The organism is Nonomuraea sp. NPDC050394, from assembly GCF_044459065.1.
Taxonomy (GTDB): domain Bacteria; phylum Actinomycetota; class Actinomycetes; order Streptosporangiales; family Streptosporangiaceae; genus Nonomuraea.
On sequence record NZ_JBITIO010000003.1, the window covers coordinates 707,622 to 934,420 of the forward strand.

Consider the following 226,799-nt stretch of genomic DNA (forward strand, 5'->3'; position numbering starts at 1 on the left):
CGTGGGCGTTTGGTGGGGGTCCCTCTAGGGGGCGGTGGCCGTGGTGTGGGGGGCCCGTAATGGTTTGGCACCCTTTAAGTGTTCAGGGGGTTGGTGGGGGGGGGGGGGGCCCCCCCCCCCCCCCCCACCACGCTCCCTCGGTCAGCACAAGCCGGGTCAGGCACGTCGCCGTGCGCTGCCCCTCTGGTCCCGACGGGAAGAAAGCCTAGGAGCCGGCGCTTTCGATTGCCTTTTTCGCCCTATGACCAGGGGGTCAGGTCGGGGCGCTTCGGGAGGACGCCATCGCCTGAGCTGGTTCCCCGCAGGCGGCGGGTGACCCAGGGCATCAGGTGCTCCCTGAGCCACTGGGCGTCCTCGCGCCGCTTGGCGCGGGGGTCCAGGGCGCGCTCCGGCCACTCCTTCTGCCACGACTCGTCGAACGGCACCCCGAGCACGTCCAGGACCCGGGCGGCGACCAGGCGGTGGCCGTCCTCGTTCATGTGGAGGCGGTCGGCGCTCCATGCCCGCCAGTCGCGCAGCCCCTGCATCGACCACTGGTCGACCAGGCGGCAGCCGTACAGGTCGGAGATGGAGCGTACGTGCAGGTAGAAGACGGCGAACTTGCCGCGCATGTGACGCATCAGCGGTGTGTCGCGCGGGTCGACGCCGGTGAACAGCAGGACGTCGGCGCCGGAGGCGCGCAGGGTGCGGGCGGCGGCGGCGAGCTTCTTGGCCATCGTGTCGGGGTCGCTGCCGGGGCGCAGCAGGTCGTTGCCGCCCGCGCACAGGCTCACCAGGTCGGGGGCCATCTCGGCGGCGACCGGGACCTGGTCGGCGACGATCTGGTCGATCAGCTTGCCGCGGACGGCGAGGTTGGCGTACCGGAAGGCGGGGTTGTCCACGGCGAGGCGCTCGGCCACCCGGTCGGCCCAGCCGCGGTAGTGGCCGTTGGCGCCGGGGTCGTTCAGGCCTTCGGTGAAGCTGTCGCCGAGCGCGACGAAAGAGCCGTAGTGCCGCATTACTTGCTTGCCATCTCCATGATCGCGTGCAGGGCGAGGACGTAGGAGCGTAGCCCGAACCCGGCGATCGTGCCGGTCGCCACACCGGCCACCACCGAGTTGTGGCGGAACTCCTCCCGCGCCGCGGGGTTGGAGATGTGCACCTCGACCAGCGGCGCGGTGCGCTGGGCGATCGCGTCGCGCAGGCCGTAGGAGTAGTGGGTGAACGCGGCCGGGTTGAGCACGACCGGGATCTTGCCGTCGGCCGCCTCGTGGATCCAGCCGATCATCGTGGCCTCGTCGTCGGTCTGGCGTACCTCGACCTCGACGCCGAGCTCGCGGCCGGTGGCCCGGCACAGCTCGGTCAGGTCGGCGAAGGTCTCGGCGCCGTAGACGTCGGGCTCGCGGGTGCCGAGGCGGCGCAGGTTGGGGCCGTTGAGCACGTAGATCATCCTGCGATCTCCTTGTACGCCGCCGCCAGCAGTTCCTCGGCCGGATCCTCCAGGCGGCCCGGCTTGGCCAGGCCGTCCAGGACGACGAAGCGCTGCTTGGCGCCGCGGTTCTTCTTGTCCATGCGCATGTGCTCACGCAGCTCCGGCCAGGCGTCGGCGCGGTAGGTGGTCGGCAGGCCCACCGAGGTGAGGATGCTCCTGGTGCGCTCGACGAGGTCGGCCCGGCCCGACAGCCGCGACAGCTGGGCGGCGTACATCATGCCGATGGCCACGGCCTCGCCGTGACGCATGAGGTAGTGCTCGTGCCGCTCGATGGCGTGTGCCAGCGTGTGGCCGTAGTTGAGGATCTCGCGCAGGCCCGCCTCGCGCAGGTCGGCGCCGACCACGTCGGCCTTGACCTGGATCTTGCGCTCGATGAGCTCGCGGGTGTGCTCGCCCTCGGGCCGCGTGGCCGCGTCGGGGTCGTCCTCGATCAGCATGAGGATCGTCGGGTCGGCGATGAACCCGCCCTTGATGATCTCGGCCAGGCCGGCCACGTAGTCGGCGCGCGGCATCGACGGCAGTGTCGCCAGGTCGCACAGCACGCCGGCGGGCGGCAGGAAGGTGCCGACGAGGTTCTTGCCCTCGGGGGTGTCGATGCCGTTCTTGCCGCCGACCGCGGCGTCGACCATGGCCAGCAGCGTCGTCGGCACGAGCACGACCTTGATGCCGCGCAGCCACGTGCCCGCGACGAACCCGGCCAGGTCGGTGGTCGCGCCGCCGCCCACGCCGACCACCGCGTCGGAGCGGGTGACGCCGTAGCGGCCGAGCGCGGACCACAGCCCGGCGGCCACCTCGACGCTCTTGGCCTGCTCGCCGTCGGGCACCGGCAGCTCGACCACGTCATGGCCGGCCTTGGTCAGCGCCTCGCAGACCGGACGGGAGATCTCCGGCAGCGTCGAGGGGTGCACGACCGCGACCGTGCGTACGCCCTCGCCCAGCAGGCCGGGCAGCTCGCCCAGCACGCCGGTGCCGATGACGACGTCGTACGGGCTGTCGCCCTTGACGGTGATCCTTCCCGCACTCATGCCCCGAGCCCCTTCACGATCTCCTCGACGAGCTCGGCGGGCTCGCGCCCGTCGGTGGCGACCGTGAGGACGGCCAGCCGCTCGTAGATCGGGCGCCGGGCCTCCATGAGCTTCTTCAGCTGGCTGCGCGGGTTGAGCACCAGCAGCGGCCTGGCCGAGGCGAGCCCGACCCGCTGGATCGCGTCGGTCAGCCCCACCTGGAGGTAGACGACCTGGTGCCCGGCGAGCAGTTCCTGGGTGTCCTCGCGCAGGATGGCGCCGCCGCCCAGCGCCAGCACGCCGTCGTGCTCGGCCAGCGCCTCGCGTACGGCCTCGAACTCCAGCTCGCGGAAGCGCTCCTCGCCGTCCTCGATGAAGATGTCGCTGACGGGTTTGCCGGCGACCGCCTCGACGTCGGCGTCGGTGTCGCGGTAGCCGACCCCGAGTTTGTCGGCAAGCAACCGGCCGAGAGTGGACTTCCCGGACCCGGGCGGCCCGATGAGAACGGCACAACTCATGGGTCGCTCACCACTCCTCATTCGCCGCGCGGAGTGCCTGCCTCGCCGGCCCTCCACTTCGCTCACCGCGTCGGGTTCGCGCTCGTTCATTTGATCACCATCGACGACAGGTAGCCGGACAGGTTGCGGGCGACCTCCTCGACGGAGTCGCCGCCGAACTTCTCGAGCGCCGCGTCGGCCAGCACCAGCGCGACCATGGCCTCGGCCACGATGCCGGCGGCGGGGACCGCGCAGACGTCGGAGCGCTCGTGGTGGGCCTTGGCCGCCTCGCCGGTCAGGACGTCGATGGTGGCCAGCGCCCTCGGGACGGTGGAGATGGGCTTCATCGCGGCGCTGACCCGCAGGATCTCGCCGTTGGTCATGCCGCCCTCGACGCCGCCCGCGCGGTTGGTGATGCGCTTGACGCCGTCCTCGGTGGTGTACTCGATCTCGTCGTGGGCGCGGGATCCGGGACGGCGGGCGGTCTCGAAGCCGTCGCCGACCGCGACGCCCTTGATGGCCTGGATGCCCATGAGCGCCCCGGCCAGGCGGGAGTCGAGGCGGCGGTCCCAGTGGGTGTAGCTGCCCAGACCGGGCGGCAGGCCGTACGCGAGGACCTCGACGACGCCGCCGAGCGTGTCGCCGTCCTTGTGCGCCTGGTCGATGACGGCGACCATCGCGGCGCTGCCCTCGGTGTCGGAGCAGCGGACCGGGTCGTCGTCGATGCGCTGGAGGTCACCGGGGCCGGGCAGGATCTCGGCCGGGGTACGCGCGCCGCCGATCTCGGTGACGTGGCTGACGATGTCGACGCCGAGCGCCTGCTTGAGGAAGCGCCTGGCGACCTCGCCGAGCGCGACCCGGGCGGCGGTCTCGCGGGCGCTGGCCCGGTCGAGGACGTTGCGGGCGTCGTCGAAGCCGTACTTCTGCATGCCGGCCAGGTCGGCGTGGCCGGGGCGGGGGCGCGAGCGGGGCGCGTTGCGCGCCATGCCCTCCAGCTCGGCCGGGTCGACCGGGTCGGCCGCCATGACCTTCTCCCACTTGGGCCACTCGGTGTTGCCGACGCGGATGGCGACGGGGCTGCCCATGGTGCGGCCGTGGCGCACACCGCCGGCGATCGTCACCTCGTCCTGCTCGAACTTCATCCGGGCGCCGCGCCCATAGCCGAGGCGGCGGCGGCGCAGCGCCTCGTCGATGGCGGCCGTGGTCACCTCGACCCCGGCCGGCAGGCCCTCCAGGATGGCAACGAGTTCGGGGCCGTGGGACTCTCCGGCGGTCAACCAGCGCAACATGCCCCCAAGTCTTCCATGCGTGGCAGTGTGCTGATGTCGGTGTTCAGTTGCCGAGACAGAGCGCGCCGAGCGCCCCCAGCAGCATGAACGGCCCGAACGGGAACTGGGTGTCGCGCCCGCCCCGTTTGGTGGCCAGCAGCCAGACCGCGTAGAGGGCGCCGAGCAACTGCCCGCCGAGCGCCGCGGCCACCCACTGCTCCCAGCCGAGCGCGCCCGCCGCCATGCCGATCAGCCCGGCCAGCTTGACGTCGCCGAGGCCCATGGCGGTCGGTCTGGCGAACCACAGCACGCCGTACAGGAAGGCCAGCGCGACACCGCCCAGCAGGGCCCGCGCCACCTCGCCGGTGGGAAGCAGCGTGAGCGCCAGCAGCGGATAGGCGGGCAGCGTGAGCACGTCGGGCAGCCGCGAGGTACGCCAGTCGACGACCGCCAGCGCCATCCCGACGAGCACGAAGAAGAGGTACGGCAGGCCCGCCCGCCAGACCACCAGCGCGCAGATCGCCGCGCCGGCCAGCTCGTACCAGGGCGGGAACCGATACCGCGGCCACCGCGCCAGCGCCCGCCTGGCCTCGGCCCGCGTGTCGGCAGGTTCGGCCTCGAACCCCTCGGCCATCGCCCGCGTGTACCCGCCCCAGAGCAGCCCGGCGAGCGCGCTCAACGCGATGAGGAGGCCGCCCACCCTTGGAGGGTAACCACGCGGCCCCGCCCCGCACAGGCGAAAGAGCCGGCCCGTCGCCAGGGTCAGCCGCGGCGCCAGGGCCAGCGCAGGCCGCGCTTGGGCGGTTCGAGGCGGGCGACGGTGACGCCCTCCGCGGTGGCCCCGGTGGCGACCGCGGCCAGCGCCGCCAGCACCTCGCCCTCGATGACGAAGGACACGGGCCCGGCCACGTCCACCACCACGGCGGCCGCCTTCTCCGCGGCGGCCGCCCTGCACACGTCGAGGGTGCTCACCTGGATCGGCCGCGCGTCGGGCCGCCACAGGGCCAGGGAGCGCGCCGAGGTGAAGGCGAGCACCGCCTCCCGCCCGTCCTGGCCGACGAGCTTGGGCAGCGCCATCTCGCTTTCCTTCTCCTGCCTGAGCCCGTGCTCGCCGACCTCGGAGGAGGTCAGCAGCGCCACCACGGGCACCAGCAGCCGCGCGCCGCTCAGCGCCGACAGCACCTGGGCGGCGTCGGCCTCGCCCGCCGCGTGGGCGGACAGCGCGGCGGCGACGGCGGCGTCGGCGCTGCCGTCGTCATCGGGTACGAGGGGCTGCGGAATGCTCGGCACAACGCACGAGGTTACGCCCTGTCGCGCCGTGCCGCGGCAGGGCGTGACAGGGCACGCGGGTTACGCCAGGGCGGGCTTGAGCAGGGTCAGCACCCCGGCGTCCGCGTCGAGGCGAGCGGGCACGCCGACGGGGTAGGTCTGCATGGGGACGTTGTGGCCGATGTCCGCCCCGGCCAGCACCGGCACGCCGAGGTCGCCGAAGCGGTCGGCGAGCAGCCGTTCCACGTCACCCGGGTCGCCGCACTCGGTGAACGTGCCGAGCAGGATCCCGGCCACCCCGTCGGTGTAGGTGGAACGGCGTAGCTGGGTGAAGATGCGGTCGAGGCGGAAGGTGTACTCGTCCACGTCCTCCAGGAACAGGATGGCGCCCTTGGCCGGCAGCGAGGTGTCGGTGCCCACACTGGCGGCCAGCAGGCTGGCGTTGCCGCCGACGGTGACGCCTTCCGCCACACCGGGCACGATGGCGCGCGCGCCGGCGAACCGCAGCTCGGTGACCGGCGTGGTGATCATGGCCATGAGCTTGTCGAAGGCGTAGGAGCCCGCGCCCTCGTGGAAGGCGTCGCAGGCCACCATCGGCCCGAAGAAGCTGCCCCACCCGAGCTTGACCGCCAGCGCCTCCAGCAGCGCGGTCACGTCGGAGTAGCCCGCCACGACCTTGGGCGCCGCCGGGTCGATCCGCGACCAGTCGACGAGCTCCAGCGTGCGCTGGGCGCCGTAGCCGCCGCCCGCCATGAGCACTCCGGCGTACGCGGGGTCGGCCAGCGCCCTGGTGAGGTCGGCGGCGCGCAGGGCGTCGTCACCGGCGAGGTAGTCGAAGCCGGTCCCGGCCGCCCGCGCGGAGTCGAAGACCTCGGGCTCCAGACCGAACGCCTTGAGCGCCGCGACGCCGCCCGCCAGCTTGGTCTGGTTGCACGGGCTGGAGGCGACGATGACGGCGACCCGGTCGCCGGGGCGCAGGGCGGGCGGGGGGATGAGGCGGTTCACTGAGGTACCTCCGAACAGGCCACGGAATCGGCCGGGGACAGGACGGGCAGATCGATCGTTTCGCATCCGGCGACACGGACGGGACACCTGGGGTGGAAGCGGCACCCCGCGGGCACGCGGGTGGGGTCGGGCGGCTCGCCGGTGAGCACGATCCGCCGGGGCGAGCCGGGCAGGACCGACAGCAGCGCCCTGGTGTAGGGGTGGCGGGGCCGTAGCAGGACGTCCTCGACGGTGCCGGTCTCGACGATCCTGCCCAGGTACATGACCGCGACCCGGTCGGCGATGTTCCAGGCCAGGCCGAGGTCGTGGCTGACCACGAGCGCCGACAGGCCCAGCTCGTCGCGCAGGGACAGGATGAGCTTGAGGATCTCGCCGCGGACGGAGGCGTCCAGCGAGGCCACCGGCTCGTCGGCGACGATCACCGCCGGGTCGAGGGCGAGCGCGCCCGCGATGACCACACGCTGCTGCTGCCCGCCGGACAGCTCGTGCGGGAAGCGGCGGTAGAACTCCTCCGGCGGCCGCAGCCCGGCCTTGGCGAGCGCGTCCCGAACCCGCTCGGTCAATCCCTCGGTGGGCGGCCGTCCGCCCCTGCCGCGCGGCCACCCGGTGTCGTCGGCGGGCGGCGGTTCGTCTCTGCCGCGTGGACGTCGTTTGTTCTCGCCGTGCAGGCGGGGGCCTTCGGCGACGGCGTCGAAGACGTTCTGGCGTGGGTTGAGCGCGCCGCCGGGGTCCTGGAGGACGAGCTGGACGCGGCGGCGGAAGGCGCGCATGCGGCGCGGGTCCAGGGGCTCGCCCTGGTACAGGACCTGGCCGGAGGTGGGGGGTATCAGACCGACCAGCGCCCTGGCCAGCGTGCTCTTGCCGCAGCCGGACTCGCCGATGAGGGCGACGATCTCGCCGGGCCGTACCTGGAGGTTGACGCCGTCGACGGCGCGCGCGGGCGGGCGGCCGCCGCGGGCGGGGTGGACGACGGTCAGGTCGCGGGCCTCAAGCATGGAGCTCTCCCTCCAGCACGCGCACACACGCCGTGGTCCGCTCGGGTCCGCTCGGCCACAACACGACCTCCCCGGTACGGCAGGCCTCCCCCGCGTCCCCGCACCGGGGCGCGAACGAGCACCCCGCGCCCAGGGAGGCCCCGCGGGGCGGATCTCCGGCCAGCCCCACCGGGTTGCGGCGGGAGGCGGGGTCGCCGATGGCGGGGAAGGCGCCGGCCAGGGCCCGGGTGTAGGGGTGCCGGGGGTCGCCGATGAGGTCGCGGGCGGGGCCCTGCTCGACGATCCGCCCGCCGTACATGATGGCGAGGGTGTCGCAGAGCTGGGCGAGGACGGACAGGTCGTGACTGATCATGATGACCGCGATGCCGGACTCGCGCACGAGGCCGGACAGCAGGTCCATGATCTGCGCCTGGACCATCACGTCGAGGGCGGTGGTGGGCTCGTCGGCGATGATCAGGTCGGGGCGGCAGGCCAGCGCCATCGCGATCATGATGCGCTGGCGCTGGCCGCCGGAGAACTCGTGCGGGTAGCCGCGCAGCCGCTCAGGCGGCAGTCCGACGCTCTCCATCAGTTCGGCGGCGCGCTGCCCGGCCTGCTTCCGGGTGGTCTTGTCGTGCAGCAGGATCGGCTCGCACAGCTGCTCGCCGACGGTGCGCACCGGGTTGAGCGCGCTCATCGCGCCCTGGAACACGACCGATGCGGCCGACCAGCGCACGGCGCGCAGGCGGGCCCAGCGGGCGGTCAGCAGGTTCTCGCCCTTGAAGATGACCTCGCCGCCGACCTGGGCGGTCGGGGGCAGCAGGCGCAGGAGGCCGAGCGCCATCGTGGACTTGCCGCAGCCCGACTCGCCGGCCACGCCGAGGGTGCGGCCGGGTTCGAGGGTGAAGCTAACGCCGCGTACGGCGGGCGTACCTCCATAGGCGACGCGCAGGTCGCGGACCTCAAGCATGCTGCACCATCCGGGGGTTGAGCAGGTGTTCCACGGCGCGGCCGGTCAGCGTGAAGCCGAGCACGACGAGCAGGATCGCCAGGCCGGGCGGCATCAGGTACCACCAGGCGCCGGCGGTGACGGCGCCGCCGGAGAAGGCGGTCTGCAGCATCGAGCCCCAGGTCACGCTGGTGGGGTCGCCGAGGCCGAGGAAGGTCAGGGTGGCCTCGGACAGGATGGCCGAGGCGACGGTCAGGGTGCTGGAGACCAGGACGAGCGGCATGACGTTGGGCAGGACGTGCCGGAGCATCACCTGGCGGTTGCCGGCGCCGAGCGCCCTGGCGCGTTCGATGAAGGGCCTGGCCTCCACGGCGAGGGTCTGGGCGCGGACGAGGCGGGCGGTGGCGGTCCAGGAGGTGACGGCGATGGCGATCGTGATGGAGGCGGCGCCCTGGCCGAGCACGGCCGACAGCGAGATGGCCAGCGGGAGGCTGGGCAGGGCGATGAACCAGTCGGTGACGTGCATGAGCGCCTGGCCGACGCGGCCCTGGTAGTGGCCGGCGAGCAGGCCGACGGCGGTGCCGAGCAGGACGGTCAGCGCGGTGGCGATGAGACCGATGCTCAGTGACTCGCGGCTGCCCCAGATGACCAGGTGGAGGATCGAACGGCCGGCCAGGTCGGTGCCGAGCGGGTAGGCGGCGCTGGGCGGGGCCAGGCGCGGCCCGTCGACCCTGACCACGTCGAGCTGGTCGTCGCCGATGTGCAGCGGGGCGGTCAGGGCCAGCAGGGCGAAGGCGGCCAGCACGCCGATCCCCCAGAGGCCGGAGCGCTTCACTGGACCCGTACCCGGGGGTCGAGGAAGCGGTAGGCGAGGTCGGCCAGCAGGTTCATGAGGATCACGCTCGCGCTGAAGATGATGAAGGTGCCCTGCAGGAGCGGCAGGTCGGGGATCTTGAGTGCCTCGTAGGTGAGGTAGCCGAGTCCGGGCCAGGAGTAGACGGCCTCGACGGTGATGGCCCCGGTCACGAGTGTGCCGAGGTGCATGAAGATCATCGTCACGGAGGGCAGCAGCGCGTTGGGCACCGCGTGCTTCCTGCGCACGTCGGCGTCGGTCAGCCCTTTGGCGCGGGCGGTCAGCAGGTACGGGCTGCCGAGTTCGTCGATGACGGACGAGCGCATCACCGTCACGTACTGGGCGAAGACCACCAGCACCATCGTCAGGGCGGGCAGCACCAGGTGCCGGGCGACGTCCAGGACGTGCTCAAGGCCGGTGGCGGCCAGCGACGGGTCGGTCATGCCGCCGCTGGGGAACCAGCCGCTGAACAGCACGAGCAGGATCATCCCGAGCCAGAACGTGGGCACCGACCACAGAGTCAGCGAGGCGCCGGAGGAGACCTTGTCGAACAGGCTGCCGTGCCGCCATCCGCTGTGCACGCCCAGCCAGAGCCCGAGCGCGATGGAGATCGCCGCCGCCGCGCCCATGAGCAGCAGCGTCGGCCCGAGGCGCTCGGCCACCAGCGAGGAGACCGACTGCTGGAACTGCCAGGAGAATCCCAGCTCGCCGCGGAGCGTGTCGCCGGCGAAGGTGAGGAAGCGGTACCAGACCGGCTCGTCCAGGCCGAGCTGGACGCGGATCTGGGCGAGCTGCTCCTCGCTGGTCGGCCGCCCCCTGGTGAGCGTACGCACCGGGTCGGCCGGCATCAGGCTGAAGATCACGAACCCGATGACCAGCGTGACCAGGAAGCTCACCAGGGCCGCGGCGACCTTCTTGCCGAGGTACCTACTCACGGTCGGCCCCGCCCGCGCGGCGACGCCACACGAGCACGCCGCCGAGCACCACGGCCAGGGCGATCCCGCCGGCCACCCAGGTCATGCCGTTCCCGGACCCTTCGGCCCTGGCCGCGGTCGTCGCGGTGGCCGGGGCGGCGTTGAGGTAGCTCCAGAAGGCGGTCTGCGACGGGTAGACGCCGTCGGCGTCCGGCTTGCCGAGCGTGAGGCCGGTGACGGTCTCCTTGCGCGCCACGTCCAGGCCGTCGGCGTAGTAGTAGATCTGGTTGACGTTGGCGGCGTACAGGATCTCCTGCATCTGGGCGATGACCTTGGCCCGCTCGGCCTGGTCGAACGTGGTCAGCTGCTTCTTGAACAGCTCGTCGAAGGCGGCGTCGCAGAAGAAGGAGTCGGTGTTGCCGCCGGTGCCGTCGTCCTTGGGCAGGGTGCCGCAGCTCTGGATGCCCAGCAGGTACGTGGGGTCGGGCCCGGTGGTCCAGGCGTCCATGAGCAGGTCCCAGTCGCCCTTGGCCAGGTCGCTGTTGAGCGCGCTCATGCTGAGCGACTGGATCGTCAGCTTGATCCCGATCTCCTTCATCCAGCCCACCACGTAGCCGGAGATGGCGGCGTCGGCCGCGTCGTCGGAGTGGATGCCGAAGCGGAAGGCGAGCGGCCTGCCGCTCTTCGGGTCCGTACGCACGCCGTCGGCGCCCTTGGTGTAGCCGGCCTCGTCCAGCACCCGGTTGGCCTGCGCCGGGTCGTACGGGGTCGGCTGGGCCGGGGTCCAGAACCACTGTGGCCAGGCCGGCGGCAGATAGCCGTGGCCGAGCCGGCCCACGCCGTCGATCACCTTCGTGACCAGCGTCTGCTTGTCGGTGGCCAGCGCGATCGCCTTGCGCAGGGCGGGATCGCCGAGTGCCGGGTGGCCCGTGCCGATCTTCTTGCCGGACCGGGTGCGGGCGTTGTGGTTGATCTCCAGGCCCATCCAGCCGTTGCCGACCGTCCGCACCGCCGCGATCCCCGGATCCGCCTGGAGCGCCTTGAACTGGGTCGGGTTGACGCCGGCCTTGTAGTCGATCTGGCCGCTGCGCAGCGCCGCCACGGCCGCGTCGCCCGACTTGAAGCTCTGCAGCACCAGGTTGTCGAACTTCGGCGGGCCGAGGACGAACTCCTTGTTGGCGGTGAACTTGGCGTACTGCTCCTGCTTGTACTCCGTCAGCGTCCACGGGCCGTAGCCGACCAGCGGGAAGACGTCGTTCTTGACGTCCTTGAGGTTCTTGGCGAGCGGCTCCCAGACGTGCTTGGGCACGATCGGGATGCCGCTCATCGGGTGGCTCACGTACGGCACGCTCGCCTGCGGCGCCTTCGTCCTGATCACGAGGGTCGCCGGGCCTTCGGCGGTGACCTTCTCGAAGTTGGAGACCAGGGAGCCGTTGGCGGTGCCCGCGACCGCGTCCGTCATGATCAGGTTGAGGGTCCAGGCGGCGTCCTCGGCGGTGATGGGCTTGCCGTCACTCCACTTCAGTCCCTCCCGGATCGTGAACGTCCAGGTGAGCCGGTCCGCCGACGGCTCCCACTTCGTCGCCAGGTACGGGCCGGGCGCGCCGCTGGGGTCCAGGGAGTTCAGCGACGGGTAGACCATGCCGAACGTCTCCAGGGCGCCGTTGAAGAACGCCAGGAACGGGTTGAGCGTGTCCACGCCCGAGCCGTCCATGGCGGCGCGCAGCACGGTCGGCTGCTTGGCCGGCTGCTTGGTGGGCGCCGCCGCGCCCGCGGGAGCCGCGGGCACGGCGAACGCCAGGGTGAGCGCGCAGAGGACGACGCCGATCCGTCTCATGGGGGGTGCTCCTTCCGGTCAGGTGTGAGAATGCTGACCAGATGGAGGGACGACCCCAAGATTCGTGCACGCTTGCGTCCCTGAGCGACGAAAACCTGGTGGGTGCCGGGAAGATCAGCCCAGGTCGGCGATGGCGGCCACCGGGCCACCGCCCGACGGGCCCTGGTGCACCGCGGCCACCGAGACGAACACCGCCGGATCGCCCGTCACCGCCGCCGCCACACCGCCCACGGTCGCCTTGATCTGCCGGTGCCAGTGCACGTCGGAGTCGTCGAGCATGATGTTGCGCCGCCCGCGCACCCGGCCGGAAGGGTCGGCCTCGCACTTCATGAAGACGTTGACCAGCCGCTCGCCCAGGTCCGACGGGTGCGGCCGCTCGGGCAGGTCGAGGCCGCTGTCGCGGATGGCCGCCCAGATGCCGTCGGCGTCGAGGGCGTCCTTCATCACGCTGTGCCCGATGCGGTAGCGCCCGCCGACGCCGCGTACGTTGCCCACGAGCACGATCTGCGCCCGGTCCAGCTCCACGCCCGACGAGCAGGAGGCGACGCTGCTGTAGAGCGACAGGTCGCGGAAGATCTGCTCCTCCGAGGGCATCGCGATCTCCCCGAGCGCCACCGCGATGCCGAGGGCGGTGGTGGCGTTCGACAGGTCCATGGACGGGCCCGTCTCCTCGATCGCCGTGTCCCGGCCGCGGCTCTTGGCGTCGGTGATCGTGGCCAGCGTCAGCAGCGGCGTCTTGGTCTGCACATAGTGGACGTCCGCCGGGTCGTCGATGCCGGCGATCTTCATGGCCTCGCGTACGCCCGCCGCGACCTTCTCCACCATGGCCGGGCGGCCGATGTCCTCGGGCAGGATCACCTCGCTCATGGCTACGCCCACCGTCAGGCGCGGCTCGTCGGAGGCGGGCGCGTCCGCGGTCGTGGCGAAGATCGTGGCGTGCGGGCTCAGCACCCCGTCGGTGCCGCCCGACCACACCAGCGGCACCGAGTCCGGCGCCGGGTGCCCGTGCCTTTCCAGCACCTCGCGGAAGGCGCGGTCGGCCAGGATCCGCGTGTAGTCGTTCACGCCGCCGTTGCCCTCGGTCTTGCCGACCACCGCGAGCACCCGGGGCGCCTCGATCACCCCGTCCGCGATCAGCCGTTCGAGCCCGGAGGCGTCCGTCACGCTCTCGATCGGCACTTTGCGTACCTCGATCGGGTCCGGCATCTATTGCCCCTTCTCCACTTGTGTACCGACATCTCCGTCCAGGGCGGCGGCGATCTCGGGGAGCGAGGTGATCACCGCTCGTTCCCCGCCCGCCGCGACGAAGCGCAGCGCCGCCTCCACCTTCGGTCCCATGCTCCCCCCGGCGAAGTGCCCGGCGGCGTGCAGGACACGCAACTCCGGCACGGAAATCCGGCCGATCGGGCGCGGGTCGGGCCCGCCGTACCCGATCATGGCGTGCGGCACGTCCGTCGCGATGATCAGCACCTTCGCCCGTACGGCCCGCGCCAGCAACGCCGCCGCCAGATCCTTGTCGATCACCGCCTCGACACCGGTCAGGGCGCCGCCCGGCTGCCGTACCACCGGCACTCCCCCGCCACCCGCGGCCACGACCGTGAACCCGGCGTCCATGAGCGTGGTCACCGCGCCCGCGTCGAGGATCTCCAGCGGCTCCGGCGAGGCCACCACCCGGCGCCATCCCCGGGTGAAGCGGCGCCACGTCTGGCCGAGCTTCTCGAAACGGCGCGCCTCGTCCTCGGTGAAGTAGCGGCCGATGGGCTTGACCGGCTCGGCGAAGCCCGGGTCGGCGGGGTCGACCAGCGTCCTGGTGACGACGGTGGCGACGCGGGGACCGAGCGCGTTCATGATCAGGGTGCCGATCGTGGCCTGGGTCTGCGCGCCGCACCAGTCCAGCGGCACGGGCGGCACCACGGCCGCGGCCAGCTGGTTCTTCAGCAGCAGGTTGCCCACCTGGGGACCGTTGCCGTGGGTGAGGATCACCCGGTGGCCGGCCTCCAGCAGCGTGCGTACGTGCCGCATCGCCTCCTCGACCGCCGCGCGCTGGTGATCGGGCGCCGCGCTGCCGTCCGGGGCGGTCATGGCGTTGCCGCCGAGTGCGATGAGTAGCCGTTCCCCCACGCAGGCGACGCTAGCCGAGCGGCTCGGCGCCATTCATGGGCAATGTCTGCCGACGTCGTGATGAGATGTACGGCATGGCGGACACTCCTCGTTCGTTCCAGGATCTCGTACGCCGCCGCCAGAAAGCCGACTTCATCGGCAGAGACGGCGAGCTCGCCCATTTCCGGGCGAACCTCATCCGCCCGCCGGGAGAGCGCAGGCTGCTGTTCTCCATTCACGGAGCCGGTGGCGTGGGCAAGACCTCCCTGCTCGGCCGGCTGCGCGAGGTCGCCGGCGAACACGGCTGGCTGACCGCCGGGGCCGACGAGAGCTGTCACGACGCCGTGGAGGTCATGGCGGCGCTGGCCGTACAGCTGGAGGAGCAGGACGCGAAGCTCAGGCGCTTCACCCAGCAGCACGCCGCCCGGCGCAAGCGCAGGCCCGAGGGCGAACCGCCCGCCGGCGACGTGGCCGGCGCCCTCACCAGGACCGCCACGGAGCTGACCACCGGCGTGGTGAACACGCTCGTCCCCGGCGCCGAGCTGATCACCAAGGCGGTCGACCCCGAGCGGGTCAACCAGCTGCGCCTGGCCACCGCGGACAAGCTGCGCGGCCGCCCGCCCACCGGCGCGCTCACCCCCGCCTTCCTGGAGGGCCTGCGCGAGCTGCGCCGCCCGCTGGCGCTCTTCCTGGACGCCTACGAGGTCACGGACGCCTACCTGGACGACTGGCTGCGCGCCGTCTTCACCGGCCGGTACGGCGAGGCCCCCGCCGAGCTGATCATCACCATCGCCGGACGCCGCCCGCTCGACCCGATCCGCTGGGACCCCTACCTGGGCGTCGTGGCCGAGATGCCGCTCACGCCGTTCACCGAGGTCGAGGTCAGGCAGTTGCTGGCGCAGCTGGACGTCGTGGACGAGCCGGCCGTCGAGGCCATCTGCCGCGAGAGCGGCGGCCTGCCGCTGGCCGTCGCCATGCTCAGCCGCCAGCACAGGAGCGGCGGGGAGCGTCCCCGCGCCGAGGGCGACGCGCGCCTCGACCCGTCGAGCGGCCTGGTCGAACGCTTCCTGAAGTGGGAGCGGGACCCGGCCAGGCGCGCCCTCGTCCTGGACGCCGCGCTGCCGCGCCGCCTCGACGAGGACATCGTGGCGGCGCTGACCGGCGACAACGCCGCCGAGCTGTACACCTGGCTGCACGCCCAGGACTTCCTGACCCGCCAGGGCGGCACCTGCCGCTACCACGACACCGTGCGCCGCCCGATGATCGGCCTCAGCCGCAGCCGCTCCCCGCAGCGCTGGGCGCAGCTGCACGCCAAGCTGGCCGCGGTCTACCGCGAGCGGCGCACCGTGCCGATGGAGGAGGCGTGGGGCGACGAGCGGGCGGAGGGCTGGCTGCTGGAGGAGTGCTACCACCGTGCCTGCGCCGCCCCCGCCGCCGCGCTGCCCGGCCTGCTGGCGGTGGGGGTGGCGGCGTGCGCGCACGGCGTCCCGCAGGCCCGCAGGTGGGCCGAGACGATCGCGGCCGCCGGTGTGGACGCCGACGCGGCCCGGCTGGCCGCGCTGGGGCGGGAACTGCGGGACAGCGTGCCGGAGGGCTGCGACCTGAGCGCCTTCGCCGACCTGCTGCTGCGCCGCCGGGAGCTGCCCGCGGAGCAGCGCAAGCACGTCCACCGGCTACGGGGGCGCGAACACCGCTACGCGGGACGCTACGAGCAGGCCCTGGCCGACTACGACCGCGCGATCGAACTCGACCCCGCCCACGCCAAGGCGCTGGCCGGGCGGGCCGAGACCTTACGGCTCGCCCGCCGCCACGAGGAGGCGCTGGCCTGCTTCGACCGGGCGCTGGAGCTCGCGCCGGAGAACCGGCTCGTCTCCCTCGGCAGGGCCTACACCCTGGAGTCCCTGGAGCGCCACGAGGAGGCGCGCCGGGTACTCGACCTGCTGATCGCGGCCGAGCCGGGCGACGCGGGGGCGCTGAAGGCGCGGGGCCGGTTCTACCTGCTGCGCGACCGGCTGGAGGAAGCCCTGGCCGACCTCGACCTGGCCATCGAGCTCGACCCCTCCTCCTGCGCGGCGCTGACCCACCGGGCGTTTATCCACCTGACGCGCGAGCGTCGCGCGGACGCGCTGGCCGACCTCGACCGGGCGCTGGCGCTGGTGCCCGACGACGTGCTCGCGCTGACCGTGCGGGGGCGGGCCCGCTGGCTCATGAACGATCCGGACGCCGCCCTGGCCGACCTGGACCGCGCGGTGGCGCTGGAACCGGACGACGCCTGGGCCCTGGCCCACCGCGGCGTCGTCCACCAGGACCTCGGCCGCCACGCCGAAGCGGTCGCCGACCTGTCGCGGGCCGTGGAGTTCGAGCCTGGCCACGCCTGGGCGATCGCCTCGCGCGGCGAGAGCCACGAGGCGCTCGGCCGGACCGAGGAGGCCCTGGCCGACCTCGACCGCGCCATCGAGCTGGCCCCGCGCTACGCGTGGGCGCTGTGCAGGCGAGGGAGCATCCGGCTGAAGCGCGCGGAGTATGAGCCGGCCCTGGCCGACTTCACCCGGGCGAGCGGCCTGGTGCCCCGCTACGAGGTGGCGCTGGCCGGGCGGAGCAGGGCGCTCACGCTGCTCGGCCGATGGGAGGAGGCTCTGGAGGACCAGCGTCTCGCCCTGCAGATCGTGCGGGAACAGGCGTCGGTAGAGTCACCGCATGATGCGTGAGACCACGGCGAACGGGTTGAGGATCGTCTACCGGGAGGAAGGCCCGCCCGACGCTCCCCTCATGGTGCTGCTCCACGGCAGGACCGCCAACCACAACGACTGGAACGGCATCATCCAGCACTTCGCCAGGCGCCACCACGTGCTGGCACCCGACCTGCGCGGGCATGGCGACAGCGCCTACCCCGGCACCTACGCCCTGCCGGACATGGCCGGCGACGTCGCCGCTCTGCTCGACGGCCGCAGGGCCGTGGTCGTGGGACATTCCCTGGGGGCGATGGTCGCCTTCCACCTGGCGATGCGCCATCCCGAGCTGGTGGAGCGCCTCGTGCTGGAGGATCCGGGCGCGCCCCTGCCCATGACCGGGCGGGCCGCGCCCGTCCGCGACGACTCCACCGGGTTCGACTGGGAGATGGTGTTCCAGACCGAGCGGCAGTTCGTGGACCCGGACCCGGCGTGGGCCGAGGGGCTCACGCGGCTGTCCGTGCCGGCGCTCGTGCTGTCGGGCGGGCCGAGCAGCCAGATCAGGGCCGAGCCCGTGGCCGAGCTCATTCCGGGCGCCCAGCTGGTCACGATCGACGTCGGCCACCTGATCCACAGGGACGCGCGCGCCGCCTTCCTGGAGGCCGTCGAGGAGTTCCTGGACGCCTGATCGTAGAGTGCTGAGGCATGCGGATCACGGTAAGCGCTTCCCCTGCCCTTCGAGCCCAGTTCTTCCCCGACCTCGATCGACTGCTCGCCCTCGGCGACGTCCGGCTGGTGGACGACCACGCCGACCTGCCCGCCGCGTTGCCCGGCACGCGAGTGCTGGTGACCAGCTGGGGCGCGCCCGCACTGGGACGTGAGCTGCTCGACCTGGCGCCAGACCTGCGGCTGCTGGCCCACACGGGCGCGACCGTGAAACCGTTCGTGACCGGCGAGTCGTGGGCACGCGGCGTCCGGGTCACCCAGGCGGGCGCGGGCATGGCCAGGTCGGTGGCGGAGGCGTCGCTGGCGTTCACGCTGGCGTTGCTCTACCGGATCCAGCGCTTCGACCACGCGCTGCGCTCCGGCGCCGAGTGGGCCGCAGCCTCCCAGGCGCCGCCCCGGCACGAGATCCTCGGCTGCCGGATCGGGGTGGTCGGCGCGTCGCGTACCGGCCGGGCCTACATCGAGCTGGTACGCGCCCTGGGCGCCGAGGTGGCGGTACACGATCCGTACCACGAGGGCTCGGTCGGCCTGGACCAGCTGCTGTCCACGAGCCGGGTCGTGGCGCTGCACGCGCCGGTGCTGCCCGAGACCAGGCACATGATCGGCGCGCGCGAGCTGGCGCTGATGCCGGACGGCGCCATGCTGGTCAACACCGCGCGCTCGTGGCTGGTGGACCAGGAGGCGTTGCTGGCGGAGCTGCGTACCGGCCGGCTCGACGCCGCGCTCGACGTGTTCGACGAGGAGCCGCTGCCCACCGGCCATCCGTACCGGCGGCTGCCGAATGTCCTGCTCACCCCGCACCGGGCGGCCGGCACCGAGGAGTGCTACCGGCGCCTCGGCGACATCGTGATCGGCGAGATCGGCCGCTTCGCCGCCGGCCTGCCCCTGGAGCACGAGGTCAGCGCGGAGATGCTGTCCAGAATGGGCTGATCAGGCGTGACCCTAATGTCACAAAGATCCGCGAAGGTAGGGAGAGTGGGTACGAAGCTCGGCGAGCACATGCGGGAACGGCTGCGCACGTTCGGGCTGATGGCTCCCTCGGTGGCGCAGTGCTCGGTCGGCGCGGCGCTGGCGTGGGTGATCGCCACCCAGCTCCTCGGCCACGCCCGCCCGTTCTTCGCGCCCATCGCCGTGCTCATCTGCGTCGGCGTCGGGCTCGGGCAGCGGCTGCGCCGGGTGATCGAACTGGTCGTCGGCGTCAGCCTCGGCGTCGGCGTGGGCGACCTGCTCGTCGCCTCGATCGGCTCGGGACCGTGGCAGATCGCGCTGGTCGTCGGCCTCGCCATGTCGGCGGCGGTGCTGCTGAACAGCGGCACGCTGTTCGTCGCGCAGGCCGGGTCGTCGGCCGTGCTGGTGGCCACCCTGCTGCCGCCCGGCGACACCGGCGGCCTGGACCGCATGCTCGACGCGCTCACCGGTGGCGTGGTCGGCATCGCGGCCGTGGCGCTGCTGCCCGCCAGCCCCTTCGCCATCGCCGCCAAGCACGCCTCGGGGGTGCTCGACGCGCTGTCCACGGTGCTGGAGAAGTGCGCGGTGGCGATCGAGAAGCGGGACGCGGACCTGGCCGCGGAGGCGCTGGAGGAGGCGCGCGGCACCCAGGCGGTGATCGAGGAGTTCGAGCAGGCGCTGGAGACCAGCAGGGAGATCGCCACGATCTCGCCGCTGCACTGGCACCGCCGCGCCCGCCTGAGCCGCTACGAGAGCGCCGCGGTGCCCGTGGACCTCGCGCTGCGCAACTCCCGGGTGCTGGCCCGCCGGACGCTGGCCGCGCTCGGTGAGGCGTCGCCGCCGCCGGCCACGCTGGCCACCTCGTTGCGCGAGGTCTCCGAGGCGGCCCTGCTCCTGCAACTGGAGCTCGGCGCGGGCCGTGAACCCCAGCTCGCCCGGCAGGCCCTGCTGGCCGTGGCCGCCCGCCAGCGCCCGGAACGGCTGGGCTTCTCCGCCGACGTGATACTCGCCCAATTGCGCTCGATCGTGGTCGACCTGCTCCAGGCCACCGGCATCAGCAACGAGGAGGCCACGGCCGCGCTGCCCCCGCTGGACTTCACCCAGCCCTGACCAGCTCCAGCCCGGCCAGCGCCGTGCTGCCCATCCCGCCGGCCAGCACCAGCAGCGCCGCCGCCAGCGGAACGTGGCGGGTCCAGCGGTGCCGGGTCACCACACCGAGAAGATCACTCCCACGCAGTACGGCCAGCCCGACCGCCGACAGGGTGAGTGCCATGCCCACCCCGAAGGCGGCGACCAGCACGAGCGCGACGAACGCCCGGCCGGACAGCAGACCGGTCAGCAGCAGCAGGAAGGCCGACGGCGAGGGCAGCAGCCCGCCGGAGACACCCAGCGTGACCAGCCCGCGCCGGGTGAGCAGCGACCCCTCATGACCGTGACCATGACCATGACCGTGACCATGACCGTGCCCATGGCCGTGACCATGACCGTGCCCGTGGCCGTGACCCTGGCCGCGCAGGTGGCGGTACACCAGCCCGCCGCCCACCGCCAGGACCGCCGCCGCCCCGGCCAGTTGCAGCCAGCGCGTCACCGCGCCCAGGTCGGGCGCGTTGTCCACGGCCAGCCACCACACCACCGCCAGGACCGCCACCGACACCGTGTGCATGAGCGCCACGACGCCGCCCAGCCGCACCGCGTCCATGGGCCTGGCCTGCCCGCCGAGCAGGTAACCGGCGGTCAGCGTCTTGCCGTGCCCGGGGGCGCAGGCGTGGGCCGCCCCCGCCACCAGGGCCACCAGCAGCGCCAGCGGCAGGAACCGGTCGATCAGCGACGGCAGGTCCGTGGTGAACGACGTGGAGGTGGCCGTGACGGCGGTTCCGCTGAGCCGTACCGGATGGGCGGGCGCGTCGGCGGTGTGGAGCGCGCCCGAGCCCGACGGCGTGACCGACACCGTGCGGTAGGCGACGTTGAGGTCGTGCAGCAGCGTCACGCTCACGCGCAGCTCGTCGGCCGCCCGCGGGCAGCGGAAGCGCAGCACGGCGCCCGTCGTGGCCAGCGCATCGGTGCGGACCTCGGTCACCGGGCAGTTCGCCGCGCCCTGCCGCACCGTCACCCCACGCCGGAAATATCCGTCGAGGGCGGGCACGGCCTTGGTCAGCGCGGCGATGTCGTCGGCCGCCGCCGACCAGGTGATCTCGACCGCCGGGCCGTCGGCGCGGATCTTCGCCACGGGCGGCGGGCCGAAGGGGTGTGCCCACCCCGGACCCGCCGCCCCCAGCAGGATCAGCGCCACCGCGCCCGCGACCGCGAGCAGGCGAGCCAATCCCTTGGTCATCTAGCCGCCAGCGCGTGCAACGACCCGTCGTCGCTGAGCGCGAACACCGTGTTCCCGCTCACCGACAGCGCCGATGCGACCCCGCCGCCCAGGTCGTAGGCGGCCAGTCGCCGTCCCGTCGCCCGGTCCAGGGCCACGACCCGGCCGTCCCACGTGCCGGCGTACACCGTGGTCTCGGTGGCCAGGGCGTGCGCCGCGGGCGAGCCGGGACCGTTGGCCTTGCACGAGGTGCCGGAACGCCACGGGTCCTCCATCGGGCTCTCGCCCGGCAGGTAGCCCGTGGGGGTCTCCCACAGCGTCTTGCCGGTCGCGCCGTCGTAGGCGCGGACCATGCCGTCCTGACTGGCCACATAGGCGAGGTCGCCCCAGGTCGCCGGGCTGGTCACGGGCGGCGGGCCGTACTCGCAGACCGCGGCCGTGCCCACCTTGGCGTGCCAGCGCACCGCGCCGTCGGCGCCGTGCCCGCGCGTGCCGGTGGCGGTCGTCGTCACCAGCCCGGACGCGCCGAACACCGGCGAGGACTGCGAGAAGATGTCGCCCCCGGTGTCCACGCTGGACAGCTGCTTGCACGTGGCCAGGTCCATCGAGATCAGCGACTGGCTGGAGCCCGAGTGCAGCCACGCGGTGGTCGAGCCGGGCTTCCTGATCGCGGTGCTGTGGAACTCGCCCCACGCGACCGGCGCGTTGAAGCCGCCGGGCAGCCGCTCGCCGGTACGGGCGTCGCGGCAGCGCACCCCGTCCCACTCGTGGTAGACGGCGACCGCGCGTCCACCGGGCAGGTCGAACACGCTGACCGGCCCGCCCGCACGGCCGTAACGCCGCACGGTGCCCTGCTTGACCTCTTCCGCGTCGATGGTCTCCCACGCCACCCTGCCGGTCCGCTCGTCCAGCGCGTAGACGCGCCCGACGCCCGTCGTCAGGTAGACCTTGCCGCCGTGCACGGTCGGGAAGGACTCGGCGTCGCCGTCGAGGTAGGTGCGCCACAGCTCGCGTCCGGTGCGCGCGTCGTAGGCCAGCATCATGCTGTACGGCGAGGCGAACGCCTGCGAGGCGACGATCACCCTGCCGCCCGAGACGGCGGCCCCGTTGAGGTGGAACTGCTCACCGGTGTTCGCCGCCCACCGCAGATCCAGGGCGGTGCCCGGGTCGTCGGTGGAGGCCGAGCGGCCCTGCTCGTCGCCGCCCTGCCGCAGCCAGTCGCTCTTGGGCTCCGGCCGCGAGACACGGGAGTCCGGCCGTACCTCGAAGGTGGTGCGCACCTTCGGGAACGGCTTGCCCTTGCTGTCCCTGACGGTCAGCTCGGCCGTGTACGAGCCCGGGTGCAGGCCGGTGATCCGGTCGCTGACCCGCGTCCACGACACGTGCGCCTTGGGGCAGGACTCGCCCTTGTAGCAGTTGACGATGCCCCTCGGCCGGGTCTCCTCCCCGAAGCGCAGGCGCTCCCGCTTCCAGACGACCCTGCCGTTCTTGAAGCGGACGGTCAGCTCGGCTCTTTCCGGCGTGCGGCCGTCGTCCTCGGCGTAGATCTCCAGCGGTACGCCCGCCTTCTTGCCGTGGACGCTGCCGGTCGCCGGGCTCACCAGCGAGACGTCGTCGTTGACGCCGAACTGGCGGTGCACGCCGGTGACGTAGCCCTTGTCCCTGCCGGTGATCGCGCCGAAGTCGAGGATCTTGTAGTCGGGCCGCGCGGCGTCGATGCCGTACATGCCCATGTTGTTGACCTCGACGGAGCGGGCGAACGCGCCCCGGCGGTACTCGGCCTGCTGGTTGTGCCCGGCGGCGAACATCCGCACGTCGTACTTGGCCAGCTCGTCCACCGTGGGCTGCATCCCTGCGCCCGGACCCCAGCGGGTGAACAGCGACCGGTGCGCGAACACGAACACCTGCTTGCCCACCGCGTGCCTGCGCAGGTCCTCGCGCAGCCACTCCAGCTGCGGGGCCAGGCCGCGGGTGTCGTAGTTGTCCTCCAGCACGACGATGTGCCGCCCGTCGCGGTCGAAGCTGTACCACTCGGGGCCGACGTTGCGCCGCCAGTACTCCAGGCTGCCGCCGTACCCGACGGAGGTGGCGGTGCCGCCCACGTCGTGGTTGCCGATCACCGGGTAGAACGGGTGTCCCAGCTTGCCGTCGCGCAGGCCGTTCCTGAGCAGGTCGTACCCGCCCTGGCGGCGGGCGGCGTCGGCGTAGTCGGTGACGGTCAGGTCGCCGGTGGTGATGGTCAGCGTGGCGCCGTCCACCTCGGACATCGCCTTGACCTGGCCGGTCCAGCGCGGAGCCGCGTTCTGGTACTCCTCGTCGGTGCGGTTGCCCACCTCGACGTCGGAGACCATGAGCCACTTCTCCTTCGGGTCGGCCGCCGCCTTGGTGGGCACCAGGGCGAAGTCGACGCCGGTCTGCTGGTCCAGCTGGCGGAAGAAGCGCGGGATGTAGTCCTCGCGCAGCACCGGCTGGTAACCGTCGGGGGAGACGACGTAGACCATGTCGGTCTCACGGCGGTTGCGGTCGACCTGGATGCTGTAGGTGCCGTCCGCCGCGGTCGTGGCCCAGTTGGCGCCGTCGGTCACGGACACGCGGGGGAAGCCCGCTTCGCCGCGGTCCTTGGCGCCGTTGCCGTTCCTGTCCTTGAACACCGTCCCCGTGATGGTGACGATGTCGGCGCTCGCCCCGGCCAGCGTGAACGTCGCCGGGTCGCTCAGCGACTCGTAGCCGTCGTCGAACATGAAGTAGGCGGTCCAGGAGCCCTCACCGAGCGCGGTGGTGGGGATCGAGACCGTGCCGGACCCCTGCGGCGCCCGCACCCACACGCGCGAGGCCACCGCGCCGGGCTTCTCGCCCGGTCCGTAGACGCCGATCCAGTTCAGGGCGTTCACCCTGTCCGTGGAGTAGCTGAAGGTCACCGGCTGACCGGCCTTGGGGTCGGTCGTGGTCATCTTGAGCGTCCCGGCCGCCGCGTCCGCGCCGTCCGGGCTCGGGCTTGGGCTCGGCGTGGGCGTGGCCTGCGCGGTGCCTTCCGGCGCCGCCGTCTCCCCGTCGGGCGTCTCCCCGGCCGTCGTCTCCCCGTCGGGCGTCTTCCCGTCGGGCGTCTTCCCGGCCGTCGTCTCGGCAGCGGGCGGCTCGGCGGCGCGCGTCTCGGCGGCGGGCCGGTCGGCGGCGGGCTCGGGGCTCGCGGCGATGGCCGCCTGCGGGGCGAGGACCGCGACGCTCACGGCGAGCGCGATCGCCGCCCTGCTCCGCCACGTCCGCCGCCTGGTGTCCGCCGTGGCTCCCCGTCCGGTGTCCGCCGTGGCGCCCCTTCCGGTACGGCGCGGCAGTACCACCACCAGGAGCGCCAGCATCGCCAAAGCGGTCAGCACGCCCACGACGACCGGCCACACGGCGCGGACCGGAGCGTGCGCGCCGGTCACGTCGATCACCGGCGCGGCGGCGTTCACGTTGGCCGCCGTGCCGTCGAACTCGGCGATCACCTCGGTGAACCCGCCCCGGTCCAGCAGGGGCGCCAGGTCCAGCGCGTCCACCGCGCACGACCAGGCCAGCTCGACCACCACTCCCCCGGGCACCCCGCCGCCGTCACCCGGGACGCCGTGGGCGCTGACCGGGCAGGGCGTGGGGAGCAGCGCGGAGGCCCACGCGCCCGCGCCTTCCGGACTGACGACGTCGCGGTGGACGATCAGCCGGCCGCTGGTCACCCCGTCCGAGGTGGCCACGACGAGTTCCGCGTGCTGCCGGGTCAGGTGCGCGGAGGCCGGGCCTGCGCACAGCGCCACCCCTGCCGCGACCGCCAAGAGCAGCACGATGGCTTGCCACAATGACGTTAATTGTCTAGACATGTTCGGCAGCGTAGGGAGCGACCTCTCCAACGGAGAAGAGGCATTATCCAACCGCCCTGGATAATTCACCGCGCTCCCACCGGACGTTCACCTCAAGGGTGAGGCGACGATCCGGCATGCTGGTGGACTCCTTGGCCGGTCATCGCCTACGACGCCCAGGACCGTCCCACGGTCAAGCACACCTGAGAACGGGACGCCCGTCACGGGCGTCCCGTTCGTGAAGCGGGGTGGTCAGACGGCGACCAGCGCCGCCTCGGCCTCAAGCGTCGCGGCGGTGGCGGCCACCACCGCGGCCACGCGCAGGGCCTCCTGGATCTGCTCGCGGGGCAGGCCGGAGCCGCGCAACACCTGTTCGTGCGACTCCAGGCAGCGCCCGCAGCCGTTGATCGCGGACACGGCCAGGCACCACAGCTCGAAGTCGGCCCGGTCCACGCCCGGGTTGCCGATGACGGTCATCCGGAGCTTGGCCGGCAGCGTGCCGTAGGTCTCGTCACCGATGAGGTGCGTGGCCCGGTAGTACACGTTGTTCATCGCCATGATGGAGGCGGCGGCCTTGGCGGCCGTGAACGCCTCCTCCGACAGGTTCCGCGCGGCCTCTTCCGAGACCTCGGCGATGACCCGGCCGGACCGGGCGGCCAGCGCGCACGCCAGCATCGTCCCCCAGAGCTGCTGGCCGGTCAGCGACGAGGTGGTCGTGACCGAGCCCAGGTTGAGCTTGGTGTCCTTGGCATAGGCCGGAAGGGCCTCCTTCAGCGCCGCGATACTCATGCGCCCTCCTCGGCCGGTCGCGTAGGCATCAGATTGCTGTGTCTCATGGGTCGCTCGCTCCCTAGGCGCCCAGCAGCGCCTTGGCGTCGAGGCCGCGCTCGCCCTTGTTCCAGTTGCACGGGCACAGCTCGTCGGACTGCAGCGCGTCCAGGACCCGCAGGACCTCCTTGACGTTGCGGCCGACCGAGCCCGCGGTCACCATCGTGAACTGGATCTCGTTGTTCGGGTCCACGATGAAGGTGGCGCGCTGGGCGACGCCGTCGGAGCCGAGGATGCCGAGGTCGGCGGAGAGCTCGCGCTTGATGTCGCTCAGCATCGGGAACGGCAGGTCGCGAAGGTCCTCGTGGTCCTTGCGCCAGGCGTGGTGCACGAACTCGGAGTCCACGGACACGCCCAGGACCTGGGCGTCACGGTCGGCGAACTCCTCGTTGAGCCGGCCGAACTCGGCGATCTCGGTCGGGCAGACGAAGGTGAAGTCCTTCGGCCAGAAGAACACCACGCGCCACTTGCCCTCGTAGGTCTTGTGGTTGATCTCCGCGAACGCCTTCTCGGGGTCGAGGTCGACGCAGGCGGTGAGTTCGTACTCGGGGAAGTGGTCACCGACGGTGAGCAAGTGCGTGTCTCCTTGGATGAAGGTGAAGGTCAGGGGGCCAAGCGTCCCGCACGTAGCATTGATCTGAGAAATCGCTCAGTCAGACCAATCTGAGAGGTGTTCCCTATCAGTGAGCCGATGCCGACCTTGGCTCAGCTGCGCGCGTTCCTGGCCGTGGCCGAGCATCTCCACTTCAGGGAGGCGGCGAGCACGCTCCGGATCAGCCAACCCACTTTGTCCGGAAATATCGCTGCTTTGGAGGAGGTCTTGGACCAGCAACTGGTGGAGCGGACCACCCGCAAGGTGCTGCTCACCCCCGCCGGAGAACGCCTGACCGGGCACGCGCGGCGTGTCCTGGCCGCCGTCGACGACCTCATGGGCGAGGTGGCCCAGAACCGCGAACCCTTCCGCGGGCCCGCCCACCTCGGCGTCATCCCGACCGTCGCGCCGTACGTGCTGCCCGCGCTGCTGCCGATGTTCGCCAGGCGTTTCCCGCACCTCAAGCTCACCGTGCACGAGGCCAAGACCGAGACGATCCTGGAAGAGGTGCGCGAAGGGCGGCTCGACATGGTGCTGCTCGCGTTGCCCACCGAGGTGAACGGGCTGGTCGAGGAGCCGCTTTACGACGAGGACTTCCTGCTGGCCGTACCGGAGGATCATCCGCTCGCCACGAGCGAGGAGCCGCTCGGCCGCGCGGCGCTGAAGGGCCTCGACATCGTGCTGCTCAACCAGGGCCACTGCCTGCGCGAGCAGGCCATAGACGTCTGCAGGGAGGTCGGCGCGCGCGCCACCGCCACCACCTACGCCACCAGCCTGCCCACGCTGGTGCAGCTCGTCGCGGGCGGGCTCGGCGTGACGCTGCTGCCCGAGTCGGCCGTGCCCGTGGAGACGGGCAAGAGGGTACGGCTGGCGCTGCGCCGCTTCGCCGCCCCGGCGCCGGGCCGCACGATCGGCCTGGCGTACCGGGGATCGTCGGCACGGGCGGCGGAGTACGCGCAACTCGCCAAGGCGGTCAGGAGCGCGGTGAGGCAGCGCCGGCTGCCCGTCAAGATCGTCACCTGACCCGCGTGTTCACGGCAGGCGCTTGAGCCTGGCCACCGCCTCGTCGATGACCTCGTCCTTCTTGCAGAAGGCGAAGCGGACGAAGTGCGCGCCACGCTCCGGATGGTCGTAGAACACCTGGGTCGGGATGGCCACCACCCCCGCCAGCGCCGGCAGCCGGCGGGTCAGCTCCAGCCCGTCGGTGAAGCCCAGCGGCCGGATGTCGGTCTGCACGAAGTACGTGCCCGCCGGCCGGAACACCTCGAAGCCCGCCGAGGTCAGCCCCTCCATCAGCCGGTCGCGCTTGTCCTGGAGCCCGGACCGCAGCGCCGCCACCCAGTCGAGCTCGTGCCGCAGGCCGTAGGTGACGGCGAGCTGCCACGGCGCGCTCGCCGTGAACGTGAGGAACTGCTTGACCGTCTGCACCGCGCCGGCAAGCGGCGGCGGCGCGCACACCCAGCCGGTCTTCCAGCCGGTGACCGAGAACGTCTTGCCCGCCGAGGAGATCATCACGGTGCGTTCGCGCATGCCCGGGAAGGTGGCCAGCGGGATGTGCTCGACGCCGTCGAAGGTCAGGTGCTCGTAGACCTCGTCGGTGATCGCGATCAGGTCGCGTTCCTGGCAGAGCTCGGCGATGACGGCCAGTTCGGAGCGGGTGAAGACGGTCCCGGTCGGGTTGTGGGGGGAGTTGACCAGGATGGCGCGGGTGCGGGGGGTGACGGCGGCGCGCAGTTCGTCCGGGTCGAAGGTGAAACGGCCGTCGGCCGGGCGCAGCGTGACCGCCACCAGCCGGGCTCCGGACAGCGCGATCGAGGCGGCATAGGAGTCGTAGTAGGGCTCGAACGCGATCACCTCGTCGCCCGCCTCGCACAGCGCCAGGACGCTCGCCGCGATCGCCTCCGTGGCGCCGACGGTCACCAGCACCTCGCCGTCGGGGTCGTAGTCGAGGCCGTAATGGGCCGAGCGGTGCTCGCTGACCGCGTGCCGCAGATCGGGCACACCGGGCCCCGGCGGATACTGGTTCGCGCCCGCCGTGATCGCCTCCACCGCCCGGTCGAGCATCGCCGCCGGGCCGTCGGTGTCGGGAAAGCCCTGGCCGAGGTTGATCGAGCCGGTCCGCACGGCCAGCGCGCTCATCTCGGCGAAGATCGTCGTGCCGAAGGCGCGCATCCTGGATACAAGGGGTTCCGTCACGGGCCCAGACTATTAGGCTCGACCTGTGATCATCAGGGTCGTGATCGCGCTCGCTCTGAGCGTTCCCCCTCCGGCCGCCGCCGTCCGGGCCGCCGACGCCTGTCCCGTTCCCGTTCCCACCGGCACCACCTGCGGGTTCCTTGAGGTTCCCGAACGCAGAGACGCGCCCGGCCGTACCATCAAGGTCGGGTACGCCGTGCACCGCTCGCAGGATCCCGCCCGCAAGCCCGACCCGGTCGTCTACATGGGCGGCGGGCCCGCCTCCTCGTCGTTGCAGCTGACCGGGTTCCTGAGCCAGTTGTTCCCCGACCGCGACATCGTCACGATCGAGCAGCGCGGCGGCAAGTACTCCGTGCCCCGGCTGACCTGCCCCGAGACGGTCGAGGCCATGCTCGACCGGCTGCGCCGCCCGGAGACCGGGGCGGCGGCCGTGGCCACCGGGGCCGTCGCATGCCGCGAGCGACTGGCCGAGCGCGGCGTCGACCTGCGCGGATACACCACGCGCGAGATCGTCGCGGACGTCGTCGACCTGCGCGAGAAGCTCGGCTACCCCGCCTGGAACCTGTTCGGGGTCAGCTACTCCACGCGGGTCATGGTGGAGGCGGCCAAGGCCGATCCGGGCGGGGTGCGGGCGATGATCCTCGACTCCTACCTGCCGGAGAAGGTCGACTGGTACCGCGACGCCGACCGCAACCTGGTCGACACGGTGACGGCGCTGGGGGTGAAGGACCGGTTCGAGGCGATGGTGGAGCGCTACAACCGCGCTCCCGCCCTGGTGCCGACAACCGATCCGCTGCTCGGCGAGCCGTTCACGGCGCGGATGAGCGGCGACGACGTGGCGACCGTCCTGGCCGAGGCCTTGCACGAGTCGGAGCTGGTGGCGGTGGCCCCGGCGCTGATCGACGCGCTGGCCTCGGGGCGGGAGGAACTGCTGCGCCCGCTGGCCGATGCGGTGGGCGGGGGGTTGACGTCGCATGAGTTCGGTCTGTATCACGCCGTCCAATGCCAGGATGAGGCGAAATTTCCCGATTCTTCGCGACTTTTCACCGTAACGAATGACAAGGCCGTCTGCCAGGCGTGGAACCTGCCCCCCTCTCCATCCGGCATAACCCCGAAGACGGACACGACACCCGAGCAGACGGGCAACGGAAAGGACAGCACGGACGCCGGGCACTCCAGCACGGGTGCCGGGCGGGACGGGGCGGGTGCCGCGTGGGGTGAGGGGGCCGGGGTGCCGGTGCTGGTGCTGGGTGGGCAGTTCGATCCCACGACGCCGCCCAGGACCAGCAGGCCGGCCGCCGCCGAGTTGCCGGGCGCCACGTTCGTCGAGTTCGCCGGTGTGGGCCACGCGGTCTTCCTGGCCATGGCGACCACCTGCGGCCGCCAGACGATCGCGACGTTCGTCGAGGCCCCCGGCTCCTGGAGTCAGCCGTGTGTCCCGAGCCGGGCGGCGCTTGAGCGGTTCGCCCCGGGGTCGATGCTGGTGACGGGCGCGCCGTACCAGATCATGCTGGCGCCGTGGCTGGCCGTGCCGCTGGTGCTGTTCGCGCTGGTCGCGCTCGTCCAGCTGGTCGGCGGCGGGGTGCGGGGGCGGGGGCTGAGCGCGTTCGCGGGACTGACCGGGCTGGCGGCGGTCGGCCTGACCGTGCAGTCGGTGTACGGCCTGCTCACCACCAACGAGACCGCCCTGGCCGTCGGCGTGCCGGCTTCGGTGGAGATGTACGGCTGGCTGGCCGTGGGCGCCGTGGCCCTGAGCGTGGCGGCGGCGGTGTGGGCCATCGAGGCGAAACCGGCACGAAGGCTGTGGCCGCACCTGGTCGCCCTCGTGGTGGGCGGCGGGTTCCTCGTATGGTGGTTTGCCTGGTTCCTGTAACGCGCATCAGAGAGCTCGACGCGCTCCGCGGCTTCGCGGTGTGCGGCATCATGCTGGTCAACACCTGGCAGCACGCCCCGCACGATCCACCCCAGCAGCCGCTGGACGCCGTCATGGAGTCGGCCTTCCAGGGCCGCTTCTACCCGATCTTCTCCCTGCTGTTCGGCATGAGCTTCGTGCTGTTCCTGCGCAGCGGCTCGCGCGCGGTGCTGCTGCGCAGGTTGTTCTTCCTGCTGCTGTTCGGGCTGGTCCAGCACACCTTCTACGAGGGCGAGGTGCTGACCGACTACGCCGCCTTCGGCGCGGCCGTGCTGCTGCCCGCCTCGTTCCTGTCCCCGGGCTACCCGGTGCTGGTGCTCGGGCTGGCGGCGCTCGGCTGGGGCGTGTGGCAGGGCGGCGGCACGTTGATCATCCCGGGGCTGTTCCTGGCCGGGATGGCGCTGATCCAGCTCAAGCCGGACCGGCGGCTGCTCCTGCCGTTCTTCGCCGTCGGCGCGGTGGCCTCGCTGGCACTGACGGTCTTCTACTACTCCAGCGAGATCCCCGCCTACTACACGCTGGGCGCGCTGGCCGGTGGGGTCGCCTACGGGACCGGCCTGCTGCTGGTCCTGCGGCCGTGGCTGTCGGCGGTGCTGGAGCCGATGGGCAGGCTGGCGCTGACCAACTACGTCTCCGGCACCCTGGTCATCTTCCTGACCGGACCGGTGACCGACGGCTGGTGGGTGCTGGTCGTGGCGGGGGCGACGGTGGCCGTCCAGGCGATCTTCAGCCGGTGGTGGCTGGCCCGCCACCGATACGGGCCGCTGGAGTGGATTTGGCGGTGCCTGACCTGGTTCCGCCGGGTGCCCAACGGTCTAGAGTCGAGGCGTGACGAGAATCGCCCTCTGTCAGATCCCGGTGTCCCCTGATCCCACCGTCAACCTCCAGCGGGTACGGCAGGCCCTGGCCGAGGCCGAAGGCGCCGACCTGGCCATCTTCCCGGAGGCGACGCTCACCCGCTACGGCAAGCGCATCACCGACCTCGCCGAGCCGCTGGACGGGCCGTTCGTGACCGGCGTGGCCGAGGCGGCCCGCGCCCACGGCACCGCGGTGATCGCCGGCGTGTTCGAGCCCGGCGAGGATCGTGTGTACAACACCGCCGTCGCCCTCGACGCCCGCGGCGAGATCCAGGCCGCGTACCGGAAGATCCACCTGTTCGACTCCTTCGGCGCCAAGGAGTCGGAGCTGGTCGAGGCGGGCACCGAGCCGGCCGTGGTCGAGCTGGCCGGGCTCAGGATCGGGCTCGTCACCTGCTACGACGTACGCTTCCCCGAGCTGACCCGCGCGCTGGTGGACAAGGGCGCGGAGATGTTCGCGGTGATCGCCGCCTGGGGGTCCGGCCCGCTGAAGGAGGATCACTGGATCACCCTGGTGCGCGCCCGCGCCCTGGAGAACACCATGTGGACCGCCGCCGTCGGCCAGGCGCCCAACCCGGCCGAGTCGGATGACGGTTTCGGCGTCGGCCGCAGCATGCTCGTCGACCCGCTGGGAGTGGTCCGGGCGGATCTGGGCAGTGCGTCAGGAGTCCAGCTCGTCGAGGCCGGCCTGGAGGCGACGGCCGCGATGAGGAAGACTCTTCCGTGCCTTGAACATCGGGTGCTCGGGGTCATGCGATCGTAAAGTGGTGACGTGAGCAGAACGCAAATGCAGAAGGTGGTCCCGCCGCGTCTGCTCGTGCCCTATCTGTCGGGCAAGCGCACGGTCATCTCCGGATATGTCTACCGCGTGCAGGACTGCGCGCGGCTGAGCACGCCCAGGCAGCTCTTCCACGGGCTCGACCTGTCGTTCGAAGGATCGGAGCTGACGGCCGAGGTGCCCGAGCTGTATGTGATGCGCTGGTACGCGCGCGACGTCGACACCTACGCCGTGCCGTACGGACCGCACATGGGCGGTGACTGGAGCGACACGCCGCCGTTCGCGGGCAACGGCTTCACCACCTCGCGCGAGCACGTGGTGCCGCAGTTCCACACGATGCCGATGCCGATCCCCGCCGGTGCCGAGATCGTCCACGTGAGCCCCGAGTCCGAGCGCCCGTTCGCCGCCTACGACGGGCTGACCTGGCGGCCCGCGGCATGAGCGGGCGCAGCGAGCGATCAATGGGACACTGCCGTCCCACGCCCGTGCGGCCTCCGGAGGAGGTCGCATGAGCGTTCCCATCACCTCGGGTTTCGTGGCGCGCTTCGAGGAGCGCACCTTTCCCGCCGCGCTCGGCCCGGACAGCGACGAGGTCGTGCTGTTCAGCGAGGAAGAGCTGGCGGGCTTCGAGGCCGCCTCCGGCTACTGGCGGCGCACGGTCAAGCGGGCCGACGTCGAGTGGCTGGTGCTGGTGCGCACGGTGGCGGCCTTCGGCGGCGAGCCCTGCATCGTGCTGGACGAGGACGAGGACGGCCTGCACATCGCCTACACCGGCCACAGCGGCATGAAGGCCGAGGCCCTGGGCTACTGGATGGTCGACCACGGCGCCTACGAGGTCGTCGTGCCCCGCGAGGAAGTGTTCTCGATCAGGGTGGAACGCGTCCCCGTGCCCTAGCGGTCAGGTGTCGAAGCTGCGGCGGGCGGTCTCGATGTGGCTGAAGTACTGGTGGGTCCAGCCGCACATCAGATCGACCGTCGCGCGCAGCGCCAGCCCCGGCTGGGTGAGCTTGTACTCCACCCGCGGCGGCACGGTGGGGTGCACCTTCCGCTCGGCCAGGCCGTTGCGTTCCAGCATGCGCAGGTTCTGGGTGAGCATCTTGTGGCTGATGCCCTCGACCTCGTCGCGCAGCTCGCTGAAGCGGAGGGTGCGCTCACCGAGGGCCTCGATGATCAGCAGCGCCCACTTGTTGGCGACGTCCGAGAAGATCTCCCGCGCCAGGGAGTCCGCGCGCCTGAGGTCCGCGTCGTCGGACGTTCCGCTGAACTGCTTGGTCACCATCAGGTTCCCCAGTCTCCGAAAAGTTCGTTCTTCCACGTCAGTCAACACTCTCCTATGGTTCCTGAGTAACCACAAGAGACCAATGGAGGAGATCTCGTGGCTGTTTCGCTCATCAATCCCGACGGGCATGTCCGGGTCCCGATCTACCGCCACGTCGCGGTGGCGACCGGCGGCAGGCAGGTCCACATCGCGGGGCAGGTCGCCTGGGACGAGAACGGCGACCTCGTGGCGCCGGGCGACCTCACCGGCCAGGTAGCCCAGGTCTACCGCAACGTCGCCAGGGCACTCGACGCGGCGGGCGCGACGTTCCATGACGTGGTCCGCTTCACGTGGTACGCCGCGGGCTGGAAGAGAGACAAGTACGACGCCTTCAACGCGGGGATCGAACAGGCGGCGCGGGAGTTCGACCTGGCCACGCCACCGCTGGCGCTGATCGGGGTGGACGTGCTCTTCGAGCCCGGCATCCTCGTCGAGGCCGAGGTCACCGCCATCACCGATTAGGTGATGACATTTCCGCATTCCTTGTCAACCGAGGCGGTATCCGTGGGTCTATAGGGGCGTGAACCGACAAACGACCTCGGTCGCGCCGGTGCGGGAGGCGCCGCCGTCGTTCGCCGAACTGTTCTCCGCCCACTACCAGTCCCTGGTACGGCTGGCCGGACTGCTCGGCGCCGACGACCCCGAGGACATCGCCCAGGAGGCGTTCGCCCGCCTGCACACCGGGCAGCTGCGCGACGACGGCGCGGCCGTGGCCTACCTGCGCGCGATCGTCTGCAACCTCACCCGCAACCGCCTGCGCCACCTGCGCCTGGTACGGCTGCGCCGCCCCGATCCGCCGGAGCCGGCGCGCAGCGGCGAGCAGTCGGTCATCCTCGCCGAGGAGCACCGGGAATTGCTGGAGGCGCTCGACCGGCTCCCCCGCCGCCAGCGGGAGGCGCTGGTGCTGCGCTACTGGCTGGACCTTTCCGAACGTGAGATCGCCGCGGCCATGGGCGTCTCGCCCGGTTCGGTGAAGACGCATGCGAGCAGGGGCCTGGCCGCGCTCGGCCGGGCACTCGAGGAGGACGCGTGACCCCCCTGGAGGAGCGGCTGAAGGCCGCGCTGGACGCTCGCGCCCAGACCTACGAGGCCGGCCAGAACGCCTGGCTGAGCGTGCGTGCCCGCACCCCGATGCCGCCGCGAAGGGGCCGCTGGCTGCTGGCGGCGATCCCGGTCGCGGTGATCGCGCTTTTCGTTCCTGTCCTGCTCAACGGGGGCCTGGGCAGGAACTCGGCGGCCGATCCCGGCACGCTTCAGCGGCAGCTGATGACGGGGCTGACCCCGGTGGGAGAACCGGTGGAGCTCGGCGGCCTGAAGCTGTGGTTCGCCAAGGGCAGGCTCGGCAATCCGCAGTTCTGCGCACTGTCCGGCGGAGGGCGGGAGCCGGTCGGCTCGTGCGCTGCCGTCCACCTCATGGGACCGGGCACCTATGAGGGCTCGGTGGCCGGAAAGGAGGCCACCACGGTCCTCGACTACGGCCTGGCCAGTCCGGAGAGCGCCCAGGTCAGGGCGGTGACAGGTGACGGGCGGCAGATCGCGGGCACGGTGCACCGGGTGCCGGGGGCTCCGGGGGTGATCTGGAGTGTGAGCTTCGCGGCCGCCGAGCAGGTCACCAAGGTGGAGTTCCTGGACGCGGCGCAGCGGGTGCTCGGGGAGATGCCCCGGTCGATGCTGGCGGGCCGCTCGCGCAAGGCCAAGCCGGCCGGCCTGCCGTACGAGATGGCGGGTGGGCTGTCGCTGCGGCCCTACCAGGTTCCGAACGACACCCAGCCCGGCGCGACCGACCTGGAGGTGATCTGGACGCGCGCCGGCAAGGAGGTGGGCTCGATATCGCTCAAGGACGCCTACCTGTGGAAGGGCGGCGGTGCGGACCGGCCGTGGCCGGTCCACCTTCAGGCCGAGGACGGCGTGGTGTTCGGCGCGGCCCGCCCCGACGTCGCGCGTGTCGTGTGGACGCGACAGGGCCGCGAGCTGACGCTGACCCCGCGGCCCGACCCGTGGGGGCTGAACCTGGGCCTGTTCGCGCTGACGGCGGACGCCCGGGACGAGGATCGCGGGCACACGCTGGTCGCCTACGACGCGCGGGGCACGGAGATCTGGCGCGACGACGCGCCGCCCGCGAGGGAAGAGCCCGGCCCCGTCAGAGAGCCGATCAGCGACAAGGTCGTCGTCCCCGGCACGGAGGACTTCTCCTTCGGCCCGGTCGAGCTGTGGTTCGCGAAGGACTCCGAGGGGACGATGCTGTGCGCCTCCGGGGGCGTGCGGCCGGACGGAGGCAAGTCCGGCGGCTGCTCCACGTACCGGCTCGACCGCCGCCTCTCCTCCCGCGACACCCTCACCACCTACCTGCCGGAGCCGGGCGCCGAGCTGGCCTACGGCGTCCTGTCCCCCGCGACCGAGGCGGTCACGGCGGTCACCATCGACGGCACCCGCATTCCCGCCCAGATCCTGAAGGTCAAGGGCGGTCCGGCGGCGGTGTGGGCGGTCCGCTACCCGGCGAACGTCAAGATCGCCGCCTTCTCCCACCGGGAGAAGGGCCGCGAGCTCGAACGCGTCGACACGTGGGACCACAGCTGCTGGCAGACCCCCACGCCGGAGGGCACCGGCCAGGCCCTGCCCGGCGGCGTGACGGCACACCTGCAGGCCCCAATGTGCCTGCACTTCTGGAAGGACGGCAAGACGCTGCCCGGCTTCTTCGAGCGCCTGCCCGGGACGAACCTGCGCACGGTGATCGGCCGTGAGCGGCCCGTGCAGTGGGGCCAGCACAAGAGCATCTGGTACGGCTTCGCCCTTCCCGGCACCGCCCGGGTGGAGGGCGCGTCCAAGAGCGGCAGGGTCGCCGCCGAGACCGTCCCCGACCCGTGGGGACACGGCGTGGCGATGTTCGCCGCACCGGTCCCCGACGGGGTGGCCAAGAAGGGCCTGCACTGGCCGGACCTCTCCTTCACCGGCTACGACGCCGCCGGGAAGGTGCTGTGGACGTGGGACAGGGCGGGACTCAGCTAGAGGGCGCCAGGTCGCGGCGGCGCAGCACCACCAGCCCCGCCGCGGCCAGCGCCGCCGCCACCGCGGTCAGCCCCGGCAGCGCCGCGGCCGGCGCGCCCCGGCCCAGCAGCAGCGCGGGCACGTGCACGAACGGCGACAGCTCCAGCAAGAACCCTTCGGCCAGCTTGAACTCCGCCACCAGGTCGACGGCCAGGATCAGGCCCAGCACGCTCCAGCTGACCGCGGCGGCCAGCCGCGGCAGCACGCCGAACAGCAGGACCGCCACCCCGACCACGGTCCAGACCGCGGGCAGGTAGGCGAGCGTGGCGCCCGCGACGCGCAGCGGGCCGCCGTCGTAGGCGAGCCCTGCCACGCCGCCGAGCACCGCCAGCAGCAGCGCCGGCCCGAAGACCGCGTAGAAGAGGTGGCCGAGCGCCCAGTGCAGGCGGCCGACCGGCGTCGAGAGCAGCAGGTCGGCCCGCCCGGCCGCCTCCTCCGCGCGGGCGCGCAGCGCCGAGACCAGCGCCGCCGCGGCGACGAGCTGGCTCATGACGTAAAGGATGAACGTGAAGAACACGTCGGCGATGCCGGCGCCGGGCCCGCCGATGGTCTCGGCGAGCTGCCGCAGCGTCCCCGTGTCCAGCTGGGTGTCCAGGCCGCGCGCCGAGAAGCCGATCATGCCGCCGATCGCCGCGAAGCCGATCGTGAACCCGATCAGCGTGCCCCGGTGCAGGCGTCCGGCCAGCGCGAACGCGCCGCCCAGCGCGCCCTCGGCCGGACCTGCGCGGGTGGGCAGCAGGCCGCCGGCCAGGTCGCGCCGGGCCGACAGCGCGAACGCCGCCGCCCCCGCCACCGCGACGAACGCCACCGCCACGGCCAGCACCCACCAGTGGTCGCCGCCGTAGGGCCGGGTCAGGCGGACCCAGCCGAACGGCGACAGCCAGGCCAGCCAGCCGATGCCGCCGGAGTCGGCCAGCGAGCGGAGGCCGAAGAAGACGCCGCTGGCGGCGATCGCGAGGCCGCGGGCCGTACCGGATCCGGCGGTGAGCTGTGCGGCGACGGCGGCCACGGCCGCCAGGCACCAGCCCGCGGCGGCGCCGGAGAGACCGAACAGCAGTGACGAGCCGGCGGGCAGGCCGTTCGCGACCAGGCCGGGCACGCTGAGCAGGCCCAGCAGCAGGTTGGCCGCCAGCACCACGACGAGGGCGGCGGCCAGGGGCGCGTGGCGGCCGACGACGCCGGAGGACAGCAGTTCGCGCCGGCCCGTCTCCTCCTCGACGCGGGTGTGACGGATGACGAGCAGGATGCTGATCAGGCCGCCGATCAGCGCGCCGGAGGAGCCGAGCGTCCAGGCGGTCAGGCCGCCGACACTCGCGTCGTAGATGACGCCGCGGGTGGCCAGCTGGGCCGGGCTGTTCATCGAGGCGTGGGTGAAGGCGTCGCGGGCGGCCTGGTCGGCATAGAGGCGGGCGGTGCTGGTGGCGATGGTGGCAGGGAGCACCGCGCTGATGAGGATCCAGACGGGCAGCAGGACGCGGTCGCGGCGCAGGATGAGCCGGATCAGCGCACCGAGGCCAGTCATCGCGCCGATCCCTCGTAGTGGCGCAGGAACAGCTCTTCCAGCGTCGGTGGCCGGCTGGTCAGCGAACGCACGCCGGCCCTGGCCAGCTCGGTGAGGACCGGGGTGAGGGCGGCGCCGTCGACCTGGCAGCGCAGCCGGTCGCCGTCCACGGTGAGCTCGTGCACGCCGGGCAGCCGCGCGAGGCCGCCGGCCGGGCCGATGAGCTCGGCCGTGACCGAGGTGCGGGTGAGGTGGCGCAGGTCGGCGAGGCTTCCCGACTCGACGGTACGGCCGGCGCGGATGATGGACACGCGGTCGCACAGCGTCTCCACCTCCGACAGGATGTGGCTGGACAGCAGCACGGTGCGGCCGCGGTCCTTCTCCTCCTGGACGCAGTCGTTGAAGACCGCCTCCATCAGCGGGTCCAGGCCGGAGGTGGGCTCGTCCAGGATCAGCAGCTCGACGTCGGAGGCGAAGGCGGCCACGAGCGCGACCTTCTGCCGGTTGCCCTTGGAGTAGGTGCGGCAGCGTTTGCGCGGGTCGAGCTCGAACCGGTCGAGCAGTTCGGCCCTGCGGCGCGGGTCGAGGCCGCCGCGTACCCGGCCGAGCAGGTCGATGACCTCGCCGCCGCTCAGCGAGGGCCACAGGGTGACGTCGCCGGGCACGTAGGCGAGGCGGCGGTGCAGCTCGGTCGCGTCCCGCCAGGGGTCGCCGCCGAGCAGCTCGACCTCGCCGCCGTCGGAGCGCATCTGGCCGAGCAGGACGCGGATGGTGGTGGTCTTCCCGGCGCCGTTGGGGCCGAGGAAGCCGTGCACCTCTCCTGCCTTGACGCTGAGGTTCAGGCCGTCCAGGGCCCTGGCCTGGCCGAACGTCTTGACCAGGCCCTTGGCGCGTACAGCGGTGCTCATTGGCGTTCCTCGAACTTCTCCAAGCCCGTCCGCGCCTGCTCGAACAGCTCGCGGCCCAGGAATTCCGGTCTGATCAGGTCGAGCTGGGCCTTGCCCACGCGCAGGGCCCCTTCGGGGGAGAACGTGGGCGTGCCGAGCGCACGGGTGACGTGCTCGTGCAGCACGGTGATGCCGAGCTTCATGGCGGTCAGCACGGTCGCGCGGGCGCGGTGGTCGGCGCCGTGCTCGTCGAGCTTGGCCAGGTGCTGCTCGGTGACGCCGACGAGCTGGTCGAACATGGCCGCCGCGCCGGGCGAGCCGTCCACGAGGGCCCGGCCGAGGTAGTGCATGAGGGGCGGAGCGGTGCGGTGGACGCTCTCGATGAAGTCGGGGTCTTCCAGGTTGTGGTCGGTGACCCCGGCCTTCGCCTGGGCGCGCATGTAGGACAGGACGTACTCGTCGCAGGCTTCGCGCAGCTGCTCCTTGGAGCCGAAGTGGTGCTGGACCAGGCCGGGCGAGACCCCGGCCGCTTCGGCGATGCCACGGATCGTGGTGGCTTTGACGCCTTTGTCGGCGAACAGCGCCATGGCGACGTCCCGGATACGGGCGCGTGCCGTCAGATCCTCATCAGAAACTGGTCGCATGTCCAACATGCTATACGCATGTATTGGCGACCATACAAGTGTCCAGTCACATTTTTCGCGTCAAAGCGCGCGATAGCGCGACCTCCTGGCCTCCTTACGCTCCTGCGGGCTCAACCGGAGCACCGTGGCGATCTCGTACTCCAGCGCCCTGCCCACCCGCTCGGCGAACGCCCTCGGCTCGTAGGCGGCGTCGGGCAGCTCCGGCACGACCCGGTCGACGATGCCGTTCCTGCGCAGGTCCGTCGCGCGTACACCCTGGGCCTGGGCGATCTCCGGGGCGAAGTCGACGCTGCGGTAGAGGATCGCGGACGAGCCCTCCGGCGGCAGCGGCGACAGCCAGGCGTGCTGGGCGGCCAGCACGCGGTCGGCCGGCAGCAGCGCCAGCGCGGCGCCGCCCGCCCCCTCCCCCATCAGCAGGCAGACCGTCGGCGCCTCCAGCGAGACCATGTCGGCCAGGCAGCGCGCGATCTCCGCGGCCAGGCCGCCCTCCTCGGCCGCCTTCGACAGTGCCGCACCCGCCGTGTCGATCACCGTGACCAGCGGCAGCCCCAGCTCCGCGGCCAGCCGCATGCCGCGCCTGGCCACCCGCAGCCCCGCCGGGCCCAGCGGCGCGCCGACCCGCTGGCGGCGCCGGTCCTGGCCGAGCACGACCGCCGGTGCCGCCCCGAACCTGGCCAGCGCCAGGAGCAGGCCGGGCTCGTTCTCGCCCTCGCCGCTGCCGTTGAGCGGGGTGACGTCGGTGGCGGCCAGCTTGAGCAGCGTACGCACGCCGGGCCGGTCGTCGCGCCGGGAGCGGGTGATGGCCTCCCACGCCTCCACCGGCCGCAGGTCCTCCTCGGGCGGCCGGCCCGGATCGAGTTTCTCCACCCGCGCGCACAGCACGCTCAGCGCCCGCACCGCGATCGTCCGCGCCGCCTCGGCCGAGACCACCGCGTCGACGAGGCCGTGGCGGTAGAGGTTCTCGGCCACCTGCACGCCCTCGGGGAACGGGTAGCCGTGCAGCGACTCGAACACCCTCGGCCCGAGAAAGCCGATCAGCGCCCCCGGCTCGGCCGCGGTCACGTGACCGAGCGAGCCCCACGACGCGAACACCCCGCCCGTCGTGGGGTGCCGCAGATACACCAGGTACGGCAGGCCCGCCGCCCGATGCGCCTGCACCGCGGCGGTGACCTTCACCATCTGCACGAACGCGAGCGCGCCCTCCTGCATCCTGGTGCCGCCGGAGGCGGGCGCGGCCAGCAGGGGCAGTCCCTCGGCGGTCGCCCGCTCCACCGCCGCGGCGATCCGCTCGGCCGCGGCCACCCCGATGGAGCCGGCCAGGAAGGAGAACTCGCTGGCCACCACCGCCACCCGCCGCCCGTCGAGCAGCCCTTCTCCGGTCACGACCGACTCGTCGTAGCCGGACTTGACGCGGGCGGCGGCCAGTTCGTCGGCGTAGGAGGAGTCGGGGCGTACCGGGTCGACCGGCGGCGCGTCCCAGGAACGCCAGGAGTCCTCGTCCAGGACCGCGCGGATCAGGGCGTGCGCGTCGGGACGGCTGTCGATCATCGCTCCCGCTCTTCCAGCCAGGCCAGGACCGCCTCGCCGTCCTGGCCCAGCTCGGGCGGGGCGGTGTGCTCGGCCGGCGGCAGGCCGTCGAAGCGCAGCGGCGGGCCCGGCAGCTCGATGCGGCCCAGGACCGGGTGCTCCACGGTGACGAGCAGGCCCTGGGAGCGGGTCTGGTCCCAGGCGTAGACCTCGTCGAGAGAGCGGATGGCGCCGGCCGGGACGCCCAGCTCGCCGAGCGCGGCCAGCCAGTGGGCGCGGTCGTGGGCGGCCAGAGCTTTCTCCATGTCCTGGATGAGGTCCTCGCGGTGCTGGAAGCGGTCGCGGTTGGTGCGATATTTCGCGATATCTGGGTCTATACCGAGGAGGATGGCGACTTTTCGCCATTGCGTCTCGTTGGCGACGGCGATCTGGAGCATGCCGCCGGCGCAGTGGAAGGCTCCGTACGGGGCGATGGAGACGTGGTGGTTGCCGTTGGCCCGCGGGACCTGGCCACCGACCGTCCAGGCGGTGCCGTGGTAGGAGTGCACGCCGGTCACCGCGGCCAGCAGGGAGGTCCGTACGATCCGGCCCTCGCCGGTGCGCTCGCGCTCGTACAGGGCGGCGGCGACGCCGTACGCGCCGTGGATGCCCGCGAGCAGGTCGGCGATCGAGGCCCCCACGCGGTAGGGCTCATCGGCGCTGGGACCCGTCAGCGACATCAGCCCCGCCTCGCCCTGCGCGATCTGGTCGTAGCCCGGCCGCCCGCCCTCCGGGCCGTCGTGCCCGAACCCCGTGATGGACAGGACCACCAGCCGCGGGTTGAGCTCGCGCAGCCGTTCCACGGCGAGCCCGAGCCGGTCGAGCACCCCGGTGCGGAAGTTCTCGATGAGCACGTCGCTCTGCCGGACCAGGCGCTCGACCAGCGCCCTGCCGCCGGCGCTCTTGAGGTCGACGGCGACCGACAACTTGTTGCGGTTGGCCGCCAGGAAGTACGTGGAGATGTCATGCTCCGGCCCGACGAACGGCGGTCCCCAGCCCCGCGACTCGTCACCCCCGTCAGGGTGCTCCACCTTGATCACCTTGGCGCCCAGGTCACCGAGCATCTGGGCGGCGTGCGGACCCGCGAGGGCCCTGGACAGATCGAGCACGACGATGTCGCCTAGGGGTCCGAGCAAGATCAACCTCCATCCCGGGGAAAGTCAATATTGTCAGCTTGCCAGGTCCTTTCTGTCGCCCCCTACCCTCGACAGCGTGCAAACCCTCGCCCAGCGCATCAGCGACCTCCCGCCCTCGTGCGGCCCGGTCCGCCTCGTGGCGGTCGACGGGCCCGCCGGAGCGGGCAAGACCACCTTCGCGGGACGGCTGGGCAAGGCGCTCGACTGCCAGGTGATCCACAGCGACGACTTCCCCGTGCCGTGGTCGGAGGGCCCGGGCGCCTGGTTCGCGGCGTTGCGCGAGCAGGTCCTGGACCCGCTGTCTGCGGGCCACGCCGGACGTTTCCGCCGCTACGACTGGCACCGCGCACGCTACACGACGTGGCTCGACGTCCCGCCCGCTCCGGTCCTGGTGATCGAGGGCGTGGGTACGGCCCGCCGCGACGCCGACCACCTCCTGGCCTTCCGGATCTGGCTGGAGGCCGGACGCGCGACCCGCTGGGACCGCGTGCGGGCCAGGGACGGCGCCGGCCTGGAGGCGGAGTGGCAGGCGTGGTTCGCCGCGGAGGACAGCTGGTTCGCCGGCGACGCCACCCGATCCCGAGCCGACCTCGTCATTTCCACCTGACTGTAAAGGATGGCCATAACCCCGGCCACCCCCCATATTGCTATACCAAATCCTATACAAAATCCCGCCGGATGGCCTTTACCCTCGACGCAGTCCCTTCCCCGCATCGAAAGGCCGTTCGCGATGGCGCCGATACCGCAGCCACGGACCCTCCACCTGATGATCTGCGCCACGCTCCTCACCGCGGTCGCGGCCATCGGCGTCAGCGCTGTGGCCCAGGCCACCGCCACCACGCAGGAGGCGCACCCGGTCGCGGTCACGATCCGCGACGTGGCGGGCAAACCAGTCGGCACTCTCGCCCTGCGGCAGGAGGGATACACCAAGTCGCGCCTGTCGGTCACGGTCAGGGGCCTGCCCCCGGGCTACCACGGCTTCCACGTCCACACGACCGGCATCTGCGACCCCGCCGCCATCGACCCGGCAACCGGCAAGGCGTCCCCGTTCTACACCGCCGGCGGCCACTTCGACCTCGGCGGCTCCACCCACTCGCACCACTCCGGCGACCTGCCCCCGCTGCTGGTCGCCGCGGACGGCTCCGGCACGGCCTCGGTGGTCACCGACCGCTTCCGGGTCCGCCAGCTCACCGACGCCGACGGCAGCGCCGTCATCATCCACGCCCTGCCCGACAACCTGGCCAACATCCCCGAGCGCTACAGCGCCACCGGCCCGGACGAGGCCACCCAGCGCACGGGCGACGCGGGCGGCCGGATCGCCTGCGGCCCGATCAAGTAGCCGCCCGCCACCGCTCCCCGGCCGCCGCATTGGCCCGTGCGGCGTCCGGGGACTAAGGTTGCCGCCTCGGCCGGGAACACACGCCGTCCAGGACCCGGCTTTCAGGTCCCGGCTTCCAGGTTCCGGCTTCCAGCACCCGGCTTCCGGGTCCCGGCTTCCAGGACCCAGCTTTCAGGACCCGGCGCGACCGGCCAGAGGGGCGGACGATCCCGATGAACGACGACCTGGCGGCGATGGCCCGCTCCATCATCGACGCCAACGTGTACGTGACGCTCGCGACCGCCGGCCGGGACGGCACCCCGTGGGCCAATCCGGTGTTCTTCGCCCACGACAGCTACCGCGACTTCTACTGGGTCTCCTCCCCCGAAACCGTCCACTCCGGGAACCTGGCGGTCCGACCGCGGCTGGGCATGGTCGTCTTCGACTCCCACGTCATCCCGGGCACCGGCCAGGCGGTCTACATGTCCGCCACGGCCGGGCAGGTCACCGACCTGGAGGCCGCCCTGGCCGTCTACCCGGGCGACCCGGCACGCGGCGGGCGCCCCATGACCCCCGAGGACCTGAGCGCGCCCCACCCCTACCGCCTCTACGTGGCGCACGCCGAGGAGCACCACGTCCTGTGCCCCCGCGAGACGGGCGTGCCCTGCGCACCCCACGGTCTGTCCCACGACCACCGCATCGCCGTGACCCCCTGAACCACGACTTTGGTCGGTGCCGCTCCGACCAGCGGTGGAGGCGCGGACTCGGCTTCAGGCGGGAGGCGCGGCAATCTTCCGGCTGCCAGTGTCGAAGGGTCGTCCCCCCTCGGAAGGGCCCATCGTGCGCGTGACCACCGCCCCGCTGCAGCCGGAACTGGACAGGATCGTGGCGGCAGGGGCGGGCGCGGTGATCGCGGAGCTCAGACGGGACGGCCGCACCACCAGGCTGGCCTCGGGCGTGATCGAGCTCGGCCGCCCGCGCCGCGCCCCCGTCAACGGCCGCTTCCGCATCGGCGGCGTCACCGAGACGTTCACCGCCACGGTCGTGCTGCAACTCGTGGCCGAGGGCCGGCTCGGGCTGGACGACCCGCTCGGCCTCCACCTGCGGAACGCGGCGCCGGACGTCACCATCCGGCACCTGCTCGGCCACACCAGCGGCCTGCCCGACCACACCGCCCCCACACGCCCCCGGCGGGCGCGCGACCTCGTCAACCTGGCCGTCCTGTCCGACCCCGGCACCCGGTACGCCCCCTCCGGCACCGGCTACCTCCTGCTCGGCATGGTGATCGAGGAGGTGAGCGGCCGGCCGTACACCAGGGAGATCACCGACCGGATCATCAAGCCGCTGAAACTGACGGCCACCCGCACCCCCACCTCCTCGACCGCGATCAACGGCCCGCACGCCCGCGGCTACCTCATGACCGGCGGCAGGCCCCGCGACGTGACCCGCCTCGACCCCACCGCCGCCGGCGCCGCGGGCGGCATGATGTCCTCCACCGCCGACCTCAACACCTTCTTCCACGCCCTGCTCACCGGCGGCCTGCTGCCACCCGCCGAGCTCACGCTGATGAAGACCCCGGGCATCGGCGGCGCCTACGGCCTCGGCCTGGAGATCGCCGGCACCCCCTGCGGCACCGCCTACGGTCACCGCGGCGCCATCCTCGGCTACACCACCCTGTCCTTCCACAGCGCCGACGGCGCCCGCCAGCTCAGCCTCAGCATGACGCCGTACGACGACGCCGCCCACGCGGCACTCCAGGCGGCGTTCACGACGGGGTTCTGGAGCTAGTCAGCTCGCACCGCCCGTCCACGCAGTTGCGCCGCAGCCGTCCCCTGGAGATCGTCTGCACCAGCCCGATCGCCCAGCACGTCGGGCACCCGCGCAGCGCGAGCAGGCCGAGCGGCGCCAGGAGCAGGCTGACCGGCCCGGTCACCGGGAGCAACGCGACCGCGGCGGCCAGCGCGCCGAAGCCGATCACGCCGCGCACCAGGTGCCGGGGCAGCGACCCGCTGGCGAAATCACGTCCGTCAGCCACGGTCGCCCCCCACCGAGCTCAGCAGCGTGGCGCGGACCGTGGTGCGGGCGCGGTGCAGCCGGGACTTCATGGCCGGGGTGCTGAGGCCGAGCGCGGCGGCCACCGCCCGCCCGCTGTGGCCCTGGACGTCGCGCATGATCAGTACGCTGCGCTGGTCGGCGGGCAGCTCGGCGATCGCCTCCGCCACGATCCCGGCCTCCAGGCGCAGCAGCACCTCCTCCTCGGCCGACCGCTCGGCGCCGTCGAGGATCGGGAGGTGGTACCCGGTCAGCGTCCGTGCCCGGCGCAGGCACTCGTTGCGGACGATGCGGAACATCCACGACGCCAGCGCCGCCGAGGCCCGCAGCACCCCGATCTTGCGATACAGGATGATCAGCGCCTCCTGCGCCGCGTCCTCGGCGTCCTCCGGAGTGGTGCACAGCGCGTGGGCGAAGCGCCGTACGTGCGACTGCGAGCGCGAGACCAGCGCGGCGATGGAGTCGACGTCGCCCCTTTGCGCGGCCGCGATGAGACGCTCGTCGGGCCAGGTCGTGTCAGCCACGGTCACGGCTCCTGCGGCGCAGCACGACGACCGTACAGGTGCAGACGAGCACGGCGGCGACGGCGATGATGGCGATGGTCACGATGCGAAACCTCCGGATCAGGTCCCGGCAGGATCGCCGGGACACACATAAGAGGCAGGAACCCCACAAAAGGATTCAGGCACTGACAGGAGATGTCAGTGACGCGCTCCTAGCTTCTGCCCATGAACAACTTCGACTTCTTCGAGGGCACCTGGACCTCGCACCAGCGCAAGCTGACCAAGCGGCTGGCGGGCAGCGACGACTGGGAGGAGTTCCCCGGGTACACGCGGGCCACGCGGCACCTGTCCGGCCTGGCCAGCTGTGACGAGGTCACCTTCCCCACCAAGGGGACCTCGGGTCTGACCCTGCGCCTGCACGACCCCGCCACCGACCTCTGGTCGATCTACTGGGTCAGCGGCGCCGACCCCGTGCTCGGCCTGCCGCCCGTGGTGGGCCGCTTCGACGGCGACCGGGGCGAGTTCTTCTGCGACGACGAGCACGAGGGCACGCCGGTGCGCTGCCGCTTCCTCTGGATCAGGATCGACGCCGACCACTGCCGGTGGGAGCAGGCCTTCTCGGTGGACGGCGAGCAGACCTGGGAGACCAACTGGATCGCCGAATTCACCCGGGCCGAAACGCCCTGAGCGTGGCCTCGACCAGCGCGTCGGCGTACTCGGGCGTGAGCGGGCCCGAACGCTGCAGCCACCGCTGGAACAGCGGCGCGTAGAGCACTTCGAGCACCAGGTCGAGGTCGGCGTCCGCGGCGAGCTGCCCGGCCCGCTGCGCGCCGCGCAGCCGGGCCTTCTTGGCCTCGTCCACGGGCCGGGCGAGCTTGTCCCGGTACTGCGCGGCCAGCCCGGCGTCGTTGATCACCTCGGCGGTCAGCGCCCGGATCGGCTTCTCGAAATCCGGGTCGGCGAACTCGGCGACGGTCGCGCGCATCACCCGCTTCAGGTCCGCCTCCAGGTCTCCGGTGTCGGGCAGAGCCATGTCCTGCCCTCCGGCGTCCTCGCTGAGTGCCAGGATCGAATCGAAGATCACGGCACCCTTCGACGGCCACCACCGGTAGATCGTCTGCTTGCCGACGCCCGCCCGCGCGGCGATGGCCTCGATGGCGACCTTCTCGTAGCCCACCTCGGAGATCAGGGCGCGGGTGGCCGCGAGGATCGCCTGGCGCGAGTGCTCGCTACGGCGGGAACTGTCGGGTGTCTTGGGCATGAACCCAACGGTAGCGATGCCGGGGACGGTCAGAGGCCGCGCCCGGGGCCGGGGTCACGCCTTCCCGGGCACCCGGTCGGGACGGGGCCGGAAAAGCGAATCGAAAGCGGCCTCCCCTACCGTCGGGGACATCCATCCCGGAGGAGGATCGCCGCCTTGCTGGCAGGGCGGTGCGCCGGGCCGTCGTGCCGTCGCGTGGCACGGCCGCCCGCTCCGGCCGCCCCGCCACCCGCAGTGGCGGGGCGGCCCGGTCTCAGGCCAGGTGCGTCACGTCGTTGAACGACAGCACCTCCATCCGCCCGTCCACCACGTGCCAGGTGGAGACCGACGCGTTGCGGATCGGGGCGTAGCGGTGCACGGCGGGCAGTTCGGCGTCGGGCTTGTCGGCCAGGACGTGGCGCAGCAGCAGCACGACAGCGTCGTGGGCCACGATGAGGACCCGCCGGCCGCGGGCGCTCGCGCGCAGGTCGCCGACGAAGGCGCGCAGCCGTACCACGACGTCGCCGAAGGACTCGCCGCCCGGCGGACGGAAGGCGTACTCGCCCTCGGACAGGAAGCGGGCGGCCTCCTCGGGGAAGCGCTCGGCGACGGCCGCGCGGTTGAACGGCGCCAGGGCGCCCATCTCACGGTCGCGCAGGCGCCTGTCCACGGTGAGGGGCAGTGTCGTCTCGACGCCCCACGCCCGCTGCGCGTGCGCCCAGGTGTCGCGCGCCCGCAGGTACGGCGAGCACCACACCACCTCCGGCGCCTCCGCCTGCGGCAAGGCCGCCAGCACGCGCCCCACCGCGGCCGCCTGCCGCCTGCCGAGATCGGTCAGGGTGACCTCGTGGTCGCCGCGCTCGTAGACGAGGGGACGCTCGCGCGCCCGTTCGTAGGCCAGGTTGGCCTCGCTCTGGCCGTGCCGCACCGCGATGATCCGCACCGGTCCGCTCATGCCCGCCATGTTGCCAGAAGGCCCTTCCTCTAATTACGGTCAAGACCGTTAATAAAGTGCCATGGAGCCCTCCGCTCCCCTCGCCCTCGTCTCCTGGGCGGTGACCGTCGCCCCCGACCACTCCGTCTACGTCGGCAGCTACCACGCCACCGCCGGCGCCATGGGCCGCCTCTTCCGCTTCGAACCCGCCACCGGCAAGGTCACCGAACTCGGCATCGCGGCCGAACGTCGGCCAGAGCATCGCCTCGCCTACCGCGACGTCGTCGTCTACGGCGCCACCTCGGCCTTCGGCGGCATCAGCACCCCGCAGGACACCGCGGCCAAGGTGTTCGCCTACGACGTCGCAGCCGACGCGCTGACGTGGGTGACGGCGCCGGTGGAGGGCGACCTGGCGCTCAGGTCGATCACCATCGACGACGCCGGGCGGCTGTGGGGACTCACGCCGGACGCGGTCTTCGAGATGGACCCGGTCACCGGGCGGACGCTCCGTACCGCCAAGCAGCCCCGCGCCCTTTCGGGTGCGGGGCCGGGGTTACCCGAGCCGAGCGGACCGGATCGAGTGGATCCGGACAGGGGTGGCCGAGTCGGGGGTGGCCGGGTTCCGGAGTGGGTCAGGGGTGGAGGCGGTAGAGAGTGGGGCCTTCGGCGAAGTAGACGTCGCCCGAGCGGTGGACCGCCAGCTGGTGGACCGGCCCCGAGCGCAGCACGGTGTGGCGGCCGGTCCACGGGTTCAGGCGGAACACCGACTGACCGGCATGCGCGCCGTACAACTGAAGGTCGCGGCGGTTGAAGGCCAGCTGTCCGCTCGCGCTCTTGCTCGACGACAGCACCACGCGCTTGACGACCTCGCGGGCCCAGGTGTTCACCGCGAACACCTCCCCGCCCGCGATCCCCCACAACCGACCGGCGGCGTCGAAGGTGAGGGCGGGGATGGCGGGCTTGCCGGGGGCGGGGACGATCTCCCACAGGAGCCGGTTCTCGCGCACCGACCAGGCGAACAGCTTGGCCTCCAGCTGTGTCGGCGGGGTGGCGGACTGGCCGCTGTAGATGGAGGTGCCGCCGTAGACGATGCCGTCGCGGTAGGCGAGCGCGACGATCGACTGGTCCTTGACGACGTTGCGCTGCGAGGACTTCAGGCGCCCCGCCTCCGGGTCCCAGATGGACAGGACGCCGCCCAGATGACCGAGGTCGGGCATGGTGCCGACGGCGAGGTAGCGGCCGGCCGAGACCATGGCGCGCGGGCGGATCTGCTTGTCGGCGGCCCCGTCGTACAGGCGGGCGGGGTTCGGGTCGGGGCCGGGCTGCGGGCTGGGCGAGTACTCGGTGCTGTTCCACGGCAGGCGCGGGTCGTAGGAGTAGACGCGGGCCTCGGGGTAGGCGCCGATGTACAACTTGCCCTGGTGTGTGGTCATGTCCTCGCTCTGCGAGAACGTGTGGAACTCCTCGGTCTTGCCGGACTTGGGGTCGATGCCGGCGAAGCCGCCGTTGAGGAAGCCGCCGGCGTACATGCGGCCGTCGGGGCCCTCGGACAGCGCCGTGACGTCGATCGGCTCACCCTTGATGCCGCTCTGGACGAACGCCTTGGCGCCGGTCTGCGGGTTGTAGCGGAACATCAGGCCACGCCAGAGCAGGCCGACGAGGCTCTTGCCCGGGTAGTCGGGCAGGCCGAGTTCGGCCCATCCGATGCCGCGGGTGTTGGCCACGCGGCCGGTGACCGGCAGGCCGGTGGGGGTGGTGGTCTTGGTCTTGGGGTCGTAGCGGACGAGCTCGCCGCCCTTTACAAAGTAGACCCGTCCCTCGTCGTCCGGTGGCGAGACGTCCAGGCCGTGGGCGGCGTCCAGCCGGTCGGTCCACTTGCCCGCGGCGATGTCCCACACGTGCAGGGGGCCCGGACTGGCGCCGCCGAGCCGTACGTAGAGGTAACCGGCGGCGGCGTCGACGTCGTAGGCCCACTTGCCGGTGGTGTCCTCGGGGGCGGGCAGTTCCTTGATCGCGCCGCCGGCCGCGTCCACCTCGAAGATCTTGGCGGGTGCCTCGGTGCCGGCGTAGATCTTGCCGCCGGCGTGGGAGACGCTGCGGATGTAGGCGTGGGCCGCGGACAGCCGGCCGTAGTCGCGTACGCCGGTGGCGGGGTTGTAGGCGAAGAGCCTGCCGCCCGGCGAGGTGCCGCCGTAGACGGTCGCGCCCTCGCCCGCGGCCAGTGTCCAGACGAACGTCTCGCCCCGCAGCGGGTTGCCGAGATCCTGGACGCCGCCTTGGGCCGTCCAGCGGAAGAGCTTGCTGCCGCCGTACGTGCCCGCGTACACGCTGCCGTCGGGTGTGGCCTCCACGGCCCACGCGCCGCCGGAGCCCGGCAGGTCGAACCTGGAGGTCTGCGCCCCGGTCGCCGGATCCACGGCGTTGAGGTGGGCGGGGCTGCCGGAGGAGGCGCTCCAGATCACCGTCTTGCCCTCCGGCCCGGGGGCCACGGCGCCGCCGAGCAGCAGCACGTCCTGGAGCGGGACGCCGAGGTTCTCCGGAGCGGGGGCGGGGGCCGGGGTGAGCGCGGTGACCGCGACGAGGACGGCCGCGAGCGCTCCCTTCCATAAGATCATGCGTGCAGCACCTTCGTGAGGGCCTCGACGAGGTGCGAGGCGTGGGCGGGATCGTCCATGAGCATCGACTGGCGCATCCAGACCACCTCGCGCGTGGCGGCCTCGGTGGCGGGGCACGGCTCGGGGCGCGCGCCGGCCTCGGTGAGCGCGGCCATCGTGCCGAGCGGCGGGTAGCCGCCGTCGAGCGGCACCCCTTCCGCCGCCATGGCCTCCAGGAAGAAGGCCCGGTCGAACGGCACGCGCACGCGCAGCATCAGCAGGTGACGCGAGTCGAGCGTGGTGCCCGGCGGCCGCGGCACCACGCTCACCGGCAGCCCGGTCGCGGCCAGCCCCCGCTCCACCTCGGCGGCGAACGCGTTGCGCCGGGCGATCTCCGATTCCAGCCGGTCCAGCCAGGGCAGCAGCAGCGCCGCCTGGATCTCGGTCAGGCGCAGGTTCCAGCCGACGTTCGGGTGGCCGTACCACTGGCCGCCGAGTTTGCGCCCGAGGTTGCAGACCGACCAGATCGCCTCATGGTCGGCCTCGTCGCGGCAGACGATCAGCCCGCCCTCCCCCGCCGTCATCGCCTTGCTGGCCTGGAAGCTGTAGACGCCGGCGTCGCCGAGCCCGCCGATCGGACGGCCCTTGTAGCTCGCGCCGTGCGCCTGCGCCGCGTCCTCGACGACCTTCAGCCCATGGCGTACGGCTACCGCGTTGATGCCGTCCATGTCGGCCGGGCTGCCGGCCAGGTGCACCGGCATGACCGCGGCCGTGCGCGCGGTGACGGCGGCCTCGACCGCGGCGGCCGTCAGGTGCAGGTCCACCGGGTCCACGTCCACGATCACCGGTACGGCTCCCGCCAGCAGCACCGAGGTGGCCGAGGCGACGAACGTGTACGCGGGCACGATGACCTCATCGCCCGGCCCGACGCCCAGGCCGCGCAGCGCGGCGAACAGGCCCAGGGTGGCGTTGCCGACGGCGACGCCGTACCGGACGCCGGAGAGGCGGGCGAACGCGGCGGTCAGGTCCGCGCAGGCGGAGCCGCCCTGGGTGGCTCCCCACCGGCCGCTGTCGAGGACGTCGGTGACGAGCTTGCGCTGCGCGTCGTCGAGCGGCGGCGGCCAGGCGGGCCACGGGGTGGTGCGGACGGGGGTGCCGCCGTGGATGGCGAGGGTCATGCGAGGCGTCCTTTCAGCACGCGCGCGAGGTTGCCGCCCTGGATGAGGGCACGGTCGGCGTCGCTGACCGGGGCCAGGGCGACGCGGCCGAAGCCGACACGCAGGTCGAGGAAGCAGGAGTCGGAGCCGTAGACGACGCGGTCGGCGCCGGCCAGGTCGGCCAGCTTGGCGATCCAGCGGCCGGTCATCTTGGAGCCGCAGATCTCCAGGTAGAGGTTCGGGTGGCCGTGGATGAGCTCGGCGGCGCGGGTGAAGCCGTACGGCCACAGGCCCGCGTGACCGAGCAGCAGCGGGACGTGCGGATGGCGCCGCGCGACGGTCGTGAACTGGGCCGGATCGCTCCACGGCGAGTCGGTCTGGCCGTGCGCGAGCACGGGCAGGCCCAGCTCCCAGACGGGGTCGTAGCGGCGGTCGTCGAGGCGGCACTGGTGCACGTCCGGGTGGATCTTGACGCCCCAGACGCCTTCGCTGGTGAGGCGGTTGCGCTGGTGCGGGTTGTAGACCTGCCAGACGCCGATGCGGCCAGGAAACCGCCCGGCCGCCTCGAACGCCAGCCGGTTGCCCTCCTCGGCCGACGGCCCGACGCCGAGCAGGTGGCTGATGCCGATCGCGTCGATGCCGAGGCGGTCCATCAGCTCGATCATGCCTTCGGCGGTCTTGTCAGGGATGAGGAAGTCGGGCCAGGGTCCGAGGTGGCCGTGCGCGTCGAGGATCACAGTAGGCCGCCTCCCGTCGCGATCAGCTCGACGTCCTCGTCCGGCAGGTCGAGGTGGTCCAGCAGGAAGCGCGGGCCGCAGTCGTCGAGGACGGGGGCGCCGGTGCCGAAGACCAGGCGCTCGGGGCCGTACAGTCCGGCCAGCCACTCGACGCCGCGCTGGGTGTTGACGGTGCCGATCTCCAGCCACAGGTTGGGGATCTCGGCCATGAGCTCGCCGATGGTACGCAGGTGGCGGTAGCCGGGGGTGAGCAGCAGGATGCGTTGCCGCGGCAGGTGCCCGGCGAGGGCGAGGAGCTGGCCGGGGGAGGTCTCCTCGAACTCGACGGCCACCGTGGTCTCCATCGCGCGCAGCCACCGGAGCGTGTTGGGTCCGGTGAGCTCGAAGCGGTGCCTGGACGGGCACAGGCGGACCATCGGCACGCTCCAGTCCGGGATCGGCTCGAAGGACTCGGGCACCAGGACGGGGACCGGCTGGAGGGCCGGGTCCTTCAGTTCCATGAGCGCTTCGTTGCCCGCTCTGGCGTCGGAGTAGAGGCTGAGGGTGTGGGTCACGTGGGCGCGCTGGATGCCCAGCCGGGACATGTCGGGGCGCGGGTCCTCCGGCAGGTCGTCGAACGGCACGGGGCCGATCAGGCGGTGGGCGTCCGTGACGTATTTCGGCACAGACCGAAACTAGCTGCGCCCCGCAAGCCCGGTCAAGACCACCCCACCCTCGCCCCCGCGCCCTCGGGTGCCGGTGGAACGGCGGAGCGTACGGACAGCCGGAGAGCGCTTGGCCAAGGGAGGCGCGGGCAACGGCCCGCGAGACACCCCGAGGGGCGCATGTGGGTGAAGCGCTCCCAGCGCGGGACACCCGGGCTCGGAGCGTGACCCCTCCGGCCCCTCGGAGCGTGACCCCTCCGGCCTCTCGGAGCGAGCCCAAGGGTGGTGGAGCGAGCCCCGAGGTTGGGGAGCGGGGTGGGTTAGGGGGTGGGTGGGGTCAGGGGTGGGCAGGCGGGATCGAGGTCGAGGCGGGCCAGGGTGCGGCCGACGAGGGCCCAGGCCTTCCAGGAACCGGGTTCGAAGTGGAGTTGCGGGTTGGTGTACCAGTCGTCGCCCAGCCCCGCCGCCACCGGCTTGGCCTCTGACCCCAGCAGGTACGCGTTGCCCCCGCCGAAGAAGGCCGAGGTGAACACACGGCCCCGGTGCACGGTCAGCTCGCCGTACCCGGAAAGGGTGCCCTGGTGTTCGACGGTGCGGGTGGCCAGGTCGAGGGCGATCCAGGCGCCGGAGTTGCGCTTGTAGACCCCGTAGATCAGGCCACGGTGCACCTTGATGTCCTGAAAAGTGCGGAAATTGGCGACAGGCTCGACCTGCCAGAGAATCTGGCGCTTTTTCAGGTCGAAGGCGGCGATGGAGGCCGCGGTCCGGGTCGGTGGGGTGCCGCCGCCGCCCAGGACGTCGCCGCCCAGGTACACGATGCCGCGCGCGGCATCCAGGGACAGGCTCATGAGGCTCTGGTCCGGCATGATCCCGGCATAGACGTCCTTAGCACCCGTGTCCGGATCCACGATCGACAGCGCGCCGTTCAGCCGGGCGCCGAGCGGGGCCGAGGCGACGAGGAGCTTGTCGCGGACCGGGTCGTACTCGATGTCCCACGGCCGCGCCTGGTCATGCCCCAGGAAGCCGAGGCTGCGCAGCTTGTCGGTGCGGATGTCGATCTCGAGGATCTGGCCGCTGGGGTAGATGGCCGCGTAGATCTTGTTCCCGCGCCGCACCATGTCCTTGGGCTCGCCCGGGACCCGGAAACGACGCTGCTCGCCGGTACGCAGGTCGCGTACCTCCATGGAGAAGTGGCCGCCGACGTACACGGCCCGGTGCGGCACGAGGAGCATGCTCTGGACGCGCTCGGCCCCGGCGGGCAGTCCCGCGTCGATCAGGTCGGCGAACTCCGACTTCCCGGTACGCAGGTCCAGCCACCACATCCCGCCGCTGCCCGAGAAGCCGGTCAGCGTGTCCGCGCCGGTCAGGACCAGGCGGCGGGTCTCGTCGTCCTGCGATGGCGGGCCGGCCACCCGGGTGGTGGCGGCGTCGCCGGTGCGGTAGCGGTGCACGGCGCCGTCGGGCCGGGAGGTGCCGTAGACGGTGCCGTCCGGGGCGGAGACGAGCGCGTCGAGCGGGGGCGAGGCGGCCGTACGCGGGTCGGAGCCGTCCTTGCGCACGTCGATCAGCGTCGAGCCGCTGACCGCGAGCACCCGGTCGCCGTGCTCGGCCACGACGCCGATGCCGGTCGTGCCCTGGGCGAGTTGCCTGACGGTGCCGTCCCGGCGGTCGATGGCCATGAGCTTGCCCTTGTCGAGCAGGCCCGCGTAGACGTGGGTGGCGTCGGCGGCCAGCGCCCTGACGTATCGCTCCCCGGCGGCCAGGACCCCGAAGTTCCTGACGGCGGCCGTGGCCGGGTCGTACTCCCAGACGCGCCCGTCGGGGTAGGTCCCGGCGTACAGCTTGCCGTCGGGCGCGGCGGCCAGGCTCCACACGAAGCCGCCGTTCTTCCCGAAGGAGTGCAGGTGCTTCACCTCGCCGGTGGCCGGGTCGAAGCTATACAGATCGGGCACGGGATACGTCCCGACATACACCTTTCCGCCGGAGATCGCCGTGGCCCAGCCGCCTTCCGGCTCGCCGGTCGCGGGGCCGTCCGGGAGCGTGACGCTTCTGACCACCTTGCGGGTGCTCAGGTCGACGTCGGCGAGCACCGGCGGTTTCTGGCCGCGCGTCACGACATAGGCGTGACCGTCGTGTACGGCGGCGCCGACGATCGCCCCGGTCACCGAAGCCGGCCCGAACGTCTCGACCCGTGTCCCGTCACACCTCCCGGGCTTCTGGCCGGGCGGCGCGGCGTGGGCGGGAAGGGGGGCGGCGAGAGCGAGGGCCAGCACGGCCGCCGCGATCGCGGAAAATGCGCGCATGGGAGGCTTTCTGCGAGTGGGGGTGAGCGGACGCATCGATTGCTCGTTTTTCTTGCTCAATTTTGGCCCAGACCGTAATGTTCTGAGCGCGAATAGTCAATGGAGGCGGTTGTGACGGCGTTCGACGCGCGCGAGCTGATCGGCGAACTCACGGTGACCCTTGACGTGGACGTGCTGGTCGGAGCATACGCCGACCGCGACGGCCCGCCCGGCGACCCGGCCTCGGTCCTGGGCACGCTGACCGGGCACGGCATCAGGGCCGGGGCGGTGGCGTCGCTGCGGGCGGCGTTGTTCGACATGCGCACCGGCAACGACGAGGTGCTGGCGCTGCCGGACGCGGTCCCGGTCGGCACCGTCGACCTGCGCGACCCCCTCGGCGCGGTGCGCGAGATCGAGCGCCTCGTGCCGCTGGGCGTGCGGGCGATCCGGCTGTTCCCCGACGAGCAGGGGGTGGAGGCCGGGTTCCCTTCGGTGCGGCACGTGGCGCGCAAGGCGGCGGAACTCGGGCTGACCGTGCTCACCGGCGGGGACGTGCGCAGGTTCTGGCAGCCGTTCGCCGGGCTGGGCGCGAACGTGGTCTTCCTGGACACGCACTTCTACCACCTGGGCGACTTCCTGGTCGCCGCCGCCGACGAGCCGGGCTTCCACACCTCGACCCGGCTGCTCAACTCCCCCGACGCGCTGGAGACCGTACCGGCCGAGCGGCTTCTGTACGGCTCGCGCACCCCGCACTACGAGCCCGTCGTCCCGCTGCTGCGGCTGGCGACCAGCGGGCTCAAGCCCGAGGAGATCGCCGCGGTGGCCGGCGGCAACGCGAGGAGGCTGCTCGGATGATCATCGACGTGCACGCGCACTGGGGCCCGTGGTTCTTCACCATGGACGTGGCCGCGCTCAACCACGCCACCATGGACCGCTACGGCATCGGCCGCTCGATCGTGTCGGCCACCGAGGCGGTCATCTACGACCCGGGGACCGGCAACCGCGCGCTGGCCGGCTGGCTGGCCACGACCGGCCGCCACTACGGCTACGTCACGATCAACCCGCGCCGCCTGGACCAGGCGGAGAAGGACCTGCGCGAGTACCTGCCCACCGGCCGGTTCAAGGGCGTCAAGATCCACACCGACTACACCCGCTCCCCCGCGGACTCCCCGCAGACCCGCGAGGCGCTCGCGCTGGTCGCCGCGCACGGCGTGCCCGCGCTGGTCCACACATGGGGCCCGACCGTCCTCGACCTGGCCGCGACCTGCCTGGACACCCCCGGACTCAAGGTCATCGCGGGACACATGGGCGCCGACGGCCACCGCCACGCCATCGAGGCCGCGCGCGGCTGCGACCGCCTCTACCTGGAGCCCTGCTACTCCCACGCGCCCGCCCGGCGCATCGCCGAGGTGGCCGCGGCGGTGAACCCCGACCGGCTGCTGTTCGGCACCGACTCCACGCTCATCGACCCGGCCTCCGCGTTCGGCGCGGTCGCCGCCGCGCGGCTCGACCCGGAGACCGCCGAGAAGGTCGCCTGGCGCAACGCCGCGGCCCTGTTCGACCTGCCCGTCTGACGTCGCGCACGGGTCCGGCCCCGCCCGCCTGACATCCCCCTGCCTCCCCGGCCGCACCCTCGCCGGAGCAAATTACGGCCCAGACCGTTACCTAAGGAGCAAGCGCATGATCCCCCGCCGACGTTTCCTCCAGGCCGCAGCCGCCTCGACGGCCGCCCTCGCCTTACCCGCCGCACCGGCGATGGCCGCTTCCGCCCCCGCGGAGGGCACGCTCACCGGCCTGGGCCCGGCCAGTGTGGCCAGCCCGCTGGGCAACGGCGAGTTCGTGGGCGACGTGCTCTACATGGGATCGCGCGGCCTGTCGCCCAACGTGGTCGGCGCCTGGGATCTCACCCAGGACAAGATCACCGCCCACCACGAGATCCCCACCGGCGTCGGCGTCTGGGCGATGTGCAAGGCCGGCACCGACGTCTACGTCGGCACCCACTCCCGCTCCGACCTGTACAAGATCGACACCCTGACCGGGACCACCACCAAGCTCGCCGAGTACCCCGACCACTTCATCTGGACCATGGCCGCCGCCCCCGACGGCAAGATCTACATGGGCATGTCGGAGCCGGGCCGCGTGGTCGAGTACGACCCGGCCACCAGGACCAGCCGCGACCTGGGCCAGCCCGCGCCCGGCGAGGCGTACGTGCGCAGCATCCAGGCCGACGACCAGTACGTCTACGCCGGTGTCGGCGCCAACGCCCACCTCATCGCCATCGACCGCCGCACCGGCGCCAAGCGCGAACTGCTGCCCGCCGAACTGGCCGACCGCGACTGGGTCTCCAGCATGGCCGGCAGCGACACGCACCTGGCGGGCGGCCTCAACTCCACGGCCGAGCTGGTCGTGATCGAGAAGGCGAACCCGGCCAGCTACAAGGTCGTCAAGGCGTCGGCGCCCGGCGAGAAGTACACCGTCGCCGTCCTCATCTTCGACGGCTGGGTCTACTTCGCCGGCCGCCCCTCCGGGACCGTCTACCGCTACGAGCTCGCCGGCGGCAGGTCCGAGGTGCTCGGCGTGCCGTTCCCCGAGGCGCAGACGGTCCGCATCCTGGAGCACAAGGGCAAGATCTACGGCCTGCAGGACAGCGGCGTCTTCGTCTACGACCCCGCCACGGGCACCATGGACTACCTCAGCCACGTACAGCGGGGCTTCCGCGCCGCGGCCGAGGCGCCGATGTCGGTGCACTCCGACGGCAGAACGGTCTACGTCGGCGGCAAGAGCGGCGCCGACCTGCACGACCTGGCCACCGGCAAGGTCACCAGGCTGCCCATCCCCGGCGAACCGAAAACCATGATCACGGTACGCGGCACCACGTACCTGGGCGTCTACACCCAGGGCGCCCTGTACGCCCACAGGGCCGGGCAGCCCGAGGCCAAGCTGCTGTTCCGCACCGGACACAACCAGGACCGCCCCAAGGACCTGGCCTACGACCGCCTGACCGGCCTGATCGCGATGCCGACCCAGCCGGAGCCCGGCCACCAGAACGGCGCCCTCGACATCTATGACCCCAGGACCGGCAGGCTCGACACCTACCGCCCGGTCGTGGACCGCCAGACCGTCTTCTCGGTCACCGCCTACCTCGGCACGCTCTACTGCGGCACCAGCACCCAGGAAGGACTCGGCTCGCCCCCCGTCACCCCCACCGCGAAGCTGGCCGCCTTCGACCTGCGCACCCGCAAGGTCACCTGGCAGCTCGAACCGCTGCCCGGCATCGCCGCCGTCACCGACCTCGCCCACACCCCGCTGGCGGTCTACGGCATCACCAACACGGGCGTGCTGTTCGAGTACCACCTGCTGAAGCGGAAGATCACCCGCACGCTCAAGGTCAGCGAGCGCGGCGGCGACCTGCTCATCGCCGGGTTCACCGCCTACACCAGCGACGTGAACACCGTCTACCGCGTCGACCTGCGCGCCTGGACCGTCAAGAAGATCGTCACCGGCCTCGCGAGCGACTGGTTCGGCGGCGGCTCCAAGCTCAACATCGCCCCCGACCACCGGTCCCTGTATGCCATCAAGGGCCGGGACCTGGTCAGCGTGGCGATCTCGCCGTACCGGTGAGGATGTCCTTGACGCTGAGCGGCTCCGACCCCAGGTCGGGGCCGTACAGGTCGTGGGCGTGGGTGGCCGGGATGCGGCCCTCCTCGGCCGCCAGCCACAACATGCGCTGGACGTAGCCCTCCATCGGCTCGGTGAACGTGGCCTCGGCCAGGCGGTCGAGGCGGGCCGAAGCGTCCTCGAAGGCCCGCAGGTCAGAGCCCTGGTAGGCGCGCAGAACGTCGGCGGTGACCTTCACGTGCGCCGCCGCGAGGCCGACCAGAGCGGCTTCGGCCCCCCACAGCAGGGACGGGCCGAACATACGGTCCTCACCGGTGATGGCCAGGCGGCCGGCCTCGCGGGTGATGGCGATCGTGCGCTGGCAGGCCATGGCATCCGACAGCAGCGCCGCCTTCAGCCCGGCCACGCCCGGCAGCGCCACGAGCGCGCGCAGCACGTCCGGCGGGCAGGGCAGGCTGTAGAGGTCGAAGGCGATCAGCGGCACCCCGGTCGCCTCCCACACGGCCCGGTGTTCCGCCACGCGGTCGCCGGGCGACGGGAACGGCATGAGCGCCGCGGCCCCCGCCTCCGCCGCCGCTCTGGCCTGCGCGACGACGTCCGTACCCCCGGCGCTCCCGACTCCGACCACGACGGGCACGCCGAGCGCGACCGCGCGCTCGACGACGGCGGCGCGCACCCCTTCGCTCAGGTACGGCCCGCGCCCCGTGTGGGCCAGCACCGCCAGCCCGCCGGCCCCGTCGGCGACCAGGCCAGCGAGATAGGCGGAGACCAGGTCGAGGTCGACCTCGCCCGCGGTGGTCATGGGGGTGGCCGCGGCGGCGACCAGCGTTCCGCGCAGGCGCTCGCGCAGGTCGGCCGCGCGTGGGTCGATTGCCGTGCTCATGTCGCACCAGCCTAGAGCGTCAGGGACGGATCACTTCAACCCGGTCATCGCGATGCTGTTGACGAGGTAGCGCTGCAGCAGGAAGAAGACGGCCAGGCAGGGCACCACCGAGATCGCCGCGGCGGCCATCTCCATCGACTGCGGGAACTGCTCGCCGCGCAGCGTGGACAGGCCGACGGTGAGCGTGCGCATCTCCTCGCTGCTGGTCGCCACGAGCGGCCACAGGAAGTCGTTCCAGTGCCACAGGAAGACGAAGACGCCCAGCGTGGCCAGGATCGGCTTGGTGAGGGGCACCACGATCTGCAGGTAGATGCGCCATTCCGGGGCGCCGTCCACCTTGGCGGCCTCGAACAGTTCGTCGGGCAGGTCGCGGATGAACTGCCGCATGAGGAACACGGCCTGGGAGTTGGCCAGCGTGGGCACGATCAGGCCCCAGAAGGTGTCCGCGCCGTTCAGGTCGGAGATCAGGATGAACAACGGGATCAGGGTGGCCTGGAAGGGCACCATCATCGTCGCCAGGAACGCCCACATCAGCGCGTCGCGGCCGGGGAAGCGCTTCTTGGCGAAGGCGTACCCGGCCATGGAGGCGGTCAGCAGGATGATGACCACGGAGACGGCGGCGTAGATGAAGGAGTTCAGCGTCCAGCCGAGGAAGCCGGAGGAGGTCAGGTTCGTGACCACGTTGTCCAGCGTCAGCTCGTCCGGCCACTGGTGCGGCAGGGTCGGCTCGTTCTTCGGGCTGAGCGCCAGCACCAGCATCAGCAGGAACGGGCTGACGGTGAGCACGGCGACGAGCCCGAGCAGGAGGGCGAACGGCCACTGCCGGCCACCCCTGCGCCGGGGCTTGGCGGCCCGCGCGGGCGCCGCCGTCACCGGCTTGGTCTCGGTAAGCGTCATGTGTTGCTCCGATCGAGCAGACGGCGCTGGATCATCGAGACGATGAAGACCAGGACGAACAGCACGATGCCGATCGTGGCCGCGTACGCCACGTTGAAGTTCCCGAAGCCCTGGTCGTAGAGCGCGTAGATGAGGTTGTAGCTGGCCCGCGACGGCCCGCCGCCGGTCATCACGTAGATGACGTCGAAGGCCTGGAACGCCCCGATCGTCTCGATGACGATCACGAAGAACAGGGCGGGGCGCAGCAGCGGCAGCACGATGCTGCGGAAGCGCTGCCAGGCGTTGGCGCCGTCGACGCGCGCGGCCTCCAGGTACGAGGACGGGATCGACTTCAGCCCGGCCAGCAGGATGAGCATCGAGTAGCCGAAGCCCTTCCACACCGAGACCGTGGCCAGCGCGGGCAGGACCAGCGAGGTGTCGTCGAGGAAGCCGACGGGACCCAGATCGATCTTGGCGAGCAGGCCGTTGATGAAGCCGTCGAACTCATACATCCACCGCCAGATGACGCCGGCGAAGACGAAGCTGGTCACGTAGGGCAGGAACAGCGCGCTCCGGAAGATCCCCTTCATGAAGATGACGGAGTTCAGCAGCAGCGCCGTGCCGAGCGAGACGAGCAGGGTCAGCGGAACGTAGATCGCCACGTAGACGATCGTGACGCGCAGCGCTCCCATGAAGATCGGATCGTCGAAGAGCCGGGCGTAGTTGGTCACGCCGACGAAGCTCCAGCTCCCGCCGAGCTGGTAGTCCGTCACGCTCAAGCCCGCCGCGCCCAGCGAGGGAACGAACCGGAAGATCACGAAGAGCACGAGCATCGGCAGGACGAACAACAACCCGGTGATGGGGTCGCGCAGCCGGTGTCGCACAGGTTCACGCCTTTCGCGAAGGGGTGGGGAGGCCGCGCGGCGGCCTCCCCGCGTACATCAGCCCGCGGCCGCGAGCTGGTCGTCGACCAGCTTGGCGGCGTCGTCGAGCGCCTGCTGGGCGGTCTTCTTGCCCTGCAGCGCCGACTGGATCTCCGGCGCGAGCGCGGTCATCACCTGGCGGGCGGCCGGGTGCGTGTCACCGGGGAAGGCGAACTCCAGCGACTTCTCGAACTCCTTGGCCAGCGGCGACGTGCTCGCCGGCGAGGCGTCGGTGCGGGCGGTGAAGTAGCCGGACGCGGTGGCGAGCTGGGTCGCGACCTCGGCCGAGCCCAGGTAGGCGGCGAACTTCTTGGCCGCGTCGGCGACCTTGGACGCCTTCGTCAGCACGATGCCGCCGGGGATGCCGAAGGCCACCTTCTTGGCGCCTTCGATCGGGCCGCCGACGACCACGTTCTCCTCGCCGACTCCGGCGCCGAGCTGCGTGGCGCCGATGGGGGCCGCGGCGTGGTACATGGCGACCTTGCCCTGGGCGAGCGGGCTGCCCTCGATCACGTTGGCCAGCGTCGCCGCGTTCCCCGGCAGGCCGCCGGCCTTCTGCAGGTCGAGCAGGAACTGCAGCGACTTGACGCCCTCGGGGCCGTTGAAGGCCGCCTTCTTGCCGTCGGCGGAGAAGACGGTACCGCCGTTGGCCCACAGGATCGGGTAGAAGCTGAGGTTGAGTGACGTCTCGGGGGCGCCGGGGTAGAGCAGGATCGGCGTCTTCCTGGCGGCCAGCTTCGGCGCGGCGGCCAGCACGTCGTCCCAGGTCTTGGGCACTTCGGCGACACCCGCGTCGGTGAGCAGCTTCTTGTTCCAGATCGGCGCTGTGATCGTCTGGTAGATCGGGACGCCGTAGAGCTTGCCGTCGACGCTCAGCGCGCTCAGCGCGTTGGGGCGGAACGACGCCTTGTCGGCGGCGATCGCGTCGTCGATGGGGGCGACGGTGCCCTGCTTGACGTACTGCGGGATCTGGTCGGGGCCCAGCAGAACCAGGTCGAATCCCTTCTTGGAGGCCAGCGCCGCCGTCACCTTCTGCTGGCGGCCGTCCCAGGGCTGCTGCTCGATCTTGACGTCGATGCCCGCGTTCTTGGCTTCGAAGTCCTTCTCGACCTTGTCCCAGAACGCCTTGCTCTTGGCCTGGTCGTCGATGACGGGGTACATCCACATCGTCACCGTGCTCTTGCCGCTGTCGGATCCGCCATCGGATCCACCGCATCCGGCGAGCGTCACTCCCAAGGCGGCCGCGAGGCCGGCTACCGCTACCTTCCTCATGGGCCTTCCTTTCTTCGTAATACCGGTCTAGACCGAAACCTAGCGATCGGGAGAACAGGGGGTCAATGCCTGATACATGACCGTAACTAGGCGGCCCTCCGGGGTATCGGTCACCGGCAGTGCGCCCGCACGCTCGCCGAGATCGCGGCCACGTGCTCGCCGGTGTAGTTCTCGTTCCAGTCGATGACCAGCAGCGTATCGCCGACCAGCCGCTCGGCCTCGGGGCAGGCGGCCGCCCGGTAGCCCTCCAGCGGGTAGCGCGAGCTCCCGTACAGGGGGGCGTCGAGGACCGGCGCGTGGTTGAGGGTCTGGGTCAGGTATCCGGCCCGTGCCGGAATCCCGTCCTCGCGCAGCTTCTCCGCCACCTCGCGGGCCTCGCCGCCGGGGAAGACGAGCGGGAACAACCACCACGCGTGACCGTCGGGACGCGGCAGCCGTACCCGCTCCAGCCCCTCAAGCTCCTCGATCAGCCGTACGGCGGCGCGCCGCCGGTCGGCCAGCACGCCGGGCAGCTTGGCCAGCTGGGCACGGGCCACCGCGCCCTGCAGTTCGGTCATCCGGTAGTTGAGGCCCAGGCTCTCGTGCGAACGGCCGCGCGCGCGGTCCCAGCCCTTGTCGGCGAACAGGCGCATGCGCCTGGCCAGTTCGTCGTCGTCGGTGAGCGTCAGGCCGCCGTCGCCGCAGGTGATGTGCTTCCACTGCTGGAGGCTCAGGGTGGCGACGTCGCCCGCGGTGCCCGCGAAGCGGCCGCCGGGCAGTTCGGTCAGCCACGCCTGGGCGCAGTCCTCGATGAGGGCCAGGCCGTGCTCGTCGGCCAGCGCGCGGAACTCGGCCATCGGGGCCGGGGCGCCGAACAGGTGAACCACCATGATCGCCCGGGTGCGGGGGCCGATGAGCTTGGCGACGGAACCGGGATCGAGAATGCCGGTGGAGGGGTCCACGTCGGCGAAGACAGGGACGGCGTTCTGCGCCAAGATGGGGGCCACCGTGCCGAAGTCCGTGATCGGTGTCGTGATGATCTCGTCCCCGGGGTCCGGTGCGGCCGCCACGACCGAGAGATGGAGGGCCGCCGTGCCGGAGCTGCACGCGATGGCGTGGCGGGAGCCGTACATCCGCGCCACCTCGGCTTCGAGCGCGCGCACCTCCGTCCCCCAGACGGAGCTGAGCATGCCGGAACGGATCACCCGCTCCAGCGCCGCGATCTCCTCGTCGCCGAGGGTACGGCCGGCGGATTCGGCCATGCTTGGAAACTTGAGAGTCACAAGTTAACCTTTCGGTCTTGACCGTAATAGTGAAGAAGGAGGCGAGGGTGGGTATCGTCATCGGGGTCGTCGGCCCGCATGATCTGGTCGACGACGTCGCGGCCACCTGCGAGGAGCAGCCCGGGGTGAGCGCGCTGCGGCTCGACTACGACCACGAGTCGCAGGCCCCCGCCATCGTCGAGGCCCACGCCAACGCCGTGGAGGGCTGGCTGTTCACCGGCATCGTCCCGTACATGCTGGCCCGCGACGCCGACATGCTCTCGCGGCCCGCCTCGTTCGTGGACTACTCCGGCGCCACGCTGCTCAGCGGCCTGGTACGGCTGCAGCACGAAGGCTACGACGTCACCCGGCTGTCCATCGACACGCTCGCGCCGGCCGACGTCACCGCCACGTTCACCGAGGCGGGGCTGCCCACCGACCAGCTGCGCACGCTCGGCTACCGGCCGGAGATGACCTCCAAGAAGGCCATCGCCTTCCACCGGCGCGGGCCCGGCCACCCGGTGATCACCTGCCTCAGCTCGGTGCACGAGGCACTGCGCGGGGAGATGCACGTGCTGCGGCTGGCGCCGTCGGTGCACTCGGTGCGGGTGGCGCTGCGCCAGCTCCTGCTGACCGCGGAAGGGCAGGCACAGGAGGACGCGCAGATCGCGCTCGGGCTCATCGAGGTGGACGGAGAGGACGGGCTGCTGCGCGAGGCCACCGCGCTCGGCGGCACGCTGGCCGGGTTCCGGGGCGGCACCCATCTGCTGGTGACCACCCGCGGCCCGCTGTACGACGCGACCGGCGGGTTCACCGGGCTGCCCATGCTCGGGCGGCTGGCGGCGGGCGGGCGGGCGGTGCGGGTCGGGTTCGGTCTCGGACGCAGCGCCGCCGAGGCGGAGAGCCTGGCGCGCCGGGCCCTCGCCCGCGCGCGGCGGATCGGGGACGTGGCGGCGGTGCTGTCGCTGCGGGCCGACACCGACATCGTGCTGGAGTCGGTGACCAGCACGCCGGCCGGTGAGCAGAACCTGTCCGTGCTGGCCCGGCGGGTCGGGCTGTCGGTGCCCACCCTGGAGCGGCTGCTGGAGGCGCGGGACGCCTCCGGGGGTGAGCCGCTGACCACGCGGGAGATCGCGGAGCGACTGGCCGTACAGCAGCGGACCGCCCGCAGGATGTTGCACCGGCTGGAGCTCGCGGGCCTGGCCGAACGCACCGGCAACCTCACCAGCGGCAGCAGCGGCCGCCCCCTCACCCTGTACCGCCTCACCCTCTAGCCCAGCCCGCGCCACCCCCAAGACCGTCAGCCCCTGGACTGTCAGACCCAGGCCGGTCAACCCCTCGACCGTCAGACCCAGGTCTGTCAGCCGTAGGTCGGTCAACCCACGGTCCATCCGCCTCGGGTCCTTCAACCCCTGGACCGTCAGACCGGAGACCGTCAACCCGAGGGCCGTCACCCCACAGACCGTCAGCCCGTGGGATGTCCGACCCAGGGACGTCACCCCACAGACCGTCAGCCCGTGGGATGTCCGACCCAGGGACGTCACCCCACAGACCGTCAGCCCGTGGGATGTCCGACCCAGGGCCGTCACCCCACAGACCGTCAGCCCGTGGGATGTCCGACCCAGGGCCGTCACCCCACAGACCGTCAGCCCGTGGGATGTCCGACCCAGGGACGTCAGCCCGCAGGCGGTCAACCCACAGCACATCAGACCTGGGGTGGTCAGACCTGGGGTGGAGGGTTGGGGGCGGGCGTGGTTGAGCCCCGGTGCCGGGATGCGGCGCCGGGGCTCGAAGTCGGGTTCTAGGAGAGCCACCGGTCCAGGCCCTCGGCCACGAACTCGTCGTCCCGCAGCCACGGATAGGCCGCCCACACCCGGTCGATCTCGGCGAGCTGTCCCGGCGACAGGTCCTCCTCCGGGTCCAGGCACCAGCGCCCCGCCAGCAGCCCCTGCCGCCGCAAAATCTCGTGGATGCCCGGAATGCACCCGTGGAACCCGTTCGCCGAGTCGAAGATGGCCGCGTTCGCGTCGGTCAGGTGGCCGTCGAGGCTCAGCAGGCGGCGTACCGTCTCGTCGTCACCGCCGCGCGCCCGCCGCGCCTCCTCCAGCAGGCCGACGGCCTTGCGCACCCACACCGCCCACTGCCCGAGCAGCCCGCCGACGAACTCCACCTCGACCTCGCGCCCGTCCACGATGACCCGGTGCGGGGTGATGAGGTCGGCCAGGATGTGGTCGTCGTTGCCGGTGTAGAGCGCCACTTCGTCGGAGCGCCCTGCCCTGACCACACCGTGCAACACGTCGAGGGTCCGATAGCGGTCGAAGGGCGCGACCTTGATCCCGACGACGGATTCGACGCCGGCCAGGCGGGTCCAGAAGTCCCTGGACAACGTCCGGCCGCCCACGGCGGGCTGCAGGTAGAAGCCGATCACCGGCAGCACCTCGCCGACCGCCCGCGCCCGCTCGATCAGCGCGTCCTCGTCCAGCTCGGCGTAGGGGCTGAGCAGGACCATGTGGTAGCCCAGCGTCCTGGCCAGCTCGGCCTCGGCCACGGCCTGCGCGGTCGGCCCGGTCGCGCCGGCGACCAGCACGACCTCGCGTCCCGCCTCGCGCGAGGTCTCCGCGGCCAGCTCCAGCACCGGCGCCAGCAGCGGCGTGCCGTGGATGGCGAACTGCGTGGTGTGCACGCCCACGGCCAGCCCGCCCGCGCCCGCGTCCACGTAGTAGCGGGTCAGCGCCCGCTGGCGGCGCTCGTCGAGCTTCCTGCCCGCGTCCAGCGCGAGCGGGTGCGCCGGAATGACCAGACCGCGCCTGAACAGGTCGCGCACGGACGTATGAGCGTCTGGAGCCGTGCTGAGCACGTGATTTCCCCCTTGGTCGAAGAGCATGCTGATCAGAACCGGCCGTCGCGCCGCTCGAACTTGGTCGGCTTGCCGAGCAGCGGCCCGCCGTCGGACACCCAGCGCGCCGTGTGCTCGATCAGCTCGGCCGGCGTCAGCTCCGGGTAGCCGAACAGGCGGTGGCACCTGCCCGCGTTCGACAGCAGCGCGGTGGGCGCCTCCTCGCCGACGAGGATCGGCTCCTTGCCGATCGCGCGGCCGAGGTCCCGCGCCGCCTGCCGCACCGAGATCAGCTCGGGTCCGGTCAGGTTCAGCAGGTACGGCGGAGCGTCCGCGTGCAGCAGCGCCCGGAGCGTCACCTCGTTGGCGTAGCCCTGCCAGACGACGTTGACCTGCCCGGTGGCCAGGTCGATGGGCTCACCGGCGACGATCTTCTGCGCCAGGTCGACCAGCACGCCGTACCGCATCTCGACCGCGTAGTTGAGCCGGATGAGGGCCAGGCGGGTGCCGTACTTCTCGCTGAAGTGCTCCATGACGCGCTCGCGGCCGAGGCAGCTCATCGCGTACTCGCCGACCGGGTCCGGCTTGGTCTCCTCGGTCGCGCCGCCGCTGGTGACGGGCGTGAGCGGGTAGACGTTGCCGGTGGAAAGGGCGGCGATCCTGCTGTGCCTGAACCGGTCGGCGACCCGGCCGGGCAGGTAGGAGTTGGTGAACCAGGTCGCGTGCTCGGCGCCCTGGGTGCCGAACTTGGCGCCGACCAGGAAGACCACGTTCTCGACGTCGGGCAGGTCGCGCAGCGCGGCCTCGTCGGCCACGTCGGCGCTGACCACGGTGGCGCCCTCCGAGGCCAGCGCGTCGGCCAGGCCGGGCTCGGAGAACCTGGACACCGCCACGACCCGCTTGCCGCCCCGCGTGGCGTTGAGCGCCAGCCTGACCAGGCTGGGGCCCAGCTTTCCGCCCGCACCCAGGATCATGATGTCGCCGTCGAGCCTGGCCAGGTCGTCGACGAGCCCCGCGCTCGGTCGCGCCAGCCGCTCTTCGAGCTCCGATACCGTCCGCACCCCGAACTCCTCTCATTTACGGTCCAGACCGTAACTATCGGAGTCTTAACCTGTCAATGGGTAGGGACCGCTTCGCGCGCCGAAATCAGCACTTCGAGGATGGCGCGGGTCTGCTCCCACGGCACCGGGCTGGGCGCGCCGGCGACCATGTCCAGGAACGCGTTGACCGTCCCCTCGTACCCGAGGCCCTTCAGATGGTCGTCGCCCGCCTCGATGGCGATCTCCCTGGAGCCGTCGCGCGTGTGCACGGTGACGGTGTACGCCTCGTCATCGGAGACCCCGATGATCTCCACGGTGCCGGTGATCCCGCTCCCCCAGCGCAGCGCCATCACACCGGTGTCCTCCGAGCGCAGGCCCTCGTAGTGGCGTACGGCACCGGCCGCGCCGGCCAGCCGTACGTCGGGACCGAGCAGCGCGACCAGCAGCTCCACCCCGTGCACGCCCATCGTCACCATGGTCCCGCCGCCCTGGCCGGGCGTGTCCTGCCACGGGTTGTAGCCCGTCGCCCAGATCCCCACGTCGTGCCGTACGGTGGCCCGCACCGCCAGCACCTCCGCCGGATCCACGCGCGCCCCCGCGAAGGCCGGGGCGAAGCGCAGCACCGACGTCGACAGCACGCGGTCGGTGATGTCCAGCCGGTCGAGGGCCTCCAGTTGCTCCCTGGAGGCGGCGGCCGGCTTGTTCATGAAGACCGGCGCCCCGGTCCGCAGCACCGCGCCGAGCGCCGCCGGCGCCTGCGGGTTCGGCACGGTGAGCACGACCCCGTCCGGCTCCGCGGCCAGCAGTTCCTCAAGGCCGCCCGCGACCTTGGCCCGCGGATGCTCCTCCACGAACCGCGCCAGGCGCTCCGGATCCTGCTCCCAGACGGTCAGCTCGGCATGGCGCGCCAGGGTCCTGGCGTCGGTGTACGGGTGACTGGTGGCCAGGCCGGCGAGTGCGATCCGCATGGTGATTCCTCCCCATCGTTTCCACGAATGGGGGAAATCATGGCACCTACCCTCGGTTACGGTTCGTCGACGTCCGGCGCCGGCCTGCCGCCCGACAGCCGCGCGTAGCCGGGCCCGCGGTCGAAGAAACGGCCGTTCGCCGGGCGCAGCCGGGCGCGCAGCTCCGCCGTCCCCTGCTCGTCGATGCGGTCGCCGTCGAGCACCACGCCGTAGTCGCCGAGCGCGCCCGCGATGGAGACCTTCCCGTCGCGCACGTCCGCGGCCACCGCACGGGGGTCGCGGTCATAGGGCGAGCCCCACCCGCCGCCGCCCGTGGTACGGATGCGGACGACCTCGCCGGCCTGCACCGGATGGTCGTCCACCAGCCCCTCCATCTCCTTGCCGCCGACCTCCACGCGGAACGGCCGCCCGGCCAGCCCCCCGTTGACGCCCCAGCAGGACAGGATCGAGCGGTCGGCGATCGACATGTAGGAGGCGTCGCGCAGCATCCTGATGTGCTTGTCGTAGCCGAGCCCGCCCCGGTACATGCCGGGCCCGCCCGAGTCGCACGCCAGCGCCAGCCGCTCCACCCGGAACGGCCAGCGCGCCTCGGCGAACTCCACCGGGATGTTGCGCGAGTCGGGCACCACGTGGATGGTGTCCTCGCCGTCGGCGTACCACCGCCCGCCGGAGCCGCCGCCGAGAACCTCCCGCATCAGGTACGGCCGGCCCTCCCCGTCGATCCCATGGACACCGGTGTAGCGGATCGTCTCCTGGTCGGCCGGCATCCTGCCCTGTGTGGCCTTGGCCAGCACCCCGGCCAGCACGCCCAGAAGCCGCAGGATGACGAACGTGCGGGCGTTGGTCGGCGCCGGGAAGACGGGCGTGAGCAGGGTGCCCTTGCCGGGGAAGCGCATCTCGATGAGCGGCACCACGCCCTCGTTGACGTCCAGCTCCGCCATGCGCTCCGGGGTGTCGGCCAGGTTGCGCAGGACCGGGGCCAGCCACTTCTTCAGGAACACCCCGTCGGCGTAGTCGCCGGCGTGGTTGATCGGGCCCTTGGCCTGCGGCGAGGTGCCGGTGAAGTCGATGGTCAGCGGCGCGGGCCTGGCGTGGTCGACGGTCAGCGTGACGCGCTGGGCGTGCAGGCGCGGCTCGTCGACGCCGTCGTGCTCGGCGTAGTCCTCCCAGACGTAGACGCCTTCGGGGATCTTGGCCAGCAGCTCGCGGCGGAAGGTCTCGGTGGTCTTGGAGATGATCGCGTCGAAGCACTCCTCGACGGCGGCCCTGCCGTACCTCTCGAAGAGCTCCGAGAGGCGGCGCGCGCCCATGAGGCAGGCCGAGCACTCGGCGTCCAGGTCGCCGGCGAGCGAGTCGGGCATGCGGGAGTTGCGGGTCATGATGCGCAGCGCGGCCTCGTTGGGCACGCCCTGGTCCCAGAGCTTGATCGGCGGCACCATCAGGCCCTCTTCGAAGACGCTGCGCGCGTGGGAGGGCATGCTGCCGGGCACGGAGCCGCCGATGTCGTCGTGGTGGCCGAAGGCCTGGACGAACGCGACGACCTCGCCCTCGTGGAAGACCGGGACGGTCACGCACAGGTCGGGCAGGTGGCCGATGCCGCCTTCGGAGAGGTAGACGTCGTTGTGGAAGTAGACGTCGCCCTCCTTCATCGTCTCGGCGGGGAAATCCCTGACGACCGGCTGGACGAGCGCGCTGTAGGAGCGGCCGGTGAGCTTCCTGAGCTTCACGTCGTGGATGCCGGCGCGGAAGTCGTGCGCGTCGCGGATCATCGGCGAGCGGGCCGTGCGCGCGATCGCGGTCTCGACCTCCCGCTCCACCGAGGCCAGCGTGCCTTCGACGATCTCGATGAGGATCGGGTCGGCGCTCATGGGTTACTCACCCTCCTCGTCGGCGGCGCGCGCGGGCTTGCCGGGGCGGACCACCAGGTTGCCGAAGGGGTCGACCTCGGCGTGGAAGCCGGGGTGGACGGGGATCGTGGAGCCGTACTCCTCGATGACCGCGGGGCCCTCGACCACGGCGCCGGGGGCCAGCCCCGCGCGCTGGTGGATGGGGGTCTCGGGGGTGGGGTGGTCGAAGTGCACCGCTCTGGTGTGCGGCTCGGTCCCGGGGAAGTCGCCTTCAAGGCGGCGGATGGCCGGGCGGGTGATGGGGCCGATGCCGGAGACGCGCAGGTTGACCCATTCGACCGTGTGCCGGGGGTCGTCGCGGTAGGCGTAGCCGTACAGCTTCTCGTGGGCGTCGTGGAAGCGCGCGGTCACCTCGGCGCGCCACCCCTCGTCCACCTCGCCCGGCGGGGCGGGAACCCGGACCTCGTAGGCCTGGCCGTAGTAGCGCAGGTCGGCGCTGCGCGCGTGGACGGGGTCGTCGAAACCTTCGCGGTCCAGTGCCTCGGCGGCCGTGGACTCCAGCTCGCCGAAGATCCGCGCGGCCGTCTCCAGGTCGAGCGAGCGCGTGACGTGCGTGCGGACGTAGTCGTTCTTGACGTCGACGGTGAGCAGGCCGAAGGCGGAGACGTTGCCGGGCCCCGGCGGTACGAGCACCGCGGGCAGGCCCAGGATGTCGATGAGGCGGCAGGCCAGCAGCGGGCCGGAGCCGCCGAACGTCACCAGCGGGAAGTCGCGCACGTCCAGGCCGCGCTTCACGGTCAGGCGCCGGATGGCGTTGCTCTGGTTGAAGGCGCTGATCTCCAGGATGCCGGTCGCGGTCCGCTCGGGGCTGAGGCCGAGCTTGTCGGCCAGGTCCTCGATGCCGGCGCGGGCGGCCGCCACGTCCAGCGGGATCTCGCCGCCGAGCAGGTGGGGCGGGATGCGGCCGAGGTAGACGTGCGCGTCGGTGACGGTGACCTCGGCGCCGCCCCTGCCGTAGCAGAGCGGGCCCGGGTCGGCTCCGGCCGAGCGCGGGCCGACCTTGAGCGTGCCTTCGGGCGAGATCCAGGCGACCGAGCCGCCGCCCGCGCCGACGGTAACGATGTCGATCATCGGGATCTTGCACGGGTAGCGGCCGATCGAACCCTCGGTGGTGGTCGAGGGCTCGCCGTCGATGACGACGGCGACGTCGGTGGAGGTGCCGCCGCCGTCCAGCGTGATGACCGACGGGTGACCCGCGGTGGAGGCGATCAGCGCGGCGCCGAGGGCGCCGGCGGCCGGTCCCGACAGCACCGTGGTGATCGGCTGGTTGACGACCTCGCGGGCCGACAGGATGCCGCCGTTGGACTTCATCACCGAGAACGGCATGCCGAGCCGGTCGGCGAGATTGGCGATGTAGCGCCGCATGGCGGGCTTGACCGCGGCGTCGACCAGGGTGGTGACGGAGCGCTCGTACTCGCGGTACTCCCGCAGCACGTCGCTGGAGATCGAGACCACCGCCTCGGGGTGCTCGCGCTCCAGCACCTCGCGCATGCGCCGCTCGTGCCCGGGGTTGGCGTAGGAGTGCAGGAAGCAGACGCCGATCGCGGTGATCCCCTTGGACCGGAACCAGCGCGCCACCTCGGCCGCCTGCTCCTCGGAGAACGGCCGCACCTCCTCGCCGAGGTGGTCCAGGCGCCCGCCGACGGTCTTCACCAGGTGCACGGGCACGATCCTGGGCGGCTTGACCCAGAAGTAGGAGTTGCCGTACCCGTCGGGCACGCTCTGCCGGGCGATCTCCAGGACGTACTCGAAGCCCTCGGTCGTGATGAAGCCCAGCTCGGAGATGCGGTCTTCGAGCAGCTGGTTGGTGGCCACGGTGGTGCCGTGGACGATCGAGCTGACGTCGAACTCGCCGAGCTTCTCGATGCCCGTGATGAACCCGTCGGCCGGATTGGCCGGGGTCGAGGGCGTCTTCGTGGTGACGACCTCACCGGTACGTTCGTCCACCGCCACGACGTCGGTGAACGTGCCGCCGGTGTCGACTCCGATACGCACGCTACGCATGCTTCATATGTGTACTGGGCTCGGATAACAGACGGATTGCCATCATGTACGGCGCCGGCCCAGAACTTCGTCAATAACACGTGGCGCGTTCTGCGTGCCCACGTAGGCGGCCAGCCGTACGACCATCTCCTGGGACTTCGACAGCTCGGCCTCGACGCGCGCCTTGCCCGACTGGCCGGCCTGCACGCCGAAGTAGGCGCCGATGATCGTGCCGACCACTCCGGCCACGCCCGCGAACAGCGCGGCGAACTCCCTGGTGGCGAAGACCGCCGCCCCGAAGGCGACGAGGACCGCGACGATGCCGGTCACCACCACGAAGAACCCGTAGCGCCAGCGGGCGGCGTCCGCCTGGGCGGCGGTGAGGTCGTCGGGACTCATCATGGCGTCCAGCGCGGGCGGCTTTTCTGCGGGCTTCTCTGTGACCAAGGCGTCCTCCTGAGGCTCGTGGGACAAATCTCCCATAAGCCAACCACTAAGGTGGCACTCCGTGACCGAATCGTCTGCTCTGTCTGCCGCGCCCTCCGCCGCCGGCCGTGATGCCGTGCTGAAGTTCTACTTCGGGCCCATGGACTGCGGGAAGTCCACGCTCGCCCTGCAGCTGAACTACAACCACGGCAGGCAGGGGCGGCGCGGACTCGTGCTCACCAAGCACGACCGCTCCGGCGGTCCCAAGGTGACCAGCAGGATCGGGCTCGGGCTTGAGGCCATCGAGGTCGAGGACGGCCTCGACCTGGTCGCCCTGGTCACCGCGCACGACCGCATCGACTACCTCATCTGCGACGAGGCGTGCTTCTACTCCGTCGAGCAGATCGAGCAGCTGGCCGACCTCGTGGACGAGCACCGCGTCGACGTGTACGCCTTCGGCCTGGCCTCCGACTTCCGGTCGGTGATGTTCCCCGCGGCGCAGCGGTTGTTCGAGCTGGCCGACGAGGTGAGCAGGCTGCAGGTGGAGGTGCTGTGCTGGTGCGGGCGTCCGGGCCAGCTCAACGCCCGGGTGGTGGGCGGCGTGATGGCGCGCACCGGCGAGCAGGTCGTCATCGGCGACACGAACGCCTCACCGGTCCGCTACCAGGTGCTGTGCCGCCGCCACCACCGCGCGGGCGACCTGGGCGAGCCGCTGCGGGGCCTCTAGACCGCGCAGCTGTCGTCGGCGCAGCCGTCGGCGGGCGCGGCCAGCACCGTGATGGGCTTCTGCCCCGTCCGCTCGGCCACTTCCTCCAGCGCCGCGACGAACGTCTCGTACGGCTGCGCGCCCGAGACCGCGAACTGCCCCTCGAACAGGAACAGCGGCACCCCGCTTATCCCGAGCTGCCGGGCCCGCGCGAGCTGCTCGTCCACCTCGGCCGAGCCGTCGCCGTCGTCGGTGACGCCCGCCTCGGCGGCCAGCTTGGCCAGCACGCCGGTGTCGCCGACGTCGAGCCCGTCGGTGAAGTGGGCCTGGAACAACCGCTGCGCCATCTCCTCGCCCCGGCCCTGGGCGGTGGCGACCTGGATGAGGCGGTGCGCCTGGGCGGTGTTGGCGCTGACGGCGTGCTCGAAGCGGAGCTCCAGCCCCTCCTGCTCGGCCACGCCGGTGACCTGGGAGGTCATCTGGGCGATGTCCGGGCCGAACTTGCGCTCCAGCGCGGTGAGCAGCGGCTCGCCCTCGGCGGGCGCGTCCGGGTTCAGCTGGAAGGGGCGCATGGTGATCTCGACGGTGCCGCCCTTGGCGCGGTAGGCCTCGGCGGCGCGGGCGAAGCGGGTGTGCCCGATGTAGCACCAGGGGCAGACGATGTCGGAGAAAATCTCAACTTTCACGTACGTGGACAACCAGCCGCACCCGTCCCCGCATTCCGGGGCGGCCTTATCCGGCGGCCAGCTCGTCCAGCCGGTACGGCAGGTAGCCCGAGTCGTCCACCAGCGCGGAGGCCCCGCGCCACCAGCCGAACCACTCGGCCGAGCGCCACATCCAGTCGACCCGCTCGATCGCGGCCACCACGTCCCCGACCGTCTCCCACGCCGGTCCGAGAAGGTCCTGGCCGACGCCGTGGCGCAGCGCCCAGGCCCGCAAAATGCCCACGGCCCGCTGGTCGACCTTCCTGGCGTACGGGTCGGGTGAGTCGCCGGGCAGGTGGTGCGGGCCGAGGCCGGCGGCCACGCCCCAGCTCCACTGCGCCTCCGCCGGGCGCGAGTAGCGCAGCGAGTGGAAGTCCAGGTTGGAGCCCAGGTCGTCGTCGGGGCGCCGGGTCACCACCGCGTCCAGGCGGCCACCGGCGTCGAAGTGCACCACGAGCCGCTGACCGGGCTTCACGCCGTCGGGCAGGTCGAAGCGGTCCTCGGCCTGCCAGGAGTTGAGGTCGACCTGGGCGACGGGCCGGCCCCACAACTGGTCGGCGGCGTCGTCGGCGATCCACGCGCCGAGCATCTCCAGGGCCGTGAGATCGGTCCACGGCTCGATGGCGACGGCGGTGCGCAGCACCTCGTCGGGCGCGGGCAGCTTGCCGCCCCTGGTCTGCGACCACCACGCCTCGCCGAGCTCCCTGGTGCCGACCAGGAGCGCGGCGATCGCGGCCAGCTCCGCCGAGCGGCGGGTCAGCGACGCGCCGAGGGCCAGGTCGAGGCAGCGGGAAGTGCGCTCGTGACCGAGTACCGGGGTCGCGTCGCCGATGAGCAGTTCGGCGGTGGGCCGGTCCTCGCCGAGCAGGTTGCGGACGACTCGCCTGGCCTCGGTCCTGGCGTCTTCAGCATGTGCCTGGCGCATACTTGCAACGCTACGCCCGGAGATCCTTTTCCGCTACGCCGGGCCCGGCCGTTACGGCGGGCCGGGGCGGCGGCGGGTGGTCCGGCCCAGGAGCCAGCCGAGCGCGACGCCGGTCAGGGCGATGCCGGCGCCCATGCCGAACGAGGCCAGCATGACCCAGGGGCGGGTCTGCGTGTGCTCCTTGGCCGGCCGTTCGTAGACCTGAGGAGCGGCGGGCACGAGGGCCGCCGCCGGTTCGCCCGGCGACGCCGGCACGACGGACGCGGCGGGCGCGGGGCCTTCGCGCAGGTGGGTCTCCACGGCCGTGAAGAACTCCCCCGCCGTCCGCTTGGCCACCGATCCGAGCATGCGCTGCCCGACCCCGCCGATCATGCCGCCGACCACGGCCTCGGCGTCGTAGTCGACCCGGGTGCCGTCATCGACCTCGCTCAGCCGGACGTGGACGGTGGCCTCCACCGTGCCGGGCGCGCCCTGCCCCCGGGCCCGCAGCACGAAGCTCTCGGGCGCGAGCGGCTCCGAAAGCCCCACTTCGCCGTGGTACACGCCTTTGATGGCGGCCACGCCAGCGGTGACCGTCATGCGGTAGGTGTCCGGCCCGCTCTCCTCCAGGCGCTCACAGCCCGGGATGGTGCGTACCAGCACCGCCGGATCCTGGAGCGCCGCCCACACACGATCTCTCTCGATGCCGATCACGGCACTGCCTGCGAGCTTCACACGGCCACTCTAGGCACATGACACCCGCCGCCCGCATGGCAACTCCCGCCGAGAACCGCGGGAAGTCCTCGTCGAGCTGGCATGATGGGGCGCCATGGCCAGGGGGATCTTCGGGGGGCCGCGCCGTGCGTGCGCGGCGGGGATGGTGGCGCTGTCGGCGATGACCGCGGCCTGTACGGCGGGGCAGGCCCAACCGGCCGCCAAACCTCCGCCGGAGGAGGCCTCACCCGCGCCGCGCCCCCGGGAACCCGCGGGCGTGAAACCCCGTCCGGGCGAGGTACGCAAGATCGCCGGCCCGCGTCCGAGGGTGATCAGCTCGATCCCCACCCGGCGCAAGGTGGTCTTCCTGACCATCGACGACGGCTGGGAGCAGGACCCGGGCTTCATCAGGCAGGTACGCGAGGAACGCATCCCGATCACCGCCTTCGCCATGCGCGACGCGGTCGAGGCCAAGGGCACGCCCGACCCGGCGGGCGGCACGGGCCGTTTCGTCGGCGCGGGCAAGTGGGGGTACTTCCAGGAGCTGCGCGAGGCCGGGGTCGCGGTGGAGAATCACACGCTCACCCATCCCAACCTGCTCCTGCTGGGCCGTGACGCCCAGCGCGCGGAGATCTGCGGCGCCTCCCGGCTGATCGGCAAGCGGATCGGCGCCCGTCCGGCGTTGTTCCGGCCCCCGTTCGGCAACTACAACGCCGACACCCTGGCCGCGGCGAAGTCCTGCGGCATCAGGGACGTTCTGTTGTGGACCGCCAGCGTGCAGCCGGGCGGCAAGATCGCTTACCAGGTTCCCGACAAGAGGCTGCGCCCCGGTGACATCCTCTTGCTGCATTTCCGTCCCAACCTGGCGAGGGACTTCCGCATCCTGATCGACAAGATCAAGCGGCGGGGTTACGAGCTGGGCGACCTTCAGGCCTATCTGGCCGCGACCTGACGCCTGACCAGGACGGCGCGGCGCCGGCGATGACGGTGCCGCCGCTCTTCCTCCGGCGGCGCCTCCCACAGCGGCGGTGCGATGATCTCGCGGAACAAGGGATGCATGACGGTCCTCCTCAGGCCGCGAGCCGGTAGGCGGGGTAGGCGGCGGTGACCGCGCCGAGCGCCCAGCGCATGCGGGCGGCGAACGCGTCGGGGTGGTCGCCGGCCTCCTGCGCCACGTAGGCGGCGCACCCGGAGGTGTCTCCGCCGCAGGCGCAGAGGCGGTCGTCGATCACGGTGCGCACGCGGTCGGAGGTCAGGATGTCGGAGGGCTGCAGGGCTGAGGTGAAGAGCACCTGGGCCAGCTCGATGGTGGTCATCTCCCGTGCCTTTCTCTGAGTCTGTGCCTATTTAGACCCCGGCCCGCACGGGAAGTCATCGCACTTTTCCACGTTCGGCGGACAAGTTTTTTCCGGCTGTGACAAAGATCGCAGAGCTCGCCGCCCCGTTGCTCTACAGCTTGTAGTACTACTTCTAGTAGATGCACTACAGGCCGTAGAGCTCAGGGACCCGTGAGGGACAGATGGACGCACTTGACCTGGCACGGTGGCAGTTCGGAATCACCACCGTCTACCACTTTCTTTTCGTACCGCTGACGATCGGCCTGGGCATCTTCGTGGCCGGGCTGCAGACCGCCTGGCACCGCACGGGCAAGGAGCACTACCTGCGGCTGACGAAGTTCTTCGGGAAGCTCTTCCTGATCAACTTCGCGATGGGCGTCGTGACCGGCATCGTGCAGGAGTTCCAGTTCGGGATGAACTGGAGTGAGTACTCCGTGTTCGTCGGCGACGTCTTCGGGGCGCCGCTGGCCATGGAGGCGTTGCTGGCCTTCTTCATGGAGTCCACGTTCCTCGGCCTGTGGATCTTCGGCTGGGACCGGCTGCCGAAGAAGGTGCACCTGGCCACGATCTGGGCCGCGGCCATCGGCTCGAACCTGTCGGCGTACTTCATCCTGGCCGCCAACGCCTGGATGAAGCACCCGGTCGGCTACACCGTCGAGAACGGCAGGGCCAGGATGACCGATCTGTGGGCCGTGCTGACCAACTCCACCGCCGTGGCCCAGGTGCCGCACGTGATCGCCTCGGCGTTCATCGTGGCGGGCGGCTTCATCCTGGCCGTCTGCGGCTACCGCTGGCTGAAGGACCGCGACGACATGTGGCGCGGCACCGCCCGCGCGGCCCTGCTGATGACCGCCGTCGCCGGAGTCGTCGTCGCGGGCACCGGCGACATGTCGGCCAGGCTCCTGCACGAGCAGCAGCCGATGAAGCTGGCCGCCGCCGAAGGGCTCAGGCACGACACCGCGGGCGCGCCGTTCTCGATCGTGCCGGGACTCGAGGTGCCGAAGGTGCTCAGCTTCCTGTCCACCCACGACCCCGACGCGGTGATCGCCGGCACCGAGGACCTGCAGAAGCGCTTCGAGCGGCAGTTCGGCCCGGGCGACTACCGGCCGAACCCCGAGGTGGTCTTCTGGTCGTTCCGCGTGATGCTCGTCTTCGGGCTCGGCACGGTCGCTCTGTCGGTGCTGGGGCTGTGGCTGACCCGCAGGAAGCGGCCGCTACCGGACTGGCTGGCCAAGGTGCTGGTGCTGGCGCTGCCTCTGCCGTTCCTCGCGGTGATCGCCGGGTGGCTGCTCAGCGAGGTGGGCCGCCAGCCCTGGACGGTCGCCGGCGAACTGCTCACCGCCTCCAGCGTCTCGCCCGGCGTGAGCCTCGCCGAGGTGGCCACGACCCTCGTGATCTTCACTCTGCTGTACGGCGGGCTCGCGGTGGCGGAAGCCGTACTCCTGACCAGGCATGTGCGCAAGGGGCTCGACGAGCCCGCGAGCGTCGCCGCCCAGCCCGAACCGGCGCTGGCGTACTGAGGAGCTGACCGTGATCGATCTGTGGTTCGTGATCATCGCCTTCCTGTGGACCGGCTACTTCGTGCTGGAGGGCTTCGACTTCGGGGTCGGGATGCTGGCGCCGTTCGTCTCGCGCGGCGCCGGCGAGCAGCGGCAGGCGCTGCAGACGATCGGCCCGGTCTGGGACGGCAACGAGGTCTGGCTGATCACCGCGGTGGGCGCGATGTTCGCCGCCTTCCCGGCCTGGTACGCGGGGATGTTCAGCTCGTTCTACCTGCCGGTCGCGCTCGTGCTGGTCGGGCTGATCGTGCGCGGGGTCGGGCTGGAGTGGCGCGGCAAGGTGACCAACACGTTCTGGTGCGATGCGGGCATCGTGGCCGGGAGCGCGCTGCCCGCGTTCCTGTGGGGGGCGGTCTTCGCCGACATGCTGTTCGCCGACGGGCTCGCGGCGCTGCTCGGCGGGGTGTTCTCGCTGGCGGCGAGCGTGTTGCACGGCGCGGTGTTCCTCGCGCTCAGGACCGAGGGGCCGCTGCGGCGGCGGGCGCGGACGGCGGCGCTGGCCGCCTCGGGGCTCGCGGTGCCGGTGGGCGTCCTGGCGCTGTCGCGGCTGGGCGCCGGCACGGCCGGCACGGTCGCGGCGCTGGCCGCCGCCACCGCCCTGGCCGGGGCGGCGGCGCTGATCTGGCGGCGGCGCGAGGGCTGGGCCTTCGCCGCCACCGCCGGGGCGATCGTGCTGGCCTCGGTCGCGGTCTTCCTGCGGCTCGCGCCGATGCCCCTGCCGGGGCTGACGCTGGCCGAGGCGGCCTCGGGGCCGTACACGCTGACGATGCTGAGCTGGATCGGGCTGATCACGCTGCCGTTCGTGCTGCTCTACCAGGGCTGGACGTACTGGGTGTTCAGGAAGCGGGTCCTGGTGCCCGCCTGAGCGCGGTCAGGTGGGGTGCGGCTCGTCGAGCTCCGGAGGGATCGACTCCTCCGGAGGCACGAGCCCCTCACCGCCCATCTCGCGGGGCAGCACCGAGAAGAACCCGCCGTAGGCGATCACCGCGACGGCGCCGCTGACCAGCACGACCAGTCCGGCGATCCACGACATGTGCCAGAAGGCCGCCACGACCCCGATGCAGGAGGTCAGCGGCGCGATTCCCTTGGCGAAGTTGAGCAGCGGCGTCCTGCCCATGAACTGGTGGGTCTTGCGGAGCTGGTTGATCATCGTCAGCACGGCCAGCAGCGGGATCGACACCGAGAAGGACAGCACGCAGACGAGGGCCGCGACGTCGAGCTCGGCCACGGTCAGGAACGGCTGGACCAGGACGATGCCGATGGCGATGAACCCGGCATAGATGAGATTGTCCTGGTCAAGCCAGCTTTCTTTGCGTTTCCAGTCCTTTGGAGACATTCGCACATCTTGTCATGCTTGGGGGCCATTTCGGGCGGCTGCTCCGCCCAGGTAGAGGGCGCCCAGCCGGGGGTCGGCGGCCAGTTCGCGGGCCGGGCCGGAGATGTGCACGGCGCCCAGGTCGAGGACGCAGCCCACGTCGGCCATCTCCAGCGCGCGGCGGGCGTTCTGCTCCACCAGCAGCACCGCCACCCCGGCCCGGCGCATCAGGTCGATCTGGTCGAAGACGGTCTGCGTGGTCTTGGGGTCCAGGCCCATGGACGGCTCGTCCAGCAGGACCACCTTGGGCTCCAGCATCAGCGCGCGGGCGAACTCCACCTGCTTCTGCTGCCCGCCCGACAGCAGGCCGGCGATGCCGCCCCACCGCTCGGCCACGATCGGGAACAGTTCCTTCACCGCCTCCTCGCGCTCGCGCAGGCGCGCCTTGTCGCGCACGGTGTAGCCGCCCAGCCGGACGTTCTCCGCGACCGTCATCTCGCGGAAGACGCTGTGGCCCTGCGGCACGTGCGACAGGCCGCGGTCGAGCAGCGCCTGCGGCGAACGTCCCGTCACGTCCTCGCCGGCCAGCACGACGCTGCCGGAGCGGGGGGCGAGCAGGCCGCTGGCGACCCTGAGCACGGTCGACTTGCCCGCGCCGTTCGGGCCGACCAGGCAGACGACCTGGCCCGCCTCGACCATGACCGACAGGCCGCGCAGGACCAGGGCGGCCCTGCCGTACCCCGCGGTGATGTCCTTGAGTGACAGGAGCGGCTCAGACACCTAGGTACGCCTCCAGCACGCGCGGGTCGCTCTGGACCGTCTCGGGAGTTCCTTCGCAGATCGGGGCGCCGCGGTCGAAGACCACCACGTGATCGCACATGCCCATGACCACATCCATGTTGTGCTCGACGACCAGGAACGTCCTGCCCTCGGCGTTGAGATCGCGCACCAGCGTGACGATCCGGTCGATCAGCGCCGGGTTGACGCCGCCCGCCGGCTCGTCCAGCAGCACCAGGCCGGGGTCGCCCATGAAGATCGCGGCCAGTTCGAGGAGCTTCTGCTGGCCGTACGACAGGTGCCGCGCCTCGGCGTGTTCCAGGTGCTCGATGCCCATCCTGCGCAGCCAGTGGCGGGCCCGCTCGACCTCGGCCGTGTTCCTGCTGCCCGCGAGCAGTTCGCGCAGGCGGGTGCGGCGGACGGCGACGAGCATGTTCTCCAGCACCGTCATGCGCGGGAACACCCGGCACAGCTGGAACGTGCGCCCCAGCCCCGCGTGCGCGATGCGGTGCGGCGACCAGGCGGTGATCTCCCTGCCCTTGTAGAGCACCCTGCCCGCGTCCGGCCGGATCAGGCCCGTGACCAGGTTGAAGAACGTCGTCTTGCCGGAGCCGTTCGGGCCGATGAGGCCGTTGATCGCGCCCTCGCGGATCTCCACGCTGGCCCCGTCCACCGCCGTGACCCCGCCGAACGCCTTCGCCAGACCCTCGGTTCTGAGGCTCATCCCTTGACCTCCTGAAGGCGTTGCTCGGCGGTGTCCTCCCTGATCGAGGCGCCCTTCGGCCGGCCGATCAGCCTCGGCACGATGCCCTCGGGCATGAACAGCACCACCAGCACCAGCAGCACGCCGGTCGCGGTCAGGTGGATCTGCGACTCGCCGAGCGCGATGAGGAAGTACTCCCCCGCCGGGGCGATGATCAGCGCGCCCAGCAGCGGGCCGAACAGGTGGCGTACCCCGCCCAGCAGGCTCATCAGCACCATGTAGACGCCGCTGACGATGGAGAAGACGAAGATCGGGTCGAGCGAGCGGAACCAGACCGCGTACAGGCCGCCCGCCAGCGCCACGAACAACGCCGACACCGCGAACGCCGCCACCTTGAACGCCGCCGTCGGCACGCCCAGCATCTCGGCCTTGTCCTCGTCCTCCCTGATCGCCTTCAGCCCGCCGCCGAAGCGCGAGCGCGAGATGAACCACCAGGTCAGCAGCACCAGCGCGAGCAGCGCCAGGAACAGGTAGAAGAACACCATGTGCGTCTGGCCCCTGCTCAGGTCGAACGGCGCCGGCACCTGCAGGCCCGTGGCGCCGCCGGTCAGCGAGCGCCAGCCCTGCACCAGCAGGTTCATCACCGACACCAGCGCGATCGACACGATCACGAACGACGCCCCGCGCACCCGGACCGCCGCCACCCCGATGACCGCCGCGGCCACCGTGACCAGAACCGCCGAGACCAGCAGTGCCAGGACCCACGGCATGCCCGCCCGGGTGATCAGCAGGCCGGTGCCGTAGGCGCCCAGCCCGAAGAAGGCCGAATGGCCCAGCGAGACGTAGCCGGTGAAGCCGCCCAGGATGTTCCACGAGGTGGCCATGGCGGCGTACATGACCGTCAGGACTCCGGCGTAGACCAGGTAGTAGTTCGGGACCAGCCAGGGGTAGGCGAGGGCGCCGGCCGTACCGGCGAGGAGGAGGAGCTTAGAAACGGTGCGCAAGCCGGCCTCCGAAGAACCCCTGCGGGCGCAGCAGCAGCGTCAGGAACAGGAAGGCGTAGAACATGAGCGTGGCCCAGGTCGCGTCGACCGTCACCAGCACCAGGCCCTCCACCACACCCAGCAGCACGGCCGCCAGCGCCGCGCCCACCACGCTGCCCAGGCCGCCGACCACGATGATCGCCATGAGCTTGCCGATCCAGGCCCAGTGCGAGGCCGGGAAGAACGGCGTGATCAACGCCAGCACCCCGCCCCCGACGGCCGCCGTCGCCAGCCCCACGCCGAACCCGTACCCGGTGACCCGATCCGTCCTGATCCCCACCAGCCGCGCGGCTTCCCGATGCTGAATCGTCGCCCGCAACGCCTGCCCGAACCGGCTCTTCACCAGCACCCCGAACAACACCGCCAGCGTCAGCCCCGCCACCCCAAAAGCAATGATCTTGTCGTACGGCAGGCTGACCGCCCCGATCGTCAGGCTCTTCGTGTCATAGCCGACGGTGACCGACTTGTAGGAGCCCGTGTAGATCGTGCCCAGGAGTCCCTCGATCGTCAGCGCCAGGCCGAACGTCAGCAGGACCGACATCATCTGCACCTGATCGGAGGCCAGCCGGGCCAGCAGGAGGCGCTGGACCAGCACACCCAGCACGAAGAAGACCGGGACGGTGAGGGGGATGGTGAGCAACGGGTCCATGCCCAGGGCCGTGTGGAGGGTGTAGGTGAGGTAGGCGGCCAGGAAGAGGAAGGCGGGGTGGGCGACCATGACGACCCGCATGACCCCGAAGTACAGGGAGAGGCCGGAGGCGAGCAAGGCGTAGAGCCCACCCGTCAAGATCCCCAGCCCTAACCCCTGCAAAAGCAACGTCACACCACCCACCTCCCCCGCCAACCCCTGAACCCCACACCTCGCCCCTCCCGAACCCCGTCCGACCACCCCTCCCTACCAGCCTCCAATGGCCCGCCGGCCCACGACCCGCCAGCCCTCGGCGGCCGGCAAACCCACGGTCGGTCCGCCCTCCGGCCATCAACCCCTCGTCCACCACCCTCAAGTCCATCAACCCCCGGTCCATCAACCCCCGGTCCATCACCCTCAGGTCCATCAACCCCTGGCCGGCCCATCAGACCCCAGCGGCCCGTGGGACCCCGGGGGCCCGTCAACCTGCGGCTTGTCGGCCTTCCGACCATCAGCCCTGAGCCTGTCAGCTCCCGGCCCGTCAGCTCCCGGCCCGTCAACCCTGGGTCCGTCAACCCTGGGTCCGTCAGCCGCCGGCCCGTCAGCCCTGGGCCCGTCAGACCCCAGCCCGTCAGACCCTGATCCCCCACCCTCGGGCCCGTCAGACCCCAGCCCGTCAGACCCTGGTCGCTCACCCTCAAGTCCGTCACCCGAAGGTCTGTCGAACCCCCGTCCGACGCCCCCAGGTACAAAGGGCCCCCGGCCCTACCAGGTCGCATGGAGTTGTGGATGGTCACCACTCCTTCTTCGGGAACACGAGCTTGGCCGTCTGCGCCTTCGAGCCCTCCGGCAGCACGATCTCGACCTTGCCGTTCACGTACTGCTGGATCATGTGGGCCTGCTCGGGACGCCCCTGGTCGTCGAAGGACAGGGGGCCGACCACGGTGTCGAAGGTGGCCTGGCGGAGGTGGGCGGCGAGCTTGTCCTGGCACTCCTTGCCCGGCTCCACGCACTTGACCGCGTTGACCGCCGCCTCCACGACCTGCCCGACCGTGTAGCCGTTGGCCGCGTCCTCGTTGGCCTCGCCGCCGAACATGTCCTTGTAGCTCTTGACCAGCGCGTCGTTGCCGGTGAACCCCGACCCGGCCGACCAGCCGACCGGGGAGATGACGCTCTCGGCCGCGCCCTTCACCGCCGCCGGGAACTCGGGCAGCGTCGGCCCGGTGCTGAACGCGGCCAGCTTGGGCTGGACCTTGAGCTCCTGCAGCGCGCGGACGAGGCCGACGGAGTCCTCGAACTGGGTGCCGCCGACGACGATGTCCGGCTTGGCCTGGGCGATCTTGGCGGCGATGGGCGAGAAGTCGGTGGTCTCCGGCGGGTACACCTCGTCGGCCACCGTCTTGATCCCGGCGGCGGCCAGCTTGTCGCGCAGGCCGTACGCGGTGCCCTGGGCGAACGGATCGTCGAGGCTGGCGTAGGCGGCGGTCTTGGGCCGCTGGTCCGGGGGCAGCTTGATGAGGTAGTCGGCCAGGTAGTTGTAGTGGTCGTCGGCGATGGCGGGCGCCGCGTAGAACAACTTCTTGAAGCCCTGCTCGAAGACTTCCTTGGCGGCTCCGGCCGGCTCGACGAACAGCATGCCGTACGACTCGGCGACCTTGCCCGCGGGGATGACGAGGCGGGAGGAGAAGGGCCCGAAGACCAGGTTCACCTTGTCCTGGGTGATCAGGGACTCGTAGTCGGAGGTGACGCGGTTGGGGTCCGAGGCGTCGTCGCGGAAGATCAGCTCGACCTTCCTGCCGAGCAGCCCGCCCTTGGCGTTCACGTGCTCGGCCCAGATCTTGTAGCCCTCCTGGATGCCCTTGCCGGGCTCGGCGAAGTCGCCGGTCAGGGGAAGCGAGATGCCGATCTTCACCGGCCCCGTCGTGGGCGCCTGACCACTGGGCTGGTCCTCCGCCTTGGCACAAGCGGAAATACTCAAGCTCGATAATGCAAGAACCAACGTTGCCTTGCGCACATATGACATTTCCGGTCCTCCCGGCGTACGCAAGCGCTTTCGTAAGCGCTTTCGGTTACGATGGCACGTGTTTCAGCGGCGGACAAGGGGGTCGCGCGCCCATGGCCAATCGTCCGGCTCCGCCACGCCTCGTCGACGTCGCCAGAGCCGCGGGTGTCTCGCTGGCCACCGCGTCCCGGGCCATGACCGGCTCGGCGGGGGTGAGCGCCGTGGTCGCCGCGCACGTACAGGCCGTGGCCAACCGCATCGGGTACGTCCCGAACAGCCATGCCAGAGCCTTGGCCGGCGGGCCGTCCACGATCGTGGGCCTGATCGTCCACGACGTCGGCGACCCGTACTTCGGCGAGATCGCCCGCGGCGTCCTGCGTGAGACCGAGTCCCGCGGCTACATGGCCCTGATCAGCCAGACCGAACGCGACCCCGCCGCCGAACTCGCCCGCATCCGCGCCCTGCGCGCCCACCGGGTGAACTCGATCGTCCTGGCCGGATCGGGCTACGTGGACGCCAGCACAGAGACCGACATAGCCGCAGAAGTCCGCTCCTTCACCCATGCGGGCGGCCGCGTGGCCGTCATCGGCCGCCACCACCTCCCCGTGGACGCCGTACTCCCCGACAACCTCAGCGGCGGCGTCACCCTGATGCGCCACCTCCTCGACCTGGGTCACCGCCGCATAGGCGTCCTGTCCGGCCCTCCGAACCTCACCACCGTCGAGGACCGCCTGGCCGGCCTCCGCCTCGCGATAGGCGCCGCCCGCCTGCCGTGGCACACGGTGCCGGTAGTGCCCGGCGACTTCACGAGAGAGGGCGGCGCCACGGCGGCTGCGTCCCTCCTGAACGACCACCCCGACCTGACCGCCGTGATCGCCCTCAACGACCCCATGGCGGTAGGCGCCCTGTCCTGGCTGCTGGGCTCAGGCCGCAGGGTCCCGGACGACATCTCGGTGGCCGGATTCGACGACATCCCCGCCGCGGCCGACGTCTACCCCGCCCTCACCACCATCCGCCTCCCCATGATCAGCATGGGCCGCCAGGCCCTCGAACTCGTCCTCAAACCCTCCGTCTCCCGCCCCCGCCGCCGCCGTACCCCCCACGAACTGATCCCCCGAGCCAGCACCGCCCCACCCCGCCCCTAAGCACCACGAACCCCACCCGCCCGCACGCCAAGCACCACCTACACCACGCACCCCAACCCCCCGCACCCCCACCCGACACCACACACGCGCTACGCGCCACACCCACAGCCCGCGACCGGTGGTGCGGCGCCCACTGGCACATCCGGCATGGCGTGCGCGGTGGGGAGCGGGATGCTTGGGTGGCATGAGTGGTCCAAAGGGGCGGGAGTGGTCTGAGTGGCGAGAGTCGCGGGAGTGGCGAGAGTCGCGGGAGTGGCGAAAGTGGCGCGGCGGGGGGAGCGGCGGGGCGGGGTGGGGGAGCGGCGGGGTGAGTTTACGAAGGGGTGTGGCGGGAGTGGCGGGGATGGCGTGAGTGGCGGGGATGGCGTGAGTGGCGGCGCGGCGGGAGTGGCGGGAGTACGCCACGTGGACGGAACGCCCCACGTGCGCGGGGAACTCGGGTGAGGCGGGGAGGTTACGACGGGGGTTGTGGCGGGAGCGGTTCGTGGAGGGCGGAGTCGGGTGTTGAGGGTGAAGGATTGACAGGGGGATTTGGCGAGTTACGCTTCGGCCGGAGGCTAACGTAAGCGCTTTCGGAAGCGCTTACGAATAACAACCGTCGATCGCTCGACCGAGAGGATCCGGATGTCGGCCCTTCGCGTGCGCTTATGTGCCCTGGCCACCACTACTGTGCTCGGTGCGGCGATGCTCGCGCCGGGGTCCGCTGTCGCGAACGATTCGGCGGGCGTCGAGTCCGCCGGTCCCGGCCATGCTGCTTGTGATCCGGGCAGCGCTGTGGTTCGGAATGTGAATGGAGCCGGCAACTGGGCGCCGGTTACGCCGTCCAAGTGGCGGTTGCCCGGGGATCAGGTCATTCTCGCCGAGGCTGGGGTGGCGCGGCCGGGGCCGCGGCGGCCGTTCGAGTACGCGGTGCTCACGGCCGGGCCGGAGTTCGCGTCGGTGGAGATCGAGGCGACCGTACGGCTGGACACGCCGGTCAGCGTCAGCAACCGGGACGTGATCATCGTGTTCGGGTACCGGTCGGACACGCAGTTCTACTACGTGCATCTGTCCCAGGACAACACCATCTACCCGCACAACGGGATCTTCGTCGTCAACAACGCGGACCGCCTGCGGCTCGATCATCAGTGGAACGGGCAGGTGGGGGCGCCGCCTGCCGTCACCGACGCGCAGTGGCACCGGGTGCGGGTACGGCACTGCGTGACGAGCGGCGAGATCGCCGTGTACATGGACGGCTCGACCACACCCCTCATGACCGCCACGGACAGGACGTTCGGCACCGGCCGGGTCGGCTTCGGTTCGTTCGACAACATCGGCCGCATGCGGGATATGTCGCTCAAGGGCACACCGACCTGCGCCGGGGTGGCGTCCACCGTCGTGGGGACCGACGGGCGGGATCTGCTGTCCGGCACCCCGGGGGCCGACGTGGTCTCCGGGCTCGGCGGCGACGACCTGGTCTGGGGCCTCGGCGGGGACGACGTGGTCTGCGGCGGCGACGGCAGAGACGTGGTGCTCACCGGCTCGGGAGACGACCAGATCCATGGAGGTGCGGGCAGTGATGTCCTCTCCGCCGGCCGCGGCGACGATTCCCTGTACGGCGGGCCGGACCCCGACGCCCTGAACGGCGGCCCGGGCAACGACCACCTCTACGGCACCCGGGGCACCGACGTCCTCATCGGCGGCCCCGGCGACGACACCACCCACGCCGACTCCTGACCCGAACACCCTCCCCGCCGGTATGAGCGCGCAGGGCACCACAGGAATGCCCGGCGCAACGCCCAACAACAGCGGAGCCGGCCCCGGAGCACGCACCTGCCGGAAACACACGCGGGGCGGTGCCGCACCACAGAACACACGCGGGGCGGTGCCGCACCACAGAACACACGCGGGGCGGTGCCGCACCACAGGCAATCCCGTCGACCGAGCGTGGCACCGGCTGGCGACACCGCGGTGCCGTACCAGAAGGCGCTGTTCTTAAGCGCCCGAACCCGCAGAACCCACCCTCAACCCCTCTGGTGATGCCATGACCGTGAAACCCCTCCGAACCTTGGCCGCCGCGCTGCTCGTGATCGTCCTGGCGACGACCCCGGCGGTGGCGGAACCCGACGTGCCCATCGACGACCCGATCCCCGAGAAGCCGACCCCGTCGGCGCTGACCCTCACGCTGGAGGAGTTCGCGCAGTTCCCGAAGACGGAGCCGGTGCCGACCCCGACCGACCAGCGCCTGGTCAGGTGGGCGCGGATCAACTACTTGGGCCAGGTGCCCGACCGTTCCGGCCGGATGTTCGTCAACGATCTCAACGGCAAGCTGTACCTGCGCGACAAGGGCGCGTGGCAGGAGTACCTGGATGTCGGCGCCACGTTCGCCCCGGACTTCATCTCGGGCCGCGGTCTGGGGAGTGGGTTTGGGTTTGTGGCGTTCCATCCGGAGTTCGCGAGGAACGGGAAGTTCTACACCGTCCACACCGAGGCAGGCGCGGCGCTCACCACGAAGACGCCCGACCTGACCCCGCAGCCGAACTCGATCGTCCACGGCGTCATCGACGAATGGACGGCCACCAACCCCAAGGCCGGCACCTTCCAGGGCACCCGCCGCGAGATCCTGCGCCTCGGGTTCGGCAGCAACATCCACGGCATCCAGCAGATCGACTTCAACCCCACGGCCGGCCGCCACGACCCCGACTACGGCCTGCTGTACGTGGCCGCCGGCGACGGCGGACGCGGCGTGGCCACCACGAACCCACAGGATCTGGGCATACCGCAGGGCAAGATCCTGCGCATCGACCCCACCGGGACGAACAGCGCGAACGGCAAATACGGCATCCCGGCCGGCAATCCATTCGTCACCCGGCCGGGCGCGCTCGGCGAGATCTACGCGTACGGCATGCGCGACCCGCACCGCTTCTCCTGGGACCCGGCCGGCTCGAACCGCCTGTTCCTCGGCCACATCGGCGAGCACGAGATCGAGGCGATCTACGACGTGCGCGCGGGTGACAACTTTGGATGGAGCGTGCGCGAAGGGTCGTTCGTCTTCAAGAAGGAAGACCGCTGCAACCTGTACCCGTTGCCCGCGGACGACGCCCAATACGGCTATACCTACCCGGTGGCCGCATACGACCACGACCCGCCGCCCGGCCACTCCTGCACGGCCGACAGCGGGCACGCGGTGGTCGGCGGGATGGTCTACCGCGGCTGGCGGCTGCCGTTCCTGTACGGAAAGTACGTGTTCGGCGACATCGTGGACGGGCGGATCTGGTTCACCCACGCCTCAAAGATGCGCCGGGGCAACGACCGCGCGGTCATGTACGAGCCCAAACTCCGCGACGCCGCCACCGGCCGGCTGGTGACGATGAAGGATCTGGCCGGCAGCAACCGCGTCGACCTGCGCTTCGGCCGCGACGGCCGCGGCGAGCTGTACGTGCTGTCCAAGGCGAACGGCAAGATCTGGAAGATCACGGGCGCGCGCTGGGAGCTCCCATCATGAGATTTCGGCATCTGTCCGTCCTCGCGACCCTTCTCCTCACCGCCGCCCTGACCACCCCTCTGTCCGGTACGGCTACCGCCACAGCGTCGTCCGGCGGCGCAGCCACCGCGCGGCTCTCCGGCGCGGCGGGAAACCCGGCAGCACTCGGGGCGACTCCAGCAACCGACTCAGCCTTGGGGACAGACACACGGGAGACGACGGGCCCGCGGGAGACGACGGGCCCGCGGGAGACGACGGGCGCGCGGGAGACGACGGGCAACCCCGGGTCCGGAACGGCGAGGGCCGAGCCGGCACCAGCCAAGGATGACGTCGAAGCGGCCGCAACCGAGGTCGAAGCGGCCAGAACCGAGGTCGAGGCGGCGCGGGCAGAGGCTGCCGGGAACGGGTGGGGGTGGCCCACCGTGCTGCCCAGCCTGCGGCGCGACCTGGTGGCCCACTACGACTTCGAGCACCCCGACCCCGCCAACCCGGCCATGGAACAGGACCGGGGACGTTCAGGCACTGACATCACCCTGGTCAACGGCGGAGCCGGTATGCGGGTGCGGGACGGCGCGCATCGCGGCAGCCGTACCTCCATGCAGGTGCGGCAGGTCAGCCCCACAACGGCGAGCAGCGACGACTGGAAGGCGGGCGTCTACTCCCCCACCGGCGTGCCCACGCTGAACGCCTTCAACGCCGTCCGTGGCGCCACCATCATGGGCTGGTTCAAGATGACCGGCCAGAATCCCAGCCCGAACTCCAACTCCGCCAACCCCGACGACTTCTACGGGGCGATCGGCCTGGCCGGGGTGCTGAGCGGCAACTCGCAGGGGCACGACGTACGCGCGCTGCTGGAGCTGATCACGGTCAACGGCGAGATGCGGGTCGTGGCGCTCGGGCGGCGGGTGGACGGCAGCAGTTCACAGACATTCGCGGCCGACCGGCCATGGCAGGAGATTCTGCCGCCGGGCGAGTGGGTGTTCCTGGCGGCCACGTTCGACTACGACACCGCGACCATGCGCCTGTACAAGAACGGCCGCCCGCTCTCCGGCTTCTACACGCTGACCGGCGACCCGTGGACGATCGAAGGCCCGCCGGAACCCGACCTCGCCTCACCGACCGACCCGCGCGGCATCAAGATCGGAGGCAGCTACCCGCAGAACAACCGCGAAGGCAACCCCTGCGACTGCCGGATGGACAGCCTCATGTTCCTTGACCGGATCGCCACCCCGGGCCAGGTGCTGGCCCAGTACCTCCTGGTCGCCCGGCACTGGTGAGCCACCGCCGGGCCGGTGCCGCCACACCGGCCCGGCGGTCGTCCGTGGGGGCGGCAGGCCGGTCAGGGGGACGGCGTGGGCGTCTGGGTGCGGTGGTCCTTGAGATGGAGGTCGCCGCCGAGCCGCTTCCTGATGCGGTCGAGCACCTTGCGGGTGGACAGCGCGGTCCACAGGTGGCCGACCAGGTGGGGGTTGTACTCGGGCGCGGTGTCCATCCAGGCGTCCTTGCCCTCCTGGGTGGTGAACGTGGTGAGGAAGAACTCGCCGTCGCCCGTCTTGCAGTGGCCCTGCCGGAGTTCGGTGGCATCGATCTGGATCTTCGGCCGGCAGTCGACCTTGGCGGCGAGCTCCTCGACGGTGAGCGCCACGGGCTGCGGACTCTGGGCGGCGGCCACGTAACCGCCCCCGGACCCATCACCCGGCGAGCAGGCCGCGGCCAGCGCGACAGCGATCCCGCAGATGGTCAGCCGCGTAAATGTCGTCATGCGCGAAGATACGCACCCCCTGACCCGAGAGTTCACCCCAAGATCGCCCAGACCACGGAAACGCGAGGCCCCGGAAGCGCAGAGCACAACCCTCGAAGCACACGGCCCACGAGACGCGAGGAGGCCACACGGACACCCGAGCGCGGGCGCGAGGGACGCGAGTGCGGGCGCGAGGGGTCAGCGGAGCACTATGCAGCCGGATGCCTTGAGGCGGTCGAGTATCGGGGGGTCGCCTTCCAGTTTGTTCCAGCGCAGGTCCAGCTTCCGCAGCCCCGGCGGCAGCTCATCCGGCAAGGTGCGCAGCCGGTTGTTGCGCAGGTCGAGTTCGATCAGCCCGGACGGCAGGGCCGGCACCCGGGACAGCAGGTTGTCCCGCAGGTCGAGGTGGATCAGCCCCGGCGGCAGAGGGGGCAGTTCGCGCAGCCGGTTCCCGCGAAGGTGCAGTTCTCGCAGCCGGCCCAGGCGGGCGAGTGAGGCGGGCAGGGTTTCCAGCCGGTTGTTGTACAGGCGCAGCTCCACCAGCCCGGCCATGTCCCCGAGGGTGGCGGGCAGGGACTCCAGGCGGTTGTCGGTCAGGTTGAGGTACGCCAGGCGGTCCAGCCTGCCCAAGGCCGCCGGCACCTGGGTGAGGCCGTTGTCACTCAGGTACAGGTAGTCGGTCAGGGGGAGGTCGCCGATCGCGGCGGGCACAGAGGCGAGCTGGTTGTGACCGAGGTCGAGCATGCGCAGCGAGCGTAGTCCGCCGATCGCAGGGGAGATCTCGGTGAGCGCGTTCTCGGCCAGGTTGAGCGTCTCCAGGCCGGTCAGCTCCCACAGCTGATCGGGGACGGAGGTGAGCCGGTTCCCGCCGACCGCCAGGTGCCTGAGGCCGCCGGGCAGCCGTTCGGGGAGGGCGGTGATGGCGTTGCCGTACAGGAAAAGCACTTCAAGGTACGGCGGGCAGCAAGGCACCCGAGTCAGCAAATTTCCGTCAAGATGCAACTCCCGCAACCCGCTATATCCCGAAAAATCCGGAACATCCATCAACCGGTTGCCATCCAGCACCAACACCGAAACCCCGGAAGGATCCGGCACAGAAGTCAGCCCACGCCAGGCGAGATCAACACGCATGCCACCGGAGCCTAGCGCCCCCAGCGCCGGAGCCTGACAGCCTTGAACCAGGGCCTTGCGGCCTGAAACCGGACCCAGCGGCCTGAAACCAGGGGCCCGGTGGCCTGAAACCAGGGCCCTGCGGCCTGAGACCGGGCCCGGCGCCCTGGAACCGGGATCCAACGGCCCGAAGGCAGGACCCAACGGCCCGGGAGCAGGACCCTAGCGTGCACGCAGGTGGTAAAGGTCAGACGGCGAGATGGGCATCCGATCGATGTCGAACCCCTCAGCGTCCTCCACCGCCGAAGCGATCACCGCCGACACCGGAATCACCCCCGCCTCCCCCGCCCCCTTGATCCCCAAGGGGTTCAACGGCGAAGGCGTCTCCAGATGAGCGGTCTCGATCCGCGGAATCTCACTCGCGTAAGGCATCAGAAAGTCCATGAACGACGCGTTGAGCAGTTGCCCATCCGAGTCATAGGCCATCCGCTCATACAGCGCGCCCCCAATCCCCTGGGCCACTCCACCGTGCACCTGCCCTTCAACGATCATCGGATTGACCAGCCGCCCGCAGTCGTGCACCACCGCGTACCGCAGGATCCGGATCTCCGCGGTCTCGGGATCGGTCTCCACGATCGCCGCGTGCATCCCGGCCGCGAAGGTGGACCGGAGCGGCGAATAGAACCCCCGCCCCTCCAGCCCGGGCTCCTCCCCGTCGGCCACGGGCGGCCGGTCCGCGGGAGTGGCGGTGGCGAACTGCGTGGCCTTGGCGGTCTCGGCGTCGAAGGAGTAGCGCAGCGGGTTGGACAGCACCGCCACGGTGGACAGAGGGATCGACGCGGACGGCGAGCCGACCACGTGCACCAGCCCGTCGGCGATGTCGAGGTCGGCGGGATCGGCCTCCAGCGCCTCGGCCGCGATCCGCAGCGCCTTCTCCCGCACCTTCCCGCAGGCCAGAGCGATGGCGTTGCCGCTGACCACGGCGGCCCGGGAGGCGAAGGTGCCCACGGCGTACCCGAACCGGCGCGTGTCCCCCGTCACGACGGAGACCCGCGAGATCGGCACCCCCAGCTCGCTGGCCGCGATCTGCGCGAACACGGTCTCGTGCCCCTGCCCCTGTGAGGTCAGCCCGGTGGAGACGTGCACCCGCCCGTCCGAGGTGATCTGCACATGCCCGCCCTCGTACGGCCCCACCCCCGTCCCCTCGACGTAACAGGCCAGCCCGATCCCCCGATGCGGCCCGCGCTCGAAGGAGTCCCAGCCGATCAGCTCCTTGATCATGCGGAGCATCTCGGGGTAGTTACCGCTGTCGTAGACGAGCGGCCGCCCGTCCTGGAAGGTCATGCGCTGGTCGTAGGGGAACTCCTCGGGCCCGATGAAGTTGGCCGCGCGCACCTCGGTCCGGTCCGCCCCGAGGTGCTGGGCGATCTTGTCCATCGTCCGTTCCATGCAGAAGACGGCCTGCGGCCGCCCCGCGCCCCGGTACGGCGTGACCTGCACGGTATTGGTGTAGATGGAGCTGAACTCCACCCGGTAGGACCCGATCTTGTAAGGCCCGAGCAGCTGCGTGGACGTGACGATCGGCACGATGATCCCGTACGGCGTGTAGGCGCCGTGGTCGTGCAGGATCGTCACCTCCAGCCCCAGCACCCGCCCGGCGTCGTCGAACCCGACCCGCACGTACTGCACCTGCGCCCGCTCATGCGCGCTGGCGACGAAGTGCTCGCGCCGGTCCTCGGCCCACTTGACCTCGCGGCCCAGCGTCATGGCCGCCCACGGCACCAGGACCTCCTCCGGCCACGGGTGCACGATCTTGACGCCGAACCCGCCGCCCACGTCGGGCGCGATCACCTCGACGTGGGGCAGCGGCAGCCCGAGCTTCGCGGCGATCGCCATCCGGACGCTGGTGGAGGTCTGGGTGCTGGAGTAGACGCGCAGGTCGCGGCCGTCCCAGCGGGCGTACACGCCGCGGCCTTCCAGCGGCATGCTGGCGCTGCGCTCGATGTCCAGGCGGAACGCGAGCGTGTGCGGGGAGGTCTCGATGCATTCCCTGGCGCTCGCGCCGCCGGTCGAGGCGACCTCCTGGACGAGGTGGGCGCCCAGGTTGGCGGGCACGTCCTCGTGGACGAGCCGCGATCCCTGCGCCGCCTCCTCCAGGCCGACGACCGCCTTGAGCGGCTCGTAGTCGACCTCGATCAGCGCGCAGACGTCCTCGGCCAGGTAGCGGTCGGTGGCCACGACCATGACGACGGGCTCGCCGACGTGCCGGACCGTCTCCTTGGCCAGGGGGTGGGCGGTGCGGCCGTGGGTGAGGGCCGGGTGCGGAATGAGCAGGGGCAGCGGCTCGGCCACCCCGGGTGGCAGGTCCTCCCAGGTGTAGATGGCGACCAGGCCCTCGACGTCGAGGGCGGCGGTGACGTCGATGTCGCGGATGCGGGCGTGCGCGTGCGGCGAGCGGACGAACGCGGCGGCCAGCGCCTCGCGGCCCAGGTCGTCCAGGTAGCGTCCCTGGCCGGTCAGCAGGCGCTCGTCCTCCACCCGCCGGACCGGCTCGCCGAACAACCGCGTGCTCACGACTCCTCCGTCATCAGCTCCGCCGCCCTGTGCACGGCCTTGATGATGTTCTGATACCCGGTGCACCGGCACAGGTTGCCCGACACCCCTTCGAGCACTTCCTCCTCGGTCGGAGCCGGGTTCTCCCTGAGCAGCGCCGTCACCGTGCACAGGAACCCGGGCGTGCAGAACCCGCACTGCAGCCCGTGGCATTCCGCGAACGCCCGCTGCACCGCCGACATCCCGTCCGGCCCGGCCAGCCCCTCGACCGTCGTGATCTCCTGCCCGTCCACCGTGACCGCGAACGTCAGGCAGGACCGCACCGGCTCGCCGTCCAGCAGCACCGTGCAGCACCCGCACACGCCGTGCTCGCACCCGACGTGCGTCCCGGTCAGCCCGAGGTCGTGGCGCAGGCAGTCCGACAGCAGCCGCCGCGCCGGAACGCTCACCCGCCGCGCCACCCCGTTCACGACGAGCGTGATCTCGTGCCCGCTCAACCGCTCTCCCTCTCGCCGTCGTCACTGCCCGCGGCGCGGGCGGCCGCGCGCAGCGCCCGCTCGGCCAGGACCCCCAGCAGGTGCCGCCGGTACTCGGCCGTCGCGTGGATGTCCGCCTCCGGCTCAGCCCTTTCCCGTACGGCCCGCGCCGCGCAAGCCCAGTCGGTGCCGTGCCCGCGGTCCTGGGCCACGTCCACGACGAGCGGCACCGGGCCGACCCCGACGCACGCCACCCGTGCCACCGACACCCGCAGGTCCTCGTCCAGGACGACGAGCGCGCACACCCCGGCCAGCGCGTAGTCGCCGTGCCTGCGCGCCACCTCCACGAAGGCGGTCCCTGAGCGCTCGCCCAGGGCCGGGAAGAACGCGGACACGGCCAGTTCGCCGGGCCGGATCGCGGACTCCATCGGGCCGGTGAAGAACTCCCGCGCCGCCACCTCGCGCTCGGTGCCGCGGGCGGCCAGCCGTACCGAACCTCCCAGAAGCGCGAGGACGGCGGGCAGTTCCGCGGCCGGGTCGGCGTGCACGAGGCTGCCCACGACGGTGCCGCGGCTGCGGATGGCGGGGTGCGCGACCAGGCCGAGAGCCTGGCGCAGCAGCGGCTGGACCGCGGCGACCGGCCCGGAGCGGAAGATCTGCGCGTGCCTGGCCAGCGCGCCCACCCGAACCCCGCGCGCGGAGGTCTCGACGGCGGCCAGCGCGCCGACCCGGTTGATGTCGACGAGGTGCGCCGGAGCGGCCAGGCGCATGTTGAGCATGGGAATCAGGCTCTGGCCGCCGGCGAGCACCTTGCCCTCGGCCCCGGCCTCGGCCAGGGCGTCGAGGGCCGCCTCCACCTCGCGGGGCGCGTGGTACTCGAACGGGGCGGGCTTCACCCGGCCGTCTCCCTGATCTCGGCGGGCCGGCCGGCGATCCATCTCAGCAGGTGGTAACCGCCGACCACGACGATGGTGCCGAACGCGATGCCCTGCAGCCGGAACTCCTCGGTGATGATCTGCTCGACCGGGCCGATCGCCAGGATGATGCCGGCGCCGATGGGCACCATGTTCACGGGGTCGGCGAAGTCCACTCTGTTCTCCACCCAGATCTTGGCTCCGAGCAGGCCGATCATCCCATAGAGGATGACCGTGACCCCGCCCAGCACGCCGCCGGGCGTGGCGGCGACCAGCGCGCCGAACTTCGGGCACAGGCCGAACAGGATCGCGATGACGCCGGCGATGTAGTAGGCGGCGGTGGAGTAGACGCGGGTGGCGGCCATGACGCCGATGTTCTCGGCGTAGGTGGTGGTGGGCGAGCCGCCCACGGCGCTGGTCACGACGGTGCCGATGCCGTCGGCGGCGACGGCGCGGCCCACGTACGGGTCGACGTCGGTCTTGGTCATCTCACCGACGGCCTTGACGTGGCCGATGTTCTCCGCGATCAGCGCGATGACGGCGGGCAGGACGAGCAGGACCGCGCCGAACCTGATGTCGGGCCCGTGGAAGCTCGGCAGCCCGATCCAGTCGGCCTGGGCGACGGAGGAGAGGTTGACACGCGGGTGCGTGTCGATCTTGCCGGTGGCGGCGTTGAACGCGGTGATGTTCCCGAAGACCTTGTCGAAGCCCCACGACAGCAGGAATCCGGCGACCAGGCCGACCAGGATGCCGATCCGGCCGATGAACCCCTTGAACGCCACGATCACCACGAACGTGATCACCATCGTGATCAGGGCCATCCACTGGTCCTGCGGCCAGTAGACGTCGGCCACGACGAACGCCAGCCCGAACCCGATGAGCATCACGACCGCGCCGGTCACGACCGGCGGGAAGATCCGGTGGATGACCTGGACGCCGAGGAAGTGGATGGCCAGCCCCGCCAGGGCCAGCACGATCCCCGCCACCAGGATCGCGCCGGTGACGATGGCGTCGGCCGCCGGGGTGTCGCCGCCCATGAGCGCCCTGATGGCGATCACGCCGCCGACGAACGAGGCGCTGGTGCCCAGGTAGCTGGGCACCTTCCCCTTCACGATCAGCAGGAAGAGGATCGTGGCGACGCCGGACATCATGATGGCCACGTTCGGATCCAGGTCCATCACGAGCGGGAAGACGAAGGTCGCCCCGAACATCGCGATCACGTGCTGGGCGCCGAACCCGACCATTCTCGGCCAGGTCAGGCGCTCGTCGGGCCTGACGACCTCGCCGGGAGCCAGGTGTTTTCCGTCGCCGTGTTTGGTCCAACCCAAAACCATGAGAGCCCCTTTTCTACCGGGCCGTCGGTTCGGTGGCCGCCCCGCAGGCTCCTCCGCGGCGGTTCCTTGCTTGTCGGGCACATTAGGCCCGATGTCACTGTCCTACACCGTCATGATCTGCCAAAGCTGGGCCGATGACCAGAGGGGGCCTTACCGGCGCACCGCCCTGAGCACGTGGTATCCCACGAGAAGGACGATCGTGCCGAGCGTGATGCCGCCGAGCGAGAAGGTCGAGGTGATCGGGAAGGCGACCGGGCCGATCGCGCAGATGATCCCGGCGCCGACCGGAACCATGTTGGCCGGCTCGGCCAGGTTCACCTTGTTCTCGATCCAGATCTTGGCTCCGAGCAGGCCGATCATGCCGTAGAGGATCGTGGTGACGCCGCCCAGCACGCCGCCGGGCGTGGCGGCGACCAGCGCGCCGAACTTGGGGCACAGGCCGAACAGGATCGCGATCACCGCGGCGATGTAGTAGGCGGCGGTGGAGTAGACGCGGGTGGCCGCCATGACGCCGATGTTCTCGGCGTACGTCGTGGTGGCCGGGCCGCCGACGGAGGTGGCGACCACGGTGCCGACGCCGTCGGCCATGACCGCGCGGCCCATGTACCGGTCGACGTCCACGCCGGTCATCTCGCCGACGGCCTTGACGTGGCCGACGTTCTCCGCGATCAGCGCGATGACCACGGGCAGGCAGACCAGGACCGCGGAGACCTCGAAGACCGGCCCGTGCAGCTTGGGCAGCCCGATCCACTCGGCCTGGGCGACGGCCTCCAGGTTGACGCGCAGGTGCTCGGTGACCTTGCCGTCGGCGCCGGGCGAGGTGATCGGCCCGCCGATCAGGTCCCAGGCCCACGACAGCGCGAACCCGAACACCAGGCCGAGCAGCACCCCGATCCGGCCGAGGAAGCCGCGGAAGACCCCGATGAACACGAACGAGGCCGCCATGGTCAGCAGCGCCACCCAGGGGTCCTGCGGCCAGTAGACGTCCGCCGCCACGTACGCCATGCCGAACCCGATCAGCATGACCACGCCCCCGGTCACGACCGGCGGGAAGATCCGGTGGATGACCCGGACCCCGAGCAGGTGGATGGCCAGGCCCGCCAGCGCCAGCACCACCCCGACCGCGAGCAGCGACCCGGTCACCGTGGCGCTGTCGCCGCCCGCGGCCCTGATCGCGACCACGGCGCCCACGAACGAGGCGCTGGAGCCGACGTAGCTGGGCACCTTCCCCTGCACGATCAGCAGGAAAAGGATCGTGGCGATCCCGGACATCATCACGGCCAGGTTCGGGTCCAGCTCCATGACCAGCGGGAACACGAACGTCGCGCCGAACATGGCGATCACGTGCTGCGCGCCGAACCCGATCATCCTGGGCCAGGTGAGCCGCTCGTCCGGCTTGACCACCTCACCCGGCGCGAGCCGCTTCCCGTCGCCGTGCAGCTTCCACCCGAACGCCATCTTGCCTGCCCTTGCCTCTCACCAGCGGAGATGTCTCCTATTTGATGTCGGAGAGCACCATAGAGGCAGGAGTGACACGCGTCGTTCTCAGGCCACGTGAATGGTGAAACCGTCTCCGGCGACCACCTGGCCGGAGCGGATCTTGCGGGTCTTGCGGAGCTCGACCTCCCCGTCGACGTAGACCATCCCCTCCGCGATGAGGTGTTTGGCCATGCCGCCCGTCTCGGTGACGCCGCAGTACTTCAGCAGGTCGCACAGCGGGATGAAGTCAGAGTTCAGCTCGAAGTCCAGGTCCACAACGGCCCAGCTTAGATGCCCCGCATGCGCAGGACGTGCAGGGCCAGCGTGAGGTTGAGCCGCAGGTGGTGGTCCTCGGTGAAGTTGCCGAGCATGCGCTCCAGCTTCCCGATCCGGTAGCGCAGCGTGTTGTAGTGGAAGTGCAGCCTGCGCGCGGTCTCGGCGACGTTGAGGTTCGTCTCCAGCAGAACCTGGAGGGTACGCCGCAGGTCGCCGTTCTCCGCGTCGTCGTCGCCGGCCAGCGGGCCCAGGGTCTCGCGGACGAAGGCGTGCAGTTCGTCGGTGTCGTTGACCAGTGACAGCAGCCGGTACACGCCGAGCTGGTCGAACTGGGCGACCGCGCCCGGACCGTGGAGCTGGCGGCCGACCCTGGCCGCCTTCAGCGCCTGGGAGTAGGCCTCGGGCAGGGTCGCGGGGGCGGTGCAGCGGCGGGAGGTCCCGGTCGAGAACGTGGCGGGAAGGGCGTCGGCCAGGGCCGCGGCGGCGTCCTTGGCCACGCGGGAGGCGTCCAGGGCGGCGTCCACGACGGCGACGACCTCGTGGGAGAAGCCCGCGACGGCGCCGCGCGGGTCGTGCCTGCGCACGGCGGCGGTCCAGCCGTTGACCATGCGGTCCTGGGCGCTGCGCTCGTCGCCGTCGGGGTCCAGCTCGGCCACCAGGACGGTCACGGGCCGCTCCAGGTCCCAGCCGAAGGCGCGGGCCCGCGCGCTGATGCGTTCGGCACCGCCGGCCCGGCCGGTGAGGACGTCGCGCAGGAAGTCGGCGCGGTACTTGCTCTCGACCGCGTTGACCGCCTCCTGCCGGGTGACGACCAGGGCGGCGACGGTGGCGGTGCGCTCGAGTATGCCGATGTCGCTGTCGCGGATCGCGCCGGTCGGGCTGTAGGCGATGATCCGGCCGTGGTGATGCCCGCCGGCGACCACGGGGACCGAGGCCAGAGTACGGCCGGCCGTACCGGGGAGGTCGACGGGCGCCGGAGCCGGCGGGCCTTCGCGCGCGATCGACTCGCGTAACGCCGCCACGTGGTCGGAGGGCCCGGCGGCGGCGAGCACCCGCCCGCTGCCGTCGACGGCGGCCACCGCGACGTCGAGCAGCGCGGCCACCTCGGCGGTCACCTCGTTGAGCCCGCCACCGGCCAGGACGACCTGCACCAGCGCCCGGTGCGCCTCCTCGGCGCGGGCGAGCACGGCGGCCTGCCGGTTGAGTATGTCGGTGAGCACCTGGTTGAGGATGTCGTCGAAGCCGACGTCGTTCGGCAGGATGATCAGCGGGAACCCCAGCCGGTCGGCCTGCTCGACCATCTCCCCCGGCAGTTCGTCCACGTAGCGCCCGAGTTTGATGGCCAGCGCGGCCAGCCCGCGTTCGTCGAGGTCGGCGACGAGGCGGCCGAGCGACTGCGGCGTGTTGCGCAGCGGGTAGCCGGTGGTGAGCAGCAGTTCGTGCGGCTTCACCCAGGCCAGGATGTCGGGCACCTCCATGACGTTGAGGCGCTGCACGATGCGGCCGAGCCCGCTCTCCCCGGCGATCAGGCGGGCGTCGGCGAGGGTCGAGACGCCCAGCACCTCCCCGACGGAGACGCCGTGGATGATCGTGCCCGTGCTGGCCAGGCGAACGGGGGGCTCCATGTGGTGATTGTGACCCCAGAAGCGGTCTGTCAGGAAGAGCCAACCTTCTCCGTCACTGTTGGCAAATTTCTCCGTACGGGGTGTCGTGGGGCCGTTCTACGGTCAGGTCCAAGGTCGGAAGGGAGGCCCGGTGACGGTCAGTACACATCCCAGGCGCGCCCGCACCCATGTGACCGGTGCGGCCAGCGCCGCCGTGCGCCCGGTCCTGGAGTCGCCGCGACGCCGCGCCCGCGTGCTCGCCGCTTTCCCGGCCGGTATCTATCTCGAGGTCAGGACCGACCTGGAGCCGTCGGTGATCGCGATCATCACCGGCGAGGCGACCCGCCTGCCCAACTCGGTCCTGCTCGCCGCCGACCTGCCGCACGTCACGGTGGGTGACGACGCGTCGGTGGGTGAGGGCACGATCGAGCTCGGCCGTCTCAGCCTGCGCGCCCGCCGCTGGTGGGACCCCGCGCCGCCGCTCGCGCCCGTCGATCCGGTACGGCTGGCCGTATCCCTGGATCCGGTAGGCCCGGCACCCGGCCTGGCCGGTCACCAGGCGATAGAACTGCTGGCCCAGTCCTGCGGCCGGGGCCGGCTGCTCGGTGTCGTGACCGCCGCCGAGCAGCTGATGGGCCTCGGCCCCGGGCTCACGCCGAGCGGCGACGACGTCCTGGCCGGGCTGCTGGTGACCCTGCGCCACCTGGGGAAGGCCGCCGGAGTGGAGCGGGCGGTCTGGCTGGCCGGCTGGCTGGCCGCGACCGTGACCTACGACGTCCGCACCAGGACCACGCCGCTGTCCGCGACGCTGCTGCACTGCGCGGCGCGTGGCGAGTCGTGCCCGGAGGTGACCGGGGTCCTGCGGGCGCTGACCGGCCGAGGCGCTCTGGAACCGGCCGTGTCCAGGCTGTGCCGCCTGGGCCACACCTCGGGCGCCGACCTGGCCCAGGGCGTCGGGATCGGGCTGGCGGCCGTCCGCGCGCTGGCCGCCGACCCGGTGCCGCCCGCGCTGGCGGGTGCCAGGTGAGCACGGACGAGGTGGTCCTGCGCAAGGGCGTCTACCGCGACTCGGTCACGCTGATGCGCATCAGCAAATCCCTGTCCGAGCTTGAAGGCGTGGAGGTGGCCGTGGTCGCCATGGCCACGCCGCTCAACCTCGACCTGGCCCGCGACCTGGGCTTCGAGCTGCCCGCCGCCGACCCCGCCGACCTGCTGGTCGCGGTCAGGGGCGAGCGCGCCGTGGCCGCCCACGCCGAGCTCGACGCGCTCCTGTCCGCGCACGCCCCGCTCGCCGCCGCCGTCGAAAGTGACCAGCCGCCGCTCACCACCCGGTCGGCCGCCCGCCGTACCGGGGCCGGGGTGGTGCTGGTGTCGGTGCCGGGCGAGCACGCGTTCGCGGAGGCGGTGGACGCCGTCGAGGCGGGGCTGCCGGTCATGGTGTTCAGCGACGGCGTGCCGCTTGAGCAGGAGGTCGCCCTGAAGGATCTGGCCGCGGAGAAGGGCGTGCTGGTCATGGGGCCCGACTGCGGCACCGCGGTGATCGCCGGGGTGGGCCTGGGCTTCGCGAACGTCCTGCGGCCCGGTCCCGTGGGCATCGTGGCCGCCTCCGGCACCGGCGCCCAGCAGTTGTCGTGCCTTCTGGACCTGGCCGGGGTCGGCGTCAGCCACGTGCTGGGCGTCGGCGGGCGGGACCTGTCGCCGGAGGTCGGCGGGCGCTCGGCCAACCGGGCGATCGCGATGCTGGACGAGGATCCGGCCACCGAGCTGATCGTGCTGGTCTCCAAGCAGCCCGCGGTACGGCCGGCCGTACCGGCGAAGAGGTTCGTGGAGGCGTCGGCGGATCTGACGGCCACGGCCGAACGCGTCCTCAAGGAACTGGGGCGGGCGGTGCCCGAGTGGCCCGCCTGGCCCGCGTGGGCGGGCAGGACGGCCACCGGCACGCTGCGCGGCATCTACTCGGGCGGGACGCTCTGCGCCGAGGCCAAGGGCGTGGCGGGAACCGGCGAGTTCGTCGACTACGGGGACGACGCCTACACGCGTGGCCGGCCCCATCCGATGATCGACCCGACGCTGCGGCTGGAGGCGCTGGCCGCGGTCGCGGAGGGGGACGTGGTGCTGATGGACGTCGTGCTCGGCCACGGGGCCGACCCCGATCCCGCCGCCTCGTACGCGCACGCGGTGGCCCGCTGCCCCGCCACGGTCGTCGTGGCGCTGATCGGCAGCGAGGGCGACCCGCAGGACCTGCGCAGGCAGGCCGCCGCCTTCCGCGAGACAGGCGCCGCCGTCTTCACCTCCAACGCCCAGGCCGCCCGGCACGCCAGGAGCCTGCTGTGAGCCTTCTGTCCGGCCCGCCACGGGTGATCACGGTCGGCGCCGAGCTTCTGGGCGAGGCCCTCGACGCGCAGGCGGTGCCGCGGACCGCGGTCGCGTGGCGGCCGCCGCTGCCCGGCACCTCCGACGCGCTGACGCGGGTGCTGGCCGATCCGCGCCGCGCCGCCGCCAACGAGCGGGCCGTGCGCCGCCTGACCACCGCGCGCCCCCACCTGGCCGGGGTACGGCGGGCCGCGGAGGCGCTCGACCTCCCGGCGCGTACGTTCCTGCACGCCGGCCCGCCCATCACCTGGGACCGGGCGTCGGGGCCGATGCGCGGCGCCCTGATCGGCGCGACGCTGCTGGAGGGCTGGGCCGACGGCGAAGGCGAGGCGGCCGGTCTGCTGGCCGAGGGCCGGATCGCGCTCGAACCCTGTCACCACCACCGCGCGGTCGGTCCCATGGCGGGCGTGGTCAGCCCGTCGATGTGGATGTTCGAGGTGCGCGACGAGGAGCACGGCGGCGCCGCGTACTGCTCGCTCAACGAGGGCCTGGGCAAGGTCCTGCGCTACGGCGCCTACGGACCCGAGGTGCTCGACCGGCTGCGCTGGATGGACGGAGTGCTGGGCCCGGCGCTGGCGGCAGCGCTGCGGGTGAGCGGGCCGATCGACCTGGGCGCGCTGATCGCGCAGGCACTGCAGATGGGCGACGAGCTCCACAACCGCAACCGCGCCGCCACGTCCCTGCTGCTGCGCGAGCTGGCCCCGGCCCTGGTCGAGGCGGCCCCGGGCACGGCGGCCGAGGTGCTGCGCTTCGCCGGCGGCAACGACCACTTCTTTCTCAACGCGGCGATGGCCGCCGCCAAGGCGAGCACGGACGCCGCGCGTGACATCCCCGGCTCGTCGCTGGTGGTGGCGATGGCGCGCAACGGCACCGACTTCGGCGTGCAGGTCTCGGGGCTGGGCTCGCGGTGGTTCACGGGTCCCGCGGGGGTGCCCGACGGCCTCTACCTCGGCGCGTACGGCCCCGCCGACGCCAACCCGGACATCGGCGACTCGACGATCACGGAGACGGCGGGCCTGGGCGGCTTCGCGATGGCGGCGGCCCCGGCGATCGTGCGCTTCGTGGGCGGCGAGGTGGGGGACGCGGTGGCGGCCACCCGGTCCATGTACGAGATCACGCTGGCCGAGCATCCCGCCTACCAGATCCCGGGTCTGGGGTTCCGCGGGACGCCGGTGGGCATCGACGTCACGCTCGTGGCCAGGACCGGTGTGCTGCCGGTGGTCAACACCGGGATCGCGGGCCGCGTGGCGGGGACGGGGCAGGTGGGGGCGGGGCTGGTGAGCCCTCCGGCCGAGGCGTTCACCAAAGCGCTGGCGGCATTGACCAAGCGGGCCGCAATTCAGTAAGTGATCCATTCAAACAACACATTTTCGCAGGTCAGACAGCACTTTTGCACGATATATCAGCGTTCAACTTCCGTTCGTCAATCAACTGCCTATATCGTGTCGAACCTCATAATCTAGAAGTATCGTGTTACCGATGAGGCTGGAGATGGGGGCGGGAGATGTCAGCCGACCGCGTGCTCAGCGGGCCAGGCGCCGAGGGCGTTCCGCAGAGCCAGGGCCGACTGATCGGCCGGCGCTATCGCCTGATGTCGCCGGTGGGGCGCGGCGGCATGGGCATGGTGTGGCACGCCCATGACGTGCTGCTCGACCGCGCCGTCGCGGTCAAGGAGCTGATCCTCCCCTACGGCCTCGACCACTCCGGCACCCAGGTCGCCAACCGCCGCATGCTGCGCGAGGCCCGCTCCGCCGCGCGCCTCACCCACCCCGGCATCGTCACCGTCCACGACGTCGTGGAGGAGGACGGGCGGCCGTGGATCGTCATGGAACTGGTCCGCGCGTGGTCACTGGAGCAGGCCGTACGGCAGAGCGGCCCCCTGCCCGTCATCCAGGCCGCCGAGATCGGCGTCCGGGTCCTCGACGCGCTGCGGCACGCGCACGCCGCCGGAATCCTGCACCGCGACGTCAAACCCGGCAACGTGCTGCTGACCTCCGACCGGGTCGTCCTGACCGACTTCGGCATCGCCGCCATCGAGGGCGACGTCACCATCACCCAGACCGGGCTGCTCATGGGCTCGCCGGCCTATATCCCGCCGGAGCGGCTGTCCGGCCAGCCCATCACGCAGGCGGCCGACCTGTGGTCGTTCGGCGCAACGCTGTACGCGGCCGTCGAAGGCCACCCGCCGTACGAGGGGCCCGACGCCATCGCCGTCCTCGGCGCCGTCCTGACCCAGGACCCGATCAGGCCGCAGCGGGCCGGAGCCCTGCTGGGCGTCATCGAGGGCCTTCTGCGCAAGAACCCCGCCGAGCGCATGGCCGCCGCCCAGGTCGCCGAGCAGCTGGAGAAGGTCCTGCACGCCCACGGCTCCCGGCCGCCGCGCGGCCCCGAGACCAGCGGCCTGCCCACCCGGGCGGACCCGACGCCGGTCGGGCTGCTTCCTCCGCTGGAGCCGCCGTCGGGGCCGATGCCGTCGCGGATCGTGGAGACGCCTTCGGGGCCGGTGCGCGTGCCGTACGACCCGCTGACGAGCCCGTCCGGCGGCTACGTCATGCCCTACGACGGCCTGGACAGCCCGTCCGGCAGCCACCACACGCAGCAGATCCGGCAGCCCGGATCCTTCGACGCCTTCACCAGCCACTCCGGCCCGCTCCCCGCGGGCGGCTACGACTCCCTCACCGGCACCCAGGACCCCCTCCCCCACCTCCCACCCGGATCGGCTGCCCACCCGGCGCCGGGCGCCCACGACCCGCGCTCACCATCGGGCCCGCACGACCTCCGCTCCCCCTCGGGACCCCACGACCCCCGCGCCGCGCACCCCCAGTCCGGCCCGCACGACCCTCTCGCCCCGCAGGACCCGCGCTCACTCTCGGGCCCGCACGACCCTCTCGCCCCGCAGGACCCGCGCTCACCTTCGGGCCCGCACTCCCGGTCCGGCCCGCCCGGCCCCCTCGCCCCGCAGGACCCGCGCTCGCGGTCGGGCCCGCATGACGTCCGCTCGCCCTCCGGACCCCACGACCTCCGCGTCCCGTCCGGCCCGCACTCGTTGTCCGGGTCGCATGATGTGCGCTCGCCGTCCGGTGGCGTCTCCTCGCCCGCCGGGCCGCCCTCCCTGGAGCCGGCGTCGGGGCCCGTGCGGCCGACGTTCGGGGGTGCGTCGGGGCCGCAGCCGATCCTGCCGCTGACCAGCGATGTCCGCAGCGCGCCCTGGCCGCTGGCCTCCGCGGACGACCTGCGCGAACAGTCCAGGGACCTGTCCCGCGGCCTCGGCGCGAGCCGTAACTCGAAAGCGCCGGAACGTCTGACCAGGAGCCGCAGGCGCCCGGCCGACGACGGTTCCGGCTGGATGCGCGACGGCCGCCCCACTCCCCGCCTCATCGTGACCGCCCTGGCCGGCGTGGGCGCGGCGGCGGTGGCGATCTGGCTCCTGACCTCGGGCGGCACCCCCGCCCCGCCGACGTCAGCGAGCGGCGCTCCGACATCGTCGTCGAGCACGGCACCGGAGCCCTCGGTGGCGAGCGTCCCCGACGGCTACAAGGAACACACCGCCGCCGGCTTCACCGCGGCCCTGCCCGGCACGTGGAAGGCCGCCACGACCAGCGGCGCCGCCACGTTCACCGGCCCCAAGGACTCGGGCATGAAGATCACCGTCCAGCAGACGGCCCCGCAGCCGGACGGCGGCGTGGCCGAACTGTCCAAGGAGGAGGCGGACGGCGGCGTGGAGGGCTACATCCAGGTACAGCTCCAGGCCCTGGAGTGGCGCGGCTGGAAGTCGGCCGACTGGGAGTACACCTACGCGCTGGACAACGGCGTCCCCATGCACGCGCTGACCCGTTTCGTCAGCATCGACGATGCCGCCGCCTACAAAATCACCTTCGCCATCCCCGAGCTCAAGTGGGACGACCAAACCGAAACCCGCAACACCTTCCTGAGCACCTTCCGCCCCGCCAGCTGATCCGCGCACCCCTCGGCACCACCCCGGCGGGCACCGCGCGCCCCGACCGGCCCCCGGCGCCCCTCGCGGTCCGTCTGGATCACGACGATCTCCACCCGGGATCCGGACGGCGAAGCATGCCGGGACACCTGGCGGTTGGTCGCGGGTTTCGGTCGTGCATTTCGGCGGGCGTACCGTGAAGGGAACGACGGCCTGTACCGTGCGGGCATGAGGGTGCACGCACTTCATGTCTATCCGATCAAGTCCACCCAGGGACATGACCTCGACAGCTCCGAGGTGGAGCCGTGGGGGCTGGCCGATGACCGGCGCTACCTGGTGGTGGACGAGCGTGGTGAGATGATCACCGCGCGCCAGTTCCCGATGCTGCTCGCCTGCCGGGCCGAGATCGCGGGCGGCACGCTGACGCTGACCGGCCCGCACGCCGGCCCCCTCCTGGTACGGCCGGCCGCGACGATGACCGCCGTCACGGTCGTGCGTACCGTCGTCGAGCTGCGCGACTGCGGCGACGAAGCGGCCGCCTGGCTGTCGGCGCTGCTGGATCGCCCGGCCCGCCTGAAGTGGCTCGACGACCCGACCCGCCGCCCGATCAATCCCGAGTACGGCAGGCCGGACGACCGGGTCAGCCTGGCCGACGGCTACCCGCTGCATCTCACCACCACGACCTCACTCGCCCAGCTGAACGACTGGATCGCCGAGACCGCCGTCGAGCGCGGCGAGGATCTCCCGGACCCCCTCCCGATGCGCCGCTTCCGTCCGAACGTGGTGGTGGACGGGGTGACGAAGCCGTTCGCCGAGGACCAGTGGAAGCGGGTACGCATCGGCGACCTCGACTTCCGCGTCACCAAGGGCTGTGACCGCTGCGTCCTGACCACGATCGACCCCGGCACCTACGCCAAGGGCAAGGAACCCATCCGCACCCTGTCGATGCACCGCAAATGGGACGGCAAGGTCTGGTTCGGCATCAACCTCATCCCCGACGCCCCCGGCCACATCAGCCTGGGCGACCCGGTCACCCCGCTGTAGTTACAGCTCCGAGCATGCCGCCATGAGGGAGAAGAGCACCACGAGCTCCCCCGGCACGGGCTCTCGCAGGTCGTCTAGACGACACCCGATCAGCCGATCCCGCCCATCAGCGACCCTCACCCCGCAAACCCGTCTATCAGGACGTCACGGCCGCTCATCCACCGATCCCCCACACCCACCCCACCCAGACCGTAAATAGCAGCTTTCCGGTGGTATGGGACACTTCACCGGTGACCGATACCCCAACAAAGCGCGACATTTCATCGCCCGCCGATGTTCGCGGCATCCAGCGACGAACCCTCGCCGTCCTGTCGATCGCCCAGATCGTCGGCGGCGTCGGTGTGGCCGTCGGCCTCGCGCTGAGTTCGGTGGTGGTCGACCAGCTCTCGGGGTCCACGGTCATCAGCGGCCTGGCCGGTACCGCCACCGTCCTCGGCGCCGCCCTGCTCGCCCTCCCCATCGCCAGGACCGCCGCCAGAAGCGGCCGCCGCGCCGGCCTCTCGCTCGCCTACGTCGCCGCCACCGCCGGATGCGCGCTCTCCGTCCTGGCGATCACCATCGAGTCCTGGCCGCTTCTGCTCGTCGGCCTCGTGCTGGTGGGCGGCGGCAGCGCGGGCAACCTGGCCGCCCGCTACTCCGCCACCGACCTGTCGCCCAAGGGCCACGCCGCCCGCCACCTGTCGCTCGTGGTCTGGATGGCCACCGTCGGCTCCGTCGCAGGCCCGAACCTGGCCAAGCCCGCCGACCACGTCGGCATGTCCGCGGGACTGGTCGCGAACGCCGGTCCCTTCGCCTTCTCCGCCCTGGCCTTCGCGCTCGCGTGGCTGGTCGTGGCGGCCGGTCTGCGTCCCGACCCGCTCAAACTGGCCCGCTCACTGGCCGAACGGACCGAGCCGGCCGAGCAGAGCGCGCCGGGCACGCCAGGCGCATCGGGGGCGACGCCCGCCGTACAGGACAAGGCGTTGCGGAACGGCTGGCGCACCCTGCGCACCACCCCCATGGCCAGGCGCGCGCTCGCCATGATCGCGATCAGCCACACGGCGATGGTCTCGGTCATGTCCATGACGCCGGTGAAGCTGCACCACGACGGCTCCAGCCTCGACGTCATCGGCCTGGTGATCAGCCTGCACATCGCCGGCATGTACGTGCTGTCGCCGGTCGTCGGCTGGCTGGCGGACAAGGCGGGCCGGGTGCCCGTGCTCATCCTGGGCATGTCGCTCCTGCTCGCCTCCGCGGTGCTGGCCGGGACCGCGCAGCACAGCGTCTGGCAGGTCACCGCCGGCCTGGTCCTGCTGGGCCTCGGCTGGTCGTGCGGGCTGGTGGCGGGTTCGGCGCTGGTGACCGAGTCCGTGCCGCTGGACCGCCGCCCGGCCGTCCAGGGACTGTCCGACCTGATCATGAACATCTGCGGCGCCACCGGCACCGTCGTCGCCGGCGCCATCGTGGGCGTCCTGTCCTACGGCGTCCTGGGCCTGGTCGTCGGCGTCATGGTCACCGCGGCCGGGATCTGGCTCTACCTGACCACCCGCCGCTGACGGCGCGGGTCACTTGGCGTCGGAGTAGACGGGCACGGCCACCGACTCCATGGGGAAGCGCACCGGCGTCTGACCGAACAGCAGGCGGCTGGCCTCGGCGGCGGAGGCGGTCACCGCGGCCATGACCTCCTCGGCCAGCGGCAGCGGGCAGTGCACCATCACCTCGTCGTGCTGGAAGAACACCAGGCGCGCCGCCTCGGGCAGCCGCCCGCGCAGCACCGCGAGCAGGGCCAGCGCCCACTCGGCCGCGGTGGCCTGGACGACGAAGTTGCGGGTGAAGCGGCCGCGGTCGCGGGCGGCGCGGACGCCGTCGGGGCCGGACACGAGGTCGCGCCAGCGCTGGGACGGCGGCGGTGAGGTACGGCCCAGCCACGAGCGCACCAGCTTGCCCTCCTCCCCCGCCTTGGCCGCGTCCTCGACGAAGTGGTAGGCCTTCGGGAAACGCTGGCGCATCACGGCCAGGAGCTTGGGCGCGTCGCCGCTGGTGCCGCCGTACATGGCGGAGAGCATGGCGAGCTTGGCCTGGTCGCGCTCGCCGCCGAACGACTTGGCCAGGGCCGAGTAGAGATCGATCTCGCCCGCCGCCGCGGCCAGCCCGACGTCGCCCGCCATCGCGGCCAGCACCCGCGGCTCCAGCTGGGCGGCGTCGGCCACGACGAGCGTCCAGCCCTCGTCGGCCACCACGACCTTGCGCATGACCTTCGGGATTTGCAGCGCGCCGCCGCCGCTGGTGGCCCAGCGGCCGGAGACGACGCCGCCGACGACGTACTCGGGGCGGAAGCGGCCGTCGTGGACCCACTGGTCGGCCCAGACCCAGCCGTGGAAGGAGTAGAGGCGGGCCAGTTCCTTGTAGGCCAGCAGCGGGCGTACCGAGGGATGGTCGAGCTGTTTGATCTCCCACGAGCGCGTGGACTTGATCGCCAGGCCCGCCCCCTTGAACGCCTTGACGAGCTGCTGCACCGAGTCGGGGTTGACCGCGTGCCCGAACGCCGCCGACACCTCGTCGGCCAGCGCCTGCAGCTTGGCCGGGCGCATGCCGTGGACGGGGCGGGGGCCGAGCATCTCGGTCAGCAGGGCGTCGTGGACGTCGCGCCGCCACGGCATGCCGTCGTGGGCCATCTCGGCGGCGACCAGCGCGCCCGCGGACTCGGCGGCCACCAGCAGGCGGAAACGGCCGGGCTCCGGCAGGGCGTCGATGCGCCTGAGCTGGTCGTCGAGGACCTCGGCGAGCTCCTCCGTGCCGAGTCTTCTGCGCTCAGGCTCGAACAGCGTGTCCTGCCTGGCGGCGGGGCCGTCGCCGTCGTCGGGCACCGGCAGGCCGCGCAGCCTGGCGTGGGCGGCCTCGGCCGAGCGGGCCTCGCCGTAGCGGCCCTCGTGGGCCAGCAGCAGGTTCTCGGTGAGCGTGATGTCGTGGCAGCGCGACACGCGGCGCCCGGCCGTCAGCAGCGGCGGGTAGGACTCGCGCGTGTCGGCCCACACCCACCGCGGACGGCCGCGCTCCACCGCCTCCACGCGCTCCGGGAACGCGGCACCCGCCCCGGCGGAGCCGCTCTCCTCGGGGAGGGTGCGGATCGCCTCCCCCGCCATCACCGCGTACACGCACCCCAGAGTGCCAGGTCACTACGACAATCCGATGACGACCTCGTCCTCCATCGGCGGGTCCTGCTCGGCGGGCAGGCAGCCGGTCGCGGCGAAGCAGCGCACGGTCAGCTGCTCCGGCGTCACCGACAGGTGCAGGAACTGCTTGAAGAACGGCGGCTCGTCCCAGTCGGACAGTTCGGACAGGTAGCGGTGGAACACCTTGTCCACCGGCAGCCGGAACGGCCACGGCCACGCGCCCAGGATCCTGGCCGCCCACCGCATCCGCCGGGTGATCACGGTGGTGGTGTCGAGGGCGCGCACCGGCGTGTTGCCGATCTGGTCGGCCATGATGCAGGCGGCCTCGGCCGGGGTGAGGTAGAGCCACTTCATGCGCAGCCGCCGCGCGTACAGCTGGCTGTAGAACGACAGCGAGTCACCGCGCAGCGGGTAGCAGCGGAAGTCGTCCTCATGCACGCCGGCCACGTCCACGCGCCTGATCGTGTGCGTGGCGTGCATGAAGGCCCCGGCGCCGCCGGTGACGACGTACTGGATCACGCGGTCGCCGACGCGTACGGGGTAGCGCTGGTAGTTGTGCACGTCGCCGCCGATGGCGGCGACGTAGCGGTACGCGGGATCGCGGACGATGTCGTCGACGGTCCCGCCGCCCTCCAGCGGCGAGGGCTTGTAGTCGTTGCGGGTGTAGATGGGCTTGCCGGTCACCAGGATCTTGGGGCGGGGGTCGAGCGAGGTACGGCGCAGCCACGCCACCTGCTCCTTGTCGATGACGCCCTTGATGCCGGTGTCGATGCCGACGACGAGCAGGCTCTCGCTCTCGATCACCCAGTAGGGACCCGGCTGGACCGACCGCTGGTCCGGCGACCCGCGCAACTTGCGCGCCTCGGCCAGGCGGTCCTCGTCGATCTTCTCCGGCTTGCGCCACAGCAGCCCGCGCACCCCCCGGTCGGGCGTGGGCCGCAAGGGGGGCGCGTCACAGAAGACCCGCATGAACCCGCCGAGCCCGTCATACCAGTCGTGGTTCCCGGGAATGGCGTAGATCGGAGCGTCATAGGCCTGATACGGACGGAAGAACTTGTCCCCGTACTCGTTTCCCGAACCCGTCGGATAGATGACATCACTGGCGATGATGGTGAAGGCCGTGTCCTTGCCCAGTTTGAGCATTCCCGGCACCACGGCGTACTGCGAGGCGTCGCCCTCGCCCGGATCCCCCAGGATCAGGAACTGGAAGGAGCCGCCGACCGGCGGCGTGATCCGATAGTCCGGGTCGACGCCGCGGACGTGCTGCGCCTCCATCCACCGCCGGCGTACCTTGCCGGACGGATCTCCGAAGAGCCCGGCGAGGATCTCGTTGCGGGAACGCCACAAAGTGCGCGGATGCAGCCAGGAAAACGTGTCATTGTTCGGCCGCAGATCCCGATAAGTGCCGACCTGCTGACATCGCCATCCGGCTCCTTCCTCCGATGTCCGGGACGACTGCTGCTTTCCGCGCTCCGCCGCGACTTCCACCATGACCATATCTTTGCCGCGATCTTGCGGAATCGCACCCCGAACTCTCCGTACCGCTGAGAACACGCATGGTGTACGCTCAACGGTCAACCGTACGAGGGGGGCTGGGATGGCCCGTAACGGTTTCGATGATGCGATCCAGCGCGGCACAGTGGGGGCTGAGGCCGTCGAAGGGTTGCTGGCCTATGCCCAGAGCAGATCCAGGTGGGGCCGGGCAGGGGTGCGCAGCGCCCTGGAGGCGGTGGCCATGAGCAGGGTCCTGGCCGCCCGCGACCCGGCGGCGCACACCGGCCTGCTCGCCCGTTCCTTACGCACGGCCGCCACCATGCTGCTCAAACGCCGCCGCCCCGCGCGGGCGCTGCCCCTCGCGAAGGAAGCGGTCGGCCTGGCCCGCTCCTCGGGCGGCGCGCCGCTCGTGGTCTCCCTCGTCGTCCTCGCCGAGATACTCAACGCCCTGCGGCGCCACGCGGAAGCCGCCGAGGCGATGACGGAAGCCGACAAGATCCGCCGGTAGACGCCGCCAGACCGCAAGACCGCAAGACCGTCAGGACGCAAGACCGTCAGGACGCAAGACCGTCAGGACGCAAGACCGTCAGGACGCCAGGACGGCAGACCGCAAGACCGTCAGACCGTCAGCCGTTGAGGGCGCAGGGCCGTCAGGCGATGAGGGCGCCGGGGTTCATGATGCCCGCGGGGTCAAGCCGGTCCTTGACCGCGCGCAGGATCTCCACACCGAGCGGCCCGATCTCCCTGGCGTAGGCGTCGCGGTGGTCGCGCCCGACGCCGTGGTGGTGCGAGATCGTCCCGCCCGCCTCGACGATGGCCGCGCTGACCGCCTCCTTGACCCGCTCCCATTGCTCGACCGGGTCCCCGTGCTGGGCGGTGACGACGGTGAAGTACAGGGACGCCCCGGTCTCGTAGACGTGCGAGATGTGGCACATGACCAGGGGCGAGCCCAGGGAGCCGAGCAGCGACAGCCGTACCGCGTCGTAGAGGCGCGGCAGGTTCGCCCAGAACCCGGCGGTCTCCAGCGTCTCGACGGTGGCGCCGGCGGCGAGCAGCGAGTCGCGCAGGTACGGGGCGGAGAAGCGCCCGTGCTCCCACGCCCGCCCCGGCTCCGGGCCCAGCGGGACGCCGCCGAGCCCGGCCAGCACCTGTCCCGCCGCCTCGGCCCGCGCCCGCACGTCCGTGCCCTCGTACCCGGCGATGACCAGGCAGCCGCTGTCGCCGCCGCCGATCGCGTCGGGCCTGGCCAGGCCGATCATGGTCTCGGTCTCGTCGGACAGCCGCAGCACGGCCGGCAGCGGGCCCCGCTGGGCCAGGGTCCGCAGGGCGGCGGAGCCTTCGGCGAAGGAGGCGAAGCGCCAGCCCTCGTACGCCTTCTCCGCGGGCGCCTTCCGCACCCGCAGCCGCAGGGAGGTGATGACGCCGAACGCGCCCTCCGATCCCAGGACGAGCTGGCGGAGGTCGGGCCCGGCGGCCGACTTGGGCGCCCGGCCGAGTTCGAGAGTCCCTGCGGGGGTGGCGAGGGTCAGCCCGGCGACCATGTCGTCGAAGCGCCCGTATCCGGCCGACGCCTGGCCGCTGGAGCGGGCCGCGGCGAAGCCGCCGAGCGTGGCGTACTCGAAGGACTGCGGGAAGTGGCCCAGCGTGAGCCCCTGCCCGGCCAGGAGCCGTTCGGCCTCGGGCGCGCGCACGCCGGGCTCGAACGTGGCGATCATCGACTCGGGGTCCACCGCGACCAGGCGGTTCATCCGGCCGAGGTCGAGTGCCACGACCGCGGTGAAGCCGTCGCCGGCCGGGGTCAGGGCGCCGACCACCGACGTGCCGCCGCCGAAGGGTACGACGGCGATCCCGGCCTCGGCGCATACGCGCAGCACCGCGGCCACCTCGTCGTGCGTGGCCGGTGAGACCACGGCGTCGGGGGCGTGCGCGCCGTCGCCCGCGCGCATCCGCAGCAGGTCGGGCGTGGACTTGCCGCGCGCGTGGCGGACGCGCGCCTCGTGGCCGGTTTCGACGTGCCCGGTTCCGGTGATATCGCCCAGCGCGGCCAGGGCGGTTTCCGGCAGGCGGGAGGGCGCCAGCCGTACCGAGGAGAGGGTGGCGGCGGGCCCGGCGGGCGCGCGCACGCCGAGCAGGTCGTGCAGGAGCGTGCGGACCGACTCGGGAAGCTCGCGCGCCTTGGCGGGGTCGCCCCAACCGGACCAGAGCATGGGTTCACTCACGCTCTACACTGTGACACATGACGTCGATTCGTCACAATGACGGTGTGCTGGACGCCGCCCGGGAGTGCGTGCTCGCCTACGGCGTGCGGCGCACGACGCTGACCGACGTGGCCCGCCGCGCCGGTGTGTCCCGGATGACCCTCTACCGGCGCTGGCCGGACGTGCGCAGCCTGGTGGGCGACCTGATGACCAGGGAGTGGGTCAGGGTGGTCGAGGGGCTGGACGTGCGCGATCCGGTCAGGGCGGTGGTCGAGGGCGTCAGGGCGCTGCGGGCGCACCCGCTCCTGCGCAAGATCGTCGAAGCCGATCCCGAGATGCTGCTGCCCTACCTGCTCCAGCGCACGGGAGCCACCCACGAGGCGGTCCTGGCCGTACTCGAACCGGCGGTCGGCGACCGCGCGAAGGCCAGGGCGATCCTGCTGGTCGCGCAGTCGTTCCTGCTGTCCGGCCCGACCATGCTCGGCGACGACGCGCTCGACGCCGAGCTCACGACCCTCCTGGAGCGCTACCTTGCCTAGATCTTCCTCGCCGGAGGCTTCCTCGCTGAACGCCGCGCGCCGCTCGGCCGAGCTGACCAGGACCGCGGAGGGAACTGTTGACGTCCTGGTCGTCGGGCTGGGCGCGACGGGCACGGGCGCGGCCCTCGACGCCGCCGCGCGCGGACTGTCGGTGGCCGCGATCGACGCGCACGACCTGGCCTTCGGCACCTCGCGGTGGAGCTCGAAGATGATCCACGGCGGGCTGCGCTACCTGGCCAAGGCTCAACTCGGCGTGGCCTACGAGAGCGCCGTCGAGCGCGGCATCCTGCTGAACCGCACCGCGCCCCACCTGGTCAGGGCCCATCCGTACCTGCTGCCGCTGACCCCCGGCATCTCCAGGGGGCAGGAGTCGCTGGTCATGACCGGCTACCGCCTGGGCGACGGGCTGCGGGCCGCCGCGCGCACGCCGCGCCGCCTGCTGCCCGGCCCCTCCCGCCTCACGGCCGTCCGCGCCCGCGCGGCCGCTCCCGTTCTGAGCGGGTACGGCCTGCGCGGCGCCCTGCTGTCCTGGGACGGACGGCTGGAGGACGACGCCCGGCTCGTGGTGGCGATCGCGCGCACGGCCGCGGCGTACGGCGCGCGCGTCCTGACTCGGTGCAGGGCCCTGGAGCTGACGGCGACCGGCGCGCGGGCCCGCGACGAGCTGACCGGCGAGGAGTTCACGATCAAAGCCCGCGCCGTGATCAACGCGGCCGGCGTGTGGGCCGGGCAGCTGAACCCGGAGGTCACGCTGCGCCCCTCGCGCGGCACCCATCTGGTCCTGCGCGATGAGACGCTGCCGGGACTGCGGGCCGGGCTGCATGTCCCGATTCCCGGGGAGAGCAATCGCTTCGCCCTGGTCCTGCCCCAGCACGACGGCCGCGTCTACGTCGGCCTCACCGACGAGCCGGTGGACGGACCGGTCCCCGACGTGCCGGAGGCGCCCGAGGACGACATCAGGGCGTTGCTGGAGGTGCTGAACGGCATCCTGGAGGTTCCGGTGGCCCGTGAGGCGGTCGCGGGCGCCTACGCGGGCCTGAGGCCGCTCCTGGCCCCCCGAGGCGACGGCGCGGGCCGCACGGCCGACCTGTCGCGGCGGCACGCCGTGCTGGACGCGGGCGGGTTCGTCACGGTGGTCGGGGGGAAGCTGACGACATATCGCCGCATGGCGGAGGATGCCGTGGATCGGGCGGTACGGCTGGCCAAACTGCCCGCCGGGCCGTGTGTCACCACGGAGGTGGTTCTGGCGGGGCGGGCCGTACGGGCCTATGCCGAGGCGGAGCCCGAGCCGGCCGGTGCCGGCGTCACGAAGGGCGAGCTGCGCTTCGCGGTGGAGCACGAGGGCGCGCTCGACGAGGACGACCTCCTGGACCGCAGGACCCGCATCGGCCTGATCCCGGAGGACCGCGCGGCGGCACTGCCGATCGCCCGTGACGTGCTGAAGGGTTGAGAGCCCTGATCCGCGGGTAAGAAGATCCTTTTCATCGGCGTGTCGGCCCCGCGCCGACCCCTACCCTGGCGTTAGGTTAGTCTTACCTAAATTGCTGTCGGGGGAGGGTGGAACGTGGCCAGGGGTTGTGATCATCCGGACGGGTGCCACACCGGCGGCGTGCCCACCTTCGCCAGCGCGACGGTGGGTGCGCGGCTCTGGCTGCTCATCGAGTATTCCGGCGCCTGGCCCTCACACGTCGACGACGGGACGCTTCCGCCGGAAATCTCCGAGCTGATCAGGCGGGCCGTGGCGCGGGGCGTCAGGCCGCAGCTGATCCGCCGCCCCGGGCGCCGGACCCGCCCGCAGGAGCAGGGGATCCGTGTGCTAGCCGGGTATGCGATCGGCGACAACCCCTGGCTGGCCGGGGGTGTCATCGCAGGTCCCGACGATCTTGACCTGGACGCGCTGGTGGCCGGAGTGGTCCCGGAGTCCTGCATACTTGAAGACGAGCCGGTATTTCTGGTCTGCACGCACGCCAAGCGCAATGCGTGTTGCGCCCGCATTGGACTACCCCTCGCCCGTGGACTGGCGGAATTCCTGCCGGACAGGGTGTGGGAAACATCACACGTTGGTGGCGATCGGTACGCCGCCAACCTCGTGTGCTTGCCACACGGAATTTTCTACGGCAGCATGTCTCAGGCTGCTGCGCTCGCAGCAGCGAACGCGTACCGGTCCGGTGAGGTGATTCTCGACCGTTTCCGGGGACGCGCAGGCATCCCTGAGCCACTGCAAGCCGTGGAGCACTTCGCCCGAACCCATACGGGAGAGTGCGGACTCGGCGGAGTGGCCGTGGAATCCGCCAGGTCGGACGGCGACGTCACCGAAGCCATCGTGCGCATCGGAGACGTCCGGATCCAGGTTGTGGTTGAGCCATCGGTGTTCCAAGCACCGTGTGGTACGGCTTGCGCCGAGAAAATCACCACCTACCGGCTGGTCTCGCTGGACAGGCTCACGCCTGTGCGGTACGCCACGCCCGCCCTTACCTGATCACGGGAACATCACGGCCAGGCCTTGCGTTGGAACAGTGACGCCGAAAGCGTCCAATGCGGCTCAATTACTGAAATACCTCTCACGAAGGTGGTTTTCTCATGTCTCAGGTACGTCGGCAGCTCGCCCGCCCGCGCCCCAGCTGGGGATGGCAGGATGATGCCGCGTGCCGGGGTGAGGACCTCGTGCTCTTCTTCGGCCCCGATGGGGAGCGGCAGCCCGAGCGTGACGTACGCGAGCGGAAGGCCAAGGCGATCTGCGGCGGCTGCCCCGTCCGCAACGAGTGCCTTGACTACGCGCTGTCCCGTCCGGAGAAGTACGGCACGTGGGGCGGTCTCAACGAGGACGAGCGCGCCAGCGAGCGTCGCCGTCGTATGCGCCGCGCCGCCAGCGCCGGCATCTCCGCGGCCTGAACTTCACCACCGGCACCACAGATTCTCCCCGCGTGATCACGCAGTTGTTCCGATGAGCGGAGCGCGCCCGTGCGCGCTCCCGCGAACCCGGTCGGAACAACTGCCTGATCAGGCAGGAATGTCACGAACGCCGATCCTGCGGCGGAACACCCAGTACGTCCAGCTCTGGTAGAGCAGCACCAGCGGCAGGAAGATCACCGCGATCCACGTCATGATGCCCAGCGTCTTCGGCGTGGACGCGGCATTCCGCACGTTCAGGCTGTTGGCCGGATCGAGCGTCGAGGGCAGCACGTCCGGATACAGCACCGCGAACAAGCTGGTCACCGCGACCCCGATGGCCACCGCCGACAGGGTGAACGACCAGCCCTCCCGCGCCCTGGCGATCGCGCCGAGCGCGGCCAGCCACGCCAGCGCCGCCACGAGCGCCAGCACGGCGGTCACCACCGTCCCGCCGTGGAACTGCGTCCAGCCCAGGAACAGCACCGCGAGCGCTGCGGCGACCACGCCCGTGCGCAGTGCCAGTGACCTGGCGCGCCGCCTGATCTCCCCCGTGGTCTTCAGCGACAGGAAAATCGCGCCGTGGGCGAGGAACAGCGTGAGCGTCACCAGCCCGCCCAGCAGCGCGTACGGGTTGAGCAGGTCCCAGAACGTCCCCGCGTACTCGTGGCCGGCGTCCAGCTTCACCCCGCGCACGATGTTGGCGAAGGCCACGCCCCACAGCAGCGCCGGAGCGAACGAGCCGGCCACGATGCAGCGGTCCCATCCCGCCTTCCAGCGCGCCGAGTCGCGCTTGGCCCGGTACTCGAAGGCCACCCCGCGCAGGATCAGCGCCACCAGGATGATCAGCAGCGGCAGGTAGAAGCCGCTGAACAGGCTCGCGTACCACTCGGGGAAGGCGGCGAACGTGGCCGCTCCCGCGGTGATCAGCCACACCTCGTTGCCGTCCCAGACGGGCCCGATCGTGTTGATCATCACGCGGCGTTCCGCCGGGTCCGCGGGCAGCACCGGCAGGAGCATCCCCACGCCGAAGTCGAAGCCCTCCAGGACGAAGTAGCCGACCCACAGGACGGCGATGGCCACGAACCAGACGTCGTTCAGCGTCATCGGGCTCTCCTAGTAGGCGAAGGTCAGGGTGGTGTCGTCCTTGGGTTTGTCCTGGATCTGGGGCGGGGGCTGCCGGCCGTACTTGATCATCAGGCCCAGTTCGACGACGGCGAGCGCGCCGTACAGGAGGGTGAAGACGATCAGCGAGGTGAGGACGGTGCCCACGCCGACGGCGGGTGAGACGCCCGCTGCGGTCTTCATCTGGGTGAACACGATCCACGGCTGGCGGCCCATCTCGGTGAAGATCCAGCCGAAGCTGTGCGCGGCGACCGGCAGCACCACCGACCAGGCGGCGGCCCGCCAGATCCAGCGCTTGTCCGGCAGGCGGCCCTTCCTGGTCAGCCAGAGGAGCACGAGCGCGATCAGCGCCGCGAGGGCGCCGCAGCCGATCATCAGGCGGAAGCCCCAGTAGGTGACCGGGATGTAAGGGCGGTAGTCTCCGGGGCCGAAGCGCTGCTCGTACTCGGCCTGCAGGTCGTTGATGCCCTGCACCTTGCCGTCGAAGGAGCCCGTGGCCAGGTACGACAGCGCGCCCGGGATCTCCAGCTGGAAGATCGGCCGCCCGCCGTCCAGCGTGCCGATGGTGAACAACGAGAACGGGGCGGGCTGGGCGGTCTCGTAGAGCGCCTCGGCGGCGGCCATCTTCATCGGCTGCGTCTCCGTCATGATCTTGCCCAGCGTGTCGCCGGAGAAGAAGACCAGGACGAAGGCCACCAGCGTGGTCCAAAGACCCAGCTTGAGGGTGGGGCGGAAGACGTCGGCGTCGCGCCCGCGGGCCAGGTGCCAGGCCGAGACCGCCAGCAGGACGGCCCCGCCCGACAGCCAGGCGCCGAAGATCGTGTGGGGGAACGCCGCCAGCACGACCTTGTTGGTCAGCACGGCGCCGAAGTCGGTCAGCTCGGCCCGCCCGGCCCCGAGCTTGTAGCCGACCGGCCACTGCATGAACGAGTTGGCGGCCAGGATGAAGTACGCCGACAGCGCGCTCCCCACCGCCACCACCCAGATGCAGGCCAGGTGGATCTTCTTCGGCAGCCGGTCCCAGCCGAAGATCCACAGCCCGAGGAACGTGGACTCCAGGAAGAACGCCAGCAGGGCCTCCAGGGCCAGCGGCACGCCGAAGATGTCACCGACGAAGCGGGAGTAGGAGCTCCAGTTCATGCCGAACTGGAACTCCTGCACGATCCCGGTCACGACGCCCATGGCGAAGTTGATCAGGAAGAGCTTGCCGAAGAATTTGGTCGCCCGGAGATGGTGCGCCTTGCCGGTACGGACCCACGCCGTGTGCAGGATCGCCACCAGCAGCGACATACCTATGGTGATCGGCACGAACAGGAAGTGGTACACCGTGGTGATACCGAACTGCCAACGTGCGAGATCCAGCGCGTCCATGAAAGATCACCCTATGGAGGCGATCGGACGCGTATTGTTACGACACGCCTACCATCAGGCGATCAGATCGTCGAACTCCCCATCTTTCGCACCCAGGACGAAGGCTTCGATCTCAGCCTGCGTGTAGATCAGGGCGGGGTCGTCGGGGAAGCGGGAGTTGCGCATGGCGATCTCACCGGTCGGCAGGGCCGCCACCTCCACGCAGTTGCCGTTGGGGTTGCTGCGGCGGCCCTTGCGCCAGCGGACGGGAAGGGCACTCGCGGGCGTTCCGTTGCGGAACTCTTGCATGGGGGACACTCCTTGCGTGCTTACAGATGCACGTGCATGCGCAGATTACGGGAGCGTGCTGATCGTCATATACGGGATGACCAAAATTACCGTATGGGGTGGATCACACCGGGAGCAGGCGTTCGAGGAAGCGCCTGGTCTCCGCGGGCGAGTCGGCCTGGACACTGAGCCGGTCCATGACCTGCACGTAGTGTTCCGCCTCCGCGGGCTTGTCGAGGTAGAGCGCGCTGGTGAGCTGTTCCATGTACACCACGTCGGGCAGTTCGCGTTCCGGGAAGCGCAGGATGCTGAAAGGCCCGCCCGCGGCGGCATGGCCGCCCCTGTCGAAGGGCATGACCTGAAGTGTCACGTTCGGCTCCGCGGTGGTGTCCAGGAGGTGTTCCACCTGCTCACGCATGACGGCGGGGCCGCCGAGCGTACGCCGCAGGACCGCTTCGTCGATAACCGCCCAGAGCGTGAGCTTCGGGTCGGCGGACAGGCGGCGCTGCCGCGTGGTGCGCAGGGCCACCCTCCGGTCCAGTTCGCCGGTCTCGGCCTCGTCGTGGGCGAGCCGGATGACTGCACGTGCATATGCCGGAACCTGCAGCAGGCCGGGCACGAACTGGTTCTCGTAGGTGCGGATGAGCGAGGCGGAGCCCTCCAGGCCGATGTACACCTCGAACCAGGCGGGCAGCAGGTCGGCGTACTTGTGCCACCAGCCGGGCGCGTTGGCCTGCCTGGCCAGTTCCAGCAGCGGGGCGCGCTCGGTCTCGTCGGTCACGCCGTAGAGGGTGAGCAGGTCGGCCACGTCACGCTGCTTGAAGCTGACCTGGCCCAGCTCCAGGCGGGAGATCTTCGCGTGCGAGGCCCTGATGGCGTAACCGGCGTCCTCGCGGGAGATGCCGCGGGCGGTACGGAGGTTGCGGAGCTGGGTACCGAGCAGGATGCGCAGGACCGTAGGACTCCCCTGCCCGTCGGACAGAAGGTTCCACTGTGCGCTCACCCGGGGCCCCCGATTCTCGAAAGCACCCAGTCTCCCATGGCGTTGACATACCATGACAGATCATCTGCACGTGCATTTGCGGTTTGCATCCGTAATACACGAAAAGTCTTGCATCTGTAAGCACACAAGGTAAAGATGGGCACTGGATCACCAGATCGGGGACATGATGACGACTTTCGACGCACGTCCGCGAGCCGCCACTGGTCCCGTACCGCCACCATGGCTGGCCGCCGTCCTGCTGCATGGGCGAGCGGAGGGACAGGAGGCGGTCTTCCGGTTTCACGAGCTCAGCGCGTTCGAGCCCGCGTGTGTGGCCACGTCACGACGCTTCGTCGAGCGCACGCTGAAGGAGTGGGGCGGCGCGCCTGAAATCTGCTTCGACGCCCAGCTCGTGGTCTCGGAACTGGTCACCAACGCCATGCGCCACGGCGGCGGCGCGCTGCATCTGCGCCTGCTCGCCCACGCCGCCGAGCTGGCCTGCGTGGTGAGCGACTACAGCCGTGCCGCGCCCGTGCCCGCCGCGCCCGGCGTCTTCGCCGAGTTCGGGCGGGGGCTGGCGCTGGTCGAGGGACTCACCCGCGCGTGGGGCTGGCTCACGCCGCCCGGCCCCAACAAACTCGTCTGGGCCTGCATGTCGCTGCGCTGAACCCGCGTCAGCCCCGGCTGTCATCTCCGTCCGGCGTCCTCCCAGACCAGCCGGCGCGTCCTGGTGTCGAACGGGTCCCGGCTCGGCCGCCCGGGAGGCAGCACCGGTGCCAGCGCCTCGAAGACCCGGCGCACCGCCACCTCGTCGTACCCGGCCAGCTCCCGCGTCGCCCGCAGCCACAGCGCTCCCCCGGGCAGTTTCTCCGCCTCGTGGAAGGCCGCCGTGTCCACCCGCCCGGCCAGCTCCGCCGGGCAGATGGTGATCCACGAGTAGCCGCGCAGGAACCGCCGTGCCTGGCGCGCGGAAGGGATCCGGCCGCCCCGGACCACCGCGCCGTCCAGGGCCGTCATCCCCTGCCCCATCGAGTCGTCGGCCACGTGCCCGAACGCCGGGTCGACGGGGGCGGCGAAGTCGCGCAGCACACCGGCCCACCGCTCGGCCACTCCGGGGGCGGCCAGGCCGTACTCGGGGGCGCGCAGGAAGGACCAGGCGCGCAGCTGCGTGTGGGCGAGCCGGCCGGAGAAGCGCTCGACACCCACGATCAGCGCGTCGTCGTGGCCGTCGCCGTCGCACAGCTCCACCCACGCGTCGTTGAACTCCCCGGCCGCCACCGTCAGCAGCCAGTCGACGCTCGCCACCGTCAGCGGGCGGTACTCGAAGCCACGCGCGTCGGTGTCCACGCACACCACGCCGGAACGCAGGCCCGGAGCCAGCGCCGCGGGCACCTCGGACAGCCAGCGACGCGCGTGCCCGGCCGGGTAGGGGCCATCGACGTCGATGACGATGTCGTGAGAGCTCATGCCCGCCCTTCGTTCTCGTGCGACACCGGCAGACTAATCACCGTGAGCCCTTCGGGACGGGGCGTGACCGATCCGTACCAGAATTCACAGCCCGCCCTCAGCTACCGCTCCCCCAGCAGCCGCAGCACGTCCGCGTCGGTCAGCTGGTCGAAGCTCTCGTACCACTGACCGACCGCGCGGAAGTCCGCCGGAGTGGCCAGCACCACGACCTCGTCGGCTTCCCCCCGCAGCGCCCTGACCGTCTCACGAGCCCCCACGGGTACGGCCAGCGTCACCCTCCCCGGAGCGGCGGCCGCGACCGCCAGCAGCGCGGCCCTGGCCGTGCCCCCCGTCGCCAGCCCGTCGTCCACCACGATCACCTCCTGCCCCGTGAGATCGGGCAGCGGCCGCTCCCCCCGGTAGGCGGCCACCCGCCGGGCCAGCTCCATCCGCTCCCGCTCGACCACCCCGGCCACGGACGCCGGCGTCATCCCGAGCCGCCGCAGCAGTTCCAGGTCCAGGACCGGCTCCCCGCCCTCGGCGATCGCCCCCACGCCCAGCTCGGGTGTGGGGGGATAGCCGATCTTCCTGGTGACCAGCACGTCCAGGACTCCGCCGAGCCGCCGCGCGATGGGCTCGGCGACGGCGACGCCGCCGCGGGGCAGTGCGAGCACCACGGGGTCGCGGGCGAACAGCAGCCGCTCGGCGAGCAACGCCCCCGCCTCGGCCCGATCCGCGAACAGGTACCCCACGTCCTCTATCTACCCACTCTGGTGCGGGTCAGGGACGGTTGCGGCCGGAGCGGCGCATCTCCTTGTGGATGACCTTCCACTTGTTCTGCTGCTCCTTGCGCAGCCGCGCGTCGGTGCGCGAGGCCATCCACGCGGCCTCCCGCTGGAGCTTGCGCCAGCTGGTCAGCCGCCGCTCGGGCAGCTCGCCACCCTCCACGGCGGCCAGTACCGCGCATCCGGGTTCGCCGTCGTGGCCGCAGTCGGCGAAGCGGCAGGCGCGGGCCAGTTCGTCGATGTCGGCGAAGACCATGTCCACGCCGTCGGTCATCCCGAACAGCCCGACCCGCCGGATGCCCGGCGTGTCGATGATGAGACCGCCGCCGGGCAGCGGGATGAGCTCCCGGTGCACGGTGGTGTGGCGGCCCCTGCCGTCGCCGGCGCGGACGAGCTGGGTCTCCATGACGCCGTCGCCCGCCAGCGCGTTCACGAGCGTGGACTTGCCCGCCCCGGAGGGCCCGAGCACGACGGCGGTCCTGGAGCCCTCCAGGTAGCCGCGCAGGAGCTGCACGCCCTCGCCGCTCTGCGAGGAGACGGCGTGCACGTCCACGCCGGGCGCGGCGACGTGGACGTCGGCCAGCAGGTCGTCCAGCCCGTTCTCGAACAGGTCGGACTTGGTGATGACCACCACGGGCGTGGCGCCGGACTCCCAGGCCAGCGCGACGAGCCGCTCGATCCTGGCCAGGTCGGCGAAGTCGGTGGCGTGCATGGACGGCTCGGCGACGAAGACGATGTCGACGTTCGCGGCGAGCACCTGGCCCTGTCCGTCGGCGGACAGGCCCCCTCGTGAGGTACGGCCGACGCCGCCCCTGACGAAGGAGGTGCGCCGGGGCAGGACCGTGTCGAGTTCGTAGCGGCCCTCGTCGAGCCACCGCAGCGCGGCCCAGTCGCCGACGCACGGTAGCGCGACCGGGTCCTCGGCCGAGGACCTGCGCACGCGGGCGCCGTACTTGACGTGATGCTGGCCGTCGTCCGCGATCACTTCGGCGGCGCCGCGGTCGACGCGCGCCACGCGGGCGGGAATGGTGCCGTCAGGCAGCTCGGCGGACTGCGATTCGGTCCAGCCGAGCAAAGAGAGATCGTAAGTCAACGGAGGTGACACCTTCGGGAAGAGGATCCCGGGTCACTCGTCAGATGAGCACCCGGAGGCTGATGGACGTCAGGTCGAGCAGAACAACCCGCATAGTCGCCACCTCCCAGCTCAGGGCACCCGAATGGGCACGAAGGACACTTTACGCACGCGTCCGGGCGCTGGGCAACTTCGAAAGCCGTTGAACCCTGGTGGCGGCGAGCCCCGTACTCCCTGCCGACGCCGGATTTCGCCGGCCACGATGGAAAGGGGCATGATGCGGCTCAGCACCTACCCCGCGCCTTCGGCCGACGGAGCCGCCGACATGCCGAAACCCCCGCTCCGCCACCTCGTCCGGCGCCTGCGCCCGGCCGGGCCCGACGACGACGAGATCGCCGTCGCCGCGCTCTACCGGGAGTACCACCGGCCGCTGCTGGGGTTCGTGATACGGCTGGTCGGCGGGGACCGGCAGTGGGCCGAGGACGTGGTGCAGGAGACGATGATCAGGGCCTGGCGCAGCGCCGGGCAACTGGACTCGGACGCGTCTTCGCTGATGCCCTGGCTCGCCACCGTCGCCCGTCGTATCGTCATCGATGACCGGCGGCGCAAGGACGCTCGTCCACAGGAGTCAGGTGACGGGCCGCTGGAGAGCGTCCCCGTCCCCGACGAGATGGAGAGTCTGCTGCATCAGGTGGTCGTGTCGGAGGCGCTGAAGTCGTTATCGCCCGCGCACCGCGAGATTCTCAACGAGACGATCCTGTGCGACAGGTCGGTCAACGACGCCGCCCTGGCGCTGGGCATCCCCGTGGGCACCGTGAAGTCCCGGGTCTACTACGCGGTCCGCGCGCTTCGCGTCGCGCTGGAGGAGAGAGGGGTGACGGCGTGAGCGCGCGAGTGGAGCACACCGATGTGGGCGCCTACGCCCTGGGTCTGCTGGAGGCCGACGACAAGAGGGCGTTCGAGGCGCACCTGGACACCTGCCGGGCCTGCACGGCCGAACTGGCCGAGCTGTCGGGGATGGCCGTCGTACTGACCGGCGTGGGCCGGGTGGAGCCGGACGAACGCGAGCAGCAGGGCGAGGGCGAGGTCGTCAACCTGCTCAGGCGGCGCAAGGCGGCCGACAGGCGGACCCGGCGCGGCACCCTGATCATCGGGGTGGCGGCGGCGGTCACGCTGGTGGCGGGCGGCATCGCGGTCGGATCCGGGCTCAACGCCCCTTCCTCACAGGTCGCCGTGGGCGAGACGCACCACGGGACGGGCCCGGCCGAGCAGTTCTACGAGGAGGGCACCCCGGCGGGCGGCGTCGGCGCCACCGGCGTCAAGGGCGGTGTGGTCTACGAGTCCAAGGGCTGGGGCACGCACGCGGCGCTGAAGCTCGAAGGCGTCACGGGGCCGCTGGAGTGCGAGCTGATCGCGGTCTCCAAGACCGGCGAACGCAAGGCGATGACCGGCTGGGCCGTCCCGCCCGCGGGATATGGCGTCAACGGCCAGCCGCCGCTTTACATGCACGGCGGCAGTCCATGGAATCCGGAGGACATCGACCGTTTCGAGGTCGTCACCACGACGGGAAGGACTTTGCTGACCGTCGACATCTGAAAAGCCTGCAGAAGGCCCTCTCACCGCTGGTGGGAGGGCTTTTTTGATACCCGGAAAATGACCTGAACCTTTTCCGCGGCGCCTGCGTACAGCCTGGAGACAATCTCCCCCTTGAAGAGGTTTCCCATGCTGAAGCTGGCCCTTTCTGGTGCGTTTCTGGTCGCCTCGCTTTCCCCTGTGCAGAGCACCGCCGCCGATGTGTATCTGGCCGCCGGTCTGCGCGGCGCCGATGCCGACGGACGCTCCACCGTGGTGCTGAGGATCAGCGGCGACCGGCTGAGCTTCGCGATCCGCTGGAACAAGGTGGACGCCCCCACCGCCGCCCACATCCACCTGGGCGCGAAGGGCACCGACGGCGCCGTCAAGGTCGGCTTCTTCAAGCAGCCGCTGCCCAGGACCGTGCTCGGCGTGACCGGCTCGGTCACCGCCGACGCCGGCCTGCTCAAGCAGCTCGCCGGCAACCCCGGCGGCTTCTACGCCGGCCTCCACAACGCCGCCTTCCCCAAGGGCGCGGTACGCGGCCAGTTCCACAAGCTCGCCAAGCCCGTCGACCTCCGCGGCGTCCTGCACGGCAGCAACCTCGCCACGCTCTCTTCGCGGGCCGACGGCGCCCAGGAGGTGCCGGCCGCCGACGGCAAGAAGCGCGGCGACCGGGACGGCGCCGCCACCTGGTGGCTGCGGCCCAACGGCGCGGCCCTCGCCTACACCGCGACCTGGAACGGCGTCGGCGCCCCCACCAACGGCCACGTGCACAAGGGCGTCAAGGGCAAGAACGGCGACGTGGTGGCCGACCTGTTCGCCGCGGCCCGGGGCCTGCCCGCGAACCTGACGGGCGTGGCGGGCGAGGCTCCCGTCGCTCGCGAGGTCGTCAGGCGGATCGCCGCCGACCCGGGCGGCTACTACTCCAACCTGCGCACGACCGACTTCGACGGCGGGGCCGTACGCGGGCAGTTGTCCGGTGAGTCCTTCGCCCACCCGCGCGCGATGACGGCGGACGTGCTGAGGGGCGCGCAGATCTACCAGTGCGAGGGCGGGGCGTTCGTCCAGCTCGGCGTGACGGCCAAGCTGCGCAGGGGCATCGACCACGACTTCGCCGGCAGGTTCGACGGCCCGCCGCAGTGGATCGCCCCGGACGGCAGCGCCGTACGCGGAAGGCTCGTCACCAAGACCCCGAACGGCGACGGGAACATCCCCGAGCTCGTCCTGGACGCCCTGCAGTCGGGCAAGAGCGAGGGCCTGCTGGCCTTCGCCACCACGATCCTGCGTCTCAACACCACCGGCGGCGTGGCCCCGAAGGGCTCCTGCGCGGAAGGCGCCCAGGCGAAGGTCCCCTACGGCGCCGACTACCTCTACCTCGGCTGAGCCTCCGGTCACCGGGCTCCCGTCCCCCTGTCCCGGTGACCGGTTCCGCTCCGGAGCCCTTGCCCTCTCCGGAGACGCCGGCGCCCGCCGCCCTTCAGAGGGGGCGGCGGGCGCCGGTCCTTTCGCGTTCTAGGACAGGCCGGGGGCGGGGAACTGGGCGGTCAGCTCGCTGACCTCGTGGTGGACGCGGGTGATGACGTCCTCCGCGTCGCCCTTGGCCAGCGCGGTGACGACCTCGTCCATCCAGGCGCCGATCTGGCGCATCTCGGCTTCCTTCATGCCGCGGCTGGTGACCGACGGGGTGCCGATGCGGATGCCGGACGGGTCGAAGGGCTTGCGGGTGTCGAACGGCACCGCGTTGTAGTTGGTCTCGAGACCGGCCCGGTCGAGCGCCTGGGCGGCGGGCTTGCCGCCGATGCCCTTGGGCGTCAGGTCGAGCAGGATGAGGTGGTTGTCGGTGCCGCCGGAGACCAGGTCGAACCCGCGGCCGGACAGCTCCTCCGCCAGGGCCTTGGCGTTGGCGACCACCTGGTGGGCGTAGGCCTTGAAGTCGTCGGTGGAGGCCTCGCGCAGCGCCACCGCGATGGCGGCGGTGGTGTGGTTGTGCGGGCCACCCTGCAGGCCGGGGAAGACGGCCTTGTTGAGCGCGGTGGCGTGCTCGTCGGCGGTGGCCATGAGCATGGCGCCGCGCGGGCCGCGCAGGGTCTTGTGGGTGGTGGTGGAGATGACGTCGGCGTGACCCACCGGCGACGGGTGGGCGCCGCCGGCGACCAGGCCGGCGATGTGCGCGATGTCGGCCGCCAGAACGGCGCCGACCTCCCTGGCGACCGAGGCGAAGGCCTCGAAGTCGATGGTGCGCGGAATGGCGGTGCCGCCGCAGAAGATCAGCTTGGGGCGGTGCTCCAGGGCCAGCGCGCGTACCTCGTCCATGTCGACGCGGCCGGTGTCCTTGCGCACGCCGTAGCGGACCGGGTTGAACCACTTGCCGGTGGCGCTGACCGACCAGCCGTGCGTGAGGTGGCCGCCGAAGGGCAGGCCCATGCCCATCACGGTGTCGCCCGGCTTCAGGAAGGCCATGTAGATGGCCAGGTTGGCGGGCGAGCCCGAGTACGGCTGGACGTTGGCGTGGTTGACTCCGAACAGCGCCTTGGCCCGGTCGATGGCCACGGTCTCGATCTGGTCGATGACCTGCTGGCCCTCGTAGTAGCGCTTGCCCGCGTAGCCCTCGGAGTACTTGTTCGTGAGGACGGTGCCGGTGGCCTCGAGGACCGCCCTGGAGACGTAGTTCTCGGAGGCGATCAGCTTCACGGTGTCGGCCTGGCGGCGCTCCTCCGCCTTGACCAGCTCCGCGATCTGCGGGTCAACGCTAGCGAGAGAAGACATGGCACTCCTGTCGTCTTTGACATCCTCGCGAAGACCCAGGCGCTCGGCCTCCGCACGATTCCGCTCCCCGGTGGTCAGGCCCACCCTATGCGCCGGTCGCGACGCCCTAGACGATAGCGGAAGGCGCTCGGGCGCCGCGCGGAGCCTACTTCGCGATGGCCGATCGGGTGTCGCCCCAGAGGCGGTCGACCTCGGCGTTCAGGATGGCGCCGATGAGCACGGCCAGGGCCGTGATGTAGAGCCACAGCAGCACCGCGACGGGCGCGGCCAGCGAGCCGTAGATGGAGACCGGGGAGAACCAGGCGGCCAGCACCGACCGCAGCACTCCCGCGCAGACGATCCAGATGAACAACGCCAGGATCGCGCCCGGCAGCTCCCGGTACCACTTCGTGCGCACGGGCACGCTCACGTGGTAGAGCACGGTCAGGAAGAGCACGGAGCCGATGATGACGACCGGCCAGTACGCCAGGTCGATCACCGGGGTGTACTGCGCCGGCAGCGCCTCCTTGAGCAGCGTCGGCCCGATGACCAGGACCGGCATGACGATCAGCCCGATGGCCAGGCCGACGAGGTACAGGCCGAAGGACATCAGCCGCGTGCGCACGATGCCGCGCTCCTCGCCCAGGCCGTAGGCGACGGAGATCAGGTCCACGTAGACGTAGAGGGCGCGCGAGCCCGACCACAGCGACAGCAGGAAGCCGAGCGAGATGATCGAGACCTTGCTGGCGTCGTCCCTGAGGATGTCGGCGATCAGCGGCTTGACCACCTTTTCGACCGCGTCGGTGGTGAACAGCACGGCCGCCTGCTCGACGACCCACTGCTCGACCTTGCCCACGTTGTCGCGGCCCAGCCAGACGCCCAGCTTGGCCAGCACACCGATCAGCCCGAGCACGAACGGCGGCAGCGACAGCAGCGCGAAGAACGCCGCCTCCCCCGCCAGCCCGGTCACCCGGTAGTCGACACCCGCGTTCGTCGTCGCGCGCACGAGCGCCCACGACTTGGTGTCACGCACCCAGCTCAGGTGGGTCCTCACCTTGCTCAGGACCTGCCTGCGCCGCTTGCGCTGTGTACGCCGGGTAGGCGCATCGGTCGACGTCATGGCACCAACGCTCTCGCAGGAGTACTTCCCGCAAGCTTATGCTCCGCCGCGTCCGGACTATCTGACGTCCACGATGCGCGCGCCGAGCGGCAGCAGGGAGATGGGGATCATCTTGAGGTTCGCGACGCCCAGCGGGATGCCGATGATCGAGACGAACAGCGGGATCGAGGTGAGCACGTGCCCGATGGCCAGCCAGATCCCGGCCACCACGCACCAGATGACGTTGCCGATCGTGGACATGACGCCGGCGTCCGGCGAGCGCTCCACGGTACGGCCGAAGGGCCACAGCGCGTAGCCGGCGATCCTGAACGAGGCGATGCCGAAGGGGATCGTGATGATCAGAATGCAGCAGATGACCCCGGCGACGGCGTAGCCGAGCGCCAGCCAGATCCCGGCGAAGACCAGCCAGATGACGTTCAGCAATGTCCGCATGTGTCCAGCATGTCAGTGCGTCTTCCGTCAGGTCATCGGGGCCTTCCCTGAGGCGGCCCTGCCCTTACCCGGAGGGCCCGCGAAGGCCTGCGCGATCGCCATCCACGCCGCCGCGGTCTCGCCGCGCACCTCCAGCGCGGTGTCGTCGAGGTGCGCGCGCTGGGTGACGGCCAGGCAGAAGTCCAGGGCCGGGCCGCGCACCGAGTCCGCCGCGCCCTGCGGGCCCGCCGTCCACGGGCTCCCGCCGGGCAGCGTCAGCTCGACCCTGACGGGCCGTTCGGGGACGGGCAGACCCCTGATCACGAAGCTGTACGGCAGCGCCCGCACCCCGATCGAGGCCACGTGGCGCAGCCGGGCCGTGGGCTCGCGGGAAACGCCGAGGGCGTCGGCCACGTCCTGGCCGTGGGCCCAGGTCTCCATGAGGCGCGCGGTGGCGAAGGAGGCGGCCGACATGTCGGGGCCGTACCAGGGCAGGCGGCGCTTGGCGTCGAGGCCGGACAGGGTGGTCAGCAGGGCGGCGCGGGCCGTACCGAACCAGGCGTGGACCTCGGCCGGTGACAGGGCGCGGGCCCGGACGGCGAGGTCGTCGACGGACGCGGGGCCCTTCATGAGCGCCGCGGCGCTCGCGCGGAAGGCGCCGGGGTCGGTGACGGCGCTCACGGCGGCGTCGTCGAAGTAGGCGAGATGGCTGATCTGATCCCGGATCGCCCAGCCTTCGGCGGGGGTGGCCAGCTCCCACCGGGCGGGGGTGAGCGGAGCCAGCAGTGCCTCCAGCGAGGCGCTCTCATCACGCAGGTCGGCGGCGAGCTCGCGCATGAGGTCCATGGCACCGCACTCTAACCGACCAACATTCCAGTGCGACAATGTCGAAGGTGATTTGCGAGAGCTGCGCGGAGCGCCGGCACGAGGAGTGCCGGGGCGGTTCCTGGTGCGACTGCCAGCACCAGCCCCCGCAGGAGCCCAAGGAGTCCGAGCTCGACTGGCCGCGGCAGGGGTGAAGAGGGGTACCCCTGTTCTGGTCCCAGAGTCTGGACCCCTTCTTGGACATCCCTGCGCGCCGGGGTATCGTTTGGAACATGCCAGCGGACCCCATGCTTGTCGGTCGACGTCACGTCGATCTTCAGCGTGTCCGCAGTGCCATCTGTTGCGACGCCCGCTAATCCCTGCCTGTATTTCGCAGCGGCGCGCGTCGCACAAGCTCTTCTGGGACCCCTGCACTCAATGGTGAGGCAGGAGGTACATCCCGCGCGCGCCCACAAACCCTGAAGGACGCGCAATGAGCACCCCTGCCAGCCGGCACCACAAGCGCCCGCGCGGAGAAGGCCAATGGGCCCTCGGTTACCGCGAACCGCTCAACAAGAACGAAGAGAACAAGAAGAACGACGACGGTCTCAACGTTCGCCAGCGGATCATCGACGTCTACTCGAAGCTGGGCTTCGACTCCATCGACCCGGCCGACCTGCGCGGACGTATGCGCTGGTACGGCCTCTACACGCAGCGCAAGCCCGGGATCGACGGCGGCAAGACCGCGATCCTGGAGCCCGAGGAGCTCGACGACCGCTACTTCATGCTCCGCATCCGGATCGACGGCGGCCAGCTCGACCTGCGCCAGCTCCGGGTCATCGCGGACATCTCCAACGACTACGGCAGGGGCACCGCCGACCTGACCGACCGCCAGAACGTGCAGCTGCACTGGGTGGAGATCGAGTCGGTGCCCGACATCTGGCGGCGGCTGGAGGAGGTCGGCCTGTCGACCACCGAGGCCTGCGGCGACACGCCCCGGGTGATCCTCGGTTGTCCGCTGTCCGGGATCGACGCCGAAGAACTGCTGGACTCGACCGGGGAGATCCGGGAGGTCCACGACGAGTACATCGGCGACCCGGCGTACTCCAACCTGCCGCGCAAGTTCAAGTCGGCGATCAGCGGCTGCCCGGCCCACTGCACGGTGCACGAGATCAACGACGTGGCGTTCGTGGCGGTGCAGCTGCCGACCGGCGAGAAGGGCTACGACCTGTGGGCGGGCGGCGGCCTTTCCACGAACCCGATGTTCGGCAAGCGCATCGGCGTCTTCGTCCGGCCCGACCAGGTCGCGGATGTCTACGGCGGCGTTATCGGGATATTTCGTGACTACGGGTACCGCCGGCTCCGGCACCGTGCCCGGATCAAGTTCCTCGTCAACGACTGGGGACCCGAGAAGTTCCGCGAGGTCCTGGAGACGGAGTACCTCAAGGAGCCGCTGCCCGACGGCCCCGCCCCCGAGGCGCCCCGCGGCAACCGCCGCGACCACGTCGGCGTGTACCCGCAGAAGGACGGCAACTTCTACGTCGGCTTCGCGCCCAAGGTCGGCCGCCTGGACGGCGACAAGCTCCACGCCATCGCCGACATCGCCGAGCGCCACGGCTCCGGCCGGGTACGCACCACGGTCGAGCAGAAGATGGTCATCCTCGACATCACGCCCGACCGGGTCGACAGCATCGTGGCCGAGCTGGAGGCCAACGACCTGCAGGTCCGCCCCTCCACCTTCCGCCGCCAGACCATGGCCTGCACCGGCATCGAGTACTGCAAGCTGGCCATCGTCGAGACCAAGGCGGTCGCCTCCAACCTGATCGACGAGCTGGAGCGGCGCCTGCCCGACTTCGGCGAGGCGCTGACGATCAACGTCAACGGCTGCCCCAACTCCTGCGCCCGCATCCAGGTCGCCGACATCGGCCTGAAGGGCCAGCTCGTCGTCAACGACAAGGGCGAGCAGGTCGAGGGCTTCCAGATCCACCTGGGCGGCTCGCTCGGCGTCAACCCGGGCTTCGGCCGTAAGGTGCGCGGGCTCAAGACCACCTCCGACGGCCTGCCCGACTACGTCGAGCGGGTGGTCACCCACTTCGAGGACCAGAAGAAGGAAGGCGAGAGCTTCGCCGACTGGGTGCAGCGCGCCGACGAGGCGGACCTCAAATGAGCGGCGCCCGCGCGGTTCCTTTCCACTGCCCGTACTGCGGCGATGAGGACCTGGAGCCCTACGAGGGCGACGGCGGCTGGTACTGCCGCGCCTGCGCTCGCGCCTTCAAGCTGAAATTCCTGGGAATCGGGGTAAAGATATGACGCTGGTCGAGATCGAGACCGGTTTAAGAGCACAACGCGGCACGCTCGACCTGCAGAACATCGTCGAGTCCGCCGCCATCTTCCTGGAGGGCGCGCCCGCCCGCGAGATCATCCGCTGGGCCGCGGCCACCTTCGGCGACCGTCTCACGCTGACCTCCTCGATGAGCGACGCGCTGCTGATCGACCTGGTCAGCCGGGTCAAGCCGGGTATCGACGTGCTGTTCATCGACACCGGCTACCACTTCGCCGAGACCATCGGGACCCGCGACGCCGTCCAGCAGGTCTACGACGTCAACGTGATCAACGTGCAGCCGTCGCGGACGGTCCCGGAGCAGGAGCGCGACCTCGGGCCCCGGCTGTTCGGCCGCAACCCGGACCTGTGCTGCTACCTGCGCAAGGTGGAGCCGCTGAACCGGGCGCTCGAGCCGTACCTGGCATGGATCTCCGGCATCCGCCGCGACGAGTCCTCCACCCGCGCGGGCACCAAGGTCGTGGAGTGGGACGCCAGGCGGCAGATGGTCAAGGTCAACCCCATCGCCTCCTGGACCCAGGAGGACGTGGACAACTACATGGCCGACAACGGCGTGCTGGTCAATCCGCTGCACTACGACAACTACCCGTCCATCGGCTGCGCGCCGTGCACGCGCCAGGTGGCCGATGGCGAGGATCCGCGCAGCGGCCGGTGGTCGGGCCTGGGGAAGACCGAATGCGGCATTCACCTCTGACAACCGAAATTTCGCCCGACGGGCGGCATCCGGCGGGCGAGGGACCCCGTTCTGGCAGGAGCGAGGTCCCGGTGACGAGGGTGGGCGGGCTCGCAGGAACCCGCCCACCACTCGCCACCGCCTCACCGCCCGGCCGCGTGCCGCTGGTCGCGGTGGCGCACGGCTCGCGCGACCCCCGCGCGGCCGCGACCGTGGAAGCCCTCCTCGACCAGGTACGCCTGGCCAGCCCCGGCCTCCCCGTGCGCACCGCCTACCTGGACCACGCGGCCCCCACGCTCGGCCAGGCGCTGCACGGCCTGCGCGAGGCCGCGGTGCTCCCGCTGCTGCTGACCGAGGCCTACCACAGCCGCGTCGACCTGCCCGCGGCCCTCCACGAGGCCCGTGCCCGCGACCCCCGGCTGCGCGTCCACTACGGCACGACGCTCGGCCCCCACCCGCTCCTGCTCGCGGCGCTGGAGCGCCGCCTGTCGGAGTCGGGGGTACGGCCCGGCGACCCGGACACCGCCGTCGTCCTGGTCTCGGCCGGCTCCAGCGACGCCAGGGCCAACGCCGTCATCGCCGACCTGGCGCGGCTGTGGTCCGACGGCGGCCAGGGCCGGCGGGCCGGCTGGTGGCGGGTCGTCCCCGCCTACGCCTCGGCCGCCGGTCCCACGCCCGCCGAGGCGGTGTCCGCGCTGCGCAGGGCGGGGGCGCCGCGGGTGGTGGTGGCTCCGTACCTGCTGGCGCCGGGGTTCTTCGCGGACAAGGTGCGGCGGGAGTCGGGGGCCGACGTGGTCGCCGACGTCCTGGGCCCGGCTCCCGAGCTGGTCGACGTCGTCCTGGAGCGCTACGCCCAGGCGTTCGCCCCGGTGGCCGCCGCACCGGTCGCCTGACGCCTCACGAACCCGTCCGATCCGGCTGGAGGACGGGCGGGTCGCACTTCCAGGAGAGCACCTCGCGCCCGCTGTGGGGGTCGACGATGACCCGCTTCTCGCGGCACGCGTCCTTCCGCCCCTGCTCCATGACCTGCAGCGTCCAGGTCACCGCGAACGGCCCGGCCCAGGCGGCCATCTCCTCGGCCGCCGCGGCGCCGAGCGTGTCCCCCGGCACCGCCGAGCGCGGCACCAGGATGGCGGTGACCGTGTTCCGGCCCGGCTGGGCCTGCAGGCCGGTCCGCATCCAGCTGGGCACGTTCGCCCGGCCGCCGCACGGCTCGTTGGCCACGCGCATGCCGTTCAGCCACACCAGCAGGTAGGTGTCGAGCCGGCATTCCACCGCGATGGCGACCTTGGCCGGCGCGCCGGCCAAGAACGTGAGCGTCTCCCTCTTGCCGCCCTTGGTGAACTGCCTGGCCACCGTCGGCGGATTCAGCCAGATGTCGCTGGGGGCCGGCTGGGCCAGGACGCCTTCCCACACCTCCTCCCGGGAGGGCGTGGCCGTACCGGAGGAAAGGGCGGCGACGGCCACGGCGGCCGCCGCCACGGCCGTGACCGCCCGCAGGCGGCGGGTGCGGATGCGGCGGACCCTGCGGTCGACGTCCGCGACGGTCACGCCCCGGTGGCGGCCGTCGAGGCTGTCGGACTCCAGCAGTTCGCGCAGATCCCGCTCGGTGAGGGTCATGGATCAGCTCCCCGTGTTGACCGCGGACCTGGCCGCGGGGTCGAGCCGCAGCTTGGCCAGCGCGCGGCTGGCCTGGCTGCGTACGGTGGCCACCGAGCAGCCGAGGATCTCCCCGATGGCCGCGTCCGGCAGATCCTCGAAGTAGCGCAGCACGATCACCGCACGCTGGCGGGCGGGCAGGGCCGCCAGGGCGGTTCTGAGCGCGTCCCGGGCGCCGAGCTGGGCCTCGGGGTCCGCCGGGTGCGGCGTGTCGGGCAGCTCGCCGGTCGGCACCTCGCCGCGCCAGCGCCGCCGCCACCATGAGGCGTGGGTGTTGGTGAGGATGCGGTAGACGTACGGGTCGGGGTTGCCGCCGACCCGGCGCCACGCGGTCCAGGCCTTGGCCAGCGCGGTCTGCACCAGGTCCTCGGCGGTCGCCCAGTCGCGGCACAGCAGGTAGGCGGTCCTCAGCAGGCGCGGGGCGCGTTCGCCGACATAGCGCTCGAAGTCTGCGCGATCCCGCATTCCGATGGTCCTCACTGCGCGGTGGATGTCACCGATCAGTACGCGCGAGCCACCGCCGGGCGTTGCACGCGCCCGGTGGATCGTCCACGGGAATGGTCAGTCGCCCAGGCGGCGGGGGTCTCCGTAGGGCTGGCCGGGGGTCAGGCCGAGGTGTTCGCGCCAGGCGGACCACCCGCGCTTGATCGGCTTGGCGCGGGCGTCGCCGTACACCTTGATGTCCCCCATGATCGCGTAGCCGTGCACGCGCACGACGGGCACGTTCATGCCGGGGGCGGCCTCCAGCACGTCGACCTTCTTGTCGCCCATGAAGGCGAAGCCGTCGAGGTCGACGTCCACGCCGTCGGGCACGATGATCTTGACGTCGCCCATGACGGCGACGGCGGTGATGTCGATGACGTTCGTGCGGACCTCGGCCTCGCGCAGGTCCATCACCACGTCACCCATGACCGCCACCGCGCCGAGCTCCTGGTCGACCCGCCACTTGCCGCGCCGCTTGGTGTCGCCCATGAACGCCAGGAACCAGCGCTTCTTGCGCTCGGGCGCCGGCGCGGGAGACCCCAGGGGCGCGACACCGGCGGCGGGCAGGTCCTGAGTGAGAAGCGCCAGCTCGGCGTGGGTGGTCGCCGTGTAGGCCGCCTCGGTGCGGTCGGTGAGCTCCACGAGGGTGAGCCTGCCGTCGACTGAGGCGACGCGCAGTTGCTCGACGACGGCCTCGCGCTCGGCGTCGGAAGCGCGCAGTTCCCCAGAGTCTGTCATAGTCGCAACATATCGCGTCTTGTGACTGCCGCGGTCCTCCCGAAGGAGGATTCCTCGTCCATCGAACCGCGCACCCCGCCGGGACGTTCGTCGGGGTTGGGGCAGTGAGGCGTTAGGGTCGCTGTCATGCGTGAGGAAGAGCTGTACCAGGCGGCGTTGAAGGGCGACCTGGAGACGGCGGGCACGTTGCTCGCCGCCGGGGCGGACGCCAACGAGGCCGGTGAGGAAGGGGAAGGGCTGCCGCTCTGCGCGGCCGCGGCCTGGGACCGGGTGTCCGTCATCGGGGCGCTCCTGGCCGCCGGAGCCGATGTCAACGCGAAGGAGAGCGGCGGCTGGCACGCCCTGCTGTGGGCCGCCGCCAACGGCAACGCCGACGCCGCCCGCGCGCTCATCGAGGCAGGCGCGCAGGTCGACGAGCCGAACGAGGACGGCGACACCCCGCTCAGCCTGGCCTCCAGGCGCGGCGCGCTCGGGGTGGTCCGGGAACTGCTGGCGGCCGGGGCCGACCCGGAGAAGTACGACGGCGACGGCGACAGCCCCTACGACATCGCGATCGACTGGGTCGGCGTCCACCTGGAGACCGCGCTGCTCGACCAGATCGGGCAGGAGGACTGGGAGTACGTCGTGGGCAGGCAGTTCGCCAAGGACGGCACCGAGCTGGTGACGGTGGCCGGCCGTTCCGCCGACGGCGAGGAGAGCGAGCAGGTGCAGGCCCAGCGCGGGCACGCGGCCGTCGCCACCCTCCTGGAGGACGCCACCGGGCTCTACACGCCCATCCCCCAGCTCGTCGCCAGGGCGCTGGCCCACCGCGACGTCGACGAGGACGCGGAGACCTGGTGGGTCGTCGCCGACTCGCTGGGCAAGCGGGCCGACGAGGAGACGTACGAGGCGCTGGCGCGGTTGTGCGTGAGCGAGGACGCGCGCGAGCGGGAGTTCGGCGTGGACGCGATCGCGCAGTACGGCGTCACCGAGGACGGCGAGAAGCCCTACCTGGAGCGCACGCTGCCGCTGCTGCAGAAGATGGCCACCACCGAGGGGAACCCGCAGGTGCTGCGCTCGGTGCTGGCCGCGCTCGGGCACCAGGGCGACCCGCGGGCGCTGCCGCAGGTGCTCGACGTGCTCGGCCGCCCGGACCACCAGCGCACGATGACCGACGCGATCGCGCTGGCCGACGTGCTGCCGCCCGGCCACGCCGAGGGGCTGGCGCTGCTGGTCTCGATGACGCGCGACGACGACTCCGAGGTAAGGGACTGGGCGACCGCCGGGCTGTCCTCGCTCGACGCCGACACCCCGGAGATCAGGGACGTGCTGGCCCAGCGGCTGGACGACAGCGACCTGCGCACGGTGGCCGAGGCCACGCGGGGGCTGGCCGAGCGGGGTGACGCGCGGGCCGAGGCCGGGGTGAAGCGCGTGCTGGCCGAGAGCGACGACTCCTACGAACGCGAGATGGTCACCGAGGCGGCCGCCAAGCTCTGACCCCTGGACCTTTCAGGGGCCGGACAGGGCCGGTGCGGTGCGCAGGATGTCGGCGGCCAGGGCGTGGTCACCCGTGATGTCGGCGGGGAACGACTCGGGCTCGCCGCGCCCGCCCAGCAGGAAGCAGAAGCCGATCACGTCGGTGGTGATCGAGACGTCCGGGGTGCCGGGGCCGGTGTCATGGACGCCGAGCGGCATGGTCCACTCCCCGCCGCCCGGGCCGGTCAAGGTCAGGTGGAGGGTACGGCCGGCGCCGTCCACCCCGGACAGCATCATCGTCCACGGCAGCAGGCGGGCGCACAGGTCGGCGGTCGGCCGGATGTGGGCGGGGACGGGGTGCGGCAGGCGTAGCCCGGCGACCGAAGCGGCGTCGTCGGTGTGGATCCACGTCTCCAGGCCGCGGGCCAGGACATGGTCGCTGACCGCGCCGGCCACGCCGTCGAGCGTGGCGGGGGTGTCGGGGGTCAGGCCGCCGAGGTGGCGGCAGAGGGCGTCCGCCTGTGCCCGCCAGTCGCGCCGGGTCTGCTCGGGGCTGCGCGCCCGCTCGTACTCCTGCACCTGGAGGGTGCGTCCCATCGCGTCGAGCGCGTCGAGCGCGGGGCCGAGCACGGGGGCGCCGACCGAGGCGGCCAGCAGCCCGTCCTTGGCGGCGAGGTGGGCGACGAGTTCCTGCAGCGTCCAGCCTTCGACGATCTCGCGGGCCCAGTCGTCGTCCATCGCGGCGGCCAGCAGCGCGTCCATGGCGGCCACCCGTCCGGCGTACGGCTCCGCCCACGCGGCCGTGGGCGCGGCGGGCCGGCGGCGGGCCCTCGCCCCGGCCAGCAGCTGCGGCCGGAGCGACCGCTCGGGCACGGCCGCTTCCTCCATGAGGGCGTCCAGGTACAGACGCTCGACGGGCTCCATCACACCTCTTCCTCTGCCAGCGCGTCGGCCAGGCGCCGCAGCGCCAGCCTGATGCGTGACTTGGCCGTGCCCTCGGGCACGCCCAGTTCCTCGCCCACTTGCCGATATGTACGGCCACCGAAGTACGCCAGTTCGATCGCCTCGCGTAAACCTTCGGGCAGCCGGGTGACCGCTTGGCGTACCCGCTTGGCCTCGTCGGCGGCGAGCACGGTCTCCTCCAGTCTCTCAGGCGGGGGCTCGAAAAGCCTCGGGCCCAGGACGGAGACCCGGCGCCGCTCCTCGGCGCGTACATGGTCGACGGCGCGCCGGTGCGCGATCGTGGCCAGCCAGGCGCGCAGGGTGCCGCGGTCGGGATCGTAGGCCAGGGGCCGTTCCCAGAGGATCAGGAACACCTCCTGGGTGATGTCCTCGGCGATCACACGGTCCCTGGTGACGCGGAGCGAGAGACCGAAGATCAGCGAGGAGAGGTGGTCATACACCTCCCCGAGCGCGGACTCATCGCCGCCGACCACCCGTTGATGCAACAGGCGGTCGTCGAACGGTGCCTCCACTGGCACCACACTCCCGTGATCCGGACCTAGGCGGCGGGTGCGCCGCGACCCGAGCATGTCACTATTCGCCGGAAATGTTGAGCCGGATGACGAACGAACCCCTCGATTTCCCCACGCCCTCCCGGGCCCGGCCCGGCACACGGGGCGTGGTCCCCGAGGCGGCGTGGGTGGGGCTGCCGGAGGGTGTCCCGGGCAGGAGGTGGGGGTCCTGCCCGGGATCCGCGCGGGGAGGGGCGCCGCGCGGAGTTTCGGGAGAAACGCGGTGAGGTGGGGCGGCGGATACGGGTGGGGATACGGGTGGGGATCCGGTTGGGGGTGCCGAGGCCCGCTGGGTGCTGGAAATTCGGTGAGGGTGCTGGGGCCCCAGAGGTGATGGGGCCCAGTCGGGGGCTGGTGGGGCTGTTGGGGCCGGTGAGGTGTGGTTGCCGGGGATGTGGGGTGGTGGTGGGGCGTGGGGAGATGGGCGTGGGGTGGTGGTGGGGCGTGAGGAGATGGGCGTGGGGTGGTGGTGGGGCGTGAGGAGATGGGCGTGGGGTGGTGGTGGGGCGTGAGGAGATGGGCGTGGGGTGGTGGGGCTGTGGGGCTGTGGGGCTGTGGGGGGGGGGCGGGGCTGTGGGGTGGGTTAGGAGGAGGGGTAGGGCGGGGTGGGGTAGGAGGTGGTGATGCGGTGGTGGTAGGCGGCCACGGTTTCGGCTGTTGCCTGGTCGCCGTCCAGGATGGTGGCGATGCGGGCCTGGGACCTCAGGGCGAAGGATTCGGCCCACCAGTCGCGGGGTCCCGGGGCGGGGCGGTCGCGGAAGAGGGGAAGGCACCGGCGGGTCAGGGCTCGCCACTCCAGGGTCGAGGACAGGCCGTCGAGGTCGCACAGGGCGTGGGCGGCGAGCATGCGTGCCGGGGAAGGGGACGGTAGGTCGCGCCACAGGGCCGGGCGGGAGAAGGGGAGGCTGCGGCCGGTGATGCCGTCCGGGTCCTTGACGACGTAACCGATGCCGGTGCCGCCTATCCACAGCATGGCCAGCCCGGTGGCCAGGCGGTGGGCGGGGCCGTACTCGAGAGTGGCCAGGTCGTCCACGGCGGTGACGAAGTCGGGGCGTGGCGGGCCGTCCTTGGGGGACCACAATCGGCGCAGTACGCGTTCGAGCGGGCCGCACCAGCGGCGGCCGTCGCGCGGGGTGGGGCGGAGATCCTCCGGATGGGGCGGGCACCAAGCGGGCGTCATCATCATGCCCGGTAATAGTCCGGCCGCCCGGCTTTCCTTACGGCTCCGCGCGGCCGCGTCTCTCATCACCGCACGAAGCCGCTCTGCGAAGCCGCCACACGAAGGCACCCCAAGAAGTCGCCTTGCCAAGCCGCCTTGCAAAACCGACCTCGCCGAGCCGTCTTCCGCCGACCTTGCCAAGCCGCCTTGCGGGGCCACTGTGCCGAGCCGTCGGGCCAAGGCGCTCGCCGGGCCACCTCTCACCGCTGGACGGAGCCGAGCCGAGCGGGGGCGGGCGGGGCGATGGGTCAGTCGCTCATGGTGGCCGCGTCGGCGCGGTCGAGGAAGGTCCAGAAGTCGCGGACGCAGGGCGGCGTGACCTCCAGGCCGGGCGCGGGCCGCAGCATCACGCGCTCCACCCCCAGCAGGTCGCCGTTCCCCCGGTCGGCCACCAGCACCCACCGGTCGGCGGTGCCCACGTCGAAGGCCACCCCCTGCCCCCTGCGTTCGCGCCGGTCGGTGATCTGGCCCAGCGTGCGCAGGCCCGGCCGGTCGGCCAGGACCCGCCACAGCGCGGCCGCGCGCGGAGCGTCGAGGACCTCGCTCTCGTTGAGGGAGATGATGGCGGTGACCAGTCCGTACGTCTCGGGTTCCGCCGACAGGCGGGCGCGCAGTTCGCCGGGGTCTCCGGGGAGCGGGAGTCCCGGCCGGTACGCCCCCTCCCGCCCCGCCTGCCCTTGGACGAGGCGTTCACCGTCGACGGTCAGCGTGTACTCCACCCGGCGGCCGGAACCCCGCACCGGCGTCCACTGCCTGGACAACGCGCCGGCCCGCCCGCCCGGCCTCAGCAGCGACGACGCCACCGTGATCCGGCCGTGGCCGCGCGCCGCCACCCGTCCGGCCCGTGCCGCCGCCTCGGCCAGGCCGAGGACGACACGCCGGGCCCCGCCCCCGGTTCCCGGCAGTTTGCGCGGCCGGGGCCCCGGTTCTCCGCACAGCGCCAGCGGCGCGCCGGGATAGCGGAAGTAGGCGGCGACGGTCATCTGGCCCGGCGCCCTCGCCGTGGGGATGGCGCCGGCGGCGAGGATGACCAGGCCGGTGGCCAGCGCCGCGCCGAACGTCAGCCGCCAGGACAGGGTGGAGCCTCGGCGCGGCCGGGCCGTACCGAGGATCTCGGCGAGCAGCAGTTCGTCGGGCGGCACCTCGTGCGGGGCCGGGTCGTGGCGTGCCATCAGCCGTGCGAGCTCGTCCATCAGCTCCCCTCCTGGAACCCGAGCGTGCGCAGGTGCTCGCGCAGGCGTGCCCTGGCCCGGCTGAGCCGGGTGGCCATGGTGCCGGCGCGGCAGCCGGCGACCGTGGCGGCCTCCTCCACGCTGAGCCCCTCCCAGTAGAAGAGGCGCAGGGCCTCCCTGTCCTTGCCGGCCAGCCTCGCCAGCGCCTCGTGGAAGGCGAGCCGGGTGACGATCTCGCCGTCGAGGCCCTGGTCGGCCGACGGCGCGCGCCACACGGCCAGCCGGTCGGCCAGGGCCTGCCGTCTGCGCAGGCCGCGCCACTCGTTGCTGACCTGGCCGCGGGCGATGCCGAGCAGCCAGACCCGCTCGGCACGGCGTTCGCCGGGCGCCTGCCCGAGACGGCGGAAGGCGTCGGTGAAGGTGCGCGCGGCGACGTCGGGCGCCGCGTCCCGCCCTACTCTGCGCGCGGCGTAGCGCAGCACCGTGGAGTAGTGGCGGTGGTACAACGCGGCATACCGTTCATCGTCCTCCGGCACGGGGCCCTCCGCTGCGGGGATTACGACGCTCCGCTCCGATTACAACCGACCACTCATGGTCACCGCGGCGATACAGGATATGTTCGGACCTGTATCGGCAATCGATGAAGGGACTATCGCCATGGCGACCACGCGTACGGCCACCACGCAGTGGAAGGGCGCGCTGCTCGACGGCTCCGGTACGGTCTCGCTCGACACCTCCGGCGTCGGCACCTTCGAGGTCTCCTGGCCGTCGAGGGCCGAGGCGGCCAACGGCAAGACCTCGCCCGAGGAGCTCATCGCCGCCGCCCACTCCTCCTGCTTCTCGATGGCGCTGTCCCACGGCCTGGCCGGGGCCGGTACGCCGCCGGAGTCGCTGGAGACCCGCGCCGAGGTGACCTTCCAGCCGGGCGAGGGCATCACGGGCATCGTGCTCAGCGTGAAGGGCCACGTCCCCGGCCTGACGCCCGGCCAGTTCCAGGAGGCGGCCGAGACGGCGAAGGCGAACTGCCCCGTCAGCAAGGCCCTCGCGGGAACCACGATCAGCCTGAATGCGGAACTGCTCTAGCAACGGGACGATCGCGTGCGACAATCGGGTCACATGCGTGAGGTCTGGCCGGGCGAGCCCTATCCACTCGGCGGCACCTGGGATGGCGTGGGCACCAGCTTCTCGGTGTTCTCCGAGGTCGCCGAGCGGGTCGAGCTGTGCCTTTTTCAGGACGACGGCTCCGAGGAGCGCGTTGATCTGCCGGAGATGGATGGGTTCGTCTGGCATGGCTACCTGCCCGGGATCGCCCCCGGCCAGCGGTACGGCTACCGCGTCCACGGCCCGTTCGCGCCCTCGCAGGGCCACCGCTGCAACCCGGCCAAGCTGCTGCTCGACCCGTACGCCAAGGCGATCGACGGGGAGCTGACCTGGAACGAGGCGCTGTTCGCCTACCGGTTCACCAATCCGGCCGAGTTCAACGACGCCGACAGCGCGCCGTACATGCCGAAGAACGTGGTGATCAATCCGTTCTTCGAGTGGGGCAACGACCGGCCGCCGCGCACGCCGTACCACCAGACGCTGATCTATGAGGCGCACGTGCGGGCGCTCACGATGCGCCACCCGTCGGTGCCGGCGGAGCAGCGGGGCACCTACGCGGGGATCGGGCATCCGGCGGTGATCGACCACCTGGTCTCGCTCGGGGTGACCGCGATCGAGCTGATGCCGGTGCACCACTTCGTGCCCGAGCACTTCCTGGTGGCGCGGGGGCTGACGAACTACTGGGGCTACAACACGATGGCCTTCCTGGCCCCGCACGGCCCCTATTCGAGCGCGGGCTCGCGCGGGGAGCAGGTGCTGGAGTTCAAGGCGATGGTGCGCGCCCTGCACGAGGCGGGCATCGAGGTCATCCTGGACGTGGTCTACAACCACACGGCCGAGGGCGACCACATGGGGCCGACGCTCGGCTTCCGCGGCATCGACAACTCGGCCTACTACCGGCTGCACGACGGCGACCGGCGCTACTACCTCGACTACACCGGCACCGGGAACTCGCTGAACGTCCGCTCGCCGCACGCGCTGCAGCTGATCATGGACTCGCTGCGTTACTGGGTGCTGGACATGCACGTGGACGGCTTCCGCTTCGACCTGGCCTCGGCGCTGGCGCGGGAGCTGCACGACGTGGACCGGCTGAGCGCGTTCTTCGACCTGATCCAGCAGGATCCGGTGATCTCGCAGGTGAAGCTGATCGCCGAGCCGTGGGACGTGGGCCCCGGCGGCTATCAGGTCGGCAACTTCCCGCCGCTGTGGACGGAGTGGAACGGCAAGTACCGTGACACGGTGCGCGACTTCTGGCGCGGGACCGGCTCGGCGCTGCCCGAGTTCGCCTCCCGGCTGACCGGCTCCGCCGACCTCTACGCCACCTCGGGCCGCCGGCCGGTCGCCTCCATCAACTTCGTGACCTGCCACGACGGCTTCACCCTCACCGACCTGGTCTCCTACGACCGCAAGCACAACCTGGCCAACAGCGAGGACAACCGCGACGGCACCGACGACAACCGCTCCTGGAACTGCGGCGCCGAGGGCCCGGTCGAGGACCCGGACATCGTCCGCCTGCGCCACCGTCAGCGCCGCAACTTCCTGGCCACGCTCTTCCTGTCGCAGGGCGTGCCGATGCTCTCCCACGGCGACGAGCTGGGCCGTTCGCAGCGTGGCAACAACAACGCCTACTGCCAGGACAACGAGCTGACCTGGATCGACTGGACGGCCGTCCACACCGAGTCGGACCTGCTGGAGTTCACGCGGTCGCTGGCCAGGCTGCGCCGCGAGCACCCGGTCTTCCAGCGCCGCCGCTTCTTCCGCGGCCGCACCGCCGACAACGGCCGCGACCTGGTGTGGCTGACCCCGGCCGGCGCCGAGATGAGCGCCGGCGACTGGCACACCGGCTACGCCAAGTCGCTCATGGTCTATCTCAACGGCGACGCCATCACCGAGCCGGGCCCGCGCGGTGAGCGCATCCAGGACGACTCGTTCCTGCTGCTCATCAACGCCCACCACGAGGACATGACGTTCACGCTGCCGGGCGAGGAGTTCGGCGCGGCCTGGCAGACCGTCTTCGACACCAGTGACGACACCGCCCGCGACGAGCCCTTCCCCGACGAGCAGTGGCTGCCCGCCGCGCTGGTCGCCGTCGCCTCGCGCAGCCTGCAGCTCCTGCAGCTCAAAACCCCCTAAACCCTCTCAGAAGTACGGCAAGCCACCCCCACGCCACCCGCCGCACCGCGCGGGCGCCGATCGTGGGGGTCGCTGCTCACGTCGCACGTGGTCCCCGCCGTCACGGCCCCCTGGTTGGTGTACCGATGCACCATCAAAGACCCAAAGCCCTCGTGCCCTCCCAGTGAACTCCCTGTTGACCATGGCAAGAGGCGTCCCTATGGTTGGTGCATCGATTCATCGGCGCCCCTTCCCCCCAGAACTGAGAGGCATCCCATGGACCTGACGAGACGGGGTTTCCTTGCTGCGCTAGGCGCCCTCGGCACGGCCGCGGTCGCCACCGGGTGCGCCGACGGCGGTTCCTCGGCCGGGAGCGCCGACGGCGCCGTGGAGGGCGAGATCACGCTCCTGACCCCGATGTTCGAGGGGTCCAGCGGCAAGCGCCTCCTCGAAGGCACGCTGCTGCCCGCGTTCCTGAAGCGGCACCCCAAAACCAGGGTGCGCGTCGACTACACCACCTACGCCGCGCTCAACGAGAAGATCACCACCGCGCTGGCCGGCGGGCTCCTGCCCGACGTGCTCATGCTGGGCGTCGGCTGGGTGCCGCCGTTCGCGCACAAGAAGGTGCTGGCTCCGCTGCCCGACTCCGTGGCCGCCCGCCACCAGTACGAGCCCAGGGTGCTGGAGCCCTCCCGCCACGACGGCAAGCTCTACGCGCTGCCGGTGGTGCTCGACACCCGGGTGGTCGCCTATCGCAAGGACCTGTTCGACAAGGCCGGGATCAAGGGGACGCCCCAGGACTGGACCGAGCTGCGCGCCCTCGCCAAGGAGCTGACCAGGCGCGACGGCGCGGGCAAGCTGGCCACCGCGGGCTTCGACCCGTTCTCTGTGGACCTGCGGCAGTGCTGGGAGACGTTGCTGTTCGCCAACGGGGGCAAGCTGTTCGACGAGGCCGGCCGTACCCCGTTGTTCGACGACGAGCGCGGGGTCGCGGCGCTGCAGCTCTTCCTCGACCTGATCGCCGACAAGAGCACCGAGTACTCCTTCAAGTCCGAGACCGGCCAGCCGAGCCTCATCCAGCAGGGCAAGGCGGCGATGGCGATGACCACGACCGCGCTGTGGCTGCAGATGGAACAGCAGACGCCCGAGCTGATCAAGGACGACGTCATCGGCACGTTCGTGGTCCGCAACACCAACGAGGCGATGCTGCAGGGCGGCACGCTGGCCTCGGTGTCGGCGCACAGCAAGCGGCCGGCCGTGGCGCGGGCGCTGGTGGAGTTCCTGGCCAGCCCGGAGGTGATCCTGCCCGCGTCCCGGCAGCGCGGCTCGGTGCCCGCGGTGCGGAGCCTGCGCGACAGCGAGTACGTGAAGAAGAACAAGTTCGTCGGCTTCGCGCTGGACAACCTGGACAAGGCCTACTCCGAGGGCGGCACCGCGGCCTGGATGGAGATCCGCGAGAAGATCAAGCCGACGCTGGAGACCGCGGTCGTCGGCCAGCGCGGCGCCGCCGAGGCGCTCAAGGAGCTGTCCGGCCTGGCCGCCGCCGCGATCGGCCGGCTCTGATGGCACTCGGCACGCTCGCCCCGCCCCGTCCACCGCGCGCGACGCCCCGGCCGGCGCGCTCGTCGCGCTCGCGCCGGCGCGCCGGGTACCTGATGGTGGCGCCGGCGTTCCTGCACATGCTGCTGTGGACCGGGCTGCCGCTGGTCGCCGCGGTGTTCCTGGCGTTCACCTCCTACGACATCCTGAGCGCGCCGGAGTTCGTCGGGCCGGCCAACTTCACCGAGATGTTCGGCGACCCGGTCTTCCGCCGTGCCGTGCTCAACACCGTCATCTACGCGATCTTCACGGTGCCGGTGGCGATGGGCATCGCGCTGGTGATCGCCGTCCTGCTCAACGGCAACGTGCGCGGTCGCAGGCTGTTCCGCACCGCGGTGTTCCTGCCGCAGGTCACGGCCACGATCGCGGTCGCGCTGGTCTGGCTGTGGATCTACAACCCGCGCGGCGGGCTGCTCAACGCGGTCCTGTCGTTCTTCGGCGTCGCCGGGCCCAGCTGGCTGTCGTCCACGACGTGGGCGCTGCCCGCGGTGATCGCGGTCGGCGTCTGGCAGGGCATCGGCATGAAGATGCTGATCTACCTCGCCGCGCTGCAGAACCTGCCGCCCGAGCTGTACGAGGCGGCCTCGGTCGACGGGGCCTCCAAGGTGCGCCAGTTCTTCAAGATCACGGTGCCGCTGCTGCGCCCGGCGACGTTCTTCGTCTTCGTCACCTCGGTGATCGGCGCCTTCCAGTCCTTCGACCAGATCTACGTCCTGACCGACGGCGGCCCCGCCCACAGCACCACGATGATCACCTACGAGGTGTACAAGTCGGCCTTCCGCGAGTTCCGCATGGGCTACGCCTGCGCGCAGTCGCTGGTGCTGTTCGCCATCCTGATCGCCCTCACGCTGATCAACCGGCGGGTCATCGGAGGCGACCGTGTCACGGCTTAGCCGCAGGATCGGCCTCTACGCCGCGCTGAGCGTGATCGCGGTCATCATGATCGCGCCGTTCGTGTGGATGGTGCTCACCTCGCTCAAGACGCCTGCCGACATCGGCGCCAGCCCGCCGCCCCTGCTGCCGACCACGTGGGCGTGGAGCAACTACGTGGACGCCTTCGCCGCGGCGCCGTTCGCGACCTATGCCCGCAACAGCCTGATCATCGCGGTCAGCCACACGCTGATCAACGTCACCTTCGCCTCGATGGCCGGGTACGCGCTGGCGCGGCTGCGCCTGCCCGGATCACGATGGTTGTTCGCCGCCTTCGTGGGCGCGCTGATGATCCCCACCTACACGAAGATCCTGCCGGAGTTCCTGATCGTCCGGTTCATGCCGCTGGCCGGGGGCAACGACCTGTTCGGCCAAGGTGGCACCGGGTGGCTGGACTCGTGGTGGGGCCTGATCATCCCGGGCGCGATCGCGCCGTTCTCGGTGTTCCTGTTCCGGCAGTTCTACCTGTCGCTGCCCGTGGAACTGGAGGAGGCGGCGCGGCTGGACGGGCTCGGCGAGTTCGGCATCTACTCCCGCATCATGACGCCGCTGGTGAAGCCGGCCTTCGCCACCGTGGCGCTGCTCACGCTCGAAGGGTCATGGAACAACTTCCTGTGGCCGCTGCTGATCACGCGCAGGGACGACCTGCGGGTGATCCAGGTGGGCCTGTCGGTGTTCCAGACCGAGAACAACACGCAGTGGGCCTTCCTGATGGCCGGTACGACGCTGGCCACGCTGCCCATGGTGCTGCTGTTCGTCGCCTTCCAGCGCTACTTCGTCCAGGGCTTCGCCACCGCCGGCATCAAGTGACCCCCCCCGGAAGGATCTTCCATGTCCCTGCCTCTCACCCGGCGTACCGTCCTGATCGGCGCGGGTTTAGGAGCCACCGCCGCCTTCGTCGCCGGCCCGGCCCAGGCTCTCGTGGCCGATACCGCGGCGTTGCGGCTGCGGTGGCGGGCACTGCTGACCGGCGGCGACGGCATCGACGCCGCCGACCCTGACGTCGCCGCCGCCGTGGCGCGGATCGGGCGTACCGCCGCCGGGTTCCTCGCCACGCTCGACACCGGCGCCGGCCGTGGCGCGCTGTGGCCTGATCTGGCCGATCCGGCCCGTTCCGGCCATGTGACGTCGAGCTTCTCGCGGCTGGCGAAGATCGCGCTGTCGTGGGCGACGCCGGGCACCGGACATCACGCGCACGAGCCGACCCTGCGGGTGGTCCTGGACGCGCTGGACTGGATGTCCGGGCACCGCTACGGCCCCGCCCTGGCCCGCTACGACAACGACTGGGACTGGGAGATCGGCGCGCCCATCCAGCTCAACGACACGATGGTGCTGCTGCACGACGTTCTGGGGGCCGAGCGCCTGGCCAGGATGACGGCGGCGGTCCACCACTACACGCCCGACCCCAACCTGTGGCGGGCCGACCGGCAGATCGCCACCGGGGCCAACCGGGTGTGGGTGTGCACGGTCGTGGCGCTGCGGGCCGTACTGGATGGCGACGGGAGTGCGCTGGGCGAGGTCCGCGACGCGCTCAGCGACGTACGCGGCGGCGGCGCCAACAGCGTGCTGGCCTTCCAGGACGGCGGCGCCGGTGGCACCGGCGAGGGCTTCTACTCCGACGGATCGTTCCTGCAGCACTGGAAGCACCCCTACAACGGCGGCTACGGCAAGGAACTGCTCAACACGCTGTCCAAGCTGCTGCACCTGCTGGCCGGCAGCACGTGGGCGGTGCGCGACCCGGCCGTGGACAACGTGTTCCGCTGGGTGGACGAGGCGTTCGACCCGCTGATGTTCCGCGGCGACATGATGGCGGCCGTCTGCGGCCGCGAGGTGGCGCGGGAGAGCAAGCAGGGGCACGCCGCGGCGCAGCCGGTGATCGAGGCGGCGCTGCGGCTGGCGGGGGCCGACCCGAGCCGGGCCACCCACCTGACGCGGCTGGTCAAGCGCTGGATCACCGAGGACACCTACCGCGACTTCCTCAAGGTCACCGACCTGTCGTCGATCGTGCTGGCCCGCAAGGCCCTCGGCTCGGCCGCGCCCGCCTACCCGGCGCCGGTCCTGCACCGGCAGTACCCGCGGATGGACAAGGCCGTCCACCACCGCCCCGGCTTCGGCTACGCGGTCAGCGCGTACTCCACGCGGATCTACAACTACGAATCCATCCAGAACGAGAACCTGCGCGGCTGGCACCTGTCCGACGGCATGGTCCTGGTCTACGACGGCGACCTTGGCCACTACAGCGAGGACTACTGGCCGACCGTGGATCCGCACCGCCTGCCCGGCACCACCGTCGAGCGGCGCGCGCTCGCCGACGGGCAGGACCAGCGGCGCGTGTCCGCCGCCGACTGGGCAGGCGGCGCCGCGCTGCCCGGCACCACGCTGGCCGCCTACGGCATGGACCTGCGCGGCCTCGGCACCGGGCTGCGCGCGCTGAAGAGCTGGTTCTTCGTCGACGACGCGATCGTCTGCGTCGGCTCCGGGATCACCGGCCAGGACGTGGAGACCGTGCTGGAGAACCGCAAGCTGCGCGATCCGCAGGCCGTGCTGACGGTGAACGGCGCCGCCGTACCGGGCAGCCCGGGGACGCTGACCGGCGTGCGCTGGGCCCATCTCGCCGGCACCGGCGGCTACGTCCTGGCCGCTCCCACGCGGCTGCGGGCCGTGCGCGAGGCGCGTACCGGCCGGTGGAAGGACATCAACATCAAGTACGGCTCCGCCACCGAGGTCACCCGCACCTACCTGACCCTGTGGCTGGAGCACGCGGCGGGCACCGGCTACGCCTACACCCAGCTTCCCGCGGCCTCCGCCGGGCGGACGGCGGCGTGGTCGGCGGCGCCCGCCGCGCAGGTGGTCGCCGCGACGGGGGCGGTGCACGCGGTCGCCGGCCCGGGACGCCACTTCCTGGCGGCGAACTTCTGGGCCGCCGGGCGGGCCGTGGACCTGGCGGCCGACGGTCCCGCGTCGGTGGTGACCCGCAGGCGCGGCCCGGCGACGGCGGTGGCGGTATCCGATCCCACGCAGAAGCGCGATCGGGTGGTGGTGGAGCTGTTCCGGCCGGGGCTGCGGGTGGTACGGGCCGATCCGGGGGTGCGCGTGCGGACGCTGGCGGGCCGGATCCGGATCACCGCCGAGACCGCGGGCCGCCACGGAGCGACCCTCACCGCCGACCTGGCCTGAGAACATCTGGAGAGGATCGCTTGTGCTTGTGGACATGCCGCTCGACCGGCTGCGCGACTACCGCCCGGAGCCTGAGGAACCCGCCGACTTCGACGCGTTCTGGAAACGCACGCTCGACGAGTCCCCGGCCGGGGCGGAGTTCGCGCCGTGGGAGGGCGGCCTGGCCACGGTCGAGGTCCTGGACGTGACGTTCTGCGGGTGGGCGGGGCAGCCGGTCAAGGCCTGGCTCCTGCTGCCCCGCCATCGGACCGCGCCGCTGCCCGCCGTCGTGCAGTACATCGGGTACAACGGGGGGCGCGGCCTGCCGTACCAGTCGCTGGCCTACAGCGCGGCCGGGCACGCCCACCTGATCATGGACAACCGCGGCCAGGGCGGCGGCGGCAAGGCCACCGCCGACACCCCGGACGTGCACCCGGCCGGCCACGGCTCCTCCGCGCCCGGTTTCGTCACCCGCGGCATCGAGGACCCCGAGCGCCACTACTACCGGCGTCTCATGACCGACGCGGTCCGCGCGGTCGACGCGGTCAAGGCGCATCCCGCCGTGGACGGCTCGCGGGTCGCAGTGGCCGGGGGCAGCCAGGGCGGCGGGCTGGCGCTGGCCGTGGCCGGGCTGCGTGACGACGTGGCGGGGATGCTGGCCGACGTGCCGTTCCTGTGCCACTACCGGCGCGCGGCCGAGATCACCGACAACGGCCCCTACGCGGAGATCCGCCGCTGGCTGAGCGGCCACCGCTTCGCCGCGGAGACGGCCTTCACCACACTGTCCTACTTCGACGGCGTCAACTTCGCCGCCCGCGCGTCCTGCCCCGGCTGGTTCTCGGCCGGGCTGATGGACAACGTCTGCCCGCCCTCCACGATCTACGCCGCCCTCAACCGCTACGCCGGTCCCGCCTCGATCGAGGTGTACCGCTACAACGGCCACGAGGGCGGCGCCGAGTACGACCTGCCGCGCAAGTTCGCGGCCCTGCGTTCCCTGTTTTCCTGAGGAGTTCTGATGAGTTCTGACCTGCTTGGCACCCGAGCCCTCGTCACCGGGGCGGCACACGGTATCGGCGCGGCCATCGCGGTGGCGCTGGCCGAGGCCGGGGCGGACGTGGTGGTGCACTACGGGCGCTCGGCGGGCGCGGCGGACACCGTGGCGCGTGTGGAGGCGTGCGGCCGCAAGGCGCTGGCCGTCCAGGCCGACCTGACCTCCACGGAGGAGGCCGGCCGCCTGGTCGGCGAGGCGGTGGCGTTCCTGGGCGGCCTGGATGTCCTGGTGTGCAATGCCGGGCATCTGGTAGGACGGTCTACCGTGGCCGACATGTCCGACGAGCAGTTCGCCGCCACGCTCGACGTGAACCTGGGCGCCACCTTCCGCACCTGCCGCGCCGCCGTACCGCACATGGGCGCGAAGGGCCGCATCATCACGATGTCCTCGCTGGCCGCCCACAACGGCGGCGGCCCGGGCTCGGCGGCCTACGCGGCGGCCAAGGCCGGGGTCATCGGCTTCACCAAGGCCCTGGCCAAGGAGCTCGCGCCCCAGGGCATCACCGTGAACGCCCTCGCCCCCGGATTCATCGGCCGGACCGCCTTCCACGACACGTTCACCTCCGCCGAGGCGCGCTCGGCCATCGTCGGCGGCATCCCGGCCGGCCGCGAGGGCGACCCCGCCGACGTGGCCGCCGCCGCCGTCTACCTGGCCGCGCCGGGCAACGGCTTCGTCACCGGCACCACGCTCGACATCGACGGTGGCGTGTGGCCCCGCTGAGCGCGCCGCGCCTGCCGCGCGAGCGCGGCGGCTGGTGGCACGCCTACGTCTGCGGCGTACACGGCGTCGAACTCGCCCACGACGGCCTGCTGTCGGGCGCGTTCCCGCCGGAGGGGACGCGCTGCCCGTACGGCTGCCGCGTGGACACCCGCGCCGTCCGCGGCGCGTGGGCCGCCCTGGCCCACCAGGCGTGCGGGCGCCGTATCCGCCTGCTCGCCACCGTCTCCCCCGCGCAGGCCCTCCCCCCGCTGATCGAGTACGGCGAGCGGTACGCGGAACTCACCTCCGGCGGCCGCCACGAACAGGCGCAGCCGTGGATGCTCCGCGGCCGCATGTTCCACCAGGCGCTCAGCGAGGCGATCTGGGCGGTCTCGCTCGGCCACGCCGCATGGACGCTGGCCGAACACGACGTCCCCGGCCTGGACCCGCTCCTGCCGCTGCTGGACTCGCTGGAGCGGGCGGCCCGCGAGGCCCGCGCCACGCTCGTCGCCCAGGACCGCTTCACCTCCAACTACACCGCCTGGCTCAACGCCGCCGGCGCCGTCACCGCCCGCGCCGCGGCCCTCATCCGCGGCGGGACGAAGGACGGGGGTAAGGGCGGGCGCGAAGGTGCGGCGGGCGCGGACTGGCTGCGGGGCCCGCACGGCCTGCACGCGCACGCCCTGGCCGCCGTCGCGCCGGACGGCTGGGAGTGGGAGGCCTCGACCTACTACCACGGCTTCGTCCTGCGCGCCTACCTGCTGCAGTTGCGCGGCACCCGCCCCGGGGACCTGCCGGACGCGGTCGCCGCCAGGCTGCTGGGCATGATCGCGGCACTGGCCGGGACGGCCTCACCCGGCGGGGTGCTTCCCGCGCTGCACGACGGCCCCTACGACCGTCCCGCCACCGCCGCCGAGCACGCGGAACTTGGGGTCCTGGCCGCCGGTTTCGCCGCGCCGGACCATCTGGCGGCCGTCACCGCCCGCGCCGTGGCCGATGCCGGGCCCGTCCATGACCGGCTGGAGTCTTACCTTTCCGGGTGGTTCGCCGGGCCGCCGCGCGCCGCCGTACCGCCGCGAACGCGTTTCCCCGACGCGGGCCTCGCGGTGCTGCGGGCGGGTGGCGTGCACGCCGTGCTCGACTACGGCCCGCACGGCGGCAGCCACGGCCACCACGACAAACTCGCCCTCTACCTGTACGGCGAGCACACCCCCTGGCAGCCCGACCCCGGCCAGGTCCCCTACGCCGAGGACCGGTGGCGCGCCCACTTCGCCGGGCCCGACGCCCACCCCGCCCCCGGCCTGCCCGGCGCGGTACCCGCCGAGACCACCGGCACCCTGGACGCCGACGAACCCGGGCGGGTCACGGCGAGCTGCGACGACGCCTATCCGGGCGTGCGCCTCACCCGGACGGTAGTGACCGGCTCCGGCTACCTGGCCGACCTGTGCGCGCTCGCGCCGAAGGCGGACGAGCCGGTGGTGCTGCGGTTGCGGCCCGGGGTGCCGGCGGAGGCGGTCGAAGGCGGCGGCGTGGTCACGACCGTGTGGCGGGGCGAGGAGGAACTGCGCGGCCGGCACGTGGCCGACGCCCCGGCCGTGCTGTCGGCCTTTCCCGCGCCGGGCCTGGCCGACGACCCGCAGCGGGCCCGTACCTGCCTGGACTGGGCGGCGCGGGGTCCGGTCACGTTCTGCTCGGTGTACCAGGCGGCGGGTGCCGAGCCCGCGGTGCTCGGCGTGGCGGTGGCGGACGGCGTTCTCAGCGTGACGCTGGCGGGCGGGACCGTCGAGAAGCACCCGCTGCCAAGAGCGGGCGGGGCCGTCGAGGAGCATCGGGTGCCATGAGCGGGCGGCGCTGGGATCAGGCGATGGTGCGCTGGCTCGGGTACGCGACCGTGCCGGCGTTCGCCGGGGCCGGGTTCTGCCTGCTCGCGCTGGGGGTCGTGACGTGGCTGCCGGCGCTGGCCGCCGCCGCGGCGGCGCTGCGGGCCTGGCGGGAGGAGGGCGAGCACCGGGTGTTCACCGGCGTGCTGCGCGCCTTCCCCGGCTACCTGCGCCCCCTGCTCCCGCACGCGCTCGCCTCCACCGCCGCCATGGCGCTGCTCGGCGCGAACGTGCTGTTCCTGCTGCGGCGGCCCGGCGAGCTGGCCGGGCCGCTGCTGTGGGGGCAGCTCGGCGTGCTCGCCGTCGCACTCGTCTACCACGTGCACCTGGCCGTGGCCGCCGCCCGCGCGCCCGGCGCGGGGGCCCGTGCGTGGGCGCTGACGGCGCTGCGCGGGTTCGGGGCGCCGGGGCCCAGCCTCGCGATCCTGGGGGCGGCGGTGGCGGCGGGCATCCTCACGATCGTGCTGCCGTTCGGACCACTGCTGTACGGGCCCACCGTCCCCCTCCTGCTCGCCCTGCATCTCGGCGCCGGGCGCGGTTAGGGCCAGTCGATCACGCCGGTCCACGGGCGCGGCGACTCGTGCACCGGCTCGCCGTCGCGCCGGACCCCGACCGCCTCCACCAGCGCCGCCCTGCCGCCGGAGACGATGACCGCCGCCGCCTCGGCCTCGATCCCGGCCGCCGTGATCTTCCGCTCCGCGGGCGACAGAAGGACCAACTCGCCGTCGAACGACAGCGCCGTGCCGTACCCGCTGTCGAGGGGGAGGCGCGCGGACGTCGGCGGGGCGGGGTTCAGGGCGGCGGACGGCTCGATCGTGTGCAGGAGGCGCGCCTCCCGCACCCGCGCGGTCGTGGTGCGGACGGTGTGCAGCGTCTTCACGATGCGCAGGCTCGGCGTGGAGGAGGTGGGGCTGGCCTCGATCTCGGTGACGTCCCGGGTGATCTCGACGGGCTCGGGCGACAGGCGGCGTACCCAGGCGAGGGCGGGTCCCGAGACCAGCGCCAGATCGGAGGCGCCGGGATCGGCGGGCCAGTCGGTGTGCAGGAGCATGGTCCAGGCGCGCGGCTCGGCGGCGGCCAGCGTGTCGAGCAGCACGGTACGGCCGCGCGGGGTGACCACGAGCGTGCGGTCGCAGCGCAGCACGCCGAGCTCCTCGGGGAACATCACCGCCGTGGAGGAGGTGGCGTGGGCGAAGCCGTCGCGGGCCAGCACGTCGCGCATGCCGGGCACGCGGTCGTCGGGCAGGTCCTTGTAGACGTGGTAGCGGCCCTCCCCCGCCCAGCCCGAGCCGTCGACCAGCACGAGGTTGTGGTGGGCCGCCCGCTTGGCGTTGCAGTAGCCGTCGTCGACGGCGAGGAAGGCCCCGTGCGCGGCCAGCACGAACGAGCCCGCGTCCGGGTGGTGATGTCCCGCGCTCAGCGTGTCCCAGCCGCGCTCGTCGCGCAGCCGCCGCGACTCCCGCCACGCGCGGTGCCCGCCGCCGGGAGCGGACTTGAAGCTGAGGTACGCGGCGTCGCCGGCCCAGCTCGTCCGCGTGGTGAGCTGGCCGAGGTCGGGGAAGTAGGCGCTCGTCTCACGCGGCGGCTCCGGGGCGACCGACGGGTCGTACCAGAGGAGTTCGAGATAGGCCTCGGCCAGCACGCCCGGCTTGACGCCCGACTCGTACGCCTCGCGCCACAGGAAACGCTCCGACACCAGGTCGGCCAGCCAGCGCGCGCGGCCGTCGCGGTAGGCGGAGGCGAGCTTGTGATACAGGGCCGGGCTGTGGCCGCTGCGGCGGTCGTGGCAGTCGCCGTGGTCGGCGTTCTCCTCGAAGCCGGGCGCGCATTGGTGCAGCCGCCAGCCGAAGGTGTTGCGCAGGAAGCCGCCACGGTCCCACAGGCTCACGCCCTCCAGGCGCTCGACCAGATCGGCGTGTACGGCCAGCCACGGCACGCCGTACCGCCAGTAGACGACGCCCTCGCTGTCGGAGCCGTCCTCGGGCAGCGACTCCAGGACGGTCTCCAGGTTGCGCCGGGCACGGGCGGTCCAGGCGGGCTCGTCCAGCAGGTACCCGGCGGCGGCCAGGCCCGCGTGGCAGATCCAGTTGTGGTTCTGCCAGTAGCTGGAGGACCACCAGCCGCCCTCGCTCGCGACCGCGTGGTCGTACAGGCGCCGTCCCTGCAGGCGCAGCTTGGCGCGCAGCGCCTCCAGGCGGCCGGGGCCGAGGTCGTCGCCGAGCCAGCCGCAGGCCATCGACAGTCCGTGGAGCAGCCAGCCGGCGTCCAGATCGTGGTCGGGCAGGTGTGCCTTGCCCCAGTGGGGATAGGAGATCGCGGTCGAGATCCAGCGCCAGGCCTCCTCCAGGTACGCGCGGTTGCCGGTCAGCCGGTAGGCCAGGGCCAGGTTGGCGGCGGCGGGGCCGAAGTAGGTGATGCTGGCTCGCGGATGCTCGGCGGGCGGCCGCTGGCGGCGGTACCAGTCGCACTGCTCGTGCAACCGGCGCCACTGCGCGGCGTGCGTCGTGGTGAGCAGGTCCCTCAGGCCGTCAACGGGAAACACACGACCTCCTTGTGCAACGTTTTACTGAGGGTTCACCCTAGACCATGGGCAGCAGGACCCTCCAGCAGGGCGCTACAATGACCGCCATGAGCGGTGCAACGATCCACCAGGTAGCGAAGGCCGCGGGCGTCTCCCCCAGCACCGTGTCCAACTTCCTCAACGGCCGCCCCGGCCGGATGCTGCCGGAGACCAGGGCCAGGGTCGAGGAGGCCATCAGGCACCTCGGCTACCGGCCCAACCGCGCCGCGCGGCAGTTGCGTACCGGCCGCGTCCAGGTGGTCGGGCTGGTCGTCCCGTCGGTGGCGAACCCGTTCTGGGGCGCGTTCGCGCTCCACCTGGAAGGAGCGGCTCTGGCCGCCGGGTACCACGTGCTGCTCTGCAACAGCGCCCGTGACCCCGAGCGCGAGCGCGCCTACATCGACGAGCTGTGGGCCGACGGCATCCGCGGCGTCGTGCTCTGCTCCTCACTGCCCTCGCTCGACCACGTGCTGCCCCTCGTCGAGCAGGGGCTCAACCTGGTGGCCTTCGACCGCACCGCCCAGGCCGGCGACCCGTCCCGCATGGTCAACATCAGCGTCGACAACGTCATCGGCGCCCAGCTCGCCACCCGCCACCTGCTGGAGCTCGGCCACCGCAGGATCGCGTTCGTCTCCGGCGCGCTGCGCAGCGTCAACCGGCGCGAGCGCTTCCGCGGCTTCCGCGACGCCCTGGAGAGCGCCGGGCTCTCCCCCGACGAGGCCATCGTGTGGTCGGGCGCCGCCGACGAGCCCTACGGCGACCTCGACGTGGCCGGGCTCGGCCGGCGCGCCGCCGCCGACCTCATGCGCGAGGACGACCCGCCCACCGCGATCGTCGCCATCAACGACATGTGCGCGCTGGGCGTCAGCGCGGGCGTGCGCGACGCGGGGCTGCGCGTCGGCCAGGACGTCTCCGTCGTCGGGTTCGACGACATCGTCCTCGCCGACCTGGCCGCGCCGCCGCTCACCACCGTCCGCCAGCCCATGGCCGACATGGCCGCCGCCGCGTTCACCCACCTGCGCGAGTGCGTCGAGTCCGACGAGCCGGCCACCGGCCGATCGCTGCTGATGCGGCCCGAGCTCGTGGTCAGGGGCTCTACTGGCCCCGTGCCACCGCCGCGGTGAGCAGCACCAGCACGAACGTCGTCACCCCCGCCACCCCGTGCAGCAGCACCGCCAGCACGGGCAGCCGCCGTTCCGCGCCCTTGGCGTGCCGGCCCGCGCCGAGCCAGCGCGTGAACAGCGTGAACCCCAGCAGCGCCGCGCCCGCGAGCACCCCGAACGCCGCCCAGGCCAGCACCCGGTTCCCGGTGAGCAGGAACGCGACCCAGCAGGCCAGCGCGCAGATCGCGAGAGCCGGATGGGAGAAGATCAGCGCCACCGGGAAGCGGGTGACCTTCGTCGCCTGTTGTCGCAGGCCGCCGCCCGAGAGCCAGAGGTAGAGCAGGTAGATGCCGACGATCGCAGTGAACAGCCATGTCACGACAGTGACCAGACCCACCGGGCCTCCTTGTAGTCCCCACGCCCTATCGCCACGTTAAGCACAAGACATCACGTACGTCTTTCAGATCCACGAAAGCGCTATATCCTCCTCCAACCACCCACCCGACCCGTCCTGCGCCATTCCACCCCCCAAACCACCACATTCCCCACCCGCCGTCCTTGGCCCGCCCCGCCCGCACCCCGGCACGCCTCCCTTCCCTTGCCCGCGCATCCCGCCGCACCACCTCCTGGCGTACCGGCTCTTCCCCGCACGCCGGACACATCCGGGTAACGCCGTCTCCCTGCCCGCCAGGAGGACCGCCCTCCCGGACAGGCCGTCTCCCCACCGCTCGCACGCACCTCGATCCAGGTCCGCCTCCCCACAAGGCCCATGCCGGGTTGTTCCTTCGGGGCGCACCACTCCTCCCGGCCCCTGGAAGCCCCGCCGCTTCCGGATACCGGGCGCTCCGGTCGTTCGCCGGGTCCTTCCCCGCCCCGGGCGCTCCGGGCCACCGGGGGTGGGATGTGGGGCTGGTTGTCGGGGGTGTGTGCCAAGGTAGAGGGGTGCGTCGCATTCACCCGGACACCCATGACGACCCCGACCTGGCCCAGGCCTACGCCTACCCTGAGGGCCGGCCGTGGCTGCGGGTCAACATGGTGGCCAGCGCCGACGGCGCCGCCTGGCTCAAGGGCCTGTCCGGGGGGCTGTCGAGCAAGGGCGACCGCCGGGTGTTCGGGGTCCTGCGCGGGCTGGCCGACGTGATCCTGGCGGGGGCCGCGACCGTCCGCACCGAGGGGTACGGCCCCGCCAAACGCCGCCCCGGCAGGCAGGTCCCCCCGCCGATCGCCGTGATCACCCGCCGGCTCGACCTCGACCTTGGCAGCCCGCTGTTCACCGAGGCCGAGTCGCCCACGATCGTCATCACCTGCGAGGCGGCCCCCGCCGACCGGCGGGCGGCGGCGGGCAGGCAGGCCGAGGTGATCCTGGCGGGCGCGGACCGGGTCGACATGGCGCTGGCCGTACGGGCGCTGCGTGAGCGTGGCCTGGACCGGATCCTGTGCGAGGGCGGGCCGCGGCTCAACGCGCAGCTCGCGGCGGCCGACCTGATCGACGAGCTGTGCCTGTCGGTGAGCCCGCTGCTGGTCGGCGGCACCGCGGCGCGCATACTCAACGGCGAGAGCGCGAACGTCGGCCTGACGCTGGCCCAGGTGCTCGAGGAAGACGGCGTGCTGTTCAACCGCTACGTGAGGGAGTGAGCCGATGGAGGAGCCCACCGAGATCCAGCTCGACCTGCCGGTGCTGCCGCCGGTGGCGCCGATGCTGGCCAAGGCGGTCAAGGCGATGCCGAAGCAGGACGGCGGCCTTTTCTACGAGCCGAAGTGGGACGGCTTCCGCTGCATCATCTTCCGCGACGGCGACGAGGTGTTCCTGGGCAGCCGCAACGAGCGGCCGTTCACCCGGTACTTCCCCGAGCTGGTCGAGGCGGTGAAACGCGAGCTGCCCGGCAAGTGTGTGGTCGACGGCGAGATCGTGCTGATCCATGACACGCACCTCAACTTCGAGCAGCTCCAGCAGCGCATCCATCCGGCGGCCTCGCGGGTGAAGATGTTGTCGGAGACGACTCCGGCCTCGTTCATCGCCTTCGATCTGCTGGCGCTGGGCGAGGAGTCGCTGATGGAGACGCCGTTCGCCGACCGCCGCGCCCGCCTTGAGGGGATATTTCCTGAAAAGGGGCAGACAGGCGCCATCCGCCTCACCCCGGTCACCAGGAACGACGAGCAGGCCGGCGAGTGGTTCGAGATGTTCGAGGGCGCCGGACTCGACGGCATCATCGTCAAACCCGGCGACCAGCCGTACATCCCCGACAAGCGCACCATGTTCAAGGTCAAGCACGAACGCACCGCCGACGTCGTCGTGGCCGGATACCGCGAGCACAAGACGGGCCCGATCGTCGGCTCGATCCTGCTCGGCCTCTACGGCCCCGACGGCAAGCTGCACCACGTGGGCGTGGCCGCCTCGTTCCCCATGGCGCGCCGGGCGGAGCTGGTGGAGGAGCTCAAGCCGTACCTCGCCCAGCTCGGCGAGCACCCGTGGGGCGCGTGGGCCGACCAGGCGATCCTGCAGGCGCAGGAGGGCGGCCCGGCCGCGACGCCCGCGCGCGGCGGCCAGCGCATGCCCGGCGCGGTCTCGCGGTGGAACGCCAAGAAGGACCTGTCGTTCATCCCGCTGCGGCCGGAGCTGGTGATGGAGGTGGCCTACGACGCGATGGAGGGCGACCGGTTCCGCCACACAGCCCAGTTCCGGCGCTGGCGACCCGATCGGACACCCGAATCCTGCAATTACGAGCAGCTTGAAAGACCTGTTGCCTATAACCTCGACGACATCCTTGCCCGCTGACCCCCAAAGCCGTTATATCTCGACATATGAGCACCGGCGATGACGTACGCGCGGCAGTCTCGGCCCGCCGCGACCTCGGACCCGAGTACGAGGACGCGGTGGTCGAGTCCTTCATCGACAAGATGAGCGCCGAGATCGATCGCAGGGTCGACGAGCGCGTGGCCAGGCTGCCCAGCGCCAAGCAGGTGGCGCGCCAGAGCAGCAGGTCCGACGGCATGCGACTGGCCCTGGCGATCGTCTCCCTGGTCATGGGCACCGCCGCCACGATCGTCCTGCTGGCCCTGGACGCCAGCACCGGGGGCCTGATCTGGATCTGGGGCGGCCTGGCCATGGTCAACTGGGCGTTCGCCAGCGGAATGGGCGAGCGCAAGAGCTGATTCCGGGGCTCACTCCAGCCAGACGAGCCCGGCGAACCGCCCGGCCACCTGCTCGCGCCGGTGGGAGTAGAGGTCGCCGGTCTCGATCGTGCAGCGCGCGTCGTGGCGCACCTCGCCCACGCCCGCCGCCAGCAACTGCGCCTCGATGCCCGCTCGCAGGTCAAGGGCGGGCGTGCCCCAGGAGGTCGTGGAGTGGGTCCGCGACACCCTCCCGGCCACCCGCGCGCGCAGGTCCTCGGGCACCTCGTAGCAGCGCCCGCACGCCCCGGGCCCGATCAGCGCCACCATCCGCGCGGCCTGCGCGCCCTTGCCGACCATGGCCCGCACCAGCGAGCCGGCGATCCCGGCCTCGGTGCCGGGACGTCCGGAGTGGGCCGCCCCGACCATCCGCGCCACCGGATCGGCCACCAGCACGGACGGGCAGTCGGCCCCGAGCGCGGCCAGCGCCAGGCCGGGCTCACCGGTGAACACCGCGTCCACCGGCGGCGGATCGTCCCCGAAGGGCTCATCGACGTGGACGACGTCCGCGCCGTGCACCTGCTTCATGAAGACGATCCCGCGCACGCCCAGCTCGGCCGCGAGGCCCGCCCGGTTGGCCCGCACGGCCTCCGGGTCGTCGCCGACCAGCCCACCGAGGTTGCGCGAGGTGTACGGCGGGGCACTCACACCGCCGTGGCGGTCGGTGACGGCGGCACGGACGCCGGGAGCCAGCTGCATGGCGGCCATCCTATGGCCACTGATCCCAACCAAGCATATGCTTGGTTCCGTGATTGACTACCGCAACCTCATCGGCGGAAAGCTCGTCCCCGCGGCCGACGGCAGGACCCTCGACTCGGTCAATCCGGCCACCGGAGAGGTGTGGGCCCGCATCCCCGCAGGTGGCAAGGCCGACGCGGAAGCCGCCGTCGCCGCCGCCAGGAAGGCGCTGCCCCGCTGGTCCGCCCTGCCCGCTCTGGGCCGCGCGCACTTCCTGCGGCAGGTGGCCGAGATCTTCACCCGGCACACCGAGGAACTCGCATCCCTGGAGACCACGGACAACGGCCGCATCCTGCGCGACACCCTGAAGAGAGACCTGCCCGGCATGGCCTACCTGTGGCAGATCGCCGCCGGTCAGTGCCTGGAGGCGGTCAAGGGCGACACGGTCATCCTCGGCCCCGACGCGCTGGGCATGACGCGGCGCGAGCCGTACGGCGTGGCGGTCTGCGTCATCCCCTGGAACAGCCCGATCTCGACGTTCTCCGCCAAGGCCGCCTTCGCCCTGGCCGCCGGCAACACGGTGATCGTGAAACCGGCCGAGCAGGCGAGCGTCTCAGTGCTGCGGCTGGGCGAACTGCTGGCCGGCGTCTTCCCTCCCGGCGTGCTCAACATCGTCAGCGGCATGGGCGAGGACGTCGGCGACGCGCTGGTCCGCCACCCCGGCGTCAACAAGATCAGCCTCACCGGTTCCACGGAGACCGGCCTGGCGATCACCAGGGTGGCCGGCATCAAGCCGATGACGTTCGAGCTCGGCGGCAAGTCCCCGAACATCGTCTTCCCTGACGCCGACCTCGACAGGGCGGCCGAGGGCGTGACGGTCAACTCGATCTACACGGGCAACGCCGGACAGGTCTGCGTCGCCGGCTCGCGTATCCTCATCCACCGCTCGATCTGGGAGGAGATGCTCGCCCGCATCACCGCGACCGCCAGGGGCATCATCCTCGGCGACCCGCTCGACCTGGCCACCACGATGGGCCCGATCGTCTCGGCGGGCCAGTACGAGCGCGTGGCCTCCTACCTGGAGATCGCCGAGAAGGAGGGCGCGGAACTGGTCTTCGGCGGGCTGACCGGCGCCGAGGTGGTCCCCGGACTGCCCGGCGGCTACTGGGTCTCCCCCACGCTCTACACCGCCGCGGACAACGCGCTGCGCGTCTGCCAGGAGGAGATCTTCGGGCCGGTGGCGGTGGCCATGCCGTTCGACACCGATGACGAGGCCCTCGCCATCGCCAACGACTCCGCGTACGGCCTGGCCGCCGGCGTCTGGACCCGCGACCTGGCCCGCGCCCACCGGTTCGTCCGCGACCTGCAGAGCGGCACCGTCTGGGTGAACACCTTCCGCCAGATGCCGCCCGGCCTGCCGTTCGGCGGGGTGAAGGACTCGGGCTACGGCCACGACGCCGTCCTGGAGTACACCAGGGAGAAGGCGGCCATCATCCAGACCTGGGAGTGACGCGTTTCACTTCGGTCACACTACTTGACTCCAGGTCCAATAGTTCGCGAGGCTCGGCCCATGGCATTAGCGCGACGACTCGCAGCCGCCGGAGCCCTGGTGGCGTTCGTGATCGGCGGGGTGAGCCTCGCCGCCGGCATCGGCACGGCCTCGGCGCAGACCGGATCGGAAGCCGCCACCGTGGTCTCCACCTGCCTGCCGATCCCGCTGATCCCCTGCGACGAGCCTTCGGGCGGGGGCGAGCCGGAGGACCCGTGGTCGTCCGCCCCGAACCCGGTCGACCCGAAGCCGCAGGACTCCTGGTCCGAGGGCCCGCCCCCGCAGGAGGACGAGCCGAAACACCCGTGGAAGCCCGTGGACGAGGACGAGCGCAGGGTCCCCGACGGCCATCCCGAGACGGGCGCCGGCGGGCTGGCGCGAGAGGGAGCCGTCTGGCCGTTCGCCGTCGGCGGCGCCGCGCTCCTGACGGGCGCGGGACTCACCGGTTTCGCGGTACGGCGGCGCAAGGGCGGCGCGTAGTTGGCCCAGAGGCTCATCCTGGCCGGGGCGGGCGCCGTCTCCCTGGCCGGGATCGCGCTGATCGCCCTCGGCCTCAACGGCCTGTTCACCCCGCCCCCGGCCCCGGCCGCCGCCACACCCGCCCCGCCACGCGACATCAAGATCCCCCGGGGCGGCCGGGTCGCCGCCCCGATGGAGCCCGCCCGCCCCACCGCCGTCTACATCCCCTCCATCGGCGTGTCCGCCCCGCTGATGGAGCTCGGCCTGGACGCCAAGGGCGCCATCGAGAACCCGCCGCTCAACCCCCCGAACCTGGCCGGCTGGTACCGCTACGGGCCGGTCCCCGGCCAGCGCGGCGCCGCCGTCATCACCGGCCACCTCGACACCAGGACGGGACCGGCCGTCTTCGCGTACCTGCGCAACGTCAGGAAGGGCGACCAGGTGCAGGTGCTGCGCGCCGACCGGTCGGTGGCGGTGTTCCTGGTGGACAAGGTCGAGCACACCCCCAAGACCCGCTTCCCCACCCGTAAGGTGTACGGCAAGCTGGCCTACCCCGGCCTGCGCCTGGTCACCTGCGGCGGCGCCTTCGACGCGCGGGCGGGCAGCTACGAGGAGAACACGATCGTCTACGCCCACCTGGCCGCCCCGTACCACCCCCGGTCTAGCCGGCCGCCTGGAGGGTGAGGGTCGGGCCGGGCGGCAGGGACAGGGCGAGCTCGCGGGTGGTGCCGTGGTGGTCGAGGGTGAGGTTGGCCTGGCCGCCGGTGCCGAAGGGGCAGGCGGCGGACAGGGCTGACGGACCGCGTACCTGCACCAGGATCGGGCGGTCCGTGGTGATGGAGCCGCCGGGCAGCGCGAGGGTGCCGGGGCGGTGGAAGACGATCTGGGTGAGGTCGAGGGTGCTGTGCCGTACGGCCTGGATGTCGGGGGTGTTGGCGAGCACGGTCAGCGGGCGCGGGGCGGTCAGCGTGTCGGCGGGCGGGCCGGGGACGGCGATGTAGGCGTAGGTGGCGTCGGAGGGGGCGCGGCCGTGGTCGAGCCAGATCTCCAGGACGTCCGCCGACAGCTCGCGCGCCGACTGCGAGCGGTTGACCGCGGCCCAGCTGCCCGAACGCGCGCCGGAGCGGACCGTGAGCGGGGCCGGGTGCGGGAAGAAGTAGGTGACGCCGTTGTGGTGGAGGGTGCCGTCGGCCAGGCGTACCTCGCCGGTCAGCGTGGTCTGGTCGATGGTGGTGTGGACGGGGACGTCCGGGTCGGCGCAGGTGATGCCGGCGCCGAGCGCCACGTACTCGTCCAGGAAGAAGAACCACGACTTGCGGGCCCGGACGCCGTCGCGGTCGAGGTGCATGGCGGCCATCGCGTAGGGGCCGTCGGTGAGGCCGCCGGCGAAGTCGGAGCCGCCGGTGTCCTGGCCGAAGTCGGCGGCGGGCAGCGGCCCGCCGCGGTAGGCGACGGTGGTGCCCGGCAGGTGGCGCCAGTCCTGCACCGGCCAGAGCGCGTGGTACTCCTCGCCGGTGCGCCACAGGTGGGTCACGCCGTCGCACAGGTGCCGCCCGCTCAGGCCCTCGCCGTTGCCCGCCTCGGACAGGACCGTGCGGGTCGAGGAGGTCTTGACCGCCGCCGACCAGCTCGGACGGTAGACGGCCAGGTAGTCGGAGCGCCAGAAGTAGCGGGCGCCGGTGCCGGGGCCCTGGCCGAAGTGGAGCAGTTCTTCCGCGCGGGGCCCGCCGCCGGCGGCCAGGGACCTGGCGGCCACCTCCAGGGCGGGGCCGCGGGCGGCGTTGCCCTCGCGGGTGCTCTCCCTGCCCATGCAGGCGATGTCGTAGCGGCCGGCGTGGATCATCCAGCGCTGCCCGTCGAGAAGGTAGGCGGCCAGGACCTCCATCGCCTCCTCCGGCAACGCCATCGGGGTGCCCGCGGCCAGCGTGGCGAGGGCCGCCATGTCCACGGCGAAGCTGTGGCCGTAGCCGCCCGAGTAGAGCTGCGGGCCGTGCTGGTGGAAGCTGTGGTCGGGCTGGATCCCCTCGCCCTCGCCCGGGACCAGCAGCGTCGCGGCCTGGCCGAACGCCTCGGCGAGCCCCTCGTCGTCGCCGCCGAGCAGGCAGCGGCGGATGACGACCTCGGCCGCCCAGAGCAGGTTCTGGCCGGTCATCCCGGTCACGGCGGCCCGCCCGAGTATCCGGGTGAGGCGCGGGTCGTGCGCGGTCCCGAGCAGCAGCGCGGCGTCGCCGAGGACGCGCGGGGCGCCGAGCTGGTCATACCACCAGTTGGGGCAGCGCAGGTCCATCCGCAGCCAGGCGTCCAGGGCGCGCCCGGCCGCTCCGGGCTCGGCCGGGGCCAGCGCCCTGAGCCTGACCAGGTGCTCGAACGGCGCCCAGACGGTCACGTCCAGGTCGGCGTAGTCGATGTCGGCCCAGAGGCCGTCGGGGCCCGGTGCGGCGGGCGGGGGCCCGGCCTCGCGGCGCAGCGCGGCCAGCAGCCGCGCCCGGATCGTGTCGGCGGCCTCACTCACGACGATCACTCTAAGGGTCGCGGGGCAGCCCGAGCGCGCGCTCGGCGATGATGTTGAGCTGCACCTCCGTGGTTCCGCCGCCGATGGTGAAGGCGCGGGTGGCGAGGATCATGCGGTTCCAGTAGCGGCTGGACGGGTCCACCGACCAGCAGAACTCCGAGATCGCCTGCGCGTGTCGCATGCCGAGCAGCTTGCGTACGCTCGCCGCGGTGCCGGTGCCGCCGCCCGACAACTGGGACAGCGTGACCCGCAGGCCGAGGGCGGAGATCGCCTGGCCCTCCGCCCACAACCGGCCGGCCTGTTCCCACTGCGACGGGCGCAGGCCGTCGCGGACGGTGACCAGCCGCATCATGTCGGTGTGCCGCGAGCCGGGTCCCCAGGAGTCGCCGAGGGCGACGCGCTCGTGCGAGAGGGTGTCGCGGGCCACCTTCCAGCCGTTGTCCACTTCGCCGACCACCAGGTCGTCGGGGACGAAGACGTCGTCGAGGAAGACCTCGTTGAAGATCTCCTCGCCGTTGATCTCCTTGAGCGGCCGGACGGTGACGCCCGGCGTGGCCATGTCGACCAGGAAGTACGTGATGCCCCGGTGCTTGTCCGGGGAGGTCCTGGCCAGGCAGATGCCCCAGTGCGCGTACTGGGCCAGCGACGTCCAGATCTTCTGCCCGCTCAGCGACCAGCCGCCCTCCACCCGGGTGGCCTTGGTCGACAGGCCCGCCAGGTCGGATCCGGCGCCGGGCTCGCTGAACAGCTGACACCACACGATCTCGCCGGTGAACGTTCTGGGCAGGAAACGTTCCTGCTGCTCGCGGGTGCCGTAGGCGACGATGGAGGGCACCGCCCAGGCCGCGATGCCCAGGTTGGGCCGCTTCAGCTCGCGGAACTCCTGGTGGATGACGACCTGCTCCAGCGGGGTGGCCGCCCGGCCCCACGGCTTGGGCAGATGGGGCATGATCCAGCCCTCCCGCGCGAAACGGCCGAGCCGGGCGAGGGGCTCTTCTCCGGCCAGTTCCCGCGCCTGCGCCCGGATCCGCTCCCGCAGTGCCTCCGCCTCCTCGGGCAGGTCGGGCTCCATGGCGCGCCGCGCGCCCGCCGCGGCCAGGCGGGCCACGCGCTCGCTCCACTCGCCCGGGTCGCCGGCCAGCATGCGGCCGGACAGGGCGCGGCGGTAGTAGCGGTGCGCGTCGTGCTCGAAGGTGTAGCCGATGCCGCCCAGCACCTGGATCGCGTCCGCGGTGCAGCGCACGGCCGCGTCGGGCGCGAGCACCGCCGCCACCGCCACCGCGAGCCCCACCTCATCCGCTCCTGCGCATCCCGCCACTTCTGCACGGTCCGCCACCTCTGTACGGTCCGTCGCTTCTGTACGGCCCGCCGCTGTACGCCCCGCCGTGTCGAGGGCGCGGGCGGCGTCCCAGACGGCGGCGCGGGCCTGCTCCAGGGCGACCAGCGCGGCGGCGACCCGGTGCTTGACGCCCTGGAACTGCCCGATCGGCCGCCCGAACTGCTCGCGGACCTTGGCGTAGGAGGCGGCGGTGTCCACGGCCCAGGCGGCAAGGCCGCACGCCTCGGCCCCGATCAGCACGGCCGCCAGTTCCCTGACCGGCACCGGCCCCAGCTCCCGCCCCTCGGGCACCCCGGTCACGGTCACCGCGCAGAGCGGGCGGTCGAGGTCCACGCCCTCCAGGGGTTCGGCGGTGACGGACGACGCGTCGAGCAGTGCCCAGCCGCCGTCCACGGGCACGAGGAAGAGGTCGGCGTCGGCGGGGCCGAGGGCGGTGGCCGTACCGGAGAGGGCGACCGCGGCGGTGAGGGTGCCGTCGGCGAGGCCGTCGAGCAGGGGGTTGCCGTCGGCGAGGGCGGCGGCGGCCAGGACGGTGGGCAGGAAGGCGCCGCCGGCGCGGGCCCGGCCCAGTTCCTCCAGCACGACGCAGAGCTCCGGAAGCCCGAAGCCCTGGCCGCCGTGCGACTCCGGCACGTGGACGCCGAACAGGCCCTGCCGCGCCAGCGCCGCCCGGTCGATCCCGCGTGCGGCCGCCCCGCGTACGGACTCGGCCAGCGCCCGGTGTTCCTCGGTCAGTCCGATGCTCATGGGCCGACTCTAGAACCTTGTTCGGTCACGTTCAAGGTTGGATGAATCTGCCGGCGACTCTGGCCAACCATGCAGAAACACGCATACGATCTCGGCGGTCATCCGACCTCTCAGGAAGCAAGGGGCAAGCATGGTGCTGGACGTCGGGTTCGGCGGATCGTTCACGACCAGGACCGGCTACACCCCGGCCACCGGCGAGGTCGCCGCCGGGCGGCTGACCAGGCGCACCGGCGGTGAGGAACACGAGATCGGCGCCGGAGTACGCCTGAAGGGCGGCGAAGAAGGCCTGACCTACCACCCGGCCCGGCCGCTCGGCGCGGCCACCGTGGACCACCCGATCGCCGTGGAAGCCGCCTACACCCCGGACCCGGCCCAGAACGCGCCGGCCACCATCCTGTCCATTGGGGGCGGCATCTGGTTCCGCCACCGCACGGCCACCGAGATGGAGTACGGCTTCGCCGACGTCTGGGCCACGGTGGAAGCCCCCGAGCCGGGCAGGGAACACACCGTGGCCCTCGCCTACGAGCCGACCCCGACCGGCGCGACCCTGCGGGCCTACCTGGACGGCGCCCCGCTCCCCCCGCTCACCTCGGCCGGGGGCAGGGCCCCGAAGCTCGCCGACACCATCGGCCTGGGCAACGACGCACACCCGTCGTCCCACGGCCACGGCATGAAGGCACTGGTCAGCCGTGCCATCGCCACCGCGTTCACCGGCGCCTACGCCCCCGCCCTCCTGAGCGCGCCGGCCCCCGCGCCGAACGACCCCAAGCCCGGGCCGCCGCTCCCGACGGGCGATCTGGAGCCGAGCTGGCGGCTGCCGGTGAGCGCGGCGGAGGATCCGGCCTCGCTGGTGGCCAAGGCCGCGATGCTCCGGCCCAGCCGGCGCCAATACGACTGGCAACGCCTGGAACAGACCGCCTTCCTGCACTTCGGCGTCAACACCTTCACCGGCCAGGAGTGGGGCCACGGCGACGAGGACCCGGACCTGTTCCAGCCGACCGGCCTCGACACCGACCAGTGGGCCCGCGAGCTGAAGGCGGCCGGGTTCGGGCTGGCCATCCTCACCGTCAAGCACCACGACGGCTTCGTCCTCTACCCCTCCCGCTACACCGGCCACACCGTCGCCGCGAGCAGCTGGCGCGACGGCAGGGGCGACGTGCTGCGCGCCTTCACCGACTCCGCCCGCGAACACGGCCTGAAGGTCGGCGTGTACATCTCCCCGGCCGACGAGAACTCCTACGCCCGCGGCGTCTACGCCAACGGCAGTCCCCGCTCCCCGCGCCTCATCCCCACCCCGGTCGAAGGCGACACCCGCCCTCCGGCCGGAACGCGCACCTACGAGGCCACCGACTACGGCGCGTACATGCTCAACCAGCTCTACGAGGTGCTCACCGAGTACGGGCAGGTGGACGAGGTCTGGTTCGACGGCTCCCTGGGCCGCATCCCGCCCGGCAAGACGGAGAAGTACGACTTCGACAGCTGGTACGCCCTCATCCGCGACCTGGCACCCCACGCCACGATCGCCGTGGCCGGTCCGGACGTGCGCTGGGTCGGCAACGAGGGCGGCCTGGCCCGCGAGAACGAGTGGAGCCCCATCCCCGTACGCCTGACCGGCGAGGCCCTCATCGACTACGCCGTCCTCCCCGGCAGCCCCGACACCGGCAGCCGCACCGCCGTCGCCGAGGCCGCCGCCACCGCCACCCACCTCCAGTGGTGGCCCGCCGAGGTCGACGTCAGCATCCGCCCAGGCTGGTTCTACCACCCCGGCCAGCGGCCCAAGACGGTCGACCAGCTCATGGACATCTACCTCACGTCCGTGGGCCGCAACGCCGTCCTGCTGCTCAACATCCCCCCGGACCAGGAGGGCAGGCTACCCGCCCCCGACGTGGCGAGGCTCCGCGAGTGGCGCGCCAGGCTGGACCGCGAGTTCCCGTTCAACCTGGCCACCGGCGCTAAGCCCACCGGCCACCCGGCCGTGGACGGTGACCAGGACACCTCCTGGAAGGTCACCGGCCCCCTGGAGATCACGCTGCCCACCGCCCACGAGGTCGACAAGGTCGTCCTGGCGGAGGACATCCGCCACGGCCAGCAGGTCGAGTCGGCCGTGGTGGAGGTACGGCAGGCCGACGGCACCTGGCACCAGATCGCCGCCGCGGGCACGATCGGCTACAAACGCATCCTCACCCTGGCCGAGCCGGTAACCGGCCAGGAGTTCCGCCTGCGTATCACCGCCCACCGCGCCCAGCCGTACCTGACCCACTTCGCCCTCTACAGAACCGCCCCCGGGCGCTCCTAGCCCCCTCGGCGTGCCCGTTCAGTCATCCTCATCCGGGCAGCCCGGCGGCCCTTTACGTTCCAGGCCGATCGGAGCGGGCACGTCGGGCTCGCCGGGGAACCGCTTGACGATGATGCCGTGGGAGGCGACCGGCTCGCCGGAGTTCGCCCCGGCCCAGAACCTCAGGACTTCCTCACGGTCCGCGACGATCACGGCCGGCCGGCCGGCTGGAGGCTTGACGGCGCACGCGATCGCATGCCACGTATCCGCGCCGGCCAGCCCCGGGAACGCCAGCCCCAGGACCGCCAGGATGGTCACCGTCATCCGCTGCCGCACCTTGTCGTCCTCCCGCCTCTGATCGTCGGCCAAGCCTGGCAGCCTCCGATCACGCCCCGGTGACGCGGGGCGGGGTTCGCCGTGCCCCGGTCACCCGGGACGGAACGTCAGCCCGCCGGCCGCGGCTCAGGCCGACGGCGCCCACACGAAGCCGTCCGGATCGGTGAAGGGCTCGGCGTCACTGCCGATGACCAGCCGGTGCGACCCGCTGCCCTCGGGCGGCACTCCGGTGACCTTGGCCAGGGCCTTGCGCTTGTAGAGCGACAGCGAGAGGGGACTCGACGGCGGCGAGAACTCGACGTATCTGCTCCCGAAGCTCTTCGTCACCTCGAATCCGTGCTCGACGTAGAACCTCTTGCTCGCCTGCACGTCCTGCGCGCCCAGTTGCAGCACCACCTCGTCGATCTTCCGTGTATCCGGGCCGGTGTCCTTCTTCGACGAACTCGCGATCGTCCAGATCGTGCCGTCCGGGGCCCGCAGGACGCCGCCGTAGCCCCACAGGGACTTCACGACCGGCTTCAGGGGCTTGGCGCCGGCCTCGACGGCGGTGCCGTAGAGGCTGTCGACGGTGGAGGGCTGGGCGACGACGAGCGACATGGCGAAGCCGCGGAAGCCGGACGTGGGCGCGTCCGAGGCGCGCAGGCGCAGCCGGTCGTCGAGGCCGAAGGCGGCGGCGTAGAAGCGCTCGGCGTCCGCGGGGCTGGGCACCTCTAGGGTGACGAATTCCAGGTTGGCCATGGTGCCCACGCTAGGTGCGCCAGGATGGGCCCCGCTTCTCGAATCCTGCTCGATGTGCCTGACCCTTCGTCCCGAGCACCCAGAGCCCGCTCCGCCCAGCCCGGGTCGCCGGGGGAACCCGGGCATTCGCGGATGTCACTGGCCCTTCCGGGCCTGGCCGGGGCGAAGCTCAACGCCGCGGACAAGGCCGTCACGCCGCCCCGCACGTGGTCGTGGCCGCGGCGTTAGTCCTTGTCCTTGTTGGCTCTGGCCTTGCTGGGCTGGACGCGCATCGGCTCGCCCGGCATCTTCGGGTAGTTGGGCGGGTAGGGCATGTCGCCGCGGTCGTCCTTGGCGTACCACTCCAGGAGCCGGTCGAGGGGGTAGGCCTCGTCGTCGATGGCGGCGTGGACGTCGCCCTTGTCGGCGAAGCGGGCGGGCATCGTACGCAGGTCGAAGTCGGCGGGTTCCGCGTCGGCCAGTTCGTCCCAGGTGACGGGAGCGGAGACGAGCGCCTCCGGCCGGGCGCGGACGGAGTAGGCGCTGACGACGGTACGGTCGCGGGCGTTCTGGTTGAAGTCGATGAACACCCGATCGCCCCGCTCCTCCTTCCACCAGGCGGTGGTGACCAGGTCGGGCGCGCGGTCGGCCACGGCCCTGGCCAGGGCGATCCCGGCGTGCCGCACCTCGACGAAGTCCCAGTTCGGCTGGATGCGAACGGCGACATGGACGCCCCGGTTGCCGGACGTCTTCGCGAACCCGGTCATGCCCAGCTCGCCGAGCACCTCCCGGGTGAGGAACGCGGCCTTCCGCACGGCGTCGAAGGGCAGCCCGGGCTGCGGGTCGAGGTCGATGCGGAGCTCGTCGGGATGTTCGACGTCCTGGGCCCGCACCTGCCAGGGGTGGAAGTCGATGGTGCCGAGGTTGGCGCAGTAGGCGATGGCGGCGACCTCCGTCACCCGCAGCGAGTCGGCCTTGCGCCCGCTCGGAAACGTGACCGTGGCCGTCTGCAGCCAGTCGGGATGCTTGGGCGGCATGCGCTTCTGGTAGATGGCCTCGGTCTGGATGCCGTCGGGATGGCGCTTGAGGTTGGTGGGGCGATCCTTCATGGCCCGCAGGGCGCCTTCGCCCACGCTGATGTAGTACTCCACCAGCTCCCGCTTGGTGATCCCGACATCAGGAAAGTAGACCTTGTCGGGGTTGGTGACCTTGACGATCCGCTCTCCGACTTCAAGCTCTATGTACGGCGATGCCATGCCCACGACCATACTCGCCACCCCCGTCAAGAAACCCGCACCAGGGACCCGGCGCCGGAAGGTGGTTCCCGGTCGGGTGGTCAAGGGAGGGCCGTGACGGCGAGGCATGTGTCCGACGTGAGAAGCGATCCCGCCGATCGGCGCCCGCCCGCGTCGGCGGGTGGCGGTGGGGGCGGCTTGCCGTAACGGAAAGTCGCCGTGACAACAGTTCGCCGCAACAAGGAGAAGCATCAGAGGAAGAGAGTAGGGGCGCCGTCCGGAGCCCGGCCGGTGGCGGGACCGGGGGCTCGACGGACGGACAGAAGATCACTCGACACCGTTCCGGGCGCTGGCGCGTCGCCCGGCCGGCCTTACGGTCGTCGGCGACGCCAGCACGGGCGTGGGCTGTGCCGCTCGGACGACCAGACGGGTGATCTCACCCCAGTACAGGAGGCGATGACGCCCCCCATACTGATAAAGACGCAGATTCGCCCCAGAAAGGATGCTTCCCCCTGCGGAGATCTCTTTTTGCCGGATCTCGTACGCTGGACTCATGGACAAGGTGGTCAAGAGCGAGGCCGAGTGGCGGGTGAAGCTCTCGCCCGAGGAGTTCCACGTGCTGCGCGAGGCCGGCACCGAGCGGCCCTTCACCGGCGAGTACGTCGACACCAAGACCGAGGGCGTCTACTCCTGCCGCGCGTGCGGGGCGGAGCTGTTCCGGTCGCAGGGCAAGTTCGAATCGCACTGCGGGTGGCCGAGCTTCTTCGAGCCGTCGAACTCGGATGCCGTCACCCTGATCGAGGACCACAGCCACGGCATGGTCCGCACCGAGGTGCGCTGCGCGCGCTGCGACTCCCACCTGGGACATGTCTTCCACGGCGAGGGCTACGCCACGCCCACCGACGACCGGTACTGCATCAATTCCGTCTCGCTCAGGCTCGAACCCACCGAGTGATCAGCTGGCGACAGCGCGTACCGACCGCCCGGCGCGGGTAGGGAAATCTATGTGAGCCTTGTCCATTTTCGTCATCGCTGGGTGACGATTGAGGCGATCGGCCGCGTCATCACGCAGCGGTGCGAGGTCTGCCTCAAAACCCGCGTCCGTATCCGCTGAGCTCCAGGGCAGCACCCCCGGGTTCAGCGGGTCAGTCGGTGTCGGGATGGGTGACACGGCAGGTCGTGTCGGCGGGGCCGAGGATGTTGGCGAGGATCGGGTTGCCGTTCTCCCCGAACTCCGCCTGGACGAAGACCACGGGGTCGGTGACGCCGTGCTCGCGGAGGTAGTCGAGGCCGCGTTCGCACAGGGTGAGGGCTTTCTTCGAGTTGTCCGCCTCTTCCGGCAGGTCGGTGTAGATGCGCAGATATCCGCCGACGGTGCGGATGTCCTTGAGGTGTTTGACGGCCGGGTCGCCGGATCCCCAGCGGGTCCGGAAGTGCTCGGCCGCCTTCTTGTCGGTGTGCGGCCCCCCGGCCTTGATCGCGGAGGGCTCCACCACAGTCGCCTGGCTCGCCGCGCCCGTCTCCGCCGGCGCGCCGGTCACGACCGGCGCGTCCGTCACGACCGGCCTGTCCGTCACGACCGGCCTGTCCGTCCCGGCCGGTGTGTCCGTCCCGGCCGGTGTGTCCGTCACGGCCGGCTTTCCCGCGCCGGCCCACGGCCTGCCCGTCGACCCGGCCGCGGCGGGAGCCGACCAGGGCAGCGCCCCTCCTCCGCCCGCGTCCGGGCGCTCCAGCGCGAACCACCCAGCCACGATCCCGAGCACCAGCGCCACCCCACCGGCGCCCGCCCGCCACGGCCACCGCGGCTTCGCGCGCCGCCGTCCATGTCTTCCGGGAGTTCTGGAACGCGCCACCCGTACACCCCCGCTCCCAAGGGATTTCCTTCACGATTGTGGCAAGAACCAGGCGATCAGGTAGGGGAGATGGAGATTTTGCCCGGCCCGTCGGAAGGCGCCGGGCAAAACCGCCTACGGCAGCGCGTTGACCAGCTCGCCGACCGGCTTGCGTACGCCGGTGTAGAAGGGGATCTCGATCCGGGTGTGCTCGCGGGCCTTCGCCCCCCGCAGGTGCCGCATCAGGTCGACGATCCGGTGAAGCTCGTCGGCCTCGAAGGCCAGCATCCACTCGTAGTCGTTCAGCGCGAAGCAGGCCACCGTGTTGGCCCGCACGTCCGGGTAGTCGCGGGCCATCAGCCCGTGCTCGGCCAGCATCGTCCGCCGCTCGGCGTCGTCGAGGAGGTACCACTCCAGCGAGCGCACGAACGGATAGACGCACACGTAGCCCCGCGGCTCCTCCTCGGCCAGGAAGGCCGGGATGTGCGACTTGTTGAACTCCGCCGGCCGGTGCAGCGCCATCGCCGACCACACCGGCTCGCTGCCCCGGCCGAGGCCGGTACGGCGGAAGCGTGAGTACACGTCCTGCAGGTCCTCCGGCGAGGCCGCGTGCCACCAGAACATGTAGTCGGCGTCGGCCCTGAACCCGGCCACGTCGTACAGGCCGCGGGTGACGACGCCCTTGCGCGCCTCCTGCTCCAGCAACTCGGTGACCTCGTCGGCCAGCCCCTCGCGGTTGCCCGGGCACGGCTCGGTGACCTTGAACACCGACCACATGGTGTAGCGGATCACCTGGTTAAGATCGCGGGCCTTCGGCCTCTGCGCACCCTCAGTCATGTGTCAATTCTCCCAGTATCCGGGCGGCAGCCGTACGAGCCGTGGCGACGCACGCGGGAATCCCGAGCCCGTCGTAGGCCGCGCCGCAGACGGCGAGCCCCGGCTGCACGGCCACCGCCGCGCGAACCCTGGCCACCCGATCCAGGTGGCCCACGTTGTACTGCGGCAGCGCGCCGCCCCACCGGGTGACGCGGGTGTCCACGGGCAGCCCGCGTACCCCCATCACCTCCGCCATCTCCGCCGTGGCCAGGGAGACCAGTTCGGAGTCGGCGCGCTGCAGAAGGTGCTCTTCGCCGATCCGGCCCACCGAGCAGCGCACGATGAGCAGGTCGCCGGACAGGTGCGGCCACTTGACGGAGCTGAACGTGGCCGCCTTGACCGGCCGCCCCTCGACCGGGGGCACCAGATAGCCGCTGCCGGTCGGCGGCTCGGGGAAGGCGTCGGGGGTGTAGGCGAGGGTGACGATGGCCATGCTGGCGTACTCGATCCTGGCCAGTTCGGCGGCGGCCTTCGGGACCTCCTCGCGCAGCAGCCGCGCGGCGGGCGCGGCGGGGACGGCGAGGATCACCGCGTCCGCCTCGATCACCTCGGGCCGCGGCACCGGCCCGGTCACCAGCAGCCAGCCCGACTCGGTACGGCGCAGCTCCCTGACCGTCACCCCGGTCCTGATGTCGGCGCCGCCGGCCTTGGCCACCGCCTCGGGCAGGCTGCCCAGCCCGCCGCGCAACGAGTTGAAGACCGGTCCCGCCGCCTTGGGCGCCTCCCCGACGATCTCGCGGGTCGCGCCGAGCAGGGAACGCTCCGTGCGGGCGGCGATCGCGATGCCCGGCATCGTGGCTTCCAGGGAGAGCATGTCGGAACGCCCGGCGTAGACGCCGCCGAGCAGCGGCTCCACCAGCCGGTCGAGGACCTCGGCGCCCATGCGGGCCCGGATGTAGGCGGCGACGGAGACGTCCGTGCGCACGAGCGTGGCGGGCAGCACCTGGTCGAGCGGGACCCGCAGGAGCCCGGCCGGCGAGATGATGCCCGACCTGGCCAGCTCGGTGAGGTCGGCGGGGACGCCCATGACCTGGCCCTTGGGCATCGTCCGCAGCGCGCCGCGCGAGTAGATGGCGGCCGAGGTGGTGCCGGGGCTGACCAGGTCGTCGCCGAGCCCCACGGCCTTGGCCAGGTCCTTGCCCTCGGGCCGCCTGGCCAGCATCGCCTCGGCGCCCTCGTCCACGCGGACCCCCGCCACCTCGGAGGTGTGCAGCTTGCCCCCGATGCGCGGGCTGCCTTCGAGCACGGTCACCTTGACGCGTTCGCCGCCGTTGTGCCGCAGGTGCCACGCCGCGGCCAGCCCTGAGATCCCGCCTCCGACGATGACGACGTGCGCCCGGTTCCCTTCCACGCTTCCTGACGCTACCGCCTGCCGGCGCCGGTCGGACGCGTGACCCTATCGAGACGCCTCCGTGAGAACCGGCGCCGGGCGCGACCCGTCCTTATGGTCATGAAGACAATGGCGTTGGCGGCGGCGCTGGCCGTCGTGCTGCTGTCCGGCTGCGGCGGCAGCGGCAGCGGCGGTGTCGCCCAGAGCGGCGAGGCCGCCCGGCCCGAGAGCGCGGCGGTCGGTGAGGCCCGCGCGGATGCCGACTACACGGCGAAGGACGAAGCGGGCGGCAAGACGATCACCTCGGACGTGAAGGTGACGGCCGAGGAGCGTCAGATCATCTACGTCGCCACCCTGACCGTGCGGGCGAGAGACGTCACGGCCGCCGCCGACCGGGCCAAGACGCTCGTCACCGGCGCCGGCGGGCACCTGTCGAAGGAGGAGTCCAGCGCCGCCGAGCAGCGGGAGGCCAGCGCGACCCTCGAGTTCAAGATCCCGCCCGCCCGCTACCAGGAGGTCCTGACCGTCCTGGGCCGCGACCTCGGCAAGCGGCTGTCCATGTCCCAGGGCACCCAGGACGTGACCATGGAGGTCGCCGACGTCAACAGCCGGCTGAAGTCGGCCGAGGGCGCGCTCGCCTCGCTCCGATCGCTGCTGGGCAAGGCCAAGACCATCGGTCAGGTGCTCCAGGTCGAGCGCGAGATCCAGAACCGTGAGGCCGAGCTGGAGTCTCTCCAGGCCCGGCAGAAGGAGCTGGCCGCGCAGGTCGGCATGGCCACGGTGACGCTGCGGCTCGTGGGCCCGGCCGCCGAGGTGCTGCCGCCCGACGACGACCCGCCCGGCTTCCTCGGCGGCCTCGCCGCGGGGTGGCGGGCGCTCGTGGACTTCCTCAAGGTCGTGGTGACCGTCGTGGGCGTGGTGCTGCCCTGGTTGCTGATCGTCGCGCCCGTGGTGCTGCTCGTGATCTTCCTGGTACGGCGCGGCCGTACCCGCGGACCGGCCGTCCCCGCGGCTCCGGAGGAGACGCCCGCCGCCTAGCTCACACCACGCACAGCTTGGACGAGATGGTCCGGCGGCGGCCCATCGGGGAGGCCATGGCGCGGGCCACGGCCTGTTCGCGCAGGCGGGCGGGCACATCGGCGGCGGCCCGCTCGGCCGCGAACAGCCGGACCAGGTGGTACATCCGGTAGCGCTCCCAGCCCTGCTCGTCGGCGCGCTCGTGCCGCAGGAGCTGCTCGTCGGCGAGGCGGTCGAGCAGCCCGCCGGCCTCCTCGATGCCCGCGCCGAGCATGACGGTGGCCAGCCACGGGGTGCACTCGACGGCCGCGGGCAGCAGGCCGAGCAGGCAGAAGAGCAGGCGTTCGCGCTCACCGACGGCGTCGTAGCCGGACGCGATGGCGGCGCGGACGTCCAGGTCGCCGGCGCGCAGTTCGTCGAGGCGGCTGTGTTCGGCGCGCATCCGTCCGGCCAGGAGCCCGGCGGTCAAGCCGGGGCGGGTGGCGAGCCGGGCGGCGGCGACGCGCAGCGCCAGCGGCAGCCCGTCGCACAGCCGGGCGAGCCGCGCGAGGCCCTCGTCCTCTCGCGCCGGAGGAGAGGGAACGAGGCGGCGCAGGAGGTCCACCGCCTGATCGGGGGGCAGCACGTCGAGTCGCGTGGAGGAGGCGCCCTCCCCCACCAGGCCCTCGAACCGGCCGCGTCCGGTGACCAGCACCCGGCAGCCGGGCGCGCCGGGCAGCAGCGGGCGTACCTGGGCGGCGCAGGCGGCGTCGTCCAGGACCAGCAGCACGCGGCGGCGGCGCAGCAGCGTGCGGTAGAGGGCGGCCCGCTCGTCGAGGCCGTCGGGGACGCGGGTGACGCCGAGCGCGCGCAGGAACCTGGCCAGTACCTCGGCGGGTGGCAGCGGGCCGGTCCTGGCGCGCAGGTCGGCGGCGAGCTGGCCGTCGGGGAAGCGGGCCGCGCGCGAGTGCGCCCAGCGCAGCGCCAGGCCGGTCTTGCCGATGCCGGCCGGGCCGGTGATGACGGCCGTGGCGCCCGTTTCGAGCGAGCGGTCGAGGGCGGCGAGCTCCAGGCGGCGGCCGGTGAAGGCGGCGACGTCCTGGGGCAGCTGGGCGGGGTGCGGCGGCGGCTGGTCGCCGTCGAGCGCCTGGGCGTGGGCGGCGCGCAGGTGGCGGCCGGGTTCGACGCCCAGCTCGGCCACCAGGCGTGAACGGCCCTCCCGGTAGGAGCTCAGGGCCTCGGCCCGGCGGCCGGAGCGGTGCAGGGCCAGCAGGTGGGCGGCGCGCAGGCGTTCGCGCAGGGGCTGGGCGGCCACCAGCGGCGCCAGCTCGGCGGCGGCCTCCGCGGGACGGTCGAGCGCGAGCAGCTTCTCCGCCCGTTCCTCCGCCGCCGCCAGGCGCAGCTCTTCCAGGCGGGCCGCCTCGCAGCTCACCGCGTGAAGGCCGGCGTAGGCCTCGCCGCGCCACAGGGCGAGCGCCTCGCCGTACGCCGCTGCCGCCGCCTCGGGGCAACCTTCCGCGCGGGCCCGCGTGAGCAGGCGCTCGAAGCGGGCGGCGTCGAGCTCGGCCGGGTCGAGGAGCAGCATGTAGGCCTCGCCGCGCCGGGTGACGCGGTCGTCGCCGATCGCCTGCCGTACGTGGTGGACGTGCCAGCGGACCGTGGCCGGGGACGGCGGCGCCTGCCCCCACACCGCCTCCGCGAGCCTGCCGTCGGCGGTGGCCCGGTTGGCCCTGCTCAGGAGCACGGCCAGGATGTTGCGCTGCTTGGCCGAGGTCAGCGCGACCGCGCTGCCCTCACGGACGATCGCCAATTCCCCCAGAACGCCGAACTCCACGCCGGTTCCCCCCGGTTGCCTCGCACCCGACGTCCCCGACCATACTAAGTCGCCCGAAGTATGTCAGGGGGTCATAGCCGGGAGGTATCGGGGTCAAAGGAATGGACCAGATCTGTCAACCTCTTGAGCTGGTCCGGATCGGTGCCGGGCAGGACGCCGTGGCCGAGGTTGAAGACGTGGCCCTCGGCCGCGCGGCCCCTGCGCAGGATGTCGAGCGCGCGCTCCTCGACGACCTCCCACGGGGCCAGCAGGATGGCCGGGTCGAGGTTGCCCTGCAGTGCCTTGCCGGGGCCGACGCGGCGGGCGGCCTCGTCCAGCGGGACCCGCCAGTCGACGCCGACCACGTCGGGACCCACCTCGCCGAGCACGCCGAGCAGTTCGCCGGTGCCGACGCCGAAGTGGATGCGCGGCACCTCCGGCACCCCGGCGAAGATGCGGCTGGTGTGGGGCGCGATGAACTCGCGGTAGTCGGCGGGCGCGATGGCGCCGACCCAGGAGTCGAACAACTGGATGGCCGAGGCCCCGGCCCTGATCTGGACGCGAAGGTGTTCCAGGACGATGCCGGTCAGGCGGTCCATGAGCGCGTGCCAGAGGTGCGGCTCGCCGTACATCATGGCTTTGGTGCGGTCGTGGTTCTTGGAGGGACCGCCCTCGATCAGGTACGACGCCAGCGTGAACGGCGCGCCGGCGAAGCCGATGAGCGGCGTGGACCCGAGTTCGCCCACCAGCGACCCGATCGCCTCGGTGACGTAGGGGACGTCGCCGGGCTCCAGGGGACGCAGGGCCTCCAGGCCCTTGGCGTCGCGGATCGGGCTGGCGATGACGGGGCCGACGCCCGGCTTGATGTCGAGGTCGACGCCGATGGCCTTGAGCGGGACCACGATGTCGCTGAAGAAGATGGCGGCGTCGACGCCGTAGCGGCGGATCGGCTGCAGGGTGATCTCGACGATCAGGTCGGGGTCGGCGCACGCGGCCAGCATCGCCGTGCCCTCGCGCACCTTCAGGTATTCGGGCAGCGAACGGCCGGCTTGCCGCATGTACCACACGGGGGTGTGCGGGACGGGCTGGCGGCGGCAGGCGCGCAGGAAGGCGGAGTCGTCGAGATTCACGCTCCAAGCCTGCCACGGTACGCGCGTGGTCCGCGCACCGGAGCAAGGCGGGAAATTCTGGATCAAGAGTTCGCCAAGCCGCCGCGCGGCATCGATTCGGCAACCACTTTCGGGACACGCCGAGCGCGTTGCGGGGAATTGTCAGCGAGCCGTGTCACCGTCAGACCCACGATCACAAGAAAGGCCCCGTGCGATGACCGCGTTGTGGAGCTCCCTCCGCAGTGAACATTGCCCCGACTGCGCCGGCGAGCGGCTGTTCGAGCAGCCGCTCTGCGTTGACGGGCACGAGCCTGACACGTGCCCCGACTGGGCGTGCACGGACTGCGGGCTGGCCGTGTTCCTCGGGGCGCCACAAGTGCCCGCGCGGACCCGGACGCTGGTGACGGCCGCGGCTTGAGCACATCGTATGAGCACCCCCGTGGTCCCCTTCCGTCCGTCAGCGACCTACGCTTCGACTATGACCGTCGGTGACCGGCCGCCGCCTCCCCCGGCGTTCCTGCGCGCCGCGGAGAGCCTGCGGCCGATCGACGTGCGGCCCGAGATCGAACTCGAGGACCTGCCCGCCCCTCAGCGGCTGGCGCCCTACTCGGCCGCCATCGGCGCGTCCGTCTACCGCGACGACGACGAGCTGGCGGTGGGGCGGCTGATCCTGCTGTTCGACCCCGACGGCCAGCGCGGCTGGGACGGCCCGTTCCGCCTCGTCGCCTACGTGCGCGCCGACATGGAGCCGGAGATCACCTCCGATCCGCTGCTCGGCCCGGTCGCGTGGAGCTGGCTGACCGAGGCGTTGGAGTCCCACCACGCCGCTTACTCCGCCGCTGGCGGTACTGTGACAAGGGCCGTGTCCGAGGGGTTCGGCAACAAAGCGGAAGACCCGGTCACCACCGAGCTGGAGCTGAGGGCGTCCTGGTCCCCGACGGAGGAGGACCTCTCGGGTCACGTCGCCGCCTGGTGCGACCTCATGTGCCTGGCGGCGGGGATCCCACCCCTCCCGCCCGACGTGGCCACGCTGCCGCGCCATCGTGAAGATCCGGAGTCCTTTCGGCAGTGACAGAAGAACAGACCGTCGTCCCGCTGCTAGAGCCGCGCGAGGGCATCCCGCAGGTGATCGCCGACGCCGCGGGGCTGGCCCGCACGATCGAGGCGTTCGCCGCCGGCAGCGGGCCCGTCGCGGTCGACGCCGAGCGGGCCTCCGGCTACCGCTACGGCAACCGCGCCTATCTCGTCCAGCTGCGCCGCATCGGCGCGGGAAGCGCGCTCATCGACCCCATGGGCTGCCCCGACCTGAGCGCGCTCGACGCGGCCGTGTCCGATGCCGAGGTCGTCCTGCACGCCGCCTCGCAGGACCTTCCGTGTCTCGCCGAGATCGGCTTCCGGCCGCGCCGGATGTTCGACACCGAGCTGGCCGGGCGACTGCTCGGGTACGAGCGGGTGGGCCTGGGCACCATGGTCGAGACCGTCCTCGGCCTGCGGCTGGAGAAGGGCCATTCGGCGGCCGACTGGTCGACCAGGCCGCTGCCCGAGGACTGGCTGCGTTACGCGGCGCTCGACGTCGAGGTGCTGGTGGAGCTGCGTGACGCGCTCCACGCGCAGCTGGAGGAGAGCGGCAAGCTCGCCTGGGCCCAGGAGGAGTTCGCGGCCGTGCTGGCCACACCGCCGCCGTCGCCGCGTTCCGACCCCTGGCGGCGTACCTCCGGCATCCACAAGGTCCGCAACGTGCGGGCGCTGGCCATCGTGCGCGAGCTGTGGACGATGCGCGACACGATCGCCAGGGAGAAGGACCTGGCTCCCGGCCGCGTCCTTCCCGACGCCGCGATCGTGACCGCCGCGCTGGAGGTGCCGCGCACCAAGAAGGCGCTCACCGAGATCTCCGCGTTCACCGGCCGCAGCGCGCGGCGCTACATGTCCGACTGGCTGTCGGCGGTCAGCCGCGCGCGGGCGCTGCCCGACGGCCAGTTGCCCGCGCCGAGCTCGCCCGGTGACGGGCCGCCGCCGGCCAACCGCTGGGCCGATCGTGACCCGGCCGCCGCCAAGCGCCTGGCCGCGGCGCGCGCGGTGGTGGCGGCGCTGGCCGACGAGCACCGGATGCCCACCGAGAACCTCCTGCAGCCCGACGCGGTCCGGCGCCTGACGTGGGAGCCGCCCGCGGTGCTCGACGACGCGACGGTGGCCGGGCGGCTGCGTTCGCTGGGGGCCCGCGAGTGGCAGATCGGTCTCACGGCGCATCCGCTCACCAAGGCCCTGGACCGGCTGGAGACCAAGGGCGAGGTCTGACGCCGCCTCCGCGGAGGCGGCGCCGCGCTTCTATCCCTCGGTCCAGTGCATGTCCGGGCGTGCCGTCGTGCCGTCCCCGTCGATCATGGCGATCGGTGCCTTCCTGAGATTCCTCCTGCCGGTCGTCGGGCAACGCTAGGGCGCCCGCGTTGGATTGTTGTTGGCCCCGGGTTGGTTCGCGGCGCAGGGCCGTCAGGCCCGCCCGGTCAGGCGCGGGCGCTCAGGCGCGGCGGTCAGGTCCGGGCGGTCAGGCGCGGCCGGTCAGGGCGATTCTGGTGATCCGGTCGAGGGTGGGGCCGGGGCGCAGGTAGTCGGTGTGCCGGCCGTCGCCGCCGTCGATGATCCGGGCGCCGAAGGCCGCGACGTTGGGGTCGGCGCCGAATCCGATGGGGCCGAGCCGTACTCCCGGGCGGAAGACGTCGTCGCGGCGGGACAGCGCCGTCCACACGCGGGCCGGCGTGCGGAGGTCGGCGGCGCCGGCCACGCCCATGCCGGGGCTGCCCAGGGCGACGATGTCGGTGACGGGCAGGGCGGGCGCGGCCTCGCCGCAGACGACCGTGCCGTAGCTGTGACAGACCAGGGCGATCCGCTTGGGCAGCAGGGCGGTCACCAGGGTCCGCAGGGCCTTGGCGCCCTTCGCGGCGGGCAGCGTGGTGATGACGCCCGGGTCGGTCATCTCGGGCGCGTCGTAGCCGAGCCAGCCGATGACCGCGACCTTCGTGCCGGGAGCCAGGGCCTGAGCGCGGGCGTGCAGGGCGCGGGCGGCGCCGCCCGGCGCGGCGGTGCTGTCGTTGAACTGGGCCAGGCCGTACCCGGTGCCCGGCACGAAGATGATCACCGAGTCGGCGGCGGCCAGGTCGCCCACCACCTCGACGGCCCGCCCGTCGCCCGTCCGGTCGAGGGCCAGGAACTGCCGTCCGGAACCGTCGCGCGCGTGGGCGGCGTAGCGTTCGGCCAGGGCGGGCGCGGTGATCGCGGGCAGGTCGAGTGGCTGCGTGCCCGGCTGGGAGGCGGCACCCGCGACGGTCAGGGCGAGCAGGACACCCAACAGGAAACGACGCATGGTTCACGACCGTATGCGACGGCGTGCTCAGCTCGCGTCAGCCTCAGGTATCACCCGTCCCCTACCTCCTGGGTACGTGCTTGCCCGGAGCTCCTCTCAGGGTCGCCGGCGGGGCATCGAGCCGCTCCGGCCTCGCGGTATCGGTTCCTTCGTCCTCCACTCGCCGATCAGGAGGGTGCCGGGCACGATCGCCAGCTACTGTGCGGCACACGGTATTGCAACGACACCCACGCCCGCCGTACGGTCCTGGAAAGCGCTTTCCGAAGAAAGGGTCCCGATGCGCAGAATCGGCGTGGTGATGAACGGCGTCACCGGCAGGATGGGCTACCGGCAGCATCTGGTCCGGTCCGTCCTGGCCATCAACGAGCAGGGCGGGCTGGCCCTCTCCGACGGCACCCGGGTCAGGCTCGATCCCATCCTCGTCGGCCGCAGCGAGGCCAAGCTGGCCGAGATCGCCGCCAGGCACGGGCTCACCGACTACACCACCGACCTCGACGCCGCCCTGGAGCGCGCCGAGGTCTACTTCGACGCCCAGGTCACCCAGGCCAGGGTCAAGTCGGTGCTCAAGGCCATCGAGGCCGGAAAGCACATCTACGCGGAGAAGCCCACCGCGGAGTCCGTCGAGGAGGCCGTCGCACTCGCCGAGGCCGCCGCCGCCCGCGGCGTCAAGAACGGCGTCGTCCAGGACAAACTGTTCCTCCCCGGCCTGCTCAAGCTCAAGCGGCTGATCGACGGCGGCTTCTTCGGACGGATCCTGTCGGTACGCGGGGAGTTCGGCTACTGGGTGTTCGAGGGCGACTGGCAGGAGGCCCAGCGTCCTTCCTGGAACTACCGGGCCGAGGACGGCGGCGGCATCATCCTCGACATGTTCCCGCACTGGCACTATGTGCTGGAGAACCTGTTCGGCCGCGTCCGGTCCGTCTACGCCCGGGCCGTCACCCACATCCCGGCCCGGGTCGACGAGCAGGGGGTGACCTATGACGCGACGGCCGACGACGCCGCGTACGGGATCTTCGAGCTGGAGGGCGGCATCGTCGCGCAGATCAACTCCTCCTGGGCCGTGCGGGTGAACCGGGACGAACTGGTCGAGTTCCAGGTGGACGGCACACACGGCAGCGCCGTCGCCGGGCTGCGCAACTGCCGGATCCAGCACCGCGCCGGAACACCCAAGCCCGTCTGGAACCCGGACCTTCCGGTCACCGCCCGCTTCCGCGACGACTGGCAGGAGGTGCCGGACAACGCGGAGTTCGACAACGGGTTCAAGATCCAGTGGGAGCTGTTCCTGCGGCACGTGCTGGAGGACGCCCCGTTCCCCTACGACTTCGCCGCGGGCGCCCGCGGCGTGCAACTGGCCGAGCTGGGGCTGCGCTCGTCGGCCGAGGGCCGCAGGATCGAGGTGACGGGCCTGTGAGAATCCGGCTGCCCGGCGGCGAGTACACGCTGCGCGAACCCGTCACCTGGCCCGTGCACGGCGCCGGACCCACCGGCGCGCGGGTGGTCTACGCGGCCGCGCACGTGGTGGCCGACCCGCTCGGGGACAACACGCCCGGCGCGCCCGCCGCGGTCGACTGGGCCGCCACCCTGCGCTTCCGCCGCCACCTCTGGTCGTACGGCCTGCGCGTCGCCGACGCCATGGACACCGCCCAGCGCAACATGGGCCTGGACTGGGCGGCGACCCGCGAACTGATCACCCGCAGCGCCGGCGAGGCACGCGAGTTCGGCGACCCGGCCGAGCTGGTGGCCTGCGGCGCCGGGACCGACCACGCGCCCGGAGCGGACACCGTCCAGGCGATCACCGACGCCTACGCCGAGCAGATCGACACCGTCCAGGCCACCGGCGCCGGCGTGATCATCATGGCCTCGCGCCAGCTCGCCAGGACCGCCACCGGCCCCGATGACTACCACCGCGTGTACGGCAAGTTGTTCGGCCTCGCCGGCCGGCCGGTGATCCTGCACTGGCTGGGCGAGATGTTCGACCCCCAGCTGGCCGGATACTGGGGCTCGCGCGACGTCGAGGCGGCCACCGAGTCGTTCCTGGAACTGATCCACGCCAACGCCGCGATGGTCGACGGCGTGAAGGTCTCCCTCCTCGACGAAGATCATGAGGTACGGCTGCGCGCCGCCCTCCCCCGGGGCGTCCGCCTCTACACCGGCGACGACTTCAACTACCCGTCGCTCATCAAGTCGGGCAGCCACGCGCTCCTGGGCATCTTCGACGCGATCGCCCCCGCGGCGGCGGCCGCCCTGCGGGCGCTGAGCGCCGCGGAGTCGGCTTCCGACGAGCAGCTCCGCACCCGGAATCTCGCTCTTTACGATGAGATCTTCGGGCCGACGGTGGCGTTGTCCCGCAAGATCTTTGAGACGCCGACGTTCCACTACAAGACCGGCATCGTCTTCCTCGCCTGGCTCAACGGTCACCAGGAGGCGTTCAGCATGGTCAACGGCGCGCAGTCGGCCCGGTCGATCACCCACCTGGCGGAGGTGTTCCGGCTGGCCGACCAGGCGGGGCTGCTGTCGGACCAGGAGCTCGCGGTCCGCCGGATGACGGCGCTTCTGGCGGTGAACGGCCTGTGAACCCGTTGTCGCTCAACCAGCGCACCACCAAGAGCTGGACCGTCGCCCAGGCCGTGGACGGCTGCGTGCGGCACGGGCTTGAGGCCGTCGGGTTGTGGCGGGAGGAGGTGGCCGAGCAGGGTCTGGCCGCCAGCGCCAAGCTGGTGCGCGCGGCCGGGCTGCGGGTGTCGTCCCTGTGCAGGGGCGGCTTCATGACCGCGGCCGCCTCCCTGGATGACAACCGGCGGGCCGTCGACGAGGCCGCCGAGCTGGGGGCCGCCTGTCTCGTCCTGGTCGTGGGCGGGCTGCCCGGGGTAATCCCCGGGCGCCCGCTGGGGGACGGGGCGGGGGTCTCGCGGGATCTGGCCGGGGCGCGGGAGCGGGTGGCCGAGGCGCTGGCCGAGCTGGCGCCCTATGCCGGGGAGCGGAACGTACGGCTGGCGTTGGAGCCTCTGCATCCGATCTACTGCCCGGACCGAGCCGTCGTGTCCACGCTTGGGCAGGCGCTGGATCTGGCCATGCCGTACCCCGGTGAGCAGGTCGGGGTCGTGGTGGACACCTTCCACGTGTGGTGGGATCCGCAGGTGTTCGAGCAGATCGCGCGGGCGGGTGAGCGGATCGCGTCCTACCAGGTATGCGACTATCTGCATCCGCTGCCCGCCGACGTGCTGCTCGGGCGGGGGATGATGGGCGACGGGGTGATCGACTTTCCGCCGATCACCCGTGCCGTGCTCGCCGCCGGGTACACCGGTGACGTCGAGGTGGAGATCTTCAACGCCGACATCTGGGCCGCCGATCCGGACGAGGTGGTGGCTTCGATGAAGCGGCGGTATGCCGAGGTGGTCGGTTAGGCGGGGTTCTGGGCTTGGTCGCGCTCCTGGGTGATCGTGCCCTCCTGGGTGATCGTGCCCTCTTGGGTGATCGTGCCCTCTTGGGTGATCGTGCCCTCTTGGGTGATCGTGCCCTCTTGGGTGATCGTGCCCTCTTGGGTGATCGTGCCTGCGGCTTCTTGGGTGATGGTTCCGGCGGCGCCGTCCACGGTGACGGTCTCGCCGGTCGTGACGCGCTCGGTGGCGCGGGTGACGCCGACCACCGCGGGGATGCCGTACTCCCTGGCCACGACCGCGCCGTGTGACATGGCGCCGCCCATCTCCATCACCAGGCCGCCCGCCGTCAGGAACAGCGGCGTCCAGCCCGGGTCCGTGGACGGGCAGACCAGGATCTCGCCCGGCTCCAGGTGCGCGCCGACCGGGTCCATGACCACGCGGGCCCGGCCGGTCGCGCTGCCCGCCGAGGCCGGGGTGCCGATGATGGCTCCCTCGGCGGCGGCGATCGACAGCGCCTCCGGTTCGGTGCCGTCCGACAGCAGCAGGCGGGGGACGTGCCTGCGCCGCGCCTCCTGCTCGTGGACCGCCTTGCGCTCGGCCACCAGTTCGCGAAGGTCGCCCTCGCTCCTGGGCTGGAGAGCGGTTCTGGCCTCCTGGAAGGTGAGGAAGTAGATGTCGTCCGGGGTGCCGATGACGCCCCGCGCCGCCAGGTGCTCGCCGACGACGCGCATGCTCCGCCGTACCCCTGCCAGGATCAGCACCGCGTAGTACTTGGGCAGCTCGCGCAGCCCGCCGAGACGGCGGGTGCGGTCCAGGGCACGGCGGACGATCGCGGCGCGCCAGCGGCCCTTGCGCGCGGCGGCGGCCGCGACGCGCTCGACGGCGTCCCGCGCCTCTGCGGCGCCGCGCTCGAACAGGGCGTCGGGCGCGAGGCGGTCGTCCATGCGCAGGTAGTTGGCCAGGACGCCGATGATGTGGGACGGATCGTCCGACCAGCGCTTGACGCCGAGGTCGATCTCGGCGACGCCGCGGTGGCCGTAGGTGGCGAGGAAGCCGGAGATGGCCTCCTGGGTCACGCGGGGCAGTTGTCCTGCCTGGTAGAGGCGGGTGACTTCCTCGACCGACCGGTCGCCGAACGGTTCGATGCGCGTGGCCAGCCGCCACAGCTCCATGTCCATCTCGGTGGTCGGGTTGTGGGGCAGGCTCCGCAGGACGTCCTGCATGTCGGAGATCGGCACGCCCGACAACTTCGACGCCAGCCCGAACATTCCGTACCCCACGAGCACGATGGGCATGATCGAGAAGATCATCGGGAAGGTCGCGCCGAGCAGGCGTTCGGCATGGTCGATCCGTGCCTGCGGGGATACGTCCCCCGGGAGTTCCAGGCGCCGCGCGAGTTCGTCGCCGACGCGCCGCGAGTAGGTCAGCGCGCGTTCCGGCCGCGTGAGCGCCCACCGCATCCGGCGCGGCGCGCCCGCCGCCCGCGCGATCCGCCGCGCCGCACGCAGGAACGGCCGCCGCGACGGGTAGATCATCGACAGCCTCGGGTCGTCCATGAGCGCCTTGAACAGCACCGCCGTGCGCGCCTCCGCGACGGAGAGCATTCTCGGCAGTACGGCGCGGCCGACGCGGCTGCGTGCCGCCTTGGTCAGGTCGATCCAGAGCCGCTGCCCCGCCTCGACCACCGGGCCGGCGCCCTGATGGGGGTCGGCCGGCGGGTACCCCGCGATCCTGGCCGCGCCCGCGCTCATCAGCTTGATGGCCGCGCTTCCCATCGGCGTGAACGGCCCCATCACCCCCTGCGCCACGTTGACCGAGAAGAACAGGCGCAGCCCGTCGTGTCCGGTCTCGGGCAGAGGATAGAGCGTGGTGATCGGCCGCGCCTGCGTCAGCCAGAGCCGCCCGCCGGCGTCGACCGCCCACTCGGTGTCCTGCGGCGCGCCGTAATGCCCCTCGACCCGGGCCCCGAGCTCGGCCAGCGCCCGCACCTGCGCGTCGGTGAGGCAGAAGCCGTCGACGTCGGTCTCGACGCGTTCGGTGCCGCCGCCGGGCAACGACCTGATGGCGATCTTCTTGTCACCGGCGTGGCGTTCGCGGATCTCGGCCGTGGCCACGTCGACCACGAACCTGTCGGGATTCACCGCCCCCGACACCACCGCCTCGCCCAGGCCGGGACTGGCGTCGATCACCGCTTCCCGCCTGCGGCCGGTGACCGGGTTCGCGGTGAACATCACACCCGCCACCTGCGCGTCCACCATCGTCTGGACCACCACCGCGATACGGACCGCCGCGTGGTCGATCCCGTTCGCCTCGCGGTAGGCGACCGCCCGGTCCGTCCAGAGAGAAGCCCAGCACTTCCGCACCGCCCGCAGCACCTCCTCCGGCCCCACCACGTTGAGGAACGTGTCCTGCTGGCCGGCGAAGCTCGCGAACGGCAGATCCTCGGCCGTGGCCGACGACCGCACCGCCACGGGGGCCGACTCCCCCAGCCCCGCGTAGGCCTTCCTGACTTCCTCGGCCACTTCGCCGGGGATGGCGGTTTCCAGGAGGCGACGCCGCGCCTTCGCCGCCAGGTCGCCGCCCTGGGCGATGATCTCCTGGAGTCCCGCGGTTTCCGCCGCCTGGTGGTAGGCGTCCGTGGTCAGTACCCAGCCTGGGGGTACCGGTAGGCCCGCCCTGGTCAGCTCACCCAGGTTGGCGGCCTTACCGCCTACTTCGGCGAGCATGCCGGCGTGGATCTCGGAAAACTCCAGTGCGGTTTTCATGCGCCGTCCTCCTGAGAGACACCCTTCGTTCACAGTGTGGCGCGTGGGCGGCGAGAATTCAACAAGTGATGAAAAACTTTGGCAGAAGACGGCCGCTCCTCACGTCACGCGGCCCGGTCAGCGTGCCGTCACGTGCCGGGCGCTCCCCCGTCGTCGCGTCACCCCCATGCGCAGCGCGACCTCTCGCCGACACACGCCCACTGGGTCAGCACGACCCTCACGCCGCACGCCCCCACAGCAGGCTCCCCCACACGGCGCACAGGCCCCCGCGCGGGTGACTCCTCACACCACGGGACCTTCCCAGCACACGCCTCCGCGTTGCGCGGTGCGACCCACCTCGCCGCCCTTGGGCGCTCTGCGGCACGCGGCACCTCCGGCAGGCACGACAACCTGGCGCGGCGCGTCCAGAAGCGGAGGCGGCACCCTCGCAGGCGGGAGGCAGGCGCGCTGGGTTCCCGGTGGGTTGACGTTCCCCGGGTGGGTGGGCATTCCGGTGCGGGTTGGCGTTCCCCGGGTGGGTTGACGTTCCCCGGGTGGGTTGACGTTCCCCGGGTGGGTGGGCATTCCGGTGCGGGTTGGCGTTCCCCGGGTGGGTTGACGTTCCCCGGGTGGGTTGACGTTCCTCGGGTGGGTTGACGTTCCCCGGTGGGTTAGAGGGGGAGGGGGTGGCCGTCCAGGTTCCAGGCGGTGGCGGGGGTGATGCCCAGCTGGGACAGGGCTGTGGGGGCGATGTCCACCAGGCGGGCCTCGGGGAGGGTGCGGCCGCCGAGGTTCTCGCCCAGGCGGGCGGCGATCACGAACGTGGTGCGTTCCTCGGGAGTGACCCCTCCGTGGCCGCCTTCGTCCAGGTGACCGTGGTCGGTGGTGACCAGGATGGTCCAGCGTTCCGCGGGGTAGGAGGGGCGGTTCTTGATCGAAGTGAGGACGCGGCCCAGGTAGTTGTCCTGGGTGTGGAGGGCTTCGGCGTACTCCGGGCAGTGGGGGCCCAGGCTGTGGGCAACCTCGTCGGTGTCGCCGAAGTAGACGAAGGACAGGTCGGGAGCCTGCTCGGCGAAGTGGCGTTCGGCGGCGTCGGCGATCTGCTTGTCGCCCTCGGTGAAGGTGATGGCGAAGCCGTCCAGGACCACGCGGGTGTCGATCTCCTCCCCGAACGCCCCGTGCTCGGCCAGCGCGGCCCACGAGAACAGGGCTGAGGTGGTCAGGGAGGGGTCGGCCCGCTTGGCCCGGGTCAGGAAGTCCGGATATTTCATGAAATCAGGAGCGGTGAAGCTGTTATCCACCACGCCGTGCTTGTCCGGCCACACCCCGGTGGCGATCGACGACCATCCCGGCCCCGAGTCGGTCCTGGACGCGATCGCCCTCTCCCCCAGCCGCACGACCTCCCCCTTGGCACCCGTGGAGACGGCCTCGGCCTCCCCATACGGCAGCAGGCTCGTCCCATGCACACCGGTATCGAGCAGTTCCCCCAGCACCTTGGGACGCAGCGCCAGCAACCGGTCGAACCGCAGGCCGTCCATGCCGACGACAAGCACCTTGTCCTTCACGCGACTCCCATCTCCCGCCACCACGACGGCGCACCGCCGCCGCCACCCTACGCGCGCCCCGCCCACGACCCAACGCCACCCTGCCAGCCACCGACCAACCGCCGTCCACCACAGCATCGGGCCCACCGCCCGGCATGCCACCCAACCCGCCGTACCGGCACCCCGGGCGGGAGGCACGACCTCACCGGCCACTCATCTCCGCCCCAGTGCCCGGGTCTGCAGGCGTCTGAACGACTAGAGGGGCTGAAGGAGCGGCCGACCGCGGGGCGTGAGGACTGCAGGGCTGGGGGCTGCGGGGCTGGGGGGGTTGCGGGCTGGGGCTGCGGGGCTGGGGGCTGGGGGTTGCGGGGCCTGCAGGGCGGGACGATTGCCGGGCGGGAGGGCTGCAGGGCGGGAGAGGCGGCTGACCGCAGGCAGGTGGAGGGGCGGGTGGGCGGTGCCTGGTGGGGGGCCTGGGGTCGGCTGGGGTCAGGGCTGGTAGCGGCGGACCCATTCGGCGGCGCCGGGGAGGATGTCCTCCACCGGGGCGACCTGGGGGTACCAGGTGCGTTCCCACTCCAGCGACACCCACCCGTCATACCCCGCCGACTTCAGCAGTTCCCCGCACTCGTGCAGCGGCACGGAACCCGACCACATCGGCACCGGCGTACTGTCGTTGGCCGACACCGCATCCTTGACCTGCACATACGCCAGGTGTGAGCCCAGCGAGGACAGCGTGTCGGCCGGGGTTTCGCCGTGGCGCCACGGGTGGAGGAGGTCCCAGAGGGCGCCGGTGGTGTCCGGGGAGCCGGCGGCGTCGAGGAGTTCGGCGACCTTGGCGCCGGTGGCCATCAGGTCGTGGGTTTCGACGAGGACGCGCAGGCCGAGTTCGCGTGCCGTACCGGAGACCGCCTGGAGGCGGCGCGCGCCCACGGCCGGGTCGTCGCCGCGCGGGAACACCCGCACGCCCGGCGCCCCCAGGTCGGCGGCGAGCTTGAGGTCGGCGAGGAGTGCCTCGATGAGGGGTTCGTCGGGACCCGGCTCACATACGCGCACATAGCCAGCCAGAGCGGAGATCTCCAGACCCGCGCTCTCCACCGCCTTCCGCGCCGCCGCGCGCTCGTCGCGGCTCAGTCCGGCGTGTACGCCGGTGTCGGGGTGCAGCCGCAGCTCCAGCCCCTGGCAGCCATGCGCCACGGCCACCTCGATCGCCCGGTCGAGCGTGTAGCCCGGCATTCCCAGCGTGCTGACGGACAGTTTCACAGTGTTCTCCCAAGGGGTGGTGGCACGCGCGCCGCCGGTCGGGCGACACGCGGGAGTACGGCGGGGCGCCGCCGTACCGGCACAAAAGACACAGATGGGCACCCGGGCCCCAGCCGCGGCCCGAGCGCGCCCGTGCTGCGGCTACGGGCGGGGGCATCAGAGGGGGCGGACGCTTTCGCGCAGGACCACCTCGCCGCGGACCGGCTCCACGACAGGCTTGCCGTCCGAGGTGAGGGCCAGCTCCAGGGCCCGCGCACCCATGTCGGCCAGCGGCAACCGCACCGTCGTCAGCGCGGGCGCGTGGTCGCGCAGGGTCGCGATGTCGTCGAAGCCCGCCACCGACACGTCCTCCGGCACCCGCACGCCCCGCTCCCTGTAGGCGGCCAGGGCGCCCACGGCCATGACGTCGTTCACCGCGAACACGCAGGTCGCGTCGCCCGTCTCCCGCGCCGCCTGATAACCGCCGTCGCGGTCGAACGGGCCGTGGACGATCCGGGGGCGCGGGAGTCCGAGCTGTTCGAGGGCGGTGACGAATCCGGCGCAACGGTCCGCGGCGGTCATGAGCCGCGGCGGGCCCGCGAGCACCGCGAACCGCCGATGCCCCAGCTCAGCCAGCGAACGCGCCAGCGCCGCCGCCCCCTCCCCGTTGGCCGGGGCGACCGTGTCGACGCCGAGCAGGTCCTGGCCGACGCAGGCGACACGGCCGCCGCTGGACAGATAGCGGTCGAGTTCGGCGCGCAGCCGTCCGGTGACCTCGGGGTCGTCGAGCCGCGAACCCACCAGCAGCACCGCCCGCACGCGCTGCGCGTTGAGCGTGGCGACGTAGGCGATCTCCTGCTCGGGGTCGCGGTGGGTGGTACCGACCATGACCAGCAGCCCTTCCCCGGCCGCGGCCCGCATGACCCCGTCGGCCAGCGCCGCGAAGTAGGGGTCGGTGAGATCGTGCACCACGATGCCGATCACGTTGCTGGCACCGCGGGCAAGGGTCTGGGCGGCGATGTTGGCCCGGTAGCCGAGCTCGTCGGCGGCCTGCTCGACGCGGGCGCGCAGGCCGGCGCCCACCTGGCGGGTACTGCCGTTCAGCACACGCGAGGCGGTCGCCAGCGAAACACCCGCCTGCCTCGCCACATCTTCGAGGGTGACCACGACACCTCCTGGAAAGCGATTTCCCAGTCTGCCAGACTCCCCCACCACCCACCGACGCCCGTCGGCGCCGATCGGGGGGATCGCTTCTCACGTCGGACGTGGCGCTCGCCGCTACGGCGATCCGTCAACCGGCCAAGTGGTAGCCCGCCATCCAGCCAAGCCGTGTCCAAGGGGACGGTCATCAAGGGGACCCACCGGCCGGTTACCGCATCGCCGTTGCGGCGGGGACCACGTCCGACGTGAGAAGCGATCCCCACGACACGCACGCTCACGTCGGCGGGTGGCGGCGGGGCGGCTGTGCCGTAACGGATGGCGGGCTCCCTGGACCGCACCCAAGAGCAACCCGTATGGGCTGTATGGACCGCACCCCCGGGAGCAACCCCATGTGGGCTGTCGGACCGCACCCGAGAGCAACCCGTGAGCTGCCTTGACCGCACCCGGGAGCAACCCCGCGCCACACCACAGCACGCCCCGCGTTGGGGTTCCGCGGCTCGTCCTGCCAAGCGAGCCCCGGGGATTCGTCAGCCGAACAGCCAGTCCAGGAGGCCGCCGGGCTTCTTGCTCTCCGTTGGCGCGGGGACCGGGGCGGAGGTGGCGGTGGGGGCCTGGGTGGGCTGGGTGGGTTGCTTGGTCGAGGGGGCTTGGGTGGTGCGCGGCTGCTGGGGCTCGTTGGCGGTGTCGGTGACCGGCTCCTTGGGGTCTGGGGCGCGGGTGCCCTTGGAGGTTGCCTTGGGGGTGGGGTCGTCGTCGCGGGTCGGGGTCACACGCGGAGCCGGGGTGCGGGTGGCCCGGGCGCGGCTCACCGTGGGCGTGGGGGTGACCGACTCGGACATGTCGGGTTCGGGGGTGGCCTCGATGGGCTGGTCCACCGGGTCTTCCGTCTCCTCGGCGGGCGGGGCCACCGGGGTGCTCACCTGGCCGGCGCTTGAGCACTGCGCGCCGGTGCAGGCCTCGGAGCCGGAGCCGGTCAGCATCCAGCCCGCGCCCACGCCGATCACCACGATGGCCGCCGCCGCGACGACCAGCATCTTGGTACGGCGCCGCACCTCCCCCTGCCCCGCGTCCTGCTCGTCGGAGCCGCTCCAGCCCGAACCGAGGAAGCCCCGGCGCGGCTCGTCGTCATCACCGCCGAACGGCCGCTCGTAGGACTTGTCCAGCGGCAGGTATCCGGGCTCGTTCTCGTCACGGTCTCCATCGGGCCCCGCTACGGCGTCGTAACCGGCTCCCGCGGCTCCGGCGTCGTATTCAGGGCCCGTCGTGCCGGCCTCGTAGCCCGCCGTTCCTGCCTCGTATCCCGTTCCGGGCTCATAGCCCATGCCGGGCTCATAGCCTGCTCCGGGCTCGTAGCCGGGCGTGCCGTCGTAGCCCGCCGTGGCGTCGAAGGCGGTGCCTGCCGGGCGGTCGGCGCCGGAGTTCAGGTCCAGTGGATCGGCCGGGTCGGGGTGGCTCTTGAGGGCGCTCTGGTCCAGGAGGATGTCCTGGTGGACCAGGGCGTCCGGCTCGGGCAGGTGGTAGGTCTCCGAACGCTCCCCTGGCGTGCCCGGGTCGCCCGGCAGGTGGTAGGTCTCGCTGAGCACGACGGCCGGCTGCTCGTCGGTGTCCGCGGCGTCCGTCTCCCACCGGTCGGAGAGCACGTCACCGGTCATGTCCGGGTTTAACGACCTGCCCTGCTCGTCCTCGAATGGTCTGTCCTTCTCGTCGCGCGACACGGTGTACCTCTCTAGCTACCGGGTGTGGATCGCGACCTTCCTAACAGACTCCACCACCTCTTGTCCGGAAATTTCACTCGATCACCACAAATAGTCGTCCGTAACAGGTTTGAACCAGCGTCCCAGTGCTTCACCCAGCGTGTCCGCCCCGGCCCGCGAGGTCCACGCCACGTAACCGTCGGGACGGATCAACAGGGCCTCCGCCTCGTGTTCCGCCCGGCCGCGAACCACCTCCACCGGCCATCCGGACACCGCCTCGACGAGATCGTCCCGCCCGGCCAGGTCCAGGAGAAACGGTCTGCCGCCGCGCAGCAACTCTGTCAGCCGTATGTCGCCGTCGTCGGTCTTGATCGCCAGATCGGGAGCCATCCGCCCCGCCCCCGGCACGCCGACGTCGTAGGCGGTGTCGACGCCACTGATCATCCCGCTCAGGTAGGTGTTCACCTCCTCCAAGCCCATCAGCTCCGCGAACAGTTCCCGCAGCGGGTCCACCGACGGATCCGGGTTGGCCAGCGCCGTCTGGGCCCTGACGTTCCAGAGCACCCGCGCCGCCACCGGATGCCGCTCGGCGTGATAGCTGTCGAGCAACCCGTCAGGCGCCCGCCCCCGAACCTCCGCCGCCAGCTTCCATCCCAGGTTGACCGCGTCCTCCAGCCCGGTGTTGAGACCTTGCCCGCCCCACGGGAAGTGCACGTGCGCCGCGTCCCCGGCCAGCAGGACCCGGCCGCTCCGGTACCGCTCGGCCTGCAGGGCGGCGTCGCCGTACCGGGAAAGGGCGCGCGGATCGCGCATGGGCACGGGAACGCCCGCGATGTGCTCGGCCGCCTCCCGCAGCTCCTCCAGCGTGACCGGCGCCTCCCGGTCGGCGTGGGGCGCGCGGAAGTCATAGGTGGTGATCCGGCTGTGCCCGGCGGGATTCACCCACGCGATCAGCCAGCCACGGGGCGTGCGGTGGTAGCCGCCAGGAAGCCCGTAGGGATCCTCCAGCCGCACGTCCCCCATCAAGGCGGCCACCCGGGCCCCCGTCCCCGTGAACGGGATCCCTGCGGCCTTACGCACCACACTCCGCGCCCCGTCGGTCCCCACCACGAACCGCGCCGCCACCTCCCGCCCGTTGGCCGTCACCACCACCCGGTCCTCATGCCGAACCAGCCCCGTCACCTCCTGCCCCCGCCGGATCTCCGCCCCCAGCCCCGCCGCCCGGCGCGCGAACACCTGCTCCGCCCATGCCTGCGGACTCCCCACCAGGCTCGGACCGTCCCCGGCCACCGCCCCGAGATCGAGCTCGAACATCCCGGAGAAGTGAAACCGCAGGCTGCCGTAGCTCGCCCTCCCCACCGCCTCCAGCAGTCCGCGCCGGTCGAGGCTCTGCGCCGTCCGCGCGTGCAGCGTCCCCGCCTTGGACTCCCCCGCCGGTACGGCCAGCCGCTCCAGCACCAGCGCCCGCACCCCCTGCAAGCCCAGCTCCCCGGCCAGCAACATCCCGACCGGCCCGCCGCCCACGATCACCACGTCATACATCCGACCCTCCTCAGCCGACTCCCCCACCCGAACACCACAACCCCCACCCCGGTTCCACCCGCCGGTCCGGGCTCGCCGAAGACCCGACCGCCCAGGACCCCCGGAAAGCACGACCGTTTGTCAGTTCGGAATCCTCGTACGGACGTACCGTGCCTGTCAAATCACTGTTCGGGAGATGCGTACAATGGGCCGTATGTTGCATCCGACACGCGACCAGATCGACCTGGTGGATGTGATGGCCGCCATCGGGCACCCGGTCCGTGCCGCGATCGTGCGGAAGCTGGCCGCCTCGGAAGAGGAAGAGTTCTGCGGCTCGATCCTGCCGGATGTGCCCAAGTCAACGCTGACCGCCCACTGGCGGGTGCTGCGCGAGAGCGGCGTCATCTGCCAGCGCCCCGAGGGCCGCAAGCTCTTCATCCGGCTCCGCCGCGCCGACCTCGACGACCGCTTCCCCGGCCTCCTCGACCTGATCGTCTACGAAGGATCTAGGGCTCCATCCGAGTAGCCCGTTCACCGGCACGGACACGCTCGGTGACGCCATCATGACGTCATGCTTTCGACCGAGATTTCCCCCCTCCCCGGCGCACGGGTGGTGACCGGGCTGCGTACGCACGCCCGGGCCGCGCGCCGGCTCGCGCTCATCGCGCTCTCCGGTTCGATCGCGCTGCCCGCCTCCGTCCAGATGCTCGCCGAACGGGCCGCGACCAGGGAGGAGACACTGCCGTACGCCATCGCGGCACTCCTGCTCTCCCTGGCCTCCCTGCCCGCCCTGGCGGCGACACAGGCGGTGTGGGGCGTGCGCATGCGCCGGGTGCGGCGGCGCGAGCTGGAGCTCTACGCCGTCACCGGCGCCCCTCTCACCCGCGCCCTGAGCCGTCTCGGGGTGGCCGCGTGCTGGGCCGTGACGCTGCTGCTCGGCTACACGGTGCCGCGCCTGTTCCGCGAGTCCGGCCTGTACGGCACGGCCGACACCCTGACCCGCGCCGTCGAACTCCTCACGCTGGCGGGCTACGTGGCCGCGGTCTTCTTCGCCACCTGGTGGGCCAGAGGCGCCCTGTCCACCCTCGTCGGCCTCGCCCGCTCCGGCCGCTCCCCGGGCGATCCCTGGGACCCGGACAACGCCAGACACCCCACCGAACCGAACCAGACCCACGCCCAAGCCGCACGTCCCAGCGACCCGGCCGCACCCGACACCCCAACCCTGCCCTTCGCGACGCCGATGCCGATGTCGATGCCGGTGCCGACGCCGACAGCGACAGCAACGGGAACGGCGCAGCCGTACCGGATGAAGCAGTCATACCGGATGAAAGCGACGATCAGGGCCGCGAGACGCCCCGCGGTCACCTGGACCGCCACCGCGCTGGCCGTGGTCGCCCTGCTCGGCGGCCGGGCGCATCTGTGGGAGCCCGCCGCCCTCACGGTGGGCGCGCTCCTGCTCACCGCCCTCGTCTGCGGAGTAGTTACTGGCGAGTAGCATAGGCACGGAAGCTGTCCAGCAACGAGGAGCGAATCCGTGCCTTCCTCTCGTGACGTCGTGTTCGTCGACGGCGTGCGCACGCCTTTCGGCAGGTCAGGGCCGAAGGGACTGTACGCGGAGACCCGCGCGGACGACATGGTCGTCCGCGTCATCCGCGAGCTGATCCGCCGTAATCCCAATCTTCCGCCCGAGCGGGTGGACGAGGTCGCGATCGCGGCCACCACCCAGATCGGCGACCAGGGCCTGACCATCGGGCGTTCCGCCGCCGTGCTGGCCGGGCTGCCCAAGAGCGTGCCGGGCTACGCCATCGACCGCATGTGCGCGGGCGCGATGACCGCGGTGACCTCGGTCGCGGGCGGCATCGCGTTCGGCGCCTACGACGTGGCCATCGCCGGCGGCGTCGAGCACATGGGCCGCCACCCGATGGGCGAGGGCGTCGACCCCAACCCCCGCTTCCTGTCGGAGAAGCTCGTGGACGGCAGCGCCCTGGTCATGGGCATGACCGCCGAGAACCTCCACGACCGCTACCCGGAGATCTCCAAGGAGCGGGCCGACGCCTACGCGGCGCTGTCGCAGGAGAAGGCGGCCAAGGCCTACGCCGACGGCAAGATCCAGCCGGACCTGATGCCGACCGCGATCCGGACGGCGGACAAGGGCTGGGGGCTGGCCGTACAGGATGAGGCTCCGCGGCCCGGCACGACCGTCGAGGCGCTCGCGGCGCTGAAGACGCCCTTCCGCTCGCACGGCCGGGTCACGGCGGGCAACTCCTCGGGCATCAACGACGGCGCCACCGGCTGCGTCGTGGCCGCCGCCGACGTCGCCGAGGAGCTCGGCCTGGACGCCAAGATGCGTCTGGTCTCCTACGCCTTCGCGGGCGTGGACCCCGAGGTGATGGGCGTGGGCCCGATCCCGTCGACCGAGCGCGCGCTGCGCCTGGCCGGTCTGAACGTCTCCGACATCGGGCTGTTCGAGATCAACGAGGCCTTCGCCGTGCAGGTGCTGGCCTTCCTCGACCACTTCGGGATCGACGAGGAGAAGGTCAACCCGTACGGCGGCGCCATCGCCTTCGGCCACCCGCTGGCCTCCTCGGGCGTGCGGCTGATGACGCAGCTCGCCCGCCAGTTCGCCGAGCGGCCCGACGTCCGCTACGGCATCACCACCATGTGCGTCGGCATGGGCATGGGCGGCACCGTGATCTGGGAGAACCTCGCATGAGCGTGAACGTGACGGAGCTGTTCAAGGACGAGGTCGTCACCAAGGCGCTGGTACGCGACGTCGAGCTGCCCGGCGGCGCCGGGACCATGGCGCTGGTCACCCTGGACAACGGGTTCGACCACACCAAGCCGAACACGTTCGGGCCCGGCGGGCTGACGTCGCTCGGCGCGGCGCTGGACGGGATCGCGGCGCGTACCGATCTGGCCGCGGTGGGTGTGACCGGCAAGCCGTTCATCTTCGGGGTCGGCGCGGACCTCAAGGGCGCGGCGCTGGTCCGCGCGCGCGAGGAGGCCCTGGAGATCGGGCGGCTGGGGCACGAGGTGTTCCGGCGGCTGGGCGAGCTGCCCGTTCCGTCGTTCGCGTTCGTGAACGGCGCGGCCATGGGCGGCGGCCTGGAGATCGCGCTCCACTGCACGTACCGGACCATTTCCTCCGGGGTGCCCGCGCTGGCCCTGCCGGAGTGTTTCCTCGGCCTGGTGCCCGGCTGGGGCGGCACGCAGTTGCTCCCCCGCCTGATCGGCCCGGCCGCGGCGCTCAAGCTCATCGTCGAGAACCCGCTGTCGCAGAACCGCATGCTCAAGGGCCGTGACGCGTTCAAGCTCGGGGTGGCGGACGCGATGTTCGAGCCCGCCGACTTCCTGGAGGAGTCGCTCCGCTGGGCATCGAAGGTCCTGAAGGGCGACATTTCCATCGACCGCCCGACATTTCCGGATGCCGATTGGGAGAAGGCGGTCAACGACGCCCGCTTCCTCGTCGACATGAAGCTGCGCGGCGCCTCCCCCGCCCCCTACCGGGCCCTCGACCTCGTCGCCCTGGCCCGCACCGCCACCCGCGACGAGGGCTTCGCCGCCGAGGACGAGGCCCTGGCCGACCTCCTCATGGGCGACGAGCTGCGCGCCGGCCTCTACGCCTTCGACCTCGTCCAGCGCCGCGCCAAGAAGCCCGCCGGCGCGCCGGACACGTCGCTGGCCCGCAAGGTCACCAAGGTCGGCGTCGTCGGCGCCGGGCTGATGGCCTCGCAGATGGCGCTGCTGTTCGCCCGCCGCCTGGAGGTGCCGGTCGTCCTGACCGACCTCGACCAGGCCAGGCTCGACAAGGGCGTCGGCTACGTCCACGCCGAGGTGGACAAGCTCCTGTCGAAGGGCCGGATCTCCGGCGACCAGGCCAACCGTCTCAAGGCCCTGGTCACCGGCTCCCTCACCAAGGACGCCTTCGCCGACGCCGACTTCGTCATCGAGGCCGTCTTCGAGGACATGGCGGTCAAGAAGAAGGTGTTCGCCGAGGTCGAGGCGCACGTCTCCGCCGAGTGCGTGCTGGCCACCAACACCTCCTCGCTGTCGCTGAGCGAGATGGGCGCCGAGCTCCGGCACCCCGAGCGGCTGGTCGGCTTCCACTTCTTCAACCCGGTCGCGGTCATGCCGCTCCTGGAGATCATCCGCGGCGCCGGCACCTCGGACGCGACCCTGGCCACCGCCTTCGCGGTCGGCAAGTCACTGCGCAAGTCGTCGGTGCTGGTCAAGGACGCGCCCGCGTTCGTGGTCAACCGGCTGCTCACCCGCTTCATGGGCGAGGTCATCGCCGCCGTGGACGAGGGGACGCCGCTGGAGGTCGCCGAGCACTCCCTGGACGACCTGGGCCTGCCGATGTCGCCCTTCGCGCTGCTGCAGCTCGTCGGGCCCGCCGTCGGCCACCACGTGTCGGAGACGCTGCACGCCGCCTTCCCCGGGCGGTTCGGCGTCAGCGGCAACATGGCCAAGCTCGTCGCCTCGGGCAAGCCTGGCGTCTACGCGCCCGACTTCTCCCTCGACCCCGAGGCCGTGGCGCTGTTCGCGGGCGGTACCCGTCCCTCCACCGCGCAGGAGGTACGGCAGCGCGTCCTGTCGGCCCTGTCCGAGGAGATCCGGCTCATGCTGGATGAGGGCGTGGTGGCCGCCGCCCAGGACATCGACCTGTGCATGATCCTGGGCGCGGGCTGGCCGTTCCATCTGGGTGGCGTCACGCCGTACCTGGACAGGGCGGGCATCTCCCAGCCGCGCTTCCTGGAGCCCGGCGTCGCCTCCGTGCCGTGAGCGGCGGAAGGGCCCCGTGTCACGGGGCCCTTCCAGCCGGGAGGAAGTAGCGTGTGTGACCTTGCCCGTCCGAGGAAGGGAACACATGTGAAGACGCTCGCGCTCGTCGTGCTGGCCGGTGCCGTCGTCTGGGGGAACGCCGCCCCGGCAGCCGCCTCGCAACGGCCCCGCGCGACGTTGAAGATCAGCGTCACCACGGGGGACACCACCAAGGCCGTCCGGCTGACCTGCGACCGGGACGGCGGGAACCATCCGTCGCCGCGGGCGGCCTGCCGGCTGCTGCGCTCGGTCAAGGGCAACCCGGCCAAGCTCAAGAACGAGCGGGCCATCTGCACCAGGGAGTACATGCCACACAGGGTCCGGGTCACGGGCGTGTGGCGGGGCAAGAAGGTCGCCTTCACCGGCAGGTTCGGCAACGGCTGCCTGATGAAGGCCGCGGGACGGGCCGTCTACACGTTCTGAGCGTGACGGGCCGTGCCGGGACGTGCTTCCCGGCACGGCTCCGGGCGGCTAGTCGGGTTTGATGCCCGGGACGAGGCGCTGGGCGCGGCTGTGGCGGTAGCCGTACAGGAAGTAGAGGGCGGCGCCGATGACCATCCAGATCAGGAAGCGCAGCCACGTCTCCACCGGAAGGTTGAGCATCAGGTAGAGGCAGGCCAGCACCGACAGGATCGGCAGCAGCGGGACCAGCGGCGTGCGGAAGGCGCGGTGCAGGTCCGGGCGGGTCCGGCGCAGGATGATCACGCCGATCGAGACGACGACGAACGCGAAGAGCGTGCCGATGTTCACCAGTTCGGCCAGCGCGCCGAGGGAGATGAACCCGGCCAGCAGCGCCGTCACCACGCCGATGATGACCGTGAGGCGGGCGGGCGTGCCGTACTTCGGATGGACCTTCGCCAGGCCGCGCGGCAGCAGGCCGTCACGGCACATCGCGAACAGCACCCGGCTCTGCCCCAGCATGAGGATCATCACCACGGTGGTGAGACCGGCGATGGCGCCGATGCTGATCAGCGCGGCGGCCCAGTTCTGGCCCACGGCGGTGAACGCGTCGGCCAGCGGCGCCCGCGTGCTGAGCTCGCTGTAGGGCTGCATGCCGACCACGACCAGCGAGACCGCCACGTACAGCACCGTGCAGACGACCAGCGAGCCGATGATGCCGCGCGGCAGGTCGCGCTGCGGCTGGATGGTCTCCTCCGCGGCCGTCGCCACGATGTCGAAGCCGATGAACGCGAAGAACACGATCGCGGCGGCGGAGAAGATGCCGATCACGCCGAAGGCCACCGGCGTGATGCCGAACAGCACCTGGATGAGCGGCGCCTTCAGTCCCTCGACGGCCGGTGTGGAGATCGGGTCGGGGATGAACGGCGTGTAGTTGGCCGCGTTGACGAAGAACAGCCCCGCCACGATGACCAGCAGGATCACCGCGACCTTGACGATCACGATGATCAGGTTGACCCGCGACGACAGCTTGATGCCGGCCACCAGGATCGCCGTCAGGATCAGCACGATCACCATCGCCGGCACGTTGACCACCGGGCTGTCGCCCGCCATCCAGTCCGGCAGGGTGAGCCCGATCGACTGCAGCAGCGAGGCGAAGTACCCCGACCAGCCGACCGCCACCACGGCCGCGGCCAGCGCCATCTCCAGCATCAGGTCCCAGCCGATCACCCAGGCGGGGAACTCGCCCAGCGTGGCGAAGGAGAACGTGTACGCGGAACCCGCCACGGGCAGCGTGGAGGCGAACTCGGCGTAGCAGAGCGCGGCCAGCCCGCACACGACGGCGGCCACGATGAAGGACAGGGCCACCGCGGGTCCCGCGGTCTGCTTGGCCACCTGGCCCGTGAGCACGAAGATGCCGGTGCCGACGATCACGCCGATGCCGAAGACCGTGAGGTCGGTGGCGGTCAGGCGCTTTCTCAGCCGGTGCTCCGGCGCCTCCGTGTCCTGGATCGACTGCTCGACGCTCTTGGTGCGAAAGATATCCACGATCAGTCAGTGCCCGTTTACCCCGCTGTCATGCCTTCCTCCGCCCATCACGAACAGCGCCGATCGCCCGGCGACCAGGGACTTTCCGGACAACGCGCCGCCGTGCGGCGTGGGCACGGCGGCGCGGCGGGGTCAGTTGCGGGCGGTCGGGCTTTCGATGGGGGCGCCGCGCTTGGCGATCGCCTCGGTGATCTCGCGGGCCAGGTCCTGGCCGGTCAGGCCGATCTGGCCGAGGATCTTGGCGCGCTTGGCGTGGTCGAGGAAGCGCTGCGGGATGCCGTAGGAGCGGACGGGCACGTCCACGTCGGCCTCGCGCAGCAACCGCGAGACCGCGTCGCCCACGCCGCCGACCTTGCCGTTGTCCTCGACCACGGCCACCAGCTTGTGGGCCCCCGCCGCCACCACCAGGGCGTCGTCGAGCGGCTTGACCCAGCGCGGGTCGACGACCGTGGCGGTGATGCCCTGGGCGTCGAGCAGCTTGGCCGCGTCCATGCAGATGTGCGCCATCGGGCCCACGCCGACCAGCAGCACGTCGGGCTCGCCCGAGTCGGCCACCCGCAGCAGGTCCATCTCGCCCAGCTTGCCGACCGGCTCGATCGTCTCGGCCAGCGCGCCCTTCGGGTAGCGAAGCACGGTCGGCCCGTCCGTGGTGGCGACCGCCTCGCGCAGCAGTTCGACGATGCGCTCGCCGTCACGCGGTACGGCGATCCGCAGGCCGGGGACGACCTGCATGATGGACAGGTCCCACATGCCGTTGTGGCTGGCCCCGTCGTCGCCGGTGACGCCCGCGCGGTCGAGCACCAGGGTGACCGGCAGCTTGTGCAGGGCGACGTCCATCAGCAACTGGTCGAAGCCGCGGTTGAGGAAGGTGGCGTACACGGCGAACACCGGGTGCATCCCGCCGAGCGCCAGGCCGGCGGCGCTGGTCAGGGCGTGCTGCTCGGCGATGCCGACGTCGTAGATGCGCTCGGGGTAGGCCTCGGCGAAGGCGGCCAGGCCCACCGGGTGGAGCATGGCGGCGGTGATGCCGACGATGTCGGAGCGCTCGCGGCCGAGCTTGACCATCTCCTCGCTGAACACGTCGGTCCAGATGCGGGGCTTCGGCTTCTCCCGCCCGGTCGACTTGTCGAAGGCGCCGGGGCCGTGCATCTGGTCCTCGTCGTGGTTCTCCGCCGGGGAGTAGCCGCGGCCCTTCTGGGTGAGGGCGTGGACGATGACCGGGCCGCCGAAGTCGCGTGCCTTGCGCAGCGCGGCCTCCATGGCCTGCTCGTCGTGGCCGTCGATGGGGCCCAGGTACTTCAGGCCGAGGTCCTCGAACATCACCTGCGGGGCGATGACGTCCTTGACGCCCTTCTTGATGCCGTGGAGGGCGTCGTAGAGGACGGGAACGTTCCCGATCTTGTCCTTGACGAACTCCAGCATGTCCTCGTAGCGGCGGTTGACACGCAGCGAGGACAGGTGGGAGGCCAGCCCGCCGATGGTCGGGGAGTAGGAGCGGCCGTTGTCGTTGACCACGATGACGACCGGGAGGTCCTTGATCGCGGCGATGTTGTTGAGCGCCTCCCAGGCCATGCCGCCGGTCAGGGCGCCGTCGCCGATGATCGCCACGACCCTGCGGTCGCGCTCGCCGCGCAGCTTGAACGCCTTGCCGAGGCCGTCGGCGTAGGACAGCGCGGTGGAGGCGTGGGAGTTCTCGACGAAGTCGTGCTCGGACTCGGCCTGGCTCGGGTAGCCGGACAGGCCGCCCTCCTGCTTGAGCGCCTCGAAGCCCGCGAGGCGGCCGGTGAGCAGTTTGTGGACGTACGCCTGGTGGCCGGTGTCCCAGATGATCGGGTCGCGCGGGGAGTCGAAGACCCGGTGCAAAGCGATCGTGAGTTCCACGACACCCAGGTTGGGACCCAGGTGTCCGCCGAAGCGCGCGCACGAGTCGACGAGCTTGTCGCGGATCTCCCCCGCGAGCCTCGGCAACTGCGCCGCCCCGAGCCTTCTGACGTCCTCCGGTCCCTTGATTGAGCTCAGCAGCCCGCTCACGGAATCAGCCCCTCCTGCTCGTGCTCGCCACTGCGCACGAGTCTAGTTCGTGCCCCCGGCGCTGACTGCATCGAGTCAAATCAGCCCACATTTGTCCGATCTTGACCTAGTCTTTCCCTCACTATGAACACTCTCCCCATGAGGAAACTCTCGTCACTCGTGGCCGCAGGGCTGGTGCTTGCTCTGGCGGGCGTGGGTACGGCGACCGCCGAAGCGCAGCCCGTCAACCAGGGGGCGCAGCTGCAGCAGGCGGCGCCGCCCCGTGGCAAAGCAGCCGCGACGGCGAACCCGCTCTACCGCACCGGCCGGCTCGCCGACTCCAACTGTTCGCCCGGCGACCTGCCCCGTGGCAGCACCGCCGCCTACAAGCGCTTCCTGCAGCGCGTCACCAACTGCCTGAACGCCTCCTGGAGCAGCCAGTTCCGCAAGGCGGGCCTGTCGTTCAGCAAGCCGCGCCTGCGGATCATCACCAAGAAGGTCCGCACCGCCTGCGGCCCGTGGAGCGCGGGGGCCGACGGCCTCTACTGCTCGGGCGACCGCACGATGTACATGCTGATCACCAAGACGCAGCTCCGTAACCCGTACGCCCTGGGCATCACCCGCCTGATGGCGCACGAGTATGGTCACCACGTCCAGCAGATCTCCGGCATCTGGAACTACTACTGGGCGGCCCGCAACAGCTCGGGCAAGTCGATGCAGCTGCAGCTGTCGCGCCGCTCGGAGCTTCAGGCCGAGTGCTTCTCCGCGGTCTTCATGAACACCGTGGCCGACACCCTGCCCGTCGACCAGGCCGAGTGGGACCGGACGGTCCAGTGGTTCCGCCAGAACGGCCACAAGGCCTGGGCCCAGAACGACCACGGAAAGGGCTCCTCGCAGGCCGCCTGGATGAACCGGGGCTTCAACTCCGGCCAGGTGGGCTCGTGTAACACGTGGAAGGTCTCCGCCCGCTACGTGGCATAGCCCCTTAGTCCTCCTATAGCCCGAAATATCATCACATTGCGGTCTGTGCCCCTCGCGGCACGGGCCGCAATGTGCTTTACCAACGGCAGATGCGCCAAATAAGGTGCCTTCTCATGCGTACCCCCATTTTGGCGCTCATTTCCGGCGCCCTGGCGAGCGTGCTGTTCACCGGTGTGGCCCACGCCGCTCCCCCCTCCTACTCACCGGTGCTGACCAAGAACCCGGTCTACAAGACAGGTGCGCTGGAGCTCAAGGAATGTGACGAGCAGCCGGTCCAGAGCGGAGACCTGGACGACGCCCGCGTCTACCTCGAGTTCCTCATGGACTGCCTGAACGAGTCCTGGAGCAGGCAGCTGGCCAAGAAGAACATCCCCTTCGCCAAGCCGGGCTTCGAGGTCATCGCCAAGCCGGGCGCGCGGACCTCGTGCGGCAGGTTCCCCGCGGGCGCCCAGGCCATCTACTGCCCGAAGAACAAGAAGATCACCTTCCTGCTCGACGAGGCGATCCTGGCCGAGCCGTTCGAGCTGTTCCTGATGGAGGTCCTGGCCCACGAGTACGGTCACCACATCCAGCAGCTCACCGGCATGCTGAGGGTCGTCGACAACCTCAAGGGCAAGAGCAAGGCCCGCGTGTTCGACGAGAGCCGCCGGGTCGAACTGCAGGCCGAGTGCATGTCGGGCGCGTTCATCGGCTCGATCTGGCACTCGCTGGGCCGGCGCGAGTTCGACTTCCGCTACATCGTGAAGGTCGCCGAGAACGGCTACGACTTCCGTTCCCACGGCAAGGCCAAGAACATCGCCTGGTGGCTCAAGCGCGGCTTCGACGCCGAGTCCCCCAGCGCGTGCAACACCTGGGCGGCGCCGAAATCCCGGGTCTCCTAACCGGAGCGCCCCGAACTGGTCTAGGATCCGCGATCGTGCGACTTCCCCTTATTGCGGCATCTGTGTGCATGATCGCGGGTCTTACCTTTTCCGGTACGGCCAGCGCCTCGGCAGAACCGGCGGCCGCCGTGCCGCCCGCCGTACTGACCCAGAACAAGATCTATCGCTCCGGTACCACGTCGGCGCTCTCGTGCGCCATTCCGGAGATCCGCCGGGGAAGCGCCGCCTCGCTCCGAGCCTTCCACACCGGGATGGCCCGGTGCGCCGACCGCTTCTGGGCGGCCAGGTTCAGGGCCGCCGGGCTGCGGTACACGCCGCCGAAGGTGCAGGTGACGACGGGCAGCCGGTCGGTCTGCGGGAAGATCACCAGCAACGGCGCGCAGTACTGCCCGCAGCAGCGCACGGTCGCCATCCGGATCATGAAGCGTGACCTGACCGACCCGTTCAAGATGAACATCGCGCACTCGGTCGCCCACGAGTGGGGACACCACGTCCAGCACCTCACCGGCATCCTGACCGCGCAGAACGCCATGTACTGGCGCTCGTCGGGCGGCGCGCGCACGATCCTCAGCCACCGCCTGGAGATGCAGGCCGAGTGCTTCGCCGGCGCCTTCTACAGCTCCACCCTCGAATCCATCGATCCGGGCATCACCTGGGACCAGTGGATGGAGTCGGTCAGCAGGGCCGGGGAGAGCAAGACCCACGGACGGCCGGCCAATCTCGCCTATTGGCAGAACCGCGGATACGGCGGCCGTTCGGCGCAGTACTGCAACACGTGGAAGGCGGGAAAGTCGCGCGTTCTCTGAATGGCAATTGATTGTCAAGCAGGACGTATCACACTTTCTCCATGAGGTTCCCCCTTTATGCCGTGGTGTCAGTCCTCCTGGCCGGGGTGGTCCTGGCCGGCTCGACGGGTACCGCGGCCGCGTCCGCGTACCCGATCAAGAGTGCCGTCCTCACCCAGAACAAGATGTACCGGACCGGCGCGCTCGCGCCGGGCGCCTGCGTGGAGAAGCCGGTCGCGGCGGGGAGCGTCGCGCAGGCCAAGGTCTACGTCCGCGCCGTCCACGCCTGTCTCAACAAGGCGTGGCGCGCGCACTTCACCGGCGCGGGGCTGGAGTTCGGGCAGCCGTCGCTGACGTTCGTCACCAAGAAGGGCACCCGCTTCTGCGGCGAGAAGTGGGCCGACCAGGCGGGCAGCTACTGCGTCAAGTCGCGGCGCTTCGCCATCAGCCTTGACGACAAGATGCTGGAGGACCCCTCGGACCTGTTCCTCATGGACGTGGTCGCGCACGAGTACGGGCACCATCTGCAGAACATCGCCGGCCTGCACCACGCCTACCTCTACGAGCCGTACCGGAGCAAGAAGGAGGAACTGGAGCAGACGCGCCGGTTCGAGCTCCAGGCCGAGTGCCTGGCCGGGGTCTTCATGGGCAGCGTGTGGGAGTCGCTGGACCGTAGCGAGGACGACTGGGACTACCTGCTGGAGATCGTCAAGAACTCCGGCGACGAGACCACGAAGATCAAGGACCACGGCAAGGGCAGGAACCAGCGCTACTGGCTCGACAAGGGCTTCACCGCCGCCGCCCCGGCGGCCTGCAACACCTGGACCGCCCCTGCCTCACGGGTCTCCTAGCACTCCTCGCGATCTTTGGCGCTCTGGTGCCGCCGCCCCCGGGCGGTTGTTCGCCATTGATTGATCGGCCTGATCGGCCGGAGCCCGATCAACTCCGCCGTGCTACATCGGAACGGAAAGACCTTCGCGACCTGGAGCGGCGCCCACGACGGGAGTCCCGCAGCGGGTCCTGCCCGGCGCACCGCGACAAGCGCGTCCGGGCAGCGGCGAAGGCAGTGACATCCGTACCCGATCAAGGAGAACGATCATGAACCGCAGCTTAAGAACGGTGCTGGGCGCAGTCGCCGCGCTCGTCCTCGCCGGCACTCTGACAGCTCCCGCACACGGCCAGGCCAAGGCGATACCCGGCTGCGACTGGGGCACGAACCACGACGTCTACGTGGAGTGCCAGGGCGGAGCCGGCCGCTACACCGCCGTCGGACGAGCCAGGAACTTCTTCCACGGGCGCATCCACCTCTGGGGCCCGAACATGGACGTCTGGAGCGACACCAGAGACTGGCCGAGCGCGTCCGGTGCCGGCCACAACGCGGGATGGGTCTGCGCGGAAGGCTGGCGCCTGAACCCGAACGGGAGTTGGAGCTCGGTCGGCCTTCCCTGCGTCCAGGTGACCTGACCGCAGGCTCCGGCGGTCCACGCTCCGGGCGTCCGACTGGCCGCGACGGATACGCGGCCTTGATCACCACGGCCATGGGACCGGCCCCCGCCCGCACCGCGACGCGGGGGTCGTGCCCGGTCCCGCCCTCGGCCATCGGGACGATCCGGCCGGGGCCGGGCACCTTGGGATGCGCTCAGCCGCCCGCGCGGGCCAGGACTTCCAGCGGGTCGGCCAGCACGTGGGCGAAGGCGAGTTCCGCGGCGCCCACGAGGGTCGCGTCGTCGGCCAGCGCGGAGGTCCGCAGGCGCAGCTTCTCCCGCTGGGGGGCCAGGGCGCTGACCGCCAGGCGGCTGCGTACCTGGGCGGCCGAGCCGAGGTAGACCTCGCGCAGCATGCCGCCGAAGATCACCATCTCCGGGTTGAACAGGTTGACCAGGTTCGCCACGCCCAGCCCCAGCCAGTCGCCGACCTGGCGCAGCGCCTCCTGGGCGACGATGTCCCCGCGGTCGGCGGCGTCGACCACCTTGCGTACCGCGTCACGGCCCTGGTGGCCCTCCTCCGGGCTCCTGCCCGCGGCCTCCAGCAGGGCCCGCTCCCCCACCTCCGCCTCCAGGCAGCCGCGGGAGCCGCAGGCGCACTGCCCGCCGCCCGGGTTGATCACCATGTGGCCGATCTCGCCGCCGTAGCCGTCGTGGCCGCCGAGCAGGTGGCCGCCGGCGATGATCCCGCCGCCCACGCCGACATCCCCGTGCAGGTAGACGAGGTCGCGCACGCCCACGCCCACGCCGCGGCTGTGCTCGGCGAGCGCGGCCAGGTTCGCGTCGTTGCCCACGCTCACCGGCAACCCGAAGGCCAGCCGCCTGCCCAGTGCCTCGCCGAAGGGCGCCTCGTCGGCGTGCAGGTTCGGGCCGAACCTGATCACGCCGTCGCTTCTGCGCACGCCGCCGGACACGGCGGCGCCCGCCCCGACGCAGACGGCGTCGTGGCGGGCCTTGCGCCGCATCTGCCGGGCCGCCGCGGCCAGCTCTCCGGTCAGCTCCGTCAGGTCGAACGGGCCGCGCCGCCGTACCGACTCCCTGCGGTCGAGTATCACCCCGCCCAGCCCGACGCGGGCGACGGCCAGCCGGTCGGGACCCACGTCGAAGGCGAAGACGTAGACACGCGCCGACTCGGGGCGCACCACCAGCGACGGCCGGCCCGCGCGGCCGGTCTCGCGCGGCAGTTCCTCGCGCACCAGGCCCGCCGCGGTCAGGTCGGAGGTGAGCGCCATGATGGTGCTGCGGTTCAGGCCCATGCGCGAGGTCAGCTCGGCACGTGAGATCGGCCCGCCCAGATGGACATGGCGCAGCAGCGTGCCGAGGTTGTGCCGCCTGATGTCCTCCTGGGATGGCCCCGCCCGCATCACCTCAGACCCGCTGCGGCCGCCCGCCTGCGCGCCAGCGCGTCGACGCCCGCGGCCAGCAAGAGGACAGATCCGGTGACCAGGTATTTCACGCTGGAACCGTACTGCATCAGGCCCATGCCGTTTTCGATGACCGCCACCACGGCGCCGCCCAGCACGGCGTCGAGGACCCTGCCCTTGCCGCCGAACAGGCTCGTCCCGCCTATCACCGCAGCTCCGACGGCATACAGCAGGACCGTGCTGCCTCCGGTGTTCGGGTCGACGGAGTTGGCGCGGGAGGCCGCGATGATCCCGCCGACCGCGGCCATCGACGAGCAGATCACGAACGCGCCGATCTTGATGCGGTCGACGTCGATGCCGGCCCTGCGGGCCGCCTCCGCGTTCCCGCCGACCGCGTAGACATGCCGTCCGAAGGGCATACGGCGCAGCACGAACGTCCACAGGACCAGCAGCGCCAGGATGACCGGCACGACGATGGGCACGCCGGTGAGCGAGATCGTCAGCGGGTTGCGGCTGCGCTCCAGGTTCAGGACGTAGACGGCGAGCCCGGCGATGACCGCCAGGCTGCCCACCCGCGCGGCGATCAGCGAGAACGGGTCGGCCACCAGCCCGCGCGCGGCCCGCCGGCGTGCCCGGGTGAGCTGGAGTGCCGCGTAGATCACCACGCCGGCGGCGTAGAGCGCCCAGCCGAGCGCGGGCGTCATGTTCTTGGTCGCGATGGCGACGATGACCGGGTCGGCGATGGAGATGTTGGTGCCCTCGTCCAGCATGATCAGCACCACGCCCTGGAAGGCGAGGAACGCCGCCAGCGTGACCACGAAGGACGGGATGCCGACCTTGGCCACCAGCGAGCCCAGGATCACCCCGATCACCGAGCCGGTGAGGATGGCCGCGATCACGGCCACGTACCAGGGTTGCCCGAGGTCGGTGAGCGTCACGGCGAGCACCGCCGCGCAGACGCCGCTGGCGAAGCCGGCCGACAGGTCGATCTCGCCCAGCAGCAGGACGAAGACCAGGCCCATGGCGATGACGGTCACCGCGGCGCCCTGGGTGAACAGGTTGGCGAAGTTGATGGCGGTCAGGAACGAGGGCCGGGCGATCGCGAAGACCGTGCAGAGCACGACCAGGCCGATGACGGCGGGCAGCGCGCCCATGTCGCCGCCGCGGACCCGCTCCCCGTAGGCGCGGGCGCTGTGCCCGATCGACGGCGTCTGCACCGCCGCGATGATGGCCTCTTTGTCCTGCACGAGCTTGCTCATGGCGCGATCCCCAGTTCTCCGCTGCGACCGGAGGTGATCAGTTCGACGACCTGCGCGTGCGTCACGTCGGCGGTGCGGACCTGGGCCGCCATCCTGCCGAGGTAGAGCGCCGCGATCCGGTCGGAGACGGCGAACACGTCGTTCATGTTGTGCGAGATGAGCACCACGGCCAGGCCCTGGTCGGCCAGCCTGCGCACGAGTTCCAGTACCTGGGCGGTCTGGGCGACGCCGAGCGCGGCGGTGGGCTCGTCGAGGATGACCACCCGGGAGTTCCAGAGCACCGCCTTGGCGATGGCGACGGTCTGCCGCTGGCCGCCGGACAGGCTGGCGACCTGCTGCCGGATGGATTTGACCGTGCGTACCGACAGGCCGGACAGCGTGCGCTCGGCCATCTCCTCCATCGTCGCCTCGTCCAGGACCAGGCCGCTGCGGCGTTCGCGGCCGAGGAACATGTTCTGGACGATGTCGAGGTTGTCGCAGAGCGCGAGGTCCTGGTAGACGATCTCGATGCCGAGCGCTCCGGCGTCGCGCGGGGTGCTCACCTGGACGTCGTCGCCGTCGAAGAGGATCCGGCCGGCGTCGACGGGGTGGATGCCGCCCACGCACTTCACGAGCGTCGACTTGCCGGCGCCGTTGTCGCCGACCAGAGCGGTGACCTCGCCGGCGTAGGCGGAGAAGGCGACGTCGTGGAGCACTTGGACGGGGCCGAAGCTCTTGTCGAGGCCGCGTACTTCGAGAAGTGGGGTCGTCATGGGGCTCCCTCGGAGGAGGGTACGGCAGGCCGCCTTGTGGGCCGCTTGCCGTACCTTAAGCCGAAATTTCGGGATCTAGAGGGGGTTGGGTTAGCTGATTCCGGCTTCTGTGCACTTGGCGGCGAAGTCGCCGGTGCAGAGTTCGTCCTTGGTCACGTAGCCGTCGGCCACGACGTCCTTGACGGTGTCGAAGGTGATGGGCTGGGGGTCGAGGAGTTCGGCGGGGACGTCCGCGCCGGTCTGGGAGTCCTTGACGGTGCCGCTCGCCGTCGGCTTCTCGCCCTTGGCCAGCGCGACCGCGAGCTTGGCCGCGGCGTCGGCCTCCTTCTTGACGGCCTTGTAGACGGTCATGCACTGGTCGCCGGCCAGGATGTTCTGCAGGCCCTGGACGGTGGCGTCCTGGCCGGTGACCGGGACCTTCCCGTTGAGCTTGTTCTTCTTCAGCACGGTGATGGCGGCGTTGCCGAGCCCGTCGTTGGCCGCCAGCACGCCGGCGATCTTCGGCTGGCTGGTGAGCATCTGCTCGAACAGCGTGCCGGCCTTGGTGTTGTCCCACTCGGGCACCGACTCCTCGGGGCCCTTCACGTACTCACCGGCGTCGAACCTGGGCTTCAGGACGCCGTCGTAGCCCTCCTTGAACAGGGTCGCGTTGTTGTCGGTGGGCGAGCCGTTCAGGTAGGCGACGATGGGCTTGTCGGCCTTCTTCTCGGCCAGGCACTTGCTCAGGCCCTCGCCCTGCAGGGTGCCGACCTTGGTGTTGTCGAAGCTGACGTAGTAGGCGGCGTTGCCGCCGAGCGTGAGCCGGTCGTAGTCGATCGTGGGCACGCCCTGCGCCTTGGCCTTGTCGATAACGGTCTTGCCGGTTCCGCTGTCGAGGTTCACGATCATCAGCACGGTCGCGCCGTTGGTGATCATCTGGTCGGCGATGGTCTGGAACGCGGACTTGTCGTTCTGGGCGTTCTGGATGTCGAAGGCGACCCCGGCGGCCGTGAATGCCTCTCCCAGGAACTTGCGGTCCGCCGTCTCCCAGCGGGCCGAGGACTTGCTGTCGGGCAGGATGACGCCGACCTTGCCGGGCTTGGCGGTGGCGGCTCCCGTCGTGGCGGTGGTGCCGGTGGTCGTGCCGCTCTCGCCCCCGCAGGCGGCCAGACCCAGGATGAGCGCGGCGGCGCCCAGGATCCCCTTGCGCATGGCAGACCTCCCTGAATGTTGTTTGCGGCAACGTATTCCGCCGGGGACCTCTTGGGAAGGGGCTCAGAGGGCGGAGTTTGTTGTTCCGCATAACAATCGTGAAACGTGGGCCTTGCTCGGGTACGCGCTGTCGCGTTGTCTGGGCCCATGGACGATCACTGGGCCATCTCCGACCGCCTGGCCACCTACGCCTACGCGCTGGACAGCGGCGCCTGGGACCTGCTCGACGAGGTGTTCACGCCCGACGCCGTGCTCGACTACACCTCGGCCGGGGGGATCAAGGGACCGTTTCCCGAGGTCAAGGCCTGGCTCGCGGACGTTCTTCCGCACTGGCCCGGCCGGCTCCACCTGATCGGCGCCACCCGGGTCGCGGTGCGCGGGGACGCGGCGGAGGTCTCGGCCGCGTTCACCGACACGCTGGCGCCCAGCCGGGAACTGGCCAAGCCGGCCGGGATCCTGCAGGGCGGCGGCTGGTATCACCACCAGATGGCCAGGACGCCCGCCGGGTGGCGGAGCCGGGAACTGGTGGAGGAGCAGACCTGGCGGACCATGCACTGAGGCCCTCCCCTGTCCTAGGTCACGGGTGCTACGGTGAGCTCCGCCGTACCGGATGAGGGGGCATATGTTCGGGATTGTCCGGCCATGTCGGCACGGCATGTGCGGGGGGATGTTCAAGGACTGGCTGGGGCATCTGTGCGGTCTGTGCCTGGCCTTGCGGGACGAGCATGGGCAGGCGGCGCGGCTGGCGACCAACTATGACGCGTTGCTCGTGTCGGTGCTGGCCGAGGCGCAGATGGGCGCGCCTGCCCGGAGGCGTACCGCTGGGCCGTGCGCTCTGCGGGGGTTCAGGACGGCCGGGGTCGTGCAGTCGGAAGGGGCCCGGCTGGCCGCGTCGGTCTCCCTCATCTTGGCCGGGGCCAAGCTGCGCGACCACATCGCCGACGGCGACGGACTTTACCGGCGCCGGCTCGTCGCCGCGACCGCCGGGCGGCTGGCCGGACGCTGGTCCGGCGCGGGCGCCTCGACGGCGGCCGCCCTGTCCTTCGACCCCGCCCCGCTGACCGGCGCGGCCCTCGCCCAGGTGGAACTTGAGCGGTCCGGCGGTCGTACGCTCGCCACGCTCACGGCGCCCACCGAGGACGCGGTGGCCGCCGCCTTCGCGCACACGGCGGTGCTGACGGGGCGGCCCGGCAACCGCGAGCCGCTCGAACGCGCCGGGCGGGCCTTCGGGCGGCTGGCCCACCTTCTGGACGCCGTGGAGGACCTGACCGAGGATCGCGAGCGGGGGGCCTACAACCCGCTGCTGGCCAGTGGCACGGCCCTCGCGGACGCCCGTTCGCACTGTGAGCGCGCGCAGGCCGACCTGCGGGAGGCCGTGCACGGGCTGGAGCTGCCCCGGCCCCGGCTGGCCACGGCACTCCTGGTCCATGAGACGTCCCGGGCGATCACCCGCACCTTCGCCGAGGGCACCGCGCCCTCCGAACCGCCGACGCACTCACCTGGTTCGCCTCCCGAGCCTCATCCCCGCAAGCCGGATCCCGGCGGGCTGATCTCGCTGGCCTGTGCCGCCTTCTCCTGCTGCACCTGCGGGCTCTACCAGCCTCCGTGGGAGGAGGAGGATTCCCGGTGCTCCAGTTGCGCCAACTGCGGGGACGTCTGCTGCCATCTGCCCGACTGCTGCACGAACTGCGACTGTTGCTCGGACTGCGACTGCTGTTCCGGTTGCGACTGCTGCTCGGCCTGAGCCGTCACCGCATCACGCTCTGCCCGATGAGCACCAGCGCGGAGGCGGCCGCCACGATCAGGATCGCCGCCCGCACCTTCCCGCCGTCGAGATAGCGCCGCAGCGGCCCGGACACGAGAAATCCGGCGATCATGGGTACGAGCAGCGCCGCCCCCGTGGCCAGCGCCTTGCCGGGCAACCGGTCCACGAAGGCCAGGACGGCCAGCGACTGGGCGGCGCTCAGGGCGAAGAACATGGCCAGCGTCGCCCGGATCTGCGGCCCCTTGGCGCTCTGGTACACCAGGCCGATGGGCGGGCCGCCGATGCCCGTGGCCGTGCCGGTGACGCCGGAGACGAACCCGGCGGTGGCGAGTGTCGCGCCGTTGCGCGGCACGCTCAGCGCCCGCGCCGTCAGCCCCACCGCGATCAGCACCATCACTCCGACGAGCACGCCGAGTGTGTGGGCCGACACGTAGACGACGACGAATCCTCCGATGACCGTTCCGGGCAGCCGGCCGAGCACCGCGAACCCCAGCCCCCGCCAGTCCACCTTGCGCCACTCGGCGGCCAGCGTGAACAACGGCAACGTGAAGTTGACCACCTGGATCGCACCGGGCATGACGCCGGGGTCGAGGATCGTGAGCACGGGCGCGGCGATCAGCCCCAGCCCAAACCCGACGCCTCCCTGGACAATTGCCCCGATGAAAACCGCCAAACTACCAATTGTCAGGACAAGCGCCAGATCACTCATGCCGGAGAGTCAACCACCGCCCCGCCCGTCCCCTCCCACCGCCCTCGCCCGGCCACCCGGCCGGCACCCCGCTCTCCGGCGCCCCTCGATCGTCCGAGACCGGGAACAGCCCTATGATCCGTGTTCGTGCCCCTGATGCAGACCGTTGCCGTGCTGTCCGTACTGACCCTCACCACCGCTCCGGCCGCCGACCCGTGGGCGGGCACCGGCAGGCTCGCAGCCCAGTCGTGCGAGGAGCCCGAGCTGATCTCCGGCGGAGTGGCGCGGCCCAGGGAGTATCTCGTAGCGATGGTGAAATGTCTGGACAAGGCGTGGGGCGGGCATTTTGCGCGGGCGCGGATGCCGTTCAGCAAGCCCAAGGTGCGCTATTTCGACGTGCCGCAGGATCGGATCTGCGGGTTCGACTGGCCCGAGGGGACTGCCGCCTTCTACTGCCCGGGGCCGCGCACGCTGGTGTTCCCGCTGTCCGGCGACTGGATCGAGGGGCGGACCGACCTGCTGCCGCTCAAGATCGCTGCCCACGAGTACGGACATCACCTGCAGAGCCTGACCGGCATCCGCGCCGCCTACGAGCGCGGCAAGGCAACCGCCGAGCGCGGGCGCCGCTACGAGTTGCAGGCCGACTGCCTGGCCGGGGTGTTCCTGGCCGGGGTGTGGCGGTCGCTGCCCCGGGACACGAAGGACTGGGCCGCCCTGGTCGAGACGGTACGGGCCAGCGGGGACGACCTCTACCGCACCCACGGCAGCGGCGCCAACCGCGTCTACTGGCTGAAGCGCGGCTTCACCGGCGCCCGGCCCGCCTCCTGCGACACCTGGTCGGCGGCGCGGTCCCGGGTGGCGTGAGGGCCGGCCGTACCCCATGAGAAAGCCCCGCCGCGAGCGGACAGCGGCGGGGCGTCTCGTGCCGGCTACTTGGTCAGCAGCGAGCGGAGCACGTACTGCATGATGCCGCCGTGCCGGTAGTAGTCGGCCTCGCCGGGGGTGTCGATGCGGACGACCGCGTCGAACTCGACGTCGCCGGCCTTCACGTGCACGGTCTGCGGGATGCCGCCGTCGTTGAGCGCCACGACGCCGGTGATCTCGAAGGTCTCCTCGCCGGTGAGCCCCAGGGACGCGGCCGAGGCGCCCTCCGGGTACTGCAGCGGCAGAACGCCCATGCCGATCAGGTTCGAGCGGTGGATGCGCTCGTAGGACTCGGCGATGACGGCGCGGACGCCGAGCAGCGCGGTGCCCTTGGCAGCCCAGTCACGCGAGGAGCCGGAGCCGTACTCCTTGCCCGCGAGGACGACCAGCGGCGTGCCGCCGGCGGCGTAGTTGACGGAGGCGTCGTAGATGAACGACACCGGCGCGCCGGCCTGGGTGAAGTCGCGGGTGTAGCCGCCCTCGGTGCCGGGGGCGATCTGGTTGCGCAGGCGGATGTTGGCGAACGTGCCGCGGATCATGACCTCGTGGTTGCCGCGGCGCGAGCCGTAGGAGTTGAAGTCCTTGACCGCGACGCCGTGCTCGTCGAGGTACTGCGCGGCCGGGGTGCCGACCTTGATCGCGCCGGCGGGCGAGATGTGGTCGGTGGTGACCGAGTCGCCCACCTTGACCAGCACGCGGGCGCCGGAGATGTCGGTGACCGGCTCCGGCTTGACCGGCATGCCCTCGAAGTAGGGGGCCTTGCGGACGTAGGTGGAGTCCGGGTCCCACTCGAAGGTGTTGCCGGTGGGGATCGGCAGCGAACGCCACGTGTCGTCGCCCTTGAAGACGTCGGCGTAGTCGCGCTCGAACATCTCGCGGCCGATCGAGGAGTTGACGACGTCCGCGATCTCCTCGGGCGAGGGCCAGATGTCCTTGAGGAAGACCGGCTCACCGTCGTTGCCGACGCCGAGCGGCTCGTTGTTGAGGTCGATGTCCATCGTGCCCGCGAGCGCGTAGGCGACCACCAGCGGCGGCGAGGCCAGGTAGTTCATCTTCACGTCGGGGTTGATGCGGCCCTCGAAGTTGCGGTTGCCGGACAGCACCGCGGTGACGGCCAGGTCGTTGTCCTGGACCGCCTGGGAGATCTCGGGGATCAGCGGGCCCGAGTTGCCGATGCAGGTGGTGCAGCCGTAGCCGACCAGGTTGAAACCGATCTTGTCGAGGTACGGCTGCAGCCCCGACCGCTCGAAGTACCCGGTGACGACCTGCGAGCCGGGAGCCAGCGAGGTCTTGACCCACGGCTTGCGGTTCAGGCCCTTGTCGACCGCGTTGCGGGCCAGCAGCGCGGCGCCCAGCATCACGTAAGGGTTGGAGGTGTTGGTGCAGCTGGTGATCGCGGCGATGGTGACGATGCCGTGGTCGATCTCGAACGTGGTGCCGTCGGCCAGCGTCACCGGGCACGGCTTGTGCGGCCGGCCGTTCGCGCTCTGCGCGGGCGGGTCGGAGGCCGGGAAGCTCTCCTTGCCGGCCTCGTCGTCGGCGACGAAGTTGGCGACGTCGTGGCGCCAGGTGTCCTTGGCGGCCGACAGGGCGATGCGGTCCTGCGGGCGCTTCGGCCCGGCGATCGACGGGACGACCGTGGCCAGGTCGAGCTCGATGTACTCGGAGAACTCGGGCTCGGCGCCGTCCGGGTCGAGCCAGAGGCCCTGGGCCTTGGCGTAGGCCTCGACGAGCGCGATCTGCTCCTCGGAGCGGCCGGTGAGGCGCAGGTAGTTGGTGGTCTGGCCGTCGATCGGGAAGATGGCGCAGGTGGAGCCGAACTCGGGGCTCATGTTGCCGATCGTGGCCCGGTCGGCCAGCGGCACGGAGGAGACGCCGTCGCCGTAGAACTCGACGAACTTGCCGACCACGCCGTGCTTGCGCAGGATCTCGGTGATCGTCAGCACCAGGTCGGTCGCGGTGGCGCCGGCGGGGAGCTTGCCGCTGAGCTTGAAGCCCACGACGCGCGGGATCAGCATGGAGATCGGCTGGCCGAGCATCGCGGCCTCGGCCTCGATGCCGCCGACGCCCCAGCCGAGGACGCCGATGCCGTTCTCCATCGTGGTGTGGGAGTCGGTGCCCACGCACGTGTCAGGGTAGGCCTTGCCGTCGCGGGTCATCACCACGCGGGCCAAGTGCTCGATGTTGACCTGGTGCACGATGCCGGTGCCGGGCGGGACGACCTTGAACTCGTCGAAGGCCGTCTGGCCCCAGCGCAGGAACTGGTAGCGCTCGCGGTTGCGCTCGTACTCGCGCTCGACGTTGCGCTGGAAGGCGTCGGGGTGACCGAAGAAGTCGACGATGACGGAGTGGTCGATGACCATCTCGGCCGGGGCCAGCGGGTTGATCTTCGTCGCGTCCCCGCCGAGCTCGCGTACGGCCTCGCGCATCGTGGCCAGGTCGACGACACAGGGCACGCCGGTGAAGTCCTGCATGATCACGCGGGCCGGCGTGAACTGGATCTCGACGCTCGGCGCGGCCTTCGGGTCCCATCCGCCCAGGGCGCGGATGTGGTCGGCGGTGATGTTGGCGCCGTCCTCGGTGCGGAGGAGGTTCTCCAGCAGGATCTTCAGGCTGTACGGCAGGCGCGCCGAGCCCTCGACGGCGTCCAGCCGGAAAATCTCATACGACGCGTCGCCGACGCGTAGCGTGTCACGGCTGCCGAAGCTGTTCGCGGACACGGTGAATCGCCTCCTCGGTGGACCAAATACTCAGTCAAATCCTGCCGCACCCGGGGACCGGACAAGACGTTAGGTAACCCTAACCCGCAGGTTGCAGCGGATATCTCGACATCAAGATATCCCTAAAGTATCTCGACATCAAGTTAAACCGCGCTCACAGGGGCGCGAGCCGCCAGAACAACAGCCCGACGATCGCCACCGACAACACCGGCGCCAAGATCTTCTGCTCGAACTTCTTGCCCGTCTTGATCCCGATCTTCCACGGCAGCACCCACCGCGCCGCCAGCGGCCACAGCACCGGGCACCCCCTCTCGGTCATGCAGTCACCCACCACGTGGATGAAGCACCCGATCCCCACCGCCAGCCCCAGCCACGCGTACCCGACCCCGAGCGACATGAACACGACGAACAACCCCGCGGTCAGGCCGATGTTCACCATCGCGGAGCCGGTCTTGTTGCCGGGGATGCCGATGCCGATGGCACGCAGGGCCAGGCCGATCAGCAGGACGACCATGATGTCGCGCCCGATCGGATAGGTGCTGGCCAGCCAGTGCGCCCCGAACCCCACCGCCACCGCGAACGCCAGCGAGTGCGTCATCCCCCGGTGCCCGCCGCTGATCCACGCGACCACCTTCGACAACGCCCACGTCACCGGCCCGAACGTCTGCGCGATGGTCGCGCTCGGGTGGTCGAGGTCGGGCAGCATCGCCGCCCCCGCGCACACCAGCGCCCCGGCGATGAGCTCGGAGGGCGTCAGCGCACTGGCCATGATCCCGGTCTCGATGAACCGGCTCGACTCGTTCAGCAACGGCAGCGCCGCGAACGCGGGCGCCAGTCCGAGCCACGCGATCGCTCCGGTCATCGCGTGCGAATGCCCCATCATGCGAAGATCACAAAGAGTTACTGTAATGCAAAATCCCGCCCCTGCGGAGGTATCCCCAAGGCCACTGGCACTTCAGAAAGGCCGCCAGAACCGGCGAAACCGCCTCGTGCCATCCCCGCGCCCGCCGTACACCCTGACGCCCGCTCCACCCACCTCGGGCCCGGCACGCCGGACGCAGGACCAATTCACATGAGCCCTGTTCACATTTCCGGAATCTTGGGGTTACTTGTGAGTATCACTCACGACTGCCGGAGGTACCCCCCGATGCGCTTACCCCTGGCCCTGCTGGCGGCACTGACCGTGCTCGTCACACCGGCCCAAGCCCAGGCGAGCACCGCCAGCCCCCTCCCGCCCCACCTGGAGACCATCCGCAAGGCCGAGGCGATCAAGCTCTACGGCGACGACGCCATCCGCCCGCTGCCCCAGCGCAAGACCTCCCTCGCCACGCTCGGCGACAGCGAGATCTCCGGCGAGGGCGCCGTGGACCGCTCTCTCTACGAACCCGGCACCGACGGCCCCGACAACTGGTGCCACCGCTCGACCAAGGCGGCGGTGCACGTCACGCGGATCCCCGCCGACGTCACCTACAACCTGTCCTGCTCCGGCGGCGCGACCAACGACATCACCATCGGCGGCACCCACCAGTACGAGGAGCTCAACCAGGGCGAGAACCTGTCGATCAAGGCCCGCAACACCCGGATCAAGATGATCACCGTGGTCGCCGGCGCCAACGACGACGGCGGGCCCGAGTTCGGCCCCACCATGACCGACTGCGTCACCCGGCGGGTCCTCTTCCAGGGCAACTGCTGGCCGAACCAGGACCCGACCTGGCAGCAGCGCGTCGACTTCATCGTCCCGCGCGTGGCCAAGGCGCTGACCGACGTCAAGCAGATCATGGCCGAGGCCGGGTACGCCCCCGGCGACTACCAGCTCGTCGCCATGTCCTACCCGGGCCCGGCCAGCCCCGACGTCGAGGACAACCCGAACTTCCCCGGCTGGTACAACGGCGGCTGCCTCGGCTACCTGTCCGACCTGGCCTTCGCCCGCAACAAGGCGGTCCCGATCTTCGAGCAGGGCATCCGCGCCGCCGCCCGGCAGGCCGGCGCGCGCTACCTGGACGCCAGCCGCCTCTTCCACGGCACCGAGCCCTGCCAGGACACCACCTGGGTGACCGGCCTGCACGCGGTCAACGGCGACTTCTTCAACCCGAACGCGGTCCGGCAGTCGTTCCATCCGAACTCCTCCGGGCACGCGGCGTTCGGCGCCTGCCTGACCCAGTTCTACAACGCCGGCACCACCGCGGCCACCTGCATGAACCCGGCCGGCTCGCTGAGCCCGCGGCTCTACGCGGGGCTGCCGGAGTTCAAGCAGCTCAGGCATGCGGCGACCGGAACCTGCGTGGACGTGGAGGGCAATTCCTCGCGCAACGGCCGCAAGCTGCTCAACTGGCCGTGCGAGGCCACCAGGAACCAGGCGTTCTGGTACGACCCGTCCACCCAGGCCGTCCACTCCCAGCTCTCGCAGGACCGGTGCGCCGACATCAACGGCGGCAACCTGGTGGCCGGCACCGCCGTACAGGTGTGGAACTGCAACGCGAGCCCGGCACAGCGCTGGACCTTCGACGGCGCGCGCCTGCACGCGGCGGGAGCGCCGTCGCTGTGCGCCACCTTCCCGGGTACGGCCCGCGCCCTCGGCGACGGCATGGTCCTGGCCCCGTGCGACGGCGGCGACCAGCGCCAGGTGTTCACCTGGGAGGCCAAGACCGCGGTCGTCTACCAGCAGCTGAAACTGTCGGGCAAGTGCCTGGACGTGCCGGGGACCAAGCCGGCCGGCGGCGCGAACCTGCTGCTGTACTCCTGCGACGGCAGGGCCGACCAGTTCTGGGGGTTCAACACGGTCTCCGGGCAGCTGCACAACCTGGCCGACCCCGGCCTGTGCGCCGACGTCGAGGGCGGCACGATGGCCCAGGGCCAGCCGGTGCAGGTGGCGAACTGCTCGGCGGCGATCGGCCAGTACTCGGACTCGATGCGCTGGAACCTGTCCGGCGGCGGCCACGCCTCCCGCAAGGACCCGACATGGCTGATCGGCGCGGCGGGCTCGGCCGACAACACGCCGGTGACCTTGCAGAGGACGGGAACCTGGACCCCGGGTG

Annotated in this window: 209 protein-coding genes (1 of these 209 only partly in view); 91 read left to right on the forward strand and 118 right to left on the reverse strand. The window is 71.6% G+C overall.

Annotated elements, in window-relative coordinates; genetic code table 11:
* Window positions 1-239: 239 nt before the first annotated feature.
* The 15 genes from ACIBKY_RS16270 to ACIBKY_RS16340 form a co-directional block, all read right to left on the reverse strand.
* Entirely contained in the window at window positions 240-998 is a 759-nt protein-coding gene (locus ACIBKY_RS16270; protein ID WP_397097450.1) for an SGNH/GDSL hydrolase family protein, read from the reverse strand.
* On the reverse strand, window positions 998-1,429 hold the full coding sequence (gene aroQ, locus ACIBKY_RS16275) for a type II 3-dehydroquinate dehydratase (protein ID WP_379618758.1): 432 nt from the start codon (window positions 1,427-1,429) through the stop codon (window positions 998-1,000). The genes ACIBKY_RS16270 and aroQ overlap by 1 nt, the downstream gene beginning before the upstream one ends.
* A complete protein-coding gene (aroB, locus tag ACIBKY_RS16280) occupies window positions 1,426-2,496 on the reverse strand; it encodes a 3-dehydroquinate synthase (protein WP_397097451.1) in 1,071 nt (356 codons plus the stop codon). The genes aroQ and aroB overlap by 4 nt, the downstream gene beginning before the upstream one ends.
* Window positions 2,493-3,014 (reverse strand): shikimate kinase, encoded by a 522-nt coding sequence (locus ACIBKY_RS16285; RefSeq protein WP_397097681.1) that lies wholly within the window; start codon window positions 3,012-3,014, stop codon window positions 2,493-2,495. Before ACIBKY_RS16285 ends, aroB begins: the two co-directional genes overlap by 4 nt.
* A 65-nt stretch (window positions 3,015-3,079) precedes the next feature.
* Window positions 3,080-4,261 (reverse strand): chorismate synthase, encoded by a 1,182-nt coding sequence (gene aroC / locus ACIBKY_RS16290; RefSeq protein ID WP_397097452.1) that lies wholly within the window; start codon window positions 4,259-4,261, stop codon window positions 3,080-3,082.
* Between the two features lie 43 nt (window positions 4,262-4,304).
* Window positions 4,305-4,940, reverse strand: a complete 636-nt coding sequence (locus ACIBKY_RS16295; RefSeq protein ID WP_397097453.1) for a prepilin peptidase — start codon at window positions 4,938-4,940, stop codon at window positions 4,305-4,307.
* A gap of 62 nt (window positions 4,941-5,002) precedes the next feature.
* Window positions 5,003-5,530, reverse strand: coding sequence for an SseB family protein (locus ACIBKY_RS16300; RefSeq protein WP_397097454.1), 528 nt, complete (start codon window positions 5,528-5,530; stop codon window positions 5,003-5,005).
* 60 nt (window positions 5,531-5,590) lie between these two features.
* Entirely contained in the window at window positions 5,591-6,514 is a 924-nt protein-coding gene (locus tag ACIBKY_RS16305) for an LD-carboxypeptidase (RefSeq protein WP_397097455.1), read from the reverse strand.
* Window positions 6,511-7,509: an ABC transporter ATP-binding protein gene (locus ACIBKY_RS16310; RefSeq protein WP_397097456.1), complete on the reverse strand. Its 999-nt coding sequence runs from the start codon at window positions 7,507-7,509 to the stop codon at window positions 6,511-6,513. Before ACIBKY_RS16310 ends, ACIBKY_RS16305 begins: the two co-directional genes overlap by 4 nt.
* Window positions 7,502-8,458, reverse strand: coding sequence for an ABC transporter ATP-binding protein (locus ACIBKY_RS16315; RefSeq protein ID WP_397097457.1), 957 nt, complete (start codon window positions 8,456-8,458; stop codon window positions 7,502-7,504). The genes ACIBKY_RS16310 and ACIBKY_RS16315 overlap by 8 nt, the downstream gene beginning before the upstream one ends.
* A complete protein-coding gene (locus tag ACIBKY_RS16320; RefSeq protein WP_397097458.1) occupies window positions 8,451-9,272 on the reverse strand; it encodes an ABC transporter permease in 822 nt (273 codons plus the stop codon). Before ACIBKY_RS16320 ends, ACIBKY_RS16315 begins: the two co-directional genes overlap by 8 nt.
* Window positions 9,269-10,225, reverse strand: a complete 957-nt coding sequence (locus ACIBKY_RS16325) for an ABC transporter permease (RefSeq protein WP_397097459.1) — start codon at window positions 10,223-10,225, stop codon at window positions 9,269-9,271. Before ACIBKY_RS16325 ends, ACIBKY_RS16320 begins: the two co-directional genes overlap by 4 nt.
* The gene (locus ACIBKY_RS16330) at window positions 10,218-12,041 is read right to left on the reverse strand and encodes an ABC transporter substrate-binding protein (RefSeq protein ID WP_397097460.1); all 1,824 of its coding nucleotides are present in this window, start codon (window positions 12,039-12,041) and stop codon (window positions 10,218-10,220) included. The genes ACIBKY_RS16325 and ACIBKY_RS16330 overlap by 8 nt, the downstream gene beginning before the upstream one ends.
* 114 nt (window positions 12,042-12,155) lie before the next feature.
* Window positions 12,156-13,247: a ring-opening amidohydrolase gene (locus ACIBKY_RS16335; protein ID WP_397097461.1), complete on the reverse strand. Its 1,092-nt coding sequence runs from the start codon at window positions 13,245-13,247 to the stop codon at window positions 12,156-12,158.
* The gene (locus ACIBKY_RS16340; protein ID WP_397097462.1) at window positions 13,248-14,162 is read right to left on the reverse strand and encodes a carbamate kinase; all 915 of its coding nucleotides are present in this window, start codon (window positions 14,160-14,162) and stop codon (window positions 13,248-13,250) included.
* Between the two features lie 74 nt (window positions 14,163-14,236).
* Between ACIBKY_RS16340 and ACIBKY_RS16345 the strand changes: the two genes are divergently transcribed.
* From ACIBKY_RS16345 to ACIBKY_RS16360, 4 genes are read left to right on the forward strand one after another with little or no spacing between them, the layout of a single operon-like run.
* Window positions 14,237-16,849 carry a tetratricopeptide repeat protein gene (locus tag ACIBKY_RS16345; RefSeq protein WP_397097463.1) on the forward strand — a complete coding sequence of 871 codons (2,613 nt, stop codon included), beginning with the start codon at window positions 14,237-14,239 and terminating at the stop codon, window positions 16,847-16,849.
* Window positions 16,839-17,498 carry an alpha/beta fold hydrolase gene (locus tag ACIBKY_RS16350; protein WP_397097464.1) on the forward strand — a complete coding sequence of 220 codons (660 nt, stop codon included), beginning with the start codon at window positions 16,839-16,841 and terminating at the stop codon, window positions 17,496-17,498. Before ACIBKY_RS16345 ends, ACIBKY_RS16350 begins: the two co-directional genes overlap by 11 nt.
* A gap of 17 nt (window positions 17,499-17,515) precedes the next feature.
* Window positions 17,516-18,466, forward strand: a complete 951-nt coding sequence (locus ACIBKY_RS16355) for a hydroxyacid dehydrogenase (RefSeq protein ID WP_397097465.1) — start codon at window positions 17,516-17,518, stop codon at window positions 18,464-18,466.
* 45 nt (window positions 18,467-18,511) lie between these two features.
* Window positions 18,512-19,594 carry an aromatic acid exporter family protein gene (locus ACIBKY_RS16360; protein ID WP_397097466.1) on the forward strand — a complete coding sequence of 361 codons (1,083 nt, stop codon included), beginning with the start codon at window positions 18,512-18,514 and terminating at the stop codon, window positions 19,592-19,594.
* Here ACIBKY_RS16360 and ACIBKY_RS16365 read toward each other — a convergent pair.
* The 4 genes from ACIBKY_RS16365 to ACIBKY_RS16380 form a co-directional block, all read right to left on the reverse strand.
* Window positions 19,581-20,816 carry a hypothetical protein gene (locus ACIBKY_RS16365; RefSeq protein ID WP_397097467.1) on the reverse strand — a complete coding sequence of 412 codons (1,236 nt, stop codon included), beginning with the start codon at window positions 20,814-20,816 and terminating at the stop codon, window positions 19,581-19,583. The two genes, ACIBKY_RS16360 and ACIBKY_RS16365, sit on opposite strands and share 14 nt — an antisense overlap.
* Entirely contained in the window at window positions 20,813-24,643 is a 3,831-nt protein-coding gene (locus ACIBKY_RS16370; RefSeq protein ID WP_397097468.1) for a PQQ-binding-like beta-propeller repeat protein, read from the reverse strand. Before ACIBKY_RS16370 ends, ACIBKY_RS16365 begins: the two co-directional genes overlap by 4 nt.
* 231 nt (window positions 24,644-24,874) lie before the next feature.
* The gene (locus tag ACIBKY_RS16375) at window positions 24,875-25,411 is read right to left on the reverse strand and encodes a carboxymuconolactone decarboxylase family protein (protein ID WP_397097469.1); all 537 of its coding nucleotides are present in this window, start codon (window positions 25,409-25,411) and stop codon (window positions 24,875-24,877) included.
* 61 nt (window positions 25,412-25,472) lie between these two features.
* Window positions 25,473-26,024 carry a peroxiredoxin gene (locus ACIBKY_RS16380; RefSeq protein WP_379613558.1) on the reverse strand — a complete coding sequence of 184 codons (552 nt, stop codon included), beginning with the start codon at window positions 26,022-26,024 and terminating at the stop codon, window positions 25,473-25,475.
* Window positions 26,025-26,141: 117 nt separating this feature from the next.
* On the opposite strand from ACIBKY_RS16380, the gene ACIBKY_RS16385 reads away from it, so the two are divergent.
* On the forward strand, window positions 26,142-27,065 hold the full coding sequence (locus tag ACIBKY_RS16385; protein WP_397097470.1) for a LysR substrate-binding domain-containing protein: 924 nt from the start codon (window positions 26,142-26,144) through the stop codon (window positions 27,063-27,065).
* A 9-nt stretch (window positions 27,066-27,074) separates the two neighbouring features.
* On the opposite strand, the gene ACIBKY_RS16390 is transcribed toward ACIBKY_RS16385, so the two are convergent.
* Entirely contained in the window at window positions 27,075-28,238 is a 1,164-nt protein-coding gene (locus tag ACIBKY_RS16390; protein WP_397097471.1) for a pyridoxal phosphate-dependent aminotransferase, read from the reverse strand.
* 25 nt (window positions 28,239-28,263) lie between these two features.
* Between ACIBKY_RS16390 and ACIBKY_RS16395 the strand changes: the two genes are divergently transcribed.
* The 5 genes from ACIBKY_RS16395 (at window position 28,264) to ACIBKY_RS16415 (ending at window position 32,680) form a co-directional block, all read left to right on the forward strand.
* Window positions 28,264-30,111, forward strand: coding sequence for an alpha/beta fold hydrolase (locus ACIBKY_RS16395; protein WP_397097472.1), 1,848 nt, complete (start codon window positions 28,264-28,266; stop codon window positions 30,109-30,111).
* Window positions 30,087-31,019 carry a DUF418 domain-containing protein gene (locus ACIBKY_RS16400; protein WP_397097473.1) on the forward strand — a complete coding sequence of 311 codons (933 nt, stop codon included), beginning with the start codon at window positions 30,087-30,089 and terminating at the stop codon, window positions 31,017-31,019. Before ACIBKY_RS16395 ends, ACIBKY_RS16400 begins: the two co-directional genes overlap by 25 nt.
* Complete coding sequence (locus ACIBKY_RS16405; protein WP_397097474.1) at window positions 30,979-31,770, forward strand: carbon-nitrogen hydrolase family protein; 792 nt, start codon at window positions 30,979-30,981, stop codon at window positions 31,768-31,770. Before ACIBKY_RS16400 ends, ACIBKY_RS16405 begins: the two co-directional genes overlap by 41 nt.
* A gap of 9 nt (window positions 31,771-31,779) precedes the next feature.
* Window positions 31,780-32,226 carry a hypothetical protein gene (locus tag ACIBKY_RS16410; RefSeq protein WP_312896416.1) on the forward strand — a complete coding sequence of 149 codons (447 nt, stop codon included), beginning with the start codon at window positions 31,780-31,782 and terminating at the stop codon, window positions 32,224-32,226.
* A gap of 67 nt (window positions 32,227-32,293) precedes the next feature.
* A complete protein-coding gene (locus ACIBKY_RS16415; RefSeq protein ID WP_397097475.1) occupies window positions 32,294-32,680 on the forward strand; it encodes a hypothetical protein in 387 nt (128 codons plus the stop codon).
* 3 nt (window positions 32,681-32,683) lie between these two features.
* Here ACIBKY_RS16415 and ACIBKY_RS16420 read toward each other — a convergent pair whose 3' ends face one another.
* Window positions 32,684-33,064: a winged helix-turn-helix transcriptional regulator gene (locus ACIBKY_RS16420; protein WP_397097476.1), complete on the reverse strand. Its 381-nt coding sequence runs from the start codon at window positions 33,062-33,064 to the stop codon at window positions 32,684-32,686.
* A 96-nt stretch (window positions 33,065-33,160) separates the two neighbouring features.
* Here ACIBKY_RS16420 and ACIBKY_RS16425 point away from each other — a divergent pair, with 96 nt between their 5' ends.
* From ACIBKY_RS16425 to ACIBKY_RS16435, 3 genes are read left to right on the forward strand one after another with little or no spacing between them, the layout of a single operon-like run.
* Window positions 33,161-33,565 carry a RidA family protein gene (locus tag ACIBKY_RS16425; protein ID WP_397097477.1) on the forward strand — a complete coding sequence of 135 codons (405 nt, stop codon included), beginning with the start codon at window positions 33,161-33,163 and terminating at the stop codon, window positions 33,563-33,565.
* A 58-nt stretch (window positions 33,566-33,623) separates the two neighbouring features.
* Entirely contained in the window at window positions 33,624-34,136 is a 513-nt protein-coding gene (locus ACIBKY_RS16430) for an RNA polymerase sigma factor (RefSeq protein WP_397097478.1), read from the forward strand.
* On the forward strand, window positions 34,133-36,109 hold the full coding sequence (locus ACIBKY_RS16435; RefSeq protein ID WP_397097479.1) for a hypothetical protein: 1,977 nt from the start codon (window positions 34,133-34,135) through the stop codon (window positions 36,107-36,109). Before ACIBKY_RS16430 ends, ACIBKY_RS16435 begins: the two co-directional genes overlap by 4 nt.
* Here the strand turns inward: ACIBKY_RS16435 and ACIBKY_RS16440 are convergent.
* From ACIBKY_RS16440 to ACIBKY_RS16460, 5 genes are read right to left on the reverse strand one after another with little or no spacing between them, the layout of a single operon-like run.
* Entirely contained in the window at window positions 36,102-37,670 is a 1,569-nt protein-coding gene (locus tag ACIBKY_RS16440; RefSeq protein ID WP_397097480.1) for an ABC transporter permease, read from the reverse strand. The two genes, ACIBKY_RS16435 and ACIBKY_RS16440, sit on opposite strands and share 8 nt — an antisense overlap.
* The gene (locus tag ACIBKY_RS16445; protein ID WP_397097481.1) at window positions 37,667-38,557 is read right to left on the reverse strand and encodes an ATP-binding cassette domain-containing protein; all 891 of its coding nucleotides are present in this window, start codon (window positions 38,555-38,557) and stop codon (window positions 37,667-37,669) included. The genes ACIBKY_RS16440 and ACIBKY_RS16445 overlap by 4 nt, the downstream gene beginning before the upstream one ends.
* Window positions 38,554-39,180, reverse strand: a complete 627-nt coding sequence (locus ACIBKY_RS16450) for a TetR/AcrR family transcriptional regulator (protein WP_397097482.1) — start codon at window positions 39,178-39,180, stop codon at window positions 38,554-38,556. The genes ACIBKY_RS16445 and ACIBKY_RS16450 overlap by 4 nt, the downstream gene beginning before the upstream one ends.
* Before the next feature lie 60 nt (window positions 39,181-39,240).
* A complete protein-coding gene (locus ACIBKY_RS16455) occupies window positions 39,241-40,728 on the reverse strand; it encodes a carboxyl transferase domain-containing protein (RefSeq protein WP_397097483.1) in 1,488 nt (495 codons plus the stop codon).
* Complete coding sequence (locus ACIBKY_RS16460; RefSeq protein ID WP_397097484.1) at window positions 40,725-41,882, reverse strand: CaiB/BaiF CoA transferase family protein; 1,158 nt, start codon at window positions 41,880-41,882, stop codon at window positions 40,725-40,727. Before ACIBKY_RS16460 ends, ACIBKY_RS16455 begins: the two co-directional genes overlap by 4 nt.
* A 76-nt stretch (window positions 41,883-41,958) precedes the next feature.
* Between ACIBKY_RS16460 and ACIBKY_RS16465 the strand changes: the two genes are divergently transcribed.
* The 4 genes from ACIBKY_RS16465 (at window position 41,959) to ACIBKY_RS16480 (ending at window position 44,988) form a co-directional block, all read left to right on the forward strand.
* Window positions 41,959-42,489, forward strand: coding sequence for a uridine kinase (locus ACIBKY_RS16465; RefSeq protein ID WP_397097485.1), 531 nt, complete (start codon window positions 41,959-41,961; stop codon window positions 42,487-42,489).
* 159 nt (window positions 42,490-42,648) lie between these two features.
* Window positions 42,649-43,221, forward strand: coding sequence for a superoxide dismutase family protein (locus tag ACIBKY_RS16470; protein ID WP_397097486.1), 573 nt, complete (start codon window positions 42,649-42,651; stop codon window positions 43,219-43,221).
* 212 nt (window positions 43,222-43,433) lie between these two features.
* Window positions 43,434-43,916: a pyridoxamine 5'-phosphate oxidase family protein gene (locus ACIBKY_RS16475; RefSeq protein ID WP_397097487.1), complete on the forward strand. Its 483-nt coding sequence runs from the start codon at window positions 43,434-43,436 to the stop codon at window positions 43,914-43,916.
* Window positions 43,917-44,040: 124 nt separating this feature from the next.
* The gene (locus ACIBKY_RS16480) at window positions 44,041-44,988 is read left to right on the forward strand and encodes a serine hydrolase domain-containing protein (protein ID WP_397097488.1); all 948 of its coding nucleotides are present in this window, start codon (window positions 44,041-44,043) and stop codon (window positions 44,986-44,988) included.
* Here ACIBKY_RS16480 and ACIBKY_RS16485 read toward each other — a convergent pair.
* Window positions 44,966-45,235: a hypothetical protein gene (locus ACIBKY_RS16485; protein ID WP_397097489.1), complete on the reverse strand. Its 270-nt coding sequence runs from the start codon at window positions 45,233-45,235 to the stop codon at window positions 44,966-44,968. The genes ACIBKY_RS16480 and ACIBKY_RS16485 overlap by 23 nt on opposite strands.
* Window positions 45,228-45,776, reverse strand: a complete 549-nt coding sequence (locus ACIBKY_RS16490; RefSeq protein WP_397097490.1) for an RNA polymerase sigma factor — start codon at window positions 45,774-45,776, stop codon at window positions 45,228-45,230. Before ACIBKY_RS16490 ends, ACIBKY_RS16485 begins: the two co-directional genes overlap by 8 nt.
* Before the next feature lie 204 nt (window positions 45,777-45,980).
* Between ACIBKY_RS16490 and ACIBKY_RS16495 the strand changes: the two genes are divergently transcribed.
* The gene (locus ACIBKY_RS16495) at window positions 45,981-46,442 is read left to right on the forward strand and encodes a hypothetical protein (RefSeq protein ID WP_397097491.1); all 462 of its coding nucleotides are present in this window, start codon (window positions 45,981-45,983) and stop codon (window positions 46,440-46,442) included.
* Here ACIBKY_RS16495 and ACIBKY_RS16500 read toward each other — a convergent pair.
* The 8 genes from ACIBKY_RS16500 to ACIBKY_RS16535 all read right to left on the reverse strand — a co-directional run bounded on the left by ACIBKY_RS16500 (window position 46,420) and on the right by ACIBKY_RS16535 (window position 55,364).
* Entirely contained in the window at window positions 46,420-47,016 is a 597-nt protein-coding gene (locus tag ACIBKY_RS16500; RefSeq protein ID WP_397097492.1) for a TetR/AcrR family transcriptional regulator, read from the reverse strand. The genes ACIBKY_RS16495 and ACIBKY_RS16500 overlap by 23 nt on opposite strands.
* A 253-nt stretch (window positions 47,017-47,269) precedes the next feature.
* Window positions 47,270-47,950, reverse strand: coding sequence for a histidine phosphatase family protein (locus ACIBKY_RS16505; protein WP_397097493.1), 681 nt, complete (start codon window positions 47,948-47,950; stop codon window positions 47,270-47,272).
* Window positions 47,951-48,283: 333 nt separating this feature from the next.
* Window positions 48,284-48,424, reverse strand: a complete 141-nt coding sequence (locus ACIBKY_RS16510; RefSeq protein WP_397097494.1) for a hypothetical protein — start codon at window positions 48,422-48,424, stop codon at window positions 48,284-48,286.
* Window positions 48,425-48,561: 137 nt separating this feature from the next.
* Window positions 48,562-50,544, reverse strand: a complete 1,983-nt coding sequence (locus ACIBKY_RS16515) for a hypothetical protein (protein ID WP_397097495.1) — start codon at window positions 50,542-50,544, stop codon at window positions 48,562-48,564.
* A complete protein-coding gene (locus ACIBKY_RS16520; RefSeq protein ID WP_397097496.1) occupies window positions 50,541-51,701 on the reverse strand; it encodes a DegT/DnrJ/EryC1/StrS family aminotransferase in 1,161 nt (386 codons plus the stop codon). Before ACIBKY_RS16520 ends, ACIBKY_RS16515 begins: the two co-directional genes overlap by 4 nt.
* The gene (locus ACIBKY_RS16525; protein WP_397097497.1) at window positions 51,698-52,417 is read right to left on the reverse strand and encodes an amidohydrolase family protein; all 720 of its coding nucleotides are present in this window, start codon (window positions 52,415-52,417) and stop codon (window positions 51,698-51,700) included. The genes ACIBKY_RS16520 and ACIBKY_RS16525 overlap by 4 nt, the downstream gene beginning before the upstream one ends.
* Complete coding sequence (locus ACIBKY_RS16530) at window positions 52,414-53,082, reverse strand: amidohydrolase family protein (protein ID WP_397097498.1); 669 nt, start codon at window positions 53,080-53,082, stop codon at window positions 52,414-52,416. The genes ACIBKY_RS16525 and ACIBKY_RS16530 overlap by 4 nt, the downstream gene beginning before the upstream one ends.
* Before the next feature lie 299 nt (window positions 53,083-53,381).
* Window positions 53,382-55,364, reverse strand: a complete 1,983-nt coding sequence (locus ACIBKY_RS16535; protein ID WP_397097499.1) for a PQQ-binding-like beta-propeller repeat protein — start codon at window positions 55,362-55,364, stop codon at window positions 53,382-53,384.
* 111 nt (window positions 55,365-55,475) lie between these two features.
* On the opposite strand from ACIBKY_RS16535, the gene ACIBKY_RS16540 reads away from it, so the two are divergent.
* The 3 genes from ACIBKY_RS16540 to ACIBKY_RS16550 all read left to right on the forward strand — a co-directional run bounded on the left by ACIBKY_RS16540 (window position 55,476) and on the right by ACIBKY_RS16550 (window position 58,964).
* Window positions 55,476-56,198 (forward strand): amidohydrolase family protein, encoded by a 723-nt coding sequence (locus ACIBKY_RS16540; protein WP_397097500.1) that lies wholly within the window; start codon window positions 55,476-55,478, stop codon window positions 56,196-56,198.
* Complete coding sequence (locus ACIBKY_RS16545) at window positions 56,195-56,917, forward strand: amidohydrolase family protein (RefSeq protein WP_397097501.1); 723 nt, start codon at window positions 56,195-56,197, stop codon at window positions 56,915-56,917. The genes ACIBKY_RS16540 and ACIBKY_RS16545 overlap by 4 nt, the downstream gene beginning before the upstream one ends.
* 106 nt (window positions 56,918-57,023) lie before the next feature.
* Window positions 57,024-58,964 carry a hypothetical protein gene (locus ACIBKY_RS16550; RefSeq protein WP_397097502.1) on the forward strand — a complete coding sequence of 647 codons (1,941 nt, stop codon included), beginning with the start codon at window positions 57,024-57,026 and terminating at the stop codon, window positions 58,962-58,964.
* Here ACIBKY_RS16550 and ACIBKY_RS16555 read toward each other — a convergent pair.
* The 5 genes from ACIBKY_RS16555 to ACIBKY_RS16575 form a co-directional block, all read right to left on the reverse strand.
* Window positions 58,936-59,844, reverse strand: a complete 909-nt coding sequence (locus tag ACIBKY_RS16555) for a dihydrodipicolinate synthase family protein (protein ID WP_397097503.1) — start codon at window positions 59,842-59,844, stop codon at window positions 58,936-58,938. The genes ACIBKY_RS16550 and ACIBKY_RS16555 overlap by 29 nt on opposite strands.
* 30 nt (window positions 59,845-59,874) lie before the next feature.
* Entirely contained in the window at window positions 59,875-60,741 is an 867-nt protein-coding gene (locus ACIBKY_RS16560; protein WP_397097504.1) for a carbohydrate ABC transporter permease, read from the reverse strand.
* Window positions 60,738-61,604, reverse strand: coding sequence for a carbohydrate ABC transporter permease (locus ACIBKY_RS16565; RefSeq protein ID WP_397097505.1), 867 nt, complete (start codon window positions 61,602-61,604; stop codon window positions 60,738-60,740). The genes ACIBKY_RS16560 and ACIBKY_RS16565 overlap by 4 nt, the downstream gene beginning before the upstream one ends.
* 57 nt (window positions 61,605-61,661) lie before the next feature.
* Window positions 61,662-62,915: an ABC transporter substrate-binding protein gene (locus tag ACIBKY_RS16570; protein WP_397097506.1), complete on the reverse strand. Its 1,254-nt coding sequence runs from the start codon at window positions 62,913-62,915 to the stop codon at window positions 61,662-61,664.
* Between the two features lie 110 nt (window positions 62,916-63,025).
* Window positions 63,026-64,156 (reverse strand): DegT/DnrJ/EryC1/StrS family aminotransferase, encoded by a 1,131-nt coding sequence (locus ACIBKY_RS16575; protein ID WP_397097507.1) that lies wholly within the window; start codon window positions 64,154-64,156, stop codon window positions 63,026-63,028.
* 68 nt (window positions 64,157-64,224) lie between these two features.
* Here ACIBKY_RS16575 and ACIBKY_RS16580 point away from each other — a divergent pair, with 68 nt between their 5' ends.
* Window positions 64,225-65,430 (forward strand): hypothetical protein, encoded by a 1,206-nt coding sequence (locus ACIBKY_RS16580; protein WP_397097508.1) that lies wholly within the window; start codon window positions 64,225-64,227, stop codon window positions 65,428-65,430.
* Between the two features lie 527 nt (window positions 65,431-65,957).
* Here the strand turns inward: ACIBKY_RS16580 and ACIBKY_RS16585 are convergent.
* The 6 genes from ACIBKY_RS16585 to ACIBKY_RS16610 all read right to left on the reverse strand — a co-directional run bounded on the left by ACIBKY_RS16585 (window position 65,958) and on the right by ACIBKY_RS16610 (window position 73,337).
* Window positions 65,958-66,980: a dihydrodipicolinate synthase family protein gene (locus tag ACIBKY_RS16585; RefSeq protein WP_397097509.1), complete on the reverse strand. Its 1,023-nt coding sequence runs from the start codon at window positions 66,978-66,980 to the stop codon at window positions 65,958-65,960.
* Window positions 66,981-67,045: 65 nt separating this feature from the next.
* Window positions 67,046-68,053 (reverse strand): NAD-dependent epimerase/dehydratase family protein, encoded by a 1,008-nt coding sequence (locus tag ACIBKY_RS16590; RefSeq protein WP_397097510.1) that lies wholly within the window; start codon window positions 68,051-68,053, stop codon window positions 67,046-67,048.
* Window positions 68,054-68,106: 53 nt separating this feature from the next.
* Window positions 68,107-69,000, reverse strand: a complete 894-nt coding sequence (locus tag ACIBKY_RS16595; RefSeq protein WP_397097511.1) for a Gfo/Idh/MocA family protein — start codon at window positions 68,998-69,000, stop codon at window positions 68,107-68,109.
* Between the two features lie 56 nt (window positions 69,001-69,056).
* Entirely contained in the window at window positions 69,057-70,868 is a 1,812-nt protein-coding gene (locus ACIBKY_RS16600; protein WP_397097512.1) for a hydantoinase B/oxoprolinase family protein, read from the reverse strand.
* A gap of 3 nt (window positions 70,869-70,871) precedes the next feature.
* Window positions 70,872-72,911 (reverse strand): hydantoinase/oxoprolinase family protein, encoded by a 2,040-nt coding sequence (locus ACIBKY_RS16605; protein ID WP_397097513.1) that lies wholly within the window; start codon window positions 72,909-72,911, stop codon window positions 70,872-70,874.
* Between the two features lie 42 nt (window positions 72,912-72,953).
* The gene (locus tag ACIBKY_RS16610; protein ID WP_397097514.1) at window positions 72,954-73,337 is read right to left on the reverse strand and encodes a hypothetical protein; all 384 of its coding nucleotides are present in this window, start codon (window positions 73,335-73,337) and stop codon (window positions 72,954-72,956) included.
* Between the two features lie 61 nt (window positions 73,338-73,398).
* On the opposite strand from ACIBKY_RS16610, the gene ACIBKY_RS16615 reads away from it, so the two are divergent.
* Window positions 73,399-74,043: a thymidine kinase gene (locus ACIBKY_RS16615; protein ID WP_397097515.1), complete on the forward strand. Its 645-nt coding sequence runs from the start codon at window positions 73,399-73,401 to the stop codon at window positions 74,041-74,043.
* On the opposite strand, the gene ACIBKY_RS16620 is transcribed toward ACIBKY_RS16615, so the two are convergent.
* From ACIBKY_RS16620 to ACIBKY_RS16630, 3 genes are read right to left on the reverse strand one after another with little or no spacing between them, the layout of a single operon-like run.
* Window positions 74,040-74,708: a DsbA family protein gene (locus tag ACIBKY_RS16620; RefSeq protein WP_397097516.1), complete on the reverse strand. Its 669-nt coding sequence runs from the start codon at window positions 74,706-74,708 to the stop codon at window positions 74,040-74,042. The two genes, ACIBKY_RS16615 and ACIBKY_RS16620, sit on opposite strands and share 4 nt — an antisense overlap.
* A 46-nt stretch (window positions 74,709-74,754) precedes the next feature.
* Window positions 74,755-75,651: a hypothetical protein gene (locus ACIBKY_RS16625; RefSeq protein ID WP_397097517.1), complete on the reverse strand. Its 897-nt coding sequence runs from the start codon at window positions 75,649-75,651 to the stop codon at window positions 74,755-74,757.
* Window positions 75,652-75,702: 51 nt separating this feature from the next.
* A complete protein-coding gene (locus ACIBKY_RS16630; RefSeq protein WP_397097518.1) occupies window positions 75,703-76,365 on the reverse strand; it encodes a carbon monoxide dehydrogenase subunit G in 663 nt (220 codons plus the stop codon).
* A 94-nt stretch (window positions 76,366-76,459) separates the two neighbouring features.
* Between ACIBKY_RS16630 and ACIBKY_RS16635 the strand changes: the two genes are divergently transcribed.
* Window positions 76,460-77,296, forward strand: coding sequence for a polysaccharide deacetylase family protein (locus tag ACIBKY_RS16635; protein WP_397097519.1), 837 nt, complete (start codon window positions 76,460-76,462; stop codon window positions 77,294-77,296).
* On the opposite strand, the gene ACIBKY_RS16640 is transcribed toward ACIBKY_RS16635, so the two are convergent.
* Together ACIBKY_RS16640 and ACIBKY_RS16645 are read right to left on the reverse strand one after the other, a co-directional pair.
* The gene (locus ACIBKY_RS16640) at window positions 77,278-77,403 is read right to left on the reverse strand and encodes a hypothetical protein (RefSeq protein WP_379613658.1); all 126 of its coding nucleotides are present in this window, start codon (window positions 77,401-77,403) and stop codon (window positions 77,278-77,280) included. The genes ACIBKY_RS16635 and ACIBKY_RS16640 overlap by 19 nt on opposite strands.
* An 11-nt stretch (window positions 77,404-77,414) precedes the next feature.
* A complete protein-coding gene (locus ACIBKY_RS16645; RefSeq protein WP_379635070.1) occupies window positions 77,415-77,660 on the reverse strand; it encodes a hypothetical protein in 246 nt (81 codons plus the stop codon).
* Between the two features lie 203 nt (window positions 77,661-77,863).
* Between ACIBKY_RS16645 and ACIBKY_RS16650 the strand changes: the two genes are divergently transcribed.
* Both ACIBKY_RS16650 and cydB (ACIBKY_RS16655) read left to right on the forward strand, forming a co-directional pair.
* Entirely contained in the window at window positions 77,864-79,201 is a 1,338-nt protein-coding gene (locus ACIBKY_RS16650; protein WP_397097520.1) for a cytochrome ubiquinol oxidase subunit I, read from the forward strand.
* 10 nt (window positions 79,202-79,211) lie between these two features.
* Window positions 79,212-80,105, forward strand: a complete 894-nt coding sequence (gene cydB / locus ACIBKY_RS16655) for a cytochrome d ubiquinol oxidase subunit II (protein ID WP_397097521.1) — start codon at window positions 79,212-79,214, stop codon at window positions 80,103-80,105.
* 6 nt (window positions 80,106-80,111) lie between these two features.
* Here the strand turns inward: cydB (ACIBKY_RS16655) and ACIBKY_RS16660 are convergent, their stop codons facing one another.
* The 6 genes from ACIBKY_RS16660 to ACIBKY_RS16685 form a co-directional block, all read right to left on the reverse strand.
* A complete protein-coding gene (locus ACIBKY_RS16660) occupies window positions 80,112-80,576 on the reverse strand; it encodes a hypothetical protein (protein WP_397097522.1) in 465 nt (154 codons plus the stop codon).
* A 12-nt stretch (window positions 80,577-80,588) separates the two neighbouring features.
* Complete coding sequence (locus ACIBKY_RS16665) at window positions 80,589-81,335, reverse strand: ABC transporter ATP-binding protein (RefSeq protein ID WP_397097523.1); 747 nt, start codon at window positions 81,333-81,335, stop codon at window positions 80,589-80,591.
* The gene (locus ACIBKY_RS16670) at window positions 81,328-82,056 is read right to left on the reverse strand and encodes an ABC transporter ATP-binding protein (protein ID WP_397097524.1); all 729 of its coding nucleotides are present in this window, start codon (window positions 82,054-82,056) and stop codon (window positions 81,328-81,330) included. Before ACIBKY_RS16670 ends, ACIBKY_RS16665 begins: the two co-directional genes overlap by 8 nt.
* Window positions 82,053-83,039 (reverse strand): branched-chain amino acid ABC transporter permease, encoded by a 987-nt coding sequence (locus tag ACIBKY_RS16675; RefSeq protein ID WP_397097525.1) that lies wholly within the window; start codon window positions 83,037-83,039, stop codon window positions 82,053-82,055. Before ACIBKY_RS16675 ends, ACIBKY_RS16670 begins: the two co-directional genes overlap by 4 nt.
* Window positions 83,023-83,901, reverse strand: a complete 879-nt coding sequence (locus tag ACIBKY_RS16680; protein ID WP_379613674.1) for a branched-chain amino acid ABC transporter permease — start codon at window positions 83,899-83,901, stop codon at window positions 83,023-83,025. Before ACIBKY_RS16680 ends, ACIBKY_RS16675 begins: the two co-directional genes overlap by 17 nt.
* Window positions 83,902-84,499: 598 nt before the next feature.
* Entirely contained in the window at window positions 84,500-85,618 is a 1,119-nt protein-coding gene (locus ACIBKY_RS16685; protein ID WP_397097526.1) for an amino acid ABC transporter substrate-binding protein, read from the reverse strand.
* Between the two features lie 203 nt (window positions 85,619-85,821).
* On the opposite strand from ACIBKY_RS16685, the gene ACIBKY_RS16690 reads away from it, so the two are divergent.
* The 4 genes from ACIBKY_RS16690 to ACIBKY_RS16705 all read left to right on the forward strand — a co-directional run bounded on the left by ACIBKY_RS16690 (window position 85,822) and on the right by ACIBKY_RS16705 (window position 91,593).
* Entirely contained in the window at window positions 85,822-86,853 is a 1,032-nt protein-coding gene (locus tag ACIBKY_RS16690; RefSeq protein WP_397097527.1) for a LacI family DNA-binding transcriptional regulator, read from the forward strand.
* 786 nt (window positions 86,854-87,639) lie between these two features.
* Window positions 87,640-88,569 carry a calcium-binding protein gene (locus ACIBKY_RS16695; protein WP_397097528.1) on the forward strand — a complete coding sequence of 310 codons (930 nt, stop codon included), beginning with the start codon at window positions 87,640-87,642 and terminating at the stop codon, window positions 88,567-88,569.
* A 307-nt stretch (window positions 88,570-88,876) separates the two neighbouring features.
* A complete protein-coding gene (locus ACIBKY_RS16700; protein WP_397097529.1) occupies window positions 88,877-90,337 on the forward strand; it encodes a PQQ-dependent sugar dehydrogenase in 1,461 nt (486 codons plus the stop codon).
* 401 nt (window positions 90,338-90,738) lie between these two features.
* Window positions 90,739-91,593: a hypothetical protein gene (locus ACIBKY_RS16705; RefSeq protein WP_397097530.1), complete on the forward strand. Its 855-nt coding sequence runs from the start codon at window positions 90,739-90,741 to the stop codon at window positions 91,591-91,593.
* A gap of 62 nt (window positions 91,594-91,655) precedes the next feature.
* On the opposite strand, the gene ACIBKY_RS16710 is transcribed toward ACIBKY_RS16705, so the two are convergent.
* The 9 genes from ACIBKY_RS16710 to ACIBKY_RS16750 form a co-directional block, all read right to left on the reverse strand.
* Window positions 91,656-92,078 (reverse strand): hypothetical protein, encoded by a 423-nt coding sequence (locus tag ACIBKY_RS16710; RefSeq protein ID WP_397097531.1) that lies wholly within the window; start codon window positions 92,076-92,078, stop codon window positions 91,656-91,658.
* 177 nt (window positions 92,079-92,255) lie between these two features.
* A complete protein-coding gene (locus tag ACIBKY_RS16715; RefSeq protein ID WP_397097532.1) occupies window positions 92,256-93,002 on the reverse strand; it encodes a leucine-rich repeat domain-containing protein in 747 nt (248 codons plus the stop codon).
* A 387-nt stretch (window positions 93,003-93,389) separates the two neighbouring features.
* Window positions 93,390-95,741 carry an aerobic carbon-monoxide dehydrogenase large subunit gene (cutA, locus tag ACIBKY_RS16720; RefSeq protein WP_397097533.1) on the reverse strand — a complete coding sequence of 784 codons (2,352 nt, stop codon included), beginning with the start codon at window positions 95,739-95,741 and terminating at the stop codon, window positions 93,390-93,392.
* Window positions 95,738-96,217: a (2Fe-2S)-binding protein gene (locus ACIBKY_RS16725; RefSeq protein ID WP_397097534.1), complete on the reverse strand. Its 480-nt coding sequence runs from the start codon at window positions 96,215-96,217 to the stop codon at window positions 95,738-95,740. The genes cutA and ACIBKY_RS16725 overlap by 4 nt, the downstream gene beginning before the upstream one ends.
* Window positions 96,214-97,092: an FAD binding domain-containing protein gene (locus ACIBKY_RS16730; RefSeq protein ID WP_397097535.1), complete on the reverse strand. Its 879-nt coding sequence runs from the start codon at window positions 97,090-97,092 to the stop codon at window positions 96,214-96,216. Before ACIBKY_RS16730 ends, ACIBKY_RS16725 begins: the two co-directional genes overlap by 4 nt.
* Complete coding sequence (locus ACIBKY_RS16735; protein WP_397097536.1) at window positions 97,089-98,444, reverse strand: uracil-xanthine permease family protein; 1,356 nt, start codon at window positions 98,442-98,444, stop codon at window positions 97,089-97,091. Before ACIBKY_RS16735 ends, ACIBKY_RS16730 begins: the two co-directional genes overlap by 4 nt.
* A 150-nt stretch (window positions 98,445-98,594) precedes the next feature.
* Window positions 98,595-99,902, reverse strand: a complete 1,308-nt coding sequence (locus tag ACIBKY_RS16740; protein ID WP_397097537.1) for a uracil-xanthine permease family protein — start codon at window positions 99,900-99,902, stop codon at window positions 98,595-98,597.
* A gap of 87 nt (window positions 99,903-99,989) precedes the next feature.
* Window positions 99,990-100,199 carry an RNA-binding S4 domain-containing protein gene (locus tag ACIBKY_RS16745; RefSeq protein ID WP_379613698.1) on the reverse strand — a complete coding sequence of 70 codons (210 nt, stop codon included), beginning with the start codon at window positions 100,197-100,199 and terminating at the stop codon, window positions 99,990-99,992.
* Window positions 100,200-100,210: 11 nt separating this feature from the next.
* On the reverse strand, window positions 100,211-101,824 hold the full coding sequence (locus tag ACIBKY_RS16750) for a PucR family transcriptional regulator (RefSeq protein ID WP_379635093.1): 1,614 nt from the start codon (window positions 101,822-101,824) through the stop codon (window positions 100,211-100,213).
* A 130-nt stretch (window positions 101,825-101,954) separates the two neighbouring features.
* Here ACIBKY_RS16750 and ACIBKY_RS16755 point away from each other — a divergent pair, with 130 nt between their 5' ends.
* The 6 genes from ACIBKY_RS16755 to ACIBKY_RS16780 all read left to right on the forward strand — a co-directional run bounded on the left by ACIBKY_RS16755 (window position 101,955) and on the right by ACIBKY_RS16780 (window position 110,689).
* Window positions 101,955-102,830: a DUF2877 domain-containing protein gene (locus ACIBKY_RS16755; RefSeq protein ID WP_397097538.1), complete on the forward strand. Its 876-nt coding sequence runs from the start codon at window positions 101,955-101,957 to the stop codon at window positions 102,828-102,830.
* Window positions 102,827-104,137 (forward strand): FdrA family protein, encoded by a 1,311-nt coding sequence (locus ACIBKY_RS16760; RefSeq protein ID WP_397097539.1) that lies wholly within the window; start codon window positions 102,827-102,829, stop codon window positions 104,135-104,137. Before ACIBKY_RS16755 ends, ACIBKY_RS16760 begins: the two co-directional genes overlap by 4 nt.
* Window positions 104,134-105,522, forward strand: a complete 1,389-nt coding sequence (locus tag ACIBKY_RS16765) for a DUF1116 domain-containing protein (RefSeq protein WP_397097540.1) — start codon at window positions 104,134-104,136, stop codon at window positions 105,520-105,522. Before ACIBKY_RS16760 ends, ACIBKY_RS16765 begins: the two co-directional genes overlap by 4 nt.
* A 158-nt stretch (window positions 105,523-105,680) precedes the next feature.
* The gene (locus tag ACIBKY_RS16770) at window positions 105,681-108,131 is read left to right on the forward strand and encodes a protein kinase (protein ID WP_397097541.1); all 2,451 of its coding nucleotides are present in this window, start codon (window positions 105,681-105,683) and stop codon (window positions 108,129-108,131) included.
* A 207-nt stretch (window positions 108,132-108,338) separates the two neighbouring features.
* A complete protein-coding gene (locus ACIBKY_RS16775) occupies window positions 108,339-109,154 on the forward strand; it encodes an MOSC domain-containing protein (protein WP_397097542.1) in 816 nt (271 codons plus the stop codon).
* Between the two features lie 230 nt (window positions 109,155-109,384).
* A complete protein-coding gene (locus ACIBKY_RS16780) occupies window positions 109,385-110,689 on the forward strand; it encodes an MFS transporter (protein ID WP_397097543.1) in 1,305 nt (434 codons plus the stop codon).
* A 9-nt stretch (window positions 110,690-110,698) separates the two neighbouring features.
* On the opposite strand, the gene ACIBKY_RS16785 is transcribed toward ACIBKY_RS16780, so the two are convergent.
* Both ACIBKY_RS16785 and ACIBKY_RS16790 read right to left on the reverse strand, forming a co-directional pair.
* Entirely contained in the window at window positions 110,699-112,276 is a 1,578-nt protein-coding gene (locus tag ACIBKY_RS16785; RefSeq protein ID WP_397097682.1) for a bifunctional 3'-5' exonuclease/DNA polymerase, read from the reverse strand.
* 33 nt (window positions 112,277-112,309) lie between these two features.
* Window positions 112,310-113,653: a metallophosphoesterase family protein gene (locus ACIBKY_RS16790; RefSeq protein ID WP_397097544.1), complete on the reverse strand. Its 1,344-nt coding sequence runs from the start codon at window positions 113,651-113,653 to the stop codon at window positions 112,310-112,312.
* A 250-nt stretch (window positions 113,654-113,903) separates the two neighbouring features.
* Here ACIBKY_RS16790 and ACIBKY_RS16795 point away from each other — a divergent pair, with 250 nt between their 5' ends.
* Entirely contained in the window at window positions 113,904-114,308 is a 405-nt protein-coding gene (locus ACIBKY_RS16795; protein ID WP_397097545.1) for a hypothetical protein, read from the forward strand.
* Window positions 114,309-114,450: 142 nt separating this feature from the next.
* On the opposite strand, the gene ACIBKY_RS16800 is transcribed toward ACIBKY_RS16795, so the two are convergent.
* Window positions 114,451-116,007 (reverse strand): FAD-binding oxidoreductase, encoded by a 1,557-nt coding sequence (locus ACIBKY_RS16800; RefSeq protein WP_397097683.1) that lies wholly within the window; start codon window positions 116,005-116,007, stop codon window positions 114,451-114,453.
* Window positions 116,008-116,036: 29 nt separating this feature from the next.
* On the opposite strand from ACIBKY_RS16800, the gene ACIBKY_RS16805 reads away from it, so the two are divergent.
* The 4 genes from ACIBKY_RS16805 (at window position 116,037) to ACIBKY_RS16820 (ending at window position 119,429) form a co-directional block, all read left to right on the forward strand.
* On the forward strand, window positions 116,037-116,537 hold the full coding sequence (locus ACIBKY_RS16805) for a TetR/AcrR family transcriptional regulator (protein WP_397097546.1): 501 nt from the start codon (window positions 116,037-116,039) through the stop codon (window positions 116,535-116,537).
* Window positions 116,530-117,987, forward strand: coding sequence for an FAD-dependent oxidoreductase (locus ACIBKY_RS16810; RefSeq protein ID WP_397097547.1), 1,458 nt, complete (start codon window positions 116,530-116,532; stop codon window positions 117,985-117,987). The genes ACIBKY_RS16805 and ACIBKY_RS16810 overlap by 8 nt, the downstream gene beginning before the upstream one ends.
* 159 nt (window positions 117,988-118,146) lie before the next feature.
* Window positions 118,147-119,016: a sucrase ferredoxin gene (locus ACIBKY_RS16815; RefSeq protein ID WP_397097548.1), complete on the forward strand. Its 870-nt coding sequence runs from the start codon at window positions 118,147-118,149 to the stop codon at window positions 119,014-119,016.
* 101 nt (window positions 119,017-119,117) lie between these two features.
* Window positions 119,118-119,429 (forward strand): WhiB family transcriptional regulator, encoded by a 312-nt coding sequence (locus ACIBKY_RS16820; protein WP_157245964.1) that lies wholly within the window; start codon window positions 119,118-119,120, stop codon window positions 119,427-119,429.
* A 108-nt stretch (window positions 119,430-119,537) separates the two neighbouring features.
* Here ACIBKY_RS16820 and cydB (ACIBKY_RS16825) read toward each other — a convergent pair whose 3' ends face one another.
* The 4 genes from cydB (ACIBKY_RS16825) to ACIBKY_RS16840 all read right to left on the reverse strand — a co-directional run bounded on the left by cydB (ACIBKY_RS16825) (window position 119,538) and on the right by ACIBKY_RS16840 (window position 123,192).
* On the reverse strand, window positions 119,538-120,533 hold the full coding sequence (gene cydB / locus ACIBKY_RS16825) for a cytochrome d ubiquinol oxidase subunit II (protein WP_397097549.1): 996 nt from the start codon (window positions 120,531-120,533) through the stop codon (window positions 119,538-119,540).
* Window positions 120,534-120,542: 9 nt separating this feature from the next.
* Window positions 120,543-121,922 carry a cytochrome ubiquinol oxidase subunit I gene (locus ACIBKY_RS16830; protein ID WP_397097550.1) on the reverse strand — a complete coding sequence of 460 codons (1,380 nt, stop codon included), beginning with the start codon at window positions 121,920-121,922 and terminating at the stop codon, window positions 120,543-120,545.
* A 54-nt stretch (window positions 121,923-121,976) separates the two neighbouring features.
* Entirely contained in the window at window positions 121,977-122,210 is a 234-nt protein-coding gene (locus tag ACIBKY_RS16835) for a DUF397 domain-containing protein (RefSeq protein ID WP_379613729.1), read from the reverse strand.
* A gap of 103 nt (window positions 122,211-122,313) precedes the next feature.
* A complete protein-coding gene (locus ACIBKY_RS16840) occupies window positions 122,314-123,192 on the reverse strand; it encodes a helix-turn-helix domain-containing protein (protein WP_397097551.1) in 879 nt (292 codons plus the stop codon).
* Window positions 123,193-123,355: 163 nt separating this feature from the next.
* Here ACIBKY_RS16840 and ACIBKY_RS16845 point away from each other — a divergent pair, with 163 nt between their 5' ends.
* A complete protein-coding gene (locus ACIBKY_RS16845) occupies window positions 123,356-123,838 on the forward strand; it encodes an ATP-binding protein (protein WP_184971621.1) in 483 nt (160 codons plus the stop codon).
* 20 nt (window positions 123,839-123,858) lie between these two features.
* On the opposite strand, the gene ACIBKY_RS16850 is transcribed toward ACIBKY_RS16845, so the two are convergent.
* The 3 genes from ACIBKY_RS16850 to rsgA all read right to left on the reverse strand — a co-directional run bounded on the left by ACIBKY_RS16850 (window position 123,859) and on the right by rsgA (window position 126,495).
* Complete coding sequence (locus ACIBKY_RS16850) at window positions 123,859-124,638, reverse strand: hypothetical protein (RefSeq protein ID WP_397097552.1); 780 nt, start codon at window positions 124,636-124,638, stop codon at window positions 123,859-123,861.
* 101 nt (window positions 124,639-124,739) lie between these two features.
* A complete protein-coding gene (locus tag ACIBKY_RS16855) occupies window positions 124,740-125,369 on the reverse strand; it encodes a phosphoribosyltransferase (RefSeq protein WP_397097553.1) in 630 nt (209 codons plus the stop codon).
* A 28-nt stretch (window positions 125,370-125,397) separates the two neighbouring features.
* Window positions 125,398-126,495, reverse strand: coding sequence for a ribosome small subunit-dependent GTPase A (rsgA, locus tag ACIBKY_RS16860; protein WP_397097554.1), 1,098 nt, complete (start codon window positions 126,493-126,495; stop codon window positions 125,398-125,400).
* Between the two features lie 256 nt (window positions 126,496-126,751).
* Here rsgA and ACIBKY_RS16865 point away from each other — a divergent pair, with 256 nt between their 5' ends.
* The 3 genes from ACIBKY_RS16865 to ACIBKY_RS16875 all read left to right on the forward strand — a co-directional run bounded on the left by ACIBKY_RS16865 (window position 126,752) and on the right by ACIBKY_RS16875 (window position 129,432).
* Window positions 126,752-127,360 carry a sigma-70 family RNA polymerase sigma factor gene (locus ACIBKY_RS16865; RefSeq protein WP_397097684.1) on the forward strand — a complete coding sequence of 203 codons (609 nt, stop codon included), beginning with the start codon at window positions 126,752-126,754 and terminating at the stop codon, window positions 127,358-127,360.
* Window positions 127,357-128,070, forward strand: a complete 714-nt coding sequence (locus tag ACIBKY_RS16870; RefSeq protein WP_397097555.1) for an anti-sigma factor family protein — start codon at window positions 127,357-127,359, stop codon at window positions 128,068-128,070. The genes ACIBKY_RS16865 and ACIBKY_RS16870 overlap by 4 nt, the downstream gene beginning before the upstream one ends.
* A 111-nt stretch (window positions 128,071-128,181) precedes the next feature.
* A complete protein-coding gene (locus ACIBKY_RS16875; RefSeq protein WP_397097556.1) occupies window positions 128,182-129,432 on the forward strand; it encodes a CHRD domain-containing protein in 1,251 nt (416 codons plus the stop codon).
* A 129-nt stretch (window positions 129,433-129,561) separates the two neighbouring features.
* On the opposite strand, the gene glyA is transcribed toward ACIBKY_RS16875, so the two are convergent.
* From glyA to ACIBKY_RS16895, 4 genes are all read right to left on the reverse strand, one after another.
* A complete protein-coding gene (glyA, locus tag ACIBKY_RS16880) occupies window positions 129,562-130,815 on the reverse strand; it encodes a serine hydroxymethyltransferase (protein WP_397097557.1) in 1,254 nt (417 codons plus the stop codon).
* A gap of 145 nt (window positions 130,816-130,960) precedes the next feature.
* Window positions 130,961-131,914, reverse strand: coding sequence for a YihY/virulence factor BrkB family protein (locus tag ACIBKY_RS16885; RefSeq protein WP_397097558.1), 954 nt, complete (start codon window positions 131,912-131,914; stop codon window positions 130,961-130,963).
* Window positions 131,915-131,971: 57 nt separating this feature from the next.
* On the reverse strand, window positions 131,972-132,346 hold the full coding sequence (locus tag ACIBKY_RS16890) for a YccF domain-containing protein (RefSeq protein ID WP_184971633.1): 375 nt from the start codon (window positions 132,344-132,346) through the stop codon (window positions 131,972-131,974).
* A gap of 27 nt (window positions 132,347-132,373) precedes the next feature.
* On the reverse strand, window positions 132,374-133,171 hold the full coding sequence (locus tag ACIBKY_RS16895) for a TIGR03084 family metal-binding protein (protein WP_397097559.1): 798 nt from the start codon (window positions 133,169-133,171) through the stop codon (window positions 132,374-132,376).
* Window positions 133,172-133,209: 38 nt separating this feature from the next.
* Here ACIBKY_RS16895 and ACIBKY_RS16900 point away from each other — a divergent pair, with 38 nt between their 5' ends.
* The 6 genes from ACIBKY_RS16900 to ACIBKY_RS16925 all read left to right on the forward strand — a co-directional run bounded on the left by ACIBKY_RS16900 (window position 133,210) and on the right by ACIBKY_RS16925 (window position 137,036).
* Complete coding sequence (locus ACIBKY_RS16900) at window positions 133,210-133,344, forward strand: hypothetical protein (RefSeq protein WP_379613752.1); 135 nt, start codon at window positions 133,210-133,212, stop codon at window positions 133,342-133,344.
* Window positions 133,345-133,422: 78 nt separating this feature from the next.
* Entirely contained in the window at window positions 133,423-133,506 is an 84-nt protein-coding gene (locus ACIBKY_RS16905) for a putative leader peptide (RefSeq protein WP_311132608.1), read from the forward strand.
* 116 nt (window positions 133,507-133,622) lie between these two features.
* On the forward strand, window positions 133,623-135,296 hold the full coding sequence (locus ACIBKY_RS16910; protein WP_397097560.1) for a nitrite/sulfite reductase: 1,674 nt from the start codon (window positions 133,623-133,625) through the stop codon (window positions 135,294-135,296).
* Window positions 135,293-135,439: an Insertion element protein gene (locus tag ACIBKY_RS16915; protein WP_246510212.1), complete on the forward strand. Its 147-nt coding sequence runs from the start codon at window positions 135,293-135,295 to the stop codon at window positions 135,437-135,439. Before ACIBKY_RS16910 ends, ACIBKY_RS16915 begins: the two co-directional genes overlap by 4 nt.
* A complete protein-coding gene (locus ACIBKY_RS16920) occupies window positions 135,436-136,164 on the forward strand; it encodes a phosphoadenylyl-sulfate reductase (protein WP_397097561.1) in 729 nt (242 codons plus the stop codon). The genes ACIBKY_RS16915 and ACIBKY_RS16920 overlap by 4 nt, the downstream gene beginning before the upstream one ends.
* An 80-nt stretch (window positions 136,165-136,244) precedes the next feature.
* On the forward strand, window positions 136,245-137,036 hold the full coding sequence (locus tag ACIBKY_RS16925) for a sirohydrochlorin chelatase (protein ID WP_397097685.1): 792 nt from the start codon (window positions 136,245-136,247) through the stop codon (window positions 137,034-137,036).
* A 4-nt stretch (window positions 137,037-137,040) separates the two neighbouring features.
* Here ACIBKY_RS16925 and ACIBKY_RS16930 read toward each other — a convergent pair whose 3' ends face one another.
* From ACIBKY_RS16930 to ACIBKY_RS16940, 3 genes are all read right to left on the reverse strand, one after another.
* Entirely contained in the window at window positions 137,041-137,763 is a 723-nt protein-coding gene (locus ACIBKY_RS16930) for a hypothetical protein (protein ID WP_397097562.1), read from the reverse strand.
* Between the two features lie 3 nt (window positions 137,764-137,766).
* Window positions 137,767-138,267, reverse strand: a complete 501-nt coding sequence (locus ACIBKY_RS16935) for a SigE family RNA polymerase sigma factor (protein WP_397097563.1) — start codon at window positions 138,265-138,267, stop codon at window positions 137,767-137,769.
* 96 nt (window positions 138,268-138,363) lie between these two features.
* Window positions 138,364-139,023: a DUF1707 domain-containing protein gene (locus ACIBKY_RS16940; protein ID WP_397097564.1), complete on the reverse strand. Its 660-nt coding sequence runs from the start codon at window positions 139,021-139,023 to the stop codon at window positions 138,364-138,366.
* A 126-nt stretch (window positions 139,024-139,149) separates the two neighbouring features.
* Between ACIBKY_RS16940 and ACIBKY_RS16945 the strand changes: the two genes are divergently transcribed.
* Entirely contained in the window at window positions 139,150-140,499 is a 1,350-nt protein-coding gene (locus ACIBKY_RS16945; RefSeq protein WP_397097565.1) for an ankyrin repeat domain-containing protein, read from the forward strand.
* 12 nt (window positions 140,500-140,511) lie between these two features.
* On the opposite strand, the gene ACIBKY_RS16950 is transcribed toward ACIBKY_RS16945, so the two are convergent.
* From ACIBKY_RS16950 to ACIBKY_RS16970, 5 genes are all read right to left on the reverse strand, one after another.
* Entirely contained in the window at window positions 140,512-141,402 is an 891-nt protein-coding gene (locus ACIBKY_RS16950; RefSeq protein WP_397097566.1) for a maleylpyruvate isomerase family mycothiol-dependent enzyme, read from the reverse strand.
* A complete protein-coding gene (locus ACIBKY_RS16955; RefSeq protein WP_397097567.1) occupies window positions 141,402-141,953 on the reverse strand; it encodes a sigma-70 family RNA polymerase sigma factor in 552 nt (183 codons plus the stop codon). Before ACIBKY_RS16955 ends, ACIBKY_RS16950 begins: the two co-directional genes overlap by 1 nt.
* A gap of 622 nt (window positions 141,954-142,575) precedes the next feature.
* On the reverse strand, window positions 142,576-143,178 hold the full coding sequence (locus tag ACIBKY_RS16960; protein ID WP_397097568.1) for a hypothetical protein: 603 nt from the start codon (window positions 143,176-143,178) through the stop codon (window positions 142,576-142,578).
* 281 nt (window positions 143,179-143,459) lie between these two features.
* Window positions 143,460-144,404, reverse strand: a complete 945-nt coding sequence (locus tag ACIBKY_RS16965; RefSeq protein ID WP_397097569.1) for a hypothetical protein — start codon at window positions 144,402-144,404, stop codon at window positions 143,460-143,462.
* The gene (locus tag ACIBKY_RS16970) at window positions 144,404-144,919 is read right to left on the reverse strand and encodes an RNA polymerase sigma factor (protein WP_397097570.1); all 516 of its coding nucleotides are present in this window, start codon (window positions 144,917-144,919) and stop codon (window positions 144,404-144,406) included. The genes ACIBKY_RS16965 and ACIBKY_RS16970 overlap by 1 nt, the downstream gene beginning before the upstream one ends.
* Before the next feature lie 121 nt (window positions 144,920-145,040).
* On the opposite strand from ACIBKY_RS16970, the gene ACIBKY_RS16975 reads away from it, so the two are divergent.
* The 10 genes from ACIBKY_RS16975 (at window position 145,041) to ACIBKY_RS17020 (ending at window position 157,453) form a co-directional block, all read left to right on the forward strand.
* Window positions 145,041-145,466, forward strand: coding sequence for an OsmC family peroxiredoxin (locus ACIBKY_RS16975; protein WP_397097571.1), 426 nt, complete (start codon window positions 145,041-145,043; stop codon window positions 145,464-145,466).
* Window positions 145,467-145,499: 33 nt separating this feature from the next.
* Window positions 145,500-147,617 (forward strand): glycogen debranching protein GlgX, encoded by a 2,118-nt coding sequence (gene glgX, locus ACIBKY_RS16980; protein WP_397097572.1) that lies wholly within the window; start codon window positions 145,500-145,502, stop codon window positions 147,615-147,617.
* Window positions 147,618-147,872: 255 nt separating this feature from the next.
* Window positions 147,873-149,159 carry an ABC transporter substrate-binding protein gene (locus ACIBKY_RS16985; protein WP_397097573.1) on the forward strand — a complete coding sequence of 429 codons (1,287 nt, stop codon included), beginning with the start codon at window positions 147,873-147,875 and terminating at the stop codon, window positions 149,157-149,159.
* Entirely contained in the window at window positions 149,159-150,088 is a 930-nt protein-coding gene (locus tag ACIBKY_RS16990; RefSeq protein ID WP_397097574.1) for a carbohydrate ABC transporter permease, read from the forward strand. The genes ACIBKY_RS16985 and ACIBKY_RS16990 overlap by 1 nt, the downstream gene beginning before the upstream one ends.
* Complete coding sequence (locus ACIBKY_RS16995; RefSeq protein ID WP_397097575.1) at window positions 150,075-150,935, forward strand: carbohydrate ABC transporter permease; 861 nt, start codon at window positions 150,075-150,077, stop codon at window positions 150,933-150,935. Before ACIBKY_RS16990 ends, ACIBKY_RS16995 begins: the two co-directional genes overlap by 14 nt.
* A 21-nt stretch (window positions 150,936-150,956) precedes the next feature.
* Complete coding sequence (locus ACIBKY_RS17000) at window positions 150,957-153,302, forward strand: polysaccharide lyase 8 family protein (protein ID WP_397097576.1); 2,346 nt, start codon at window positions 150,957-150,959, stop codon at window positions 153,300-153,302.
* A 22-nt stretch (window positions 153,303-153,324) separates the two neighbouring features.
* Complete coding sequence (locus ACIBKY_RS17005) at window positions 153,325-154,287, forward strand: acetylxylan esterase (protein WP_397097577.1); 963 nt, start codon at window positions 153,325-153,327, stop codon at window positions 154,285-154,287.
* Window positions 154,288-154,296: 9 nt separating this feature from the next.
* Window positions 154,297-155,052, forward strand: coding sequence for an SDR family NAD(P)-dependent oxidoreductase (locus ACIBKY_RS17010; RefSeq protein WP_397097578.1), 756 nt, complete (start codon window positions 154,297-154,299; stop codon window positions 155,050-155,052).
* Window positions 155,040-156,872, forward strand: coding sequence for a heparinase II/III family protein (locus ACIBKY_RS17015; RefSeq protein WP_397097579.1), 1,833 nt, complete (start codon window positions 155,040-155,042; stop codon window positions 156,870-156,872). The genes ACIBKY_RS17010 and ACIBKY_RS17015 overlap by 13 nt, the downstream gene beginning before the upstream one ends.
* Entirely contained in the window at window positions 156,869-157,453 is a 585-nt protein-coding gene (locus ACIBKY_RS17020) for a hypothetical protein (protein ID WP_397097580.1), read from the forward strand. Before ACIBKY_RS17015 ends, ACIBKY_RS17020 begins: the two co-directional genes overlap by 4 nt.
* Here the strand turns inward: ACIBKY_RS17020 and ACIBKY_RS17025 are convergent.
* Window positions 157,450-159,453 (reverse strand): hypothetical protein, encoded by a 2,004-nt coding sequence (locus ACIBKY_RS17025; protein ID WP_397097581.1) that lies wholly within the window; start codon window positions 159,451-159,453, stop codon window positions 157,450-157,452. The two genes, ACIBKY_RS17020 and ACIBKY_RS17025, sit on opposite strands and share 4 nt — an antisense overlap.
* 86 nt (window positions 159,454-159,539) lie before the next feature.
* Here ACIBKY_RS17025 and ACIBKY_RS17030 point away from each other — a divergent pair, with 86 nt between their 5' ends.
* The gene (locus ACIBKY_RS17030; RefSeq protein ID WP_397097582.1) at window positions 159,540-160,595 is read left to right on the forward strand and encodes a LacI family DNA-binding transcriptional regulator; all 1,056 of its coding nucleotides are present in this window, start codon (window positions 159,540-159,542) and stop codon (window positions 160,593-160,595) included.
* On the opposite strand, the gene ACIBKY_RS17035 is transcribed toward ACIBKY_RS17030, so the two are convergent.
* Window positions 160,567-160,971 (reverse strand): hypothetical protein, encoded by a 405-nt coding sequence (locus ACIBKY_RS17035; RefSeq protein WP_397097583.1) that lies wholly within the window; start codon window positions 160,969-160,971, stop codon window positions 160,567-160,569. The two genes, ACIBKY_RS17030 and ACIBKY_RS17035, sit on opposite strands and share 29 nt — an antisense overlap.
* A gap of 545 nt (window positions 160,972-161,516) precedes the next feature.
* On the opposite strand from ACIBKY_RS17035, the gene ACIBKY_RS17040 reads away from it, so the two are divergent.
* The 3 genes from ACIBKY_RS17040 to ACIBKY_RS17050 are packed head-to-tail and all read left to right on the forward strand — an operon-like array spanning window position 161,517 to window position 163,727.
* Window positions 161,517-162,209, forward strand: a complete 693-nt coding sequence (locus tag ACIBKY_RS17040) for a pyrimidine reductase family protein (protein ID WP_397097584.1) — start codon at window positions 161,517-161,519, stop codon at window positions 162,207-162,209.
* Window positions 162,210-162,213: 4 nt separating this feature from the next.
* Window positions 162,214-163,350, forward strand: a complete 1,137-nt coding sequence (locus ACIBKY_RS17045; RefSeq protein WP_397097585.1) for an ATP-dependent DNA ligase — start codon at window positions 162,214-162,216, stop codon at window positions 163,348-163,350.
* Between the two features lie 26 nt (window positions 163,351-163,376).
* Window positions 163,377-163,727, forward strand: a complete 351-nt coding sequence (locus ACIBKY_RS17050) for a hypothetical protein (protein WP_397097586.1) — start codon at window positions 163,377-163,379, stop codon at window positions 163,725-163,727.
* A gap of 9 nt (window positions 163,728-163,736) precedes the next feature.
* Here the strand turns inward: ACIBKY_RS17050 and ACIBKY_RS17055 are convergent, their stop codons facing one another.
* Entirely contained in the window at window positions 163,737-164,444 is a 708-nt protein-coding gene (locus tag ACIBKY_RS17055; protein WP_397097587.1) for a polyphenol oxidase family protein, read from the reverse strand.
* 49 nt (window positions 164,445-164,493) lie between these two features.
* Here ACIBKY_RS17055 and ACIBKY_RS17060 point away from each other — a divergent pair, with 49 nt between their 5' ends.
* The 3 genes from ACIBKY_RS17060 to ACIBKY_RS17070 are packed head-to-tail and all read left to right on the forward strand — an operon-like array spanning window position 164,494 to window position 167,115.
* Window positions 164,494-165,933 (forward strand): aldehyde dehydrogenase family protein, encoded by a 1,440-nt coding sequence (locus tag ACIBKY_RS17060; RefSeq protein ID WP_397097588.1) that lies wholly within the window; start codon window positions 164,494-164,496, stop codon window positions 165,931-165,933.
* A gap of 60 nt (window positions 165,934-165,993) precedes the next feature.
* A complete protein-coding gene (locus ACIBKY_RS17065) occupies window positions 165,994-166,452 on the forward strand; it encodes a hypothetical protein (RefSeq protein ID WP_397097589.1) in 459 nt (152 codons plus the stop codon).
* Window positions 166,453-167,115, forward strand: a complete 663-nt coding sequence (locus tag ACIBKY_RS17070; protein WP_397097590.1) for a class F sortase — start codon at window positions 166,453-166,455, stop codon at window positions 167,113-167,115.
* On the opposite strand, the gene ACIBKY_RS17075 is transcribed toward ACIBKY_RS17070, so the two are convergent.
* Both ACIBKY_RS17075 and ACIBKY_RS17080 read right to left on the reverse strand, forming a co-directional pair.
* The gene (locus ACIBKY_RS17075) at window positions 167,093-168,943 is read right to left on the reverse strand and encodes a polysaccharide lyase family 8 super-sandwich domain-containing protein (protein ID WP_397097591.1); all 1,851 of its coding nucleotides are present in this window, start codon (window positions 168,941-168,943) and stop codon (window positions 167,093-167,095) included. The two genes, ACIBKY_RS17070 and ACIBKY_RS17075, sit on opposite strands and share 23 nt — an antisense overlap.
* A gap of 10 nt (window positions 168,944-168,953) precedes the next feature.
* Window positions 168,954-171,029, reverse strand: a complete 2,076-nt coding sequence (locus ACIBKY_RS17080) for an acyl-CoA dehydrogenase (protein ID WP_397097592.1) — start codon at window positions 171,027-171,029, stop codon at window positions 168,954-168,956.
* A gap of 130 nt (window positions 171,030-171,159) precedes the next feature.
* Here ACIBKY_RS17080 and ACIBKY_RS17085 point away from each other — a divergent pair, with 130 nt between their 5' ends.
* The gene (locus tag ACIBKY_RS17085) at window positions 171,160-173,325 is read left to right on the forward strand and encodes an alpha-L-fucosidase (protein ID WP_397097593.1); all 2,166 of its coding nucleotides are present in this window, start codon (window positions 171,160-171,162) and stop codon (window positions 173,323-173,325) included.
* Between the two features lie 18 nt (window positions 173,326-173,343).
* Here the strand turns inward: ACIBKY_RS17085 and ACIBKY_RS17090 are convergent, their stop codons facing one another.
* From ACIBKY_RS17090 to ligD, 3 genes are all read right to left on the reverse strand, one after another.
* Window positions 173,344-173,673: a hypothetical protein gene (locus ACIBKY_RS17090; RefSeq protein ID WP_397097594.1), complete on the reverse strand. Its 330-nt coding sequence runs from the start codon at window positions 173,671-173,673 to the stop codon at window positions 173,344-173,346.
* 93 nt (window positions 173,674-173,766) lie between these two features.
* Window positions 173,767-174,378, reverse strand: coding sequence for a glyoxalase (locus ACIBKY_RS17095; protein WP_397097595.1), 612 nt, complete (start codon window positions 174,376-174,378; stop codon window positions 173,767-173,769).
* Between the two features lie 224 nt (window positions 174,379-174,602).
* A complete protein-coding gene (ligD, locus tag ACIBKY_RS17100) occupies window positions 174,603-175,613 on the reverse strand; it encodes a non-homologous end-joining DNA ligase (RefSeq protein WP_397097596.1) in 1,011 nt (336 codons plus the stop codon).
* Between the two features lie 532 nt (window positions 175,614-176,145).
* Here ligD and msrB point away from each other — a divergent pair.
* Window positions 176,146-176,547, forward strand: a complete 402-nt coding sequence (gene msrB / locus ACIBKY_RS17105; RefSeq protein ID WP_397097597.1) for a peptide-methionine (R)-S-oxide reductase MsrB — start codon at window positions 176,146-176,148, stop codon at window positions 176,545-176,547.
* 190 nt (window positions 176,548-176,737) lie between these two features.
* On the opposite strand, the gene ACIBKY_RS17110 is transcribed toward msrB, so the two are convergent.
* From ACIBKY_RS17110 to hemG, 3 genes are all read right to left on the reverse strand, one after another.
* Window positions 176,738-177,355: a hypothetical protein gene (locus ACIBKY_RS17110; protein WP_397097598.1), complete on the reverse strand. Its 618-nt coding sequence runs from the start codon at window positions 177,353-177,355 to the stop codon at window positions 176,738-176,740.
* A gap of 204 nt (window positions 177,356-177,559) precedes the next feature.
* Window positions 177,560-178,261 (reverse strand): hydrogen peroxide-dependent heme synthase, encoded by a 702-nt coding sequence (gene hemQ / locus ACIBKY_RS17115; RefSeq protein ID WP_379613830.1) that lies wholly within the window; start codon window positions 178,259-178,261, stop codon window positions 177,560-177,562.
* A complete protein-coding gene (gene hemG, locus ACIBKY_RS17120; RefSeq protein WP_397097599.1) occupies window positions 178,254-179,651 on the reverse strand; it encodes a protoporphyrinogen oxidase in 1,398 nt (465 codons plus the stop codon). The genes hemQ and hemG overlap by 8 nt, the downstream gene beginning before the upstream one ends.
* A gap of 99 nt (window positions 179,652-179,750) precedes the next feature.
* Between hemG and ACIBKY_RS17125 the strand changes: the two genes are divergently transcribed.
* Window positions 179,751-180,668 (forward strand): DUF4349 domain-containing protein, encoded by a 918-nt coding sequence (locus ACIBKY_RS17125; RefSeq protein ID WP_397097600.1) that lies wholly within the window; start codon window positions 179,751-179,753, stop codon window positions 180,666-180,668.
* A 1-nt stretch (window position 180,669) separates the two neighbouring features.
* Here ACIBKY_RS17125 and ACIBKY_RS17130 read toward each other — a convergent pair whose 3' ends face one another.
* Both ACIBKY_RS17130 and hemE read right to left on the reverse strand, forming a co-directional pair.
* Window positions 180,670-182,460 (reverse strand): BTAD domain-containing putative transcriptional regulator, encoded by a 1,791-nt coding sequence (locus ACIBKY_RS17130; protein WP_397097601.1) that lies wholly within the window; start codon window positions 182,458-182,460, stop codon window positions 180,670-180,672.
* A gap of 71 nt (window positions 182,461-182,531) precedes the next feature.
* A complete protein-coding gene (hemE, locus tag ACIBKY_RS17135) occupies window positions 182,532-183,545 on the reverse strand; it encodes a uroporphyrinogen decarboxylase (protein WP_397097686.1) in 1,014 nt (337 codons plus the stop codon).
* Window positions 183,546-184,026: 481 nt separating this feature from the next.
* On the opposite strand from hemE, the gene ACIBKY_RS17140 reads away from it, so the two are divergent.
* Both ACIBKY_RS17140 and ACIBKY_RS17145 read left to right on the forward strand, forming a co-directional pair.
* Window positions 184,027-184,620, forward strand: coding sequence for a DUF3000 domain-containing protein (locus ACIBKY_RS17140; RefSeq protein WP_184971719.1), 594 nt, complete (start codon window positions 184,027-184,029; stop codon window positions 184,618-184,620).
* Window positions 184,617-185,843: an HRDC domain-containing protein gene (locus ACIBKY_RS17145; protein ID WP_397097602.1), complete on the forward strand. Its 1,227-nt coding sequence runs from the start codon at window positions 184,617-184,619 to the stop codon at window positions 185,841-185,843. The genes ACIBKY_RS17140 and ACIBKY_RS17145 overlap by 4 nt, the downstream gene beginning before the upstream one ends.
* A 247-nt stretch (window positions 185,844-186,090) precedes the next feature.
* On the opposite strand, the gene ACIBKY_RS17150 is transcribed toward ACIBKY_RS17145, so the two are convergent.
* Entirely contained in the window at window positions 186,091-186,906 is an 816-nt protein-coding gene (locus ACIBKY_RS17150) for an alpha/beta hydrolase (protein WP_397097603.1), read from the reverse strand.
* A 277-nt stretch (window positions 186,907-187,183) separates the two neighbouring features.
* Between ACIBKY_RS17150 and ACIBKY_RS17155 the strand changes: the two genes are divergently transcribed.
* The 3 genes from ACIBKY_RS17155 to ACIBKY_RS17165 are packed head-to-tail and all read left to right on the forward strand — an operon-like array spanning window position 187,184 to window position 190,310.
* Window positions 187,184-188,317, forward strand: coding sequence for a Gfo/Idh/MocA family protein (locus tag ACIBKY_RS17155; RefSeq protein WP_397097604.1), 1,134 nt, complete (start codon window positions 187,184-187,186; stop codon window positions 188,315-188,317).
* Window positions 188,314-189,480: a dihydrodipicolinate synthase family protein gene (locus ACIBKY_RS17160; protein WP_397097605.1), complete on the forward strand. Its 1,167-nt coding sequence runs from the start codon at window positions 188,314-188,316 to the stop codon at window positions 189,478-189,480. Before ACIBKY_RS17155 ends, ACIBKY_RS17160 begins: the two co-directional genes overlap by 4 nt.
* The gene (locus tag ACIBKY_RS17165; protein ID WP_397097606.1) at window positions 189,477-190,310 is read left to right on the forward strand and encodes a sugar phosphate isomerase/epimerase family protein; all 834 of its coding nucleotides are present in this window, start codon (window positions 189,477-189,479) and stop codon (window positions 190,308-190,310) included. Before ACIBKY_RS17160 ends, ACIBKY_RS17165 begins: the two co-directional genes overlap by 4 nt.
* On the opposite strand, the gene ACIBKY_RS17170 is transcribed toward ACIBKY_RS17165, so the two are convergent.
* The 6 genes from ACIBKY_RS17170 to ACIBKY_RS17195 all read right to left on the reverse strand — a co-directional run bounded on the left by ACIBKY_RS17170 (window position 190,307) and on the right by ACIBKY_RS17195 (window position 200,213).
* Window positions 190,307-193,051: a PEP/pyruvate-binding domain-containing protein gene (locus ACIBKY_RS17170; RefSeq protein WP_397097607.1), complete on the reverse strand. Its 2,745-nt coding sequence runs from the start codon at window positions 193,049-193,051 to the stop codon at window positions 190,307-190,309. The two genes, ACIBKY_RS17165 and ACIBKY_RS17170, sit on opposite strands and share 4 nt — an antisense overlap.
* Window positions 193,052-193,701: 650 nt before the next feature.
* A complete protein-coding gene (locus ACIBKY_RS17175; RefSeq protein WP_397097608.1) occupies window positions 193,702-194,595 on the reverse strand; it encodes an alkaline phosphatase family protein in 894 nt (297 codons plus the stop codon).
* A 468-nt stretch (window positions 194,596-195,063) separates the two neighbouring features.
* Window positions 195,064-195,837 (reverse strand): sugar phosphate isomerase/epimerase family protein, encoded by a 774-nt coding sequence (locus ACIBKY_RS17180; RefSeq protein ID WP_397097609.1) that lies wholly within the window; start codon window positions 195,835-195,837, stop codon window positions 195,064-195,066.
* 156 nt (window positions 195,838-195,993) lie between these two features.
* A complete protein-coding gene (locus ACIBKY_RS17185; RefSeq protein ID WP_397097610.1) occupies window positions 195,994-196,983 on the reverse strand; it encodes a LacI family DNA-binding transcriptional regulator in 990 nt (329 codons plus the stop codon).
* 521 nt (window positions 196,984-197,504) lie between these two features.
* On the reverse strand, window positions 197,505-198,692 hold the full coding sequence (locus ACIBKY_RS17190) for a hypothetical protein (protein WP_397097611.1): 1,188 nt from the start codon (window positions 198,690-198,692) through the stop codon (window positions 197,505-197,507).
* Window positions 198,693-198,773: 81 nt separating this feature from the next.
* Window positions 198,774-200,213 (reverse strand): FAD-dependent monooxygenase, encoded by a 1,440-nt coding sequence (locus ACIBKY_RS17195; RefSeq protein WP_397097612.1) that lies wholly within the window; start codon window positions 200,211-200,213, stop codon window positions 198,774-198,776.
* A gap of 193 nt (window positions 200,214-200,406) precedes the next feature.
* Between ACIBKY_RS17195 and ACIBKY_RS17200 the strand changes: the two genes are divergently transcribed.
* The 5 genes from ACIBKY_RS17200 (at window position 200,407) to ACIBKY_RS17220 (ending at window position 205,436) form a co-directional block, all read left to right on the forward strand.
* Window positions 200,407-200,718, forward strand: a complete 312-nt coding sequence (locus ACIBKY_RS17200; RefSeq protein ID WP_379613865.1) for an ArsR/SmtB family transcription factor — start codon at window positions 200,407-200,409, stop codon at window positions 200,716-200,718.
* A 45-nt stretch (window positions 200,719-200,763) separates the two neighbouring features.
* On the forward strand, window positions 200,764-201,687 hold the full coding sequence (locus ACIBKY_RS17205; RefSeq protein ID WP_397097613.1) for a hypothetical protein: 924 nt from the start codon (window positions 200,764-200,766) through the stop codon (window positions 201,685-201,687).
* Window positions 201,688-201,747: 60 nt separating this feature from the next.
* Window positions 201,748-202,905 carry a thiolase family protein gene (locus ACIBKY_RS17210; protein WP_397097687.1) on the forward strand — a complete coding sequence of 386 codons (1,158 nt, stop codon included), beginning with the start codon at window positions 201,748-201,750 and terminating at the stop codon, window positions 202,903-202,905.
* A complete protein-coding gene (locus ACIBKY_RS17215) occupies window positions 202,902-204,974 on the forward strand; it encodes a 3-hydroxyacyl-CoA dehydrogenase NAD-binding domain-containing protein (protein ID WP_397097614.1) in 2,073 nt (690 codons plus the stop codon). The genes ACIBKY_RS17210 and ACIBKY_RS17215 overlap by 4 nt, the downstream gene beginning before the upstream one ends.
* Window positions 204,975-205,061: 87 nt before the next feature.
* Window positions 205,062-205,436 (forward strand): SSI family serine proteinase inhibitor, encoded by a 375-nt coding sequence (locus tag ACIBKY_RS17220; RefSeq protein WP_397097615.1) that lies wholly within the window; start codon window positions 205,062-205,064, stop codon window positions 205,434-205,436.
* A 48-nt stretch (window positions 205,437-205,484) separates the two neighbouring features.
* Here ACIBKY_RS17220 and ACIBKY_RS17225 read toward each other — a convergent pair whose 3' ends face one another.
* Together ACIBKY_RS17225 and dxs are read right to left on the reverse strand one after the other, a co-directional pair.
* Window positions 205,485-206,960 carry an amino acid permease gene (locus tag ACIBKY_RS17225; RefSeq protein ID WP_397097616.1) on the reverse strand — a complete coding sequence of 492 codons (1,476 nt, stop codon included), beginning with the start codon at window positions 206,958-206,960 and terminating at the stop codon, window positions 205,485-205,487.
* A 132-nt stretch (window positions 206,961-207,092) separates the two neighbouring features.
* Window positions 207,093-208,991 (reverse strand): 1-deoxy-D-xylulose-5-phosphate synthase, encoded by a 1,899-nt coding sequence (gene dxs / locus ACIBKY_RS17230; protein WP_397097617.1) that lies wholly within the window; start codon window positions 208,989-208,991, stop codon window positions 207,093-207,095.
* Between the two features lie 138 nt (window positions 208,992-209,129).
* Here dxs and ACIBKY_RS17235 point away from each other — a divergent pair, with 138 nt between their 5' ends.
* From ACIBKY_RS17235 to ACIBKY_RS17255, 5 genes are all read left to right on the forward strand, one after another.
* The gene (locus tag ACIBKY_RS17235) at window positions 209,130-209,951 is read left to right on the forward strand and encodes a neutral zinc metallopeptidase (protein ID WP_397097618.1); all 822 of its coding nucleotides are present in this window, start codon (window positions 209,130-209,132) and stop codon (window positions 209,949-209,951) included.
* Between the two features lie 113 nt (window positions 209,952-210,064).
* Window positions 210,065-210,832, forward strand: a complete 768-nt coding sequence (locus ACIBKY_RS17240; RefSeq protein ID WP_397097619.1) for a neutral zinc metallopeptidase — start codon at window positions 210,065-210,067, stop codon at window positions 210,830-210,832.
* A 68-nt stretch (window positions 210,833-210,900) separates the two neighbouring features.
* Window positions 210,901-211,638, forward strand: a complete 738-nt coding sequence (locus ACIBKY_RS17245) for a neutral zinc metallopeptidase (protein ID WP_397097620.1) — start codon at window positions 210,901-210,903, stop codon at window positions 211,636-211,638.
* Between the two features lie 41 nt (window positions 211,639-211,679).
* On the forward strand, window positions 211,680-212,468 hold the full coding sequence (locus tag ACIBKY_RS17250; protein WP_397097621.1) for a neutral zinc metallopeptidase: 789 nt from the start codon (window positions 211,680-211,682) through the stop codon (window positions 212,466-212,468).
* Window positions 212,469-212,715: 247 nt separating this feature from the next.
* Window positions 212,716-213,081: a hypothetical protein gene (locus ACIBKY_RS17255; RefSeq protein WP_397097622.1), complete on the forward strand. Its 366-nt coding sequence runs from the start codon at window positions 212,716-212,718 to the stop codon at window positions 213,079-213,081.
* A gap of 175 nt (window positions 213,082-213,256) precedes the next feature.
* Here the strand turns inward: ACIBKY_RS17255 and ACIBKY_RS17260 are convergent, their stop codons facing one another.
* The 4 genes from ACIBKY_RS17260 to ACIBKY_RS17275 form a co-directional block, all read right to left on the reverse strand.
* Window positions 213,257-214,465, reverse strand: coding sequence for an ROK family protein (locus ACIBKY_RS17260; protein ID WP_397097623.1), 1,209 nt, complete (start codon window positions 214,463-214,465; stop codon window positions 213,257-213,259).
* On the reverse strand, window positions 214,465-215,724 hold the full coding sequence (locus tag ACIBKY_RS17265) for a sugar ABC transporter permease (RefSeq protein WP_397097624.1): 1,260 nt from the start codon (window positions 215,722-215,724) through the stop codon (window positions 214,465-214,467). The genes ACIBKY_RS17260 and ACIBKY_RS17265 overlap by 1 nt, the downstream gene beginning before the upstream one ends.
* On the reverse strand, window positions 215,721-216,476 hold the full coding sequence (locus ACIBKY_RS17270) for an ATP-binding cassette domain-containing protein (protein WP_379613895.1): 756 nt from the start codon (window positions 216,474-216,476) through the stop codon (window positions 215,721-215,723). Before ACIBKY_RS17270 ends, ACIBKY_RS17265 begins: the two co-directional genes overlap by 4 nt.
* A 90-nt stretch (window positions 216,477-216,566) precedes the next feature.
* Window positions 216,567-217,667: a sugar ABC transporter substrate-binding protein gene (locus ACIBKY_RS17275; RefSeq protein ID WP_397097625.1), complete on the reverse strand. Its 1,101-nt coding sequence runs from the start codon at window positions 217,665-217,667 to the stop codon at window positions 216,567-216,569.
* Between the two features lie 147 nt (window positions 217,668-217,814).
* Between ACIBKY_RS17275 and ACIBKY_RS17280 the strand changes: the two genes are divergently transcribed.
* Both ACIBKY_RS17280 and ACIBKY_RS17285 read left to right on the forward strand, forming a co-directional pair.
* Complete coding sequence (locus ACIBKY_RS17280) at window positions 217,815-218,225, forward strand: nuclear transport factor 2 family protein (protein WP_397097626.1); 411 nt, start codon at window positions 217,815-217,817, stop codon at window positions 218,223-218,225.
* A 64-nt stretch (window positions 218,226-218,289) separates the two neighbouring features.
* Complete coding sequence (locus tag ACIBKY_RS17285; RefSeq protein WP_397097627.1) at window positions 218,290-219,411, forward strand: DUF5685 family protein; 1,122 nt, start codon at window positions 218,290-218,292, stop codon at window positions 219,409-219,411.
* A gap of 4 nt (window positions 219,412-219,415) precedes the next feature.
* Here the strand turns inward: ACIBKY_RS17285 and ACIBKY_RS17290 are convergent, their stop codons facing one another.
* Entirely contained in the window at window positions 219,416-220,105 is a 690-nt protein-coding gene (locus ACIBKY_RS17290) for a sulfite exporter TauE/SafE family protein (protein WP_397097628.1), read from the reverse strand.
* 171 nt (window positions 220,106-220,276) lie between these two features.
* Here ACIBKY_RS17290 and ACIBKY_RS17295 point away from each other — a divergent pair, with 171 nt between their 5' ends.
* On the forward strand, window positions 220,277-220,984 hold the full coding sequence (locus tag ACIBKY_RS17295; protein ID WP_397097688.1) for a neutral zinc metallopeptidase: 708 nt from the start codon (window positions 220,277-220,279) through the stop codon (window positions 220,982-220,984).
* A 65-nt stretch (window positions 220,985-221,049) separates the two neighbouring features.
* Here ACIBKY_RS17295 and acnA read toward each other — a convergent pair whose 3' ends face one another.
* Both acnA and ACIBKY_RS17305 read right to left on the reverse strand, forming a co-directional pair.
* The gene (acnA, locus tag ACIBKY_RS17300; protein WP_397097629.1) at window positions 221,050-223,764 is read right to left on the reverse strand and encodes an aconitate hydratase AcnA; all 2,715 of its coding nucleotides are present in this window, start codon (window positions 223,762-223,764) and stop codon (window positions 221,050-221,052) included.
* A gap of 154 nt (window positions 223,765-223,918) precedes the next feature.
* Window positions 223,919-224,647 (reverse strand): metal-dependent hydrolase, encoded by a 729-nt coding sequence (locus ACIBKY_RS17305; RefSeq protein ID WP_397097630.1) that lies wholly within the window; start codon window positions 224,645-224,647, stop codon window positions 223,919-223,921.
* A 264-nt stretch (window positions 224,648-224,911) separates the two neighbouring features.
* On the opposite strand from ACIBKY_RS17305, the gene ACIBKY_RS17310 reads away from it, so the two are divergent.
* Window positions 224,912-226,799, forward strand: the 5' portion of a protein-coding gene (locus ACIBKY_RS17310; protein ID WP_397097631.1) for a ricin-type beta-trefoil lectin domain protein. Its footprint extends 50 nt past the window's final position; the window shows 1,888 of its 1,938 coding nt (coding positions 1-1,888); it begins with the start codon at window positions 224,912-224,914; its stop codon lies beyond the right edge, outside the window.

Excerpts from the sequence above, each read along its gene's own strand:
- ACIBKY_RS16270 (WP_397097450.1), bottom strand. The coding sequence starts at position 998 with ATGCGGCACTACGGCTCTTTCGTCGCGCTCGGCGACAGCTTCACCGAA.
- aroQ (WP_379618758.1), bottom strand. The coding sequence starts at position 1,429 with ATGATCTACGTGCTCAACGGCCCCAACCTGCGCCGCCTCGGCACCCGC.
- aroB (WP_397097451.1), bottom strand. The coding sequence starts at position 2,496 with ATGAGTGCGGGAAGGATCACCGTCAAGGGCGACAGCCCGTACGACGTC.
- ACIBKY_RS16285 (WP_397097681.1), bottom strand. The coding sequence starts at position 3,014 with ATGAGGAGTGGTGAGCGACCCATGAGTTGTGCCGTTCTCATCGGGCCG.
- aroC (WP_397097452.1), bottom strand. The coding sequence starts at position 4,261 with ATGTTGCGCTGGTTGACCGCCGGAGAGTCCCACGGCCCCGAACTCGTT.
- ACIBKY_RS16310 (WP_397097456.1), bottom strand. The coding sequence starts at position 7,509 with ATGCTTGAGGCCCGCGACCTGACCGTCGTCCACCCCGCCCGCGGCGGC.
- ACIBKY_RS16315 (WP_397097457.1), bottom strand. The coding sequence starts at position 8,458 with ATGCTTGAGGTCCGCGACCTGCGCGTCGCCTATGGAGGTACGCCCGCC.
- ACIBKY_RS16330 (WP_397097460.1), bottom strand. The coding sequence starts at position 12,041 with ATGAGACGGATCGGCGTCGTCCTCTGCGCGCTCACCCTGGCGTTCGCC.
- ACIBKY_RS16335 (WP_397097461.1), bottom strand. The coding sequence starts at position 13,247 with ATGCCGGACCCGATCGAGGTACGCAAAGTGCCGATCGAGAGCGTGACG.
- ACIBKY_RS16345 (WP_397097463.1), top strand. The coding sequence starts at position 14,237 with ATGGCGGACACTCCTCGTTCGTTCCAGGATCTCGTACGCCGCCGCCAG.
- ACIBKY_RS16350 (WP_397097464.1), top strand. The coding sequence starts at position 16,839 with ATGATGCGTGAGACCACGGCGAACGGGTTGAGGATCGTCTACCGGGAG.
- ACIBKY_RS16355 (WP_397097465.1), top strand. The coding sequence starts at position 17,516 with ATGCGGATCACGGTAAGCGCTTCCCCTGCCCTTCGAGCCCAGTTCTTC.
- ACIBKY_RS16365 (WP_397097467.1), bottom strand. The coding sequence starts at position 20,816 with ATGACCAAGGGATTGGCTCGCCTGCTCGCGGTCGCGGGCGCGGTGGCG.
- ACIBKY_RS16370 (WP_397097468.1), bottom strand. The coding sequence starts at position 24,643 with ATGTCTAGACAATTAACGTCATTGTGGCAAGCCATCGTGCTGCTCTTG.
- ACIBKY_RS16375 (WP_397097469.1), bottom strand. The coding sequence starts at position 25,411 with ATGAGTATCGCGGCGCTGAAGGAGGCCCTTCCGGCCTATGCCAAGGAC.
- ACIBKY_RS16385 (WP_397097470.1), top strand. The coding sequence starts at position 26,142 with ATGCCGACCTTGGCTCAGCTGCGCGCGTTCCTGGCCGTGGCCGAGCAT.
- ACIBKY_RS16400 (WP_397097473.1), top strand. The coding sequence starts at position 30,087 with ATGGTGGTTTGCCTGGTTCCTGTAACGCGCATCAGAGAGCTCGACGCG.
- ACIBKY_RS16415 (WP_397097475.1), top strand. The coding sequence starts at position 32,294 with ATGAGCGTTCCCATCACCTCGGGTTTCGTGGCGCGCTTCGAGGAGCGC.
- ACIBKY_RS16420 (WP_397097476.1), bottom strand. The coding sequence starts at position 33,064 with ATGGTGACCAAGCAGTTCAGCGGAACGTCCGACGACGCGGACCTCAGG.
- ACIBKY_RS16440 (WP_397097480.1), bottom strand. The coding sequence starts at position 37,670 with ATGACTGGCCTCGGTGCGCTGATCCGGCTCATCCTGCGCCGCGACCGC.
- ACIBKY_RS16445 (WP_397097481.1), bottom strand. The coding sequence starts at position 38,557 with ATGAGCACCGCTGTACGCGCCAAGGGCCTGGTCAAGACGTTCGGCCAG.
- ACIBKY_RS16450 (WP_397097482.1), bottom strand. The coding sequence starts at position 39,180 with ATGCGACCAGTTTCTGATGAGGATCTGACGGCACGCGCCCGTATCCGG.
- ACIBKY_RS16455 (WP_397097483.1), bottom strand. The coding sequence starts at position 40,728 with ATGATCGACAGCCGTCCCGACGCGCACGCCCTGATCCGCGCGGTCCTG.
- ACIBKY_RS16470 (WP_397097486.1), top strand. The coding sequence starts at position 42,649 with ATGATCTGCGCCACGCTCCTCACCGCGGTCGCGGCCATCGGCGTCAGC.
- ACIBKY_RS16475 (WP_397097487.1), top strand. The coding sequence starts at position 43,434 with ATGAACGACGACCTGGCGGCGATGGCCCGCTCCATCATCGACGCCAAC.
- ACIBKY_RS16495 (WP_397097491.1), top strand. The coding sequence starts at position 45,981 with ATGAACAACTTCGACTTCTTCGAGGGCACCTGGACCTCGCACCAGCGC.
- ACIBKY_RS16500 (WP_397097492.1), bottom strand. The coding sequence starts at position 47,016 with ATGCCCAAGACACCCGACAGTTCCCGCCGTAGCGAGCACTCGCGCCAG.
- ACIBKY_RS16505 (WP_397097493.1), bottom strand. The coding sequence starts at position 47,950 with ATGAGCGGACCGGTGCGGATCATCGCGGTGCGGCACGGCCAGAGCGAG.
- ACIBKY_RS16515 (WP_397097495.1), bottom strand. The coding sequence starts at position 50,544 with ATGATCTTATGGAAGGGAGCGCTCGCGGCCGTCCTCGTCGCGGTCACC.
- ACIBKY_RS16520 (WP_397097496.1), bottom strand. The coding sequence starts at position 51,701 with ATGACCCTCGCCATCCACGGCGGCACCCCCGTCCGCACCACCCCGTGG.
- ACIBKY_RS16535 (WP_397097499.1), bottom strand. The coding sequence starts at position 55,364 with ATGCGCGCATTTTCCGCGATCGCGGCGGCCGTGCTGGCCCTCGCTCTC.
- ACIBKY_RS16545 (WP_397097501.1), top strand. The coding sequence starts at position 56,195 with ATGATCATCGACGTGCACGCGCACTGGGGCCCGTGGTTCTTCACCATG.
- ACIBKY_RS16550 (WP_397097502.1), top strand. The coding sequence starts at position 57,024 with ATGATCCCCCGCCGACGTTTCCTCCAGGCCGCAGCCGCCTCGACGGCC.
- ACIBKY_RS16555 (WP_397097503.1), bottom strand. The coding sequence starts at position 59,844 with ATGAGCACGGCAATCGACCCACGCGCGGCCGACCTGCGCGAGCGCCTG.
- ACIBKY_RS16560 (WP_397097504.1), bottom strand. The coding sequence starts at position 60,741 with ATGACGCTTACCGAGACCAAGCCGGTGACGGCGGCGCCCGCGCGGGCC.
- ACIBKY_RS16570 (WP_397097506.1), bottom strand. The coding sequence starts at position 62,915 with ATGAGGAAGGTAGCGGTAGCCGGCCTCGCGGCCGCCTTGGGAGTGACG.
- ACIBKY_RS16575 (WP_397097507.1), bottom strand. The coding sequence starts at position 64,156 with ATGGCCGAATCCGCCGGCCGTACCCTCGGCGACGAGGAGATCGCGGCG.
- ACIBKY_RS16595 (WP_397097511.1), bottom strand. The coding sequence starts at position 69,000 with ATGCGGATCGCACTCGCCGGCCTGGCCACCAGTCACCCGTACACCGAC.
- ACIBKY_RS16600 (WP_397097512.1), bottom strand. The coding sequence starts at position 70,868 with ATGAGCGCCGACCCGATCCTCATCGAGATCGTCGAAGGCACGCTGGCC.
- ACIBKY_RS16605 (WP_397097513.1), bottom strand. The coding sequence starts at position 72,911 with ATGCGTAGCGTGCGTATCGGAGTCGACACCGGCGGCACGTTCACCGAC.
- ACIBKY_RS16625 (WP_397097517.1), bottom strand. The coding sequence starts at position 75,651 with ATGCGCCAGGCACATGCTGAAGACGCCAGGACCGAGGCCAGGCGAGTC.
- ACIBKY_RS16635 (WP_397097519.1), top strand. The coding sequence starts at position 76,460 with ATGGCCAGGGGGATCTTCGGGGGGCCGCGCCGTGCGTGCGCGGCGGGG.
- ACIBKY_RS16640 (WP_379613658.1), bottom strand. The coding sequence starts at position 77,403 with ATGCATCCCTTGTTCCGCGAGATCATCGCACCGCCGCTGTGGGAGGCG.
- ACIBKY_RS16645 (WP_379635070.1), bottom strand. The coding sequence starts at position 77,660 with ATGACCACCATCGAGCTGGCCCAGGTGCTCTTCACCTCAGCCCTGCAG.
- ACIBKY_RS16650 (WP_397097520.1), top strand. The coding sequence starts at position 77,864 with ATGGACGCACTTGACCTGGCACGGTGGCAGTTCGGAATCACCACCGTC.
- ACIBKY_RS16660 (WP_397097522.1), bottom strand. The coding sequence starts at position 80,576 with ATGTCTCCAAAGGACTGGAAACGCAAAGAAAGCTGGCTTGACCAGGAC.
- ACIBKY_RS16670 (WP_397097524.1), bottom strand. The coding sequence starts at position 82,056 with ATGAGCCTCAGAACCGAGGGTCTGGCGAAGGCGTTCGGCGGGGTCACG.
- ACIBKY_RS16690 (WP_397097527.1), top strand. The coding sequence starts at position 85,822 with ATGGCCAATCGTCCGGCTCCGCCACGCCTCGTCGACGTCGCCAGAGCC.
- ACIBKY_RS16700 (WP_397097529.1), top strand. The coding sequence starts at position 88,877 with ATGACCGTGAAACCCCTCCGAACCTTGGCCGCCGCGCTGCTCGTGATC.
- ACIBKY_RS16710 (WP_397097531.1), bottom strand. The coding sequence starts at position 92,078 with ATGACGACATTTACGCGGCTGACCATCTGCGGGATCGCTGTCGCGCTG.
- ACIBKY_RS16735 (WP_397097536.1), bottom strand. The coding sequence starts at position 98,444 with ATGGTTTTGGGTTGGACCAAACACGGCGACGGAAAACACCTGGCTCCC.
- ACIBKY_RS16740 (WP_397097537.1), bottom strand. The coding sequence starts at position 99,902 with ATGGCGTTCGGGTGGAAGCTGCACGGCGACGGGAAGCGGCTCGCGCCG.
- ACIBKY_RS16750 (WP_379635093.1), bottom strand. The coding sequence starts at position 101,824 with ATGGAGCCCCCCGTTCGCCTGGCCAGCACGGGCACGATCATCCACGGC.
- ACIBKY_RS16770 (WP_397097541.1), top strand. The coding sequence starts at position 105,681 with ATGTCAGCCGACCGCGTGCTCAGCGGGCCAGGCGCCGAGGGCGTTCCG.
- ACIBKY_RS16775 (WP_397097542.1), top strand. The coding sequence starts at position 108,339 with ATGAGGGTGCACGCACTTCATGTCTATCCGATCAAGTCCACCCAGGGA.
- ACIBKY_RS16785 (WP_397097682.1), bottom strand. The coding sequence starts at position 112,276 with ATGGCGGGGGAGGCGATCCGCACCCTCCCCGAGGAGAGCGGCTCCGCC.
- ACIBKY_RS16795 (WP_397097545.1), top strand. The coding sequence starts at position 113,904 with ATGGCCCGTAACGGTTTCGATGATGCGATCCAGCGCGGCACAGTGGGG.
- ACIBKY_RS16800 (WP_397097683.1), bottom strand. The coding sequence starts at position 116,007 with ATGCTCTGGTCCGGTTGGGGCGACCCCGCCAAGGCGCGCGAGCTTCCC.
- ACIBKY_RS16805 (WP_397097546.1), top strand. The coding sequence starts at position 116,037 with ATGACGTCGATTCGTCACAATGACGGTGTGCTGGACGCCGCCCGGGAG.
- ACIBKY_RS16820 (WP_157245964.1), top strand. The coding sequence starts at position 119,118 with ATGTCTCAGGTACGTCGGCAGCTCGCCCGCCCGCGCCCCAGCTGGGGA.
- cydB (WP_397097549.1), bottom strand. The coding sequence starts at position 120,533 with ATGACGCTGAACGACGTCTGGTTCGTGGCCATCGCCGTCCTGTGGGTC.
- ACIBKY_RS16830 (WP_397097550.1), bottom strand. The coding sequence starts at position 121,922 with ATGGACGCGCTGGATCTCGCACGTTGGCAGTTCGGTATCACCACGGTG.
- ACIBKY_RS16835 (WP_379613729.1), bottom strand. The coding sequence starts at position 122,210 with ATGCAAGAGTTCCGCAACGGAACGCCCGCGAGTGCCCTTCCCGTCCGC.
- ACIBKY_RS16845 (WP_184971621.1), top strand. The coding sequence starts at position 123,356 with ATGATGACGACTTTCGACGCACGTCCGCGAGCCGCCACTGGTCCCGTA.
- ACIBKY_RS16850 (WP_397097552.1), bottom strand. The coding sequence starts at position 124,638 with ATGAGCTCTCACGACATCGTCATCGACGTCGATGGCCCCTACCCGGCC.
- ACIBKY_RS16865 (WP_397097684.1), top strand. The coding sequence starts at position 126,752 with ATGCGGCTCAGCACCTACCCCGCGCCTTCGGCCGACGGAGCCGCCGAC.
- glyA (WP_397097557.1), bottom strand. The coding sequence starts at position 130,815 with ATGTCTTCTCTCGCTAGCGTTGACCCGCAGATCGCGGAGCTGGTCAAG.
- ACIBKY_RS16885 (WP_397097558.1), bottom strand. The coding sequence starts at position 131,914 with ATGACGTCGACCGATGCGCCTACCCGGCGTACACAGCGCAAGCGGCGC.
- ACIBKY_RS16890 (WP_184971633.1), bottom strand. The coding sequence starts at position 132,346 with ATGCGGACATTGCTGAACGTCATCTGGCTGGTCTTCGCCGGGATCTGG.
- ACIBKY_RS16895 (WP_397097559.1), bottom strand. The coding sequence starts at position 133,171 with ATGGACCTCATGCGCGAGCTCGCCGCCGACCTGCGTGATGAGAGCGCC.
- ACIBKY_RS16900 (WP_379613752.1), top strand. The coding sequence starts at position 133,210 with ATGTCGAAGGTGATTTGCGAGAGCTGCGCGGAGCGCCGGCACGAGGAG.
- ACIBKY_RS16905 (WP_311132608.1), top strand. The coding sequence starts at position 133,423 with ATGCCAGCGGACCCCATGCTTGTCGGTCGACGTCACGTCGATCTTCAG.
- ACIBKY_RS16910 (WP_397097560.1), top strand. The coding sequence starts at position 133,623 with ATGAGCACCCCTGCCAGCCGGCACCACAAGCGCCCGCGCGGAGAAGGC.
- ACIBKY_RS16915 (WP_246510212.1), top strand. The coding sequence starts at position 135,293 with ATGAGCGGCGCCCGCGCGGTTCCTTTCCACTGCCCGTACTGCGGCGAT.
- ACIBKY_RS16920 (WP_397097561.1), top strand. The coding sequence starts at position 135,436 with ATGACGCTGGTCGAGATCGAGACCGGTTTAAGAGCACAACGCGGCACG.
- ACIBKY_RS16930 (WP_397097562.1), bottom strand. The coding sequence starts at position 137,763 with ATGACCCTCACCGAGCGGGATCTGCGCGAACTGCTGGAGTCCGACAGC.
- ACIBKY_RS16935 (WP_397097563.1), bottom strand. The coding sequence starts at position 138,267 with ATGCGGGATCGCGCAGACTTCGAGCGCTATGTCGGCGAACGCGCCCCG.
- ACIBKY_RS16940 (WP_397097564.1), bottom strand. The coding sequence starts at position 139,023 with ATGACAGACTCTGGGGAACTGCGCGCTTCCGACGCCGAGCGCGAGGCC.
- ACIBKY_RS16945 (WP_397097565.1), top strand. The coding sequence starts at position 139,150 with ATGCGTGAGGAAGAGCTGTACCAGGCGGCGTTGAAGGGCGACCTGGAG.
- ACIBKY_RS16950 (WP_397097566.1), bottom strand. The coding sequence starts at position 141,402 with ATGGAGCCCGTCGAGCGTCTGTACCTGGACGCCCTCATGGAGGAAGCG.
- ACIBKY_RS16960 (WP_397097568.1), bottom strand. The coding sequence starts at position 143,178 with ATGATGATGACGCCCGCTTGGTGCCCGCCCCATCCGGAGGATCTCCGC.
- ACIBKY_RS16965 (WP_397097569.1), bottom strand. The coding sequence starts at position 144,404 with ATGGACGAGCTCGCACGGCTGATGGCACGCCACGACCCGGCCCCGCAC.
- ACIBKY_RS16975 (WP_397097571.1), top strand. The coding sequence starts at position 145,041 with ATGGCGACCACGCGTACGGCCACCACGCAGTGGAAGGGCGCGCTGCTC.
- glgX (WP_397097572.1), top strand. The coding sequence starts at position 145,500 with ATGCGTGAGGTCTGGCCGGGCGAGCCCTATCCACTCGGCGGCACCTGG.
- ACIBKY_RS16985 (WP_397097573.1), top strand. The coding sequence starts at position 147,873 with ATGGACCTGACGAGACGGGGTTTCCTTGCTGCGCTAGGCGCCCTCGGC.
- ACIBKY_RS16990 (WP_397097574.1), top strand. The coding sequence starts at position 149,159 with ATGGCACTCGGCACGCTCGCCCCGCCCCGTCCACCGCGCGCGACGCCC.
- ACIBKY_RS17000 (WP_397097576.1), top strand. The coding sequence starts at position 150,957 with ATGTCCCTGCCTCTCACCCGGCGTACCGTCCTGATCGGCGCGGGTTTA.
- ACIBKY_RS17010 (WP_397097578.1), top strand. The coding sequence starts at position 154,297 with ATGAGTTCTGACCTGCTTGGCACCCGAGCCCTCGTCACCGGGGCGGCA.
- ACIBKY_RS17020 (WP_397097580.1), top strand. The coding sequence starts at position 156,869 with ATGAGCGGGCGGCGCTGGGATCAGGCGATGGTGCGCTGGCTCGGGTAC.
- ACIBKY_RS17030 (WP_397097582.1), top strand. The coding sequence starts at position 159,540 with ATGAGCGGTGCAACGATCCACCAGGTAGCGAAGGCCGCGGGCGTCTCC.
- ACIBKY_RS17045 (WP_397097585.1), top strand. The coding sequence starts at position 162,214 with ATGGAGGAGCCCACCGAGATCCAGCTCGACCTGCCGGTGCTGCCGCCG.
- ACIBKY_RS17050 (WP_397097586.1), top strand. The coding sequence starts at position 163,377 with ATGAGCACCGGCGATGACGTACGCGCGGCAGTCTCGGCCCGCCGCGAC.
- ACIBKY_RS17055 (WP_397097587.1), bottom strand. The coding sequence starts at position 164,444 with ATGCAGCTGGCTCCCGGCGTCCGTGCCGCCGTCACCGACCGCCACGGC.
- ACIBKY_RS17065 (WP_397097589.1), top strand. The coding sequence starts at position 165,994 with ATGGCATTAGCGCGACGACTCGCAGCCGCCGGAGCCCTGGTGGCGTTC.
- ACIBKY_RS17080 (WP_397097592.1), bottom strand. The coding sequence starts at position 171,029 with ATGAGCATCGGACTGACCGAGGAACACCGGGCGCTGGCCGAGTCCGTA.
- ACIBKY_RS17085 (WP_397097593.1), top strand. The coding sequence starts at position 171,160 with ATGGTGCTGGACGTCGGGTTCGGCGGATCGTTCACGACCAGGACCGGC.
- ACIBKY_RS17095 (WP_397097595.1), bottom strand. The coding sequence starts at position 174,378 with ATGGCCAACCTGGAATTCGTCACCCTAGAGGTGCCCAGCCCCGCGGAC.
- ligD (WP_397097596.1), bottom strand. The coding sequence starts at position 175,613 with ATGGCATCGCCGTACATAGAGCTTGAAGTCGGAGAGCGGATCGTCAAG.
- msrB (WP_397097597.1), top strand. The coding sequence starts at position 176,146 with ATGGACAAGGTGGTCAAGAGCGAGGCCGAGTGGCGGGTGAAGCTCTCG.
- hemQ (WP_379613830.1), bottom strand. The coding sequence starts at position 178,261 with ATGACTGAGGGTGCGCAGAGGCCGAAGGCCCGCGATCTTAACCAGGTG.
- ACIBKY_RS17125 (WP_397097600.1), top strand. The coding sequence starts at position 179,751 with ATGAAGACAATGGCGTTGGCGGCGGCGCTGGCCGTCGTGCTGCTGTCC.
- ACIBKY_RS17140 (WP_184971719.1), top strand. The coding sequence starts at position 184,027 with ATGACCGTCGGTGACCGGCCGCCGCCTCCCCCGGCGTTCCTGCGCGCC.
- ACIBKY_RS17150 (WP_397097603.1), bottom strand. The coding sequence starts at position 186,906 with ATGCGTCGTTTCCTGTTGGGTGTCCTGCTCGCCCTGACCGTCGCGGGT.
- ACIBKY_RS17155 (WP_397097604.1), top strand. The coding sequence starts at position 187,184 with ATGCGCAGAATCGGCGTGGTGATGAACGGCGTCACCGGCAGGATGGGC.
- ACIBKY_RS17170 (WP_397097607.1), bottom strand. The coding sequence starts at position 193,051 with ATGAAAACCGCACTGGAGTTTTCCGAGATCCACGCCGGCATGCTCGCC.
- ACIBKY_RS17195 (WP_397097612.1), bottom strand. The coding sequence starts at position 200,213 with ATGTATGACGTGGTGATCGTGGGCGGCGGGCCGGTCGGGATGTTGCTG.
- ACIBKY_RS17200 (WP_379613865.1), top strand. The coding sequence starts at position 200,407 with ATGTTGCATCCGACACGCGACCAGATCGACCTGGTGGATGTGATGGCC.
- ACIBKY_RS17205 (WP_397097613.1), top strand. The coding sequence starts at position 200,764 with ATGCTTTCGACCGAGATTTCCCCCCTCCCCGGCGCACGGGTGGTGACC.
- ACIBKY_RS17215 (WP_397097614.1), top strand. The coding sequence starts at position 202,902 with ATGAGCGTGAACGTGACGGAGCTGTTCAAGGACGAGGTCGTCACCAAG.
- ACIBKY_RS17235 (WP_397097618.1), top strand. The coding sequence starts at position 209,130 with ATGAGGAAACTCTCGTCACTCGTGGCCGCAGGGCTGGTGCTTGCTCTG.
- ACIBKY_RS17240 (WP_397097619.1), top strand. The coding sequence starts at position 210,065 with ATGCGTACCCCCATTTTGGCGCTCATTTCCGGCGCCCTGGCGAGCGTG.
- ACIBKY_RS17245 (WP_397097620.1), top strand. The coding sequence starts at position 210,901 with ATGATCGCGGGTCTTACCTTTTCCGGTACGGCCAGCGCCTCGGCAGAA.
- ACIBKY_RS17250 (WP_397097621.1), top strand. The coding sequence starts at position 211,680 with ATGAGGTTCCCCCTTTATGCCGTGGTGTCAGTCCTCCTGGCCGGGGTG.
- ACIBKY_RS17255 (WP_397097622.1), top strand. The coding sequence starts at position 212,716 with ATGAACCGCAGCTTAAGAACGGTGCTGGGCGCAGTCGCCGCGCTCGTC.
- ACIBKY_RS17260 (WP_397097623.1), bottom strand. The coding sequence starts at position 214,465 with ATGCGGGCGGGGCCATCCCAGGAGGACATCAGGCGGCACAACCTCGGC.
- ACIBKY_RS17265 (WP_397097624.1), bottom strand. The coding sequence starts at position 215,724 with ATGAGCAAGCTCGTGCAGGACAAAGAGGCCATCATCGCGGCGGTGCAG.
- ACIBKY_RS17270 (WP_379613895.1), bottom strand. The coding sequence starts at position 216,476 with ATGACGACCCCACTTCTCGAAGTACGCGGCCTCGACAAGAGCTTCGGC.
- ACIBKY_RS17275 (WP_397097625.1), bottom strand. The coding sequence starts at position 217,667 with ATGCGCAAGGGGATCCTGGGCGCCGCCGCGCTCATCCTGGGTCTGGCC.
- ACIBKY_RS17280 (WP_397097626.1), top strand. The coding sequence starts at position 217,815 with ATGGACGATCACTGGGCCATCTCCGACCGCCTGGCCACCTACGCCTAC.
- ACIBKY_RS17285 (WP_397097627.1), top strand. The coding sequence starts at position 218,290 with ATGTTCGGGATTGTCCGGCCATGTCGGCACGGCATGTGCGGGGGGATG.
- ACIBKY_RS17295 (WP_397097688.1), top strand. The coding sequence starts at position 220,277 with ATGCAGACCGTTGCCGTGCTGTCCGTACTGACCCTCACCACCGCTCCG.
- ACIBKY_RS17305 (WP_397097630.1), bottom strand. The coding sequence starts at position 224,647 with ATGATGGGGCATTCGCACGCGATGACCGGAGCGATCGCGTGGCTCGGA.